The following is a 180,595-nucleotide window of genomic DNA, read 5'->3' as shown; positions in this document are numbered from 1 at the left end:
ACTTGCATGTGTTAAGCACGCCGCCAGCGTTCGTCCTGAGCCAGGATCAAACTCTCCGTGAATGTTTTCCCGTAATCGGGACGACACATCACGAGAGCGGAACAGCCAGGCGGAATAAGCCCGGCCGTTCACAGCGTCCTCGCTGTGTTTTCTTCAAAGGAACCTCGTCCCAACCGGTGATCCGGCCGGAGACGGGGTATCAACTAATCTGGCGTTGATTTTTGGCACGCTGTTGAGTTCTCAAGGAACGGACGCTTCCTTTGTACTCACCCTCTCGGGCTTTCCTCCGGGCGCTTCCCTTCGTTCTTGCGTTTCCGACTCTATCAGATCTTTTTCTGATCCGATTTCCTCGGTGCTTTCCAGGTCTCCGCTTTCGCGTTTCCCTTTCCGGCGGTTCCGACTCTATCAGATCCTTTCTCGATCCGATTCCCTGGTCGGCGGGATGTCGTGAAGCTCTGGGCTTTCACCCGTCGGCCTTTCGACATTCACTACGTTAACCGATTCCCCCGCCCGATTCATAATCGGGCCTTGCGGATTCGAATTCGGGCATGCAGACACGCCGAAATCGACCCCGTTGAGGGTGTTCGTAAGTAGTGGGTTGGCCGCTCCGGCTGCTGACTACGCAGTACCCGGTTCAGCGGCTCGGGCTACGTTACGCGCCTCGCCAAGGCGCGTCAACTTGAGCGGCGCTTCGGGACATGGGCCCGATAGGGGCTCACCGTGGGGTCGTTGGCGATCCAGAAGCGCCAGGGGTGGATGTCGCCGTTGCCGCCGTCGCCCGCCACGCCGGTGCGTGGGCCGTTGCGTACCTGGTCGCAGCCGATCGGGGTGCCGGCAAGGATCCTCAGCGGTGTCTCGCCGGAGGCGCAGGCGTCCGTGCCGTCCAGGGCACGGTCCACGTTCAGGGCGGTGGCGAGGCGGGCCGGGCCTTTGGCCAGTTCCTTGTCGTTGCGGGCCGAGAGTCGACGTTGGCGGGCGAGTTCGGCGCCCTCAACGATCTCGCCGGCGCGCAGCAGGACCGCGCATGCCTGGCCGTCGGGGCCGCACACCAGGTTCATGCAGTGCCACATGCCGTAGGTGAAGTAGACGTAGACGTGTCCGGGGGGACCGAACATCACGTCATTGCGGGGAGTGCGGCCGCGATAGGCGTGGGAGCCGGGGTCGTTCGGGCCGTCGTAGGCCTCGACCTCCGTGAGACGGAGGGCGATCGGACCGTCCGGTGTGGTTCGTACGAGGATGCGGCCCAGGAGGTCGGGGGCGACCTCCAGGACGGGCCGGTCGAAGAAGTCCCTGGGGAGGGGCGTACGGTCGGGGGCCACGATCATGCCGTCCGAGGGTAGTGCAGACGGGTGGTCGCAACGGGGTGGTCAGGGGGCGCTCGCCTTGCCAGGGTGAGGACGCGGAACCGGCCACGGCCGGATCGCGTTTGTAGGGATCAGGGATCCACTCTGAGAAGAGGAGAGTCATGGCGTTCAAGAAGCTGCTCGCGAGCCTGGGGGCCGGCGGTGCTTCGGTCGAGACGGTGCTGACGGAGGTCAACGTCGTCCCGGGCGGTGTCGTCCAGGGTGAGGTGCGGATTCAGGGCGGGTCCGTGAACCAGAACGTCGAGGGCCTGTCGGTGGGCCTGCAGGCGCGCGTCGAGGTCGAGGGGCAGGACTCGGAGTACAAGCAGGACATCGAGTTCACCAAGCTGTCGCTCGGTGGTGCCTTCGAGCTTCAGGCCGGGGGCGTGCACGCGGTGCCCTTCGGGCTGGACATCCCGTGGGAGACGCCGGTCACGACGATCGACGGTCAGCCCCTGCGTGGCATGAACATCGGTGTGACGACGGAGCTGGCGATCGCGCGGGCCGTGGACTCCACCGACCTGGACCCGATCAACGTGCACCCGCTGCCCGCGCAGAAGGCCATCCTCGACGCCTTCATCCAGCTGGGCTTCCGCTTCAAGAACGCGGACATGGAGCGCGGCCACATCCGCGGTACGCGGCAGAAGCTGCCGTTCTACCAGGAGATCGAGTTCTTCCCGCCGCAGCAGTACCGTGGCATCAACCAGGTCGAGTTGAGCTTCGTCGCGGACGAGAACGCGATGGACGTCGTCCTCGAAATGGACAAGAAGCCGGGGCTGTTCAGCGAGGGCAGCGACACCTTCCGGTCGTTCCAGGTCGGGCTGAACGACTTCCAGGGGACCGACTGGGCGGCGTATCTCAACCAGTGGCTGTCCGAGGTCGGCAGCAAGCGCAACTGGTTCTAGGCTCGGAACTACGGATTCCACTGTTCCATCAGGAGGTATCGACGTGACCGAGCTGAAGAGGCGGCCGCTGCCGCACGACTTCCATCCGCCCGTGCCGTCCTTCACGGTCGCGAGCGAGGACGTCGAGCACGGCGGGACCCTCAGGGACGCTCAGGTCTACGCGGTCGGCAACACCTCGCCGCAGCTGCGCTGGGAGGGCTTCCCGGCCGAGACCAAGAGCTTCGCCGTGACCTGCTACGACCCGGACGCCCCTACGGGCAGCGGGTTCTGGCACTGGGTCGTCTTCGACATCCCGGCCTCGGTGACCGAGCTGCCGGCGGGGGCGGGCAGCGGCAAGTTCGAGGGATTGCCGGAGGGTGCCGTACAGGCGCGGAACGACTATGGGTCGAAGGACTTCGGTGGTGCCGCGCCGCCTCCCGGGGACGGGCCGCACCGCTATGTGTTCACGGTGTACGCCGTGGACCAGGAGAAACTCGGTCCGGACTCGGACGCCAGCCCGGCCGTCGTCGGCTTCAACCTGCGGTTCCACGCCCTCGCGCGCGCCCATGTGATCGGTGAGTACGAGGCGCCCGCCGAAGCCTGACGTTCATGGAACGTTTGCCCGCCCCTGGTCATGGAAGTGATCGGGGGCGGGCATTTTTTATTTCGTTGTCCATCTCGGCGTGCCCGGCCAGAGTTGATCCCAGTCCGCCAGGGGGTGGGCAGGTGCACACGGGAGGTGGGCTGGTCATGCGGGACACGCTGGTACTGAACGCGAGCTTCGAGCCGCTGTCGACGGTGACGTTGAATCGAGCCGTCGTTCTGGTGCTCCAGGACAAGGCCGTCGTCGAGCAGGCCCACCCCGAACTGCGTATGCGGGGAGCCGAGGTCGACATACCCGCGCCCCGGGTGATCAGGCTGTGCAGGTACGTACGGGTGCCGTTCCGAAGACAAGCTCCGTGGTCGAGGCGGGGTGTGCTGGTGCGGGACCGGCACAGGTGCGCGTACTGCGGTCGCAGGGCCACGACGGTGGACCATGTGGTGCCGCGGTCGCGGGGTGGGCAGGACACGTGGCTGAATACGGTCGCCTCGTGTGCGGAGGACAACCATCGGAAGGCTGACCGGACGCCTGAGCAGGCGGGTATGCCGCTGCTGCGGGAGCCGTTCGAGCCGACGCCTGCCGATGCGATGTTGCTGGCGCTGGGGGCGGACGAGTTTGCTGCGCTGCCGGATTGGCTGGCTCTGGACGCGGCGTGAACTAATCGCCGTGGGACCTGGAGTTGTTCGTTGGCTGCGGGTGCGTTATGGCTTGTCGCGCAGTTCCCCGCGCCCCTGAAAGCCTTTGGGGCCCGCCTTCCTCAGAAGGCGGGCCCCTTTGTCGTACGGCCGACTTGGCGTCAGTCGATCGACGGCTTCTCTCGGCGTTCCGCGCCTGAACCGCTGTTGCCGGACGACCCGTTGCCGCCGCCCAGGCCGCCCAGGTTGCCCATCGCGCCGGAGAGGCCCTTGAGGGCGTCGCCGATTTCGCTGGGGACGATCCAGAGCTTGTTGGCGTCGCCTTCGGCGATCTTGGGGAGCATCTGGAGGTACTGGTAGGAGAGGAGCTTCTGGTCCGGGTCGCCGGCGTGGATCGCCTCGAAGACCGTTCGGACTGCTTGAGCCTCGCCCTCGGCTCGCAGGGCGGCGGCCTTGGCCTCACCCTCGGCGCGGAGGATCTGGGACTGCTTCTCGCCCTCCGCGGTGAGGATGGCTGCCTGGCGCGTACCTTCGGCGGTGAGGATCGCGGCGCGCTTGTCTCGGTCGGCGCGCATCTGCTTCTCCATCGAGTCCTGGATGGAGGTGGGGGGTTCGATCGCCTTCAGTTCGACTCGGTTGACCCGGATTCCCCACTTGCCCGTCGCCTCGTCGAGGACGCCGCGCAGGGCCGCGTTGATCTCCTCGCGGGAGGTCAGGGTGCGCTCGAGGTCCATGCCGCCGATGATGTTGCGGAGCGTGGTGACCGTCAGCTGCTCGATCGCCTGGATGTAGCTGGCCACTTCGTAGGTGGCGGCGCGGGCGTCGGTCACCTGGTAGTAGATGACCGTGTCGATGTTCACGACCAGGTTGTCCTGGGTGATCACCGGCTGCGGCGGGAACGGTACGACCTGTTCGCGCAGGTCGATGCGGTTGCGGATGGTGTCGATGAACGGGACCACGATGTTGAGGCCCGCGTTGAGTGTCCGCGTGTAACGGCCGAAGCGTTCGACGATGGCCGCACTCGCCTGTGGGATGACCTGGATCGTCTTGATCAGGGCGATGAAGACCAACACCACCAGAATGATCAAGACGATGATGACCGGTTCCATCGTCGTTTCCCCGTATCCCTTCTCCGCTGCGGCAACTTCGGCAGATCTTATGTTTGTTGAAGATCTTGCTGGTCGAGTCTGACAGACCGTCGCGTGGCCCGTGGCGCGTTCGCGCCACTTACGTCGTGCGAGGTCACATGACGATCGCCGTGGCGCCCTCGATGTCCACGACGTCCACTTCCTGGCCTACTTCGTAGGCGCGGTCGGTGTCGAGGGAACGTGCCGACCAGACCTCTCCGGCGAGCTTGATCCGGCCACCTGAGGCGTCGACGCGCTCCAGTACGACGGCCTGTTTGCCCTTCAACGCCTCGATGCCGGTGGCGAGTTGGGGCCGCTGTGCGCGATGTCGGTTCGCGATGGGCCGTACGACGGCGATGAGTGCGGTCGAGATGACGACGAAGGCCACGACCTGGACGACGGCATCACCACCGAAGATGCCGGCGACCACCGCGGCCGCGACGGCGCCCACAGCCAGCATGCCGAGTTCGGGCATCGCGGTGATCACGAGCCCGATGCCGAGCGCTGCCGCGCCGATCAACCACCAAACCCACGCGTCGATTTCCACATGGTCATGGTATGACCGCGGGCCCTGTCGCGGACAGGGCGCCGATCAGTTTGAAGGGCCTTCTTACCGGGGTTTCGCCGAGGGTTCGCGGGGTGAAGGGCGCGGTCAGGACAGAGGGAGGCCCTGTGCGGTCCAGCGGTCGCCGACCTGTTCGACGACGAGGGGGAGGCCGAAGCAGAGGGAGAGGTTGCGGGAGGTGAGTTCGAGCTCCAGCGGGCCGGCGGCGAGGACCTTGCCCTGACGGATCATCAGGACGTGGGTGAAGCCGGGGGCGATCTCCTCGACGTGGTGGGTGACCATGAGCATCGACGGGGCGATCGGGTCGCGGGCGAGGCGGCCGAGACGGCGTACGAGGTCCTCGCGGCCGCCGAGGTCGAGGCCGGCGGCGGGCTCGTCGAGGAGGAGCAGCTCGGGGTCGGTCATCAGGGCGCGGGCGATGAGGGTGCGCTTGCGCTCGCCTTCGGAGAGCGTGCCGAACTTTCGGTCCAGGTAGTCGCTCATGCCGAGGCGGTCGAGGAAGGCGCGGGCGCGCTGCTCGTCGATCTCGTCGTAGTCCTCGTGCCAGCCGGCGGTCATGCCGTACGCGGCGGTCAGCACCGTCTGGAGGACGGTCTGGCGCTTGGGCAGCTTGTCGATCATGGCGACGCCGGCCGTCCCGATGCGCGGGCGCAGCTCGAAGACGTCGGTGCCGGGCTTGCCGAGGGTCTCGCCGAGAATGGAGACGGTGCCCTTGCTGGGGTAGAGGTAGCTGGAGGCGAGGTTCAGAACGGTGGTCTTGCCGGCGCCGTTGGGGCCGAGGATGACCCAGCGCTCGCCCTCCTTGACCGACCAGGAGACCTGGTCCACCAGAGCCCGGCCCTCACGGACCACGGATACGTCCTGAAGCTCCAGAACATCGCTCATGAGCGCGTTGTCTCCCCTTGCAGTGTGACCGGTGTCGGCGTCTCGGCGTCTCGGTGGTCGCGTGCGCCTGTGGGCGCAGCCCTCAAGGAAATCTACGCCACCGGTCCGCACCTTCATTCCATCGGTCCGGTCCTTAGGGTGGGGGCATGCTCTCGGAACCACGTTCAGGACGTCTTGCGGCTTGGGGAAATGCCCTTTTGGCCGGACTTGTCTCTCCGGATGACGCTGTGCTCGAGATCGTCGGGGACGATGCCGTGCACCGGGTGGAAGGGCTGCCGGGAGAGTCGGCGCCCGTCGGACTCACGCTGGCGCTGGGGCGGCTGCGGGCGCTCGGGGTGAGCGGGCTGCGGATCGCGCTGCCCGCGCCCGGGCATCCGCTGGGGTTGAGCGGTCCGCCGGAGTTCAACGCTCGGGCGATGGATGCCGAGGAAGCCGTGATCTGTCACGGCGCCGCGTTCGGGTTGGTGCCGGAGGTGTACGAGGCCGGGCCCGACGGTGATGTCCATGTCGAGGTCGTCTGGCACTGCCTGGCCGTGCGGGAAGCGCCGCCTGCGGATGTGCCGTCGCTGGGTGAGGCCGAGCGGGAGCTGGCGGAGGCCCTGCGGGACGCGACCGAGGTGTTGTCGCGGTTGGATGTCGCCGGGTCGGGGCCGGTGGCGGAGGCGGCGATCGATGCGTATCGGGCGCGGGCCGAGCGGGGGCGGGAGGTGTTGGCTCCGGGGTATCCGCCGCGGGCGGTGCGGGTGCTGGAGCTGGCGCAGCGGGTGGGGTTGCTCGTCTCGCTGGCGTATGAGAACGGGCACGGGGGTGCGGTGAGCTCCGCTGAGATGGGGGCTCGGGCGGAGGCGTTGCGGCCGGTGGAGCGGGTGGCTCGGCGGGCGCAGGTGGCTGCGTACAACTCCGTTGTGGAGGAGCGGGAGCGGGGGGTTCGGTGAGGGTCGGTCGTCCGGTGATCGGCGTTGGTGTGACCGTGGCCGGGGGCTCTGCCCCCAGACTCCCGTATCGGCCCTGAAGGGGCCTCGTACTCAAACGCCGGACGGGCTGAAATGCCGGGACGGCGCTGAAGAAGCCCCCTGCCTTCGTCGAACCCCGTGGCGTTCGTCGAACACAGACCGGCCTCCCGGGGTACCCGGGAGGCCGGAGGTCACTGCTCGCTTCGGGTCGGCGTCACTTGTTGACGGCCAGGTTGCCGAAGGCGGGGTTCAGGATGCCGACGACGTTCACGCTGTTGCCCGAGACGTTGACCGGGACGTGAACCGGGGCCTGGACGAGGTTGCCCGAGACGATGCCCGGGGAGCCCACGGCCTTGCCGTCGGCGTGCGCGCCGTCGGTGGCGGAGGCCATTCCGGCACCGGCGGCCAGCAGGCCACCCGCCACCATCGTCACGGCCGCTGCCTTCTTCAGGTTCTTCACTTCTAAGCCCTCCTTGCGGTTGCCGCGGCAGTCGCCGCAGCACGCACTGGAGAACGCCGGAGATCGGCGGAGGATGCGCCATCTGGGGGACATTCCCACGACGGTATGAATCTCAGTCCGGAGCGGGACCCTCCGAATTGCCGTCCGTGACCTCCTGCGGAGAGCGTTTCAGCCGGTCACGCCATGGCGTACGGCCCACAGCGCGGCCTGGGTGCGGTCCGCCAGGTCGAGCTTCATCAGGATGTTCGAGACGTGGGTCTTGACGGTCTTCTCCGACAGGACCAGGGCTCTGGCTATCTCGCGGTTCGAGCGGCCGTCCGCGATCAGGCCGAGTACCTCGCGCTCCCGCTCCGTCAGCGAGCCCGCTCTCCCCTGCCCCGAGTTGGCCTCCTCCTGGGACAACAGGGCGCCCGCGACCTCGGGTTGAAGCAGGATGTGCCCGGCGTGGACGGAGCGGATGGCGCCGGCGAGAGCGTCGGGGTCCACGTCCTTGTAGACGTAACCGGCGGCGCCCGCGCGCAGGGCCGGGATCACCGTGCGCTGTTCGGTGAAGCTGGTGACGATCAGCACGCGCGCGGGGTTGTCGAGTTCGCGGAGCTTGCGCAGGGCCTCGACGCCGTCCATCCCCGGCATCTTGACGTCCATGAGGACGATGTCCGGCTTCAGTTCCTGGGCGCGGGCCACTCCCTCGGCGCCGTCGGCGGCCTCGCCCACGACCTCGATGTCGTCCTGCACTTCGAGGAAGGTGCGCAGGCCCCGGCGGACCACCTGGTGGTCGTCGACGAGCAGCACCTTGATTGCGTCAGCCACCGGGGGCCTCCATCTCGATCGTGGTGCCCTTGCCGGGCGCCGATTCCACGGTCAGCGTGCCGCCGACCCCGCTCGCCCGGTCCCGCATGGAGACCAGGCCGAGGTGGCGTCCGGCTCGGCGTATCGCCGTCGGGTCGAAGCCGCTGCCGTCGTCCGTGACGCGCAGGACGGCTCCGCTGCCGCGCCGGTCCAGCGTCACGTCGACGTGCTCGGCTCCGGAGTGCCGCAAGGCGTTGTGCAGGGCCTCCTGGGCGACGCGGAGCACGGCCTCCTCCTGGGCGGCGGGCAGGGCCTTCACACCGCGGCCGGCGAAGGTCACGCGCGCGGTGTGGGCGCGGTCGAGGACCTGGATCTGGGTGCGCAGGGTGGCGACGAGGCCGTCCTCGTCGAGGGCTGCGGGGCGCAACTCGACGACGGCGGCCCGCAGTTCGTCGGCGGCCTCGGCGGCGAGTGCGGCCACCTGGTGCAACTCGCCCTTGGCGCGGGACGGGTCGCGGTCGATCAGGGCGGCGGCAGCCTGGGCCGTCAGACGCAGGGAGAACAGCTTCTGGCTGACCGCGTCGTGCAGTTCGTGGGCGAGGCGCGAGCGTTCCTCGACGATCGTCAGTTCGCGGCTGCGCTCGTAGAGGCGGGCGTTGGTGAGGGCGATCGCGGCGTGCTGGGCGAGGATGGAGAGGAGTTCCTCGTCCTCCTCGGTGAAGCCACAACTGCCTTCCGGTTTCGGGCAGTTCTTGTTCGCCAGGAACAAGGCGCCGATGACCTCGTCGCCGTCGCGGATCGGCAGGCCCAGGAAGTCGGACATGTCGGGGTGGGCCGACGGCCAGCCCTCGAAGCGGGGGTCCCTGCGGACGTCCGCGAGGCGCTCGACCTTGGCCTCCTGGAGCATCGCGGCGAGGATGCCGTGCTGGCGGGGCAGCGGGCCGATGGCCTTCCACTGCTGGTCGCTGACCCCGTCGACCACGAACTGGGCGAATCCGCCGTGGTCGTCCGGTACGCCGAGCGCGGCGTACTGCGCGTCGAGCAGTTCGCGGGCCGAGGCGACGATCGTCTTGAGGACGTCGCGCACCTCTAGATGCCTGCTCATGGCCAGCAGCGCGGAGCTCACCGCGGCCAGACCGGACCTGGGGCCTTGACTCATGCCCTCACGGTACCGGCGGGGTGTGACAGTCGGATCGGACCTGTGGTGGCCACCGGGTGGGGCCGGGGACCTAGGGCTGTGGTCCCGGGATCGGCGGCGTAGGACGAAGGGCCCTGCGGTTTTGCGGCCCGCGTCCGACGCGGGCGGGCGTGCCGGTTCCTACGTTGAGGGCACCGCCGATCGGAGGCGGGCTGGGACGAGGGGACGGTTGTCATGCCGGTAGCGATCATCACGGGGGCCTCGAAGGGACTGGGGCGGGCGCTCGCCGAGGCGCTGGCCGCGCGGGGCTGGGACCTGGTCCTCGACGCCAGGACCGCGGAGGTCCTCCAGGAGACGGCGGCCGGGCTCCAGACGTACGGCACGCGTGTGATGGCCGTGCCGGGGGACGTCACGGACGCCGGGCACCGGTCCGAGCTGGTGGCGGCCGGGTGGCGGCTGGGCGGCGTCGATCTGCTGGTGAGCAACGCCAGCGCGCTGGGCGCCGAGCCGCTGGTACGGCTGGACGAGCTGCCGCTGCAGGGGCTGCGCAGGGCGCTGGAGGTGAACGTGATCGCCGCGCTGGCGCTCGTTCAGGAGGCGCTGCCGCTGCTGCGGGCGTCCGGAGCGGGCACGGTGATCACGGTCAGCTCGGACGCCGCCTCCGAGGCGTACGAGACGTGGGGCGGGTACGGGGCGTCGAAGGCCGCGCTGGACCATCTTTCGGCGGTGCTCGGTGCGGAGGAGCCCGGGTTGCGGGTCTGGGCGGTCGACCCCGGGGACATGGCCACGGACCTGTACGCGGCGGCCGTCCCGGACGACGACGATCCGCGGCCTGCGCCGGCCAGTGTGGTGCCCGCTTTCCTGCGGTTGCTGGACGAGCGTCCGGCGAGCGGGCGCTACGGGGCGCCGTCTCTGCTGGAGGGGCGGCGATGACGCTGGCGGTGAGGGTGCCGGAGGAGTTGTCGGCCCGGGTGCCGGCCGAGCAGCGGGGGGCCGGCCTGGACCGGGATGCCGTACGGCTGCTCGTGTCGCGTGGCACCCAGGTGTCGCACCACGCGTTCGGCGAGCTGCCGCGGCTGCTGCGGGCCGGGGATCTGCTGGTCGTCAACACGTCGGAGACGCTGGCCGCCGCTGTGGACGGGTGGATCGGGCACGCGCGCGTGGTGGTGCACTTCTCCACGCGCGGGGACGACGGGCGCTGGGCGGTCGAGCTGCGGGATCCCGATGAGCGGGGCACCACGCGCGCGCGTGCGGGGGCGCCCGCGGGGACTGAGGTGCGGGTGCCGGGTGGGATGCGGCTGGTGCTGGAGGAACCGCTGAGCGCGGGGAGCGAGCGGCTGTGGTGGGCGCGGGTGGCCGGGCCCGAAGGGGCCTCGGAGCGGGCAGGGGGCGCCGGGGTCCTTGCCCTGATGCGTGAGCACGGGCGACCGATCCGCTACTCCTACACGGAGCGGGACCAGCCGCCGTCCGCTTACCAGACGGTGTTCGCCCTGCCGTCGGCCGACGGGACGGGCAGCGCCGAGATGCCGAGTGCGGCGCGGCCCTTCACGGTGCGGATGGTGACGGAGCTGGTGAGCCGGGGGGTTGGGTTCGCGCCGATCACGCTGCATACCGGGGTGGCCTCGGCCGAGGCGCACGAGCCGCCGTATCCGGAGCGGTTCGCGGTGCCGGAGGCGTCGGCCCGGCTGATCAACGCGGTGCAGGCCGGTGGCGGGAGGGTCGTCGCGGTCGGGACGACGGCCGTGCGGGCCGTGGAGTCGGCGGCGGACGCCGACGGGGTCGTACGCGCGTGTGAAGGGTGGACGGACCTCGTCGTCACGCCGGAGCGCGGGGTGCGGGTGGTGGACGGGCTGCTGACCGGGCTGCACGAGCCGGAGGCCTCGCATCTGCTGATGCTGGAGGCGGTCGCCGGGCGGGCCGCTGTCGACCGCAGCTACGAGGAGGCGCTGCGGGGGCTCTACCTCTGGCACGAGTTCGGCGACGTGCATCTCATCCTCCCGACGGAGAACCCTCACTCAGAGCGTTGCTTCAGCAACTGCCGGTGAGACCGTTACGTGGCCGATGTGAGCCCGCACATAGGGCGCACGTCACGTACGAAAGTCCGTAGTAGGTAGGGGCGTCCTATTTGAACGGCACAGACGGTCCCGTCTGTCCTATTTTGCCCTTCCCGGCTCCACTATCGAGGATCGTACGTCACACCTTTGCCACGCAATTTTGCGGCCGCTAAGAATTGCTCTCGTCGCTCAACGCCGTGGGTTCTCCCCGCGGCGTTTGTGCCGGAAGCACCCGTGTCCCCCGCCGGACAGCGAGCGACCTCCGCGCTATTCGAAGAGGTCAATCTGCCATGCTCAAGAACACCAAGAACCGCGGTCCTATTCGTGCGCTGACCCAGCGGCACAAGATCGCGATCGCGGGTGTCGCCACGCTCGGCGCCGCCGCCCTCGCCTTCTCCGCCGTCCCCGGCAACGCCCAGACGACCACGGCCGAGCTCTCCACGGGCCAGGTGGCCTACAGCAATGAGCAGATCAAGGACGTCAAGGGCAGCGTCACCGACCAGCTGGCCGGCGACAAGGTGAAGGCCGAGGAGATGTCGGCCAAGCACAAGGCCGCCGTGGCTGCCGCCAAGCACCGGGCCGCCGTGGCTGCCGCCAAGCACCGGGCCGCGGAGGCTGCCGCCAAGCACCGGGCCGCCGAAGCTGCCGCCGCAAAGAAGGCCGAGGCTGCGCGCCAGGCCAAGGAGGCCGCGAGCCGGTCCGCCAAGCGCATACAGGTCCAGCCGGTCGCCGCCAAGAGTTACGCCAACAACCTCGACGGCTGGATCCGTGAGGCCCTGGACATCATGAAGAAGCACAAGATCCCGGGCACCTACGACGGCCTGTACCGCAACACCATGCGGGAGTCCTCGGGCAACCCGAACGCCATCAACAACTGGGACATCAACGCCCAGAACGGCGTCCCGTCGATCGGTCTGCTGCAGGTCATCAAGCCGACCTTCGACGCCTACCACGTCCCGGGCACGGCCTTCAGCCAGTACGACCCGGTCGCCAACCTCACCGCCGCCGCCAACTACGCGGCCGACCGGTACGGCTCGATCGACAACGTCAACAGCGCGTACTGAGTGAGGTAGGCGCAGGCCTCCACTCGCATACGCCGAAGGGCGGCACCCTCCTGACGGGGTGCCGCCCTTCGGGCGTCGCAAGAAAGCGATCAGAGCCGTACGACAGCGATCAGTTCCGCATGACCTCGGGCTCGTGGCGGCGCAGGAAGCGGGCCACGAAGAAGCCGCAGATCACGCCGAGGGCGATCACGGCGAGCATGTCCATGCTCCAGGCCCCGACGGTGTGCTCCCACAGCGGGTCGTTGCTCTCGCCCTTGGCGGGCGGGCTGATCCTGTTGAAGTCCAGCGTGGCGCCCGCGGCGGCGACCGCCCAGCGCGACGGCATCAGGAACGAGAACTGGTTGACGCCGATCGAGCCGTTCAGGGCGAACAGGCAGCCGGTGAAGACGACCTGGATGATCGCGAACATGACCAGCAGCGGCATCGTCTTCTCGGCCGTCTTCACCAGCGCCGAGATGATCAGGCCGAACATCATCGAGGTGAAGCCCAGCGCCATGATCGGCAGCGACAGCTCCAGAAGCGTCAGGTTGCCGAGGACCAGGCCCTCGTCGGGGATCGTGCGGCTGGAGAAGCCGATGACGCCGACCAGCAGGCCCTGCAACACGGTGATGAAGCCGAGCACGAAGACCTTGGACATCAGATACGCGGACCGGGACAGGCCGGTCGCGCGTTCCCGCTCGTAGATGACCCGTTCCTTGATCAGCTCACGTACGGAGTTGGCGGCACCGGCGAAGCAGGCGCCCACCGCGAGGATCAGCAGGACGGTCGTGGCCGTGCCGTTCGGGACGGGCAGGCCGGTCTTCGGGTTCACCTCTGTGTTGACCAGCAGGTCCTTGTCCGCGTCGATGAGCAGGCTCACCGCGCCGAGGACGGCCGGCAGGATCACCATCAGGGCCAGGAAGCCCTTGTCGGAGGCGATCACCGAGACATAGCGACGCACCAGGGTCAGGAACTGCGACATCCAGCCCTGCGGCTTCGGCGGCTTCATCGCCTGCATCGGCGGCATCTGTACGGACTGCGGGGCAATCGCGTCGATGTCCGCGGCGTAGATCTGGTAGTGCTGCGAGCCCTTCCAGCGTCCCGCCCAGTCGTAGTCGCGGTAGTTCTCGAAGGCGGAGAAGACGTCGGCCCAGGTGTCGTAGCCGAAGAAGTTCAGCGCCTCCTCGGGCGGGCCGAAGTAGGCGACCGCGCCGCCCGGCGCCATCACCAGGAGCTTGTCGCACAGCGCCAGCTCGGCCACGGAGTGGGTGACCACGAGGACCGTACGGCCGTCGTCGGCGAGACCGCGCAGCAGCTGCATGACGTCGCGGTCCATGCCCGGGTCGAGGCCCGAGGTGGGCTCGTCGAGGAAGATCAGCGACGGCTTGGTGAGCAGCTCCAGGGCGACCGAGACACGCTTGCGCTGGCCGCCGGAGAGGGAGGTGACCTTCTTCTCCTTGTGGATGTCCAGCTTCAGCTCGCGCAGCACCTCGTCGATACGGGCCTCGCGCTCCGCGGCCGTGGTGTCGGCCGGGAAGCGGAGCTTGGCCGCGTACTTCAGGGCCTTCTTGACGGTCAGCTCCTTGTGCAGGATGTCGTCCTGCGGGACCAGACCGATGCGCTGGCGCAGCTCGGCGAACTGCTTGTAGAGGTTCCGGTTGTCGTAGAGGACATCGCCCTGGTTGGCGGGGCGGTAGCCGGTGAGCGCCTTGAGCAGGGTGGACTTGCCGGAACCGGACGGGCCGATGACCGCGACGAGGGACTTCTCCGGGACGCCGAAGGAGACGTCCTTGAGGATCTGCTTGCCGCCGTCGACCGTGACGGTCAGATGGCGGGCGGAGAAGGAGACCTCACCTGTGTCGACGAACTCCTCGAGGCGGTCGCCAACGATGCGGAACGTGGAGTGGCCGACGCCCACGATGTCGGTGGGGCCGAGCATCGCCGAGCCGCCCTTGGGGATCGGCTGGCCGTTGACGTAGGTGCCGTTGTGCGAGCCGAGGTCGCGGATCTCCATACGGCCGTCGGGCGTCGTGTGGAACTCGGCGTGGTGCCGGGAGACCTGGAGGTCGGAGACGACCAGCTCGTTCTCCAGGGCACGGCCGATACGCATGACACGGCCGATGGAGAACTGGTGGAACGTGGTGGGGCTCCGGTCGCCGTAGACCGGCGGCGCCCCCGCGCCACCACCGGGACCGTGCTGCGCCGGAATGTGCGCGGCGGCCTGCTGCGGCTGCTGCCATCCGGCCTGCGGTGCCTGCTGCTGCGGGACCTGCTGGGCCGGCGCCTGCTGCTGCGGGATCTGCTGAGCGGGTGCCGGCTGGGCCCAGCCGGCCTGCGCGCCCTGCGCGGCGTACGGCTGCTGCTGTGGCTGGGCCTGCGGTGGGGCGACGGCGTCCGCGCTGCCGGAGAGGTTCAGGCGAGGTCCGTCGGTCGCGTTGCCCAGCTGTACGGCCGAGCCTGCGCCGATCTCCAGCTGATGGATCCGCTGGCCCTGCACGAACGTGCCGTTGGTGCTGCCGTGGTCCTCGATGACCCAACTACGGCCGCTCCAGCTGATCGTGGCGTGCCGCCAGGACACCCTGGCGTCGTCGAACACGATGTCGCCCTGCGGATCGCGTCCGAGTGCATAGGACCTGGACGGGTCGAGCGTCCAGGTCCGTCCATTCAATTCCAGTACGAGTTCCGGCACTCCACGCCCCACTGAGTAGTCCCCCGAGTTACCCCCAACACAGGGAGTCTAGGGATGTCGAACATCGTCGGGAACTATTTCAGGCTCCGCCCCCTGACTGAAAGTCGGGCCTTATGAAGACCACGCGCGCGTGCTTCGACTGGTTCCGTTGACGGGGTTGAAACCAGCCCGGAGAGTGGTAATCCACGCGAGGGGGACATGCGCGGCGAGCCGGCCGCGCCGCGGATCGGGGGGTCTGCCATGAGCGCGTCCACGAACGTCGAGAGCGCGAGGCACGGCACGAGGCTGCCGTGGGGGGACATCCTGCTGTCCGCGATCGCCTCGGTGAGCTGGGCGTTGATCGGGATGGCCGGCACGGCGGCGCTCGGTCTGCATCTGCTGGAGGCGGACAAGGCCGCCTCTCTGGGCCCGATGACCGCGGCGGTGGTGGCCCTTGGGGCGGGTGGTTCCGTCACGCCGTCCGGTGATGTGTCCGCTTTCGGATTGACGGGCGCGGAGGCGACGACCGCCATCGAGATCACGCCACTGGGTGTGAGCCTGGTCGGCGCGGTGCTGCTGTCGTGGTTCTTCTTACGGTCCTTGCGGGGCGCGGGTGTTGTGATCGCGCCGGCCGAACTTCTCGCGCGCGCGGGCGCGGTGGTCGCGCTGTTCGTGGCGACACTGGGCGGGCTCGCGTGGGCGGGGCACGACGTCATCACGATCGACGGGAGCTCGCTGGGGCTCGACGACCTGCCGGGCACGGGCGGGGACGGCGGTGTCGAGATCCCCGGGGTGGGCGACATCGGGGACATAGGTGGGCTGCTGCCCGACCAGATCGGCGACCTCATCGACGCGAAGGCGGCGGTCGGCTTCACGGTGGACACGGCGCCGACCCTGCTGGGCGGCCTGGGCTGGTCCGTCGGCATCCTGCTGATCGCCCTGCTGGCCTCGCGCCGCACCCCGCTGCCGCGCGGCTGGGAGGCCGTGCACCGCGTCGTACGGCCCGCCGCGTCCGCCCTCGTCACGGTGCTGCTGGTGGCGGTCGCGGCCGGGTTCGCGGCTGCGGCGATCGCGGCGATCGGCGACGCCCACCCCAAGCGCATCGCGGGCGCCGCCCTGCTCGGCGCCCCGAACGGCGTGTGGCTCGGCATCCCGATCGGCCTGTTCGTCCCGTTCGACGGCAAGGCGACAGGAGTTCTGGCCGGCCTGCTCCCGGATCCCCTGGACGACCTGCTGAACAGCGGCGGCGACCAGTCCGTGACCCTGAGCAGGCTGGCGGAGCTGGACGGGCGCGTGTGGCTGCTGGGGGTGGCGGCGGGGCTGATGATGCTGCTCGCGGGGGTGCTGACCGCGGTGCGGACGCCTGTGGGGGTCGCGGGCTGGGCCGCCGGGATTGAGACCGGGGGCGGGGTCGGGGTCGGCGGGTCTGGCGGGGGGTGGGGCTCGCGAGGCGGAATGGCTTCAGGTGCGGGGATGGCTTCCGGTGCGGGGACTGCTTCGGGTTCCGGGCCGGTGGGTGGCACGGGTGGCTCTTGGGAGGTGCGGGCATCGGGGTCGGGGGCCGTCGGAGGGCCGGATTCGGTTGTCGTACGGCCATCGGGAGCCGGCACCTCTGGAGGGCCGGGCGTCGGGGGCGTACGGGATCCGGGGCCCCTCGGATTCGCCGGGCGGTGTGCGCTGCGGCTCGGGATCGCGACGGCGTTGACGCTGCCGTTGCTCGCGTGGCTGACGGAAGTGTCCGTGGACGCCTCGCTGTCGGTGCTGGGCTTCGACGCGTTCGGCGCCGGGGTGGAGCTGCGGGGGAACCTCGGCATGGCGCTGCTTCTCGGGGCGGCCTGGGGCGCGGCGGCGGGTGCCGTGGGTGCGCTGCTGGCCCGGGCGAGCGGGGCGGCGGGGCAGCGGGCGGCGCCGCTGGCTCTGAGCGTGGCTGGGGGTGCGGGGGCGGGTACGGCGGGTACGGCGGGAGTGGCGGGAACGCCGGGTGCCGGGGCCACGGCGACGGAGGGTCCGGGAGCTCTGCCGTACGGGAGCCGGTCGGGGCCGTACACGCCCGGCACGCCGTACCGGCCACCGAACCCGGCGACGAATCCGTACCTGCGCATGCCGGAGGAACTGCGCGAACCGGAGGACGCACGACCTCCGGGCGCGGCCCCGCCTGCTGAGCGTGCCTCGTGGTCCGACGAGGCACGCGGACCGGATGCGAGGTCGGCAGGTGACGCCAGCTGGGGGCGTTACGAGGGTTCGGGGCGCGACGCAGGGTCGGGGCGTGGCCCAGGCCTCGGGCGCGACGCAGGCTGGGGACAAGGCGCAGGGCGGGGGCAGGGCTCGGGGCCTGGATACGGCTCGGGGCCTGGACAGAGCACAGGGCCGGGATATGACGCAAGGCCGGAATACGGCACAGGGCCAGGACAAAGCACAGGGCGAGGGCACGGCAGCGAGGCGGGACAGCACACGGGGCCGGAAGGCGACGTGGACTGGGCGCGCGGTGCAGGGCCAGGGCGCAACGCGCGGGCGGGGCGTGACGATGCACAGCGGCCCGGTGACCCGCAGTCCGGTGACCGGGCGTCCAGTGACCCGCCGCCCCCCACCGGCGACGACATGTACGGCGCGCCCACGGTCGCCCGGCCGTTCGAACCGCCCCCGAGGCAGCCCCGGCCTCCTCGGCGGCGTGGGAACCGGTCGTCGTCCGGAGGGAGCGAGGGACCGCCGCCTCCGCCGCCTCCGCCACCGCCGCCTCCTCCCCCGCCGCCGGGGAAGCCCAAGGGACGCCCGTAGTCCGTACCGGGGAACGCGCTGCGGCCGCGTGCTGCGCGGGCAAGAGGTACCCGCCTCCCGCGTGCTGCGCCGACGGGGAGTACTCGCCTCTGCGCGGAGAGGGCAAGCACGCTTGGGGGTGGTCGCACCCTCGCGCGAGCCCTCAGGCACAGCGGCCATACGCCTCGAAGCTCCGGCACGCCCCGCCCCAACCTCACAGGCACCCCTGTGCCGAATCACAGGCACTGGCACGCCCGTGGCCCGCATGTAAGACTCGCGCCATCCGAGCGACACCCACTGTTCCGTGTCCGCTAGACGGACCTCAGGGGCGCCAGGCACTGAGTGCCGGATACGGTGGAGGCACCATGAGCGCTTCGCAGACCTCCGACATCCCCACTCTTCTCGTCAAGATCTTCGGGAAGGACAGGCCTGGTATCACGGCCGGACTCTTCGACACTCTGGCCGCCTACTCCGTCGACGTGGTCGACATCGAGCAGGTCGTCACCCGTGGCCGGATCACACTGTGCGCGCTCGTGACGCCGCCTCCCGCGGGGATGGAGGGTGATCTGCGGGCAACCGTCCACAGTTGGGCGGAGTCGATGAAGATGCAGGCGGAGATCATCTCCGGCCGCGGTGACAACCGGCCCCGTGGGCTCGGACGGTCCCTCGTGACCGTGCTCGGGCACCCGCTCACCGCCGAGGCGACCGCCGCGATCGCCGCCAAGATCACCAAGTCGGGCGGCAACATCGACCGTATCTTCCGGCTCGCCAAGTACCCGGTGACAGCGGTGGAGTTCGCGGTGTCCGGCGTGGAGACCGAGCCGCTGCGCACCGCCCTGGTGACCGACGCGGCGGCACTGGGTGTCGACATCGCGGTCGTCGCGGCGGGTCTGCATCGGCGCGCGCAGCGCCTGGTCGTCATGGACGTGGACTCCACGCTCATCCAGGACGAGGTGATCGAGCTCTTCGCCGCGCACGCCGGCTGCGAGGACAAGGTGGCCGAGGTGACGGCTGCCGCGATGCGCGGGGAGCTGGACTTCGAGCAGTCGCTGCACGCACGCGTCGCGCTGCTGGAGGGGCTGGACGCCTCGGTGGTGGAGAAGGTGCGCAGCGAGGTGCGGCTGACGCCGGGCGCGCGCACGCTCATCCGTACGCTGAAGCGGCTCGGCTTCCAAGTGGGTGTCGTCTCGGGCGGGTTCACCCAGGTCACCGATGATCTCAAGGAGCGGCTCGGGCTGGACTTCGCCCAGGCGAACACGCTGGAGATCGTCGACGGGAAGCTGACGGGCAAGGTCACCGGCGAGATCGTGGACCGGGCGGGCAAGGCACGCCTGCTGCGCCGATTCGCCGCCGAGGCGGGTGTGCCGCTGTCCCAGACGGTGGCGATCGGTGACGGTGCCAACGATCTGGACATGCTCAACGCGGCCGGCCTGGGCGTCGCCTTCAACGCCAAGCCGGTGGTGCGGGAGGCCGCGCACACGGCCGTGAACGTGCCGTTCCTGGACACGGTCCTTTATCTGCTGGGCGTCACCCGCGAAGAGGTCGAGGCCGCGGACATGCACGAAGAGGACTGATGAGGCTGATGTACCGCACGGTGCTGATCCGGGCCTGACAGCACGCACGCACCTGGGGCCTTGCATGCACAGGGGCCCGGCACCAGGCGGTGCCGGGCCCCTTCGCGTGGGTCGGTCACTCCGACGGGGCCCAGTAGTCGACCAGCGTGGCCACCCCGGGCTCCAGCGTCTTCCAGGTGCCGCTGAAGGAGAGCACGGCGAAGGCCGCGGCCGGGAAGCCGCGGCGGCTCATCCGGTCGCGGGCGTCGCCCTCGGCCGTGCCGGACAGGATCTCGGCGAGGCCCTGTACGCCCGGGTTGTGGCCGATCAGCACGATGTTCTGCGCGTCGTCGGGTGTTTCGTTGAGCACGGCGATCAGCTCGCCGGGCGAGGCCTCGTAGATCCGCTCTTCGTAGACCGTTTTCGGCCGGTGCGGGAACTCGTGGACGGCGAGCTTCCAGGTCTCGCGGGTCCGGGTCGCGGTGGAGCACAGGGCCAGATCGAAGGGGATGGCGGTGTCGGTCAGCCTGCGTCCGGCCTCTGCCGCGTCCATTCGGCCCCGATCTGCGAGCGGCCGCTCGTGGTCGGTCACCTGTGGCCAGTCGGCTTTCGCATGCCGGAAGAGGACAATCCTGCGGGGTTCTGCGACGCTCATGAGTCCCAGCTTCGCATGAAACAGGCCATGGGGCGCAGGTAGTTGACGTGCCGCTTCGGCCGTGCTCAGCGCATGATCAGCTGCTGTATGCGCTCGAAGAGCTGGGTGATCGCGGGCTCGGCGGTCGCCGCCTGCGCGTCGGACGGGTTGAGTATCAGCGTCAGCAGCGTGATGAAGGCGAGCGTCGGCAGGGCGAGGGCCCACCAGGGCAGCCGGATGTCGGCACGGCCCGTGGACGCCGGGTGGGCCGGGGTGTGCGTACGGGCCGACATGATGCCTCCGCAGGTTCCGAGTGGTCCGTGTCCGCCTCTCGCGGTCACACTTCGAAACTACGGAACCTCCGGCCCACAACCCATCCGGTGATCCACCCAGTTGACCCTGACACTTACCCCCTAGGGGATGGTGGTGCTAGCCCCACCATCGGCATGACGGCCTGTGTCAGGGAGGCGTGCGTCGAGGAGAGTGGCGTCAGGGAGAGTGGCGTCAGGGAGAGGCGATCGTCGCGACGATGCCGATGATCACGAAGATGGCGAAGAACGCGCCGAAGACGAGCAGCATCTTCTTCTGGCCGTTCCGGGGGTTCGGGTCGAGCACTGGCATACGGCAAGTCTCGCACCCTCCGCCCGCGCCGACTGCGCCGGGGTGAGGCCTAGGGCCGGGCCGCCTCGTCCTCCACCGTGCGGTTCCGTCCCGCGAGGACGCCCACCAGCATCTGCGGGATCATCAGGCCGGTCATGAGCGCGAGGGGCAGCCCCCAGCCGCCGCTGTGCTGGTAGAGCACGCCCACCAGGAGCGGGCCCGGGATGGAGAGCAGATAGCCGGTGCTCTGCGCGAAGGCGGACAGCTGGGCGACGCCCGCGCCGGTCCTGGCCCGCATCCCGACCATCGTGAGGGCCAGCGGGAAGGAGCAGTTGGAGACGCCGAGCAGCAGCGCCCAGGCCCAGGCGCCGGCGGCCGGCGCGAAGTACAGGCCGGCGTAGCCCGCGAGTCCGCAGACACCGAGCGCGATGGCGATCGGGCCCTGGTGCGGCAGCCGGGTGGCCAGGCGCGGGATGACGAAGGCCAGGGGCACGCCCATCACCATCGTGACGGCGAGCAGCAGCCCGGCCGTGGACGCGGGCACACCGGCGTCCCGGAAGATCTGCGCCATCCAGCCCATCGTGATGTAGGCGGCGGTGGCCTGGAGCCCGAAGAAGACGGCCAGCGCCCAGGCGGTACGGCTCCTGGTGATCCGCAGCCCGGGCTGCTCCACGCGCGCGTGCTCCTGCCTCGCCGCCACCGGGTCGGCCGGCCCCGCGCCCCGCTGCCGCACGAACGGTATCCACGGTAGTACGGCCGCCGCGGCCAGGCCCGCCCACACCGCGAGGCCGGTCTGCCAACTGCCGCCCATCACCTCGGTCATGGGCACCGTCACCGCGGCCGCGGACGCGGTGCCGAGGGCGAGGGCCATCGAGTACAGGCCGGTCATGGAGCCGACCCGGTCCGGGAACCAGCGCTTGACGATGACCGGCATCAGGATGTTGCTGACGGCGATGCCCATGAGGGCGAGGGCGCTGGCGGCCAGGAAGCCGGCCGTGCTGCCCGCGTAGGGGCGCAGCAGCAGTCCGGCGGCGATGGCGACCATGCCGCCGCACACCACCGCGCCGGGGCCGAAGCGGCGGGCGAGCCGTGGGGCCATGACGCCGAAGAGGGCGAAACAGAGCGGGGGCACGGAGGTGAGCACTCCGGCCACGCTGCCGCTCATGCCGAGCCCGTCGCGGACCTCTTCGAGGAGGGCACCGAGGCTGGTGATGGCGGGGCGGAGGTTCAGCGCGGACAGCACGATGCCGAGGACGAGCAGCCGTGTCGTCCACGTGCGTGTGGAGGCCGTCTGGGGCTCGCCGGCCTCCGAAGTGCGTATGGATGTCGACGTCGTCATCCGGGTCTGCTCGCTCACCATGTCCACCATCATAGAATCATGGGATGATTGGTTGTCCACCCCCGGGCCGCCCGGTCCCGGCCCTCCCGTGCGAAGGTGTGCCATGCCCCTGAGCCACCCCCGCCGCTCGGCGCTGTCCGAGCAGGTCATCGCGGCCTTGCGGAACCAGATCACCTCGGGCGAATGGCCGGTCGGCTCCCGTATCCCGACGGAGCCCGAGCTGGTCGAACAGCTCGGTGTGGCCCGCAACACCGTCCGCGAGGCGGTCCGCGCGCTCGCGCACAACGGCCTGCTGGACATCCGCCAGGGCTCCGGCACCTATGTGGTGGCGACCAGCGAGCTGGCCGGCGTGATGCACCGCCGTTTCGCCGACGCCGACCCCCGGCACATCGCCGAGCTGCGGTCCACGCTGGAGTCGGCAGCCGCGAAGCTGGCCGCCGAGCGGCGCACGGAGAAGGACCTCAAGCAGCTGGACGCGCTGCTGGTGCGGCGCGAGGAGGCCTGGGCGTCGGGTGACGCGGAGGCGTTCGTGGCGGCCGACGCGACCTTCCATCTGGCCGTGGTGGCGGCCTCCCACAACGACGTCATGACCGCGATGTACGCGGACCTCGGCGAGGTGCTGCGGGACTGGCTGCGCGAGGACGTGGGCGAGGAGCTGACGCCGGAGACGCACATGGACCACGGGCGGCTGGTCGACGCGATCCGCTCGGGCGACGCGGCGGCTGCCGCGGCGGAGGCGGCGAGCTATCCGTTCCTGTGCCGTCCGGGGCGCTTCAGCTCTCCCGCAGGTGACTGACCCACACCGAGCCGACCTCTTTCCAGCAGCGTGCGGTCAGCCGCACGGTCTGCGCCGGTTCGGCGTCCACCGAGGAGCCGTCGCTGTCGAGGTCCCACCAGCGGGCGCACTCGACGTGCAGGCTCACCCGGTCGGTCTCCGGGTACGGGTTGTGGCAGTACGCGGTCACCTGGGAGCCGGTGACGCGGATCCGGCACTCGGAGCCGAACGGCTCCTCCGGCTCCGGTGCGGCGGCATGCACGCGCGCGTGGGCGATCGCCTCGTACGGCAGCGGCAGGACGAGAGCGACGGCGACGGTCGTTGAGGCCAGGCGGCGGGACAAGCGCACAAGGGGACCTCCTCGGCCGTAAGGGGGAGGGGCTCGCGTAGTGAACGCGTACTCCAGAGTGCGCGGTCGCGGGTCTCCCCCGCCCGGCCGACTGGGCCGAACGGGTGACGCCCCGCTCCCCGCGCACTGCGGGAAACGGGGCGTCGACGACGTACGAAGAGATCAGGCGCCGATGGCGTGCAGGCCGCCGTCCACGTGGATGATCTCGCCGGTGGTCTTCGGGAACCAGTCGCTCAGCAGGGCGACGATGCCGCGGCCGGCCGGCTCCGGGTCCTTCAGGTCCCACTCCAGCGGGGCACGGTCGTCCCACACGGAGGCCAGCTCGGCGAAGCCCGGGATGGACTTGGCGGCCATGGAGCCGATCGGGCCGGCCGAGACGAGGTTGCAGCGGATGTTCTGCTTGCCCAGGTCACGCGCCATGTAGCGGCTGGTCGCCTCCAGGGCGGCCTTGGCGGGGCCCATCCAGTCGTACTGCGGCCAGGCGTACTGCGCGTCGAAGGTGAGGCCGACGACGGAGCCGCCGTTCTGCATCAGCGGCAGGCAGGCCATGGTCAGCGACTTCAGGGAGTACGCCGAGACGTGCATGGCCGTGGCGACCGACTCGAACGGCGTGTTGAGGAAGTTGCCGCCGAGCGCGTCCTGCGGCGCGAAGCCGATGGAGTGCACCACGCCGTCGAGGCCGCCGAGCTCCTCACCGACGACGTCGGCAAGGCGCCCGAGGTGCTCGTCGTTGGTGACGTCGAGCTCGATGACCTTGGTGGGCTTGGGGAGCTTCTTGGCGATGCGCTCGGTCAGCGTGGGCCGCGGGAAGGCGGTCAGGATGATCTCGGCACCCTGCTCCTGGGCCAGCTTGGCGGCGTGGAAGGCGATGGAGGACTCCATCAGCACACCGGTGATCAGGACGCGCTTGCCCTCGAGAATTCCGCTCATGGTGATCAGTGACCCATTCCCAGTCCGCCGTCAACGGGGATGACGGCTCCAGTGATGTACGAGGCGTCGTCCGAGGCGAGGAACCGCACCGTCGCGGCGATCTCCTCCGGCTGCGCGTAACGACCGAGCGGCACCTGCTTCACGATGCCCTCACGCTGCTCGTCGGTGAGCACCTTGGTCATGTCGGTGTCGACGAAGCCGGGCGCGACGACGTTGAAGGTGATGTTGCGCGAGCCCAGCTCACGGGCGAGGGAGCGCGCGAAGCCGACCAGGCCGGCCTTGGAGGCGGCGTAGTTGGCCTGGCCGGGACCGCCGAACAGCCCGACGACGGACGAGATCAGCACCACGCGGCCCTTCTTGGCCCGCAGCATGCCTCGGTTGGCGCGCTTGACCACACGGAAGGTGCCGGTGAGGTTGGTGTCGATGACCGAGGTGAAGTCCTCCTCGGACATGCGCATCAGGAGCTGGTCCTTGGTGACGCCGGCGTTGGCGATCAGCACCTCGACCGGGCCGTGTTCGGCCTCGATCTCCTTGTAGGCCTGCTCCACCTGCTCGGTGTCGGTGATGTCGCACTTGACGGCCAGGAAGCCGGCCGGCGGCTCACCCGAGCGGTATGTGATCGCGACCTTGTCGCCGGCGTCGGCGAAAGCGCGGGCGATGGCGAGGCCGATGCCCCGGTTGCCTCCGGTGACGAGAACCGAGCGGCTCAACGGATCACCCTTTCGATAGGGGTCTTGACACACCCGCCCGAACAGCTGGATGACAGGCGGCTTCTCCGAAAACCTATCGGGCCGGTCCCGTCCTGGGACATTCGGGCACCGACAGTGGCGTACGGGTGTCACTGTCGGGTCCCTACAGAAAGATGCGGACTCCAGCCGGAAACGTGTGGTCCATGGCCCCGCCCGCGCGACATGATCGGTGCCGACAGGCCACGACAGCAGGGAGACCTCCGTGCCTCATACGATCGACGAAGCCTTTACGGCGCTTCCGCTACGCGCGCTGGCCGACGCGGCGCTGGCACGCGCGCGTGCGCTGGGTGCCGAGCACGCTGATTTCCGGTTCGAGCGGGTGCGCAGCGCATCCTGGCGCCTGCGGGACGCCAGGCTCGCCGGGTCGTCGGACACCACCGACCTCGGGTACGCGGTGCGGGTCGTGCATGGCGGGACCTGGGGGTTCGCCTCCGGGGTGGATCTGACGCTGGACGCCGCCGCCAAGGTCGCGTCGCAGGCGGTGGCGATGGCGAAGCTGTCCGCCCAGGTGATCAAGGCCGCCGGGTCGGACGAGCGGGTGGAGCTCGCCGACGAGCCCGTGCACACCGACAAGACATGGATCTCGTCGTACGAGATCGATCCGTTCACCGTGCCCGACGAGGAGAAGTCGGGCCTGCTGGCGGAGTGGAGCGGGCGGCTGCTGGCGGCGGACGGGGTCAATCATGTCGACGCCTCGCTGCTCACCGTCCACGAGAACAAGTTCTACGCCGACACCGCCGGGACCGTGACCACCCAGCAGCGGGTACGGCTGCACCCGCAGCTGACCGCCGTGTCGGTCGACGAGTCGAGCGGCGAGTTCGACTCCATGCGCACCATCGCGCCGCCCGTCGGACGCGGCTGGGAGTACCTGACCGGCACCGGCTGGGACTGGGACGACGAGCTGGCCCGCATCCCCGAGCTGCTCGCTGAGAAGATGCGGGCGCCGAGCGTCGAGGCGGGTCCGTACGACCTCGTCGTCGACCCCTCCAACCTGTGGCTGACCATCCACGAGTCCATCGGCCACGCCACCGAACTGGACCGCGCCCTCGGCTACGAGGCCGCCTACGCGGGCACCTCCTTCGCCACCTTCGACCAGCTCGGCAAGCTCCGGTACGGCTCCGACCTGATGAACGTCACCGGTGACCGCACCGCCGAGCACGGCCTCGCGACCATCGGATACGACGACGAGGGCGTCGCGGGCCAGTCCTGGGACCTGGTGAAGGACGGCACGCTCGTCGGCTACCAGCTGGACCGGCGGATCGCGAAGCTGACCGGGTTCGAGCGGTCCAACGGGTGCGCGTTCGCCGACTCGCCCGGGCATGTGCCGGTGCAGCGCATGGCCAATGTGTCGCTTCAGCCGGACCCGGCCGGGATGTCCACCGAGGATCTGATCGGGAGCGTCGACCGCGGGATCTACGTCGTCGGCGACCGGTCCTGGTCGATCGACATGCAGCGCTACAACTTTCAATTTACCGGGCAGCGGTTCTTCAGGATCGAGAACGGGCGGATCACCGGGCAGCTGCGGGACGTCGCCTATCAGGCCACGACCACCGACTTCTGGGGGTCCATGGCCGCGGTGGGCGGGCCGCAGACCTACGTCCTGGGTGGTGCCTTCAACTGCGGCAAGGCGCAGCCGGGGCAGGTCGCGGCGGTCTCGCACGGCTGCCCGTCGGCCCTCTTCAAGGGAGTCAACATTCTGAACACCACGCAGGAGGCCGGTCGATGAGCGCCCGTACCAACAAGCCGCACGAGATCGTCGAGCGGGCCCTGGAGCTGTCGCAGGCCGACGGGTGTGTCGTCATCGCCGACGAGCAGTCCACCGCCAACCTGCGCTGGGCGGGCAACGCGCTCACCACGAACGGCGTCACGCGCGGGCGGACGCTCACCGTCGTCGCGACCGTAGACGGCAAGGAGGGCACGGCCTCCGGCGTCGTGTCGCGGTCCGCCGTGACCGTGGAGGAGCTGGAGCCGCTGGTGCGCGCCGCCGAGGCCGCCGCGCGCGGTGCCGGGCCCGCCGAGGACGCGCAGCCGCTGGTGACGGGCGTACCGGCGTCGCCGGACTTCACGGACGCTCCGGGCGAGACGTCGTCCACCGTGTTCGCCGACTTCGCACCGGCGCTCGGTGAGGCGTTCGCACGCGCGCGTGCGGGCGGGCGGGAGCTGTACGGCTTCGCGAACCATGAGCTGGTGTCGACGTACGTGGGCACGTCCACGGGGCTCCGGCTGCGGCACGACCAGCCCAACGGGACGCTGGAGCTGAACGCCAAGTCGCCGGACCGTACCCGCTCGGCGTGGGCGGGACGCTCCACCCGGGACTTCAAGGACGTGGATCCTACGGCGCTGGACGCGGAGCTGGCCGTGCGCCTCGGCTGGGCCGAGCGGCGCCTTGAGCTGCCGGCGGGCCGGTACGAGACGCTGCTGCCGCCGACCGCCGTGGCCGACCTGCTGATCTACCAGCTGTGGTCGGCGTCGGGGCGGGACGCGGCCGAGGGCCGGACGGTGTTCTCCAAGCCCGGCGGCAAGACGCGCGTGGGCGAGAAGCTGACCGAGCTGCCGCTCACGCTGCGCAGTGACCCGAACGAGCCGGGGCTGGAGTCCGCGCCCTTCGTGATCGCGCACTCCTCCGGGGGCGACCAGTCGGTGTTCGACAACGGGCTGCCGCTCGCGACCACGGAGTGGATGCGCGAGGGCGACCTGAAGCACCTCACGACCAGCCGCCACAGCGCGGGGCTGACCGGTCTGCCGGTGGCGCCGGGCATCGACAACCTGATCCTGGACGGCGGCCAGGACGTGTCGCTCGAGGAGATGGTCGCGAACACCGAACGCGGCCTGCTGCTGACCTGCCTGTGGTACATCCGCGAGGTCGACCCGGCAACGCTGCTGCTCACCGGCCTGACCCGGGACGGGGTGTACCTCGTCGAGAACGGTGAGGTGACCGGCGAGGTCAACAACTTCCGGTTCAACGAGTCGCCGGTGGGGCTGCTGGGGCGGGCGACGGAGGCGGGGCGCACGGAGAAGACCCTGCCCAGGGAGTGGAGCGACTGGTTCACCAGGGCGGCGATGCCCGCGCTGCGCATCCCCGATTTCAACATGAGCTCTGTCAGTCAGGGCGTATAACCTCGTAGGCGTTCGCAGTCGGTTGTCACCCGACTGCCCGAAGATCATCGAGGAGACACGAGAACCGTGACGGACATCGTCGACGAGCTGAAGTGGCGTGGCGTGATCGCCCTGTCCACTGACGAGGACGCATTGCGCAAGGCGCTCGCGGACGGTCCCGTCACGTTCTATTGCGGTTTCGACCCGACCGCGGCCAGCCTGCACGTCGGCCACCTGGTGCAGGTCCTCACCATGCGCCGCCTCCAGCAGGCGGGCCTGCGCCCGCTGGCGCTGGTGGGCGGCGCGACCGGCCAGATCGGCGACCCCCGCCCGACGGCCGAGCGCACGCTGAACGACCCGGAGACGGTCGCGAACTGGGTGAACCGCCTGCGCGCGCAGATCGAGCCGTTCCTGTCCTTCGAGGGCGAGAACGCCGCGGTGATGGTGAACAACCTGGACTGGACGGCCGGCCTGTCGGCCATCGAGTTCCTGCGGGACATCGGCAAGCACTTCCGTGTCAACAAGATGCTGACCAAGGACTCGGTCGCCCGTCGACTGCAATCCGAAGAGGGCATCAGCTACACGGAGTTCAGCTACCAGCTGCTCCAGGGCATGGACTTCCTGGAGCTGTACCGGCGGCACGGCTGCACGCTCCAGCAGGGCGGCAGCGACCAGTGGGGCAACCTCACCGCGGGCCTGGACCTGATCCACCGACTGGAGCCGCACGCCCATGTGCACGCTCTGGCGACGCCGCTGATGACCAAGTCGGACGGCACCAAGTTCGGCAAGACCGAGGGCGGCGCCATCTGGCTCGACCCGGAGATGACGACGCCGTACGCGTTCTACCAGTTCTGGCTGAACGCGGACGACCGGGACATCTCCACCTACATGCGCATCCTGTCCTTCAAGTCCCGTGCGGAGCTGGAGGAGTTGGAGAAGCAGACCGAGGAGCGTCCGCAGGCCCGTGCCGCGCAGCGTGCGCTGGCCGAGGAGCTGACGACGCTGGTGCACGGCGCCGACCAGACGGCCGCCGTGATCGCCGCGTCGAAGGCCCTCTTCGGCCAGGGCGAGCTGACGGAGCTGGACGACCGGACGCTGGCGGCGGCCCTCTCCGAGGTGCCGCACATCCAGGTCGAGCAGCTCGGCCAGGTCGTCGACCTCTTCGCCGAGGTCGGCCTGGTGGCCAGCAAGTCCGCGGCGCGGCGCACCGTGAAGGAGGGCGGCGCCTACGTGAACAACGTCAAGGTCGCCGGCGAGGACGCGGTGCCCGCGAAGGAGGACCTGCTGCACGGGCGGTGGCTGGTGCTGCGGCGGGGGAAGAAGAACCTGGCGGCGGTCGAGGTCACCGGCGCCTGACGGAGCTGCGGGGCCGTACAGGAGAGGGCCCCTGTAGAAACGTATGCACGCCCAAGGGGCGGCTTCCCCGAGGGGGGCCGCCCCTTGGGCGTGTTCCGAAGGTCAGGTGCGTTGCTGCTTGCGCTTGCCCAGCGTCGCCATGTACAGCATGTCGCCCAGGTACACGATGATCACCGCGGCGATGATCTGGAAGATGTGCCGGCTCCAGTCGATGCCGCTGGTCTCCTCCACGCCGAAGCCCCGGGCGACGGCGTTGCCGACGACGGCGCCGAGAATGCCGAAGATGGTGGTCAGCCAGAGGGGGCTGTGCTGCTTGCCCGGGATGATCGCCTTCGCGAGCAGACCCAGCACAAATCCGACGATGATCGCCCACAACCAGCCCATCGCTGCCTCCTCCTACGGCTCGGGGTGAGCCTCCCGGCCAGTCTTGGTCCGGCGCCGGTACGCCGCATGCCGGGTACCGCCGTACGCGTGACGACTGACGGCGTTGCCCCAGGTGGCAGGGGCCCCGGTCTCGTAGGCGGCGCAGGCGGGGCGTACCGTGGAAGGTGTCCTGGCCCGGGTCCCCGACCGGGGGCGGACGGGTACGGGCACTGGGGAGAGTCCGATGCGGGCGGATGGTGGAATCTGATGCGGAAGCTGCATGCCGGCGACAACGCCCAGGTGTTCCGGATCACCGGGGCCCGGGCGGGCCTCCACGACGATGTGCGCGCCCGGCAGCGCCGGTACATCATCTCGATGTCGGTCCGTACGGTGTCGGTGATCCTCGCTGCCTCGCTGTGGAACGTCGAACGGCACGTCGCGATCGTGGCGTTGGTGCTCGGGGCGGTCCTGCCGTACATCGCGGTGGTGATCGCCAACGCGGGGCGTGAGAATGCGCCGGGTCTGCCGTCGACGTTCGTGAGCGCGCCGATGCGGCCGATGATCGCGCCGCCGCGGACGAATGACGGTTCTGCGGAATCCGTCCCGGAAGATGTGGCGGACGACTCCGCGCCGGGCGCACAAAGCAAACCGCGCGACGGGGCGTGACACTGCGGAGCGGTTTCCTCCGGAAGTCAGGGGGGGTCGGCTCCGCGCCAAGCTCAGGAAAAGCTCAGATCAATAGTGTTGTTCCGGTGCCGGGGGACGGGTTACCCGTGACATACTTCGTGGACGCTCCGCATCCCCCGTCGGAGCGATGGACCGACGCCGGGCAGCTCCCCCCGTGGCTGCTCGGCGTCGCCTTTTTTGTGCGACGAATCCGTGTGAGACGAATCAGTGAGTGACGCGATCTGTTCTGCCAAGGGCTGCCGTGCTGACGCCGTGTGGGTGCTGGCTTGGAACAACCCGAAGATTCATACGCCGGAGCGGCGGAAGACGTGGCTCGCCTGTGAGGAGCATCGCGAGCATTTGTCGCAGTTTCTTGGGGTGCGGGGGTTCTTGAAGGACGTTGTGCTGCTCGAAGAGTGGGAAGCGCGGCAGGATTGAGGGAACGCCATCTGCCCGGGGTGACCTCGGTTGCATGGCGGGTGCGGCTTCGTTGTGGTTGCTCGCGCAGTTCCCCGCTCCCCTTTAGGGGCGTCCCAGCTAGCCGCCGATAGCGGACATCGGCCTGTCCGGCTGGACGAAGCTCGGGTCGTCCAAGCCCGCGCCCGCCTTCTTGCCCCACATCGCCAGGCGCCAGATGCGGGCGATCTCCTCGTCGGGGGCGCCGGAGCGCAGTGCCGCTCGCAGGTCCGTCTCCTCCTGGGCGAACAGGCAGGTGCGGACCTGGCCGTCGGCCGTCAGGCGGGTGCGGTCGCAGGCCGAGCAGAACGGGCGGGTGACGGAGGCGATGACGCCGACGACATGAGGGCCGCCGTCGACCAGCCAGCGCTCCGCCGGGGCCGAGCCGCGCTTCTCCTCGCCCTCGGGGGTCAGCTCGAAGCGGGTGCGCAGGGATGTCAGGATGTCGCCGGCCGTGATCATGCCGTCGCGCTTCCAGCCGTGCTGGGCGTCCAGGGGCATCTGCTCGATGAAGCGCAGTTCGTAGTCGTGCTCCACGGCCCAGGCGAGGAGGTCGGGGGCCTCGTCGCCGTTCAGGCCCGGCATCAGGACCGTGTTGACCTTGACCGGGGTCAGGCCCGCGTCGCGGGCGGCGTACAGGCCCTCGATGACGTCCTTGTGGCGGTCGCGGCGGGTGAGGGCCTTGAAGACGTCGGGGCGCAGGGTGTCCAGGGAGACGTTGACCCGGTCGAGGCCCGCCGCCTTCAGGGCGGCCGCCGTGCGCTTGAGGCCGATGCCGTTCGTCGTCAGGGACATCTGGGGGCGGGGGGTCAGCGCGGCGACGCGCTCGACTATGCCGACCAGCCCGGGGCGCAGCAGGGGCTCACCGCCGGTGAAGCGGACCTCTTCGATGCCCAGGGTGGTGACGGCTATGTCGATCAGGCGGACGATCTCGTCGTCCGTGAGCAGGTCGGGCTTGGCCAGCCACTGCAGGCCCTCCTCGGGCATGCAGTAGGTGCACCGCAGGTTGCAGCGGTCCGTCAGCGAAACCCTCAGGTCGGTGGCCACTCGGCCGTAGGTGTCGATGAGCACGTGGGCCCCCTCCCTCGTCACGACCAGATTCAACTTCCGTCACCTGCGAGCCTACGTGACCGCGCTGACAGCGACACCGGCCCGATCCCACGACGTACGACGCGGCCGTGTCGTAGAGATCTACGACGCGGCCGCGCAGGGGACGTGCTCAGTGGGCTCCGGTGCCGGTCAGGGACCGGACCTCCAGCTCGGCGTACTTGCCGGCGTCGGGCTCTTCCTTGGACAGGACCGTGCCGAGCCAGCCCATGAAGAAGCCGAACGGGATGGAGATGATGCCCGGGTTCTTCAGCGGGAACCAGGCGAAGTCGACGTCGGGGAACATCGCCTTGGGGTCGCCGGAGACGACGGGCGAGAACAGCACCAGGCCGACGGCGACGATGAGACCGCCGTAGATCGACCACAGCGCGCCCTGGGTGGTGAACCGCTTCCAGAACAGGCTGTAGAGGATCGTCGGCAGGTTGGCGGAGGCCGCGACCGCGAAGGCCAGGGCGACCAGGCCGGCGACGTTGAGGTCGCGGGCGAGGGCGCCGAGGAGGATGGAGACGGCGCCGATGCCGATGGTGGCGAGGCGGGCCGCCCTGACCTCCTCCTTCTCGGTGGCTTCGCCCTTCCTGATCACGTTCGCGTAGATGTCGTGGGCGAACGACGAGGACGAGGCCAGGGTCAGTCCGGCGACGACGGCGAGGATGGTCGCGAAGGCCACCGCCGAGATGGTGGCGAGCAGGATCGCACCCCACGCCGAATCCACGCCGCCGAGATGCAGGGCGAGCAGTGGTGCGGCCGTGTTGCCGGACGGGTTGGACGCGATGATCTCTTCCTGGGAGATCAGCGCGGCGGCGCCGAAGCCGAGGGCGATGGTCATCAGGTAGAAGCCGCCGATGATACCGATGGCCCAGTTCACGGACTTACGGGCGGCCTTGGCGTTGGGCACCGTGTAGAAGCGGATCAGGATGTGCGGCAGGCCGGCGGTGCCGAGGACCAGGGCGATGCCGAGGGAGATGAAGTCCAGCTTGGAGGTGCCGGTCGCGCCGTACTGGAGGCCGGGCTCCAGGAAGGCGGCGCCCTTGCCGCTGTTCTCGGCGGCCTTGCCGAGCAGATCGGAGATGTTGAAGTTGAACTTCAGCAGCACCAGGAACGTAATCAGGATTGTGCCACCGATCAGCAGCACGGCCTTGACCATCTGGACCCAGGTGGTGCCCTTCATGCCGCCGATGGAGACGTACACGATCATCAGGACGCCGACGAGGGCGACGATCAGGATCTTGCCGGCGTCGGTGGTGATGCCGAGCAGCAGCGAGACAAGGACGCCCGCACCCGCCATCTGGGCCAGCAGGTAGAAGATCGACACGACGATCGTGGAGGTGCCGGCCGCCGTACGGACCGGGCGCTGGCGCATGCGGTAGGCGAGGACGTCACCCATCGTGTAGCGGCCGGAGTTCCTGAGCGGCTCGGCCACCAGGAGCAGGGCGACCAGCCAGGCGACCAGGAATCCGATGGAGTACAGGAAGCCGTCGTATCCGAAGAGGGCGATGGCGCCCGCGATGCCGAGGAAGGACGCGGCGGACATGTAGTCGCCGGAGACGGCGAGGCCGTTCTGGAAGGCGCTGAACGACCGGCCGCCCGCGTAGAAGTCGGCGGCGTCCTTGGTCTGGCGGCCCGCCCAGACGGTGATGAAGAGGGTCGCGACCACGAAGCACGCGAACAGGGTGATGATCAGCGGCCGGTGCTCGCTGGCCTCGTTGGCGGCAAGCTGCACATGGGTCATCGCGGGGCTCATGCGCCGCCCTCCATACGGGTCTTGATGGCCTCGGCCTTGGGGTCGAGCTTGGCACCTGCGTGCCGTGCGTACCACCAGGCGATGAGGAACGTGGTGACGAACTGGGCGATACCGAAGACGAACGCGACGTTGATGTTGCCGAACAGCTTGGTGCCCATGAAGTCGCCCGCGTAGTTGGAGAGCAGGACGTACAGCAGGTACCAGACGATGAAGGCGACGGTCAGCGGAAAGGCGAAGGAGCGGTAGGAGCGGCGCAGTTCACCGAACTCCGCACTCTGCTGCACCTCGGTGAACTCCTCGGTGGAGGGGAGTTTGTGTGTCTCTTTCGAGGGGGGCGGTGCGTCGGTAGCCACGGAGTCTCCTCGCGTTGCGGGCGCTGTTGCGACGGTGGACGGGGACGGGTCGGGGGGTGGGGACGACTTGGGTGCGGACATGGCGGCTCTGTTCTTAGTGGTGATGTGGATCACGTGAGCCGGGTGGTGATGTTAGGGCCACGGCACGTGATCCGACAGAGGCTCGATCCTGCTCGCGCCCCCTTCCCAAGGTCACGGCGCCACGCGTGGACCGGTTCAACTCCGAAGGTCACTTTCCGAAGTCGCCCGGGTGAGTGATTGCTGGCCAGGAGGTTCGGGGTTAGCTTCGCTCCAGCACGACTCGTCATGTACCTGCCCGGGCAGCACCCGCGCCCCGGGCAGGTTTCCGTTCCGGATGATGTGGAGAACCCATGCTTCATCTGCGGTCCAGACGCCGTCTCGGCCTCGCCGCAACCCTCGCCCTGTCGCTGACCGCCCCGCTCGGCTTCCTGCCGACGGCGGCCTCCGCCGCACCGTTGGCGGAGCCCGGCGTGCGGGCCGCGGACGCGACCACCCTGGCGTATGTCGTCAACACCCGCCCGGACCATCGCACGATCGAGTCGGTCAAGAAGGCGATCGCCGCGACCGGCGGCACCGTCGTGATCGCGTACGAGAAGATCGGCGTGATCGTCGTCCACTCGGCGAACCCCGACTTCGCCAAGGCGATACGCGCGGTACGCGGCGTGCAGTCGGCGGGCGCGACGCGTACGGCGGCCCTGGCCCCCGCCGGGGCGACGGACGAGGGCCCCGCCCAGCCGTTGACGAAGGGACAGGCCTCGAAGATCGCGCGCGCGTCCGCCGCGGCAGAGGTCAGCGAGCCCCTCGAGGCCGACCAGTGGGACCTGCGGGCGATCGGTGCCGACAAGGCCGCCCGGATCAACCCGGGCAGTTCGAAGGTCACCGTCGCCGTCATCGACACCGGCGTCGACGACACCCACCCGGACCTGGCCCCGAACTTCTCCGCGTCCCAGTCGGCGAACTGCGCCGGCGGTGTCGCCGACACCGGCGAGGGCGCCTGGCGCCCGTACACCGCCGAGGACTACCACGGCACGCACGTCGCGGGTGAGATCGCCGCGGCCCGCAACGGCATCGGCGTCGCGGGTGTCGCGCCCGGCGTGAAGGTGTCGGGCATCAAGGTGAGCGACCCGAAGAACGGTCTCTTCTACCCGGAGAGCGTCGTCTGCGCCTTCGTGTTCGCCGCCGACCACGGCGTGGAGATCACGAACAACAGCTATTACGTCGACCCGTGGCTGTACAACTGCATGGACGACCCCGACCAGAAGGCCATCGTCGACTCGGTCAACCGGGCCCAGCTGTACGCCCAGAAGAAGGGCACGCTGCACCTGGCCTCGGCGGGCAACTCCAACCACGACATGGACGCCGACTCGATCGTGGACGAGAGCAGCCCCGACGACTCCAAGCCGGTCCCCCGCACGATCGACCCGCACGAGTGCTTCGACGTGCCGACCCAGTTGCCGGGCGTGGTCACGGTGAGCGCGACGGGCGTGCAGAACGTCAAGTCGTACTACTCGTCCTACGGTTACCGCGTCGTCGACGTCGCGGCGCCGGGCGGTGACCGGAAGTTCCAGATCCCGACGGACACCCCGTCGGCGAACGGCCGCATCCTGTCCACCATGCCGAACGGCGAGTACGGCTGGCTGCAGGGCACGTCGATGGCCTCCCCGCACGCGGCGGGCGTGGCCGCGCTGCTGAAGTCGCGGTACCCGAAGGCGACTCCGGCCCAGCTGCAGGGGCTGCTGAAGATCCAGGCGGACAACCCGGGCTGCCCCGAGTCGTACGACCAGGACGGCGACGGCAAGCAGGACGCGGTCTGCGAGGGCGGCGAGCTGTTCAACGGCTTCTACGGGTTCGGCATCGTCGACGCACTGGACGCGGTTGACTGACCGGATCGGTCCATGTCGCCCGGTAGCCCGGCGGCAATCCAGTCGACATATTGATCGAGTCAACACTGCATAGTGCAGTCATGACTGACATCAGTACTGCTTGGTCCGCGGTGGGCGGCGACCCCGCCCTTCTTCCGCGGGTGTCGACGGTGGTGCGGGAGGGCGCGCTTCAGGCGCGCCTTCCCGTACGGGAGTTGGCGCGCGCGTGCGTGGGCGCGTGCGCGTTGGCAGCGGCCGAGCTGGGGGCGCGGCGGGCCGGGCTCGCCGAGGTGCCCGAGGTGCGGTTGGACGACGGGGCGATCGCCACGGCGTTCGTGAGTGAACGGCATCTGCTGGTCGACGGGCGCGCACCGGTCACCTTCGCGCCGCTGTCCCGGTTCTGGCGGACGGCGGACGGCTGGGTGCGCACGCATGCGAACTATCCGCACCACCGGTCCCGGCTGCTGGCCGCGCTGGGCGTGACGGGAGACGATCCGGACGCCGTGGCCTCGGTGCTCGCCGAGCGGTCCTCGCACGAGGTCGAGGAGTCCGTGTACGCGGCCGGCGGCCTGGCCGTGGCACTACGTCAACCCAAGGAGTGGGCGGCGCACGAGCAGGCGGCAGCAGTGGCCCGACGGCCGCTCGTCGAGAGCGCACGGCTCGACACGGCACGCGCGCGCGTGCTCCCGCCTCTGGACGGCACTCCCCTGCTGCCCGCCGCCGGAGTACGCGTCCTGGACCTGACGCGGGTCATCGCGGGTCCCGTCGCCACGCGCACGCTCGCCCTGCTCGGCGCGGACGTCCTGCGTCTGGACCCGCCGCAGCTGCCGGAACTGACGGACCAGCACGCCGACACGGGCTTCGGGAAGCGCTCGGCGACGCTGGATCTGGCGGCCGATCGCCGCACCTTCGAGGAACTGCTCGCGACGGCGGACGTCGTCGTCACCGGCTACCGGCCTGGCGCCCTCGACCGGTTCGGGCTGTCGGCACAGGAACTGGCCGAGCGGCGGCCCGGCCTGATCGTGGCTCAGCTGTCGGCATGGGGGGCGTACGGGCCGTGGCGCGAGCGGCGCGGCTTCGACAGCCTGGTGCAGGTCGCCACCGGTATCGCCGCGATCGAGGGGGCCGCGAGCGACGGACCGGCCGAACGGCCCGGCGCACTGCCCGCGCAGGCCCTCGACCACGGGACGGGGTATCTGCTGGCGGCGGCCGTACTGCGGGCACTGACCGAGCGGCGGGAGCAGGGGTACGGCCGGTGCGTACGGCTGGCGCTGGCGCGCACGGCGTGGTGGCTGACGAACGGGAGCCGGCCTGGCCCGGAGGGGGACGTGACCTACGAGGCGCCCGATGCCTGGCTCGCCGAGCGGGACAGCGCGCTCGGGCGGCTGCGGTACGCCCTGTCACCGGTGTCGTTCACAGGCGGTCCAGTCGACTGGGCACGGCCGCCGGGGGTTTGGGGCGCGGAGACGGCGGGTTGGGGCGGCTGAGGGCTGGAGGGCCTCGCGTCGGCTTGAGCAGGAGGGCCGCCCGAGCCGTATCCCTGGGCGTCCCCCTGGACGGAATGCCACACCACCACTTGTTTACCGGTGCTTGCCCGAATCTGTGTTGTTTTGTGATGATCTTAAGGTGACATTGACCAGACCCTCCCCCGGCCTGTCCGACGGGAATGCGCCGAGACCGCGCCCCGGCGTCGGCCCCGCCGTCGCCGTTCTCGTCCTGGTGGGGCTGGCGGCGCTGATCCCGCTGCTCGGGCCGTCGGCCGCGCTGCACGGCACCGGTGAGGCCGCCGCGCCCGGCACCGGTGGGATCGCGCTGCTGCGCACGGCGCTGTTCGCGGCGCTGTGCGTCCCGGTGGGTGAGCTGTTCGTGCGCCGACTGGCCCGTTCGGTGCCCGGCGCGACCGAGGCCATGCCCCGCAGTTGGGCGCCGTACGCGGCCGCCGCCGGTTTTGTCGCCGCCCTTGCCCTCGCCTCGGTCGTGTCCTCGGGCAACCTCGTGCCGGACAGCCCCGCCGACCTCGACATCGGCGGCCTCTACGCCTCGCGGGACGGCAAGCTCGCGCTGCTGGAGGTCAACGCCTTCGCGGTGGCCGGGCTGTGCGCGCTCTCGCGTCGGCCGGCCACCCAGATCTGGCCGCTGGCCGCGGTCGTGGTCGCCGAGGCGCTGCGCGCGCACCCCACGACCGAGCACAGCCCGCTGCTCGGCTCCGGCCTGACACTGGTGCACCTCGTGTGCGCGTCGCTCTGGGTCGGCGGGCTGCTGTATGCGCTGCGGACCCTGCGCGGATGGGGCGCCGTCGAGGCGGGCGCGGCGCTGCTGGGCCTCTACGCGCGCGTGGCGGCCGTACTGCTCGCCGCCATCACGGCGACGGGGGTGTGGAGTTCGCTGCGCCGGATGCCGTCGGACACGGTCCTGGAGCAGTTGACGGACACGGCGTACGGGCGGGCGCTGCTGGCCAAGGTGATCCTGGTGGCGGCCGTGGCCGCGCTCGCGCTCTGGGCACGGATCCGGCTGCGCCGGGCGGCCGACCCGCTGAGCGCCTGCGCTCCCGCGCGCGCGGAGGTCGTCGCCCTGGGCGTGGTCGTCGCGCTGTCGGGGCTGCTGACGGCGCTGCCGGTGCCGATCCGCTGGTGAGCCGGTCACGTGCTCAGCCGCCTTCTCCGCGGCCTCGGTTGATGACCGGAAACGTTCGGCGCGGTGCGCTCGCCCCTCGCGTCCGTCGGCGCTACACCCCCGCCACGTCCAGCAGGGACCCCGCCGCGTAGGTGACCCCCATGGCCAGCGCGCCGCCCGCCACATTGCGCAGGACCGCGCGGGCCGGGGCGGCGGCGCCCAGGCGGGCGCTGCTCCAGCCGGTCAGGGCGAGGGCGGCCAGGACGGAGACGACGGTCACCGGCAGCCGCCGGTCCGCCGGCGGCAGCACCATCGCGAGGAGCGGCAGCAGCGCCCCCGCCGTGAACGCCAGGAAACTCGCCCACGCCGCGTGCCACGGGTTGGTCAGCTCGTCCGGGTCGATACCGAGCTCCACGCGCGCGTGCGCCTTCAGCGCGTCCCGTTCCGTCAGCTGGACGGCCGCCTCCATGGCGACTCCCCGGGACAGCCCGCGCCGCTCCAGCAGCTCCGCCAGTTCCGCCAACTCCTCCTCCGGCCGCTCCTGCAACTCCCGCTTCTCCACGGCCAACGCGGCCTTCTCCGCGTCACGCTGCGTGGAGACCGAGACGTACTCCCCCGCCGCCATCGACATCGACCCGGCGAGCAGCCCGGCCAGCCCGGCCGTGACCAGTGCCGAGCGGTCGTCCGTCGCGCCGGCCACGCCGACGACGAGTCCCGCGGTCGACACGATTCCGTCGTTCGCCCCGAGGACGGCCGCCCGCAGCCAGTTCAGCCGCTCGCCCAGCGCGCCGCCGTGGGCCTCGTCATGCGTTGGTTCGGTCACATACGGAGGATCGCACCGAGGGGGACATCCGGGACGTACCGACGCTCCCGGTCGGGCACCGGGGCCGGCGGGGTCACCGGCGTGCGGCAACACGGCATGTCCGCCGACCGGTTGACGCGCGTGCGTTCGCCGCGCTCGAACAGGCGGACCCGGCAAGGCACCTGACGGTCAGGACTGTCAGTCCCGGCCCGTATCCTCAGTGACCATGCTCGAAGACCTGACGACCGCAGCGTCCGCCCCCACAGCGTGGCCGGCCGCGTATCCGCAGGGATACGCGGTCGTTGACGTGGAGACCACCGGCCTGGCCCGGGACGACCGGATAATCTCCGCGGCCGTCTACCGGCTGGACGCGCTCGGCGAGGTCGAGGACCACTGGTACACGCTGGTCAACCCGGAGCGCGACCCCGGCCCGGTGTGGATCCACGGTCTGACGAGCGAGGCGCTGGAGGGCGCCCCCCTGTTCCAGGACATCGCCGAGGAGTTCTCGGCCCGCCTCGACGGCCGGGTGCTCGTCGCGCACAACGCCGTCTTCGACTGGCAGATGATCGCGCGGGAGTACGCGCGCGCGGAGCGCGAGGCACCGGTACGGCAGCGGCTGTGCACCATCGCCCTGTCCAAGGAGCTGGGCCTGCCGCTGCCCAACCACAAGCTGGAGTCACTGGCGGCACACTTCGGCGTCGTACAGCAGCGCGCGCACCACGCGCTGGACGACGCGCGCGTGCTGGCGGAGGCGTTCCGGCCGAGCCTGCGGGCCGCGGCGGCGGGTGGCAGGCGGCTGCCGTTGCAGGAGTGCCGGCCGCTGACCGAGTGGCGGGACACCGCCGCGCCCCGGATCGGACAGCAGGCAGGGGGCGGCTCCAGCGGCGGCTACGGCAGCTATCGGCCGACCAGTTGGCGTCCGTCCCGGAAACGGCCCGCCTGCCCCCATCCCAATCCAGGCCGCTACGAAGAGGGCAAAAGGCTCAAGCAGGGCATGCGGATCGCCTTCTCCGGAGACACCTCGGTCGAGCGCGACCTGCTGGAGGACCGCGCGATCGAGGCCGGACTGCATGTGTCGACGAGCCTGTCCCGGCTGACCAGCCTGCTCGTCACGAACGACCCCGACGCGGGCACCTCGAAGGTGGTCAAGGCCCGGCAGTACGGGACGCCGGTGGTCGACGAGGCCGCCTTCGGACAGCTCCTCAGGGATGTGGAACCTGCGTCGGAGCAGTGACCGTACGGACGGGTGATTGCCGCGCGACTCGCCCGGAGCCGTCTCGCCCGGGCCGCGGTGACGGCTCACCCTGTGGCGCATGGCGACATGTGAAGTATGCGGAAACGACTACGGCATGAGCTTCGAGGTGCACGCGCAGGGCGCGGTGCACGTCTTCGACTGCTTCTCCTGTGCGATCCACCGCATGGCCCCGGTCTGCGAACACTGCCGCGTCCAGATCATCGGGCAGGGCGTCGAGGTCGAGGGCCACTGGTACTGCGGCGCCCACTGCGCCCGCGAGGAGGGGAAGGTGGGGATCGTCGACAAGGTGTGACCGGCCAGGACCCGTACCCGCCTGAAAGCACCCCACGACCGAGTTGTACGGTCGTGGGGTGTACCGCTTCCTGTTGTCCCGGCAGTGGGTGATCCTCACGCTGGTCGCCCTGCTCCTCATCCCCACGATGATCAGGCTGGGCATCTGGCAGATGCACCGCTACGAGGAGCGCTCCGCCCGCAACCAGCTGGTCGCCGACGCGCTCGGCGCGAAGCCTGAGCCCGCCGAGAAGCTGACCTCCCCGGGGCACACCGTCACCACCAAGGAGCGGTACCGCAGCGTGAGCGCGGTGGGCCGCTTCGACACCGAGCACGAAGTCGTCGTCAGGCGCCGTGTCAACGCCGACGAAGAGGTCGGCTTCCACGTCCTCACCCCCTTCGTCCTGACGGACGGCAAGGTGCTGCTGGTCAACCGGGGCTGGATCCCGGCGGACGGGCCGACCCAGACGGCGTTCCCCAAGATCCCCGCACCGCCGAGCGGCCAGGTCACTGTCACCGGGCGGCTGATGCCCGACGAGACGACCGAGGCGAGCGGCATCAAGAACCTCAAGGGCCTGCCCGACCGGCAGGTCATGCTGATCAACAGCGAGCAGGAGGCGCGGCGCCTCGGCGCCCAGGTGCTCGGCGGGTACATCGTGCAGTCGGCGCCCGAGCCGAAGGGGGACACGCCCGAGCTGATCGGCAAGCCCGGCAACGAGAACGCTCCGCTGAACTACGCGTACGCCATCCAGTGGTGGCTGTTCGCGGCGGGCGTCCCCGTCGGCTGGCTGATCCTGGCCCGCCGTGAGGCCCGTGAGCAGGCGGACGCGGCCGCTGCTCCGGAGGAGGCGGAGACGGCGCCGACCCCGGTGTAGTCCCGAGCGGCGGCGCACACCACGCATCGCCACGGTCGCTTCAGGCGGCCGCACACACCGTCACTTCCGGCGGCCGTTCAGCTGGTCCTGCCAGTAGCGGAAGGTGCGTTCCGGCTCGGGCAGCAGATCCCACGGGTGGCGGGTCATGTGGCGGCCGATGCGCTGGAAGACGGGGCCCGCCTCGGCCGGGCGGTGGGCTCGGGTCAGGGCGAAGGCGAGGACGTTGAGGTCGACGACGGCTTCGGCGTGCGGTGCTGCGGCGGTGTGGAACCAGCGCGAGAGGGCCGTGTCGATCTCCCTCGCCGCCCTGGGTTCGTTCCAGTGACCGTTCGCGCCGAGCGCGTCGAGACCAGTCCGCTCCTGACGGTGGGCGACGAGTTCCACGCGGGCCACGACCGGCAGCAGGGCGACCGGGGATCCGTGCGGCGCCTGGAAGGCGACCTGCCAGGCGAAGTCCATCATGTCGGGGACCGCGCCGTGCCCGCGCGGGGACAGGTACCGCAGCAGCAGGTGGTAGGCCGCCCGATGCCAGGGCGCGCGGTTGACGGCCTGGGTCCACACCGGCACCGCGTCCTGCACCGGCACGGCACTGGAGTGCATCAGGGACAGCAGCGCCAGCCAGGGCGTCGGATCCTCCGGGCAGGCCGCGGCGGCACGCAGACACGTCTGCTCGGCCCGGCGGACCGCGGAGGGTCCCTCGGCGGCGGCGCGGGCCGACTGGACGAAGGCGCGCAGGACCAGGGCGTCACCGTCGTCGGGCCGGTCGGCGGCCCATCGCTCGGAGACCGCGGGCGGCAGGCGCCGGGCGAGGACGGAGACGCGGTGGGCTCGGCGGTCCCAGTCGCGTCCGGTGGCGTGCAGCAGTTCGGCGACGGGGTCCCATGCAGGGCTGGTGCGGCCTGCTCCGAGGCCGTGGAGCTGTTGGGTGGGGCGGAGTTCGCGCAGGGTTCTGTGCAGGGGGGCGTCGTCGAGTTCGGGGCGGATCAGGAGGGATGGTCGGCGTCTCAGCATCTGGGTGTGTGTCTCGCCGTGAAGGGTCTGCTTCGGGGGTGGGTGCGGGTTGTTCGTGGTTGCTCGCGCAGTTCCCCGCGCCCCTGGGTGGATGCAGTGCACGTACCTAGGGACGCGGGGCGTGCCGTGTCAGCAGCAGCGGCTCTGCGGGTGCTCCTCCCGGTGCAGGGTGCGCAGTACCTCGTACTCCCGGCGGGTCGGTACAGGGGCGTGGGGGTGATGGCGGCGGTGCCGGTCGCAGTAGCGGTCGTACTCCGCCTCGCCGGTCAGCTCGCGGGCGTACCAGCGCAGCGCCCCCAGCACCTTCCGCACGGGGCTCATGAGCGCGTCCCCACCAGCGGCTCTTCGGACCGCTCCGGCACATCGATGCGGGACTCGACGTACGGCGCCTCGGTGGTCGGCAGGGGCTCCCCGGCCCGGATGGCGCGGACGCACACGACCGCGCAGTTGACCAGGACCGTGAGGACCAGCAGCAGGAAGATCGCCATGATCACGCCGTCCACCGTGTTGTTGAGCACGATGGTGTGCATGTCGTCCATGTTCGTGGCGCCCGGCAGTAGCTGACCGTCCTCGATGGCCTGCGCGTACTTGTCCCGCAGAGCGAAGAAGCCGATCGCCGGGTTGTCCGAGAAGATCTTCTGCCAGCCCGCGGTGAAGGTGACGGCCACGTCCCAGGCCAGCGGGATGCCGGTGACCCAGGCCCAGCGCAGCTTGCCGGACTTGATCAGCACGGTGGTGGTGACGGCCAGGGCGACCGCGGCCAGCAGCTGGTTGGCGATGCCGAACAGCGGGAACAGCTGCTTGATGCCGCCGAGGGGGTCGGTGACACCGGCGTAGAGGAAGTATCCCCAGGCGCCCACGACCAGGGCGCTGGTGATCCAGATGCCCGGCTTCCAGGTGACCCGGCCGATCGGCTTCCAGACGTTGCCCAGCATGTCCTGGAGCATGAAGCGGCCCACGCGCGTGCCCGCGTCCACGGTGGTGAGGATGAACAGGGCCTCGAACATGATCGCGAAGTGGTACCAGAAGGCCTTCATTCCGGCCCCGCCGAACACCCCCGCGAAGATCTCCGACATGCCCACGGCCAGGGTGGGCGCGCCACCGGAGCGGCCCACCAGCGTCTCCTCCTCGACGGCCTTGGCCGCCGCGGTGAGCTGGTCCGGGGTGATGGTGAAGCCTAGGTTCTTCACCGCCTCGGCGGCGCTGTCCACGGTCGGGCCGAGCAGCGCGGCCGGGGAGTTCATGGCGTAGAAGAGGCCCGGTTCGAGCACGCACGCGGCGATCAGGGCCATGACGGCGACGAAGGACTCCGTGAGCATGGAGCCGTAGCCGATCATCCGGACCTGGGACTCCTTCTGGATCAGCTTCGGCGTGGTGCCGGAGGAGACCAGGGCGTGGAAGCCGGACAGGGCGCCGCAGGCGATGGTGATGAACAGGAACGGGAACAGCGACCCGGCGAACACCGGTCCGGCGCCGGTCGAGGCGAACTCCGTCACCGACTCGGTCTTCAGGGTCGGGGCGGCGATCACCACGCCGACGGCCATCAGGGCGATGGTGCCGACCTTCATGAAGGTGGAGAGGTAGTCGCGCGGCGCCAGCAGCATCCACACCGGCAGCACGGAGGCGACGAAGCCGTAGCCGACCAGGCAGAAGACCAGGGTCTCCGGGCTCCAGACGAAGTACTGGGCGAGCGAGGAGTCCTGGATCCAGCCGCCGCCGAGGATGGCGAGCAGCAGCAGGGCCACCCCGATGAAGCTGGTCTCCACGACCTGGCCCGGGCGCAGATAGCGCAGGTAGAAGCCCATGAAGAGGGCGATGGGGATGGTCATGGTGACCGAGAAGGTGCCCCACGCGGACTCGGCCAGCGCGTTGACGACGACCATCGCGAGCACCGCAAGCAGGATGATCATGATGGCGAAGACGCCGATCAGCGCGGCGGCACCGCCCACCTTGCCGATCTCGTCGCGGGCCATCTGTCCCAGGCTCTTGCCGTCCCGGCGCATCGAGAGGAACAGAACGATCATGTCCTGCACGGCGCCGGCGAAGATCACGCCCGCGATGATCCAGACCGTGCCCGGCAGATAGCCCATCTGCGCTGCCAGCACCGGGCCGACCAGCGGGCCGGCGCCGGCGATCGCCGCGAAGTGGTGGCCGAACAGCACCCGCTTGTCGGTGGGGTGGTAGTCGACGCCGTCCTCCAGCCGCTCGGCCGGGGTGGCACGGGTGTCGTCGACCCGCAGGACCCGCCGGGCGATGAACCGCGAGTAGAAGCGGTAGGCGATCGCGTACGAGCCGAGCGCCGCCACGACCAGCCAGACGGCCGAGATCTCCTCACCCCGGGACAGGGCGAGCACGGCCCAGCCGAGGGCGCCGACAAGGGCGACGGCGATCCAGAGTGCGACCGACTTTGGCGACATCCGGGATTTTTCCGGCGCCTCACGACCGGATTCGGGCATGGCTGACGTAGGCATGGCGGCTCCTGAACTCAACAGGTGGGCGAAGCGAACTCAACAGGTGGGCGAAGCGGGTGTGCGGCAGAAGGGGAAGTGCGGCTCAGCGATGCCGATGTCGATCTCGACGCGGATGCCGATGTCGACGTCGGTCCGTCAGCGCGTACGCCGCGAGCAGGCAGAGGCCGCACCCCGGCACCCAGGCGAGCTGGTACCAGTAGAAGAACGGCGTCCCCGCCAGCCGCGGATCCGCACCGGCGTACAGCGGAACCCACAGCAGTCCTGCGGCGGGCGCGAGGAGCAGTACGGCGATCGCGACGCGCCGTAGCCGGTGATGACCGGTCCGTGCCATGACCTGCGCTCCTCTCCCGCTCGCTGTCGGTCTGTGCAAGAGTTGCCCACCCCCGGAGACCGGTTGACAGCGAATTTCGGGGAAATTTCCCGCCGGTTCCCTGTCCTCCGTTCCGGGCGTTCGCGCAACTTAGGCGCGAGGGCACACACCAAGGACGGTGACCCATGGCCGACGGCGCCATGACCGCGACGTTTCTCGCCGTGATCGGCGGAGCGTCGCTGCTCGCCGTCACCGCGCGGCGCCTGAGCCCGAGCGACCGTCTGCCGTCGCTGGAGGGCTGGGCGCTGGCCGACCGCAGTCTCGGCCCGGTGTGGACCTGGCTGCTGCTCGGCGGCACGATCTTCACCGCGTACACCTTCGCCGCCATACCGGGGCTGGCGTACGGCAACGGCGCGCCCGCCTTCTTCGCGGTGCCGTACACGGTGATCGTCTGCCCGATCGCCTTCGTGCTGCTGAGCCGCCTGTGGTCCGTCGCCCGTCGGCACGGCTACGTCACCGCGGCCGACTTCGTGCGCGGCCGGTACGGGTCGGCGCCGCTCGCCCTGGTGGTCGCGCTGACCGGAATCCTCGCGACGATGCCGTATCTCGCGCTGCAGCTGCTCGGCATCAGGGCGGTGCTGGCGGCCGGGGGCGTGTATCCGCGGGGCGCGGCCGGTGATCTGGTGATGGTGGCCCTGTTCGCGGGGCTGGCCGTCGCCACCTACCGGCACGGGCTGCGCGCCCCGACCGTCATCTCCGCGCTCAAGGCCGTGGCCGTCTTCGTCTCGCTGACCGCGGTGACCTGGCTGGTGCTGGCCCGGCTCGGCGGCCCCGGTGCCGTCTTCGACGGTGCGGCCGAGCGCCTCGGCGGACCGGCGCTGCTCCTCACCCCCGAGCAGCAGCCCGCCTACGCCACCCTCGCCCTCGGCTCCGCGCTCGCCCTGCTGATGTACCCGCACGTGCTCACCGCCGGTTTCGCCGCCGACGGCCCGCGGACCCTGCGCAAGGTGTCCGTCGCGCTGCCCGCCTGGACCGCGCTGCTCGCCCTCTTCGGCTTCCTCGGCATCGCGGCCCTCGCGACGGGCGTGCGCGCCCCGGCGGGCGGCGCCGAGGCGGCCGTACCGATGCTGGTCGACCGGCTGATGCCGGCGCCGCTGGCCGGGCTGGTGTTCGGTGCGATCACCGTGGGGGCGATGGTCCCGGCGGCGGTGATGTCGATCGCCGCCGCCACGAGCTTCGTACGCAATGTGTATGTCGAGTACGTCCATCCGACGGCCACGCCCAAGCGGCAGGTGCGGATCGCCAAGGCGGTGTCGCTCACCGCGAAGGTGGGCGCGGTGGCGTTCGTGTTCGGGCTGCGCGACCAGGACGCCATCAACCTCCAGCTGCTCGGCGGGGTGTGGATCCTGCAGATCTTCCCGGCCGTCGCGGTGGGCCTGTTCACCGGGCGGCTGCATCCGCGGGCGCTGCTCGCCGGGTGGGGCGTGGGCATGGTGGCGGGGACCTTCATGGTCGTACAGGAAGGGTTCTCGTCGGTCGTGCCGCTCGGCAGCGGGCCGGAGGTCTACGCCGGGCTCGCCGCGCTGCTGCTCAATCTGACCGTCGCCGTGGCCGGGACCGCGGTGCTCGAACGCCTCGGCGTCCCGCGCGGCGCCGATCTGACCGACCTGCCGTCACGCCTGAGCGTCAGGCGGCGCCCCGAGACGGGAGCGAACAACCCGTGAGACAGCACCTGAGACACGAGGCCGGTACTGCTGCGGTACCCGCCGTGCCCCTCGCCCCCGCGGTGAGCGACCCGGCCGACCTGGAGCGCGAGGCCGGTCTGGCCCGTCTGTTCGAGCTGCACTACTCCTCGATGCTGCGCCTCGCCGTCCTGCTCGGCGCCGACGACCCGGAGAACGTGGTCGCCGAGGCCTACTACCAGATCTACCGGAAGTGGCGGCGGCTGCGGGACGCCGAGGCGGCGGAGGCGTATCTGCGCTCCACGGTGTGCAATCTGACGCGGATGCGGATACGGCACCTCCAAGTGGCCCGCAAGCACGTCGAGAAGCCGGAGCAGGTCGAGGTCGTCGCCTCCGCCGAGAGCACCGCGCTGCTGCACGACGACCAGCGTGTGCTGATCGACGCGCTCCAGCAGCTGCCCGCCCGGCAGCGCGAGGCGCTGGTGCTGCGGCACTGGCTCGGGCTGAAGGAGAGCGAGATCGCCGCGGCGATGGGGATCTCCTGCGGCTCCGTCAAAACCCATACGGCACGCGGCCTCGCCGCCCTGACCCAGGCGATGGAGGCCCGGCGATGACGTATCGAGATGTGACTCCGTCGCGGGGCACCGGTCCGGACCGCACGGAGCGGGAGCTGCGCGAGGCGCTCTCCGCTCTCGCCGACGGGGTGCAGGCGGCGCCCGACGCCTACCGCACGGCACGCGGCGAGTGGCTGCGCCGGGAACGCCGACGCCGACTCGTCCTCGCCGTCCTCATCGCGGTCGTGTTCGCCCTGGCCACCCTGATCGGCCTGTGGGTCCTCAACCAGGCCCCGACGGATCCCGGCGTCATCTTCTCGGACACCGGCTCCGCGGCGAGCGGGCAACTCACCGGGCCCCACCCCTGACGCCGCTCCCCGTCACCACCCTCCCGTATCACTCCCCCGGCCCCACCCTGATTGGCCCACCACCCCTTGGGGAACCCGCACTTGCGTGCACCCGCGCATCGAGGACTACGCCCTCATCGGTGACGAGCAGACGGCCGCCCTGGTCGGCAGGGACGGATCCGTCGACTGGCTGTGTCTGCCCCGCTTCGATTCGGCCGCCTGTTTCGCCAAGCTTCTCGGTGGCAAGGACAACGGCCACTGGCGCATCGCCCCCAAGCATGCGAAGGGGCTCTGCACCCGCCGCGCGTACCGCCCGGACACCTTGGTGCTGGACACCGAGTGGGAGACGGCCGAGGGGGCGATCCGCGTCACCGACCTGATGCCCCAACGTGACCGTGCCCCCGACCTCGTACGCATCGTGGAGGGACTGGGCGGCCGGGTCACGGTGCGCAGCACCCTGCGGCTCCGGTTCGACTACGGGGCGATCGTCCCCTGGGTGCGCAAGTCCCGCGGCCACCGGGTGGCCGTCGCCGGACCGGACTCGGTCTGGCTGCGTAGCGAACCCGCGGTGCACACCTGGGGCGAGGACTTCGGTACGCACTCGGAGTTCACGGTCGAGGCCGGCGAGCAGGTCGCGTTCGTCCTCACCTGGCACCCCTCGCACGAGCCGCGCCCGCCGCTCGTCGACCCGTACAAGGCGTTGCGCGTCAGCATCCGCGACTGGCAGAAGTGGGTGGGGCACTGCCACTACGCCGGTCCGTACCGCGACGCCGTCATCCGCTCCCTGATCACCCTGAAGGCCCTCACCTACCGCCCGACCGGCGGCATCGTCGCCGCCCCCACCACCTCGCTCCCCGAGGAGATCGGCGGCGTCCGCAACTGGGACTACCGCTACTGCTGGCTGCGCGACTCCACCCTCACCCTGAACGTGGGCCTGTCGGCGGGCTACCGGGCGGAGGCGGAGGCCTGGCGCGACTGGCTGCTGCGCGCGGTCGCCGGTGACCCGGCGGACCTGCGGATCATGTACGGCCTGGCAGGCGAGCGGCGGCTGCCCGAGTTCGAGGTGCCGTGGCTGTCCGGCTTCGCCGGCTCCGCCCCCGTACGCATCGGCAACCAGGCCGTGGAACAGCTCCAGTTGGACGTGTACGGCGAGGTCATGGACACCCTGGCGCTGGCCCGGGACGCGGGACTGCCCAGCAAGCCGCACATCTGGGCGATCCAGGCCGCCCTCATCGACTGGCTGAGCTCGCAGTGGAGGCAGCCCGACGAGGGGCTGTGGGAGGTGCGGGGCGGGCGCCGGCACTTCGTGCACTCGAAGGTGATGGTGTGGGTGGCCGCGGACCGGGCGGTGCGCACGCTGGAGGAGAACCCGTCGCTGGAGGGCGACCTCGCCGGCTGGCGGGAGTTCCGCGACGAGGTGCACCGCGAGGTGTGCGAGAAGGGGTACGACGCCGAGCGGAACACCTTCACGCAGTACTACGGCTCCCGTGAACTCGACGCCGCCCTGCTGCTCATCCCGCGCGTCGGCTTCCTGCCGCCCGACGACCCGCGCGTCATCGGCACCATCGACGCGATCCGCGCCGAGCTCAGCCATGACGGCTTTCTGCGCCGCTACAGCCAGGAGACGCCCGTCGACGGACTCCCCGGCGGTGAGGGCACCTTCCTGGCCTGCTCGTTCTGGCTCGCGGAGGCGCTGCACATGACAGGACGTACGCAGGAGGCGCATGAGCTGTTCGACCGTCTGGTGCACCTCGCCAACGACGTGGGCCTGCTGTCCGAGGAGTACGACCCCGTGGCCGGCCACCAGCTCGGCAACTTCCCGCAGGCCTTCAGCCACATCGGCCTGGTGAACACCGCTCTCGCCCTGTTCGGGGGCGACCGGGCAGGATAGGAACATGGATCTTGGACTGAAGGACCGGGTGTACGTCGTCACGGGGGCCACCCGTGGCCTGGGCAACGCCGCCGCGCGTGAACTGGTGGCCGACGGGGCGAAGGTCGTCCTGACCGGCCGGGACGAGGAGCGGGTCGCCGCGGCCGCGACCGAGCTGGGGCCGAACGCCGTCGGGGTGGCCGTCGACAACGCCGATCCGGAGGCGGCCGGGCGGCTCATCGCTGTCGCGCGGGACGCCTTCGGCGGATTCGACGGCATTTTCATCAGCGTCGGCGGACCGGCTCCGGGATTTGTCGCCGACAACACGGACGAGCAGTGGCAGTCGGCGTTCGAGTCGGTGTTCCTGGGCGCGGTGCGGCTGGCGCGGGCCGCGGCGGCCGAACTGGAGACGGGAGGCGTCATCGGGTTCGTGCTGTCGGGGTCGGTGCACGAGCCGATTCCGGGGCTGACCATTTCCAACGGACTGCGGCCGGGGCTCGCCGGGTTCGCCAAGTCCCTCGCGGACGAATTGGGGCCGCGGGGCATTCGGGTCGTCGGGTTGCTTCCGGCGCGCATCGACACGGACCGGGTGCGGGAGCTGGACGGAATGTCCGCGGACCCGGAGGCCACGCGGGCCGCGCACGAGGCACGTATTCCGCTGCGGCGGTACGGGGCACCGGAGGAATTCGGACGCGCGGCCGCGTTTTTGCTGTCTCCGGCGGCTTCCTATTTGACGGGGATCATGCTGCCGGTGGACGGCGGCATGCGACACGGGTTCTAACTGACCGTTGCCCTTCTAACTGACCCTTTCCGCACGGTGTTTGACACCCTTGAGTCGAACCTCCGTCGGCAATTCCGCCAAGCCCGCTGAATTGCGGGCATGGGCCAGGGCATGGCCGGTGAGGTCGTTCAGTGCCGTCCCGGGGTCCACGTGCGGTTCCAGCAGGAGGCGTACGCGGGCCTCGGGAGCGCTGCGTCTGCCCGTCAGCTGGGCCTGGGCCCGCTGCACGCCCTCCAGGCCCGCCGCCTCGCTCGCCAGTACGTTCTCCAGGGCCCGGCCCCGCAGCAGGGCGCCCGCGCCGTCGCCGGTGTCGACCAGGACCTCGGCGAGACGGCGCCGGCGCAGGTTCGCGGTCAGCCACCACAGGGCGAGCAGGACCAGGACGGCCAGTACGGCGATGACCGCCGGCCACCACCAGGCGTCGTCCCGCCAGCGGGTCCGCTCGGCGTCGCTGAGCAGGACGTCGTGCCGGTCGTCGTGGATCCACCAGGACGGGGGTTCCAGCCCGAGTCCCACGGCCAGTACGGACCCGCCGATCACGAGCAGCACCAGCCCGACGAGCCCGATCAGCACCCGGTTGACCACCCTGAGCACGGTCCTCACCCCTTCCGTCCGAGCCGCCGTACCCGCACCGACAGCGCGGGCGGCCGGGACAGGCCCAGGCCCCTGATCGCGTCGGCGAGCGTGGCATCCAGGTCGGCGCGTACGTCGTCCAGTTCGCGGAAGTGCGAGACGGCGCGGACATCGGCCCGGGACCGGCGCATCCGTACCCGTACCGACTGGACGCCGGAGACCTCCATCGCCCGGTCGCGCAGGACGAGCGCGGCCAGGTCGCGGTGGAGTCCGGCGCGGACGTCGGGGTGGGTGCGCCGCATCGGCAGGACGGACCGCAGGCCGGGTGTGGTCGCCAGGACGAGCAGCCAGAGGCCGAGGACTGCGGCGACGCCCGCGCCGACGAGCACCCAGATGTCGTCGAGAGGGCGTTCGGCGAGCTGGTCGGCCAGTTCCCGGCGCCAGTGCATGGCGGGCCGGTCGGCGCGCACGGAGGCGATGTCGTACAGGAAGAAGCCGGCGACGAGGAAGAGCAGGAGCGCCATGATCGCGGCCGGGATGCGACGTGCCGACCAGAAGCGGCCGTCCTTGCCGCCCTCGCCGTCGGCTGCGGGCGGGGGCTCGTAGTCCGCCGCCGACGCCGACTGGTCGAGGGTGTCGGGTCCGGTCGCCTTCTCCATGACCGGCAGTCGTTGTGTGGTGCCCTCGGAGCCCTGGGACTCGCTCATCGCGTCCTCCCCTGTGCCGTGCCCTGCACGGACCCCGGATGCAGCCGCTCCACATGCACGGCGACCTCCGGCACCTCCATGCCCACCAACGCGCCTACCCGCTCGGCGACATGCCGACGCACGGCAGCGCACCGGGCACCGATGTCGGTGGGGTAGTCGAGTTCGACGTGGACCCGGACCCGGGCGGTCTCGTGGGCCACGACGACGACGGCCTGCGGCCGGGCGGCGCCCTCGGCCAGTTCCCCCACCGCCTCACGTGCGGCCTGTGAGGCGATCTTCACGACGACCCGGTCGGCGATCCGCGTCGCCCCGCGCTCACCGGCCGGGACGGTGGCCGGCGGTCTGCGGAGCTCCGCGGCCCCGCCGCTCACGGACGTCACCTCCGCCGTTCGTCACGGCGCCGGAAGAAGTCACCGAACTCGTACTCGCCCTCCAGGAACCGTCCGGCGATAAAACCGACGGCACCCAGGGCGGCCACCAGCAAGAAGGCGCCGAATCCGCCGAAATACCCGGCGAAGCCCAGTGCCATGCCGGCGATCATGCCGACCACGGCCATGCTCATGATGCGCTCCTCAGCTTCTCAGCGACTCCCCGTCGCTGCGTTGTCCGGTCGCCGGCGCATCACTGGATCCGGCGCTCCGGTTCCTCTTCCTCTTCCTCCGGAAGCTTCACATCACTCACCGCGATGTTGACCTCGACGACTTCGAGGCCGGTCATCCGCTCGACGGCGGTGATCACGTTCTCGCGCACGTCCCGGGCCACGTCGCCGATCGAGACGCCGTACTCGACGACGATCTCCAGGTCGAGCGCGGCCTGTACCTCACCGACCTCGACCTTCACCCCCCGACTCACCGACTTCGCCCCGCCCGGCACCCGGTCGCGCACGGCCCCGAAGGTCCGCGACAGTCCGCTGCCCATGGCGTGCACGCCGTCCACATCGCGTGCGGCCATCCCGGCGATCTTCTCCACGACGCCGTCCGCGATGCTCGTCCGGCCCCGGGCGCCGGGGTCTCCGCCACCGCGCTTGGTCACCTGCGTCTTCCGGGTGATGGGGGTCTCGCCCTCCGTCCCCCGGTTCTGCTCCGTCATCTCAGTCATGGCCGTTCGTCCCCTTCGGTCGTCGTCCCTTGACCACCGTAAGCATGGTTACGCGTTCGCGCGCCAGGGATGCGGCAGGCTGGAGGCATGACCACCGCGGACCGATGGACCCAAGCAGTCCGGCATCAGCTCGGGCTCGGCAGGCTGCTGCCCCTGGGCGCCGCGCACGACGGCGCGTGGATCTCCGAGCGGGCGGCCGAGGCAGTGCTGCGGCGCGCGGTCGAGGACATGCGAGGGGTACGGCTGGACGCGCTCCGGATCGGGCACACCGACCCGGAGGACACGCACGAGGCCGCCGTCCCTCCCCCGCCGAGCGCCCTGTCGCCGGGCCCGCTCCGGGTGACGGCGGATTTCGTGGCGACGGCGACCGAGCCGCTGCCGACGACAGCGGAGCGGTTGCGCGGTCTGCTGGCCGCAGCGGCGACGGACCTCCTCGGCCTGACGGTGACCGAGGTGGACCTACGGGTGACGGCCCTGCTCGACGAGGACGCCGAACCCGCTCCCGTACGGCAGCCCGAGCCGCCGCGCGCCGCAGCGCCCGGGAGCCCCGACGAGGAACGCGTCGCCACCGCGGCCCTGATGGTCCCGGGGGTGACTCAGCTGACGGGCGCCCTGGGCGGGCTGGGCCATGCGGTGCACATCGAGGAACGGCAGGACGAGGCCGCCCTGCCGCACCGGCATGTGCGCGTGGAGCTCGCGGTGAGCCAAGACCGCCGGGCCGTGGAAGTGGCCCGGGAGGTCCGCGAGTGGGTGGGAGAGGCGCTGACCGATCGCCCGACGGTGGCCGTGCTGATCACGGCCGTCGGCTGATCAGCTCATGACTCGTCGCACAGGTCACTCGCCGAGGCCGGCCAGGTCCCGCAGCCGTCGTGCCTGCGCGGCCCGCTCGGCACCGCGCTGCTCGTCGTACGTCCGATCCACGGCACCACGAAGCAGCGCCTTGGTCTCGATCACGGCATCCCGCGGCGCGGCCACGATGGCCCCCGCCAGATCCCGTACGGCGTCGTCGAGCTGCTCGGAGGGCACCGCGAGGTTGGCCAGGCCGCTGCTCACAGCCTCCTCGGCCAGCACGAACCGACCCGTGACGCAGATCTCCAGCGCGCGGCCGTATCCGACCAGCCCGACCAGCGGGTGCGTACCCGTCAGGTCCGGCACCAGCCCGAGGCTGGTCTCACGCATGGCGAACTGCACGTCGTCGGCGACGACGCGCACGTCACAGGCGAGCGCGAGCTGGAAGCCCGCCCCGATGGCATGCCCCTGCACGGCGGCGATCGACACGATGTCGTTGCGCCGCCACCAGGTGAAGCCCTCCTGGAACTCGGCGATGGCAGCGTCGAGTTCGCCGTCGCTGCTACGCGCGAGTTCGATGAAGGAGGGCTCGCCCTCGATCCCGTCGGGCGTGAACATCTGCCGGTCGAGCCCGGCGGAGAAGGACTTGCCCTCACCGCGCAGCACGACCACCCGCACGCTGCCCGGCAGCGCCCGCCCGGCCTCGCCGAGCGTCCGCCACAGGGCGGGGCTCTGCGCGTTGCGCTTGGCCGGGTTGGTCAGCGTCACCGTCGCGATCGCGCCGTCGACGGTGAGCCGTACGCCGTTCTTGTCGAGCAGGGGAGCGAGGTCCTGGTCGGGAGAAGCCATAGGGTGCCTCCGATGCGTGCGGTCATCACGGGATGCCCGGAGGGCACCCACTAAGTGACTGCACAGTAACCACCCGGTCAGTCAGCCGACCGACCGGGTGGCCACCATCGAAGCCGATGGGCCGCCCGGGCTCAGGACGATGCGGCCTTCTTGCCCCGCGTCGCCCCGCCACGCCCACGAAGCGTGACGCCCGATTCGCTGAGCATCCGGTGTACGAAGCCATACGAGCGGCCGGTTTCCTCGGCCAGTGCCCGAATGCTCGCACCGGAGTCGTACTTCTTCTTCAGGTCTGCCGCGAGCTTGTCGCGCGCGGCGCCGGTTACCCGGCTGCCCTTCTTCAGAGTCTCGGCCACCCGTGCCTCCTCATGGGAAGTGCGCTCTGGTCTCCTCATGATCACCCCTCCGGGCCTTCATGGCCACCCATTCGGCAAGGTCCGTGAGACATGGTTTTGACGACAGGAGCACATCCCCACAAGCGGAATCTGGAATTCCGCAGTCTGGCGTCCGTACGGCCGAACGAGTTATTTCGAGAAGTTCCAGGTCAGAGACGCGAGACGGCCGAGCCCTTGTCGATAAAGGACTCGGCCGTGAAATTGATGTAGTACACACCTCGGTACGAGGAGATCTCACACAGATGATGGATCACCGATGGGCCGAATGATCCATACGCCGGTGATCACGCATTCGATCAAGCCAGGGCGACGAGATCCGCGTAGTCGGCGCCCCACAGGTCCTCGACGCCGTCCGGCAGCAGAATGATCCGTTCCGGCTGCAGCGCCTCGACGGCGCCCTCGTCGTGGGTGACGAGCACGACCGCGCCCTTGTAGGTGCGCAGCGCGCCGAGGATCTCCTCGCGGCTGGCCGGGTCGAGGTTGTTGGTGGGCTCGTCGAGCAGCAGGACGTTCGCCGACGACACCACGAGGGTGGCGAGGGCGAGACGGGTCTTCTCACCACCGGAGAGGACACCGGCCGGCTTGTCGACGTCGTCGCCGGAGAACAGGAACGAGCCGAGCACCTTGCGGACCTCGACGAGATCCATGTCGGGGGCCGCGGAGCGCATGTTCTCCAGCACCGTGCGCTCGGGGTCGAGGGTCTCGTGCTCCTGGGCGTAGTACCCGAGCTTGAGGCCGTGGCCCTCGATCACCTCGCCGGTGTCGGGCGTCTCGACGCCGCCGAGGAGGCGGAGCAGGGTGGTCTTGCCGGCGCCGTTGAGCCCGAGGATGACCACCCTCGATCCCTTGTCGATGGCCAGGTCGACGTCGGTGAAGATCTCCAGCGAGCCGTAGGACTTCGACAGGCCCTCGGCGGTGAGCGGGGTCTTGCCGCAGGGGGCGGGCTCGGGGAAGCGCAGCTTGGCGACCTTGTCGCTCTGGCGCACCGCCTCGAGTCCGGCGAGCAGCCGGTCGGCGCGCTTGGCCATGTTCTGCGCGGCGACGGTCTTGGTGGCCTTGGCGCGCATCTTGTCGGCCTGCGAGTGCAGCGCGGCGGCCTTCTTCTCGGCGTTCTGCCGCTCGCGCTTGCGGCGCTTCTCGTCGGCCTCGCGCTGCTGCTGGTAGAGCTTCCAGCCCATGTTGTAGACGTCGATCTGGGCGCGGTTGGCGTCCAGGTAGAACACCTTGTTGACGACCGTCTCGACCAGGTCCACATCGTGGGAGATCACGATGAACCCACCGCGGTAGGTCTTGAGGTAGTCCCGCAGCCAGACGATCGAGTCGGCGTCGAGGTGGTTGGTCGGCTCGTCGAGCAGCAGGGTGTCCGCGTCGGAGAACAGGATGCGGGCCAGCTCGATACGGCGCCGCTGACCGCCGGAGAGGGTGTGCAGCGGCTGGCCGAGCACCCGGTCGGGGAGGTTCAGCGCGGCGGCGATGGTGGCGGCCTCGGCCTCGGCGGCGTACCCGCCCTTGGTGAGGAACTCGGTCTCCTGGCGCTCGTACTGCCTCAGGGCCTTCTCGCGGGTCGCGCCCTGGCCGTTGGCGATGCGCTGTTCGTTCTCGCGCATCTTGCGGATCAGTGCGTCGAGCCCGCGCGCGGAGAGGACGCGGTCGCGGGCGAGGACGTCGAGGTCGCCGGTGCGGGGGTCCTGCGGGAGGTAGCCGACCTCGCCGGAGCGGGTGATGTTGCCGCCGGCGGGGATGCCCTCGCCGGCCAGGCACTTGGTGAGGGTGGTCTTGCCGGCGCCGTTGCGGCCGACGAGGCCGATGCGGTCGCCCTTGGCTACGCGGAAGGTCGCGGACTCGATGAGGACGCGCGCACCGGCGCGCAGCTCGATACCGGAGGCGGAGATCACGGACAGACTCCAGGGCAGGGATAGGTGGCGGGATGGGCGGCTGAGGACGTTCCCGCCGTCTAATGCGCGAGGAGACAGGCCATGGGCCAAGTCTAACGGTGCCGTGCAAGCACTTTTTCTGGGTCCATGTGTTCGATCATGTATGTCGCGTCGGCAGGCCGTTGTCAGTGGGCGCTGCGAGACTGGCAGCGCGTCGAGATTCCGGAAGAGGTGATCGGCATGGCAGGTACGAGCGGTGGGCGTCCGAGCATCTACCCGACGCTGCACTACGCGGACGCGAAGGCCGCGATCAAGCAGCTCACGGAGGCCCTCGGGTTCACGGAGCTGGCGGTGTACGAGACCGAGGACGGCAAGATCGCGCACGCCGAGCTGGTACAGGGCAACGGCGCGGTGATGCTCGGCTCGACAGGCACCGGCAGCGCCTACGACAAGCTGATGAAGGACGCGGGCCCGACCGGCGTGTACGTCGTCGTGGACGACGTCGACGCACACCACCGGCGGGCCGTACAGCACGGCGCGGAGATCCTGATGCCCCCGACGGACCAGGATTACGGTTCGCGGGACTACATGGCCCGGGACATCGAGGGCAATGTGTGGAGCTTCGGCACCTACTCCCCCGCGATAGAGGGCTGAGCGCCGGTCCGGCTCAGCTCCCCCCGGTGTGCACCTGGAAGGCGGCGCGGCGCACGGCCTTCGCGAGGGCGGGGTCGGGGTGCGCGGCGGCGAGCGCGACCAGGACCTGCACGGTGCGGGGGTGACCGACGGCACGCACCTCGTCGAGGAGCGCGGGGACGGTCGGCTGGAGAGCGGACTCCAGGTGCCGTACGAGCATGGGGGCCTCGCCGTGGTCGGCGACGGCGGCGGCGGTGTCGACCCACAGCCAGGTGGCCTCTTCCCGGGTGAGCACCTCGTGGGCGTCCTCGGGGTCCACCCCGTCGTGCTCGGCGAGCCAGAGGAGGGCGTACGGCCGCAGGGTCGGCTCGTCGTGGACGGCGCGGACGTCGGGCTCGGCGGGGGCGCCGACGACGCGCAGCGCCTCGAAGGCGAGGCCGCGCAGCAGGGCGTCGTCGCCGCGGGCGGCGCCGAGGAGTTCGGTGACGGCGCTGCCGACGGGGCGGGCGGCGAGCCAGGCGCGGTATTCGTCGCGGGCGGCGTTCGGGCGGAGCTGGGCGCAGCCGCGGAGCATGTCCTCGGCGCCCTGCTCGATGTTCCCGGCGGGGCTCTGCGCGGCGACGCAGATCTGCTCCAGCTTGACCCAGACCGCCCAGCTGCCGAGCGGAGTGAGGGTGGCCTGTCCGTCGCCGTAGGTGAGGGCGCCGACGGAGGCGAGGGCGTGCAGGGCCCAGTCGAGGAGCGGGGCGAGAGGCGTGTCCGCGGCGGCCGCGGGGTCGGCGACCGGCTCGGGCTGCGGCCCGTAGGGGATCTCGCATCTCTCGGTGCGCAGTTCGGTGACGCGCTGCTCCAGCAGGTCCAGCAGCTGCTCGACGGGGACGGGCCCGGCGGACAGTTGGAGAAAGGAGAGCACCTGCGGCATGGCCGAGACGACCTCGGCGACGGCGGCGGGCTCACGGTCGCTGGGCTCCGGATAGGCGAGCGACCAGGCGTCGAAGAGGGCGACCCAGCCGCGCAGGACGGCACTGTCGTCCCGGTCCCAGGCGCGCAGCCGCCAGCCGGGCCGGGCGTTGTCGCCGTGCACCTCCACGAGACCGGCGAGCCGCGCGGTGTCCCAGTCGGCACGCACCTGAGCCACGGTCAGGCCCAGGTCGCTCGCCGCCCGTTCGGCGGTCGCGTCGGAGAGGGTGCCCTTGCCGTCGGAGCCGGCACCGTCACGGCCGGGGCGCAGGGCGGCGTCGGCCCAGTGGGCGACGCGGGCCGCGGTGGCCAGACCGGAGCGAGCCATTCTGGCCAGCTCGGACCGGGCCGGTGTGCCTTCCGGAGGGCGGGGTACGGGGCGCCGTGGGCGTCGCTGGTTCACGGCTCGGGGGGCGGCGGCCAGGGGTCGCGGGCGGACGAGTCGAAGCCTGGAGTCGCGCGGGATACGGGACGTCACGGGTGCAGTCTTCCGGTTGACGGTCCGAAAACCCAAACGGAATGTCACGAGGGGCGACGGGGATGGCCAACGCACAGGGCCCTGCGGGCGGTGAGGGACCTATAACAGGCCAGTGGTACGGGGTTAAACGGAACCTGTGGGACCGGTCGCGGGCGACCGTGCGAGAGGCCGGCACGCGGACGGGCGGCGTCACATGAGCGGCGTCATGAAACGGCGCAGAGCCTCTTCGTAGAACTCGGGGTCGGCGTTCCACATGGCGGCGTGGGGGGCGTTCTGGACCGTGTGGAGGGCCACCAGGTTGGGATGGGCGTCGGCCAGCCGGCGGGAGAGCGTCCAGGGGGCCACCCGGTCGCCGGGGCCGTGGAAGATGAGGGTCGGCACCGTGAGGCGGTCGGGGGCGCCGTTGCCGGTGACGCGGTCGGTGTCCAGGCCTGTGCGGCCCTGTGCCGCGCGGACCGCGAGCGGCAGCAGCGCGCTCGGCGTGTGGCGGGCCTTGGCAAGGGCGCGCAGCGTGGTCTCCCAGCTGAGCACCGGGGAGTCCAGGACGAGCCCGGAGACACGGTCACGCAGCCCCGACTGCGCGGCCGCGCGCAGCGCCATCGTCGCGCCGGTGGACCAGCCGAGCAGGACGAACTGTTCGGCGCCGTACCGCACGGCGTACCTCATCGCCGCGTCCAGGTCGCGCCACTCGGTCTCGCCGAGGTGGTTCAGGCCGTCCGGCGGGCGGGGTGCGCCGAGGTCGCCGCGGTAGGCGAGGGCGAGGACCGGGAAGTGCCGGCCACTGAGGAACCGCATGACGTTCATGGCGTGTTCGCGGGTGGTGCCGAGGCCGTGCACCGCGATGACCCAGGTGTCCCGCGTGCCGGGGACGAACCAGGCGGGCAGGGCTCCGAGTTCACCGGGAACGTCGACGTCGGCGTGATCGAGGCCGAGGGCGGCGCTCGGGTTGCCGACGTACACGTTCGGGGTGAGCCAGACGCTGTCGCCGGGTCGGAGGGTGCCGTGGGTGACGCGTTCCAGGCGGCGTACGACGGTGTCGGCGGAGTGGTTCGCCGAGGCGAGCACGGGTCCGACGACCGCGTGCGAGCCGTCGCCGGACAACCCGTACGTGCCGGGGCGCAGCGATGCGAGGTCGCGGGTGAGCGCGATCTGGCCGGCGGCCGTGGCGTGCACGGTGAGCCGGGGTTCGGTGGGCAGGGGCCGCCCGGCAGGAGCCGTCAGCGCGGCACCACTGGCGAACCGCCCGGCCGCGACGCTCGCGGCGCCGGCGGCCAGAGCCACGGTGACGGCAGCGGCCGTCGCTTTGACAGTGCGCACAACACCAGTGTCCGGGCGGACCCGGGGACCGGCCAGTGGGAGGACGACGTGGAGTGAGCCACGTACTCACGTACCGCCCGTTTCCAGTGCCCCGGCGCTGGTGCTGCCCCCGCCGCACCCATCCCACCTCCAACCGCCGGAGGCACCCGTCACCCCCGCTGCCCGTACCCCCGCAACCGCTCCCCCGCCTCAGCCACCTCCCCCTCCGACAACAACGTCGGCGTAAGCCCCGGCACCGAGGACGCCGTGAGCCACAGACGGCACATCCACTCCAGCTGGGCCGTACGGTCGTAGGCCTGGTCCAGGGTGGCGCCGTAGCTCATCGTGCCGTGGTTCCGGAGGAGGCAGGCGGTGCGGTCGGTGAGTGCTCGGAGCATGTTCTCGGCCAACTCCTGGGTGCCGTACGTCGCGTACGGGGCGACCCGGACGGGCCCGCCGAGGGCGCCGGCCATGTAGTGGATCAGCGGGAGCTCGGGAACCAGCGTCGAGACGGCCGTCGCGTGGACCGCGTGGGTGTGCACGACGGCACCGGCGTCCGTGGCCCGGTAGACGGCCAGGTGCATGGGCAGCTCACTCGTCGGCACCAGCGCCCCCAGCACCTGCCTGCCACCCAGATCGACCCCGGTCACAGCCTCCGGCGTCAGCCGGTCGTACGGCACTCCCGACGGCGTGACCAGCACCGTGTCGCCGACGCGCACCGACACGTTCCCGGACGTCCCGACGACCAGCCCGTCGGACACGGTCCGCCGCGCCGTCGCCACGAGGGTCTCCCAGGCCTCCGACTCCTCAGGGCGCGCACTCCTGCCCCACGACTCCCCCACTTCCTGTGCGCCCTCCCGCGCATCCCGCGCGTCCCCAACGCCCCGCCGGTCCCGCCGCTCCTCAGCCATGCGGCGATCCTGCCAGGCGCCACCGCGGCGTGGCCTCAAGTCATCGACGAGCCGGGGCACTTTAGGGCGGAAGACCAGCGTCCGGAAGATCACATACGGGGACAAACTCCCCTCCCTCGGGCTTGGCCTGAGATCGATCGGCTTTCAACGATCTTCCAATACTCTCTGGGGGATTTGTCGTGCACGTCGCCATTCCGGGGGGAAATATGGCCCGTGATCACAAACCGTCCCGTCACCGCTCCCGCCTCATAGCGGCATACGTGACAGCTCTCACCCTCGGTGGAACCGCCCTCGCCGAGATCCCGGCGGTGGCAGCCGCCAAACCCAAGGGCCACGACGTCTCTTCCCACCAGAAGAACGTCAACTGGCAGAGCTCGAAGGCGAAGGGCGCGAGGTTCGTCTACGTCAAGGCGACCGAGTCCCACACCTACCGCAACCCGTACTTCAACCAGCAGTACAACGGCTCCCGCAACGCGGGCCTCATCCGCGGCGCGTACCACTTCGCGCTGCCGAACAAGTCCGCGGGCAAGACCCAGGCGCAGCACTTCGTACGCAACGGCGGCGGCTGGAGGTCGGACGGCTGGACTCTGCCGCCCGCACTCGACATCGAGTACAACCCGTACAGCAAGCACAAGTGCTACGGACTGAGCAAGGCCAAGATGGTCAACTGGATCCAGTCCTTCAGCAACGAGGTGAAGCGGCTCACCGGCCGTCGCCCGGTGATCTACACGACCACCCACTGGTGGAACACCTGCACCGGCGCCAGTCGCGCCTTCGCCTCGAATCACGCGCTGTGGATAGCCCGTTACAACTCCTCCAGCGCGGGGGCGATGCCGGCCGGATGGCAGTTCTGGACCTTCTGGCAGTACGACAACGGCGGCAGCCTGCCGGGTGACCAAAATCTCTTCAACGGGTCCATGACCCAGCTCAGGAAGTTTGCCCGAGGCTACTAGCCCTTGCGGCGCCCGGGCCGTGCGGTGATCGACGGGGAGGCAACGCCCCCTCCGGGGGATGCCGGGGACATCAACCCCCTCCTACAGACACCGTGCGGCCCCCCTCAGTTCACCTTTCGTTCACTCAGGTTACCTACGTTCGTCCAGCCAATGACCTCGAACGATTGCCTGGGTAAATGGAAAACTTCTCGCTGATCCTCGCGATTGTGGTCGTAACCGCACTTGCGTTCGATTTCACGAACGGTTTCCACGACACCGCCAACGCGATGGCCACCACCATCTCGACCGGTGCGCTCAAGCCCAAGGTCGCGGTGGCCATGTCCGCCGTGCTGAACCTTGTCGGCGCCTTCCTCTCCGTGGAGGTCGCCAACACGATCTCCAAAGGTCTCGTCGACGAGACCGGCATCCGGCCCGAAGTCATATTCGCCGCGCTGGTCGGCGCGATCCTCTGGAACCTGCTGACCTGGCTGGTCGGACTGCCGTCCAGCTCCTCGCACGCCCTGATGGGCGGTCTGATCGGCGCCACCATCGCCTCGGCCGGCGTCGGCGCGGTCCACGGCGACGCGCTCGTCACCAAGGTGCTGATCCCGGCGATCGCCGCTCCGCTGGTAGCGGGCATCGCCGCGCTCCTCGCCACGCGCCTGACGTACTCCCTCGGCAAGAAGGCCGACGGCCAGGCCTCCGCGAAGGGCTACCGCGCCGGCCAGATCGCCTCCGCCGGCCTGGTCTCCCTCGCCCACGGCACCAACGACGCGCAGAAGACGATGGGCATCATCACCCTCGCCCTGGTCGCCGGCGGCGCCGTCGCCCCCGACTCCGACCCGCCCATGTGGGTCATCCTCTCCGCGGGTCTGGCCATCGCGCTCGGCACCTACCTCGGCGGCTGGCGCATCATCCGCACGATGGGCAAGGGCCTGACCGACCTTCAGCCGCAGCAGGGCTTCGCCGCCCAGACCAGCGCCGCGACGGTCATCCTGGCCTCCTCCCACCTCGGCTTCTCCCTCTCCACCACGCACTCCGTCTCCGGCGCGGTGATGGGCGCGGGCCTCGGCCGCAAGGGCGGCGTGGTCCGCTGGTCGACGGCCACCCGCATGTTCGTCGCCTGGGGCCTCACCCTCCCGGCCGCCGCCCTGGTCGGCGCGCTCGCGGAGTACGTGACCGGCTTCGGTTCCTGGGGCACCGCCCTCGTCGCGATCTTCCTGATCACCTCCAGCGCCGCGATCTGGAAGATCTCCCGCCGCGAGGTCGTCGACCACACGAACGTCAACGAGACCGACGAGCCGGCCGGCGTGGTCACCACCGCCATCGCCGCCGTGACCCCGCCCCCGGCCGGCACCGCGACCGAGGACCTGTCGGCCACCGTGCCGGCCCCGGCCACCGAGCCGGCGCCCTCGAAGGCCTCCGTCTGACCTCCTCCCGGTCACTCCTCCTCAGTTACCCAAGGAAGTAGAAGCATGAAGATCGACTGGGCGGCCCTCGGCTCCGTCTTCGGCGTCAGCCTCGTGGTCACGGTGGCCCTGGTGGGCCTGTTCACCCTCGGCATCGCGGGCCTGTCCCGCCAGGAGAAGGCCACGGCTCAGGGCGGGTCGGCCGCGCTCGCGGTCACCGGCGCGTACGCATGCTTCGCGGCGTGTGCGGCGGCCGTGGCGTACGGGATCTATCTGATCGTGGCCTGACGCAACGGCACGACGTACCGGGCGGGCGTGGGGACTGCGGTCCTTGCCCCGCCCGGTTGGCGTTTCCCGGCCTACGGGCACGGCGAGTCCTTCACCGCTCCGGCGCCGTCGAGGATGGCGCTCTCCTCCCGGGTGTAGGGGGTCCAGTGACGGCACAGGGCCTTGTGCCAGGCCTCGGGGTTCAGGGGGATGCTCAGCTCGGAGTTGCCGTCGTGGAAGGTGACATGGCCGGCCGTCAGGTGGATGCCGTCCGGGACGTAACTGAAAGGGAACGTGACATAGGGCTCGCGGTCCCCAGGTCGCCACAGGGACAGGCCGCCGTCGATGGCGGCTAGGAGGAGACTCCCGTCGTCGGCCAGCGTCACCGCTGACAGCCGGTCGTCCGTCTCGACGGCCGGTCCCACGCGCTCGCCGGTCTCCGCGTCCCATCGCTGGATGGTTCTGGCGTCCAGTGGGGTGGCGACCGTCCGGCCTCGCGGATCGAATGCCAGACTTCCCGCAGACCCCCCTGTGTCCGCCACCGTGATGCCGGTTTCTCTGCGTGCCCGCCCGGTCTCTGTGTTCCAGATGACCAGTTCGCCGCTGCTGTGACCGACCGCCACCTCGTCACGGGGTCCGGGACGGACGGCGAGCCCACGGCACGGTTGTCCCAGCTCTCCGCAGGGATGTTCGTCCAGGACCGTTTCCTCGCCGGACGCGACGTCGTACCGGACCAGGCCACGGTCCGCCAGGACGGCCACCTCGCTGCCCTGGAGGGGAAGGACCGCGACGGTGCCCGGAAAAGGCCACACCTGCATGTCCTGCGGGCTGTCCGGATCCACGATGGCGACCTTGTGGTGGTCCCAGTCGACGTCATGGGCCCAGACGACCAAGTGGTCGCCGTCCGTGGTGAAGAAAGCCTGGGGTGCCTCCCCTTTGAATTCCTTGAGCGTCACCGGTTCAGCTCGGCTTTCCTCGCCCCGGCGAGCCACGACCAGTGTCATAGTCATGCCGTCGTTGCTGTCGGCGTTCTGGACGTGCGCGCGGTACTCGCCTCCCGGGCTACTCGCGTACGAGTCGCCTTCTACGCTCTTTAAACCAGGCCTGGGGTCCGGCAACGGCATGCTGCGCTCCTCCCGCGTCCTGAGCACCAGCAGATCCGACCCGGAGGCCACCATGAGGCGCGGCGCAGCCCCGGCCTTCTCGCCCGGGAGGACACCGACGGGCTGCTCCTCGCCGGTGGCGCGCCGGACGAAGCCCGGCACGCGGTACCGGCTACCGGTCTCCACGTCGACCACCTCGTACGGGCTCACCTGGGTGCCGTTCCGCACCAGCGCATAGCGGCCGGTGAGGTCCGAACCCTCCGGTTCGACTGCCAGGAACCGCGGCCCTGTGGCACCACCGGAGCCCGTCAGCCGCGTCAGCCGATGCCACCCGTACCCCCGGTCCGTGACGACCCCGGCGCCCCGGTGGGAGAGCCATTCGGCGTCCTCGACCGGGCGCGGGTTCCCGCCGGTCACCAGGTTCTGCACCCGTGCTTCCCCGCCGCCGAAGTACCGACTGAGATAGACCACGTCCCGGCCCTCCGCGACCAGCGCGGCGTCGTTCGCCTCCCGACCGCTCGGCAGCCCCTGCTGCGACGCCTTCCGAGGCTTTCCCGTACGGCTGTGCCAGACCTGGACGTGCGAGCTGCGCGCCGCCCCTGACTCGGCGAGATCGTCGGCGACGAGGCGGAGCAGCAGCCGACCGCTGTCCGAGAAGTCGAGCGCCGCCGTGTGGCCCATGCGCCCGGTCCCCAGTACAGGCTGGTGACCGGTCCACAGGTGTCGGTGAGTGCGTACGTCGTAACAGTGGACCGACCCGTCGGCGGACACGATGGCCAGCAGCCCGCCGTCATCGCTGAACTCGGCGCGTACAGGGGCTTCTCCGCCCGTCAGCCCCGGTACCGGCCACGAGCTCGCCCGCCCGTCGCTCAGCCCCGTCCACACCCGGGCGTGCGCGCCACCGTCCCGGTCGGCTGACGTGGTCACGGCTGTCGAGCCGTCCGGGGTGACGTCGATGCTCCGGATGGGCTCGGCCCTCTGCCCCGGATACCCGGAGACCACCGACAAGCCGCCGAGATAAGCCTGAAGCAGCGCCTGCCGGGCCTCCTTGCCGGGCGCGTTGTGCCATGCGGCCACCGAAAGCCGCGCGGCCGTGCCCGGATCGGTCACGGCCAGCCGGGCAGCGTCCTCCACCAGTCGCCGGGACGCCGTGACCCGCGCACGTTCCTCAAGGGCCAGCTCCCCTCGCCAGGTCACGACCGCCAGACAGCCCACCACCAGCGCCAGCACGACCATCACCGCTGTCGCCAGCCGCCACCGCCGCAGGCCCCGTTGCTGATGCCGGCGGCTGAGCTGCACATAGTCACGCTCCGCCGGTGTGATGTCCGCTCGGCGATCCGGATCCCCCAGGCTCTCCACGGACGTAGCCAACATCGTCCCCCGCAGCAGCGCCCCCGACTCACCCCCCGTCTCCCTCCAGTGCGCCAGCGCCTGCAACAGCCGCTCCTGCCACGCCCGGAAGTCCCGGGACGCCTCCAGCCACTTCCTCAGCCGGCCCCAGGACCGGACCAGTTCCTCGTGGGCAAGGTCGACGATGGGGTCGTCATCGGGGCCGTGGGTGATGCGGACGAAGCGCGTGCGGGTGGCCAGGGCCTCGGCGGCTGCCCGCAGATCGGGGGGCAGGGGCGCGAGACGTACCGGCTTGCGGGTGAAGCCGCCCGCGTCGTCGGGGCGGGCGAGTTGGGTGAACAGGCGGCGGACCGTGGCTTCGCCGTGCGCGGTGATGACCTCGCCGACCCGCTGCTCGGCGTGGGCGGACAGCGCTCCGGCGACGCCACCGAGGGCCTCGTAGCCGGCGTGGGTGAGGCGGATGCCCTTCTCGTGGGACCAGAGTTCGGTCAGGGCGAACTCCACCATGGGGAGGTGCCCCGGCTCGTCTTCCGCGTCGTCGACGATGCGTTCCGCGAGACCGGGTTCGAGGGTGAGGCCGGGGACGCCGCCCGCCGGGCCTTCGATGGCGCGCAGGAGTCCGGTTCGGCCCAGGGGCGCCACGACCTGGGCACAGTCGCTGAGGACCCGGGCGGTGGCAGGTTCCACCAATTCGTCCAGGGAGGCCGAGCGGAGTGTGGCCAGGACGCGCAGTCGTTTGCCGTCCGCCGGGGCCGACACCAGCGACACCACGAGGCTCAGCAGCGCGCGGGCGGTGACCGGTTCGGCAGCGACGGTCTCCTCCAACTGGTTGAGGAAGAGCACGTGGCCGCTCGGGCCGCAATGGTCGAGCAGGCGCAGACCGAGGTCCGCAGGGCTCGGACCGTCCTCGGTGTCGAGCAGGTCCGCGAGGGCCAGGGCGGCACGCTCGTGCTCGGCCGCGCCAAGGCCGGGTTCCAGGACGGAGTTCAGGGCCCGTGCCAGGGTGAGCGAGGCGCGGGTGCCGGGCAGGGGCCGGATCTCCGACACGGTGTGGCCTCGGGCTCGCAGACGCGGCAGAACCCCGGCGCGTACGAGCGAGGTCTTGCCGCTGCCGGACGGTCCGACCACCGGCACGACGACGTGCCGGTCCACCGCGTCGAGCAGTCGTTCCGTCTCCTCCTCACGGCCGAAGAAGTACTCGGTGTCCTCCTCACGGAACGCATCGAGTCCGCGGTACGGGCAGCGGCGCCGGCCCGGCTGGAGGGCGAGGAGTGCCTCCGCGGGGATGAGGTAGGCGGTGACCGAGGTGGGACCGCGGTCGGTGGCGACCGTCATCCCGACGACGGCACCGGTCTCCTCGTCCCAGACCGGCGCTCCGCTGCAGCCGGGGGTGATGCGATACGCGGTGCCGTCGGCTTCCATCGAGATCCAGCCCTGCCCGACCGCGCCGCGCAGCCGTCCGCCGATCCAGGCTCCGTGTTCGGCGGTGGCGGGGAAGCCGAGGATGCGGAAGCGGTGGTCCCAGACGTCGCCGACTCCGGCAAGGGGGACGGGAGACGCGCCCGGCATCGCGGAGTGGATGGGGACGTCGCCCGGTTCGGGCTCCGTTTCCGGGAGCCGCAACAGCGCGATGTCGCCGGTGCCGTCGGCTGCCACCGGGCACCAGGCCGACACCGACGCCTCGTACGCGGCGGATCCACGCTGCAGCGGGAACTCCACGGTGACCGGCCGGGTGGGGGCTGTCTCATCCCGTGCGTCGCTGTTCAGGGCGTCCGCCACGACATGGGCGCAGGTGGCAACGGTGCCGGGAGCGAGCAGGAAGCCGGTACCGACGGTCGTGCCGTCCGGCGCCCGCAGCCGGGCCACCGCTGGACCGAGGGCTTCCGGGAAGCTGCCGGTCATGCCGGGTGTCCCGGGCGGAAGACGGTGACGCCGTGCGGCGCCTTCTTGACCACATACGCCAACTGGCTTGTCCTCTCGCGCGTTTTCTCCCTGTACGCGGTATTCCAGAGGGCTCTGGGGCCCGGTCGCAAGCGGGTCCCGGAAGGCCACCCCGCACAGGGGAATCGCCTCTGAAGTCGGACACCGGGGCAACGTCGGCGTGGTAGCGGTGTGGGGTTCTGCACACTCCCCCACCGCAGGTCAACCGCAAGTTGACGCCCTTTCCAACCCCGTGGTGGACTGCCGGAGCCATATACGGCGGCAGAAGAGGAAGCCGGTGTGAATCCGGCGCGGTCCCGCCACTGTCACCGGGGTAGATAGCCCCGGGAGCCAGGAACTCTCGCCGTCGGTCTCGTCGAACCAGGGCGTGGACACCCTGAGTGAGGACATAACGCCATGCTCGCCTGCCGATCGACTTGCAGCGTCAGACCCTTGTCTGAACCGACGGTCGGCTGACCCCGATGCGTGCCGACCGCGTCTTCGCGTACGGCGCCGCCGCCGGACTTCTCGGTGATCTGCTGCTCGGCGATCCGCGTCGCGGGCATCCGGTCGCCGCGTTCGGGCGGGCCGCCGGGGCCGTGGAGAAGGTGTTGTGGCGGGACCACCGCGGGTGGGGCGCGCTGCACACCGCCGTGTGTGCGGGCGGTGCCGTGGCGCTCGGGGCCGTGGCGCAGCGGGCCGTACGTCCGTCCCGTACCGTCTCCGTCGCGCTGACCGCCGCCGCCACCTGGGCCGTTGTCGGCGGGACGTCGCTCGCGCGTGAGGCCCGGGTCATCGGGCGGGCGCTGGAGGCGGGGGACGTCGAGGGGGCCCGGGACCGGCTGCCGCATCTGTGCGGGCGGGATCCGCAGGCCCTCGACGCCGACGGGATCGCGCGGGCCGTCGTCGAGTCCGTCGCCGAGAACACCTCCGACGCCGTGGTGGGGGCGCTCGTGTGGGGCGCCGTCGGCGGAGTGCCGGGGCTGCTCGGGTTCCGGGCCGTCAACACGCTGGACGCCATGGTGGGGCACAAGTCGTCCCGGTATCGGCGGTACGGATGGGCTTCGGCCCGGCTCGACGATGTGGCCGGGTGGACGGGGGCGCGGCTGACCGCCGTCCTCGCCACCGTCGCCGGGGGCGAGCCCCGAGGGGCGGTACGGGCCTGGCGTGCCGACGCCGACCGGCATCCGAGCCCCAACGCCGGGCCCGTGGAGGCCTCGTTCGCGGGGGCGCTGGGCGTACGGCTGGGCGGGACCCTGTCCTACGGCGGGCGGGTCGAGCACCGGCCCGTGCTCAACGGGGCGGGGCGGACCGTCGCCGTCCACGACATCGAGCGGGCCGTGCGGCTGTCGAAGCGCGTCAGTTGGCTGGCGCTCGGCGTCTGTGTCGCCGCGCGCCGCATAGTGAAGGGGCGTACGTCATGACGGGGGGTGGACTGCTCGTCGCCGGCACGACCTCCGACGCCGGCAAGAGCGTCGTCACCGCCGGGATCTGCCGGTGGCTGGTGCGGCAGGGGGTCAAGGTCGCGCCGTTCAAGGCGCAGAACATGTCCCTCAATTCGTTCGTGACGAGGGAAGGCGCCGAGATCGGGCGGGCTCAGGCCATGCAGGCACAGGCCTGTCGCGTCGAGCCGACCGCGCTGATGAATCCCGTGCTGCTCAAGCCGGGTGGGGAGCAGAGCAGTCAGGTCGTGCTGCTCGGGAAGCCGATCGGTGAGCTCAGTGCGCGCGGGTATCACGGGGGGCGGCAGCAGAAGCTGCTCGGGACCGTGCTGGAGTGTCTCGCCGACCTGCGGGGCACTTATGACGCGGTGATCTGCGAGGGGGCCGGCAGTCCGGCCGAGATCAATCTGCGGCGGACCGACATCGTGAACATGGGGATCGCCCGGAATGCCGGGCTGCCTGTGCTGGTGGTGGGTGACATCGACCGTGGCGGCGTCTTCGCCTCCTTCTTCGGGACCGTCGCCCTCCTCTCCCCGGAGGACCAGGCACTCGTCGCCGGGTTCCTGGTGAACAAGTTCCGGGGGGACGTGTCGCTCCTCGAACCCGGCCTCGACATGCTCCACGGGCTCACCGGGCGGCACACATACGGCGTTCTGCCCTTCCAGCACGGGCTCGGGATCGACGAAGAAGACGGGCTGCGGGTCTCCCTGCGCGGGACCGTCCGGGAATCCAACGTCGCCCCGCCCGTCGGCGAGGACGTGCTGCGGGTCGCCGTCTGCGCGATCCCCCTGATGTCCAACTTCACCGACGTGGACGCCCTCGCCGCCGAACCGGGCGTCGTCGTGCGGTTCGTGGACCGGCCGGAGGAACTGGCCGACGCGGATCTGGTGGTGATCCCCGGCACCCGGGGGACGGTCCGTGCCCTGGAGTGGCTGCGGGAGCGCGGGCTCGCGGAGGCCATCCGGCGCAGGGTCGCCGAAGCGCGGCCCGTCCTCGGCGTCTGCGGTGGCTTCCAAATCCTCGGCGAGCACATCGAGGACGAGGTCGAGAGCCGACGCGGGCATGTCGAAGGGCTCGGTGTCCTGCCCGTCCGCGTCCGGTTCGCCCGCGAGAAGACCCTCACGCGGCCGGTGGGCGAGGCTCTCGGGGAGCCCGTCGAGGGGTACGAGATCCATCATGGGGTCGCCCAAATAGAGGGCGGGGAATCCTTCCTGGACGGCTGCCGGGTCGGGCAGACCTGGGGCACGCACTGGCACGGCTCGCTGGAGTCGGACGGGTTCCGGCGGGCCTTCCTGCGCGAGGTGGCGACCGCCGCCGGCCGTCGGTTCGTGCCGGCGCCGGACACGTCGTTCGCCGCGCTGCGCGAGGAGCAGCTCGACCGGCTCGGCGATCTGATCGAACAGCACGCGGACACGGACGCGCTCTGGCGGCTCATCGAGTCGGGCGCACCGCGCGGGCTGCCCTTCGTGCCACCGGGAGCCCCCACATGAGCACTGCGTTCGGTGCCGAGTACGACATCGGGCGGCCACGCACCACCTATCCGGAGCTTGAAGGCGAGTTGGAGGGCAACGCAAAGTGAGTACCCCCTTTCCGTTCACGGCCGTCGTCGGCCAGGACGACCTGCGGCTCGCACTGCTGCTGAACGCCGTGTCGCCCGCGGTGGGCGGCGTGCTGGTGCGCGGCGAGAAGGGCACGGCCAAGTCGACGGCCGTACGGGCGCTGTCGGCCCTGATGCCCGAGGTCCCGGTCGTCCCCGGGTGCCGTTTCTCGTGCGCCCCGGCCGCACCCGACCCCGCGTGCCCGGACGGGCCGCACGAGGCCGGCGCCGGCACACAGCGCCCCGCCCGCATGGTCGAACTCCCCGTCGGCGCCTCCGAGGACCGGCTGGTGGGCGCGCTGGACATCGAGCGCGCCCTGGCCGAGGGCGTCAAGGCGTTCGAGCCGGGTCTCCTCGCCGACGCCCACCGCGGGGTCCTGTACGTCGACGAGGTCAACCTGCTCCACGACCACCTCGTCGACCTGCTGCTGGACGCGGCCGCGATGGGTGCGTCGTACGTCGAACGCGAGGGTGTCTCGGTCCGGCACGCCGCCCGTTTCCTCCTCGTCGGGACCATGAACCCCGAAGAGGGCGAGCTGCGGCCGCAGTTGCTCGACCGGTTCGGGCTCACCGTCGAGGTCGCCGCCTCGCGGGAGCCGGACCAGCGGGTGGAGGTCGTACGGCGGCGGCTCGCGTACGACGACGATCCGGACGGCTTCGCGGCCCGTTGGGCGGGCGACGAGGCCGACGTACGTGAACGCATCGTGTCCGCACGGGAGTTGCTGCCGTCGGTGCGGCTCGGTGACGGCGCGCTGCGGCAGATCGCGGCGACCTGCGCCGCCTTCGAGGTGGACGGGATGCGTGCCGACATCGTGATGGCGCGCACGGCCACCGCGCTGGCCGCGTGGGCCGGGCGGACGGATGTGCTCTCCGAGGACGTGCGGCAGGCGGCGCTGCTCGCGCTGCCGCACCGGCGCCGACGCAACCCCTTCGACGCGCCGGGACTCGACGAGGACAAACTCGACGAGACCCTCCAGGAGTTCGAGCCCACCGAGGACGACGACCCGGAACCGGATCCCGACCTGGACGGACCCGACGGAGGCGGGGGCGGAGACGGCGGGGGCGGGCAGCCGCCGTCCGAGTCCGACGGGCCGCAGGGCGGTGACTCCGGTGCGCTTCCCGAGGCCGGCGAGAACGGACAGCCGCAGCCTTCCGGGGCCCGGGAGCAGACTCCCGTACGGGCGTCGGAGCCCTTCCGTACCAAGGTGCTGAGCGTGCCGGGGATCGGTGAGGGTGCCGCCGGGCGGCGTTCGCGGGCGCGGACCGAGCACGGGCGTACGACGGGGGCGCGGCGGCCCCGGGGGTCGCTGACCAAGCTGCATCTGGCGGCCACCGTGCAGGCGGCCGCGCCGCACCAGCGGACCCGGGGGCGCTCCGGGCCGGGGCTGGTGATGCGCCGGGACGATCTGCGGCAGGCCGTCCGGGAGGGGCGCGAGGGCAATCTCGTGCTGTTCGTCGTGGACGCCTCCGGGTCGATGGCGGCCCGGCAGCGGATGGGTGCCGTGAAGGGCGCCGTGCTGTCGTTGCTGCTGGACGCGTACCAGCGGCGGGACAAGGTGGGGCTGGTGACGTTCCGGGGGACGGCCGCCGAGGTGGCGCTGCCGCCGACCTCGTCGGTGGACGCGGCCGCGGTCCGGCTGGAGTCGCTGCCGACCGGTGGGCGTACGCCGCTCGCGGCCGGGCTGCTGAAGGCGCATGAGGTACTGCGGGTGGAGCGGCTGAGGGACCCGGCTCGACGGCCGCTCGTCGTGCTGGTGACCGACGGGCGGGCCACCGGTGGGGCCGAACCCGTCGCGCTCGCGGGGCGGGCGGCCCGGTTGTTCGCTGCGGAGGGCCTGGCGTCCGTGGTCGTCGACTGCGAGTCGGGGCACGTACGGCTGGGGCTCGCGGGGCGGCTCGCGGGTGAGCTGGGAGGTACGGCGGTGACGCTGGACGAGTTGCGGGCGGACTCGATCGCCGGGTTGGTCAGGGATGTGCAGGGGACTTCGAGGAGGGCCGCGTAATGCCTCAGGGACAGCCGAGTGTGGTGCCGGAGGACGGGCTGACGACGCGTCAGCGCCGTAACCGGCCGCTGGTGCTGGTGCACACGGGCGTGGGCAAGGGCAAGTCGACGGCCGCGTTCGGGCTCGCGCTGCGGGCCTGGAACCAGGGGTGGCCGATCGGGGTGTTCCAGTTCGTCAAGTCGGCCAAGTGGAAGGTCGGCGAGGAGAACGCGCTGCGGGTGCTGGGTGCCAGTGGTGAGGGCGGGTCCGTCGACTGGCACAAGATGGGCGAGGGCTGGTCGTGGGTGCAGCGCGACGGTCAGATGGACAACGAGGAGAAGGCCCGGGAGGGCTGGGAGCAGGTCAAGCGGGACCTGGCGGCCGAGACGTACCGGCTGTACGTGCTGGACGAGTTCGCCTATCCCCTGCGCTGGGGGTGGATCGACACCGATGAGGTCGTCTCCGTGCTGCGGGACCGGCCCGGTACGCAGCATGTCGTCATCACCGGGCGGAACGCGCCCGAGAAGCTCGTCGACTTCGCGGACCTCGTGACCGACATGTCCAAGGTGAAGCACCCGATGGACGCCGGTCAGAAGGGCCAGAGAGGCATCGAGTGGTGACAGCCGTACCCCGGTTGGTCATCGCCGCGCCCGCCTCGGGCAGTGGCAAGACCACCGTCGCCACGGGGTTGATGGCCGCGTTCGCCGCGCGGGGGCTTGCCGTGTCCGGGCACAAGGTGGGGCCGGACTACATCGATCCCGGGTATCACGCGCTCGCGACGGGGCGGGTGGGGCGGAATCTCGACGCGTATCTGTGCGGGCCCGAGCTGGTCGGGCCGTTGTTCCTGCACGGGGCGCGTGGGTGTGACATCGCCGTCGTCGAAGGGGTCATGGGGCTGTACGACGGGGTCGCGGGGCAGGGTGAGCTGGCGTCCACCGCGCATGTGGCGAAGTTGCTGCGGGCGCCGGTGGTGCTGGTCGTCGACGCGTCGTCGCAGTCCCGGTCCGTTGCGGCGGTGGTGCATGGGTTCGTGTCCTGGGATCCGGAGGTGCGGGTCGGGGGCGTGATCCTGAACAAGGTCGCGTCGGATCGGCATGAGGAGTTGCTGCGGGAGGCGTTGGAGTCGACCGGGGTGCCGGTGCTGGGGGTGTTGCGGCGGGTTGCGCGGGTGGATACGCCCTCGCGGCATCTGGGGTTGGTGCCGGTCGCGGAGCGGCGGGGGGAGGCCGTGGACGCGGTGGCGGCGATGGCCGCGCAGGTGGGTGCGGGGTGTGATCTGGAGGCGCTGGCTTCGCTGGCGCGGAGTGCGGGGGCGTTGTCCTGTGCGGGGTGGGATGCGGCTGAGGTGCTGGGTTCTTCGCCCCCGCCGCCCCTACCCGTCCCGTCCTCCAGGGGCTCCGCCCCCTGGACCCCCGTCGGCCCTGAAGGGGCCTCGTCCTCAGACGCCGGACGGGCTGAAAAGAACACCGATCAGCCGCGTGGGCTGGTGGTTGCGGTTGCCGGTGGACCAGCGTTCACGTTCTCCTACGCTGAGCACTCCGAGCTTCTCTCCGCCGCCGGCGCCGACGTCGTCACCTTCGATCCCCTTCGGGATGAACAACTGCCCGAGGGCACACGGGGGTTGGTCATCGGAGGCGGCTTTCCCGAGGTGTACGCCGCCGAGTTGGCCGCCAACGAACCCCTGCGCAAGGCCATCGGTGACTTCGCGCTGAGCGGTGCTCCCGTTGCCGCCGAGTGTGCGGGGCTGCTGTATCTCTGCCGGGAACTCGACGGGAAGCCGATGTGCGGGGTGCTGGATGCCACCGCCCGGATGAGCGAGCGGCTCACCCTCGGGTACCGGGACGCCGTCGCCGTGAGCGACAGTGTGCTCGCGGGGGTGGGGACCCGGATGCGGGCGCACGAGTTCCATCGGACCGTTGTCGAGCCCGGGGCGGGGGTGGCGGCGGCCTGGGGGGTGCGGACGCCTGTGCGGCGGGTCGAGGGGTTCGTGCAGCAGGGGGTGCATGCGAGTTACCTGCACACGCACTGGGCGGGGCAGCCGGATGCGGCCCGTCGGTTCGTGGCGGCGTGTGCTGCGGGAGCCACCCCGTGACGGATGTCGAGGGCATCCCGCGTCCGCCGTCCCTCGTCGTCGGGGTCGGCGCCTCCAGGGGCGTCCCCGTCGAGGAGATCCTCACCCTGATCGAGGGCGCGCTCGGCGATGCCCGCCGCTCCCCCGAGTCCCCGCAGTCCCCCGAGTTCCCGGATTTTCCGGATGTCCCGGATTTCCCGGAGTCCCTCGCCGAGCTCGCCACCGTCGACGCCAAGGCCGACGAACCCGGCATCGTCGAAGCCGCCGCACGCCTCGGCGTCCCCCTGATCACCTACTCCGCCGAGGAGTTGGCCTCCGTCGAGGTCCCCACCCCCTCCGACGCGCCCCGCGCCACCGTCGGTACCCCTTCCGTCGCCGAGGCAGCCGCTCTCGCTCGCGGTGGCGAACTCCTCGTACCCAAGCGGAAGTCGGCGCCCGCCGACGGGCAGCCGGCGAGGGCGACCTGTGCCGTCGTACGGCGTCCGGGGCGTGGGCGGGGCGGGCCGGTCGGTGTCGTGCGGAACGCGTCGCGGCCGGACGAGTCCGGTCGGCTCACGACACCGGGCGCCGTCGACCCGACGACGGTCGAGATGATGGCGGTCATGACCGTGGACCGTCGTGTGCTCGACGCCCCACCGCACCACCGCACCACCCTTTCGTACGCCGAGGAGCGATTTTGACCATCCCGCCGCCCGCCCTGCTCATCGCCGGTCCTCACACCCAGGACGATGCCGGAGCCGAGGCGTTCCGCGACTTCGTACGGGAGTTGGGGCGCCGCCACCCCGATCTCCCCGTCGCGGGCGGCTTCACCGAGCCCGCCTCGCCGCTGCTGGACGAGGCCGTCGCCGAGTCGGTGGAGCGAGGGGTACGCCGTTTCGTCGCCGTTCCGCTGACGCTGGTGTCCGACATCCCGGCCGCGCCCGCCCGTCGGCAGCAGTGGCAGGAGCGGCATCCCGGGGTCTCGATCGCCTACGGCCGCCCCCTCGGCCCGCACCCGTCGCTGCTGTCGGTGCTCGAACGCCGGCTGGACACCGCGCTCGGCACCGAGGGGCGCAGGCCCGGGGACCGCGCCGATGTGACCGTGCTGCTGGTCGGGCGCGGGTCGACCGATCCGGAGGCCAACGCCGAGGTGCACCGGGCCGCGCGGTTGCTCTGGGAGGGGCGCGGGTACGCGGGCGTGGAGACGGCGTTCGTGTCGCTGGCCGCGCCGGACGTGCCGAGCGGTCTCGACCGGTGTGTGAGGCTGGGGGCGAAGCGGATCGTGGTGCTTCCCTACTTCCTGTTCACCGGCGCCCTGCCGGAGCGGGCATGGCAGCAGGCGGAGGGCTGGGCGGCCGCGCACCCGGAGATCGACGTGCGCGCGGCGGACGTCATCGGTCCGGAACCGGAGCTGCTGGACCTGGTGCGGGAGCGCTACGAGGCCGCCCTGCACGACGGCCGCCAGGACGACGACGGCCACCAAGACGGTCAGCACGATCAGCACCACTCACCCGCACCTCACCCTCAGGACACCTCCTCCCATGCACTCTGAAGCGCACGACCTCCGTCACCACGGCGACGCCGAGGTCCGTGACGACGGCGCGGCGCTCGTCGACCTCGCCGTGAACGTCCGTGCGGACACTCCGCCCACGTGGCTGCGGGAGCGGATCGCCGAGTCGCTGGGCTCTCTCGCGGCCTACCCGGACGGGCGGGCCGCGCGGGCGGTGGTGGCGGCGCGGCACGGGCTGCCGGTGGAGCGGGTCCTGCTGACGGCGGGGGCGGCGGAGGCGTTCGTACTGCTGGCCCGCGCGCTGAAGGTGGCCCGGCCCGTGGTCGTGCACCCGCAGTTCACGGAGCCGGAGGCCGCGCTCCGCGACGCCGGTCACACCGTCGACCGGGTGCTGCTGCGGGAGGAGGACGGCTTCCGGCTCGACCCGGCGGCCGTCCCCGAGGAGGCCGATCTGGTGGTGATCGGCAACCCCACGAACCCGACATCGGTGCTGCACCCGGCCGCGTCCATCGCCGAACTCGCCCGTTCCGGGCGGACGTTGGTGGTGGACGAGGCGTTCATGGACGCGGTGCCGGGTGAGCGGGAGGCGCTGGCCGGGCGGACGGACGTGCCGGGGCTCGTGGTGCTCCGCAGCCTGACCAAGACCTGGGGGCTGGCCGGCCTGCGCATCGGCTACCTCCTGGCCGCCCCGGAGACCATCGCCGACCTGGAGCGCGCCCAGCCCCTGTGGCCGGTCTCCACGCCCGCGCTCGCCGCCGCACAGGCCTGCGTGTCTCCTCCGGCCCTGGCGGAGGCGGCCCACGCGGCCCACCGCATCGCCGCCGACCGGGCCCATCTCGTCGCCGGTCTCGGCGAGTTCGCCTCGGCCGGACTCCGGGTCGTCGAACCCGCCGAGAGCTCCTTCGTCCTCGTACGACTGCCGCGGGCGGCCGCCGTACGACGACACCTGCGCGAGCTCGGGTTCGCGGTCCGGCGCGGGGACACCTTCCCCGGTCTTGGCGAGGAGTGGCTGCGGCTGGCCGTGCGGGACCGGAAGACGATCAGCTCCTTCCTCCGGGCGCTGGAGCGGGCGATGACGGCCGCGGGGCGCTGAGCGGGGGTACGCGCTCCGGGGTCCCGTCCGGGAAGCGGATCTCCACGGCGCCGTCGGCGGCGACCGTCGCGCTCGCGCCCGTGAGCGGGACGGCGGGGTCGGCGGTCAGGACGACAAGGGTCACCAACAGCCCGGCCCCCTCGGCCAGTTCGAGAACGGGCGTCGCCGAGTGCCGGCCGACGGCATTGGTGTCGACGGCGCGCACCACCACGCCCTCGGTACCGCTCCACCCGTACAGGCCAACGATCGCGCTGGTCAGTCCATCGGTACGGCGGGCCAGAGCCCGGCCCGGCCCGGTACGGACCTCCGGCTGCCCGGCGTCATCGGCAACGGCCCAACCCCCCTCCCGCACCACCACGCCGCCTCCCGGTCCGTCGACGCGATGCACCCGCACCTCCCACGGCCCGTGCACCACACTCACCGTCTCGATGCCGCCTGCCGCGTCCTTGACGACGGTGACGGAAGTGGGGGTGGCGGGCAGTGCGCGGGACCACTTCACCTTCACCGCGCCGATCTTCGGCAGGTTCAGACGGCCGCTACCGGTGACGTTCCAGCGAGCGTTGGCGGTGCACCGGACCGACTGCCGGGTGTCCTTGCGGGACTTGAACCGGGGGCACCCAGCTTCGGGCCCTTGCGGGTGCCCCCGAGAGAGGCGAAGAAGTTGCGGTACGCGGTCTCGGCATCCCGCAGGGACTGCTGGAGGACGACGGCGGACACCTCGCCCAGCCACGAGCGTGCCGCCGTCTGCTTCGCTTCGGTGATCAGCCTCCGGGACAGCTCTCCGGCCGTCGGGAACGGCTGCCCAGCCCGGCGGGCGTCCTCACGGGCGCGGACCGCGTCGTTGAACACCACCCGGGCGCACCCGAACGCCCTCGCCAACTCCGCGTCCTCATCATCAGATTCGCTTCCTCCCGGCCTGAAGGCCGGATCACTGCGATGAATCCCGGTAGCTGACCTGGGCCACGAGTGAAAGCGCTTCCGTCTGCGCTTCCGTCAGTTGGTGCGCCGGCGCGCGAACGCCACCGCTCCCCCGCCCGCGACGAGCAGCGCGACCGCACCGCCCGCGATGTACGGCGTCATGGAGTTGCCGCCGGTCTCGGCGAGGCCGTCGTCGGCGGACTCGCCCTGCGGCTTCACGCCACCGGCCGGGTCCGTGCCGGGCTCGGCGCTCGGGTCGGCGCTCGGGTCGGCCGCCTGCTCCGACGCGGCCGGCGTCTCGCAGGCCGCCTTCGCCAGGGTCAGGGTGCCCTCGACCTCGGCGACGTTCAGCTTCAACGGGTTGACGGCGACCTTGAGTTCGAGGGCCGTGGCGGCGGCCGTACGCGACTCGGTCTCCGTCTTGGAGTAGTCCACCCGCACCTCGCCCACGCCCGGCACCTCGACGTTCGTGGTGCCACCGGCGGTCAGCGTGACCTTCTTGCCGAGGACGGTGACGTCGCCGAGCAGGTTGGAGGAGGCGGTCGGCTTCTTGCCGGCCTCGCAGGTGGCCTTGGAGGTGACCTGGCCGACCTCGATGAGCGACAGCAGCGCCAGGCCCGGGACATGGACCTTGGCGTGGGCGAGGTTGGTGTAGCCCTCGGCCTTGCCGCCCTCGACCGTCGCCTTCGACGAGGCGACCTCGGCGCTCAGCACGCTGAACGGCTTACCGCCGTCGACGCCGTTCAACTGGGCCGTCAGCGTGGACTTCTCGGCGCTCTGGGGCGCCTCGACCTCGTTCAGGGAGACCGCGAGCGGGACGTTCACGGTCTTGTTGAGCAGGGAGACGTCGAGCCCCGTGCGCAGGACGACGGCGCTCGCGCGCCCCTCGTCGCCGGTCGCGTGCGCGGGGCCCGCCGCGGCCAGGACCGCGGGACCGGCGGCCAGGGCGGTGGCCGTCGCGACGGTGGCGAGACGGCGTGCGGGTATACGGAAGTTCTTGCCGTTCAAGGTGGGGACCCCTCGGAGGAGACTTGCTCGGGACCCGGCAAGAATCGCGCATGCGGGATGCCTGGTCAGCACCCTGACGGGAGTTCACCCCTACGTGTGTTTCCCGTGCAGGTTTTCGAACCACGGGGCACGCACGTTCTCCACAGTCACAGTGACAGTCACAGGCCGGGCGGCCGGCTCAACTCACGACATTTCCGTTCAGCACGACCCGTCGCGGCGCCGCCAACACCCGTACGTCTGCCCGCGGGTCGGACTCGTACACCACCAGGTCGGCCGCAGCCCCCTCCTCCAGCACCGGTCGGCCGAGCCACGCCCGCGCCGCCCAGGTCGTCGCGGCGAGGGCGTCGATCGCCGGGATGCCCGCGGTGACCAGTTCCGCCACCTCGGCCGCCACCAGGCCGTGCGGCAGATGACCGCCCGCGTCGGTGCCGACGAAGACCGGGATGCCGGCGTCATAGGCGGAGCGGACCGTGTCGTAGCGGCGTTCGTGGAGGCGGCGCATATGGGCCGACCAGCGGGGGAACCTGGCCTCGCCGCCGTCGGCCAGGTTAGGGAAGGTCGCGATGTTCACGAGGGTGGGGACGATCGCCACCCCGCGCTCGGCGAACAGCGGGATCAGGTCCTCGGTCAGGCCCGTGGCGTGTTCGATGCAGTCGATGCCCGCCTCGACCAGGTCTTGGAGGGAGTCCTCCGCGAAGCAGTGCGCGGTGACGCGGGCGCCCAGCCGGTGGGCCTCCGCGATGCCCGCCTCGACCGCCTCGCGCGGCCAGGTGGGCGCGAGGTCCCCGAGGTCGCGGTCGATCCAGTCGCCGACCAGCTTGACCCAGCCGTCGCCGCGCCGGGCCTCCTGGGCGACGTACGCGACCAGGTCCTCCGGCTCGATCTCGTGGGCGTAGCCGCGGATGTAGCGGCGGGTGCGGGCGATGTGCCGGCCGGCCCTGATGATCTTCGGCAGGTCCTCGCGGTCGTCGACCCAGCGGGTGTCGGAGGGCGAGCCGGCGTCGCGGATAAGCAGGGTGCCCGCCTCGCGGTCGGTCAGGGCCTGCTTCTCCGCCACGTCGTCGTCGACGGGACCGTGCGCGCCGAGGCCCACGTGGCAGTGCGCGTCGACGAGGCCGGGCAGGGCCCAGCCCTCGACGGTCCGTACGTCGCGGGCGTCGCCGGGACGGTCGTACGAGATCCGGCCGTCGACGACCCACAGCTCGTCCCGGACGTCGTCCGGCCCGACGAGGATCCGGCCCTTCACGTGCAGCACAGCGCCATCGCTCATGTCTGCACCTTAGTGAGCCACTAGTCGCTCTTGCCCACCTGGTCCGAGGTCTCCTCCTCCACCTCGGCCATCGCCGGGTCCAGGAGCCGCGACAGGAAGTGGCGGGTGCGTTCGTGCTGCGGGTTGCCGATGACCTGGTCGGGGGCGCCGTCCTCGACGATCACTCCGCCGTCCATGAAGACGACCCGGTCGGCGACCTCGCGCGCGAAGGTCATCTCGTGGGTGACGACCATCATCGTCATGCCCTCGTCGGCGAGCATGCGCATGACGGCGAGGACGTCCCCCACCAGCTCGGGGTCCAGCGCCGACGTCGGCTCGTCGAACAGCATCACGTCGGGGCCCATGGCGAGTGCCCGCGCGATGGCGACGCGCTGCTGCTGGCCGCCGGAGAGGGAGGCCGGGTACGCCGACGCCTTCTCGGACAGGCCGACCCGCTCCAGGTTCTCGGCCGCCACCTTCGCGGCCATCGCCTTGTCGCGCCTGAGCACCCGGCGCTGCGGCAGCGTGAGGTTCTCGGTCACCGTGACGTGCGGGAACAGGTTGAACTGCTGGAAGACCATGCCGATACGACGGCGTACGGCGTCGATGTCGACGTCCGGGTCGGTGAGCTCGGTGCCGCCGACGAAGACCTGGCCCTCGCTGGGCTCTTCGAGCAGGTTCACACAGCGCAGCAGCGTCGACTTGCCCGAGCCGGACGGGCCGATGACGCAGACGACCTCGCCCTGCTTGATCTCCAGGTCGATGCCGCGCAGCACCTCGTTGTCACCGAAGGACTTGTGCAGGCCGCGTACTTCGATCTCCGGTCGGGAGCCAAGGGTCTTCTCTGTCACTTCACGGCCTCCTGGGCTTTCGCCTCCATACGGCGTACGACGAAGCCGAGCGGGATCGTGACCAGCAGATAGCACAGGCCCGCGACCAGGATCGGCGTGGAGTTGGCGGTCTGGCTGGCCAGGTCACGACCGAACTTGGACAGTTCGCGCTCCTCCAGCGTCACGCCGAGGAACAGCACCAGCGAGGAGTCCTTGAAGAGCAGGACGAGTTCGTTGGTCAGCGGCGGGAGGATGATCCGGAACGCCTGCGGGATGATGATCGAGATCATGGCACGGGCGGGCGAGAAGCCGAGCGAACGCGCCGCCTCCATCTGCCCCTTGGGCACCGCCTGGATGCCCGCGCGGATCGTCTCCGCCATGTACGCCGCCGCGACCAGGCCGAGCGCGAGCGCGACCTTGCCGTAGGTGCCGCCCGGGATCTCCGTGCCCGGGAAGGCCAGCGGCACGGCGACGCCGATGAAGATGAAGATCAGCAGGGCGGGCAGGCCGCGGAAGATCTCGATGTACACGCCGGCGAGCCAGCGGTACGGCCCCACGGACGACAGCCGCATCAGCGCGATCACCATGCCGAGCACCAGTCCGACGGCGAAGCCGGACAGGGTGTACAGCACGGTGTTCTTCAGCGCCAGCGTGATGACGTCGGGGAACATCTCCTTGGCGATGTCCCCTTGCGCGAACTGGTTCTTCAGGCGCCCCCAGTCGGCCGCGACCGCGAAGGCGATCACGGCCGCGACGAAGACGACGTACTGGATACCGCGCGACAGGCTGCGCTTCTGGCGCCTGGTCAGGCCCTTCTTCCTGGGCTGCTTCGGCTGGAGTCGTACGTCTGTGTCGGCCATGGGTCAGGAGGCGGCGGGCGAGGCGGTGGCGGCGGACTCGTCGTAGGGGCCGATCCACTGCTCGTACAGCTTCTTGTACGTGCCGTCGGCCTTGGCCTCCTTGAGCGCCTTGTTGATGGCGGCGAGGAGCTTGGTGTTGCCCTTCTTCACCGTGAAGCCGTACTGCTCACCGGTGTTGACCTGCTCGGCGACCTCGAAGGCGTCCGCGTTGGCCTTGTCCTTCAGCCAGCCCTGGACGACCGGGTAGTCGATGACGACCGCCTCGACCTGACCGGAGCGCAGGCCGTTGATGACGGCGTCGGAGGACTCGAAGGAGACCGGGTCCAGGCCCTTGCTCTTGGCGTAGTCCTCGCCGGTGGTCTGTGCCTGGGCACCGACCTTCTTGCCCTTGAGGTCGGCGAAGGAGGAGATGCCGCTCTTCTTGTCGACCAGGACGGCCTGGGTGGCCTCGAAGTACGGGTCCGAGAAGTCGACGTTCTTCTTGCGCTCGTCGGTGATGGTCATGCCGGCGGCGGCGAGGTCGCACTCGCCGGAGTTGAGGAAGGCGCCCGTCTTGAAGTTCTCGAAGGGCGTGTCGAGGATCGACTGCTTCACGCCCAGGTCGTCCGCGACCAGGTCGATGAGGGAGACGTCGAAGCCCTGCACCTTGCCGTCGATCTCCGACTGGAAGGGCGGGTACGGCAGGTGGGTGCAGGTGGTGAGCTGGCCCGCCTTGACGACTTCGACGCCGCCGGCCGCGGTCTTGGTACCACCGCCGCCGTCGCCGTCGGAGGAGCAGCCGGCCACGAGCACCAGCCCGGCCGTCGCGGTGGTGGCGGCCAGAATGCGGGCCCGGCGCCCGAAGGTCGTCTTCACGGGGAGCCTCCTGTGAGGGAACTATGGGTTCCGATTATAAGGAGAAGTTTGAGATCCTCAAACCAAACCGATGGTATAGGGGCCGTTCGACCTAAGAAGTCGGGATCGTGAAGGGGCGGCGAAGCGGCCGGTTACTCTCGTGATCGTCTACCCCGGAGCGAAGAGAGCGAAGAGAGCCCTGTCGTGACCCATCCCTTCCTGGACCTGGCCCCGCTGAGCGCCGCCCGATTCGCCGCCATCGAGGACCGGGTGGCGCGGCTGCTCGGGACCGAGCAGGACGTCGTGATCATGCAGGGCGAGGCGCTGCTGCCGCTGGAGGGGGCGATCCGGGGAACGGCCGGGCCCGGCACGACCGCGCTGAACGTGATCACCGGTCCGTACGGGCAGACCTTCGGGAACTGGCTGCGGGACTGCGGCGCGACCGTGATCGATCTGGCGGTGCCCTTCCATACGGCGGTCACGGCGGACCAGATCCGGGATGCCCTCGCCGAGCACCCCGAGATCGACTTCGTGTCCCTGGTGCACGCGGAGGCGGCCACCGGCAACACCAACCCCGTCGCCGAGATCGGTGAGGTCGTGCGGGCGCACGGGGCGCTGTTCTACCTGGACGCGGTGGCGTCGATCGGGGCCGAGCCGGTGCTGCCGGACGCGTGGGGCGTGGACCTGTGCGTGATCGGGGCGCAAAAGGCGATGGGCGGGCCGGCCGGAGTGTCGGCGGTGTCGGTGAGCGAGCGGGCGTGGGCGCGGATGGCCGCGAATCCCGGGGCGCCGCGGCGGTCGTATCTGTCGCTGCTGGACTGGAAGGAGCGGTGGATCGACGGCGGGCGCGCGGCGCTGCTGCATGCGCCCGCGCAGTTGGAGATGCTGGCGCTGGAGGCGTGCGTCGAGCGGATCGAGGGGGATGGACTGGAGGCGGTGATGGCCCGTCACCGGGTCGCCGCGCTGTCCACTCGGGCCGGGGCGGTGGCGTTGGGCGGGGGCTTGGAACCGTATGTGTACGACGTCCGGGAGGCGGCGCCGGTCGCGACGACGTTGAGGGCGCCCGCCGGGGTGGTGGCGTCGGAGGTGGTTGCTCGGGCGCTGGAGTCGGAGCCGGGGCTGCCGCTGGCCGCGGGCGGGGGTGCGTTGGCCAAGGAGATGATTCGCGTCAATCACTACGGGGCGGATGCGACGGTGGGGGCTGTGCGGGGGAGCCTGGCGGCGCTGGGCGCTGCGCTGGCGGAGAAGGGGCTGGCCGTGGATGTGGAGGGTTCTCTGCGGGCGGCGGACGAAGCCTGGCGGTAGTCGTCGGGCCGAGGCCTGACTTCCTTCGCCTCCTCCGCCCCTACCCGTCCCGTCCCTGAGGGCTGCCGCCCCCGGACCCCTGCTTTCGGCCTGAACGGCCTCGTCCTCAAACCCCGGACGGGCCGATTGGGCCATGCTTCCCGGATGGCTACCGAGACCCCTCAGGCCCTCCCCGACGGCAGACCCATCCCGTTCACCACCGGGCCCGAACTCCCCATGCTCGAAAGCTGGCTCGACTTCCATCGCGCCACCCTGGAGCTGAAGTGCGCGGGACTGGACGACTCGCAGGTGCGGCTCGCCTCCGCCGAGCCGTCGCAGCTGACGCTGCTCGGGCTCGTGCAGCACCTGGCCGAGTGTGAGCGGAACTGGTTCCAGCGGGTGATGGGCGGGCTGGACGTACCGCCGGTGTTCGAGGAGGAGACCGGGTACGCCCTGCATCCCCGGCGTGGGATCGACGAGGCACTCTCCGTCTGGCGGCGGGAGATCGCGCGGGGGCGGGAGGTGTGTGCCGGGCGGTCGCTGGAGAGTGTGGGGCGGATCGGGGACGAGCCGATGGCCGGGGTCGAGGTCAGTCTGCGGTGGGTGTTCCTTCACATGATCGAGGAGTACGCGCGGCACAACGGCCACGCCGACATTCTGCGTGAGCACATCGACGGCGTTATTGGGGCGTGAATTCCGCGTAATTCCTGGAGATTTTCGAGGGCAGCTTCCCATCCTCTTCTGCCCGCTTTTTCCAGACCTAAACGCAAAGATTCCGCGAACGCCAACCGGAGGAATTCGGGCAGATCTCGTGAGAGTTACACGGCTGTGACGCGTTCCACATCGCGCCCGTTTTGCCTGGTATTAAGGTACCAAAAGGGGCGTTTCGCTCCCCTGAAGCGGCACTCCTCACGCCCGCGTGATAACACACCCAGTCCGCACGCGTAACCCCTTCCGGCCATGCAATTTCGAATTTCCCTCGGTAAATTCAATTCGCATGACTGCCGCACAAGCAGACCTGCAAATCGACCGTCCGGCGGTGGCCGACGGGGCCGCGCTGTGGCGGATTGCCAGAGACTCCAAGGCCCTCGACCTCAACTCGTCGTACAGCTATCTGCTGTGGTGCCGGGACTTCGCCGGCACGTCGGCCGTCGCCCGCGACGAGCGCGGGGAGCCGGTCGGGTTCGTCACCGGGTACGTACGGCCCGAGCGTCCGCACACCCTGCTCGTCTGGCAGGTGGCCGTGGACGACGCCTATCGCGGCCGCGGCCTCGCCGCCGCGCTGCTCGACGGGCTCGTCGCACGGGTCGGCGGCGAGTACGGCATCACCGGCGTCGAGACCACCATCACCCCCGGCAACACCGCCTCCGAGCGGCTGTTCGGCTCCTTCGCGGAGCGGCACGGCGCCGCCCTGGAGCGCGAGGTGCTCTTCCCCACGAGCGTGTTCCCGGACGGACCGCACGACCCCGAGGTCCTGTACCGCATCGGTCCCCTCTCCCTCTGACCTCCCCCCACGCAAACGAGGAGCGATTCGTCGTGACCATCACCCAGCCCGACCTCAGCGTCTTCGAGACCCTCGAGTCCGAGGTGCGCAGCTACTGCCGCGGCTGGCCCACCGTCTTCGACCGCGCGCGCGGCAGCCGCATGTACGACGAGGACGGCCACGAGTATCTGGACTTCTTCGCCGGCGCCGGTTCGCTGAACTACGGGCACAACAACCCCGTCCTCAAACGAGCGTTGATCGACTACCTGGAGCGGGACGGCGTCACGCACGGGCTCGACATGTCCACCAGCGCCAAGCGGGCCTTCCTGCAGACCTTCCAGGACCTGGTGCTGCGGCCGCGCGATCTGCCGTACAAGGTCATGTTCCCCGGGCCCACGGGGACGAACGCCGTGGAGTCGGCGCTGAAGCTGGCCCGGAAGGTGAAGGGGCGCGAGGCCATCGTGTCCTTCACCAACGCCTTCCACGGGATGTCCCTCGGCTCCCTGGCCGTGACCGGCAACGCCTTCAAGCGCGCCGGCGCCGGCATCCCGCTCGTGCACGGCACGCCCATGCCGTTCGACAACTACTTCGACGGCACGGTCGAGGACTTCCTGTGGTTCGAGCGGCTCCTGGAGGACCAGGGCTCCGGGCTCAACAAGCCGGCCGCCGTGATCGTGGAGACCGTGCAGGGCGAGGGCGGCATCAACGTCGCCCGCCCGGAGTGGCTGCGTGCGCTCGCCGAACTGTGCGAGCGGCAGGACATGCTGCTCATCGTCGACGACATCCAGATGGGGTGTGGTCGGACCGGCGCCTTCTTCTCCTTCGAGGAGGCCGGGATCACGCCGGACATCGTCACCGTGTCCAAGTCCATCAGCGGCTACGGACTGCCCATGTCGCTGTGCCTGTTCAAGCCCGAGCTGGACATCTGGGAGCCGGGCGAGCACAACGGCACCTTCCGCGGCAACAACCCCGCCTTCGTCACCGCGACCGCCGCCCTGGAGATGTACTGGGCCGACGGCAACGCGATGGAGAAGCAGACCCGGGCGCGCGGCGAGCAGGTCGAGCAGGGGCTGATCGCGATCTGCGAGGAGAACCCCGCCGACGTGAAGGAGTACCGGGGCCGCGGCCTGGTGTGGGGCATGGAGTTCCACGACAAGCAGCGGGCCGGCCGGATCGCCCAGCGGGCCTTCGAACTCGGGCTGCTCATCGAGACGTCCGGCCCGGAGAGCGAGGTCGTCAAGCTGCTGCCCGCTCTCACCATCACCCCGGACGAGCTGGACGAGGGCCTCAGCGTCCTCGCCCGCGCCGTCCGCGAGACCGCCTGAGCGGTCGAGAACACCAGAACACCACCACCTAGGAGGCATCGCAGCACCGTGATCGTGCGTTCGTTCAAGGAGATTGAAGGCACCGACCGGCACGTGAAGTCGGCGTCCGGCACCTGGGAGAGCAAACGCATCGTCCTCGCCAAGGAGAGGGTCGGCTTCTCCCTGCACGAGACGATCCTGTACGCGGGTACGGAGACGTCGATGTGGTACGCGAACCACATCGAGGCCGTCGTCTGTGTGGAGGGCGAGGCCGAGCTGACCGACCACGAGACCGGGCGTATGCATGTGATCACGCCCGGGACCATGTACCTCCTGGACGGGCACGAGAGGCACACGCTGCGGATCAAGGAGGACTTCCGCTGCATCTGTGTCTTCAACCCGCCCGTGACCGGCCGGGAGGACCACGACGAGAACGGCGTCTACCCGCTGCTCACCGAGCCCGAGGAGGTGTGAGAGACCCATGGCCACCGCCATGACCGGAAGCGTCACCGATCTCTACCCGAGCCGAGCCGCCACCGAGGTGTCGACCCCGCGCAAGGACCCCGTCGTGTGGGGCTCCCCCGACACCGCCGGCCCGATCGCGACCACCGACCTGCAGTCCTTCGAGCGCGACGGCTTCCTCGCCATCGACCAGCTCATCACCGAGGACGAGGTCGCGGTCTACCACCAGGAGCTGGAGCGGCTGGTCACCGATCCGGGGATCCGTGCGGACGAGCGCTCGATCATCGAGCCGAAGTCCAAGGAGATCCGGTCCGTCTTCGAAGTGCACAAGATCAGTGAGGTGTTCGCCGCCCTGGTGCGCGACGAGCGGGTCGTCGGCCGGGCCCGGCAGATCCTCGGCTCGGACGTCTACGTCCACCAGTCGCGGATCAACGTCAAGCCGGGTTTCGGGGCCAGCGGCTTCTACTGGCACTCCGACTTCGAGACCTGGCACGCCGAGGACGGTCTGCCGAACATGCGGACGGTGTCCGTCTCGATCGCGCTGACCGAGAACTACGACACCAACGGCGGGCTCATGATCATGCCCGGCTCGCACCGTACGTTCCTCGGCTGTGCGGGCGCCACGCCGAAGGACAACTACAAGAAGTCCCTGCAGATGCAGGACGCGGGCACGCCGTCCGACGAGGCGCTGACCGCCATGGCGAGCGAGTACGGCATCAAGCTCTTCACGGGCCGGGCCGGTTCGGCGACCTGGTTCGACTGCAACTGCATGCACGGTTCCGGGGACAACATCACCCCGTTCCCGCGCAGCAACGTCTTCATCGTGTTCAACAGCGTGGAGAACGCGGCCGTCGAGCCCTTCGCGGCTCCCGTACGGCGGCCCGAGTTCATCGGCGCGAGGGACTTCACCCCGGTGAAGTGACCCTCACAGCCACGCCAGCGACGCGGCCCGCTCCAGTACGTTCCGTACGGCGGCCGCGTCGCCCGTGGCACCCCTCGGTACCGTCCGAGGCGTGTACCGCCCGCCGACCAGCAGGCAGAAGTCGACCGGTTCCAGGACGAGTTCGGCCCGTACGGGCTCGTCCGCGGAACCCAGCACCCACTCCTCGCCCCCGGTGACCGCGAACAGCACCGGGGGCGCGTCGGTTCCCAGGGCCAGACCGAGGACGCGCACGGCGAGGCGGACCAGCTGATCCAGGTGCTCCTGCGGCGGCGGTGGGACGGGGAGGCCGAGGGCGCGGCCGATGTCGTCGGTGTGGATCCACGTCTCGAAGGCGCGCACGACGAAGTGGTCGGCGACGGGCAGCCGCAGTCCCATCAACGTCTCGGCCCGGGCCGCGAGTTGGGGATCGAGGGCCTCGGGTGTGGCGAGCAGTTCGTCCGCCTGCGCGGTCCAGTCGGCCACGGTCTCCTCGGGCGTACGGCCGTGCTCGTGCGCGATGACGTCGGCGGTACGGCGGTCCCAGGCCTCCTCCCAGGGCGTCCCCTCCTCGATCCGCGAGGGCGGCACGCGGGAGTCGATGCCGAGCCGGGCGGCCAGGTGCTCGTCGGCGGCGAGGAGGTGGGCGACGGTGGCGTGCGCGTCCCAGTCGTGCACGACCGGCATGGCCCAGTGGCCCGCCAGTTCGGGCAGCAGCGACTTCAGTCCGGCGACGGCGGCGGCGTAGGGCGCGGCGTGCCCGGCGACCCGGGCGGCGGCCGGGCGGCTGCGCAGGGCGAGGGAGAGCGCCCCGTCGGCCGACCGCGCGGGAGCCTCCGGCGGCGGCCCGTCCAGCAGCCGTACCGTCTCCCGCAGCCGTGCCGCCTCCGCCGCGCAGCTCTCGCAGTCGGCCAGGTGCGCCGTGAGCGTCTCCTCCTCGGCCTGGTCCAGGGCGCCGAAGGCCCAGGCGGCCAGCAGGTCACGTACCGCCTCGTGATCGTCGGTCATCGCGTGCCTCCTCCCGGTGCCGCTTTCCGCGCGGGTACCCCTCTCGCCATCATGCGCCCCTTTCGAGCGCCGGGTCCGGCGGGTCGGCCAAAGTTTCCGCCAAGGAGCGCAGGGCGGTGCGCAGCCGGGTCTTGGCCGTGCCCTCGGGGATCCCCAGCTCGACGGCCGCCTGCCGGTAGGTGCGGCCGGCGAAGTAGGCGAGGTGCACGACCTCCCGTTGCGGCTGCGGGAGTTCGGCGAGGGCGGTGTGCAGCAGGAGGGAGCGTTCCCGGTCGACGACCGTCTCGTCGGGGCCGGGGCCGGTGTCGGGGATGGCCTGGAGCGTGGAGTCGTCGGCTCCGGCGTCCTTGCGGTGCCGGGCCTCGCTGCGGACCCAGTCCACGGCCCGCCGGTGGGCGAGCACGGACAGCCAGGTGCGCAGCGAGCCGCGGTGCGGGTCGAAGGCGTACGGCCTGCTCCACAGCTGGGCGAAGACCTCCTGCGCCACGTCCTCGGCGGCGCCCGGCGAGCGGGTCACCCGCACGGCGACCCGCCGCACCAGCCCGCCGTACGCCGCGTACACCTCGGCCAGCGCGGACTCGTCGCCGTACACCAGCCGCCGGTGCACCTGCGCGTCGGCAGGCGACCGGACGGACGTGTCGCCCGTGGACTCCACCGCTACCACCACCCCTGGTGCCCTTCCTAGCGTCCCGGGCGGGCCCGCGCCAGTGGTTCAGGCAGAGAGGACGTCCAGCAGCCGATCGACATCCTCGACGGTGTTGTAGAGGTGGAAGGCCGCGCGCAGATTGCCCGCGCGGTTGGAGACCTCGATTCCGGCGGCGCTCAGCTCGGGCTGGCGGGTGCCGAGGCCGGGCACGGACACGATCGCCGAGCCGGGCGAGGGCACCGGTTCGTGGCCGAGGGCGGCCAGTCCCGTGCGGAAGCGGTCGGCGAGGGCGAGGTCGTGGGCCCGGATGGCGGCCACGCCGAGTTCCTCGACCAGCTCCAGCGAGGTGCGCAGTCCGGCGTAGGTGAAGAGGGCCGGGCTGATGTCGAAGCGCCGGGCGGAGCGGGCGAGATCCTCGACGGGGCCGTAGCAGCTGTCCCAGGGGAGCTCCCCGGCGACCCAGCCGGCGAGCAGCGGCGACAGCCCGCCGAAGTCCTCCGGGACGACGCAGAACGCGACCCCGTGCGGGCCCAGGAGCCACTTGAAGCCGACGGCGGCGAGGAAGTCGTACCGGTCGGCCTCCAGCGGCAGCCAGCCGGCCGACTGGGAGGCGTCGACGTAGGTGCGCGCCCCGTGCTCCAGGGCGGCGGCGCGCACCGCGGGCAGGTCGGCGACCCGGCCGTCGGCGGACTGCGCGGCGCTGACCGCGACCAGCGCGGTGCCCGGGCGGACCGACTCGGCGAGGCGCTCCAGCGGGACGGCGCGGACCTTGAGGTCGCCGCGCATGTGGAAGGGGTTCACGAGGGAGGAGAAGTCGGCCTCGGCGGTGAGGACTTCGGCGCCGGCGGGCAGCGAGGCGGCGATCAGCCCGCCGTACTCGGCGACCGAGGCCCCGGTCGCGACCCGCTCCACCGGCACGCCGGACAGCCGGGCGAAGGAGGCGCGCACGATCTCCACGTCCTCGTACAGCGGGCCCAGCGGGGTGCCCTCGGCCCGCATCCGCACGGCCCGGTGCAGGGCGTCGACGGTGCGGGCCGGGAGCAGCCCGTTGCTCGCGGTGTTGAGATAGACGTTCTTCGGGGCGAACTCGGCACGGACGAGGCTCTCGAAGGTCTCCATGGCACCACTCTGGGCCCTGAGCACCTATCAGTCCATTGCGATTCTTTACGTGGTTTCGCTAAGCAACGCTTATGGATCGGCCCCGACCTGCGGGTTCGCTCAGTGCTGCGGCACCGCGCAGCCGTCCGGACCGCACGCGTCCGCGTCACCCTGGTCGATGAGCGTCAGCGGCGACCGCTCGCCCCAGGCCTGCGTCAGCGCCTGTTCGAAGACCTCGGCGGGCTGCGCGCCGGAGACGCCGAACTTGCGGTCGAGGACGAAGAACGGCACGCCGTTCGCGCCGAGCTGGGCGGCCTCGCGCTCGTCGGCGCGGACGTCGTCGGCGTAGGCGTCCGGGTCGGCGAGGACCTTGCGGACGTCGTCGGCGTCGAGGCCGGCGGCGACGGCCAGCTCCACGAGCCGCTCGTCGCCTTCCGAGAACACGGACCGCTCCTCGGCGAAGTTCGCCCGGTAGAGGATCTGGATCAACTCGTCCTGCCTGCCCTGCTCCTTGGCGAGGTGCAGCAGCCGGTGCATGTCGAAGGTGTTGCCGTGGTCCCGGCCCTCGGTGCGGTACGCGAGCCCCTCCGCGGCGGCCTGCGCACCGAGGTTCTCCTCACCGGCCCGGGCCTGCGCCGCGCTCATGCCGTACTTCTTGGTGAGCATGGTGATCACGGGCTGGATGTCGCCCTTGGCACGCCCGGGGTCCAGCTCGAACGAGCGGTGCACCACCTCGACCTGCTCGCGGTGCGGGAAGGCCTGAAGCGCCTTCTCGAAGCGGGCCTTGCCCACGTAGCACCAGGGGCAGGCGATGTCGCTCCAGATCTCGACGCGCATGTCTGTGGCTCTCTCCGGTCGTACGGCTACGGAGACTCCCTCCGCTTAGAACGTGAACGTTCAACCAGGAGGGTTCATTCCCGGGTGACGGAGAAGCAGAGGTTCAGGTGGTGGTCGCCCTCCGCGGGCGGCTTCTCCGGGTCCGGGATCCAGCCCTGGCGGGCGTAGAAGGCCTGGGCGCGCCGGTTGTCGACGTGCACGTCGAGGACGGCCGTCCGCTTGCCGTCGGCCAGCCACTCCTCGACGCATGCCGTGTGCAGGGCGGTGCCGACGCCACCGCGCCAGTGGTCGGGGTCGACGTGGAACTGGAACAGCTTGACCGCGTCGGCGGGGGCGCCCTCCGGGGTGCGGAACGAGGCCAGGCCGATGATGCGGCCCTCCTCGACGACGCACAGCACATGCCCGTCCGGGCGCGCGATGGCGCTCTGCCAGGCGGCGAGCCAGTCGGTGCCGTCCTGCGGGAGCCCGTCGGGGTAGTAGGTCGCCCGGGCGCGGGTGTGCAGTGCGACGACGTCCTCGACCTCGGCGGACAGAACGGTGCGAATCACGCGACTTGTGGTCACTCGGTCACTGATCATGCAACGGAGGACGTGACCCCGACGGCTCCGGTTCCGGTTGCGCTCGCGGTTCCGAGCCGGCTGAACTGCGCCCGATAGGCGCTCGGCGTCAGCCCCGTACGGCGCACCAGATGCCCCCGCAGCGAGTCGGCCGTGCCCAGACCGCAGGCGCGGGCCACCTGGTCCATGGGCAGGGCGGTGGTCTCCAGCAGCTCCTTGGCGCGCTCGATGCGCTGGTGGAGCAGCCACTGCAGCGGGCTCACCCCGCTCTCGGCGTGGAAGCGCCGGGTGAGCGTGCGGACGCTGACACCGGCGTGCCGGGCCAGGTCGGTGAGGGTGAGCGGCTTGTCGAGGTTGCGCATGGCCCAGCCGCGGGTGTCGGCGCAGGCGGTGCCGCGCTCGGGCGGCAGCGGGGTCTGGGTGAACTGGGTCTGGCCGCCGGGCCGTACGGGTGCGACGAGGGCGCCGCGGGCGACCTCGTTGGCGACGGCGGCGCCGTAGTCGGTGCGGATGACGTGCAGGCACAGATCGATGCCGGCGGCGTAGCCGGACGCGGTCAGATACGGGCCGTCCTGCACGTACAGCACGTCCCCGCACAGGTCGATCTGCGGGTACCGCCTGCGCAGTTCCGCGGCGTGCGCCCAGTAGGTGGTGGCCTTGCGGCCCTGGAGCAGGCCCGCCTCGGCCAGCTGGAAGGCGCCGGTACACAGCGACGCGATGCGCTTGCCGGCGTCCGCCGCCTCCTTGACGGCGGCCACGATCCGCGCCTCCGGTTCGTACGGCGCCCCGGTGCCCGCCACGATCACCGTGTCGGCGTCCCGCACCGCGTCGAGGCCGTGCCGTACGTACAGGTCGAGGCCGCCGGAGGTGGGCACGGGCCCCGGCTCGGCCGCGCAGACCACCACCTCGTACCCGGGCCGCCCGTCGCTGACGACCTTGCCGAAGAGCATCTCCGGGATGGCGAGGTTGAACATCGACACCGGCGACGGCGCGATGACGGCGATGCGGTGCGGCGTGAACGGCTGGGTCATGGCCAGAACCTCCGGGTGCATGGCATTCCGGCCACTACTGTACGACGACGGAGATCCGCAGCATGGAGTCATGTCAACGAACCTCACCCGCCAGGCGGCCGAACTTGCCGCCTCCGAGCGCGCGTTGGAGCCCACGAGGCCCTCCCCCGCGCTCACGCTGACCGCCGCCCTCCTCGGCTTCGCGCTGATCTGCCTCGACGCCTCCGTGGTGAACGTGGCGCTGCCCGCGATCGGCGACTCCCTCGACGGCGGCATGTCCGGCCTGCAGTGGGTGGTGGACGCCTACACGCTGGCCTTCGCCGCGCTGATGCTGTCCACCGGGGCGTTCGCGGACCGGGCGGGGGCGAGCCGCGCCTACGCCCTCGGCACCGTCGTGTTCACGCTCGCCTCCGTGGCCTGCGGACTGGCGCCGAACCTGCCGACGCTGATCGGTGCGCGGGTGGTGCAGGGCGTGGCGGCGGCTGCCGTACTGCCGGCGTCCCTCGCCCTGGTGCGGCAGGCGTACGCCGATCCGGCCCGGCGGGCCCGGGCGGTGGCGCTGTGGGCGGCGGGCGGTTCGGTCGCCGTGGCGCTCGGTCCGGTGGCGGGCGGCGCGCTGACGACGGCCTGGGACTGGCGGGGGATCTTCTTCGTCAACGTGCCGATCGGCATGGTGATCCTGGCCCTGCTGATCCGGGCCCCGCGCTCGGAGCGCCGTCCTGCGCCGCTGGACCTGCCGGGCCAGGTGACCGCGGTGGTGGCGCTCACGGCTCTGGCGTTCGCGGTGATCGAAGGCGGGACGGCGGGCTGGGCGGCGCTGGCGGTGGCCGTCGTGGCGGCCGTGGCGTTCCTGCGGATCGAGGCGCGCGGAGCGCATCCGGTCGTCCCCCTCGACCTCTTCCGGAACCGGACGGTGACCGCGACGGTCGCGGCCGGAGCGGCGATCAGCGTCGCCTTCTACAGCCTGGTGTTCGTCTTCTCGCTCTTCTTCCAGCAGGTGCAGGGCCGTTCGGCGCTGTACGCCGGGCTGCTGTTCCTTCCCATGACCGGGCTGATCGCGGTGACGAACGTCGTGGCGGGCAAGCTCGCCGGCCGATACGGTCCCCGGCTGCCGATGCTGGTGGGGCAGGCCCTGGCCGTCGTAGGACTGCTCCTGCTGCTCTACGTCGACGCCGGCACGCCCTCGTCCCTGGTGGCCGTGCTCCTCGTCCCCATGGCCCTGGGCTGCGCGCTGACGGTGCCGCCGCTCACCGCGGCGATGATGGACGCCGTGCCGGCCGAGCGGGCGGGCCTGGCGGCCGGTGTGCTCAACGCGGCACGCCAGGTGTCCGGCGGTCTGGGCATCGCCGTCTTCGGGGCGCTGGTCTCCGACGGGTTCGTCGAGGGAATGCGGCTGAGCCTGGTCATCAGCGCGGCCCTGCTCACGGTGACGTTCGCGCTCAGCTGCCGTCTCGCAGGTCCTTCGGCCAGTTCGGCCTGAACTCCAGGTGGTCGTACGTCACGACGCATCCCTCCCCCATCGGCGACTGCGTCATGAAGCCGACCAGGGCGGCGTCCGCCTCCTTCTCCTCCCCCAGCGTGAACAGCCGGACGAAGGTCCAGCGCTCACCGTCCCGGGAGGCGTGGAAGGCGAAGGCCCGCCCGGTCCGGCTCAGCCGCAGCCAGACCGAACTGCCCTCCACGGTGAAGGAGTTGGCGTCGTCGGAGTGACCTCGCGTGACCACCGTGCACACGGTCGGCACATCCGGGGAGTACTCCAGGCAGAGCTTGGCCCAGGCCCGCTCGCCGACATGGACGTAGAGCACCCCGGCGTCGAAGGCGGCGGCGAAGCCGACGGTGACCCGGGCGATGAGCTGGAAGTCGCCCTCGGGCGAGCCGAGCAGACGGGGCGCGTCGGAGGCGGGGTCGACGGCCTCACCGGTGGGCGGGACGAAACGGTCCTGCCGGGGTCCGGCCCATCCGGAGAGGAAGCCGTCCTCGTAGGACCAGTGGCCGTCGGGGCCGTAGGTGCGGAGCGGGAAGGGCAGTTCGGGGAGTTCCAGGTCCATGAGGGGATTCTTACAGGGCCCGGGCGTCGCCGGGCGTCCCCGGGGTGATCCCGTCAGCGGGACTGGAAAGCGTCCAGGGCCACGGCCTGGGCGATGGCGAGGCGCAGGTCGAGATCGGGTGAGGTCACGTCGAGCAGATAGCGGTCGCGCAGCCCGATCTTCTTGTCGACGCTCATCACGGGCTTGTCGCCCGAGGTGAAGTCGAAGTGGTACGGCCACACGAACGGCACGAGGTCGAGCGGCAGCAGCTCCCAGAACCGGCGCACCACGGCCACCAGCCGGTTGCGCTCACGCCCGACCGCCTCGACCGCATCCGGCTGGTCGAGTTCCCACGTCGAGCGCAGCAGGGAGGCGGCGAACTTCTTGCGGAAGGTACCGATCGGGCTGTCCATCGCGTCCCGCACGTCGTAGGCGGCGCCTGCGTCGAGGACCTGGCGGGCCTTGGCGGTGAACAGGACGTGGTCCTTGGACTCGTCGGTGTAGAAGGTCATCTGCTCCTTGAGCGTCATCCGCTTCTGCTCGGCGAAGGCGACGACCCTGCCGTCGGAGCCGTCCGGCAGGGTCTCGGTCACCACGTAGCGGTTGATCATGAGGGTGGTCTTCTGCCGGATGCTGAAGCGCTCGTTCGCCTGCGGTCGCGCACTGTCCACTGTTCCGCTCCCCGTGCCGCTGGTCTCTGTGCCGGTGGTCTCTGTGCCGGTGGTCTCTGCCGCCGGCCCCGTTGTCCGGCGGATCCATCCTCGCCGCGTGACCCGGCCCGGGGCAGTCTCCGTAAGTCGCCGTCCGCAGCGACCAAAGATGACGGTTGCGGCGGGGACCGGGTGTTCACTTTCGTCGTTCGCGGGTGCGCCGAAGGGCGGATGCGGGCGGCCGGGGGCGGCTGTCTATCGTCTGCGCGTGGACGCAGCACTGATATCCCGTACCGACCGGCCGCTCCGCTCCCGGCTCGTCGCCGCCTCCCCATGGCCCCGCAAGCGGATCGTCGGGGAGGTCGTGCTCGCCCTCGTGCTCGCCGGGGCGGCGGGCCTCGGCGACGGTGCGGCCGGATTCGGGGCGCGGAGCGTCGCCGTGGCCCTGGCCGTCGCCGTACTGTCACTGGTGCGCCGCTCGCTGCCGGCGACGGTGCTGCTCGTCGCGTCGGCCCTGGCCGGGGCGATGGCCGGCTCGGCGCTGCTGCTGATCTACGCGAGCTGGTCGGCGGGCAGCCGCATCATGCGCCCCGGGCGGGCGCTGGCCGCGTACGCCGTCGGCCTCGTGCTCCACAACCTCTTCGCCGTCTGGATGGCGTCCGCCGAAGAGGACGGGCTGTCACTGCTCGCGACGGCCGCCCTGGCCGCGGGCTCGTTCCTGACCCTGGCCGTCGTGCCCGGTCTCGCCTCCCGCTACCGCGCCCAGCGCCACCGGCTGCTCGACACCCTGCGCCGGCACAACGCCCAACTGGTGCGCGAGCAGGCGATGGTGGCGCACCAGGCCCGCCTCCTCGAACGGCAGCGCATCGCCCAGGACATGCACGACAGCCTCGGCCACCAGCTCGCCCTGATCGCCGTGCACGCCGGGGCGCTGGAGGTGGACCCGGAACTGGGCGACCGGCATCGGCAAGGGGTGGGCATCCTCCGGGAGGCATCCAGGACCGCGATGCAAGAGCTGCGCGAGGCGGTGGGCATCCTGCGGGACGATGCCGAGGTGCCCGCCGGGCAGCGGCCCCGGGCGACCGGCGCCGAGCCTCCGACGGCCCGGGTGGCAGCCGCCGTCGACGGCCTCGTCGAGTCGTCGCGGGCCGCGGGCGCGGCCGTTGAGCTGCACCGCTCCGGCACCGTACGGCCCCTCGCGCCCGCCGCCGACCACGCGGCGTACCGCATCGCCCAGGAGGCCCTGACCAACGCGCACAAGCACGCGCCGGGCGCCCCGATCACCGTGGCCCTGCGCTACGAACCGGACAGCCTGGTCGTCGAGGTGGCCAACGGGCCCGTGCCCGCCTCGGCCCCTTCGGCCCCGCCCGCGGTGAGCGGCGGCCAGGGCCTGGCGGGACTGCGGGAGAGGGCCCGGCTGGTCGGCGGCATGGTGCACGCCGGGCCCACCCCCGACGGCGGTTTCCGTCTCGCGGGTGTGCTGCCCTACGGCGACGGCGAGCCCGTGCCCCGCCCCGAGGGCGCGACCTCCGTCGCCCCGGACGACGACTTTCGGGGGCAGATCGACGAAGGCGCGGCGGGCGACGGTGGAGCGGTCTTCGGCCGTTCCGATCCGCAAAGGGAGTTCGCCGCCATCATGAGAAGCAAGAAGAAGGTCGCCCTCGGCTGTGTCGTCACCTCCGTCGTCCTCGTCGTGGGCGTTCTCGCCCTCGGGGCCTGGGGGCTGACGGCGCTGTTCGACGAGATGGAGAGCGGCACCATATCGGCGAGCGTGTACAAGTCCGCGAAGGTCGGCGACGCCGAGAAGGACGTGAAGGCCAAGCTTCCGGAGGGCAGTTCCCTGCTCACCGAGGGCCAGGAGAAGCACGGCCCGCCGCTGCCCGAGGGCGCGACGTGCCGTCACTACCTGGACATCGACGACGACATCGTCTACCGGTTCTGCTTCCGCGACGGGAAGCTGGTCGCGAAGGAGTCCTACAAGGACGAACTCTGAACGGCGACAACCGGGTCGCACTGGTGACCGGATCGGGCATGATGGCGGGGCTTCGCCATCCGTTTGGCGCACCGACACCGCGCAGGAGGCCGTGTGATCCGGGTCCTCGTCGCCGACGACGAGCCGCTCATCAGGGCCGGCATCAGGATGATCCTCACCTCGGCCGACGACATCGACGTCGTCGCCGAGGCGGCGGACGGCCGGGCGGCGGTGGAGACCGCCCGGAGCACCGCGGTCGACGTGGCCCTGCTGGACATCCAGATGCCGGTGATGGACGGGCTGACCGCCCTGGCCGAGCTGGGCCGGGCCGCGCCGGATGTGCGCGTGCTGATCCTGACCACGTTCGGCGAACGCGACAACGTGCTGCGGGCGCTCGGCCACGGCGGCGCGGGCTTCCTGCTGAAGGACTCCGCGCCGCAGGAACTGATCCACGCGGTCCGTGCGGCGGCGGCCGGCAACGCCTATCTCTCCCCGGCCGCCACCCGGCACGTCGTGGACACCCTCGCCTCCCCCGCCGCCACCGCGCGCGGCGACCAGGCCCGCCGCCGTCTCGCCGACCTGACCGCCCGCGAACGCGAGGTACTGGCCCTCCTGGGCGAGGGCCTGTCCAACGCGGACGCGGGCGCCCGGCTGCATATGAGCGAGGCCACGGTGAAGACGTACGTCAGCCGCATCCTGACCAAGCTCGACTGCGAGAACAGGGTCCAGGCGGCCCTGCTGGCCCGGGACGCGGGCCTGGAGCCGAACCGGGGTTGACCGAGGTCAGCGCTCCAGCCGGCCGTTGAACCTGCGGGGCAGCCCCAGCGGGTTGTCGTCGCGCAGCTCCGGCGGAAGCAGTGCCTCGGGGGCGCCCTGGTAGGCGACCGGCCTCATCCAGCGCTCGATCGCCGTACCGCCCACGGAGGTGGACGTCGAGGTCGTCGCCGGGTACGGACCACCGTGATGCTGGGCCGGTGCGACGGCGACACCCGTCGGCCACCCGTTCACCAGCACACGGCCGGCCAGCGGCGTCAGCTCCGCGAGGATCTCCGCCCCGCGCCCCTCACCGGCCGCCTCACCCGCCGAGAGGTGAACCGTCGCCGTGAGGTTGCCGGGCAGCCGGGACAGCACGGCGCGGGCCTGCGCGTCGTCGTCGTAGCGGGCCACCACCGTCACCGGGCCGAAGCACTCCTCCAGGAGCAGGTCGTATGCGCCCTCGCTGGTGAGCTTGTCGGCCGCGACCGAGAGGAATCCGGCGCTGACCGTGTGCTCGCCGCCCGCGCCCGGCGTCACCGGCGACTCCACGTCCGGCAGTTCGGCGCGCTCGGCGACCCCGGCGACGAAGTTATCGCGCATGCGGTGGTCGAGGAGGACACCGGCGTCCGTGTCGCTGACGGCGTCCGTGAGGGACTTGACCAGGCCGTCGCCCGCGGCGCCGGACGGCACCAGCACGAGGCCCGGCTTCACGCAGAACTGTCCGACGCCCAGCGTCATGGACCCGGCAAGACCCGTACCGATCGCCTCGCCGCGCTCGGTCGCGGCGGCCTCGGTGATCACGACCGGGTTCAGCGACCCCAGCTCACCGTGGAAGGGGATCGGCACCGGACGCGCCGCGGCCGCGTCGAAGAGGGCTCGACCGCCTCGTACCGAACCGGTGAAGCCCGCCGCGGCGACCAGCGGGTGCTTGATCAGCTCGATGCCGGCCTCGAAGCCGTGCACGAGCCCGATCACGCCCTCGGGAATGCCGTGCTCGGCGGCGGCCGTACGCAGCACCTTGGCGACCAGCTCCGACAGCGCCGGGTGGTCGGGGTGGGCCTTGACCACGACGGGGGATCCCGCGCCCAGCGCGCTCGCGGTGTCGCCGCCGGCGACGGAGAAGGCGAAGGGGAAGTTGGAGGCCGAGTAGACGGCGACGACGCCGAGGGAGACCTTGTAGCGGCGCAGGTCCGGGATCGGCGGGGTGGCGGTGTCGTCGGGGTGGTTGATGACGACGTCCAGGAAGGCGCCCTCGTCGACGATGTCCGCGAAGGCCCTCAGCTGGTAGCAGGTGCGGGCGAGTTCGCCGGTGAGGCGGACCGGGCCGAGCGCGGTCTCGGCGTCGGCGGCCTCGACGAGCTGGTCCTTGGCGCCCTGGAGGCGGTCCGCGGCGGTGCGCAGGAAGGCCGCGCGGACCGTGCGGTCGGCGAGGGAGCCGCGCGCGTCGTGCGCGGCGCGGACGGCGGCGTCCACCTCCTGGGCTGTGGCCTCCACCGCAACCTGTTCACGCTGCTTCCCGGTTCGGGGGTCGACACTCCAGACTGGTGCTGCTGCCACCGCGGGTCCCTCCACATGTATTGCCGCAGTACGGGGTCATCCACCAGGGTCGTTCGATATACTGAACGCTGTCTCTGATGATGAATATGCTGTCGGAGACTATTTCCCGTCGAACGAAGGGGTCAAGGGCGATGTCGGCTGGCGAGACGGGCGGCGGGGCGCAGGTCAAGTCCGCGGTACGGACGGTTGAACTGCTCGAATACTTCGCCGGACGCCCCGGCATGCACTCCCTCGCGTCGGTCCAGGAGGCCGTCGGATACCCCAAGTCCAGTCTCTACATGTTGCTGCGCACGCTCGTCGAGCTGGGCTGGGTGGAGACGGACGCGACGGGCACGCGGTACGGCATCGGCGTCCGGGCGCTGCTGGTCGGCACGTCGTACATCGACGGCGACGAGGTGGTCGCGGCGGCCCGCCCGACGCTGGACCGCCTCTCGGACGACACCACCGAGACGATCCACCTGGCGCGTCTGGACGGCACGAACGTCGTCTACCTCGCCACCCGCCAGTCCCAGCACTACCTGCGCCCCTTCACCCGGGTCGGCCGCCGGCTGCCCGCGCACTCGACGTCCCTCGGCAAGGCGCTGCTGAGCACCTACACGGACGAGCAGGTCCGCAAGCTGCTCCCGGAGACCCTCCCCGCGCTGACCGAGAACACGATCACCGACCGCGAGAAGCTCATCGAGGAACTGCACCTGGTCCGCGAGCAGGGCTTCGCCGTGGACCGCGAGGAGAACACGCTGGGACTGCGCTGCTTCGGCGTGGCGATCCCCTATCGCACCCCGGCACGCGACGCGATCAGCTGCTCCGTACCGGTGGCGCGGCTGACCCCCGCCCACGAGCAGATGGTGAAGGACGCGCTGTTCGACGCGCGTGACCGGCTGACGCTGGCCACTCGTAGGCTCTGACTCCATGGATGTGCAACTGCGCGCGGTTCACGACAGCGATCTGCCCGTCTTCTACCGGCAGATGAACGACCCGGAGGCCCTGCGCATGGCGGCCTTCACCCCCAAGGACCCGGCGGACCGGGACGCCTTCGACGCCCACTGGGAACGGATCCGGTCCTCGCCGGACGTCCTGCGCACGATCCTGGCCGACGGTGACGTGGTGGGCAGCGCGGCCGTCTACGGGCAGCCGGGCGAGCGGGAGGTGACCTACTGGGTCGACCGCGCGTACTGGGGCCGGGGTGTCGCCACGGCCGCGCTGCGGGGGCTGCTCGCCGAGGTCCCCGAACGCCCGCTGTACGCACGGGCGGCTGCGGACAACGAGGGCTCGCTGCGGGTGCTGGCCAAGTGCGGGTTCCGGGTGACCGCGCGGGCCAGGGGCTTCGCGAACGCGCGGGGCGAGGAGATCGACGAGTTCGTGCTGCATCTGGAGGGCTGACCGGGAGGGCTGGGCCGAGGGGCTCTCCCCCGTCCGGCGGAGACGGATCATCGGCGCGAAGGAGGTGCCCGCCCGGGCCCTCGCGGGAGCGTGGACGCATGACGCAGACACTCGCTCCCGCCCCAGAGACCGAGCACGCCGTCGGTCTCAGCCGGCCCCGTCGCGCCCTGAGAGCCGTCGCCATCGTCTCCTGTGCGCCGTATCTCTCGCTCAAGGCCGCCTGGATCGCGGGGAGTCGGATCGGCATCCCGGACGGCAGCTCCCTGCTGGAGCACCGGGCGAGCGTGGCCGTCGCCAACAGTGTCACGGTGCTCATGGACGCGGCCGTGATCGTGCTCGCGCTGGTGCTGACCCGGCCGTGGGGGCTGCGGGTGCCCGCGTGGCTGCTCGCCCTCCCCGCGTGGGTGGCCACCGGGCTGCTCGCGCCGATCATGGCCGGGTTTCCGCTCCAGGTCGCCGTCGACGCGCTCGGCGGGCCCGCGAACACCACCGCCGCCGGTGGTGAACCGTTCCTCGACGCCTGGGTCTTCGGGGTCGTCTACACCGGGTTCATCGTGCAGGGGCTCACCCTCGGCGCCCTGCTCGTGCTCTACGCCCGTGACCGCTGGGGACGGTTGTGGGAGGGGCGGGTCTGGGAGCTTCCGGTCGGCATCATCGGGGCGGCCCAGCGTGCCGTCGCCGTGGCGGCTGCCGGCTGCGCGCTGCCGCCGCTCATCGTCCATGTGCTGTGGGCGGGCGGTGGCACCGCCGGGCTCGACGAGGCCCACCTCGCCGACCGCACCAGCGGCTTCTACGTCATGGAGGCCCTGTCCGCCGTGTTCCTCGCCATGGCCGTCACCGGCGGTCTCCTCCTCGCCTTCCGGCGCGGCCGGACCCTGCCCGTCCGGCTGCCCCTCGCCCTCGCCTGGGTGGGCTCGGCAGCGACGGTCTGCTGGGCGGCCTGGCTGTCGCTGGCCCCGCTCACGGACATGGCCGACGGCCCGACACCGGTGCTGAGCCTCACCTACGCTGGCCAGATGATCGTCGGCATCCTCGTCGCCAGCCTCGGCGTCCACTTCCTCGCGGAGCGCGCCGCGAGCCGGAAGTCCCGTACGGCGTGAGCAGGTTCGCGCGACTCCTGTTCGGGCGGCGGGCGCGCCGGCGCTGGATCCATCTGATCCTCGGCGGTGCGCTCGCCATGCCGTACGTCTTCGTCGGCCAGCTCGTCGTCGGCCCCGCCACCGACTCCCGGTACGTCTTCAACGACCTGCCCCTGCAACTCCTCTCCTTCGCCGTCGGGTTGCCCCTCGCCACGATCACCGCCGTCCTGTTCCCGCTGACCAGGTCCCTGGAGGCGGGTGCGGTGCGGTCGCTGTGCGGGGTGGACTCCGGCCTGCTCGCCCACGGGCCGGCCCGGTCGCGGGCGGCGAAGGGGCGGGCGGCGGCCTGGTTCACGCTGCATCTCGGGTTCGGCGGGATCATCTCCGGGATGTCGCTGGCGGTGCCGCCGTTCGCCGGTTTCCTCGTCGCGCTGCCGCTGCTGGTCCGGCTGGGCGGCGCCGAACTCGTCGGGCTGCCCGAAGCCCTCGACCACACCTGGGTGTTGGCGCTCGCGCCGGTCGCGGGCGTGGCGACCATGGTGGCGCTCGCCGGCTGCGCGGCCGTCTCCGGCACGCTCCTCGCCCGCTGGGCGCCCGCGCTGCTCGGGCCCACGCCGGAGGACCGGCTCGCGGCGGCCGAGGCGCGCGCCGCCGACCTCGCCGTGCGCAACCGGCTCGCGCGCGAGCTGCACGACTCCGTCGGCCACGCCCTCAGCGCCGTGACCCTCCAGGCGAGCGCGGCCCGCCGGGTCCTGGACAGCGACCCGGAGTTCGTCCGTGAGGCCCTCGCCGCGATCGAGGACACGACCCGGCGCTCGGTCGGCGAACTCGACGCCGTCCTGGGCGTGTTGAGGGAGGGCAACACACCCGGTACGGCCCCGGCGCCCACCCTCGCCACCGACCTGGCCGGCCTGCTGCGTCGCACGCGCGCGGCCGGACTGCGGGTGACGGCCAAGGTCACCGCCGACGGCGAGGCCCTGCCGCCCGTCCTCTCCCGCGAGGCCTACCGGATCGTGCAGGAGGGGCTGAGCAACGCCCTCAAGCACGCCGGTGCCGGGGTGACCGTGCTGCTGCGGATCGAGGTGGCCGACGGGCACCTGGGGATCACCGTCGAGAATCCCGTGGACTGCGCCCGAGAGTGCCGCCCCGGCGGCGGGCACGGCCTGCGCGGCATCGCCGACCGGGCGCGGCTGCTGGGCGGGACGACGGTGGCCGGCGCCGAGCAGGGGACGTGGCGGCTGTACGTGCGGCTGCCGATGAGGGGACCTGTCGACTGCCCGTGAGAGGGACGCGTCGACCGCCCGTGAAAGGACCCCCGACCGCCCATGAAAGGACCCGCATGACGCCCCGCCCGACCATCCGGATCGTCCTCGCCGACGACGAGCGCATGGTGCGCACCGCCCTGCGCGCCATCCTCTCCGCCGAGCCGGACCTGGAGGTGGTCGGGGAGGCGGCGACCGGCGCCGAGGCCGTGTCCGTCGTGCGGGAGCTGCGGCCCGACGTGGTCCTCATGGACGTCCGGATGCCCGAGATCGACGGCATCCGCGCCACCGAGCAGATCCTCGCCACGCTCACCGACCCGCCTCGGATCGTGGTCGTCACGACCTTCGAGAACGACTCCTATGTGTACGACGCCCTGCGCGCCGGGGCCGCCGGGTTCCTGCTGAAGCGGGCGGAGGCCGACGTGCTCGTCCAGGCCGTACGGCTGGTCTCGCACACCGACACCCTGCTGTTCCCGTCGGCCGTACGCGGCCTCGCGGCCGAGCACGCGCGCGCGTGCCCCACGCCTCCGCCCTGGGTGGCGCGGCTCACGGGCCGCGAGAGCGATGTGCTGCGGCTGATGGCACAGGGCCTGACCAACGCGGAGATCGCGCGGCGGATGGAGGTCGGTCCGGCCACCGTGAAGTCGCACGTGGCGGCGGTTCTGGCGAAGACGGGCACCCGGGACCGCACCCAGGCCGTGATCGCCGCGTACGAGGCGGGCTTCATGAACGCTCGATGAGAAAACGGGGCGCAAGGGAACGATTGCCCTCATCCCGCTCGTCTTGTCGAGTGGGATGAACAAGACGATCAGGCGGGTGTCCGTCTTCACGCTGCTGCTGGTGTTCGCTCTGCTGGTCAGGGCGACCTGGGTGCAGTTCTACGAAGGCCAGGCCCTCGCGGACGACAAGCACAACCGGCGGAACACGATCGCGCTGTACAGCGAGCCGCTCGGCAACATCGTCGTGGGCGGCGAGGCGATCACCGGCTCGGCGCGGACGAAGAGCGGCGACCTCGCGTACAAGCGGACGTACACGGACGGCTCGCTCTACGCGGCGGTGACCGGGTACAGCTCGCAGGCATACGGCGCCACCCAGCTGGAGGGCGTCTACCAGGATCTGCTCGACGGAACCGACACCCGCCTGAAGAGCGTGCTCGACACGGTCACCAACAAGCGGTCCGACCCGGGCAACGTGATCACGACGATCGACCCGGATGTGCAGAAGGCGGCGTACGACGCGCTCGGCGACAAGAAGGGCGCCGCCGTCGCGATCGACTCCACCACCGGGAAGATCCTGGCGGTCGCCTCCACTCCGTCGTACGACCCGTCGCGGATCACCACGGGCGACTCGGACGCCTGGAAGGAGCTGACCAAGGACGCCGACAAGCCGATGACGAACCGCGCGCTGCGCCAGCCGCTGCCGCCGGGTTCGACGTTCAAGCTGGTCGTCGCGGCGGCCGCGCTGGAGGACGGGCTGTACTCGTCGGTGGACGACAAGACGGACAGTCCGAACCCGTACGACCTGCCGCAGTCGAGCAGCGACCTGACGAACGAGAACCCGTCCGCCCCCTGTGAGGACGCCTCGATCCGGGTGGCCCTGCAGTACTCGTGCAACAACGTCTTCGGGAAGATGGCCGTCGACCTGGGCCAGGACAAGGTCAGGGCGATGGCCGAGAAGTTCGGCTTCAACGACGAGGAGCAGGACGTGCCGGTGCGGGCGTACACCAGCGTGTACCCCTCGGACATGGACAAGGCGCAGACGGCCCTGTCGGGCATCGGCCAGTTCGACGTCACGGCCACCCCGCTGCAGATGGCCATGGTGTCGGCGGCCATAGCCAACGACGGCAAGCTGGTTTCGCCGCACATGGTGTCCCGCATCACCGACAGCGGTGGGGATGTGTTGGAGAACTACGACGACCGGGCCGGCACGAAGGAGATCGTCAGCTCGGACACCGCGGAGCAGCTCCAGTCGGCGATGCAGACGGTCGTCGAGGAGGGCACCGGCACGAACGCCCAGATCTCGGGCGCGACGGTGGGCGGCAAGACGGGCACGGCCCAGCACGGCGAGAAGAACAGCAAGACGCCGTACGCCTGGTTCACGTCGTACGGGAAGGCCGACGGCAAGGAGGTCGCCGTGGCGGTGGTCGTGGAGCAGTCGGACGCGGCGCGGTCGGAGGTCAGCGGTAACGGGCTGGCCGCCCCCGTGGCCAAGAAGGTGATGGAGGCGGCACTCAAGAGCTAGTTCACTTGACGCCCAGGATCTGCTCGATCGGGTTGATGGCGAAGTACACCAGGAACAGCACCGAGGTCCCCCACATCAGCCAGTGGACCTCCTTCGCCTTCCCCAGCACCGTCTTGATCACGACGTAGGCGACGAACCCGGCCCCGATGCCATTGGTTATCGAGTACGTGAACGGCATGACGGCGATGGTCAGGAACGCCGGGATGGCGATCTCGTACTTGTCCCAGTCGATGTGCTTGACCTGGGTCATCATCAGGAACCCGACGGCGACGAGCGCGGGCGCCGCCGCCTGCAGCGGGACGATGGTGAGCAGCGGGGTCAGGAACAGGGCAAGTCCGAACAGACCACCGGTGACCAGGTTGGAGAAGCCCGTACGCGCGCCCTCGCCGACGCCCGCCGCCGACTCGATGTAGGAGGTGGCGGAGGAAGAGGACGCCGCACCACCGGCCGCCGCCGCGGCGCCGTCGATCAGCAGCACCCGCCCGAGGTTCGGCACCTTGCCCTGCTCGTCGAGGAGACCGGCCTCGGCGCTTACGCCGACGACCGTGCCCATGGTGTCGAAGAAGTCGGACAGGACCAGCGTGAAGATCAGCAGGACGACGGTGATGGCGGTGGTCTGGCCGAACGCGCCGAACAGGCTGAAGTCGCCGATGAGTCCGAAGTCGGGGGTGTCGACCACCTTGTCGGGCCACGCCGGCGTGGTCAGGCCCCAGACCTTGATGTCGGCGATCGAGTTGATGATCATCGCGAGGACCGTCATGGTCACGATGCTGATCAGGATCGCGCCCTTCACCTTGCGCGCGAGCAGGGCGATCGTCAGCAGAACTCCGAGACAGAAGACCAGGATCGGCCACCCGGTGAGCGTGCCGGTGCCGCCCAGCTGAACCGGCACGGTGGTGTTCGCAGCGTCCGGGATGCGGCTGACGAACCCGGCGTCGACGAAGCCGATGAAGGCGATGAACAGGCCGATGCCCACGCTGATCGCCTGCTTGAGCGGTTGCGGGATGGCGTGCATGACGGCCTCGCGCAGCCCGGTGACCACGAGCACGCAGATCAGCAGGCCTTCGAGGACGACCAGACCCATCGCGTCGTCCCAGGACATCAGCGGGGCGATCTGGAAGGCGACGACGGCGTTCAGGCCGAGGCCCGCGGCGAGGGCGAGCGGGAGGTTGCCGCCGACGCCCATGATGATCGTCATGACCGCGGCCACCAGGGCGGTGGCGGTGGTGAGTTGGACGGCATCCAACTGGTGGCCGAACTTGTCCTTCGCGCTGCCCAGGATGATGGGATTCAGGACAAGGATGTAGGCCATCGTGAAGAACGTGGCGAGGCCGCCGCGTATCTCACGGGCGAAGGTGGATCCCCGGTCGGAGATCTTGAAGAACCGGTCGACGCTGTTCACGCCTGGTGGCGTGGCACTTGGCCGGTCGGCCACCTTCTGGGATTCGGACATGGCTCTCGCTCCTTGGTGCCTGACGGATCGGTGTGCGGATGCTGGCTGGATTGTTCCCGCGTTGAACGCGTTTCAGGTTTTCCCCGTGTTACGGAATCAGGGCTGCTCACCGTACGGCCTGCCATACGCCGTTCGAAGCCTCGTACGAACCGCTCGCGCCATCACTGCTACGCTTCCGCATCTCATCCGGATGATCTCCGGAAGATCACATGTCATTCACATGACACACACGCACGCACAGGCAGGAGGGGTCGCCCGTGGGCACGGTCGTCGACGACGCCGCCTCCGTGGAGTTCCACGCCTTCTTCGACCGTCACTACGCCGAACTGTCGCGCCTGGCCCATCTGCTGACGGGCGAGGCGGACGCCGCCGACGATCTGGCGGCGGACGCGCTGCTGGCCCTGTGGCACCGCTGGGACCGGGTCCGCGCGGCCGACCATCCGGTGGCGTACGCGCGCGGGGTGGTGGCCAACCTGGCCCGTACCAGGATCCGCAGCGCGGTCCGGGAGCGGCGGCGGATCGCGCTGTTCTGGTCGCAGCGCGAGGAGAAGACCGAGAACCCGGACGTGGCGGGCGTCGTCGACGTCCAGGAGGCATTGCGTAGACTTCCGTTCCGCAAACGCGCCTGTGTGGTGCTGCGGCACGCCTTCGACCTCTCGGAGAAGGACACCGCGCTCGCTCTGGGCATCTCGGTCGGTACGGTGAAGAGCCAGACCTCGAAGGGGATGGCCGAGCTGCAACGCTTGCTCGGCACCCAGGGAGCTCCGCTCAGGGTGCACGCGGCGGCGATGGCCCGCACCGGGAACGCCGGAGGAAGGAACCGATGATGCGGCGGGACGTGCACGACGAACTGCGCGCCCGGCTGCACGAGGCGGCCGAGACGCACCAGCCCAACCGCGAGCGGATCCTGGCCCGTGTCGAGCGGGGCATGGCGGACCCCTCCGGGCAGCCCCGCCGCGACCACCGGGTGACCCTGCCGCCGGCCTACGGCTGGTTCCGGGTCGTGACCGCGACGGCCGCGGTGGCCGGTGTCCTCGCGGTCGGCGGTTACGCGGTGGCGTCCGCCGTGAAGGACGACACCCCCCAGCAGACGGTGGCCACGTCGCCGACGCCCGCCCCGTCCCCGGACGCCACGAGCCGCGCCCCGGTCCCACCGGCCCCGCCGGCCGACCCGACCCCCGAGGACAGCCCGGACTCCCGCGAGACCACGAAACCCCCGGCGCAGCCCACCACCCCGGTCGATCCGCCCGCCGCCAAGGGCGAGGGGGACGGCCCGCTGTGGTCGGACGGCTCGGTGGATCCGCACAGCAACGACTTCTGGGCGCAGAGCAATCTGACCCTCAAGACGAGCGAGCAACTCACCGCGCTCACCGTCCGGTTGAAGGTCGCCCAGACCGGCGGGGTCACCTCCACCGGCGCCTGGCGCTCACTGCCCGAGGACGACTTCGCGCTCACGGTCGAGGAGAAGGACGGCTTCCTCGTCTACACCTGGGTGCTCAAGGAGGGCCGTACGGTCCGCGCGGGCGAGTGGGTGTTCGCCGGGCAGTACGACCATGAGCGCGGCGGCCGGGACGCGCAGCGTGACAGCTATGCCATGACGGCCACGGCGGGCGGTGAACAGCTGTCCGTGGCAGGCGACTTCGCGGGCCACGACGACAACTCCACTACAGATGAAGGGGATTCGTAAAAGAATCCCGAGCACGCGGCAACCCATCCTTCACCCGGGGGCGACCAAGAGTCGCAACGATCCCCCAGGCAAGGAATCGGGTAATGACAGCACGAGCCGAACAGCGCGTCAGCCACCGCCGCAAGGTCACGAAGCGACGGGCGCTGATCGCCGGAGCCTCCGCTCTCGGCATCACCGGTGCGGCGATCGTCACCACGACGCTCATGTCCACCGCCGGTGCCGCCGCGTCCTGGCCGACACCCAACGGCAGCAAGCCGGTGTCGAAGTCGATCCCGGTGTCGGGCACGTACGACGGCAGGATGGCGAAGTTCTACGGCACCGGCGACCTGGGCGGCAGCGGCCAGGAGGAGGGCCAGGACCCGATCTTCGAGCTGGCCGACGGCGCGGTCCTGAAGAACGTCGTCATCGGCAGCCCGGCCGCGGACGGCGTCCACTGCATGGGCTCCTGCACCCTGCAGAACGTCTGGTGGCTGGACGTCGGCGAGGACGCCGCCACCTTCAAGGGCAAGTCGTCCTCGGCGGTGTACACGGTGTACGGCGGCGGCGCCAGGAACGCCGACGACAAGGCGCTCCAGTTCAACGGCGCGGGCAAGCTCGTCGTCTCCAAGTTCCAGGTGGAGAACTTCGGCAAGCTGGTGCGCTCCTGCGGCAACTGCTCCACGCAGTACAAGCGCACGATCATCATCAACGACGTGGACGTCACCGCGCCCGGCAAGTCGATCGTCGGCATCAACTCCAACTACGGCGACACGGCGGCGCTGCGCAAGATCCGCATCCACGGCGACGGCGGCAAGAAGGTCAAGACCTGCACCCGCTTCGAGGGCAACAGCAGCGGCAAGGAGCCGAAGGAGCTCGGCACCGGACCGGACGGGACCTCCTGCAAGTTCTCCTCGTCCGACATCGCGTACCAGTGAGTCACGGCCGCCCCCACGGCTCCCACACAACCCTCGACGCGTTCCCTCACCAGAGGTTCCCACAAGGGGGACAACCACAGGTTCACGATCGACGTCTGTAGTAGTGAGCGAGCAGTGCGTGAGCGCGTGAGTATTGAGCAGTGCGTGGCCGACGGCCACCTCCTGGACCTGCTGGCCTGAGCCCCCCTCGGTCAGCAGAAGAACGCCCCGCCGGTGACGACCGGCGGGGCGTTCTGTTGGGGGGTTCTCGGTTCTACCGGCTCACAGTTCTAGTGACTCTCAATTCATCGTCGAACCGATCGTGGTCGAGCCGGTGGTGAGGAAGGTGGTCGCCGGCAACGAGCCGTCCGCCTTGCGGGCGCCGTAAGCCGTAGTGGCGTCCGTGGCCTTGAAGGACGGGGTCGCCACGCCGCTGTCCCAGTTGTTGGCCGCCGACACGGTCGACGAACCCAGCTTGGACAGCCCCTTCTTGTTTCCGACCGCGAGATTGCGGGCCAGTCGCGCCTTGCCGGTGGCGAAGTAGAACCCGGTCTCGGCGTTGGAGTACGCGGTGTTGCGGTTGAGGACGATCGCCCCGGTGTTGGAGTTCTCCGTGAAGCCGTGCAGCGTGTTGTCCCAGGCCGCGTTGTTGTTGACCACATGAGCCACCGAGGCGCCCCCGCCGCCCAGCTTGAACCCGTTGCCGTTGCCCTCGAAGGCCGAGTCGCCCCAGCGGTTCTTGCCGTTGCCGAAGGCCCAGGTGTGCTCGATGGTGACCGGCGAGGAGAACTGCCAGAGGTCGATGCCGTCGTCGGAGTTGTTGTAGAGGCGGGCCCCGGTGACCTTGTTCCCCGCCCCGGAGCCGAACTTGATGGCGATCCCGTCGGCGTTCTGGCCGTGCCCGGCCGGGTCGTAGTTGCCGTAACTGTCCAGGTTCTGCACGAGGTTGCCGGTCGTGCCGTCCCCACGCAGGGTGAACCCGGAGTCGCCGTTGTTCGCGGTGACGAGGTTCTTGAAGACGCCGCCCACGGACGACGTGGCGACGAAGCCCTGGGCCGGGGAGTTCTGGAAGGTGAGGTTCTGCACGGTCCAGTAGTCGCCGTAGATCCCGGCCAGCCAGGACCCGTCGGGCAGCTTGGAGCCGTCGATCCTCACCTTCTCGCTGCCGTACGCCTGCAGCGTGATCCGTGCCGAACTCGTGCCGTTCGCCGTGGACTTGAGGGTGGCGGTCGGCTGGTAGGTACCGGCGCGCAGCTGGATGGTCGTACCGGCGACGGCGTTCTTGACGGCCGACTCCAGCTGGGCGGTGCCGGCCACGGTGACCGTCGTCGAGGCGGCCTCGGCACCGCCGCCGGAGAGGCCGAGGTAGACGCCGCCCGCCCCCGCGGAGACGGCCACCGCGGCGGCGATCGAGAGGGTGCGTGTCCTGCGGTGGCGACCGGTGCTCAAACGCACGGGGCGTTCCTTTCCTGGGGGACGAGAGATGCCCTGCAGTGGTCGCCGCGCCGTGCAGAGGTTGCCGCACCTCAGCGAAATCGACCGAAACTTTCGCTGCTCCTCATCCCGCACTCACCGATTGACGTGCTGTTTCCCTCTGGCAACACTCCGAGGGCGCGCACACCGACCAACAGAAACCCCCATACCCCCACACCCCCACACCCCCACAAGGAGCGATATGCGTCCACGCACCCTCCTCGTCGCCTGTCTCTCGCTGCTGCTCGCTCTCCTCACCGCCCCGCCCAGCACCGCCCAGTCAGGAGCACCACCCGTGAAGCAACCCCGGTACGCCGGCTACCTCTTCGCCTACTTCACCGGCGAGGGCACCGCCGACGGCGAGCAGATCCGCTACGCCCTCAGCCGCGGCAACGACCCGCTGCACTGGCGTGAGCTGAACGCCGGGAAGCCGGTCCTGTCCTCCACGATCGGCGAGAAGGGCCTGCGCGACCCGTTCGTGATCCGCTCCCCCGAGGGCGACAAGTTCTACATGATCGCCACCGACCTGCGGATGTACCAGAACAGCAGCGGCAGTTGGGACCAGGTCCAGCGGCACGGCAGCAAGTCGATCATGGTGTGGGAGTCCACCGACCTGGTCCACTGGACCGACCAGCGCCAGGTGAAGGTCTCCCCCGACAACGCGGGCAACACCTGGGCGCCGGAGGCCTACTGGGACGACACCCTCGGCGAGTTCGTCGTCTTCTGGGCGTCGAAGCTCTACGCGGCCGACGACCCCGACCACACCGGATCGACGTACAACAAGATGCTGTATGCGACCACCAAGGACTTCCGCACCTTCAGCGAGCCGAAGGTCTGGGACGACCCCGGCTACTCGGTCATCGACTCGACGGTCGTGCAGCACAAGGGCACCTACTACCGCTACACCAAGGACGAACGGGACCCCGGCTCCTCCAGTCCCTGCTCGAAGTTCATCACCGCGGAGAAGTCGACGAGCCTGACGGACACGTCGTACGACTTCGTGGCCGACTGCATCGGCAGCGGTGCGATGGAGCGTGGCGAGGGCCCGACGGTGTTCAAGTCGAACGCCGAGGAGAAGTGGTACCTGTTCATAGACGAGTACGGCGGCCGCGGCTACGTCCCCTTCGAGACGACCGACCTCGACTCGGGCAAGTGGACGCCGTCGCAGAACTACCAACTGCCCGCAAGTCCCCGGCACGGCACGGTGATCCCGGTGACGCAGGCGGAGTACGACCGGCTGCTGGCCGCGTATCCCGCGAGCGCCGCCTCGGTGATGGACGCGACGGTGACGGACCAGAAGGGGTACGCGATCGTCACCGAGAGCGCCTCGAAGGTCGTCCTGCCGATGCGGCCGGACGCCGACCTGGCGCGCCTGGCACCGAAGCTGTGGGTCGGTGAGGGCGCGACGATCACGCCGCGCTCGGGCACCCGGCGCGACTTCCGCAAGCCGCAGAAGTACACCGTGACGGCGGCGGACGGCGCGAAGCGCACCTGGACGGTCGAGGCGGTCCGGACCGGAAGCCCGGTCCTGCCCGGCCTCAACGCCGACCCGGACGTGCACTACCTGAACGGCGAGTACTGGATCTACCCGACGACGGACGGCTTCCAGGGCTGGAGCGGCACACGGTTCAAGGCGTACTCGTCGAAGGACCTGGTCCACTGGAAGGACCACGGCGTCATCCTCGACCTCGGGCCGGACGTGTCGTGGGCGGACAAGTACGCCTGGGCCCCGGCGATCGCCGAGCGCGACGGCAAGTACTACTTCTACTTCTGCGCCGAGCAGCAGATCGGCGTGGCGGTGGCGGACTCCCCCGCCGGCCCCTTCAAGGACGCGCTGGGCAAGCCGCTGGTCGCCAAGGGCGGTTCACTGAAGGGCCAGATGATCGACCCGGCCGTCTTCACGGACGACGACGGGACGTCGTACCTGTACTGGGGCAATGGTCACGGCTACGTCGTCCCGTTCAACGACGACATGGTGTCGTTCGACGCGTCGAAGGTGCGGGACATCACGCCCGACAACTTCCGCGAGGGCTCCTTCGTGATCAAGCGTCAGGGCACCTACTACTTCATGTGGTCCGAGGACGACACCCGCAGCGAGAACTACCACGTGGCGTACGCGACCGGCCCGTCCCCGCTCGGCCCGTGGACCAAGCGCGGCACGATCCTGCAGAAGCGCCCCGAGTACGGCATCCTCGCCACCGGCCACCACTCGGTGGTGAACACGCCCGGCACGGACGACTGGTACATCGTCTATCACCGGTTCGCCCTGAACGGGCCCGGGAAGCCGGGGGGTGACGGCATGCACCGGGAGACGACCGTCGACCGCATGACGTTCGCGGCGGACGGGGCGATCGAGGCGGTGGTGCCTACGTTGGAGGGGATCAGGCCTGTGCGGCGGTGAGCCCTCGGGTGCCCGACGGGATGCGAAAACGGGGGCTCGGGTTCCCTCCCGTTCGGGCGGTGTCTGTAAAGGATGTGCACGGCATCCGCAAATGAACGCGCGGATGAATCCAGCTTGATCAAAATCCCAATCAACTTGCGATCTCAGCGTGTCAACGTTCCCAGCGCCCGATGATCAAGGTTTGACGTCGGGAAAAACGGGAGGAAAACCAAGTTCGAGCCCGCGCACACGAACCACGGGGCCTTCGACTGGAAGGGCAAGTTCAAGGACGCCAGCCCCAACGACGGGCACAACGTCTACATGCAGGTCAAGGTCGAGGGCTACGACTGGAACCGCTTCAACGGCAAGCAGAAGAAGACCGTCTCGCTGGACAAGCTGGTCTACGACGGTGCCGCGCTGCACACCGATGACGTCTGGGTACGGGCCCGCCGTGACCGGGGCTCGCTGCGCCCCGACAACTGCTCGGGGACGAAGCACTACAGCCGCTAGGCCAGACTGGACGACTTGAACCGTCCAGTCACAGCACACCCTTGGGCCCCGGTCTGACCGCCGGGGCCCTCCGGCTCCCGGGGGACACGATCAGTACCAGTACGTCAGACACATCACACATCCTTTCCGCGAGCGGCATCGAGTTCTCCTACGGCTCCACACCGGCCGTGCGTGACGCCCACCTCGCGCTTGCCCGAGGCGAGGTCGCGGCGATCACCGGGGCGAGCGGTTCCGGCAAGTCCTCGCTGCTCTACTGCCTGGCGGGGGTGCTGCCTCCGTCGCGGGGTCGGATCAGTTTCGAGGGGCAGGCCTACACCGACCTGGACGACGAGGAGATCAGCGCCCTTCGCCGGGAGCGGTTCGGGTTCGTCTTCCAGTACGGCGAGTTGCTGCCCGAGCTGACCATCGAGGAGAACACCGCCCTGCCGCTGCGGCTCGCCGGCCAGCGCAAGCGGCCTGCGCTCAAGGCCGCCGAAGAGGTGCTCGACCGGCTGGGGATCGCCGATCTGCGTGAGCGGCGGCCCTCCCAGGTGTCCGGCGGGCAGAACCAGCGCGTCGCCGTTGCCCGGGCCCTGGTGCACAAGCCCGCTGTCGTGTTCGCGGACGAGCCGACCGGCGCACTCGACAGTGCCAACGCCGATACCGTTCTGAAGGAGTTCCTGGACCTGGCCCGCTCGCAGGGCACCGCCGTGCTTCTGGTGACCCACGATCAGACGGTGGCCGCGCAGGCCGACAGCCGCTACACGATGGCCGACGGCGTGCTCGCCCCCGTGGGAGCGGCGGGATGAGGGAGTTCCTGCTCGGCCTGCGGCTGCTGTTCGGATCCGGCCGAGGCAACCGCGCCCGCTTTGTGCTGATGACCCTGGGCGGGTCACTCGGTGTGTGCTGTCTCGCCCTCGTCCTCACGATCCCGACGATCCTCGATGCCCATGACGGGCGGACCGCCACCCGTGACCCCCGGGTCTACGCCGGTGAGCCGACCGGTCAGCGGAGCCTGGTGCAGGAGTTCCGGGACCCGCACGGCTCCAGGCCGTTCGGTCGGGTCTTCATCGCCTTGGGTACACAGGACACGCCCGCGCCGCCGCCCGGCCTGAGCAAGCTGCCCGGCCCGGGCGAGGTGTACGTCTCCCCCGCCCTGCACGACCAGCTCCAGCGCGAGCCCGGCCTCAAGGGCCTGCTGCCCGGCACGGAGAAGGGTCTGATCGGCGCGGCCGGTCTGACCGACCCCGACGAGCTGTACGCCTACGTCGGCACCACCCGTGCCCAACTCGGCGACGGTGCCCGGGCGTTGAAGAGCTTCGGCAGCGAGTACCCGCCCACCTGGGCCGTCGACCCCTCCACCTTGGAGATCCTCCGCTTCACCCTGGCCACCCTGGTCCTGCTGCCACTCGCCGTCTTCCTGTCGGTGTGCGCCAAGCTGTCCGCCGCCAGCCGCAACCGGCGGCTCGCGGCGCTGCGGCTGCTCGGCCTCAGTGCCAAGGGCACCCAGCGGGTCAACGCCGCCGAGACCGTCGTGGCGGCCCTGCTCGGTGCGGCCCTCGGTCTCGCGGAGTTCTGGCTGCTCAACCAGATCGTCGCCAGGACGGGCCTGCCCGGCCTGAAGTGGTACGCCGCCGACGGTGCGGTCTCGGGGCAGACGATGGCCATCTGCCTGCTCGGGTGCCCGTTGCTTGCCTGGTTCGTCGGCCGGGCGAGCGCCCGGGCGGCGGCCCGGAACCCGCTCGCCACCCGTCGGGTCGCCGCCCCCAGGGCGCCGCGCGTTTGGGGCGGGCTGCTGCTCGCCACCGGCCTGGGAATCGTCGTCGGCTTCAGCGCCACCGGCCTGACCGACCATCCCGCGAGCAGCACCGGCATCAACGCCCTGCTGGTGCCGGCCGGTGTGCTGCTGACCGGGCTCGGTCTGGTCCTGACGCTGCCGCTGCTGTCGTACCTCCTGGCCAAGCGGCTCGCGCGCTCCGGGAACCTCGCCCTCAACCTGGCGATGCGGCGCAACGAGGTCGAGCCCGGCAGCGCGATGCGTGTGGTCACCGGCCTGGTGCTGCTGGTGTTCTCGGCGTCCCTCGCGCAGGGAGTCCTGGTCGAGCTGAGCCAGGTCTCGCGCAGCTCCTCGCCGACCCAGGAATACGGCTTGCAGCTGTCCCAGTTGAACCGGGACCAGCAGCAGCGGCTGCGCGAGATTCCCGGCGTGGACGTGGCTGCCGTCGTCATGGACTTCGACAATGATCTCCAGAGCGACACCGACGACGACCAGGCCACCGCCCTGGTCGCCACCTGCGCCCAGCTCGCCGCGCTGACCCGGCGGGTAGAGGGCTGTGTGGACGGCGAGGTGATGCGCTTGTCGGACCCGAACACCGGGGACGAGCCCTTCAAGGCCTCCACCTACACACTGAAGAAGGACGGCAAGCGCATGACCCTGCGCATCCCGGTGCCGAAGGACACCGTGTTGTTCGCGGGTCAGGGGGTGACGAACCTGCCGGGCACCGGCATCCTCGTGCCACCCGGCAAGCTGCCGCCCGGCGCCGTCCCGGCGTCCGCCACGCTCGTCCTCGCCTCCTCCTCCGACCCGGCGACGGTACGCGCGGTCCTGGACGAGATCGGGGCGATCGCGCCGACGGCCGACGTGGATCCGACGGGCGTCAACGTCGAGGCCCTGCAGCAGCTCACGGTGATCAAGACGCTCCTCGTGCTGGGCATGGTGATGGGTCTGGTCATCGGCGTCGCCGCGTTCCTCGTGTCGGTCACCGACCGGGCCGTGGAACGCCGGTCCCAGGTCACCGCCCTCGCTCTCATCGGAGCCCGGGCCGGCACCTTGCGCACGGTGCAGTGCCTGCAGGTCGTCCTGCCGCTCGCGATCGGCCTGCTGCTGGCCCTGGTCTCGGGCAAGCTGGCCGAGACCGCCTACCTGGTCACGGGCGGCGGCGAGATCTTCTGGGACGGCGCGGGTGTACCCGTGCTGCTGGCCTCCTCCCTCGGCGTCCTCGCCATCGCGATCGTCGGCACCCTCCCCCTGGTAGGCCGCCGCATCGACCCCGAACTGATCCGCCGGGACTGACGGGCCGTACACGACGGAAGCGGGCCGCAGGACGTGATCCTCCGGCCCGCTTCCGTCCGTCACCGACAGCTCAGTCCATCGTCGCCCCGATGGTCGAACTCCCCGTCGTCAGAAAGGTCGTCGCCGGCAGAGTGCCACTGGAACTGCGCGCGTTGTACGTACTCGACGCATCCGTCGACCGGAACGCGGGAGTCGATATCCCGGAGTCCCAGTTGTTCCCGGCCGAGACCACCGACGAGCCCTTGTTCACCTGGCCGCCGCCGTTGCTCACCGCCAGGTTCTTGCCGAGGCGGGCCGCGCCGGTGGCGAAGTAGTAGCCCCACTTGGCGTTGGCGTAGGCGGTGGTGCGGTTGATGACGATGGCGCCCTTGTTGCTGTTCTCGGTGAAGCCGTTGCCGGCGTTGTCCCAGGCGGCGGAGTTGTTGATGACGTGGGCCACGGTCTCGCCGTCGCCGCCCAGCTTGTAGCCGTTGCCGTCGCCCGCGAACGCGGAGTCTGACCAGCGGTTCTTGCCGTTGCCCATGGCCCAGGTGTGCTCGACGGTGACGGGCGAGGAGAAGGACCAGAAGTCCAGGCCGTCGTCGGAGTTGTTGTAGAGGCGGGCCCCGGTGATGAGGTTGCCGGTGCCGGAGCCGAACTTCACGGCGATGCCGTCGGCGTTCTCGCCGTGGCCCGCGGCGTCGTAGTGGCCGTAGGAGTCGATGTTGCGGACCGTGTTGTTGACGGTGCCGTCCCCGGTGAGCGTGAAGCCCGAGTCGCCGCCGTTGATGGTCTTGATGTTGTTCCAGTTGGTGCCGGTGCAGGACTGGCAGACGACCGCGCTGTCCGGGGAGTTCTGGAAGGTGATGCCCGAGACGTTCCAGTAGTCGGCGGTGAGCTTGAAGATCCAGTCGCCGTCGGGGAGCGACGAGCCGTCGATCTTCACGGTCTCCGAGCCGTACGGGGTGAGCGTGATCGGCGCCGAGGACGTGCCGTTGGCCGTGGACTGGAGCGTGGCCGTCGGGTAGTAGGTGCCGCCTCGGACCTGGATGACGGTGCCGGCGGTGGCGTTCTTGAGGGCGTTGGACAGGTCGGTCGAGTTGCTGACGACCACGGTCGCGGCCTGGGCCTGGGTGGGGAGGACGGCCAGACCGGTGCCCAGGGGCAGGGCCGCCAGGGCGGTGAGAGCGATGCGACGACGAGACATGGGGAGCGGTTCCTCTCTCGTGCGGGTGGGGGGGGGACGGTTCACAGGACGGAGCCGAGCCAGTCGTAGGCCTCGTCCTGCATGGGCGCGGTGAAGACATGGCCGAGGTCCGGCCAGGTCTTCAGGCGCAGCCGCTCCTCGGCGTGGCAGGACCGCCAGACAGCGCGCAGCTTGGTGTGGGCCACGCGGACGCCGTCGGCGGGGAACAGCGGGTCGAGGCCGCCGTTCAGGAAGAGCATCGGCCTGGGGGCGGCGATGCTCGCCACGTCGGGGAAGTCGAGATGTCGGGCGAGCCCGGGGTGGAGCATGTAGTACGACGACTGCCCGCGCAGGGTGTTGTTGCCGGGCACCATCATTTCCTTCAGGCCGGTCATCCAGCCGACGCTCACCGCGGCGGCGATGTCGTCGCTGAGCGCGGCCGTCTGCCAGGCGCGGTAGGCGCCCATGGAGAACCCGACGGCCGCGACCCGGCGGGCGTCCACGCGGCCGAGGCCCGCCAGGAATCCGGCGGCGCGGGCGTCCTCACGGGCCATGAGTCCGGCGAGCGAGGAGCCGAGGTTGTAGAAGTTGGAGGCGAGGGCCTGTTGCTGGTCGTAGGCGAGCGGGCCGCGGTCGGCCCAGCCGAGGGCGTCCAGGCAGAGGACGACGTAGCCGCGCCGGGCGAGTTCGTCGCCGACGAAGCGTCCGCTGAAGTACTTGTCCGACCAGGCTTGCGCCGAGGCGAGCCGCGTGTCGTCGTACCAGGGGCGGACCAGCTTCTCCTTCCCGATGTCGAACTTGGCACCGTGGTCGTGGAGCAGCAGGACGGCGGGGAAGGGGCCGGTGCCGTGCGGGGTGAGCAGGGCGCCGCGGACGCGTTCGTACGGGGTGAGGGCGAGGGTCACCAACTCCCTTCCGTATCCGTCTCCTTGGGGTCCTTCGGCGAATTCGGGTGCGTACGGCGTCCTGTCCTCGCGTGCGACGAGGAGGTGCTCCTCGACCTCGGCGCGGGCGGCTCGGCGCCAGGCGCGGAAGTCGCGGATCGGCGACCGTCCCCAGGCGAGCGGGAAGGTGAGCCCGTCCTTGAGGGCGGGGTGGAAATCGGGCAGCGGACCCTCCACCACGGCCGCCTCCGCCCCGCTCACCGCTCCCCCGGCGAACAGCGCCGCCGCCCCGGCCCCGACCACGAAAGCCCGGCGTCCCACGGCGTCATGGCCGCTCATACGGCCTCCCGGTACCGGCGTGGCGGACGACGTACTCCTCGATCGCCGAAACAGACATGAAGGTCCGGTAGTCGTAGACCTCGGCCGGGTCCCAGCCGACATCGCCGGACAGACCCAGACCGCTCGCGACCGCGTTCAGGTGCGCGGGGCGGCCGTTGAACCAGGAGCCGGTGTCGTGGAAGCGGTCGCCGCCGTAGTCCGCGACGGCGAGGTCGGCGGCCCCCTGCCGGTACCGGAACACATTGCGCTCGGAGAAGATCGCGGACTCCACGCCGACGCCGAGGGCGTAGACGGTGCCGTCGGCCCGTCCGCGGTGCACGTTGTTGACGACGTGCACCTGCCCGAAGCGGACGCGTGGGGCGCGCTGCGCGATGTCGGTGAAGAGGTTCCGCAGGAACGTCACCTTCAGGTGGCCCCGGTCGCGGTCCCCGCGCCCGTCGCCGGACCCGACGAGGATCGCCTTGTCGTGGTCGGTGAAACGGCTGTCGGAGACGGTGATGAAGTCGGAGCCGTCCTCGATGTCCAGCAGCCCGTCGTGCCGCCCGACGCGCTCGCCGTGGAAGCCGAGGGGTGCCTCGAGGTCGGGGAAGCGGCCGTCGGTGAAGGTGCAGTGGTCGATCCAGATGTTTCTGCCGGTGATCACGGTCAGCGCGTCGAAGCGGGCGTTCCAGCTTCCCCGCGTCCCGTCGCCCGGCGACCAGGTGGTGAAGTGATCGACGGGCGCTTCGAGGTGGAGGTTCCGTACGACGATGTTCGTGCCGGTGTTGACCGTCAGGAACACCCCGAGGAGCCGTGCGTCGTCCCCGGCACCGACGAGCGTGGTGTTGCTCGGCACGGTCAGCTGGATCTGCGCCTTCTCCTTCGCCGACCCGGCCTGGCGGAGCTGGCGCTGCTGCTTGCAGTGGTCGTAGCGGGTGTCGGACCACTCGGCGCCGTCCTCGCCGAAGCAGGACATGTACTTGGCGAGGTCGTATCCGGGCGCGTAGTCCTGCTCGCCGAGCAGCGAACCGTCGTCCGCCTCATGCCCGTTGATGTCGCCGACGACCCGGATCACCTTGGGTGCGGTCGGGTCGCCGCGGTTGCCGAGGGCCTCCTTGAGCTCTGCGCGGGTGCGCACCGTCCAGGTCGAGCCGCCCGCGCCGCCGGTGGTGCCGGGGCCGGTGGCGGCCCAGCCGACGGGTTCCCGGGCGGAGGCCGCCGAGGCGGCGGGAGCGGGCCACAGCAGGCCCGCGCAGACGAGGAGTGCGGCCACCCTACGCATATGGCCGCCAGTCCCCGAGATACGCGCTCCTCGTGTGCAACCGCGCGTCAGCGGCGCCGAGTTGAGGCCGGTTCTCCGGAACCGTGATCACCGCACCCGGCCCGCTGTTGCGGTGCTCCCGGAACCGCATGGTCTGCCAGGGGTACTGCTCCCGCATGTTGGTGTACGGCGCCACCGCGTCGATCCCCGGCCCGATCCGGGTGTCCCGCACGACGAGCGACGGCCAGGCGGTCGTCTCGTACGACGGCACCCAGGGCCGGGCCAGCTTGTACGCCCCGTCCTCGGCGCCGGACGTGATGCGGGAGCGGACGGCGAGGATGCCGTACGGGTTGGCACGGGCGGTGGCCGGAGCGAAGACCATGCCCTTGGGGAGGAAGTCCACGTCCCGTCCCAACGTGCGGAAATGGCACTCCTCGAAGACGGCTGTCGCCCGCCCGAAGACGAAGTCGACGTCGCCCTCGATGGAGCAGTGCCGGAAGTACTGCCGGTCGAAGACGTCGAGCGCGGTCGTGTCGACGAAGAGGGTGTCCTGGTGGGCCAGGAAGCGGACGTGTCCGAAGGACGACCGGTCGCCGGTGACATACGCCGCCACCGCCTGGGTGCCGGTGATGTCGGGGTGGTCGGCACGCAGCCAGTCGTTGGCGAGGGTCAGGTCACGGACGGTGAGGCCGGGGGCGGCCGAGGTGAAGGTGGCGGAGCCCGCGGTGCCGTACGTGCCGGAACCGTCCGGCTTCTGGGTGCCGTTCGCGTTGTCGTACACGATGACGACGTCACGCGGGTTCCCGGTCGCGCCGCGCAGCGTCAACTCGGCCTTCTCCGCGGGGACTTTCACCACCTCGCGATACGTCCCCGGATGCACGACGACCGTCCGGCCGGGCCCGTCCACCGCGTCCACGGCCGCCTGCACGGAGTCACCGGGCCGAACGTGCAGCACCCGGCGGCCGGCACCACCGGCGAAGGCGGGGGACCCGGCCGCGACCAGTCCCCCGGAGATCCCGGCGATCCCAGCCATCCCGGCCAGAAGAGTCCGCCTGCGCATCTCAGCGACCCCCCTTCCACGGCGTCCAGTCGCCGAGGTAGGCCTCACGAGTCGCCGACTCGGCCTGCACGGCGGTGAGTTGGGGCCGGTTCTCCGGGACGGTGATCTTCGCGCCCGGCCCGGTGTTGCGGTACTCGGCGAACCGCTGCTCCTGCCAGGGGAAGGACTCCGACATGTTGGTGTACGGCGCGACCGCGTCGATGCCGGGGCCGAGGTGGGTGTCGCGGACGGTGAGCGACGGGTGGGCGGTGGGGTCGGAACTGGGCACCCAGGGGCGGGCCAGCTTGTAGTACGCGTCCGGGGCCTCGCTGGTGATACGGCTCCGGGTCACCAGGTACCCGCGCGGGTTGGAACCTGCCGTCGAGGGTGCGAAGACGAAGCCGTACGGAGCCGACGACAGATCGGTCCGGGTCAGGGTCCGGAAGTGGCAGTGCTCGTACACGGCCGTGGCCCGCCCGAAGACGAAGTCGACGTCGCCCTCCGCGTAGCAGTGCGCGAAGTACTGACGGGCGAAGACGCCGAGGGCCATGGAGTCGGCGTACAGGGTGTCCTGGTGGCCGAGGAACCGGCAGTGGTGGAACGCGGACCGGTCGCCCTGCACCTTGATGGCGACGGCCTGGGTGCCGCTGATGCCGGGGTGGTCGGCACGCAGCCAGTCGTTGGCGAAGGTGAGGTCGCGGGCGGTGAAACCGTCGGCCTGGACGAGGGTGGTGGCGGAGCCGGTGGTGCCGTAGGTGCCGCCGCCGGGCTTGGGGGTACCGGCCGCGTTGTCGTAGACGATGACGACGTCGCGCGGGTCCCCGCCGGCGCCGAGCCAGGTCATCTCCGTACGGGTGACGTCGACGGCGACCGTCTCGCGGTACGTCCCCGGCGCGATGACCAGCGTCCAGCCGCTGCCGGTCGCTGCGGTCACGGCGGCCTGGACGGTGGTGAAGTCGCCCTGGCCTGACTGGTCGACGTAGCGGGTCTGCGGGGTCAGGCGGGCGGCCGGTGAACCGTACCGGCCGAAGGGGCAGGGGCGGGCGGCGGCTCGCGCGGGGAACGGCGCGAGGGCGAGCGCGGTGCCGGCGCTCGCGGTGAGGAATCCCCTTCTGGACAGGGGAAGTCGGAGGTGGGGCGAGGGCATGCGGGTGCTCCTTCGCGGGGCGGCTCGTGCTGGGGGGGTTGCCGGGGAGGGGCGCCAGGGCCTGCCGTGCGCCCCTCCCCCGTTGAGTGCGTCAGCCCAGACGGCCGGCGCCCGCGCAGCGGTTGACGATCCCCGGCACGGCCTTGGGGTTGTCGACCTTGGTCCGGAGGGTCGGTGTCCACCCGGCACCGGACTGGAGGGTCTCCGCCGGGATCTCGGCGTTGTGGACGGCGATGAGATCCGTCAGCTTGCCGTTGACGTAGTTGTTCTCGGCGGTCAGCGGGGACTCGTTCCACTTCTTCAGCACCTTGCCGACGCTCGCGCCCGCCGGCAGCGAGATCGCGTTGTCGGTGGCGTGGAGCTGCGAGGAGATGCCGACACCGAAGACGTAGTAGTCGTCCTTCTGCTCCTCGGTCACCACGTACTGGTTGTTGTAGACGTCGACCTGCCCGAACCGCACGCGCGGGGAGCGCTGGAGGATCCCGTCGAAGCGGTTGTGGTGCATGGTGACCTTGAGCTTGCCGCCGTCGGTGGAGGCGAGCCCGTCGCCGTTGCCGATCAGCATGTTCTTGTCGTGGTCCTGGTAGCGATTCCAGGACACGGTCACGTAGTTGGAGCCGCGCACGATGTCCGTCAGCCCGTCGTGCTGCTGGAACCTCTTGCCGAAGTAGACCGGCCGCTCGCTGTCGGGGTAGCGGCCGTCGGTGAACGTGTTGTGGTCGAGCCACACATGGTCGGTGCCGTAGACGACGACGGCGTCGTACTCGGAGTTCCAGTTGCCGGTCTTGTTGTCGTCGGTCGGGTCCCACTTGGGGAAGCAGTCGAGCGGGGCCTCGATGGTGAGGTTGCGCATGATGACGTTCGAGACGCCCTTGATCTGCAGGCTCCCGCCGAGGATGCCGGAGTTCCTGCCGACGCCGACGATGGTGGTGTTGCTGGGGACGTTGGCCTTGATCTCCGTGTCCTGGTTGGCGGCGGAGGCGACCCGGGCGTCCTCCTGCGGGCCGCTGGCGACCTCGTCGTTGCCCCAGACGGCCGGGTCGTAGTCCTTCAGGTACTGCTGGAGGTCGTAGCCGCCGGTGACGAAGGCCTCGCAGCCCTCGGAGACGGCGTCGATCATGCCGTCGACCTTGATGATCTTCGGCGCGTCACCGCCGGCCTTCAACGCGGCCTTGAACTCGGCCCAGGTGGTGACGGTGTAGACGTGCTCGGCGTCGGCGGCCGACCCACCGGTCGTCCCCGCCCCTTCCGAGCCCCAGCCGTCACCCGCGCCGAGAACCTGACGGCCGAGGTCACGGGGCCCGGCCTCCGCTCCGGTGCCGGTGAGCCCGAGGACGAGCGCGGTGCAGCCGATCAGAACAGCGGCCCTCTTGGCGGAGATCTTTGTGGCATGCCCATGCCATATCTGTGCGTTCATTGTGCGGCTCTCTCTTCTGCGATCTCTGCGATCCGGTGGGTGGTTGAGCGGCGGGTTGGTCTAAGCGGCAGAGGCTTCCGGCCAGGTGATCCAGGACTCCGGGATCTCCTCGCCGAGCCGACGCACGTCCTGCGGGCCGAGCACCCGCGTACGCAGCAATTCCCGCGCCACGAGACGCGCCACGGCGATCGCGCCGGGCGGGTTGAAGTGCGTGTTGTCCTGCTCGGTGGCGGTCCAGTTGAAGTACTTCTTCGTCTCCTCGACCCCGAGCCGCTGCCACAGCGCGAGCGACAGCGCCTGGACGTCGAGCAACGCCACGCGCTCCTCCTGCGCGAGCGCACGCATCGCCGCCGGATAGTCGCCATGGGTCGGCAGGGCATTCCCGTCGGCGTCGAACCGCCGCCGCTCGACAGCCGTGGCCAGCACCGGCCGCGCACCCCGGGCCCGCACGCCGTCGATGTACAGCCGCAGATAGTCCTGATACGTCGTCCAGGGCTCGGTGTACCGAGCGGGATCGGTGGCCTTCTCGTCGTTGTGCGCGAACTGGATCAGCAGGAAGTCGCCGGGCCGGATGGCGGCAAGAATGACATCCAACCGCCCTTCATCGAAAAAGCTCTTTGAACTGCGCCCGTTCACAGCGTGATTGGAAACGAGCCGGTCCTTGTGCAGAAAGAAGGGGAGCGCCATGCCCCACCCGGTCTCGGGCGCGGCGTCGGCGTACTTCTGAGCGGCGGTGGAATCACCGGCGATGTAGAGAGTGCGATGGCGCGGAGTTGCCTGGGCGGTACCGGCGGCCGCGGCACCGAGCGGAACGGCGGCCAGCGCCGCCACGGTGACCTGTCTACGGGTGAGAGACACAAAGGGTCCCTTTCAGGCGCGGGGAGTGCAACCCCCAGGGGCGCGGGGAACTGCGCGACCGGCCACACACAACCCGCAGCCGGCCACGCACAGAAAGCAAACGAGCTCTTAGCCGTTCCGTTCCGTCCACTCGGCCTGAGCCTCATTCAGCTGACCGGCCACCGTGTCCAGAAACTCCTTCGCACTCAGGTCCCCGTTCAACACCTTCTGGAACCCCGGCTCATTGTCAGCCTTGGAGATGGTGTTCCAGTCAGGCAGGTAGTACGGCAGCTGCACGATGGTGGTCGACCCGTCGGTCAAGGCAGCCGCAGCCAGCTTCGTAGGCTCGGCCTTCGAAATCCACGCATCCTTGGCGGCGTCGTTGTTCGAAGGCACCTGCCCGGCCGCCTCGTTGAACTTCGAGTTCTCCGCCTGCGACGTGGCGAACTCGATGAACTTCCAGGCGGCCTCCTTGTTCTTGGAACTCTTGAACAGCCCCATCCCATCAACGGGGTTGGACACCTGAACCCGCTTACCGGCGGAGCCGACCGGCTGCGGAATCCCCCGGAACTTGTCCGTACCCAGCGCCTTCACATGGTCCTGGTACGACCCCAGATTGTGGTTCAGCATTCCGATCGTGCCGGAATCCCACTGCGCGACCATCTTGGTGAAGTCGTTGTTGAGGTCGGCGGCCGGAGTGACCTTCTTGTACAGGGCCGCGTACTTCTCCAGCGCGGCCACGTTCTTCGGGTCGTTGACGGTCGTCTTCTCACCACTGGAGTCCCAGAAGGACGTGATCCCGGACTGCCCGTACATCGCGTCCAGCGCCTGCGCGATGGACCCGGAACCGCCACGGATGGTGTACCCGAACTCGTTCTTCCCGGCGTCGGTCAGTTTCTCCGCGGCCTCGTAGAACTTGTCCCAGGTCGTCGGCTCGTCCAGCCCGGCCTTCTTGAACAGGTCGGTGCGGTAGTACAGCACACCGTTGTTCGCGGAGGTCGGCACCGAGTACAGCTTGCCGTCACCACCGCCCGCGGCCTTCAGCGAAGCGACCATGTCCTCGTTGAGCTTGCCGTTCAGGGAGGACTTGGCGAGCCGGTCGTCCAGCGGCTCCAGCGCGTTCTGCGCGGCGAACCCGGCGAGCATCGCCGCGCCGACACCGCCGACGTCCGGCAGGCCGCCGCCCTGGAGGGCGGTGTCGACCTTGGACTGGTAGTCGGTGGACGGGATCCCGACGTACTCGACCTTGATGTCGGGGTTCGCCTTCTCGAAGTCGGCGATGATCTCCTTCCAGATGTCGGTGCGGACACCGCCGTTGTTGTCCCAGAAGACGATCTTCCCCTTGCCGCTGCCCTCGGCGCCCTTGTCGCCGCCCGTGCCGCTGCCGTCGTCACCGCAGGCGGTGGCGGTCAGGGCGAGCACGGCGCTCAGGGCGACGGCGGCCGACGTGCGGCGCCCGCCTCTGCTCCTGCGATTGCTGATCTTCATTGGTCGGCTCTCTCTTCTGGATCAGACGGAGATATGAAGTTGTGGGGGGTCAGTGGTGCGCGTACGGCTTCCAGCCGTCAGCACCCTTCAGGTAGTCGGCGACGGTGTGGGTACGCGCCTCGTCGTCGCCCATCTGCGGCCGGTCCGCGGTCACGGCGGCCCCCGGCCCGTGGTTCCGGTACTCCGCGAACCGTGCGTCCTGCCACGGGAACCCGCTCATGTCGGTCCACGGCGCGGCCTTCACCGCCGCCGGCAGCTCGGTCTCCCGGATCAGCACCTGCGCAACCGCCGCCGGTTCCCCGCCCGGATGCCAGGGCCGCCCAAGGTGGTAGGTCCCGTCGGGCGCGTCGCTGACGATCCTGGACCGGGTGATCAGGAAGCCGTACGGATTGCCGGTCCAGGTCGAAGCGGCCGTCACATACCCGTTGTTGCTACTGGAACCCCGGCTCAGCGCACGGATCAGCGACCGCTCGATGACGGTCGTCGCCCGCCCGTAGACGAAGTCGACGTCACCCTCGATGTACGAGTCCCGGACATAGACCCGGCTGATCACGTCCAGCTTGGGACTGTCGGTCATCAGCGTGTCCTGGTTGCCCAGGAAGGCGGTGTTCTCGAAGACGATCCGGTCACCGGTCGTCTTCATCGCCAGCGCCTGCTCACCGTTCAGCTCGTGCGCGGCCTCGTCGAAGTCGTTGCTGAAGGTGAGGTTGCGGGCGGTGACATCGTGCGCGGCGATCCTGACGGTCGCGCTTCCCGTCGAACCCCCGTACGCGGCGGGCGTGTCGAAGACGATGACGGTGTCGGACCGAGTCCGCCCCTTCCCCTCCAGCACGATGTTCGGCTTGCTCGCGGGGATGAACACCTTCTCGCGATACGTCCCGGGCGCCACGGCGATCGTGACCCGCCCGGCGTTCCCATCGGGCACGGCGTCCACGGCGGCCTGCACCGTCGGGTACTCCCCGGGCACGCGCAGCGTCACCGAGTCCCCGATCCGCTTCTGCGGCCCGGAGAACCGCGTCACCAGCGCCGGAACGGCCGCCGCCGGGTCCAGTCGGTAGTCGTAGAACTCCCGCGGATCGAAGGCGGCACCCCACTCGTCCTGCCGTCCGCTGACGTTGTTCAGGATCGACCCGTGCTCCACCAACTCGGCCGTCGCATCGGCCTGATAGGGATGCTGGACCCCGTCGTAGTAACTGTTCTCGATGACCATCCGCGTCTTGCCGCGCGACCAGTTCCCGTACGTCCACGTCGGGTCGCCGTCGGCCACCTGTGCCGACAGGTAGTTGTTGTAGAGGTGCGCGTAGGCGCAGTTGTCGGCGGACGGATTGCGCTGCTTGGTGCCCGTGAACCAGTTGTGGTCGACGGTGATCTGCGTCTGGACGTTGGTCGTCCAGCCGATCCCGAACGCCTTGTTGTGGTTGCTGAACTGGTTGTAGGAGACGGTGATGTACTGGCTGTCCTTGCGGATGTCGAGCAGTCCGTCGCCCATGTGCGTGAAGCGGTTGTGGTCGATCCAGACGTGGTCGACGGTGTCCATCTGGATCGCGTCGAAGTCGGTGGTCTTGCCGTCCCAGTCGCCCTCGACGTACGAGTCGCGGATCGTCAGGTTGCGGATGATGACGTTGCTCGTGCCGGGGTTGAGGTGCAGCTCGCCGTGCACGATCTCGCCGGTGTCGCCGACGCCGAGGAGGGTCTTGTTCGACCCCACCACGATGTCCGAGCCGAAGGATTCGACGTCGATCGCGCCCGAGACACGGATGATGTACGGCTCCTCGGCCGCCGCGTACTTGACGAGTGAGGCCTGGTCCGTGACCGTCACGACCTTGCCGCCCGCCCCGCCGGTGGTGCCCCCTGCGAGGGAAGCGAAGCCGTGGGGCCGGTCCGTCCAGCGATCGGCGGAAGCCGAGGTCGCCGTCGGACTCACGGCCTTCGCCTCCCCGATCGCGCCGAGGCTCAGCGCGGCGACCAGGCCGAGCACGGCCGCCAGGACCTTGCCGTGCCCCGGTCTGTGCAAGCGCTTGCTATCAAGGTGCTGCGTCATTGCGGCTCCCAACAGGCTTACGGGTCAGGTGCGTTACAGGGGGTCGATCCTGAAGTGCGAGAAGGTTGCCGCGCCGGCGTGTCCGGTTCCGGCGGGCGCGAGGGCGAACAGGCCGAGCAGGGCACCGACCCAGCGCCAGGGGGTGGCGGCGAAGACGGGGCCGGACGGACGCAGGCCATCGCCGATGTCGTAGAAGAACCGGCAGCGCGCCCCCGCCCCGATCTCGATCCGCAGCCGCACCCGCCCCTCCGGCGCGAGCCGCGCGTGCTCGGCGTCCCGTTCCCCCTCCGCGACGGCTTCCGCGAACCGGTGCACGACATGCACCGCCCCGTCCGTGCCCCGCTGGAGCCCGATCCAGCCGAACGCGTCCCCGAGCACCGCGAGCCCCGCCCGCGCCCCCGGCTCCACGCTGTCCAGCCGCAGTTCGACCTCGACGGCGCAGGGTGTGCCCGGCAGTCGCTGGGTGAGGATGTTCGGGAGTTTACGCAGGTCGTGGGCGTCGGCCGAGCGGACGCAGGCCAGTTTCAGGCCGTCGCCGGAGTGCTGGGTGGCCCAGCCGTCCTGCGGGGTGGCCGTCCACGACCACTGGCGGCCGAAGCGTCCGCCGGGGAAGTCGTCGTCGGTGGCGGGCGCGGCGGGCGGCTGCGGCGGCAGGTCGGGGGTGCGGTGCACGGCGACGGGGGCGCCGTCGTCGCCGAGCACCGGCCAGCCGTCGGCGCCCCAGCTCATCGGCTGCAGGTGGACGACCCGGCCGTACGCGCCGCGCTGCTGGAAGTGCAGGAACCAGTCCTCACCGGACGGGGTGCGCACCCAGCCGCCCTGGTGCGGTCCGTTGACGTCGGTGTCCTTCTGTTCGAGGACGATCCTCTCCTCGTACGGCCCGAAGAACTCACGCGACCGGAAGGCGCCCTGCCAGCCGGTCTCCACTCCCCCGGCGGGCGCGAGGATCCAGAACCAGCCGTCGTGCTTGTAGAGCTTGGGTCCTTCGAGGGTGAACCAGCCGGGGATCCGGTCGCCGTCGACGATCAGCTTGCCCTCGTCGAGGAGTTCGGTGCCGTCGGGGTGCATACGGTGGCCGGTGAGGCGGTTCTTGACGCCGGAGCGGGACTTGGCCCAGGCGTGCACGAGGTAGGCCTCGCCGGTCTCGTCGTCCCAGAGGGGGCAGGGGTCGATCAGCCCCTTGCCCTCCTTGACCAGGTGCGGGCGGGTCCAGGGGCCGCGTATCTCGGGGGCGTTGACCTGGAAGATGCCCTGGTCGGGGTCGCCCCAGAAGATCCAGAAGCGGTCGTCGTGGTGGCGCAGGGACGGGGCCCAGACTCCGCGGTCGTGGCGGGGGGCGGCGAACTGCTCCGCCGGTTCCGGGTGGTCGACGGCGTGGCCGACCAGGGTCCAGTTGACCAGGTCGCGGGAGTGCAGCAGGGGCAGGCCCGGGGCGCGGCCGAAGCTGGAGGCGGTGAGGTAGAAGTCGTCGCCGACGCGGACGACGTCCGGGTCGGACCAGTCGGCGTTCAGGACGGGGTTGGTGTAGGTGCCGGTCGTCACTGGCTCACCGCCTTGCGGACCAGAGCCGCCACCTCGATACGCGGAAGCCGTCCATCGGCGACGACGGTGACGATCCGCCGTACGACGGTCTCGCCCGGCAAGATCGCCAGCCGCTCCTGGGAGGCCAGCGAGGACCCGACGCCCGGATACTCCTCGGCGCGCACGAACCACGGGTCCTGCCGGGTCTCCTCGGTGGCCCCGGCGAAGACGAGCGTCCAGGTGCCGCCCGCGAGGGCGACCCAGTCGGCGCGGGTGCCGTGGACGGCCGCCTCGCCCTCGCGGTCGACGGTGAACACCTGCGGGGGCTCCTGCTCCTTGCGAGCCCGCCAGAAGAAGCCGCCGTACGCCGCGCCGGGCCGCCCGTTGGTGGCCGGGCTGCCGATCGACAGCGCGTTCGCGGTCGTATTGGTGAGGGAGAAGGTGAAGTCCAACGCCCAGGCGACACCGGTGAGTTCGGTGGCCGCGACGGTACGGCGCTCGCGCAGCAGCTCGGCCCCGGAGGCCATCCAGCGCAGTTCCTCGACGAAGCCGTCGGGGTCGCGCAGTTGGAATGCGGTGTGCCGCTGGGCGCCGTGGTTGTCCAGTTCGGTCGGGCCCTGGTCGCGGACGTAGGTGCGGCCGCCCCAGAAGTTGGACCCCTCGACGTCGGGGACGGCGACACCGACGCCGAGGTGGTGTGTGTGGTCGGCCGGGCTGAGCTCGGTGACCGCCGTGCCGGCCAGGGTGGTGACGGGGTGCAGATACGGGCGCGGGGAGAGCCGGGCCGGGATTTCGGGCCGGGTGACGTACCGGCCGACCGGCCGGCCCGCGACGCGCAGCACCGGGGTGTCGTGGGGGGGCATCAGGTGCTCACCTCATTCGTTCGTGCCGGGGGCACCCAGGGGGCGCCCAGCTCGGAGTAGAGGGCGAGGGTGTCGGCGGCGGCCGCGACCAGGCCGTCGATGCCGGGCACGACCCGGCGCTGCTCGTCGGGGAGCAGCTGCCAGGCCTCGGCGGGCAGCGGGGCCGGGTCGGGGGCGAGTCGAATCGCTTCAACGACCATCATGAAGGCGCCGGTCGCATCGGGTGTGACCAGCAGGTCCGTGCCGTCGGTGAGGTGCTCGACGAGGTTCTCCAGCAGGTCGGTGCGGCCCGCGCCGAACTCCTCGGGGCCACGGTTCGCGCGCTGGAGCAGGACGCGGTCCTGCTTGTACCAGAAGGTGATCCGGCCCTGTTCGCCGTGGACGACGACGTACGGCTCGTCGGGGTCCTCGGCGCACAGGGTCGCGCCGACGACGACCGGGCGGCCCTGTGCGGTGGTGACGCGGACGCAGGAGGTGTCGTCGGACTCGATGTCGTTGGCGCGCAGCAGTTCGGTCTCGATGCCGGTGACGTCCTCGGCCAGCACGGTGCCACCCAGAGCGAGCGCAGTGGCGACCGCGTGCGCGAGCGGGTTGGTGAGCACCCCGTCGATGACGTCGACGCCGTTCAGCCTGCGCCTGCCCGCCCACGGGGCCCGCCGGTAGTACGCCTCCGGACGCGCCCAGGCACCGGCCCCGCCGATACCGACGATCTCGCCGATCGCGCCCTCGGCCATGAGGGTCCGGATGGCCGGCACCGCGTGCGAGCCCAGCGACTGGAACCCGATCTGGCAGGCGACCCCGGCCTCGGCGACCCCGTCGGCCATGCGCCGGAACTCGGCGTACGACGGGGCGGGCGGCTTCTCCAGCAGGAGGTGCACACCCCTGCGCGCGGCCGTGAGCGCCAGGTCGGTGTGGGTCGGGATCGGCGTGCAGATCACCGCGATCTTCGCGCCGGTGGAGTCGAGGAGGGCACCGAAGTCGGCGGACTGTGCGGGCGCACCGGAGGGCAGGACGAGCCCCTCGGGAAGCTCCTCCTCGCTCAGCGGGGTCAGCTCGCAGATCCCCGCCAGCCGCACGATCCCCTTGTCCTGGAGCCGGCGGATGTTGTCGAGGTGCCAGCGGCCGTGGCCGCGTGCGCCGGCCAGCACGATGGGTAGGGCAGTGCTCATGGGATCCTCCCTGCGCCCGCGCCGCGTGCGACCGCTCGGTCGGCCGCCTCGGCGCTGTCGATCTTTGTGTGCAGGGTAGGTGTCCAGCCGACGTCGGCCGTGAGATCGCGCTCGCTGCCGGAGTTGTAGGCGTTGTAGATGGCGAGCAGGTCGACCGGGAAGCCGTTGAAGAGGGTGCCGGACTGGTGGAGGGCGGTGCCGTTCCAGCTCTTGACCAGGTCGGCGACCTCTATGTGGCCCGGGGTGTGGAAGGCGTTGTTCTCCGCGTGGATGGCCGACTCGGTCGACACGCCGATCGAGTAGCGGTAGTCGTGGGCGTCGGCCGGGACGACGTACCGGTTGTTGTAGAGGTGCACCTGCCCGAAGCGGACACGGGGCGCGCGCTGGACGACGGACGCGAACTCGTTGTGGTGCAGGGTGACCCGGAGCCTGCCCCGGTCGCCGGTCGCCGTGTCGCCGTTGCCGATGAGGATCGCCTTGTCGTGGTCGGCGAACCGGCTCCAGGAGACGGTGACCATGTCGGAGGCGTTGGTGATGTCCAGCAGGCCGTCGTGGCGGAGGTAGTTGCGGCCGAAGTACGTGGGCTCCTGCTCGTCCGGGTGGCCCTTGTCGCTGAGGGTCACATGGTCGATCCACACATGTGTGGCGCCGCGCAGCCATATGTTGTCGTACGCCGTCTTCCAGTCGCCGAGGCCGCCTGTGTTGGGCTGCCACACCGGGAAGCAGTCGTAGGCGTCGCGGAGTTCGAGGTTGCGGACGATGACGTTGTGCGCGTCCTTGAGCTGGAGGCTGGCACCCTTGAGCACGGCGCTGTCGCCGAGCCCGACGAGGGTGGTGTTGGAGCCGACGGCCAGCTCGATCCGCTCGGCCTGCCTCGCCGCCGAGGCCTGGCGGGCCTCCTCCTGCGGGCCGCTCGGCTTGGCGGAGCCCCAGGTGCGGGGGTCGTAGGCGGCCAGGTACCTCTTGGTGCCGTAGCCGTCGGTGGCGTAGTCGGCGCAGTCCAGGTGATCGCCGTCGTCGTCGGTGTTGGCGTCGATGGTGCCGGCGACCCTGATGATCTTCGGGGTGGCGCTGCCACCGTCGAGGGCGCGGACCAGCTCACTGCGGTTGCGTACGGTGAAGACGTGGGCGTCGTCGGCGGTGGAACCCCCCGTGGTACCACCGTCGGCCGCCGCCCAGCCGTCGTTCGGGGCGAGGGTGTCGCGGCCGACGTCGTGGGTGTCGTCGGCGTGGGCGGGGACGCAGAGCAGCCCCAACAGCGTGGTCAGTGCTGCTGTCTGACGGAGTCTCCTGCCAGTCGTCGGACGGAGTCTCATCCCTTCACCGCCCCCGCACTGAAGCCCGTGATCAGCCACTTCTGGATGAAGGCGAAGACGATCACGACGGGTACGGCCGCGATGATGCCGCCCGCGGCGAGCGCGCCCAGGTCGACGCTGTCCGCGCCCATCAGGGTGTTGAGGCCGACCGGGATGGTCTGCTTCTCCTGGTTGTTGAGGAACATCAGGGCGAACAGGAAGTGGTTCCAGGAGTGCACGAAGGCGAAGGAACCGACGGCGATCAGACCGGGCCGCAGCAGCGGCAGCACGATGATCCTGAAGGCCGTGAACCGGTTGCAGCCGTCGACCCAGGCCGCCTCCTCCAGGGAGTACGGAACGTTCTTGATGAAGTTGCTGATCAGGATGATCGACAGCGGCAGTTGGAACACCGTCTCCGCGATGATGACGCTGCCCAGCGAGTTGATCATCTGCAGCTCGGCGAAGATCTCGAACAGCGGCACCAGGAGCAGCGCGCCCGGCACGAACTGGGAGCAGAGCAGGGCGAGCATGAACGCCCGCTTGACCTTGAAGTTGAAGCGCGCGAGGGCGTAGCCGCCGGCCAGCGCGACCAGGGTCGTCATCAGCAGGGTGACGACGCCGACGAGCACGCTGTTCTGGAAGTAGGTGCCGAAGCTCCGCTCCGTCCAGACCTTCTCGAAGTGGTCGAAGGTCACCGGCCAGGGCACGAGCGAGGTCGAGCCGGCCGGGCGCAGGGAGAACAGCAGGATCCAGTAGAACGGGATCAGGGTGAAGACGAGGTAGATCGACAGCGGGAGGTAGATCTGCCAGCGCGGGACCTCGTCATAGGCGCGGTGCTTCTTCCTCGGGCGGGGCGGTTCGGGGGCGGCCCGCACGGGCGCGGGCGCGGCCTTGGTGGCTTCCTTCACGCTCACTTGTCCTCCCCTCCGAACTTGCTCAGCCGCAGATAGACCATCGAGCAGAAGAGCAGGATCACGAACGCGACCGTGGTCAGGGCGGACGCGTAGCCGAAGTTGTGTGCGTCGACGCTGGTGTTGGCGATGTAGAGCGGGAGGGTCGTGGTGACTCCCGCCGGGCCGCCGCCCGTCAGCGTGTAGAGCAGGTCGACGTTGTTGAACTCCCACACCGCGCGCAGCAGCGTGGACAGGACGATGGCGTCCTTGAGGTGGGGCAGCGTGATGTGCCAGAACTGCTTGATCCGGCTGGCCCCGTCGACCTCGGCGGCCTCGTACAGGTCCTTGGAGACGGACTGGAGGTCGGCGAGGATGAGGATCGCGAAGAACGGCACACCGCGCCACAGATCGGCGACGATCGCCGCCGGGAACACCGTGGAGGTGTCCGACAGCCAGCTGGTGCCGTAGGAGCCGATGCCGACGTCGGCGAGGTAACGGGTGATGCCCGTCTGGGAGTTGTAGAGCAGCACCCAGATCGCCGAGGTGAGCACACCGGAGACGGCCCACGGGGAGAAGACGAGCGCACGGCCCATGGCCCGCCCCACGAACGTCTGGTTGACGATCAGCGCGAGCGCGAGCCCGAACAGCAACTGGAGTCCGACCTCGACGAACACCCACTTGGCGCTGAAGACCAGCGTGTCCCAGAACAGCGGGTCGTCGGTGAAGGCGTGGACGAAGTTGTCGAAGCCCGCGAAGCCGTTCCGCCACGGCTTGGTGGGGTTGTACTCCTGCAAGCTGTAGTAGAAGACGCTGATCACCGGGTAGGCGATGAAGCCCAGCATGAGCAGGGCGGCGGGGGCGATCAGCAGATAGGGGAGCCTGCGCGGCGTGGCGGAGGCACGGCGTCGCCGGGGTGGCGCGGGCGGTTTCGCCACGGCTGCGGCTTGGGCCATGACTGGTCTCCGTTCTTGTACGTCGTGCGTGCGTCGTGCGGGTGTGCGTACGTCGTTCGGGAAGCGCTTTCTCGCTGTGCAGAGCTGTGCGATGGCGTACTGCCGGTCAGCCCGCGTACGGGTCGGTGACCTTGCCGGACCGGGCCAGGAACTCGAAGTCGCAGCCGGTGTCGGCCTGCGTGATCTGCTCGTTGTAGAGCGCGCCGTAGCCGCGCTCGTACCGTGCGGCCGGCGGTGTCCACTCGGCCCGGCGGCGCTCCAACTCATCGTCGTCCACGTTGAGTTGAAGAATCCGCGTCTCGACGTCGAGGGTGATGGTGTCCCCGGTCCGCACGAGGGCAAGCGGTCCGCCGATGTACGACTCCGGCGCCACGTGCAGCACACACGCGCCGTAACTCGTGCCGCTCATCCGGGCGTCGGAGATCCGCACCATGTCCCGTACGCCCTGCTTCAGCAGGTGGTCGGGGATCGGCAGCATGCCGTACTCGGGCATGCCCGGACCGCCCTTGGGCCCGGCGTTGCGCAGCACCAGCACACTGTCGGCGGTGATGTTCAGCGACGGGTCGTTGATGGTCCGCTGCATCGTCTTGTAGTCGTCGAAGACGACCGCACGGCCCGTGTGCTTGAGCAGGTGCTGCTCGGCCGAGATGTGCTTGATGACCGCGCCGCCCGGGCAGAGGTTGCCGCGCAGGACGGCGACTCCCCCCTCGGCGGCGACCGGGTTCTCGCGGGTGCGGATGACGTCGTCGTTGTGGACGACGGCACCTTCGAGCTGCTCCCGCAGCGTGCCGCCCACGGTCGGCCGGTCCAGGTGGAGCAGGTCGGTGATCCGCGAGAGGAAGGCGGGCAGACCGCCGGCGAAGTAGAAGTCCTCCATGAGGTACGTCTGTCCGCCTGGCCGCACGTTCGCCAGCACCGGGACGGTACGGGCGATGCGGTCGAAGTCGTCGAGGGTGAGCCCCAGCCCGGCGCGGCCCGCCATCGCGATGAGGTGGATCACGGCGTTGGTGGAGCCGCCGAGCCCGAGCACCGTGGTGACGGCGTCCTCGAAGGCCTCGCGGGTGAGGATCTCGGACGGCTTGAGCCCGGTCCACGCGAGCTCCACGGCGCGGCGCCCGGAGGCGGCGGCCATCCGCTCGTGCCCGGAGTCGACGGCCGGGATCGAGGAGGCGCCCGGCAGCGTCATGCCCAGTGCTTCCGCCGCCGCGGTCATCGTGGACGCGGTCCCCATGGTCATACAGTGACCGGGCGAACGCGCCAACCCGCCCTGCAGTTCTCGGAGTTCGCAGTCCGTCAGGTTGCCCGCGCGGTGCTCGTCCCAGTACTTCCACATGTCGGTACCGGACCCGAGGGTCTCGCCGCGCCAGTGCCCCGGCAGCATCGGCCCCGCAGGGACGAAGAGCGACGGCACATCGGCCGAGGCGGCACCCATGAGCAGGGCCGGCGTCGACTTGTCGCAGCCCCCGAGCAGCACCGCCGCGTCGATCGGGTACGACCGCAGCAGCTCCTCCGTCTCCATCGCGAGCAGGTTGCGGTAGAGCATCGGGGTCGGCTTCTGGTACGTCTCCGAGACCGTGGCGACCGGGAATTCGAGCGGGAAGCCCCCGGCCTGCCACACTCCCCGCTTGACGGCCTCGGCGCGCTCGCGCAGATGGACGTGGCAGGGGTTGATGTCGGACCAGGTGTTGAGGACGGCGATCACCGGACGGCCCCGGTACTCCTCCGCCTCGTATCCCAGCTGACGCATGCGGGCGTTGTGCGACCAGGTGCGCAGCTGGCCCTCGGTGCCGTACCACTGATGGCTTCTGAGTTCCTCGGGGCGCTTTCTGCCGGTCATATCGACCACCCGGCGGCTATCGCGGCGACCTCGGCGCGCTCGTCCTCGGGCAGGTGCCGGCTCGGCGGACGGACATCCCGGCGGCACAGGCCGAGGGAGGCGAGGGCCTCCTTGACGACGGTGACGTTGTTGGCGGAGCCGTTGGCGGCACGCAGCTCCTCGAAGCGGCGGATCTGCTCCCAGACCTTCATCGCGCCCGGGTAGTCCCCGGATCGAAGCGCTTCGATCATGTTCATGGAGACGGCGGGGGCGACGTTCACGAGCCCCGAGGTGAATCCGGTGGCACCCGCGGAGAAGTACGAGGGCGCGTACGGCTCGGCGAGCCCGGCGACCCAGACGAAGCGCTCCAGCCCGGCGTCGCGGGCGAAGGCGGCGAACTTGGCGGCGTCCGGGACGGCGTACTTCACGCCGATGACGTTCGGGCAGTCGTCGGCGAGTTCGGCGAGGCGGGCGCCGACGAGCTGGGCGTTGCGGATGTACGGCACGACGCCGAGCTCGGGGACGGCCACGGCGATGGCGCGGTGGTAGTCGACCCAGCCGTTCTGCGAGACGTACGGGTGGACGGGCTGGTGGACCATGACCATCTGGGCGCCGAGCTCACGGGCGTGCCTGGCGGAGGCGACGGCGGTCGGTACGTCGTGCCCGACGCCGACGAGGATGGCGGCGCCGCGGTCGCCGGCCTCGTCGACGGTCAACTCGGTGACGAGGCGGCGCTCTTCGGGAGTGAGGGCGTAGAACTCGCCGGTGTTCCCGTTCGGGGTCAGGGTCCTGATCCCCCCGTCGAGGAGACGACGCAGCAGGGCCCGGTGGGCGTCCTGGTCGACGTGTCCGTCCTCGGTGAACGGGGTCACCGGGATCGCCACCACGTCGGCCAGGGCCGTCCGCTGGGTCTCGAACGTCGTTGTCATGCCGGACCGTCCTCTCCCTGGGCCTCGACCTCCGCGTCGGGGAAGGCCCGTTGCACGAACGACGCGATGTGGGCGTACAGGGCGCGCGCGGCGCCGTCGGCGTCCCCGTCGAGCGCGAGCCGCAGGATCTCCCGGTGCTCGCCGGCCTCCCGCTCCCAGGAGGGCGAGGCCGCCCAGGCGACGGCGGAGACGAGGGCGGCCTGGTCGCGGACCTCGTCGAGCATCCGGCCGAGCAGCGGGTTGCCGCACGGCAGGTAGAGGGCGCGGTGGAACTCCCGGTTGGCGAGCGACCGTTCGGCGGTGTCGGCAGCGGCGTCGGCCCGGGTCAGCGCGTCCCGGGCGGCATCGAGCGAAGCCCCGCGGCGCACGGCCCGCTTGAGCGCCTGGGGCTCCAGCAGCAACCGCACGTCGTAGACCTCACGCGCCATGTCCGCGTCCACCATCCGCACCGTGACGCCCTTGTACTGGCTCATCACGACCAGCCCGGTCCCGGCCAACGTCTTGAGCGCCTCGCGCACCGGGGTCTTCGACACCCCGAACTGGGCGGCGAGCTCGGTCTCGACCAGCGCCTGACCGGGCGTCAACTGCCCGGTCAGGATGCGGCGTTTGATCTCCTCCAGCACGTACTGCGTGCGGGAGGGGATCGGCGTGGGCACAGAGGTCATGCGCGCCTCTCGGATCTTCGCGGGACGAGGGGTCTCGCGTATGGGATCTCACATATCGCGTCTCATATATGACGTACGAAGTACGACGCGATGAAGGTAGGAGGGTGCGCATGTTTCGTCAATGCTTCTGACAAAGGAAGTTGGGGTTGCTGATTGCCGGTCAGACGCGCAGGACATGCCCTTCTCGCGCGGTGGCGGTGGGCCCACCGAAGGCCGCGGCGGCGCGGGAGGTGGCCGACTCCGGTGTGAGCGTGGGCCCGACATGCGTGACGACGAGTTCCCGTACGCCCGCCCGGCGGGCGGCGATTCCCGCGTCCTCGGGCGTCAGATGCACCTGTTCACCATCGCGATGTTCATCGATGTCGGCTTCGCACAGGAATAGGTCGGCGTCGCGGGCGAGTTCGGTGAGCGCCGGGCATGGACCGCTGTCCCCGGAGTACGCGAGAACCCGCCCACCGCTCTCGACCCTCAGCCCGTACGCCTCGACGTCGTGCACGACTGCACGTGAGGTGAGCAGCAGGTCGTCGCCGTGCCGGACGCGGTGTCCGTCGCGCAGCGTCCGCACGTCGAAGACACCGCGCAGGAAGCTGGTGTCGGACCGCCCGAAGAACCCCGCGAGACGCTCGGCGCAGCCCTGTGGGGCGTACACAGGAAGGGGCGCGGCGGGATCGAGCCCTCCGTACGCCAACCCGTAGAACGCCGCGAGCAGATCGGCACTGTGGTCGGCATGCAGATGCGAGATCCAGATGGCGTCGAGCCGCGCCGCATCGGTGTGCCGCTGCAACTCCGCGAAGCTCCCGGGCCCCGCGTCCACCCATACGGCGACGTCCTCATCGCGCACCAGATACCCCGAGCACGGGCGGTCGGGCTGCGGATGCGGGGAGGCGGTGCCGAGGACGGTGAGGGTGAGGGACATGGAGGGGAGCGTATGTGCAGGGACAGCCGGGGAGTGCCCCTGTGTGCTTCTACGGCCGCCGCCACCCCGGATCCCGCCCGCTCAACCCCACCGCCCGGTCGAGCAGCGGCGCGGCGTCGGACACCGCGACGACCGGGCCGAAGATGTCACCCCGGTCGGCATCGTCGGCGGCGGCCAGCAGGAAGTCGTGGCACGCCTGCAGCGCGGCCGGGTCGGGGGCGTACGGCTGGGCGGTCGCGTGGGCCAGGTCCCAGCCGTGGATGACGAGTTCGTCGACGGCGACCGCACCGGCGACCGCGCCGGGGAGGTCCACGCCGCCGGCTCGCGTCATGCCGGTCCAGGCGGCCGGGGCGCGCCAGGCCTCGGCGAGTTCGTCGAGGACCTTGGGCAGCTCCTCACGCCAGCCGGGGCCGATGTCCGGGACGGCGTCGGTCGGGCTGGTGTCGGTCGTGGCACCCAGGTCCTTGTGGGCGGCGTCGCGGAAGGCGGCGGCCAGATGGATCAGGTGGCCCAGCATGTTGCGTACCGCGTAGTCCGGGCACGGGGTCGCGTCCGCGAGCTGCTCGTCGGTCACCGCGGCGGCGATTCGGGCGACGGTACGGGTCTGGGGGCCGAGGTCGAGGGTCGGGTCGGCGGTCATCGGCTGCTCCTCACGGCTGCGGGCGTCGTGAAGGGTGGACCGTCCCAAGCCCGGAAACTCATCGCAATGCGGGCTCCGCGACTTCGGCGGGCTCACCGGGCCCGATGCGCTCAGCCCGCTTGGCGCGCACCGCCCGGACCAGCTCGCGCGGCGTCCTGCCGCCGCCCAGGCACCACAGGGCGATCACCGGGTCGCAGATCGCGCAGCCCAGCGAGGAGTCGTGGGAGAACGGGACGATCGGGTTGCCCTTGAGATGGTGCACGACGTCCCACGCGGTGTGCAGCAGCCACCCGATCCCGATGAAGGCCCACGAGTCCAGGCCCCGGTAGGCGACGTATGTGGCGAGCGCGGTGAACGCGAACTCCCAGCCACCGAGTCCTCCGCCGCTCAGATAGGCGGCGCCCGCCCCCGCCACCATGACGGCGTTGAGGCGGCGCCGGTGCGGCTCGCGCACCAGGCACATGAGGAGGACATAGACAAGCCCGATGAGGGCGGGGAGCACGTAAGCCATGGTCCCGACGCTAGGACCGGTGCCCCACCCGCCCCAGAGGCATTGCCGACAGCTTCCGACGGATTCCCGCCGGGCGCTCCTACGGGTTCAGGGTCGCTCACCCTCAGGCTGAAGCGCGGGCTTCTCGTCCGCCTCGCCGTTTGCCGCGCGCTGCCTCTGCAGAAGGTTCTTCAGAGCGAGTTCCCGGGCCATCTTCTCCGAGTGCAGCCTCATCTCCGCTTCCTTGCGCAGTTCGAACATGATCGCCTCCTTCTTCTGACTTTACTATTTCTTTGCTTGAAGGTTACATCATGGAACGGGCTCGCGTCACGATCAAATCGCGGTCGCGCACGGGTAGTTGGCCGAGTGTTCACCTTGCTCTAGGGCACCTTCCCGATCCGCACCAGCCCGCCTTAGAACCACGATGGCCCGGCATGACGACGACATCGACCGTCCTGCGCGACCGCAACGCCCGCCTCTGTCTCACCGGAGTCGTGATCTCCGCCTTCGGCACATCGGCGCTGTGGCTGGCGTCCGGCGTGTGGGTCAAGGACCTCACCGGGTCCGACGGCCTGGCCGCACTGTGCATGCTCGCCCTGTGGGCACCCACCCTGGCCGGCCCGCTGCTCGGCACACTCGCCGACCGCACCCGCCGCAAACCGCTGCTGATCTGCGCGAACCTCCTTCTGGCCGCCCTTCTGCTCACCCTCCTCACGGTCGACTCCCCGGACCGCCTCTGGCTCCTGTTCGCGGTCCTCTTCGTCTACGGCGCGGCGGGCGTCGTGCACGACGCGGCCGAGTCCGCCCTCGTGGCCGGCGCGATCCCCGCACCCCTCCTCGGCGACTTCAACGGGCTGCGCATGACGGCCACCGAGGGCATGAAACTCCTCGCCCCGCTGGCCGGCGCGGGCGTCTACGCGGCGTACGGCGGAGCGAGCGTCGCCCTGCTCGACGCCCTGACGTTCGTGGTGGCGACCGGCCTGTACGCCGCTCTCCGGGTCCGCGAGAGCAGGCCCGGGCCGCCGAGCGGCGGCTGGCGGGCGCAGACCGCCGAGGGCGCCCGCCATCTGTGGTCGCACCCCCGGCTGCGCCCGCTCGTCCTCGCCGGCGGCGCCACCATGCTGTTCGCCGGGCTCAGCGGGGCGATGATCTACGCCGTCGTCGACGGCCTCGGGCACCCTCCCGCGTACGCCGGTGTGCTGTACGCCGTCCAGGGTGCCGGTTCGGTGGCCGTCGGGCTGCTCTCCGGCCGGGCCCTGCGCCGCCTCGGCGAACGCCGTTTCGCCGCGTACGGCATCGCTCTGACGGCCGTCGGCGCGGGGCTGAGGGCGATCCCGTCCGACCCGGTGGCCCTGGTCTGCAGCGCGGCGATCGGCGCGGGCCTGCCCTGCGTGCTGATCGCCGCGCTCACCGCCGTACAGCGCGAGACGCCGCTCGCGCTGCTCGGCCGTACGGCCGCCACGGCGAACACACTCGTCTTCACGCCGAACGTCATCGGGCTGGCGGCGGGGGCGGCCCTGGTCGAACTGGCCGACGTACGGCTGCTGTTGGCCGTGCTCGGCCTCGCATGGCCGGCGGCCGCCCTACCGCTGCTTCACAGCCCGGCGAGCTCCGCCCGCACCGCCCCCAGGTCGCCGTCCGACGCCAACCCCGCGTGATAGAGCCGGATCTCCGTAGCGCCCAGCTCACGCGCGCGTGCCGCGTCCGACGCCAGCGTGCCCGGGCTGCCGCCCATCCCCGAGACCACACCGAAGTTGGCGGCGATGACGGCGTCCTCGCGGCCCTGCTCGGCGAAGGGGGTCAGCAGACCGGGGCCGCCCGCGCAGGGCACGACCACGCCGTCCGCGACGGACAGGATGTGCACGGGGTCGACGCCCGGGTTCGCACCGACGTGGTAGGTCACCGGGTCGGCGTGGAGCAGCACCTGGAAGCCGACGGGGGCGGCCTCCCGCACGGCGGCGACCGCCGCCTCCTGGAGCGTGCGGGCGGTTTCGTCGCGCCACGCGCGCGTGGCCGCTGCCATCTGAGAGCCGAGCAGCTTCTCGACCCCGGCCCAGCCATCGCCGTCCGGCGCGCCTTGCCACAGCGGCTCCAGCGCGTCCCGCACGGCGGCGGCGAGCGCATCGGCGTCCAGGCCCTGGGCGCCGTATCCCTCCCGGCAGGTGGGGCAGAAGCAGAGCGCCATCAGGTACATTCCGGCGTCCCCGAGCGGGACCCCGGCCGTCTTGTCGTGGGCGTGCAGGTGCTGGAGGCCGTACCAGCCGAGGGACTCCAGCTCGGTGCCACGCGCCCCGGGGCGTACGGCTGCCTCGGCGGCCAGGTCGACGAGGTACGCGCGCGTGGCGGGCTGTGCGATGCAGGGCGCCCAGGGGTAGCGGTCGCCGTAGGCGTTGACGACCGAGGTGGCCGGATGCTCGGCGCCGAGTCGGGAGTTGTGCGCGAGGACCACCCAGGTGTGGACCTCCAGGCCCGCGCTCGCGAGTGCGGTGGCCGCCTCGCCGTACGCGTCGCCGGGCGCCCAGTCCCCCGCCGGGTACGGGCGCAGCTCCCGGCCCGCCCAGCGGTCGTCCGTCGGGTAGAGCGCGGCCGCGTGTTCGGCGGTGACGATGCGGTGGCGCGGGTGGCGGGGGGTGAGGGCGCGGGTGGAGTGGTAGGCGGCGGCGAGCGTCACCTGCTGGACGCCGAGGGCGGCGATCCTCCCGGGTGCCTCCGGGTCCCCGTTGACGTCCCAGGGGTAGACGAATGTCGACGCCTTCACTTGGTCTCCTCCGGGTCCTTCTCAGGGTGCTTCTCCAGCAGCGCGTAGCCGCGCTCGATCACCTGGGCGAGTTGCTTGACATGATCCTCGCTCGGCTCGTGCAGCGGGGGCCGCACTTCCCCCACGTCCAGCCCGCGCAGCCGTACGCCCGCCTTGACGAGGGCGACGGCGTATCCGCGGCCCTGGGCGCGCAGTTCGACGAACGGACGGTAGAAGCCGTCCAGGAGGCGGTCGACGGTCGTGTCGTCGCCCGCTTCCAGCGCCCGGTAGAAGGCGAGGGCGATCTCCGGGGCGAAGCAGAACACGGCGGAGGAGTAGAGCGGGACGCCGATCGCACGGTAGGCGAGCTGGGTCTGTTCGGCGGTCGGCAGGCCGTTGAAGTAGAGGAAGTCGCCGGGGACCTCGGTGCGTACGGCGCTGACGATCCGCTGCATGAGGTCCAGGTCGCCGAGGCCGTCCTTGAGCCCGATGATCCCGTCCGTGCGAGCCAGTTCGACGACGGTGTCCGGGGTGAACACGGCGTTGTCGCGCTGGTAGACGATGACGGGGAGCACGGTCGCGGCGGCGATCTCCCGGTAGTGCCGCAGCAGCCCCTCCTGTCCGGCGACGACGAGGTACGGCGGCAGGGCGAGCAGCCCGTGCGCGCCGGCGCCCTCGGCGAGCCGGGCGTACCGCACGGCGAGGGCGGTGCCGTATCCGGCGCCCGCGACGACCGGCACGCGTCCGTCCGCCGCCTCGACGGCCGCCCGCACGCACGCCTCGTACTCCTCGGGAGCGAGCGCGTGGAACTCCCCGGTGCCGCAGCACGCGAACACGGCGGCGGCCCCGGCCTCGACGCCCCGGCGCACATGGGTGCGGTACGTGTCGAGGTCGACCGAGCCGTCGGGGCCGTAGGCGGTGACGGGGAAGAACAGCGGCCCGCTGGGGATGCCGAGACGAGCGGCAAGGGGGGCAGGCGTCACGGGCTCTCCCTGGAACGAGGCGGTTGGAACGAGACGGAGGTACAGGGTGCAGGTTTCTGATCAGAGTTTACGGTTATGAACACAACCTGCACCACCCTTGACGAGGAAGGGTGGTGATCCTTAACTAGTCCATGAATGTGAATACCGTGCACACAGGCGGCCGACGCCCCCAAGGAGACCCGAGGATGCCCGCACCCCGCACCGTTCTGCTCACCGGCGCCGCCGGCGGGCTCGGCACCCTGATGCGGGACCTGCTCCCGGCGTACGGCTACGAGCTGCGACTGCTCGATCTGCGCACCGTCGAGGACGCGCCGGACGCGATCGTCGCCGACCTCGCCGACAAGGAGGCCGTGCGCGAGGCCGTGCGGGGCGTCGACGCGATCATCCACCTCGCGGGCATCTCCCTGGAAGCCCCGTTCGAGAAGATCCTCCGGGCGAACATCGAGGGCACCTACCACCTGTACGAGGCCGCCCGCGAGGAGGGCGTGAGCCGCATCGTCTTCGCCTCCTCCAACCACGCGGTGGGCTTCACGCCCCGCCCCGAGGGCGCCGCACCCCATGACGCGAGCGCGCTGATCCCCATCGACACCCCGCGCCGCCCCGACACCTTCTACGGCCTGTCCAAGTCCTTCGGCGAGGACCTCGCGCAGTTCTACTGGGACAAGCACGGCCTGGAGACGGTGTCCGTACGCATCGGTTCCTGCTTCCCCGAGCCGACCAGCGTCCGCATGCTCTCGGTGTGGATGAGCCCCGCCGACGGCGCCCGCCTCTTCCACGCAGCCCTGACCGCCGAGAACGTCGAGCACACCGTCGTCTACGGCTCCTCGGCGAACACCCGCCTGTGGTGGGACCTGACCACCGCCCGCGCCCTCGGCTACGAGCCCCAGGACGACTCCGAGCCGTACGCCGAGAAGATCGTCGCCGAACAGGGCGAGCTCGACCCGGACGACATCGCGCACGCCTACCTGGGCGGCCACTTCGTGAGCGACCCGCCGATCTGGCCGTACTGATCGGACCCTACTGATCCGACCGAAACACGGCGGAAACCAGGCGTTCGCGGGAGCGGGCGGGCACCGAACGGGCCCGTCCGCTCCCCCATTCGGGCATCAGAGCTGCCCGATCTCACGCCCACCCTCACGGCCACGCAGGTCCGAGGCGGGCACCCACAGCGCCAAACGGGCAGAAACGGGCAGTATCGGATCGACAACAGGCCTGTTCACCCTCGCACCTCCGCTGTAGAACTTCCCTCATGGGCCCCACCGGGCCCGAACGGGCAACTCCGGCTTGACGCCCCCCAGGCGATCAAGCCGAGCACCACAGCACGGAAGCGGGTGTCGACGATGACGACGGCCAACACGGCGAGGACCGCCGAGGAACGCCAGCGCGAGATCGTGCAGGCCGCGCGTGCCACCGGCTCGGTCGACGTCACCGCGCTCGCCGTCGAGCTGGGCGTGGCCAAGGAGACCGTGCGCCGGGACCTGCGCGTCCTGGAGGAGCACGGGCTGCTCCGCCGCACCCACGGCGGCGCCTACCCCGTGGAGAGCGCCGGCTTCGAGACGACGCTCTCGTTCCGCGCCACCAGCCACGTTCCCGAAAAGCGCCGGATCGCCGCCGCGGCGGCCGAGCTCCTCGGGGACGCCGAGACGGTCTTCGTCGACGAGGGCTTCACCCCTCAGCTCATCGCCGAGGCCCTGCCCCGGGGCCGGCCGCTCACCGTGGTCACCGCCTCCCTGCCGATCGCGGGCACGCTCGCCGAGGCCGAGGGCATCTCGGTCCTGCTGCTCGGCGGCCGGGTCCGCTCCGGCACGCTGGCGACGGTCGACCACTGGACCACGAAGATGCTCGCCGGTTTCGTCATCGACCTGGCGTTCATCGGCGCCAACGGCATCTCCCGCGAACACGGCCTCACCACCCCCGACCCGGCCGTCAGCGAGGTCAAGGCACAGGCGATCCGTTCCGCGCGGCGCACGGTGTTCGCGGGCGCCCACACGAAGTTCGGGGCCGTCAGCTTCTGCCGCTTCGCAGAGATCGGCGCCCTGGAGGCGATCGTGACGAGCACACTGCTTCCCGCGGCCGAGGCCCACCGCTACTCACTGCTGGGGCCACAGGTCATCCGCGTCTGACACCCGAGCCGCACCCCACACACCCCGCCCGAAAGGCCGGCCATCCAACCGCCCCACCTCGCACGGCACAACCACCCCAACAAAAGTCCCCTTTGCACATAAATGCCCAGGAGTACTTCATGCGAACCCAGAGCCGACGCGCGCCACGCGCCTCCCTTGCCGTGGCAGCCGTAGGGACGCTGATCACTTCACTCGCCGCCTGTTCGGGCGCCGGTGGATCCGGATCCGCCGGTGGCGACTCCATCAACGTCCTGATGGTGAACAACCCGCAGATGGTGGAGCTCCAGAAGCTCACCGCCGACAACTTCACCAAGGACACCGGCATCAAGGTGAACTTCACCGTCCTGCCGGAGAACGATGTCCGGGACAAGATCAGCCAGGACTTCGCCAACCAGGCGGGCCAGTACGACGTCGCCACCCTGAGCAACTACGAGATCCCGATCTACGCCAAGAACGGCTGGCTCCACTCCCTGGACTCCTACGTCAAGAGCGACACCGCCTTCGACCAGGACGACATCCTCAAGCCGATGACGCAGGCCCTCACCGCCGAGGACGGCCAGCTCTACGGCGAGCCCTTCTACGGCGAGTCCTCCTTCTTGATGTACCGCAAGGACGTCATCGAGAAGGCCGGCCTGACCATGCCCGCGAAGCCCACCTGGAAGCAGGTCGCCGACATCGCCGCCAAGGTGGACGGCGCCGAGTCCGGCATGAAGGGCATCTGCCTGCGCGGCCTGCCCGGCTGGGGCGAGGTGATGGCACCGCTGACCACGGTCGTCAACACCTACGGCGGCACCTGGTTCGACAAGGACTGGAAGGCGCAGCTGGACTCCAAGGAGTTCAAGGAGGCCACGCAGTTCTACGTCGACCTTGTCCGCGAGCACGGTGAGGCCGGTGCCGCGCAGTCCGGCTACGCCGAGTGCCTGAACAACATGACCCAGGGCAAGACGGCGATGTGGTACGACGCCACGGCCGGCGCCGGCTCCCTGGAGGCGAGCGGCTCCCCGGTCAAGGGCAAGATCGGGTATGTCCCGGCCCCGGTCGAGAAGACCGAGAGCTCCGGCTGGCTCTACACCTGGGCGTGGGGCATCCAGAAGGCGTCCAAGAACGCCGAGAACGCCTGGAAGTTCATCTCCTGGGCCTCCGGCAAGGACTACGAGAAGCTCGTCGGCGAGACGAACGGCTGGGCCAACGTGCCCGCCGGCAAGCGCGCGTCGACCTACGACATCCCCGAGTACCGCAAGGAAGCGGGCGCCTTCGCCGACGTCACCCGGGACGCCATCGCGGGCGCCAAGCCCGAGGACCCGGGCGTGCAGCCCCGGCCCGCGCCCGGCATCCAGTTCGTCGGCATCCCCGAATTCACCGACCTGGGCACCAAGGTCTCCCAGGAGATCAGCTCCGCCATCGCAGGCCGCCAGTCCGTGGACAGCGCGCTGAAGAAGTCCCAGGAGCTGGCCGAGGCCGTAGGGAAGAAGTACGAGGGATCATGAGCGTGACCACTCCCCCCACCCGAGTCGCCGCCGCCCCCGTGCGGCCGGCGACCCGGCCGCCGAACCGTATGCGCGCGTGGGCCACCCGGGCCCCCCTGCTGCCCGCGCTGATCTTCATGATCCTCGTGACGCAGCTGCCCTTCGTGGCCACCCTGTTGATCTCGTTCTTCGACTGGAACGCGCTGTACCCGGACGACCGCCACTTCGCCGGTCTCGCCAACTACTCGGAGGTGCTGAGCACACCCGAACTGCGCGAGTCGGTGTGGACGACCGTCCTGCTGACCGCCACGGTCGTCCTCGTCAGCCTGGTGCTCGGCATGGCGCTGGCGCTGCTGCTCGACCGGAAGTTCCGGGGCCGGGCCGCCGTGCGCACGATGCTCATCGCCCCCTTCCTGCTGGTGCCGGTCGCGGCAGCGCTGCTGTGGAAGCACGTGCTGTTCAACCCTGAGTACGGCCTCTTCAACGGCATCCTGAACTGGATCGGAGGGGACGGGGCGGCCCAGCCGGACTGGATCTCCGAGATGCCGCTGGTGGCGGTCGAGGCCTCACTGATCTGGCAGTGGACGCCGTTCATGACGCTGATCCTGCTCGCCGGACTGCAGAGCCGCGACTCCCAACTGCTCGAGGCGGCCCGCATGGACGGCGCCAACGACTGGCAGGTGTTCGTCCACATCACGCTGCCGCACATGCGCCGCTACCTCGAACTGAGCGTGCTGCTCGGCTCGATCTACATCGTGCAGAACTTCGACGCGGTGTACACCATCACCTCCGGCGGCCTGGGCACCGCGAACCTGCCGTACACCATCTACCAGACCTTCTACCAGGCACACGAGAACGGCCTCGCCTCGGCGGCCGGCGTCATCGTCGTCATCGGCTCGCTCATCCTCGCGACCTTCGCCCTGCGCGTCGTGTCGTCCCTGTTCCGTGCGGAGGTGTCCCGCTGATGGCCACGATCACCACCACCGCCGCACGGCAGCCGGGGTCCCGCGGCCGGTTCCAGGGTGCCGCCCTGGGAGTCGTCGCATGGCTGGCCGGCATCTTGTTCGTGCTGCCCATCCTCTGGATGGCCCTGACCTCCTTCCACTCCGAGGCGGACGCGGCGACCAACCCACCCTCCCTTGCCGCCTCGCTCACCCTTGACAGCTACCGCGAGTTCTTCGGCGTGAGCGGGGGCGCCAGCCCCTGGCCCGCACTGATCAACTCGATGACGGCGTCGGTCGTCTCGACGCTTCTGACACTGGTCCTCGCACTGCCGGCCGCGTACGCGCTGTCCATACGGCCGGTAAAGAAGTGGACCGACGTCATGTTCTTCTTCCTGTCCACCAAGATGCTGCCGCTGGTGGCGGGTCTGCTGCCGATCTACCTGTTCGCGAAGAACACCGGTCTGCTCGACAACGTCTGGGCACTGGTCATCCTCTACACGTCGATGAACCTGCCGATCGCGGTGTGGATGATGCAGTCCTTCCTCTCCGAGGTGCCGGCCGCGATCATCGAGGCGGCGCAGATCGACGGCGCGAAACTGCCGACGATCCTGGGGCGCGTGGTGGCCCCCATCGCCCTCCCCGGCATCGCGGCAACAGCCCTTATCTGCTTCATCTTCAGCTGGAACGAGCTGATGTTCGCCCGAGTACTGACCGGCGTGGTGGCGGAAACCGCCCCCGTCTTCCTGACCGGCTTCATCACCAGCCAGGGCCTGTTCCTGGCGAAGGTGTGCGCCGCGTCGCTCGTCATCTCCCTGCCGGTGCTCGCCGCGGGGTTCGCCGCCCAGGACAAGCTGGTCCAGGGCCTGTCGTTGGGAGCCGTGAAATGAAGGCCGCCGTCATCGAGTCCGTGGGCAAGGCCGTCGTCGCCGAGGTCCCCGACCCGACGCCGGGCCCGCGCGAGGTCGTCGTCGAGGTCGCGGCCTGCGGCCTGTGCGGCACGGATCTGCACATCCTCCAAGGCGAGTTCGCACCCAAGCTGCCGATCGTGCCCGGGCACGAGTTCGCGGGCGAGGTGGTCGGGGTCGGCACCCAGGTCACGGAGGTGTCGGTGGGCGACCGGGTCGCGGTCGACCCGTCGTTGTACTGCTACGAGTGCCGCTACTGCCGTACCGGCCACAACAACCTCTGCGAACGCTGGGCTGCGATCGGCGTGACGACGGCGGGGGGCGCGGCGCAGTACGCGGTGGCACCAGTGGCGAACTGTGTGAAGCTCCCCGGGCACGTCCGCACCCAAGACGCGGCACTGGTCGAACCCCTCTCCTGCGCGGTCCGCGGCTACGACGTCCTCCAATCCCGCCTAGGCGCCCACGTCCTGATCTACGGCTCGGGCACGATGGGCCTGATGATGCTGGAGCTGGCGAAGCGGACGGGGGCGGCCAGCGTGGACATGGTGGACGTGAATCCGTCCCGCCTGGAGACCGCACGCCGCCTCGGCGTCTCGGCCTCCGCCGCGAACCCGGACGAACTGGACCGGCCGCAGGGCTGGGACCTGGTCGTCGACGCCACGGGCAACGCGGCGGCGATCCAGGACGGCCTGGACCGGGTGGCCAAGGCGGGCACGTTCCTGCAGTTCGGCGTCGCGGACTACTCGACGCGCGTGACGATCGACCCGTACCGCATCTACAACCAGGAGATCACGATCACGGGCTCCATGGCCGTCCTGCACAGCTTCGAGCGGGCGGCGGAGTTGTTCGCGAACGGGGTGCTGGATCCTGACGTGTTCATCAGCGACCGGATCCCGCTGGAGCGGTATCCGGAGGCTCTGGGGCAGTTCGCTTCCGGGGTGGGGCGGAAGATCGTGGTGGTGCCGTAGAGGGCTCGCCCCCGCCGCCCCTACCCTTCCCGCCCTTGAAAGGGTTCCGCCCCCCTTGGACCCCCGGTTCAGCCGCGCCACAGACGCTGGATGGACCGGGGGCTTCGGGATCAGGTCAAGGCCTCAACGCTTCGTTGAGGTCGTACATGGTCGGCGGCAGCTCCAGGCCGACCACGATGACCGCCTTACTGCGCCCCTCGCGTATCCGATCTCGGTGAATGAGGTCTTTCAGCGTTGCCGCTCCAGGGAGAGGGCCGCAGCGGCGATTGACAGATCGAGATACGAGGAACATTTGGCCTTGATCACATCCAGTGGGACACGCAGCGCGATCTGACCGTTGACCGCTCGACGGCCTCGGGTAACCTTGCTGCTGTTCTGCTGAGTAGTGATCTCGTAGCCGAGGAACCGTGCCGCCTGGGTTCTGGCATGGGTGACCAGCATCTTCTCCTGGGAGAGTTCCAGCTTGAGTTCATCACGGAGGAACTCGGACAGACGCCGTTTGATTTCCTCGGCCTTGGCCTTCGGCCCGGTGAACCCGAGTAAGTGGTCATCGGCGTAACGGACATAGCGCAGCCGCCTAAACTCCGGATCGTTCGGATCAGAGCTCGGCAGACCGTGCATCTGCTGACGCAGTCGCCGGGCCTCAGCCCTGTCACCGCGCCGGCGTGCCCTTGCCAGCACATTGGCCACCATGAGGTATTCCAGGTTGCGAGCCCGGCGTTCCCCTCGGGTGTGTTCCGGAATGAGAACCTTCTCGGCGTACTCGTCCAGCTTGTGCAGGTAGATGTTGGACAGGATCGGGGAATTCACTCCGCCTTGCGGCGCTCCGGAGAGCGTGGCTCCCCATTTCCAGTCCTCCACGTATCCGGCCGTCATCATGTTGCGCACCAGCCGAAGGAAGCGGTTGTCGTGGATTTTCTCGCCGAGTATCGAGAGCAGCACCTCATGGTCCAGGCTTCCGAAGCAGTCGGCGATATCCCCATGATCATCACGGCCCCAGCGTAGCGACATCGCGAACAGCCGAATCGTCACGCCGGTCACGCCCGACCAGGGAACCTCAACAAGATCGTGCTACGAGTTCTCAGTAGGTGAACACGGCCGCTCCCTCAGTGCGCTCGGGAAAACCGTTGGGGGCTACCGCCCCCTCCACCTACGATCCCGAACATGCCCAGACCCCACGGATTCACCTACCAGCAACACGCAAGCGGCACCGTCCACATCACCCACCACGGCCGCCCCGCCACCACCCTCCACGGCCCCCGCGCCGCCCAGTTCCTCGCCGAAGTCGAGACGTCCGACCCGCAGCTGGTCATGGCCCGCTGGACCGGACACTACAAGCACGGCAACGAGCGCACGGCCCGCAATCACCCCCGTAACCGCCGCTGACCCGAACGGTCGCGGGTAAGGGAACGGTAAATCGCTCCCGCTCGTTCACCGGGCATGACAGCTATGACCCCCGGCTCGAACATCCCTCTCTCCGCCGCGCGCGTGACGGTGGACGTCGCCGCACCGGTGCGGCTCGACGTATCGGGCCTGCTGCTCACCGCCGACGGCAAGGTGCGCTCCGACGACGACTTCATCTTCTACAACCAACCCCAGGGCCCGGGTGTGACGTACCGCTCGGGCGGCGGCACCAGCCCCGACGCGATCATCGTCGACACCGCGGCCGTTCCCCCCGGCATCGAGAAGATCGTGGTCACCGCCAGCCCGGACGCCGCCGGCCAGACCTTCCAGGGCATCGAACCGACGGCCACCATCCGCAACGCCGATGACAACAGCGTCCTGGCCACCTTCACTCCCCCTCAGCTCGGCACCGAGACGGCACTGGTGATCGTCGAGGTCTACCTGCGCAACGGCGCGTGGAAGGCCCGCGCGGTGGGCCAGGGCTACGCCAACGGCCTGGCCGGCATCGCCACCGACTTCGGCGTCACGGTCGAGGAACCGGCCCCCGCCCCGGCCGCCGCCCCCGTGGCCCCGCCCCAGCCCACCATGCAGCCCCCGGCCACCCCGCCGGCCCCGCCCATCTCCACGCCCGCGGCTCCGCCCGCACCCCCCGCCCAGCCCGCCGCCCCCGCGCCCGGCGCCGGCAAGATCAACCTCGACAAGGGCCGCGTCAGCCTCCAGAAGAACCAGACGGTCTCCCTGATGAAGGGCGGCCGCCCCCTGCTCTCCCAGGTCAAGATGGGCCTCGGCTGGGAGCCGGCGTACCGCGGCAAGGACATCGACCTGGACGCCTCGGTCATCGCCTACGGCCCGCAGCGCAACCACATCGACAGCTGCTACTTCGGCAAGCTCCAGATCGTGCAGGGCGCGATCCGCCACTCCGGCGACAACCTCACGGGTGAGGGCGGCGGGGACGACGAGGTCATCACCGTCGACCTCGGGCGGCTGCCTCAGGAGGTCACCGGACTGGTCTTCACCGTCAACTCCTTCTCCGGCCAGAAGTTCACCGAGGTAGCCAAGGCCTACTGCCGCCTCCTCGACGCCGCGACCGGCGAGGAACTCGTCCGCTTCGACCTGACCAGCGCCGAGCCGCAGACGGGCGTGATGATGGCCAAGATGATCAGGCAGTTCTCCGGCGAGTGGGAGATGACGGCCATCGGCGACTTCGTGAAGTCCCGCACGGTGCGGGGGATGGTGAAGCCGGCGGCCCAGGCGCTCTAGGCACCAGGCACAGGACAGACACAGGCACAGACAGCAAGCAGCAGGCAGCAGGCAGCAGGCAGCAGGCAGCAGGCAGCAGGCCGTCGTACGACGTCCAGGGCGCCCCCGCCGCAGGGGGCGCCCGGCGCGACCGGAAGCGGAGACACCGTTCCGGTCGCCGCTCTGTTCCCGTCACATCTTCTCGCCGCTCTGTCCCGTCACATCTTCGTCGCCCCCGCCGCCAGATCCCGGAGGAAGTGCCGCGCCCCCAGCAGGAACACAATGATCAGCGGGACGACACTCATCAGCGCTCCGGCCATCACGAGCGCGTAGTCGGAGTTGTACAGGGTGTTGAGGTTCGCCAGGGCGACCTGGAGGGTGACCTTCTCCGGGTTGATCATGACGACCAGCGGCCAGATGTAGTCGTTCCACAGGCCGATGAACGTGAAGATGCCGAGGAAGGCGAGGGCCGGCCGGAACAGCGGCAGCGCGACCTGCCAGTAGAGGCGGAAGAAGCCCGCGCCGTCGATCCGCCCCGCGTCCAACAGCTCGTCCGGCAGCGAGTTCTGGGCGTACTGGCGCATCCAGAAGATGCCGAAGGCGTTCGCCGCCCCCGGGATGACCAGCGCCTTCAGCGAACCGGCCCAGCCGAACTCGGCCATGGTGACGAACTGCGGCACCAACGACAGCTGGGCGGGGATCATGTACGTCACCAGAAGCATGCCGAAGAGGAACTTCTTGCCCGGGAACTCGTACTTGGCGAAGGCAAACGCGGCCAGCGAGTCGAAGAACAGCACCAGCGCGGTGCCGAGCACGGCCACGGCGATCGTGTTCCAGAGGGAGCCGAAGAAGTCGATGGTGTCCAGCACCCGCCCCATGTTGTCCATGAGGTGCGGGCCCGGCACGAGCTTGGGCGGGTAGGCGTAGATGTCCTCGGTGGTGCCGGAGGCCATCACCACCAGCCAGTAGAAGGGGAACAGCGAGATCAGCACCCCGAGCAGCAGCGTCACGCGGACGGCGATCCGGGTGAGTCTGCTGCCGGAGCCGATGGCGAGGCCCGCGCTGCCGGTGGCCCTGTCGTGGTCAGCGGCCATTGCGGGCCCCCCTGCGTCGCAGCAGACCGGCGAGGCCGGGTCGGCGGTCGTCGCGGTCGGAGCCGGAGACCAACCGCCAGTTGATGATCGTGAAGACGGCGGTGATCGCGAAGAGGAGCCAGCCCATCGCTGCCCCATAGCCGAACTGGTGCTCCTTGAAGGCCTTCTGCCAGAGATAGAGCACGATGGTCATGCCCTCCTGGCCCGGTCCGCCCGTCGTTCCGACATCGGTCGACTGGAAGAGCACCTGGGATTCGGTGAAGATCTGCAGGCCGTTGATGGTGGAGGTGACGGCGGCGAAGAGGCCCACCGGCCGCAACTGCGGCAGTACGACCCGGAAGAGGGTCTGCCAGCTGTTCGCGCCGTCGACACGGGCGGCCTCGAAGTGCTCGGTGGGGATGGCCTGGAGGCCCGCCAGGAAGATCAGGGCGTTGTAGCCGACCCACCGCCAGATGATCATGAGGGAGACGGACGACTTGATGCCCCACTCGGAGGACAGCCAGCCGATTCCGTCCATCCCGATCGCCCGCAGCGCCGAGTTGGCGAGGCCCGCCTGGGCGAAGACCGACCCGAAGACGACGGTCATGGCGACCATCGAGGTGACGTTGGGGATGAAGTAGGCCACCCGCATGGCGCCGCTGAAGCGGACCTGCGAGTGCAGCAGGAACGCGAGCACCAGGGCGAGGAACAGCATCGGCACCGTGGACAGGAACCAGATTTCGAAGGTGTTGAGCACCGAGTGCCAGAACACCGAGTCCTTCAGCAGCCAGCCGTACTGCTGGAGGCCGACGAAGCGCATGTCGCCGATGCCGTCCCAGTCCTGGAAGGACAGGTAGAGGGAGTAGAGCACCGGGAAGGTGCCGAAGACGGCGAACAGCACGTAGAACGGGGAGATGGCGAGGAGGGGCGGGATGTGACGTCTGCGTCCGCCCGGGCGGTTGGACGGGGTACGGCGGGCAGCCCGCCGCTCGTCGGCCGTCGGCGCTCCCGCCGGGTCGAGAACCGTGGCCATGTCAGCTCACCCCCACCCGGGACAGCGTGGTCTCGGCGGTGTTCACCGCGTCCCGCCAGGCCCTGTCGGGGTTCTTGCCGAGCATTTCCACGTTGGTCAGCTCCTGGAAGAACGGGGTGTTGGCGGTCTCCTCGTACGGGCTGAAGTAGACGACCGGGGCCTTCTGGGCGGCCGGGCCGAAGACGTCGATGGGCTGCTGGCCGCCGAAGAAGGGGTCGGGCTTGTGCATCGCGGGGTCGGCGTAGGAGGCCGGAGTGGTGGGGAACAGGGACATCTCCTGGTAGCTCCTGAGCTGGTTCGCCGGGCTGAGCAGCCATGTCAGGAAGGCGAAGCCCGCCTCGGGGTCCCGGCAGTAGCGGGTCAGGGTCAGGTACGAGCCGCCGTAGTTGGCCGGGCCGTCCGGCAGGGTGGTCAGTCGCCAGGTCCCGGAGGTCTTCGGCGCGGAGTCCTTCAGGCCGTTGATGGCCCACACGGCCGTGGTCATCGTGGCGACCCGGCCGCCGCTCATGGCCGCGTTGAAGTCGGGTGTCCCGTCCGTGATCCGGGCGCTGAGCTGCTGCTGGAGGAGCTCCACGGAGAGGTCCCAGGCGCGTCGGACATGGCGCTGGTCGCCGATGAAACGGTTCTCCGCGTCCACGAACTGCTTGGGGCTCTGCAGCAGAACCTGCTGGAAGACGTTGCCGATGTTGCTCACCAGGTACGGCTTGCCGGGACCCTTCGCCCGTAGCGTCTTCCCGGCGGCGATGAACTTCTCCCAGGTGGGGACCTCTTCGGCGACGTCCTCCGGTTCATGGGCCAGTCCGGCCTTCCGGAAGAGGTCCCGGCGGTAGTAGAGCGCGGTGGGACCGGCGTCGAGAGGGAAGCCGATCATCCGGCCCGACGGGGTGAAGCAGCTCTTCCACTTCCAGTCGAGGTACTTGCCCCGGACCGATTCCGCGCCGAGCGTCCTGAGGTCCAGGAACTCGTACTCGTCGGGGAAGAACGTGGCGAGGTTGTCGGAGTTGGCGACCGTGATGTCCGGTACGTAGGCGCGCGCGGCGAGGCTGGTGCGCACCTTCGAGTCGATGTCGCCGTCCGGTATCTGCGAGCCCTGCACCTTCAGCCCCGGCACACCGGGGACGCCGCGCTTGGCGGTGGCGAGCAGCTTGTCGCTCAGCGCGCCCTTCCAGTACCAGAGGCTGAGGTGATCGGAGCCCGCGGAGGCCGATCCACCGGCGGCTCCGCAGCCCGACAGGCCGAGCAGGGTGACGCCCGCGCCGCCCAGGGAGGCCCCCAGGAAACGTCTGCGGGACATCGTTCGGTGTTCCATGGGCGCGCACTCACTTTCGGGATGTGCGGATGACAACGATGTCGACCCTTCGTCCCGGGCTCGGCATCGCGCTGTGGGGAGATCGCTGGGGAAATCGCCGGGGAGATCGATGTGGGGAGATTTGGAGTCCGTGAACGTTCACGTGAACGTTGCCGTCGAGTATCGAGGCGTCCGAAAACCAGTGTCAAGGGACGTGCACGCCCTATGTGTTGACGGCCCATGTGGCCCGCCCCTACAGGCTTGGCGCCTCAGGCGGAGGCCCGCACCACCAGCTCGGGAACCACCCAGGCGTCGGCGCCGCTCATCGGCTCCTCCCCCGCCCGCAGCCGCGCCACCTGCTCCACGGCCAGCCGTCCCAGCTGCCGTTTGTCGATGTGCAGGGTGGTGAGGGCCGGGTCGACCAGCTCCCCGAGCGACAGCCCGTCGAAGCCCAGGACGGCCAGATCGCCCGGCACCTTCCGGCCACGGCGCCGGGCGGCACGCATCGCGCCGACCGCGATCAGATCGTTGAAGCCGAACACCGCGGTGATCTCGGGCCGCGCGTCCAGCAGCAGCTCCATGCCCGCCTCGCCGCCCGCCACGCTGTGCTCGGGGCACATGGCGATCCAGCCGTCGTCGACGGGCAGGCCGTGCCGCCGGGCCTCAGCGAGGAAGGCCTGCCGTCTGGGAGCGGGACCGTGCACGCCGTCCAGCATGCCGATACGGCGGTGCCCCGCACGGACCAGATGGGCCAGGCCCTGTGCGAGACCGGCCGCGGCGTCGATGCCGACGGCCGCGAACCGGGTCTGCTGAGGGCCGCGCTCCAGCAGCACCAGCGGTACGCCACCGAGGTGCCGGGCCAGCACGTCATCCGGGTTCTTGAAGTAGCCGACGACCGCGTCCGCCTGGTGGGAGAGCACGTCGAGCGCCTCCCGCTCCCGGGCCTCGTCGGTGCGCGTGTCCCACACGACCACCTGCCAGCCGCGCCGCTCGGCGGCCTCCAGCACCCCGGCGGCCACCTCCGGGAAGAAGGGGTTCATCAGATCCGGGATCACCAGACCCGCGGTCACCGTCCCCTTCCGGACCAGGCCGCGCGCGAACCGGCTCGGCCGGTAGTCCAGCAGCCGCGCCGCCTCAAGGACGCGCTCTTTCGTCCCCGGGTCGATCTCGCCCTTGTCGTTCACCGCGCGGGAGACCGTCTGGCGCGACACTCCGGCCAGTTGGGCGACGTCGTGGATCGTGGCCCGGCGGCGGGGGCCGTCGGTCCGGTCGACACTCGGCTCCTGCTGCTGATCGTCCGCCAACACGCTGTGCACTGTATCCGGCCAGGTGGACGCCAGGGCAGGGCCCGGTACGACGACGGTGGCCCGAGCTCGGCCCGCCGAGGCCGCCCAGCCCGGCACGCCCAAGTCGCGAGCCTCTCGGGTCGAAGCCCGCGAGCCCCGCAGGCCGAGCCCCCGGCCCTCGCAGATCGAGAGCGCCGGACCGCCTAGAACAGCGCGCTGTAGGCGTTCAGCGCCGGCTGCCCACCCAGATGGGCGTAGAGCACGGTGGAGTCCCGGCCGATCTCTCCACGCTGGACCAGGTCGATCATTCCGGCCATCGACTTCCCCTCGTAGACGGGGTCGGTGACCATGCCCTCGGTCCGCGCGGCGAGGCGCATCGCCTCCAGGGTCGCCTCGTCCGGGATGCCGTAGGTGCTGGCGTGATAGCGGTCGTCCAGCTCGACGTCGGCCTCGGTCAACTCACGCTTGACGCCGATGAGTTGGCCTGTGCGGTGAGCGATCCGGGCGATCTGCTCACGCGTGGTGGCAGGCTTGGCCGAGGCGTCGATGCCGAGAACGCGGCGCGGACGCCCGCCGGCCTCCTCAAGGGTCGCGAACCCGGCGACCATGCCCGCCTGGGTGGAGCCGGTCACGGAGCAGACGACGACCGTGTCGAAGAAGACGCCCGACTCCCGCTCCTGCTCGGCGACTTCATACGCCCACCCGGCGAACCCCAGCCCGCCGAGCGGGTGGTCGGAGGCGCCGGCCGGAATGGCGTACGGCTTGCCGCCCGACTCCTCCACCTCCCGCAGCGCCTGCTCCCAGCTCTCCTTGAAGCCGATCCCGAACCCGGCGCGCACCAGGCGTACGTCGGCTCCGGCAAGGCGACTGACGAGGATGTTGCCGACCTTGTCGTAGACGGAGTCGGGCCAGTCCACCCAGCTCTCCTGGACCAGCACGCACTTGAGGCCGGCGCGGGCGGCCACGGCAGCGACCTGGCGGGTGTGGTTGGACTGCACACCGCCGATCGAGACGAGCGTGTCGCAGCCCTGCGCGAGCGCGTCGGCGACCAGGTACTCCAGCTTGCGGGTCTTGTTGCCGCCGTACGCGATCCCGGAGTTGCAGTCCTCGCGCTTGGCCCAGAGCGAGGCGCCGCCGAGGTGGGCGGTCAGGCGCTCAAGGGGGTGGACCGGCGACGGGCCGAAGAGGAGGGGGTAACGCTCGTACGAGGAGAGGGTCGGCGAAGGGGACATGGGGCACCTCCAGGGGCACGGCGTCGATCGGTGTCTGCGTCAGTCGATAGAGGAATCAGTCGGTATCGGCATCAGTCGGCATGGCCATCAGTCGAAGTCGGCCAGGTCGGCGAGGGTGCGCCAGATCTCCGCCGTGACACGCACTGCGGCGTCCGCCTCCCCGGCGGCGCACGCCTCGATCAACCGCTCGTGCAGCCCGGCCGAACGGCAGGTACCGCCCTCGCCGAAGCGCCGGCGCTCCAGGCGGCGGATGAGCGGGGTATAGCGGGCGACGGTGGCGGCGGCCGCGTGGTTGCCGCTCACCCGCACCAGGACGTCGTGCAGTTCGTCGTCCGCCCGCAGGGCGAGGTCCACCTCGCCCGCGGTGACGGCGGCGGCGAAGCGCTCGTTGGCGGCGCGCATGATCTCCACGTCCGCGGCCATCAGCCGGGGCACGGCGACGCGCGTCACGAGCTCGTGCATGGCGCCGACCACTGCGGCGGCGTCCCGTACGTCGGCGGCCACGACCGGGGTCACCCGTGTGTAGCTCTGCGGCTTGCTCTCCAGCAGCCCCTCGTCCACGAGCCGCGAGAACGCCTCCCGCACCGGTGCCCGGGACAGCCCGAGCCGCTCGGCGAGATCGGCATCGCGCACCACCGCGCCAGGCTCGATCTCCCCGGCCACGATGGCGTCCCTGATGGCTTCGTAGGCGCGGTCCCTGAGCAGGGTGCGGCCGACGGGGCGTATGGCCTCCATGAACTGAAATGTTAGATGTCAATTTGGGTCCGGACAAGGGTGTGGCCCGCACCCCCCGTGAAGGTGCGGGCCACGCTCAGGGACTCAGGAACTCAGGCAGCCCACGGCCAATCGGCGTCCCGAGCGCTCTCGAGCAGCGGAACCATCCGGAAGGCCGCGTCCGAGAGCCCTCCGAAGGTGTGCCGGTTCGCCTTGCCCGACGGGCCGTGGCCCGCCCGGTACCCGGCGAGGTTCCACGTGTAGACCGGCACGTCGGCCGGGACCTGCCCGGTCGGGTCGCCGTGATGGCTGGGCGCGTGCTGCTCGTCGGTGACGATCAGCACCCGGTCGTGCTCGCGGTAGTGCCGGCGCACGGCCTCGGTGGTGTTCGTGCCGCCGAGGTCCGCGAAGCGCTCCAGGACCTTCGGCATCGACTCGCCACGGCGGAAGGAGATCTCGCGGCTGTCCGTGCCGAACTGCACGAGGTCCGCGTCCGCCGCCCGCAGCGCGAGCGCCGTGCCGAAGATCGCCGCCGCGTCGGCCCGGTTGAGCTCCGAGCAGTCGGACAGCCGCGACCAGAACATCGAACCCGAACGATCGACGAGCACCAGCGTCCGGCCGGGCAGCGCGGGCACGTTGGCCGGCGAGTGACCGAGCGCCTGCTCCAGCGGGTACGCCCAGCGCAGCGAGGGCGCGTGCGGGTACGCGGCGAGGTACCGGAAGGGGAACTGCCGCGACCGCGCCACCTGAGCCGGGTCGCTGATCCGCGCGGCGACCTGGGCCGCCACCTCGTCCGAGACACCGGCCTGGTCGAAGTTCCGCAGGTTCCGTACGAGCGCCATCGCACCCATCGACGGAATCACTGCCTCCCAGGCTTCCTTGTCCATCGGCCCCTGCAGCCAGCCCGCCAGCGCCTCCCATGTCATCCCGGCCGCCGCGAGCCACTCGGCACCGCCGTCCGACGTGACCACCGCACGCCGTGCCTCGACGGGCAGCGCCATCAGCTCGCGGTGCGCGACCAGGGTGCGGTTCGACGCGGGCGGCAGCGCCGTGTCCGGGTTGTGCCGACGGTCGAGGGCGTACTGGAACAGCTCGCCCTGCCACGGCTTGTCCGGGTCCGGGGCCGCGTGCACCAGGTTGAGGACATCGCCGAAGCGGTAGCCCTTGGACGCGGTGTCGTACTTCAGCAGCGACTTGCCGCTGTAGAGACGCCGTACGGCGTCGGCGACACCGCGCTTGACGGGCTTGGGTGAGCGACCGCTATGCCGTGCGTTCGACGAGCCAGACCTCCTGGTATCGGCGGCTCTGCTTCTGACGCACAGGTTGCACCCTCGGGTTGTTCAGGTGCTGGTAGTTGGGCGTCAGCGCGTGGCAGTTCGGGCACAGCAGACGGACGTCCTGCGGACGGTTCTTCGTGCGGTCTCCCTCGACGTGGTCGACGTGCAAGGGCACGCGGCCCGACACAGGGTTGACCTCGGCCCAGCCGCACTTCTCACAGCGCTGTCCTCTGAGCAGAACCAGGCCTTGGCGCACCCGCCAGTCCGGGCTGCCGTCCTCCCTGGTCCCACTGACCTCGCCCACCTGCCACGCGGCAAGCCATCGCGCGAAGGTGCCCGTTCGTTCGTAGCGGTCCTCGTTGAAGCATGCCCACGAGCAGTACGGCCCGTCGCAGCGGAGGCGACGCTCCGTCGATCCGCACCGGCGGCACGGCGCGGGTTCCCCACGGCGTTCCTCCGCCTCCTGCCGACGGGTCACGTTGGCGCAGGTCCGACCGCAATGGACCGCACCCCTGGTCAGGACCGGCTCTCCGCACCGAGGGCAAACCGGCTTCGGCCTGCGCCGGGCCCCGGCCCGCTGCGCGGCGGTCCCCGCGAGGCTGCACCGGTTGCTGCAGAAGCGCCTGCTCTTCCTCTTCACCGGCATGCCGCAATGCTCACCCAACTTGGACATGCGTGAACCGTATGTCCAGCCCCAAGGGCCGTCCGTCGAATCGAACGGCCCCACTCGCACGAGTGAACCGGTGTTCTAACGCCGCTGCCGCTTCCAGGGCCCCGTGATCGCCAGCATGATCCCCGGCGTCTGAATGTTGGCGTACAGCGTCCGGCCGTCGCACGAGAAGGTGACGCCGGTGAACTCGCTGTACTCCGGCTCCTGGGCGGTGCCGATGTTCAGGTCGTTGCGGGCGATGGGGTAGGTGCGGCCGCTGTCGGTGGCGCCGAAGAGGTGCTGGATGCCCTCGCCGTCCTCGGCGATGACGAGGCCGCCGTACGGGGAGACGGTGATGTTGTCGGGGCCGTCGAAGGCGCCGTCCTTGCTCGGGTCGGGGTTGACGCCGAGGAGGACCTTCAGGGTCAGGGTGCGGCGCTTGGGGTCGTAGAACCAGACCTGTCCGTCGTGCTGCACAGGGCTTTCGTCACGGGCGTACGAGGAGACGATGTAGGTGCCGCCGTCGCCCCACCACATGCCCTCCAGCTTGCGGGCGCGGGTGATCTCGCCGGCGGCGAACTGCTTGCGCACGGGCGTGGTCTTCGCGTCGCGGTCGGGGGCGTCCACCCAGTCGACGCCGTAGACCGTGCCGATCTTCGTGGCGCGGGACAGGTCGTCGACGAACTTGCCGCCGGAGTCGAAGCACTTGGGGGCCTGCAGGACGCCGGCGTCGTCGGCCAGCTTGCGGAACTTGCCGCGGCCGTACTCGAAGCCCTTCGGCGGGGTCCAGCGGAAGAGCAGTCCGTTGGGGTCGGCGGCGTCCTCGGTGAGGTAGGCGTGGCCGCGCTTGGGGTCGATGACGACGGCCTCGTGGTCGTAGCGGCCGAAGAACTTCAGGGGCTTGGGGTTCTTGTTGGCCCGGCGGTCGCTCGGGTCGACCTCGAAGACATAGCCGTGGTCCTTGGTCATGCCGTTGGTGCCGGCTCTGTCGGAGTTCTCCTCGCAGGTGAGCCAGGTGCCCCAGGGGGTGCTGCCGCCCGCGCAGTTGGTGGAGGTACCGGCGATGCCGACCCACTCGGCGACCTGTCCGTCGGGGCGGACCTCGACGACGGTGCAGCCGCCGGACGCGGCCGGGTCGTAGACGAGGCCCTCGGTCAGCGGGACGGGGTACTTCCAGTTGGCGCGCGGGCCCTTCAGCTCGTGGTTGTTGACGAGGAGGGTGGTGCCGCGCGGGCCGTCGAAGGTGGCCGTGCCGTCGTGGTTGGAGGGCGTGAACTCGCCCGACTCCAGCTTCGTCTTCCCGCTGTAGGTGATGACGCGGTACTTGAACCCGGCGGGCAGCGCGAGGATGCCCTTGGGGTCCGGGATCAGCGGTCCGTAGCCGACACCGGCCCCGCCACCGTGAGCGTCCGCGGACTTGTCGCTCGCGATCTCGGTGTCCGTGGACGCGAGCGCGTTCGGTGCGGTGCCGAGGACGCCGGCGCTGCCCGCCAGCGCGACACCGGCCCCGGTGATCGCGGAGTTCCTTGCGAAGTCCCTGCGGGTGAGCGACATGGTGTCTCCTGTGACAGTGGGTGTGCCGTGGAGGGTGGCGGACTTCGAGACGGCGCAACGGTCCCGCCCATGCCTGAACACCGGTTGAACACCAGGCATCCTCAGGGCGCACGCTTCCAAGAAAGAACGCCGGGCGCGTGCAACCCCCTAGGGGCGCGGGCCTGTGCCGAATATGCGGCTCCGCCGCGTGGGCGCGACCAGCCACACTCCACCCGCACCCGCGGAACTAGCTCAACCCCCCTGCTGCGACCGCGCCTTGAAGGCAGCCTTCCGCGCTTCCTTCGCGATCTTCTTGTCCGGATGCAACCGCCCCATCGCCTCCAGCACATCCGCGGTCGCCGGATGATCCACCCGCCAGGCCGCCGCGAAGAACCCGCTGTGCTGCGCGGCCAACCCCTGCACCAGCTCCCTCAGCTCGTCGGAGTTGCCCTCGGCCGCCAGCTGCGCGGCCACCGTGTCGACGGTCAGCCAGAACACCAGGTCCTGCGACGGCGCGGGAACGTCGCCGAACCCCGCCTCGCTCAGCCAGACCCGGGCCAGCCCGCCCAGCTCCGGATCGTCGAGGACCTCCCGCAGCGCCGGCTCGGCCTCCGCGCCCACCAGGGACAGGGCCTGCTGGCAGCGCAGCCGTCGCAGGGGCGCCCCGGTGTCCAGGCCACGCGCCGCGGCCAGCAACTCCCGTGCCGCGGCGAGGGGTTCGGGCCGGGTGGCCAGCCACTGCTCGGTCTCGGCGTGTGCGGCGGCGGGCGGGTAGGTGGCCGTCCCGTCGAGCAGGGCGTCGGCGCCCTTGTCGGCGAGGTCACCGACCGCGGGCGCCTCGAACCCGGCCTCCAGCAGTCGGGCCCGCAGCCCGTACCGGCCGAGCGGGGTCAGCCGCACCATGCCGTAGCGCGACACGTCGGTGTCGTCGACGGCGCCGGACGGATCCTCGGCGGCGGCCTCGGCGTCCGCCATCAGCGCCTCGTCCACCGGCTGGTACTCCACCAGCCCGACCGGCTCCAGCAGCCGGAACTGGTCGTCGAGGCGCATCATCGCGTCGGACACCTGCTCCAGCACGTCGTTCGTGGGCTCGCCCATGTCGCTGGGCACGATCATCGACGCGGCGAGGGCGGGCAGCGGTACGGGCGCGTCGCCCGGGCCGTCCTCACTGACCGTCAGCAGATACAGGTTGCCGAGCACGCCGTCGAGGAACTCCGCCTCGGCCTCCGGGTCCCAGTCCAGCGAGGAGAGGTCGACCTCGCCGCCCCCGTCCATGGCGTCGACCAGGTCGTCGAGGTCGGGCACGCTCGCGTCCGCGAGCACCGTCTCCAGCGCGCCGAGCCAGACGCCGAGCACGTCCTGCGGTGAACCGCCGGTCAGCACGGCCAGGTCGGCGCCGGCCGCGACGGTACCCCCCTCCTCGTCGACGATCTCGACGAGTCCGGTGTCGACGGCCACCCGCCAGGCCTCACTGGCGTACGCGGCGGCGTCGTCCCCGCTCAGCCCGAGGACCTCGGCGGCCGCGGGCAGTTGCTCGTCGACGAGCCCGCCGCCGGCGTCGACCTGGGTGTCGGGCCCGGCCCAGTGGGCCAGCCGCGCGGCCCGGGAGAGCAACGGCGTGGACAGCGCGTCCCGCGCCAGCTCCGCTTCGGGGTGCAGCCGCACCGGCGGCAGGGGGGAGCGGGAGCTGTCTGACATCGGCTGGTTCTCCTAGGGCGCTCTACATGGCCGTATGCATCACGAAGCATCGGGAGGCATCACGACGCATCACCACGCATCCCGACGCAACACGGCTCAGCCGCTACACATCACGGCTCAACCGCTCAGCCTAGACGGATTTCCACCCATGCCGCCCGGTTCATCTCCCCGACAGGGGGCGTACATGGCCGAAACCTTGACAAGTGGCGTGACCAGGCAGGAGATTACGCGCGTAGAAATCTGGCGGACATCTGTTCACTGTATTTTCTACGCGCGTTGCCACCGCCCCACCGGTCGTGACCCCACGTTCCACGCTTCACCTCAGGTTCCACCCTCGTCCCGGCACCCACGTTTGTCCCCGGAGGGATCCCGTTGCCGAGCAAGAAGTCCGCGCGTCTCGCCGCGCTCACCGTCGCCGCCGTCTGTTCCGCGGCGTCCACCATCGCGCTGACCGCGCCCGCGCACGCCGACTCCGTGCGCATCCATGACATTCAGGGCAGCACCCGAATATCCCCGTACGCCGGCAAGCAGGTCGCGGATGTGGCCGGAATCGTCACCGGCGTGCGCACCTACGGCTCGTCCAGAGGCTTCTGGATCCAGGATCCGCAGGCGGACGCCGACCCGGCCACCAGCGAGGCCATCTTCGTCTACACCAACTCCACGCCGACGGGCGTCGCCGTCGGCGACGCGGTCACGGTGTCGGGCACGATCCAGGAGTACGTCCCGGGCGGCGCCGCCACCGGCAACCAGTCGATCACCGAGATCACCAAGCCGACGTTCACCGTCGTCTCCAGCGGCAACGCCGTTCCGGCCGCCGTGGTCATCTCCGCGAAGTCCGTGCCGGCCACGTACGCCCCCGCCGGCGACACCGCCGCGAACGGCTCGGTCAACGGCCTGACACTCAAGCCCTCGGCGTACGCCCTGGACTACTACGAGTCCCTGGAGCACATGAACGTCCGGGTCGCCGACACCCGGGTGGTCACCGGCACCGACTCCTTCAACGAGCTGTGGGTCACGGTGAAGCCGCGCGAGCACGCGAGCCGCCGTGGCGGTACGGTCTACGGCTCCTACGAGTCGCAGAACACCGGCCGCCTGCAGATCCAGTCGCTCGGCGCGGCCGCCGACTTCCCCAAGGCGAACGTCGGCGACACGCTCGCCGGCGCCACCACGGGTCCGCTGGACTACACCCAGTTCGGCGGCTACACCCTGGTCGCGAGCGAGCTGGGCACGCTCAAGAGCGGTGGCCTGAAGCGGGAGACGACGCGGAAGCAGGGGCGCGGCGAGCTGGCGGTCGCGACGTACAACGTCGAGAACCTCGACCCGTCCGACGCCACCTTCGCCGAGCACGCGTCCGCGATCGTGAACAACCTCCAGTCGCCCGACGTCGTGTCCCTGGAGGAGATCCAGGACAACAACGGCGCGAAGAACGACGGTACGGTCGCCGCCGACCAGACGATGCAGAAGCTGGTCGACGCGATCGTCGCCGCGGGCGGCCCGGCGTACGACTGGCGCTCCATCGACCCGGTCGACAAGGCCGACGGCGGCGAGCCGGGCGGCAACATCCGTCAGGTCTTCCTGTTCAACCCGGAGCGGGTCTCCTTCACGGACCGCGCGGGCGGCGACGCCACGACCGCTGTCGGCGTGACCAAGGTGCAGGGCAAGGCGGCGCTGACGGTCTCCCCCGGCCGGATCGACCCGGCCAACGCGGCCTGGACGAACAGCCGCAAGCCGCTGGCCGGTGAGTTCGTCTTCCGCGGCCGTACGGTCTTCGTGATCGCCAACCACTTCGCCTCCAAGGGCGGCGACCAGGCGCTGCACGCGCAGTACCAGCCGCCGGTCCGCAGCTCGGAGACGCAGCGCCACCTCCAGGCGACCGCGGTGAACGCCTTCGTCAAGGACATCCTGGCCACCCAGAAGAACGCGGACGTCGTCACGCTCGGAGACATCAACGACTTCGAGTTCTCCGGCACCGCCGAGCGGCTGGAGGACGGCGGCGCGCTGTGGTCGGCGATCAAGTCGCTGCCGAAGAGCGAGCGTTACTCGTACGTCTACCAGGGCAACGCCCAGACGCTGGACCAGATCCTGATCAGCCCGTCGATCCAGCGCTCCTGCGACTTCGAGTACGACAGCGTGCACATCAACTCGGAGTTCAACGACCAGATCAGCGACCACGACCCGCAGATCCTGCGGTTCCGCCCGTAGCTCTCGCCTGGTCTCAGGGCTGGCTGAACACCCCGTTCAGCCAGCCCTTCCACGTCTCCTCGTCCGCCTTGGCGTCGGCGCCCGGCGCGAAGTCGTGCACGGACATGCCGACCATGTAGCCCCAGTGGTTGCGGCCGAAGAAGCGGATCAGCGCGTCGTCCGTGCGCAGACCGAGGAAGTAGGGGTTCCGGAAGTCGACGACGGCGTCGAAGGCCTGGCCCTCCGGGCCGCTCACCCGCACCCGCGCGCCTTCCGCCGTGTCGTCGGTGAGCCCGAGCGCACGGCCCACGGTGACGAACGCGTCGGACGCCTTGGACGCCTCGGGCCCGTCGAAGGTGGCGAAGGCGGTGAGCGGACGGCCCCGGAAGCGGGTGAGGTACTCGCGCAGGGTGTGCAGGTAGAACTCGGTGTGCCGGTTGGCTCCGTCGTACTGGTTGTCCCAGTCGTCGACGAAGATGCCGCTGTGCACGTACCGCACCCAGGCGCGGCGGCCCTCGTCGCGCGGCTCGACGGTGTAGTCGAGCTGGTTGAGGGTCTGCTCGGAGATGCCCTCGACGTCCTCGACGCGGTTGGTGTAGTGGTGCGGCGGGTCCCAGACGGTGACCTTCGATCCGAAGGGGCCCTTGCCGCCCTCACGGGGCTCGGGTGCCTCCATCGGCCACAGCCAGCCGCCGGTACCGGCGGTCACCGCCTGCCACACCTCCTCGGGCGTGGCATCGACCTCGAACTCGCGGGCGATCTCGAATTCCTTGGACATGGTGGGCTCCTGAGTATTACTCGTCCGGTTCTGGGGTGGGCTGGTCATCGACCGTGGGCTTGAGCGTGGGCTTGAGCGTGGGCTTGAGCGTGGGATGTACGGCCACGACGATCCGGTGATCCCGGCCGCCCTCGGCGCCGGGCGCGTCGTACTTGCGGATCAGCGCGCTCACGCCGGCCGTCAACTCCTGGATGAAGGCGGCCCGTTCGGCGGCCGAGGCGAAGCGGACCTCGCCGTCCAGCGCGTAGGTCGCCAGCCGCTTGTTGGCCTTCGTCGCGCCGGTGATCAGCGAGCCGACGTCCCGGACGAGCCGGGCGCCGAGCGCGAGCAGCCAGCGGGCGGAGAGCTGGTCGCGGAAGCGGTCCGGGTCCGGCTGCACGGAGGCGAGCGCGAGCGGCGAGATCACGTACGACGCTGCGGTCGCCCGCATCAGCCGCTCGGTGACGTTCCCCTTGCGGCGCTCGCCGGCCAGCTCGACCAGTCCGTGCCGCTCCAGCGCCTTGAGGTGGTAGTTCACCTTCTGCCGGGGCAGGCCGACCCGGCCGGCCAGCATGGCGGCCGACGCGGGGCCGGCCGCCAGCTCGGCGAGCAGCCGGGCCCTTATGGGGTCCAGGGAGACGGCTGCGGCCTCGGGGTCCTCGATCACGGTGACGTCCAGCATGCGTCCACCGTTTCACCGAAAACTTTTTTTGTCCAGACGATTCGAGTCTTCGGAGCGTGGTTCGAGTTTTGGAGCGTCGGAGGCGAGGCGGTGCCCGTGCCGTTGGTTCAGCTGGGGACGAGGCCCAGAGCGTGGTCGTACCGACTGACCGTGCTGCCCTTCAGCCCCGGCCAGGTCTGCACGCGGTGCCACAGCTCCGTCGCCGAGCCGATGCCGTCGCCCGGGGCGGCGAGGGCCTCGATATGGGCCTGGGCGCTCTCCCACTCGGCGTAGTTGAGGACGCGGGTGCCGTCGGTGCTCCGGTGGAAGTGGGCGGCGATGCCGCCGGCGTTGGGGTTCGGTTCGGCCTCCAGCGCTTCGACGACGGCGTCGACCCAGGCGCGCTGCCGGTCGGCATCGGGGCCCTCGAACTCGATGTCGACGATCACGATGCAGCCGGGGACGCGTGTGTCGTCCGGCCGGCTGAGGCTCCGGTAGTGGCGGTACCGGCCGAGCCGCAGGCGCTCGATGCCCGGTACGGCGGTGTCGATCTCGTCGACGCGCTCCTGCCGGTGCGTCTTGGTGAACGCCTCGAAGGCCGCCTCGCTCCTCCACTGCGAGTAGTGCAGGAGGGTGGAGGCGTCGTGGCCGGTGTAGACGTGGTAGCCGAGGAGGCTGTCGGCGGGCCAGGGGCGGCGCTGCCAGGTTGTGGCGATCGCGTCGACGGTCTGGCGCTGCCGCAAAGGGGTGCCCACGCGCCAGGTGCTGAAGAAAGGGGCGCCGATCTCGGGATGGGCGAGGTCGGGGTGGGTGTGGGTGCGACGGGTCATGGAGGCCTCCGGGAATCGGTGGTCGATGGGTACGTCGATCACCTTTCGACCTCAACCGAACTTGAGGTCAAGTGGTCCCTGGAGGGTGGGGGTTCGCCAGGCGCGGAATTACACGGCGAGACGGCGGGACGGCGTGGGACCGGTGACCGGTCCCACGCCGTCCTGCCCGTGTGCGTCGTTGTCCGGCTCGTTGTCCGGCTCGGCGTCCGGTGTCTCAGCGGTGCCCGTGGCGTCGTCGCCGCAGCATCCCGGCCGCGACCACCGCTCCCACCGCCGCCCCGGCGATCAGCACCGGCGTCGGGTGCCGTAGGCCGGCCTGGACGACGGTGCGGACGGGGCCCGGCATGGCGCCCTCCGCGGCGTGACCCGCGCGCGTCGCCTTGTCCTGGACGGTGTGTCCGGTCCGGGTCGCCCGGTCCTGCACGGCGTGGCCCGCATGCGTCGCCCGGTCCTGGACGGCGTGCCCGGCCTGTGTCGCCCGGTCCTGCACCACATGGCCCGCATGCGTCGCCCGATCTTGAACGGCGTGCCCGGCCTGCGTCGCCCGGTCGTGCACCACATGCCCGGCCTGACCCACGCTGCTCCGCAGTTGCACGGTCATGGCACCGGCCTTGTCCATGAGGTCAGCGGTGCGGGTCATGGCTCGGCCCTTCACATCCGCCTTCCCCGCGAGGTCCGCCGCGGTGTCGCCGGGTCCGCTCCGCGTCTCCTCGACCTGCCGCCGCAGCTCGTCGGGCCCCTTGGCTCCGCCGCCTTTCGCGGCACGGCCCTTGGCCCTCTCGCCGCCCGGCTCCCCCGCGGTCCCTTCCGCCCCCGTCCTCCTGTCCGTCATCGATGTGCCCTTCCTGTGCCTCGGGTGTTCTCGCCTGTTCTCGTTCGCTCCCCGGTCAGGCGCACGCCTGCTCCCGGTTCGAAACACCGGGTACCCGGACCGGCCCCCGCTATCCCCGCCGTCCGCCTTCGCCCGGCCCGCGCTCGCCCAGCCGGGCAAGCTGGGCCTGGAACCAGTCGAGGCGGGCCTGCAACAGCGCGGCCTCTGCGGCGAGTTCGGGGACCCCGAGATCGTCGGCCGGACCGAGGCCGGCCATCGCCACGGACGCCCCCCGGCCGGCCACCACCCGCAGCCGCTCCCCCGCCAGCCGGGCGAACCCCGCGAGCGAGACGGACGTACGGCCATGCAGGCAGCCCGCGCAGGAGGGGGCGAGCGCCCGCCAGCCGGAGCGGCCCCAGCCTGCGTCCGCCAGGGCGGCGGCGACCGTACCGCAGGCGCACGCTCCGACCGTGGCGGTGCGCACCCGCTGACGGGCGTAGCGGAAGCCGCGCTCGAAGCGGATGTACCGGCCCAGCACGGTGACTTCGAGCAGGACGGCAGCCCGGTGCTCGGCCGTGCACAGCAGCGCCTCGGCCGTCGTACGGTCGTGCACGCAGTGGAAGCCGCAGTCGCAGCGGCGGCTCGGCGCACGGTGTCGCAGGCCGTAGACGCAGGACGCGTCGGCCAGGACTCCGTACGGCAGCGCGCCGCCCAGCGACACACCGGTGAACCCGGCCCGGGTGCCGTCCTGGGACAGCATCGGGTGGGCGATCTTGTATCCGGTCGGCGGCTCCGTCGGGCGTTCCTCCGGAAGCCGCAGCCTCATCGGGCGGCCGGGACCTCTTCGGGGGCCTTCAGTTCCTCGGCCGCGTCGGGGAGTTCGAGCTCTTCGTCGTGGGCCTGCGGCTGCTCCTCCGCGACTCCGGTGGCCAGTGCCTTTCCGAGCTTCATGACGCCTCCATGGGCCGATGGCGGTGACCGTCCTGGCCATGGTGGCCCATGGCGGGCGAATTGGGCAGAGGGCCCGGCGGACCTCGTCGCAGCAATGCTTACGCATACCTCGTAGCAGAATTAAGTGGAGCTTCACTGTCGGTCTGCCGAGACTCGTTCCATGACGACACCCGCTTCCGGCGCCCCGCCGTTCGGCCGCGCCCTGTGCGCGATGATCACTCCCTTCTCCGCGGACGGCGGGCTCGATCTCGACGGGGCCCAGCGGCTCGCCGACCGTCTGGTCTCCCAGGGCTGCGACGGCCTGGTGCTCTCCGGTACGACGGGCGAGTCACCGACCACGAGCGATGCCGAGAAGGCGACCCTCGTCGCGGCGGTGCGGGAGGCGGTGGGCGACCGGGCGTCGATCGTGACCGGGATCGGCACCTTCGACACACGGCACACGGTGGAGCTCGCGCTGGAGGCCGAAAAGGCGGGCGCGGACGGCGTGTTGGTGGTCAGCCCGTACTACAGCAGGCCTCCGCAGGACGCGCTGGAGGAGCACTTCCGGACCGTCGCGGACGCGTCGGGACTGCCGGTCGCGCTGTACGACATCCCGGGCCGCACCGGCACCCGTATCGAGCCGGAGACGCTGATCCGGCTCGCCGAGCACCCCCGGATCGTCGCGGTCAAGGACTGTTCCTACGACTTCCTCGGCGCCCAAAAGGTCATCGGGCGCACCGGGTTGGCTTACTACGCGGGCTGCGACGAGCACAATCTCGCGCTGTACGCGGTGGGCGGCGCCGGCTACATCAGCACGGTCGCGAACGTCGTACCGGACCGGCTCCGCGCGGTCCTCGACGCGTTCGAGGCGGGCGACACCCCCGTGTCCGCCCGCCTCCAACAACGTGCCACGCCGCTCATCGAGTTGATGATGGCGGCGGGCCTGCCCGGCACGGTCACCGCGAAGGCGCTGCTCAATGAGCTCGGCCTGCCCGCGGGCCCGGTCCGCGCCCCGCTGCGGCCCGCCGACCGGGATGCGGTCGACGGGCTGCTGGCGGCGTACGAGGAGTTCGTCACCGACTGATCAGCGCTCGGCGAAGACGGGCTCCCAGCGCCCGGCGTCCCCGTCATTGCCCATGCGGAAGCCGCTGAGGGGGACGGTCTTGTCGCTGCCGAGGGTGACCAGCACGAGCCGTTGGTGGAACTCGTTCTTGCCGTTCGGCGCCATGTCCCAGGCGATCAGCTTCGTGTCGCCGACCCAGGCGAGCAGCTGCTGCCCGCGCACCTCGGTCTTCTTGCCGGTGCGGGCGTCGAAGACCCAGGAGGACGTCTTCCACTTCTTGCCCGCGAAGGAACCGGCGACGAACTTGCCGCTGGGCGACTGCCCCGCGTCGACGAACCAGTCCAGGTACTTCTGGTCCTCCGGTACGGCGACCTCGGCGCCCGTGAGGTCGTAGAACTGCTTGCCGATGTCGCCCATGGGGTTCCCGGCCCAGACGTGCCTGCCGTCGGGGCTGAGCGCGAAGTCCTGGCGGGCGTTGAGGAAGCCGCCCATGGGGTCGTTGGAGTCGTTGTCGAGCTTCACCTCGCTCCAGGAGCCCTTGCCGGAGACCACGTCGAGGACGTAGAAGCCGGTGCGGCTCGACGGCTGCTTCTGGTCCCAGCCGTCGGACCCCTCCATCTTGATCAGCTCGTCGGGGTTCTCGCCGTAGGTCGTCGCGACCAGCTTGAGTCCGTCGCGCGAGAACGAGACTCCGGCGACCTTGTGGTCGACCAGGATCCACCGGTCGATCTTGCCGGTGTCCAGATCGAGCAGGCCGATCCGCGAGGTGGGCAGGTTCCGCTCCAGCACGGCGGCGATCTTAAGGCCCGGGGCGACGGCGACGTAGGACCACTTGGTGGTCTTCACGTACCGGCCCGTCTTGTGGTCCGGCAGCCAGTAGTCGCGAACGCGTTCGGCCGAGTCGTCGGAGTGCTTGACGACCTTGGGTACGTAGTACGCGGCCAGCACCGTGCTCCCGGCGGAGATCAGCTCGCGCGGCGGCGACTGGTCCGGATGCGCCGTGACGTCGCTCTTCTGTACGACGTCCGCGGGCCGCACGTCGTTCTTCCCGGAGTCCAGCAGCGGCACCGCCACCGCGACACCGACCACGGCGACGGTGGCCGCGGCGACGGAGGCGAGCCGACGGGCCCGTCGGCGACGGCGGACCGCCAGCACCCGGTCGGCGAACCCGGGCCTCGCCGACGTCTGTTCGCCGGCCAGCTCCCGCAGGGAGTCCCGTACGAGTTCCTCGACGTTCACGGACGCACCTCCACGGGCGAGAAGTCACGGGACGGCCGAGTCTCGGCGTCGGCCGGGCCCAGGGCGGCCAACTCGGGCGCGAGGGCGCGCAGCCGGGCGAGCGAGCGGTGGGTGGTGGACCGTACGGTGCCGACAGAGCAGCCGAGGATGCGGGCCACGTCGGCCTCCGGCAGGTCCTCGAAGTAGCGCAGCACCAGCACGGTGCGCTGCCGGTCGGTCAGCCGGGCCAGCGCGCCGCGCATCAGCAGCCGTAGCTCGGCGGCGGGGGCGGCGTCCGGGTCCGCGCCGGTCTCGGGCGGCTCGGCGACGGTCAGCTCGCGGCCGGGCCACTTCAGCCGCCAGCGGCTGATCTGCTGCCGGTACAGGATCTGGCGCACGTAGGCCTCCGGCTCGTCGATGCGGCGCCAGCGGCCGGCCGCCTTGATCAGCGCGTTCTGCAGGAGGTCCTCCGCGGCGTGCCGATCGCCGCCGGTCAGCAGCACCGCCGTCTTCAGCAGCGTGGACGACCGGTTCGCCACGAACTCCCTGAAGCTCTCCTGCGCTTGGGCATCCATCGTCACCTTCTCTTCCCCCGGGCGGACCCGGTGCCCGCCTCTCCTACCCCTTGTGACGCGTGCGGCGTGCTGCCGCTATGCCGACGCACAGAAAAGAAATCCGCGCATACGGCGGGGCCCGTACCGCCCCTTTGTGCGGTACGGGCCCCGGCCCGGCTCACAGCGCGCTGTGCGCGATCAGCCCCACTTGTACCCGTCACCGAAGAGCAGGAAGTGCTCCAGCACATCTTCCATCGGGTCGTCGACCTGCCCCACGTTGACCAGCCCGATGCGGGGGCCGTTGTGCGAGCCCGTGTTGGTCTCGTCGGCGTGCGCGGCCCCGGCCGGCAGCCAGCACGCCGCCCCCGCGGCCAGCACCCCGACCACCAGGCGCAGCACGGTCCTGGTCCGCTCGCTCGTGTTCACTCGACCCGTCATCAGCCTTCGGCCCTCGTTTCGTCGGTTCGGCAGGTGATCGGAAACTGCGTCCACCCGTTCATCTGCCTGGACCGCCCGGAGGTCACGACGAGTAACCCGTACGTGAGCGCGGTGCCGTGGGACTGACGGCGTGGTCAGGCCCTCTGGCCGTCGTCGGCCTCTCTGTGCATACCCGTGCACAGCGCCCAGACGATGAAGATGTTGACGGCGACCAGCGTCAGGGCCCACAGGGGGTAGTACGGCACCCACAGGAAGTTGGCGAGCGCGCCCAGCCCGGCCACGAACACGCCGAAGAAGCGCCCCCACAGCGCTCCGTTGAGCACGGCGCACCCTGCAAAGACGAGAAGGATTCCCAGAATGAGGTGGACCCAGCCCCAGCCCGTCAGGCTGAACTCGAACACGTAGTGACGTGTCGCGACGAAAAGGTCGTCCTTGGCAAGGGCCGCGATCCCCTCGAGTATCGCCATTGCTCCACCGAAGATCATCAGCACTGCCGCGAAGACGGTGGTACCGGACGTGGGCCCATGCCAGGGGTGCGGGCCGGCGTTGACCGATGTGGGTTGGGGGGCCTCACGGGCCATGTCGGCCTCCTCGGGTCGCGGAGCCATTCGGTCAGCCGAGCATCCTGGGCTGACTCGCCCCCCTGATTTCAGCGTGGCACGACGCCACTGCCTCGGCATTCCGACGCCGGCCACCAACAACCGAAGCCCACGGCATCTGAGCTGGTCAGAGCCGTGGGCTTCGTGTGTCCCGCCGGTCAGCGGAAAGGCCGATCAGTAGATCGGCGTCAGGTCAGGACGTTGATCGACCAGGCAGCCGCAGGTCCCGGCCGCCCATGATCAGTTGTGGCTGTGCAGGATGTCGTTCAGGCCGCCCCAGACCGCGTTGTTCGGGCGGGCCTCGACGGTGCCGGTGACCGAGTTGCGGCGGAAGAGGATGTTGGAGGCGCCGGAGAGCTCGCGGGCCTTGACGATCTGGCCGTCGGGCATGGTGACGCGGGTGCCCGCGGTGACGTACAGGCCGGCCTCGACGACGCACTCGTCGCCGAGCGCGATGCCGACGCCCGCCTCGGCGCCGACCAGGCAACGCTCGCCGATGGTGATGATCACGTTGCCGCCGCCGGACAGCGTGCCCATCGTGGATGCGCCGCCGCCGATGTCGGAGCCGTCGCCGACGACGACGCCCGCAGAGATACGGCCCTCGACCATGGAGGTGCCGAGAGTGCCGGCGTTGAAGTTGACGAAGCCTTCGTGCATGACGGTGGTGCCCGCGGCGAGGTGGGCGCCCAGGCGGACCCGGTCGGCGTCAGCGATGCGGACGCCCTTCGGGGCGACGTAGTCGGTCATGCGCGGGAACTTGTCGATCGAGGTCACCTGGAGGTGCAGACCCTCGGCGCGGGCGTTCAGCCGGACCTTCTCGACGTCGTCGACGGCGACCGGGCCGAGGGAGGTCCAGGCGACGTTGGCGAGGAAGCCGAACTGGCCCTCCAGGCTCAGGCCGTGCGGCTGGACCAGGCGGTGGGAGAGCAGGTGCAGGCGCAGGTAGACGTCGTGGGCGTCGATCGGCTTGTCGTCGATCGAGGCGATGACCGTGCGGACCGCGACGACCTCGACGCCCCGGCGGGCGTCCGGACCGATCGCCTTGGCGGCGCCTTCGCCGAGCAGCTCCACGGCGCGGTCGGCGGACAGCCGCTCGCTGCCGGAGGGGCCAGGCTCGGCGACGAGCTCGGGCGCGGGGAACCAGGTGTCGAGAACGGTGCCGTCGGCGGCGATCGTGGCGAGGCCGGCGGCCACGGCGCCGGTGGTGCGGGGAGCAGTCGTGTCGGTCATGAGGGCAACCTAACCGGCGGGGGGCCGCGCGGGCCAACCGGTGGCGGGGGCGTCTCAGGGTGCGGGCCGTCGGCGGCCTTCCCGTCACGGAATCACGCGGCGCAGCACGTCGCGCGCGTACTCCTCGTCGTACGGCGCCTCCGTGAGCAGCACCTGAAGACAGATCCCGTCCAGCAACGCCACCAGCGCCCGCGCCGTGACCGCGTCCGTACGGCGGGAGAGCCGGTCGGCGAGATCGCGCGCCCACTCGTCGGCGACGGGGCGCAGGGCGGGGCGGCGCAGGGCGGCGAGGTAGAGCTCGCACTCCAACTCCACGCCCGTGCGGTCCCCGGCGAGCCACTCGCCCATCAAGCCCGCGAGCTCGGTGGCCAGGTCGGTCTCCGGGTCCTCAAGGCCGCCGCGCGAGACGACCACCTTGGCGAAGCCCTCGTTGGCCTGGCGCAGGGCGGCGACCAGCAGATCGTCGAGGGTCTTGAAGTGGTACGTCGTGGAGCCGAGCGGCACGTCCGCCTCGGCGGCGACGGCGCGGTGGCTCAGCCCCGCGATGCCCTTCTCCCCTACGACCCGGATCGCCGCGTCGATGATCCGCTGACGTCGCTCGGGGTCGTAGCGCCGGGCCATCAGTGCGCGCCTCCCAGGTTGAGCACCACCACGCCGACGATGATCAGCGCGATGCCCGCGGCCTTGGCGACCGTCATGCCCTCCCCCAGGAACAGGATCCCGATGGTGGCGATCGCCGCGGTGCCGACCCCGGCCCAGATCGCGTAGGCCGTGCCCACGGCGACGGTCCTCAGCGTCTGGGCCAGCAAGGCGAAGGAGACGACGTATCCGAGAGCGGTCAGCAGCGACGGCCACATCCGGCTGAAGCCGTCGCTGTACTTCATGGCGGTTGTGGCGGCCACCTCGGCCGCTATGGCTCCGGCGAGCAGCAGGTATCCCATGTGTACAAGCGTACACAACGTTGCGTACGACCGTACACAAAGCGGCGCCGGGCCGGTTCGGTTCAGCAGGTGCGGCGGCGGTATCCGCCCTCCCCCGCCGGTGCGACGTCCAGGTCGCGCAGGACCACCGACAGCCGGTCGCCCCAGTCGGCGCAGGCCGCCTTGAGGCCGTCCGCGCGGTACTCGATGACGAAGACCCGGTCGTCATAGGCGTCCGCGTAGGCGCCGCACTCGTCGTACTGTCCGCACTCCTCGGCGACCGCGAAGTCGAAGCCGAGGCGGCGTCCCTGCTGGGCCAGGTCGGCGGCGTTCTTCTGGCCGATCGCCAGACCGGCGGCGTGCGCCCGCGTGGCGAGCAGCTCGCCGAAGGCCAGGTTGTCGTCGGCGGTCAGGAGCCCCTCGGACCGCTCGTTGGAGTCGAGGTTGTCGGCCTCGACCGCCTGGAATCCGGACTCGGCGCAGGAGTCGATCCACTTCCCCACGATCCCGGCGAGCCGTTCGCGCTTGGCGTCCGTCGAGATGTCCAAGAGCGCCTCGTCCCAGTCCTGGTCGACGACGGGCGTGCCGTCGGCGTCACGGAGCAGCAGGTCGGGATGGCGGTCCTCCCACCAGCCCTCGGCATCCGGCTGGGCCTGGAAGGCGTTGACGTAGCAGATGCTGTACACGCCCGGCGCCGGTTCGGCGGTGCGGTCGCGGGAGACGGCGCGCACACCGGCGGGCGGCGGGTAGGACCCGCCGATCTGGTAGTCGAAGGCGACCCCCGGCTCGGGCAGTTCCACCCCCTGGGGGTCGTCCCCCTCGCTCTCGGACGACGTCGTACATCCGCCCGCGGCCACGGCGAGCACACCGCACAGCGCCGTGGCCATGAGGGTTCGGCGGAGGGATTGAGGGACGCGGTGGACCATGATCCGAGGGCTCCTGACGGTGCGTGATCTTCGGTGCTGCCCGGCCATGATGCCCTGCTCCGCGCACCCCGCCGGCGAAGTGCCGTGCAGAGCCCCGACCTTCACAGGGCGCCGGCCCGTTGATGTGGATACGGCTGTTTCCAAAGGGCTGCTCCGGGACCACTGGTTCCACTACTGTTGTTCACCGTTCACATACCGGGCCTTCGCAGCCGCGGTCGTCGCCCCATGACGCCGCTGGGGGGAACAGCGCATGCCAGAAAACAAGTCCCGGCCGCCCCAGGACCAACCTTGGGAGAACGGCTGGGCCCCGGACACCTCCCGGGCACCGGGGACGCGCCGTCTGTGGCTGGCGGGCGGGATGGCGGTGGCGACGATCGTCGCCTGTGCCACCGCGATCGCCGTATCGGAAAGGGCATCTGACGACCGGTCGTCCTCGGCGTCGCCCTCTGCCGAGGACACTTCGGCCCCCGGCCTGATCTCCTTCGCCACCCCGTCGGGGACGACTCCCCCGAAGGGCAAGAGCGGCCTGTCGACAGTGCGCCCGGGGACCAGGGCGCCCGGCCAACAGCACGCCGGCACACCGAAACCCGCGCC

171 protein-coding genes, 1 rRNA gene, 4 pseudogenes and 1 riboswitch (1 of these 177 running past the window's edge) are annotated in these 180,595 nt (G+C 70.5%); of the genes and pseudogenes, 73 read left to right on the top strand and 103 right to left on the bottom strand.

Features of this window, described 5'->3' with window-relative positions:
* Together BLU79_RS21105 and BLU79_RS21095 are read right to left on the bottom strand one after the other, a co-directional pair.
* Positions 1 to 62: ribosomal RNA gene (locus BLU79_RS21105) — 16S ribosomal RNA — on the bottom strand; the annotation flags it as partial.
* 612 nt (positions 63 to 674) lie between these two features.
* Positions 675 to 1,325, bottom strand: a complete 651-nt coding sequence (locus tag BLU79_RS21095; RefSeq protein ID WP_093907368.1) for a DNA-3-methyladenine glycosylase — start codon at positions 1,323 to 1,325, stop codon at positions 675 to 677.
* 140 nt (positions 1,326 to 1,465) lie between these two features.
* Here BLU79_RS21095 and BLU79_RS21090 point away from each other — a divergent pair, with 140 nt between their 5' ends.
* From BLU79_RS21090 to BLU79_RS21080, 3 genes are all read left to right on the top strand, one after another.
* Positions 1,466 to 2,248 (top strand): sporulation protein, encoded by a 783-nt coding sequence (locus BLU79_RS21090; RefSeq protein WP_093907367.1) that lies wholly within the window; start codon positions 1,466 to 1,468, stop codon positions 2,246 to 2,248.
* Between the two features lie 43 nt (positions 2,249 to 2,291).
* Positions 2,292 to 2,831, top strand: a complete 540-nt coding sequence (locus tag BLU79_RS21085; protein WP_093907366.1) for a YbhB/YbcL family Raf kinase inhibitor-like protein — start codon at positions 2,292 to 2,294, stop codon at positions 2,829 to 2,831.
* A 146-nt stretch (positions 2,832 to 2,977) separates the two neighbouring features.
* On the top strand, positions 2,978 to 3,484 hold the full coding sequence (locus BLU79_RS21080) for an HNH endonuclease (RefSeq protein WP_093907365.1): 507 nt from the start codon (positions 2,978 to 2,980) through the stop codon (positions 3,482 to 3,484).
* A gap of 140 nt (positions 3,485 to 3,624) precedes the next feature.
* Here BLU79_RS21080 and BLU79_RS21075 read toward each other — a convergent pair whose 3' ends face one another.
* The 3 genes from BLU79_RS21075 to BLU79_RS21065 all read right to left on the bottom strand — a co-directional run bounded on the left by BLU79_RS21075 (position 3,625) and on the right by BLU79_RS21065 (position 6,040).
* Positions 3,625 to 4,572 carry an SPFH domain-containing protein gene (locus BLU79_RS21075; RefSeq protein WP_093907364.1) on the bottom strand — a complete coding sequence of 316 codons (948 nt, stop codon included), beginning with the start codon at positions 4,570 to 4,572 and terminating at the stop codon, positions 3,625 to 3,627.
* A 133-nt stretch (positions 4,573 to 4,705) separates the two neighbouring features.
* Entirely contained in the window at positions 4,706 to 5,137 is a 432-nt protein-coding gene (locus BLU79_RS21070; RefSeq protein WP_093907363.1) for an NfeD family protein, read from the bottom strand.
* A gap of 105 nt (positions 5,138 to 5,242) precedes the next feature.
* Positions 5,243 to 6,040: an ABC transporter ATP-binding protein gene (locus tag BLU79_RS21065; RefSeq protein ID WP_093907362.1), complete on the bottom strand. Its 798-nt coding sequence runs from the start codon at positions 6,038 to 6,040 to the stop codon at positions 5,243 to 5,245.
* Between the two features lie 146 nt (positions 6,041 to 6,186).
* Between BLU79_RS21065 and BLU79_RS21060 the strand changes: the two genes are divergently transcribed.
* Positions 6,187 to 6,975: a hypothetical protein gene (locus tag BLU79_RS21060; RefSeq protein ID WP_093907361.1), complete on the top strand. Its 789-nt coding sequence runs from the start codon at positions 6,187 to 6,189 to the stop codon at positions 6,973 to 6,975.
* A gap of 232 nt (positions 6,976 to 7,207) precedes the next feature.
* Here BLU79_RS21060 and chpE read toward each other — a convergent pair whose 3' ends face one another.
* The 3 genes from chpE to BLU79_RS21045 all read right to left on the bottom strand — a co-directional run bounded on the left by chpE (position 7,208) and on the right by BLU79_RS21045 (position 9,401).
* Complete coding sequence (gene chpE, locus BLU79_RS21055; RefSeq protein WP_093907360.1) at positions 7,208 to 7,453, bottom strand: chaplin ChpE; 246 nt, start codon at positions 7,451 to 7,453, stop codon at positions 7,208 to 7,210.
* Between the two features lie 168 nt (positions 7,454 to 7,621).
* Positions 7,622 to 8,263 (bottom strand): response regulator, encoded by a 642-nt coding sequence (locus BLU79_RS21050; protein WP_093907359.1) that lies wholly within the window; start codon positions 8,261 to 8,263, stop codon positions 7,622 to 7,624.
* Positions 8,256 to 9,401 (bottom strand): GAF domain-containing sensor histidine kinase, encoded by a 1,146-nt coding sequence (locus BLU79_RS21045; protein ID WP_093907358.1) that lies wholly within the window; start codon positions 9,399 to 9,401, stop codon positions 8,256 to 8,258. The genes BLU79_RS21050 and BLU79_RS21045 overlap by 8 nt, the downstream gene beginning before the upstream one ends.
* Before the next feature lie 213 nt (positions 9,402 to 9,614).
* Here BLU79_RS21045 and BLU79_RS21040 point away from each other — a divergent pair, with 213 nt between their 5' ends.
* The 3 genes from BLU79_RS21040 to BLU79_RS21030 all read left to right on the top strand — a co-directional run bounded on the left by BLU79_RS21040 (position 9,615) and on the right by BLU79_RS21030 (position 12,498).
* Positions 9,615 to 10,313: an SDR family NAD(P)-dependent oxidoreductase gene (locus BLU79_RS21040; protein ID WP_093907357.1), complete on the top strand. Its 699-nt coding sequence runs from the start codon at positions 9,615 to 9,617 to the stop codon at positions 10,311 to 10,313.
* A complete protein-coding gene (locus BLU79_RS21035; protein WP_093907356.1) occupies positions 10,310 to 11,425 on the top strand; it encodes an S-adenosylmethionine:tRNA ribosyltransferase-isomerase in 1,116 nt (371 codons plus the stop codon). Before BLU79_RS21040 ends, BLU79_RS21035 begins: the two co-directional genes overlap by 4 nt.
* Before the next feature lie 299 nt (positions 11,426 to 11,724).
* Positions 11,725 to 12,498 (top strand): transglycosylase SLT domain-containing protein, encoded by a 774-nt coding sequence (locus BLU79_RS21030; RefSeq protein WP_093907355.1) that lies wholly within the window; start codon positions 11,725 to 11,727, stop codon positions 12,496 to 12,498.
* A 109-nt stretch (positions 12,499 to 12,607) separates the two neighbouring features.
* Here the strand turns inward: BLU79_RS21030 and BLU79_RS21025 are convergent, their stop codons facing one another.
* Positions 12,608 to 15,166, bottom strand: a complete 2,559-nt coding sequence (locus BLU79_RS21025; protein WP_177001101.1) for an ABC transporter ATP-binding protein/permease — start codon at positions 15,164 to 15,166, stop codon at positions 12,608 to 12,610.
* Positions 15,167 to 15,406: 240 nt separating this feature from the next.
* On the opposite strand from BLU79_RS21025, the gene BLU79_RS21020 reads away from it, so the two are divergent.
* Positions 15,407 to 17,920 (top strand): streptophobe family protein, encoded by a 2,514-nt coding sequence (locus BLU79_RS21020; RefSeq protein ID WP_256333400.1) that lies wholly within the window; start codon positions 15,407 to 15,409, stop codon positions 17,918 to 17,920.
* A gap of 344 nt (positions 17,921 to 18,264) precedes the next feature.
* A complete protein-coding gene (serB, locus tag BLU79_RS21015; RefSeq protein WP_093907353.1) occupies positions 18,265 to 19,473 on the top strand; it encodes a phosphoserine phosphatase SerB in 1,209 nt (402 codons plus the stop codon).
* 115 nt (positions 19,474 to 19,588) lie between these two features.
* Here serB and BLU79_RS21010 read toward each other — a convergent pair whose 3' ends face one another.
* The 4 genes from BLU79_RS21010 to BLU79_RS20995 form a co-directional block, all read right to left on the bottom strand.
* Positions 19,589 to 20,107, bottom strand: coding sequence for a SixA phosphatase family protein (locus BLU79_RS21010; RefSeq protein ID WP_093907352.1), 519 nt, complete (start codon positions 20,105 to 20,107; stop codon positions 19,589 to 19,591).
* Positions 20,108 to 20,172: 65 nt separating this feature from the next.
* The gene (locus BLU79_RS21005) at positions 20,173 to 20,379 is read right to left on the bottom strand and encodes a hypothetical protein (protein ID WP_093907351.1); all 207 of its coding nucleotides are present in this window, start codon (positions 20,377 to 20,379) and stop codon (positions 20,173 to 20,175) included.
* Between the two features lie 211 nt (positions 20,380 to 20,590).
* On the bottom strand, positions 20,591 to 20,707 hold the full coding sequence (locus BLU79_RS49140) for an SGM_5486 family transporter-associated protein (protein ID WP_093907350.1): 117 nt from the start codon (positions 20,705 to 20,707) through the stop codon (positions 20,591 to 20,593).
* Between the two features lie 49 nt (positions 20,708 to 20,756).
* Positions 20,757 to 22,058, bottom strand: a complete 1,302-nt coding sequence (locus BLU79_RS20995) for a CynX/NimT family MFS transporter (RefSeq protein WP_093907349.1) — start codon at positions 22,056 to 22,058, stop codon at positions 20,757 to 20,759.
* 70 nt (positions 22,059 to 22,128) lie between these two features.
* On the opposite strand from BLU79_RS20995, the gene BLU79_RS20990 reads away from it, so the two are divergent.
* A complete protein-coding gene (locus tag BLU79_RS20990; RefSeq protein ID WP_093907348.1) occupies positions 22,129 to 22,821 on the top strand; it encodes a FadR/GntR family transcriptional regulator in 693 nt (230 codons plus the stop codon).
* On the opposite strand, the gene BLU79_RS20985 is transcribed toward BLU79_RS20990, so the two are convergent.
* The 3 genes from BLU79_RS20985 to fabG form a co-directional block, all read right to left on the bottom strand.
* Positions 22,799 to 23,149, bottom strand: coding sequence for a hypothetical protein (locus tag BLU79_RS20985; protein WP_093907347.1), 351 nt, complete (start codon positions 23,147 to 23,149; stop codon positions 22,799 to 22,801). The two genes, BLU79_RS20990 and BLU79_RS20985, sit on opposite strands and share 23 nt — an antisense overlap.
* A gap of 162 nt (positions 23,150 to 23,311) precedes the next feature.
* Entirely contained in the window at positions 23,312 to 24,079 is a 768-nt protein-coding gene (gene fabI / locus BLU79_RS20980) for an enoyl-ACP reductase FabI (protein ID WP_093907346.1), read from the bottom strand.
* A gap of 5 nt (positions 24,080 to 24,084) precedes the next feature.
* Positions 24,085 to 24,789 (bottom strand): 3-oxoacyl-[acyl-carrier-protein] reductase, encoded by a 705-nt coding sequence (fabG, locus tag BLU79_RS20975; RefSeq protein ID WP_093907345.1) that lies wholly within the window; start codon positions 24,787 to 24,789, stop codon positions 24,085 to 24,087.
* Positions 24,790 to 25,030: 241 nt separating this feature from the next.
* On the opposite strand from fabG, the gene BLU79_RS20970 reads away from it, so the two are divergent.
* The 3 genes from BLU79_RS20970 (at position 25,031) to tyrS (ending at position 29,280) form a co-directional block, all read left to right on the top strand.
* Positions 25,031 to 26,554 carry a TldD/PmbA family protein gene (locus tag BLU79_RS20970; RefSeq protein ID WP_093907344.1) on the top strand — a complete coding sequence of 508 codons (1,524 nt, stop codon included), beginning with the start codon at positions 25,031 to 25,033 and terminating at the stop codon, positions 26,552 to 26,554.
* Entirely contained in the window at positions 26,551 to 27,945 is a 1,395-nt protein-coding gene (locus BLU79_RS20965; protein ID WP_093907343.1) for a metallopeptidase TldD-related protein, read from the top strand. Before BLU79_RS20970 ends, BLU79_RS20965 begins: the two co-directional genes overlap by 4 nt.
* Positions 27,946 to 28,011: 66 nt before the next feature.
* Complete coding sequence (gene tyrS, locus BLU79_RS20960) at positions 28,012 to 29,280, top strand: tyrosine--tRNA ligase (protein ID WP_093907342.1); 1,269 nt, start codon at positions 28,012 to 28,014, stop codon at positions 29,278 to 29,280.
* Positions 29,281 to 29,382: 102 nt separating this feature from the next.
* Here tyrS and BLU79_RS20955 read toward each other — a convergent pair whose 3' ends face one another.
* Complete coding sequence (locus BLU79_RS20955; RefSeq protein WP_093907341.1) at positions 29,383 to 29,664, bottom strand: GlsB/YeaQ/YmgE family stress response membrane protein; 282 nt, start codon at positions 29,662 to 29,664, stop codon at positions 29,383 to 29,385.
* 246 nt (positions 29,665 to 29,910) lie between these two features.
* On the opposite strand from BLU79_RS20955, the gene BLU79_RS20950 reads away from it, so the two are divergent.
* Positions 29,911 to 30,309, top strand: a complete 399-nt coding sequence (locus tag BLU79_RS20950) for a DUF3099 domain-containing protein (protein WP_093907340.1) — start codon at positions 29,911 to 29,913, stop codon at positions 30,307 to 30,309.
* Positions 30,310 to 30,537: 228 nt separating this feature from the next.
* Positions 30,538 to 30,747, top strand: coding sequence for a hypothetical protein (locus BLU79_RS20945; RefSeq protein WP_093907339.1), 210 nt, complete (start codon positions 30,538 to 30,540; stop codon positions 30,745 to 30,747).
* Between the two features lie 99 nt (positions 30,748 to 30,846).
* Here the strand turns inward: BLU79_RS20945 and moaA are convergent, their stop codons facing one another.
* From moaA to BLU79_RS20930, 3 genes are all read right to left on the bottom strand, one after another.
* Entirely contained in the window at positions 30,847 to 31,836 is a 990-nt protein-coding gene (gene moaA / locus BLU79_RS20940; RefSeq protein ID WP_093907338.1) for a GTP 3',8-cyclase MoaA, read from the bottom strand.
* A 148-nt stretch (positions 31,837 to 31,984) separates the two neighbouring features.
* Positions 31,985 to 33,613: a solute symporter family protein gene (locus BLU79_RS20935; RefSeq protein ID WP_093907337.1), complete on the bottom strand. Its 1,629-nt coding sequence runs from the start codon at positions 33,611 to 33,613 to the stop codon at positions 31,985 to 31,987.
* A complete protein-coding gene (locus BLU79_RS20930) occupies positions 33,610 to 33,966 on the bottom strand; it encodes a DUF485 domain-containing protein (protein ID WP_093907336.1) in 357 nt (118 codons plus the stop codon). The genes BLU79_RS20935 and BLU79_RS20930 overlap by 4 nt, the downstream gene beginning before the upstream one ends.
* Positions 33,967 to 34,337: 371 nt before the next feature.
* On the opposite strand from BLU79_RS20930, the gene BLU79_RS20925 reads away from it, so the two are divergent.
* The 3 genes from BLU79_RS20925 (at position 34,338) to BLU79_RS20915 (ending at position 38,483) form a co-directional block, all read left to right on the top strand.
* A complete protein-coding gene (locus BLU79_RS20925; protein WP_093907335.1) occupies positions 34,338 to 35,870 on the top strand; it encodes a S8 family peptidase in 1,533 nt (510 codons plus the stop codon).
* Positions 35,871 to 35,950: 80 nt separating this feature from the next.
* Positions 35,951 to 37,336, top strand: a complete 1,386-nt coding sequence (locus BLU79_RS20920) for a CoA transferase (protein ID WP_093907334.1) — start codon at positions 35,951 to 35,953, stop codon at positions 37,334 to 37,336.
* Positions 37,337 to 37,475: 139 nt separating this feature from the next.
* Positions 37,476 to 38,483, top strand: coding sequence for a CopD family protein (locus BLU79_RS20915; RefSeq protein ID WP_093907333.1), 1,008 nt, complete (start codon positions 37,476 to 37,478; stop codon positions 38,481 to 38,483).
* Positions 38,484 to 38,574: 91 nt separating this feature from the next.
* On the opposite strand, the gene BLU79_RS20910 is transcribed toward BLU79_RS20915, so the two are convergent.
* On the bottom strand, positions 38,575 to 39,285 hold the full coding sequence (locus BLU79_RS20910) for a VIT1/CCC1 transporter family protein (RefSeq protein ID WP_093907332.1): 711 nt from the start codon (positions 39,283 to 39,285) through the stop codon (positions 38,575 to 38,577).
* Positions 39,286 to 39,490: 205 nt separating this feature from the next.
* On the opposite strand from BLU79_RS20910, the gene BLU79_RS20905 reads away from it, so the two are divergent.
* From BLU79_RS20905 to BLU79_RS20895, 3 genes are all read left to right on the top strand, one after another.
* Positions 39,491 to 40,498, top strand: a complete 1,008-nt coding sequence (locus BLU79_RS20905; RefSeq protein ID WP_093907331.1) for a DEDDh family exonuclease — start codon at positions 39,491 to 39,493, stop codon at positions 40,496 to 40,498.
* 79 nt (positions 40,499 to 40,577) lie between these two features.
* Positions 40,578 to 40,811 (top strand): hypothetical protein, encoded by a 234-nt coding sequence (locus BLU79_RS20900; RefSeq protein WP_093907330.1) that lies wholly within the window; start codon positions 40,578 to 40,580, stop codon positions 40,809 to 40,811.
* A 58-nt stretch (positions 40,812 to 40,869) separates the two neighbouring features.
* Positions 40,870 to 41,664 carry an SURF1 family cytochrome oxidase biogenesis protein gene (locus BLU79_RS20895; RefSeq protein ID WP_093907329.1) on the top strand — a complete coding sequence of 265 codons (795 nt, stop codon included), beginning with the start codon at positions 40,870 to 40,872 and terminating at the stop codon, positions 41,662 to 41,664.
* Positions 41,665 to 41,724: 60 nt separating this feature from the next.
* Here the strand turns inward: BLU79_RS20895 and BLU79_RS20890 are convergent, their stop codons facing one another.
* The 4 genes from BLU79_RS20890 to BLU79_RS20875 all read right to left on the bottom strand — a co-directional run bounded on the left by BLU79_RS20890 (position 41,725) and on the right by BLU79_RS20875 (position 45,477).
* A complete protein-coding gene (locus BLU79_RS20890; RefSeq protein ID WP_093907328.1) occupies positions 41,725 to 42,675 on the bottom strand; it encodes a hypothetical protein in 951 nt (316 codons plus the stop codon).
* A gap of 129 nt (positions 42,676 to 42,804) precedes the next feature.
* Positions 42,805 to 42,996 carry a YbdD/YjiX family protein gene (locus BLU79_RS20885; RefSeq protein ID WP_093907327.1) on the bottom strand — a complete coding sequence of 64 codons (192 nt, stop codon included), beginning with the start codon at positions 42,994 to 42,996 and terminating at the stop codon, positions 42,805 to 42,807.
* A complete protein-coding gene (locus BLU79_RS20880; RefSeq protein WP_093907326.1) occupies positions 42,993 to 45,146 on the bottom strand; it encodes a carbon starvation CstA family protein in 2,154 nt (717 codons plus the stop codon). The genes BLU79_RS20885 and BLU79_RS20880 overlap by 4 nt, the downstream gene beginning before the upstream one ends.
* A gap of 82 nt (positions 45,147 to 45,228) precedes the next feature.
* Positions 45,229 to 45,477, bottom strand: coding sequence for a DUF3311 domain-containing protein (locus BLU79_RS20875; protein ID WP_093907325.1), 249 nt, complete (start codon positions 45,475 to 45,477; stop codon positions 45,229 to 45,231).
* A gap of 164 nt (positions 45,478 to 45,641) precedes the next feature.
* Here BLU79_RS20875 and BLU79_RS20870 point away from each other — a divergent pair, with 164 nt between their 5' ends.
* From BLU79_RS20870 to BLU79_RS20850, 5 genes are all read left to right on the top strand, one after another.
* Positions 45,642 to 47,180, top strand: a complete 1,539-nt coding sequence (locus BLU79_RS20870; RefSeq protein WP_093907324.1) for a sodium:solute symporter family protein — start codon at positions 45,642 to 45,644, stop codon at positions 47,178 to 47,180.
* Positions 47,177 to 47,752 carry a sigma-70 family RNA polymerase sigma factor gene (locus tag BLU79_RS20865; RefSeq protein ID WP_177001100.1) on the top strand — a complete coding sequence of 192 codons (576 nt, stop codon included), beginning with the start codon at positions 47,177 to 47,179 and terminating at the stop codon, positions 47,750 to 47,752. Before BLU79_RS20870 ends, BLU79_RS20865 begins: the two co-directional genes overlap by 4 nt.
* The gene (locus BLU79_RS20860) at positions 47,749 to 48,060 is read left to right on the top strand and encodes a hypothetical protein (protein WP_093907323.1); all 312 of its coding nucleotides are present in this window, start codon (positions 47,749 to 47,751) and stop codon (positions 48,058 to 48,060) included. The genes BLU79_RS20865 and BLU79_RS20860 overlap by 4 nt, the downstream gene beginning before the upstream one ends.
* An 85-nt stretch (positions 48,061 to 48,145) precedes the next feature.
* Entirely contained in the window at positions 48,146 to 49,930 is a 1,785-nt protein-coding gene (locus BLU79_RS20855) for a glycoside hydrolase family 15 protein (RefSeq protein WP_093907322.1), read from the top strand.
* Positions 49,931 to 49,934: 4 nt separating this feature from the next.
* Positions 49,935 to 50,690 (top strand): SDR family oxidoreductase, encoded by a 756-nt coding sequence (locus tag BLU79_RS20850; RefSeq protein ID WP_093907321.1) that lies wholly within the window; start codon positions 49,935 to 49,937, stop codon positions 50,688 to 50,690.
* Positions 50,691 to 50,705: 15 nt separating this feature from the next.
* Here BLU79_RS20850 and amaP read toward each other — a convergent pair whose 3' ends face one another.
* The 5 genes from amaP to BLU79_RS20825 are packed head-to-tail and all read right to left on the bottom strand — an operon-like array spanning position 50,706 to position 53,068.
* Positions 50,706 to 51,284: an alkaline shock response membrane anchor protein AmaP gene (gene amaP, locus BLU79_RS20845; RefSeq protein ID WP_093907411.1), complete on the bottom strand. Its 579-nt coding sequence runs from the start codon at positions 51,282 to 51,284 to the stop codon at positions 50,706 to 50,708.
* A gap of 5 nt (positions 51,285 to 51,289) precedes the next feature.
* On the bottom strand, positions 51,290 to 51,970 hold the full coding sequence (locus tag BLU79_RS20840) for a DUF6286 domain-containing protein (RefSeq protein ID WP_093907320.1): 681 nt from the start codon (positions 51,968 to 51,970) through the stop codon (positions 51,290 to 51,292).
* Positions 51,967 to 52,350 carry an Asp23/Gls24 family envelope stress response protein gene (locus BLU79_RS20835; protein WP_093907319.1) on the bottom strand — a complete coding sequence of 128 codons (384 nt, stop codon included), beginning with the start codon at positions 52,348 to 52,350 and terminating at the stop codon, positions 51,967 to 51,969. Before BLU79_RS20835 ends, BLU79_RS20840 begins: the two co-directional genes overlap by 4 nt.
* The gene (locus tag BLU79_RS20830) at positions 52,347 to 52,532 is read right to left on the bottom strand and encodes a hypothetical protein (RefSeq protein WP_093907318.1); all 186 of its coding nucleotides are present in this window, start codon (positions 52,530 to 52,532) and stop codon (positions 52,347 to 52,349) included. Before BLU79_RS20830 ends, BLU79_RS20835 begins: the two co-directional genes overlap by 4 nt.
* Positions 52,533 to 52,591: 59 nt before the next feature.
* On the bottom strand, positions 52,592 to 53,068 hold the full coding sequence (locus BLU79_RS20825) for an Asp23/Gls24 family envelope stress response protein (protein WP_093907317.1): 477 nt from the start codon (positions 53,066 to 53,068) through the stop codon (positions 52,592 to 52,594).
* An 87-nt stretch (positions 53,069 to 53,155) separates the two neighbouring features.
* Here BLU79_RS20825 and BLU79_RS20820 point away from each other — a divergent pair, with 87 nt between their 5' ends.
* The gene (locus BLU79_RS20820; protein WP_093907316.1) at positions 53,156 to 53,878 is read left to right on the top strand and encodes a nucleopolyhedrovirus P10 family protein; all 723 of its coding nucleotides are present in this window, start codon (positions 53,156 to 53,158) and stop codon (positions 53,876 to 53,878) included.
* Between the two features lie 24 nt (positions 53,879 to 53,902).
* On the opposite strand, the gene BLU79_RS20815 is transcribed toward BLU79_RS20820, so the two are convergent.
* The 3 genes from BLU79_RS20815 to BLU79_RS20805 form a co-directional block, all read right to left on the bottom strand.
* On the bottom strand, positions 53,903 to 54,706 hold the full coding sequence (locus BLU79_RS20815) for an enoyl-CoA hydratase/isomerase family protein (RefSeq protein WP_093907315.1): 804 nt from the start codon (positions 54,704 to 54,706) through the stop codon (positions 53,903 to 53,905).
* A 131-nt stretch (positions 54,707 to 54,837) separates the two neighbouring features.
* Entirely contained in the window at positions 54,838 to 55,059 is a 222-nt protein-coding gene (locus BLU79_RS20810) for a helix-turn-helix domain-containing protein (RefSeq protein ID WP_004002281.1), read from the bottom strand.
* 335 nt (positions 55,060 to 55,394) lie between these two features.
* Complete coding sequence (locus BLU79_RS20805) at positions 55,395 to 56,993, bottom strand: ABC-F family ATP-binding cassette domain-containing protein (protein ID WP_093907314.1); 1,599 nt, start codon at positions 56,991 to 56,993, stop codon at positions 55,395 to 55,397.
* 219 nt (positions 56,994 to 57,212) lie between these two features.
* Between BLU79_RS20805 and BLU79_RS20800 the strand changes: the two genes are divergently transcribed.
* On the top strand, positions 57,213 to 57,626 hold the full coding sequence (locus BLU79_RS20800; RefSeq protein WP_177001099.1) for a VOC family protein: 414 nt from the start codon (positions 57,213 to 57,215) through the stop codon (positions 57,624 to 57,626).
* A gap of 13 nt (positions 57,627 to 57,639) precedes the next feature.
* Here the strand turns inward: BLU79_RS20800 and BLU79_RS20795 are convergent, their stop codons facing one another.
* From BLU79_RS20795 to BLU79_RS20785, 3 genes are all read right to left on the bottom strand, one after another.
* The gene (locus tag BLU79_RS20795; RefSeq protein WP_177001098.1) at positions 57,640 to 59,043 is read right to left on the bottom strand and encodes a hypothetical protein; all 1,404 of its coding nucleotides are present in this window, start codon (positions 59,041 to 59,043) and stop codon (positions 57,640 to 57,642) included.
* A 189-nt stretch (positions 59,044 to 59,232) separates the two neighbouring features.
* Positions 59,233 to 60,360, bottom strand: a complete 1,128-nt coding sequence (locus BLU79_RS20790; RefSeq protein WP_093907311.1) for an alpha/beta hydrolase — start codon at positions 60,358 to 60,360, stop codon at positions 59,233 to 59,235.
* 149 nt (positions 60,361 to 60,509) lie between these two features.
* Positions 60,510 to 61,250, bottom strand: a complete 741-nt coding sequence (locus tag BLU79_RS20785; protein ID WP_093907310.1) for a class II aldolase/adducin family protein — start codon at positions 61,248 to 61,250, stop codon at positions 60,510 to 60,512.
* 206 nt (positions 61,251 to 61,456) lie between these two features.
* Here BLU79_RS20785 and BLU79_RS20780 point away from each other — a divergent pair, with 206 nt between their 5' ends.
* The 3 genes from BLU79_RS20780 to BLU79_RS20770 all read left to right on the top strand — a co-directional run bounded on the left by BLU79_RS20780 (position 61,457) and on the right by BLU79_RS20770 (position 63,879).
* Positions 61,457 to 62,203 carry a lysozyme gene (locus BLU79_RS20780; RefSeq protein WP_093907309.1) on the top strand — a complete coding sequence of 249 codons (747 nt, stop codon included), beginning with the start codon at positions 61,457 to 61,459 and terminating at the stop codon, positions 62,201 to 62,203.
* Between the two features lie 176 nt (positions 62,204 to 62,379).
* Positions 62,380 to 63,612, top strand: a complete 1,233-nt coding sequence (locus tag BLU79_RS20775) for an inorganic phosphate transporter (RefSeq protein ID WP_093907308.1) — start codon at positions 62,380 to 62,382, stop codon at positions 63,610 to 63,612.
* 45 nt (positions 63,613 to 63,657) lie between these two features.
* Positions 63,658 to 63,879: a hypothetical protein gene (locus BLU79_RS20770; protein ID WP_093907307.1), complete on the top strand. Its 222-nt coding sequence runs from the start codon at positions 63,658 to 63,660 to the stop codon at positions 63,877 to 63,879.
* 71 nt (positions 63,880 to 63,950) lie between these two features.
* Here the strand turns inward: BLU79_RS20770 and BLU79_RS20765 are convergent, their stop codons facing one another.
* Complete coding sequence (locus BLU79_RS20765; RefSeq protein WP_093907306.1) at positions 63,951 to 68,213, bottom strand: nSTAND1 domain-containing NTPase; 4,263 nt, start codon at positions 68,211 to 68,213, stop codon at positions 63,951 to 63,953.
* Between the two features lie 257 nt (positions 68,214 to 68,470).
* A riboswitch (cobalamin riboswitch) is annotated at positions 68,471 to 68,613 on the top strand.
* 100 nt (positions 68,614 to 68,713) lie between these two features.
* Between BLU79_RS20765 and BLU79_RS20760 the strand changes: the two genes are divergently transcribed.
* The 8 genes and pseudogenes from BLU79_RS20760 to cobC all read left to right on the top strand — a co-directional run bounded on the left by BLU79_RS20760 (position 68,714) and on the right by cobC (position 77,905).
* Entirely contained in the window at positions 68,714 to 69,655 is a 942-nt protein-coding gene (locus BLU79_RS20760) for a cobalamin biosynthesis protein (RefSeq protein ID WP_093907305.1), read from the top strand.
* A complete protein-coding gene (locus BLU79_RS20755) occupies positions 69,652 to 71,163 on the top strand; it encodes a cobyric acid synthase (protein WP_093907304.1) in 1,512 nt (503 codons plus the stop codon). The genes BLU79_RS20760 and BLU79_RS20755 overlap by 4 nt, the downstream gene beginning before the upstream one ends.
* Before the next feature lie 85 nt (positions 71,164 to 71,248).
* Positions 71,249 to 73,273: a putative cobaltochelatase gene (locus BLU79_RS20750; protein ID WP_093907303.1), complete on the top strand. Its 2,025-nt coding sequence runs from the start codon at positions 71,249 to 71,251 to the stop codon at positions 73,271 to 73,273.
* Positions 73,273 to 73,872 (top strand): cob(I)yrinic acid a,c-diamide adenosyltransferase, encoded by a 600-nt coding sequence (gene cobO, locus BLU79_RS20745; protein WP_093907302.1) that lies wholly within the window; start codon positions 73,273 to 73,275, stop codon positions 73,870 to 73,872. Before BLU79_RS20750 ends, cobO begins: the two co-directional genes overlap by 1 nt.
* Entirely contained in the window at positions 73,866 to 75,344 is a 1,479-nt protein-coding gene (locus tag BLU79_RS20740; protein WP_371131900.1) for a cobyrinic acid a,c-diamide synthase CobB, read from the top strand. The genes cobO and BLU79_RS20740 overlap by 7 nt, the downstream gene beginning before the upstream one ends.
* An 8-nt stretch (positions 75,345 to 75,352) precedes the next feature.
* Positions 75,353 to 75,838, top strand: a pseudogene (locus tag BLU79_RS20735) (cobalamin biosynthesis protein); the annotation flags it as partial.
* A 161-nt stretch (positions 75,839 to 75,999) separates the two neighbouring features.
* A complete protein-coding gene (locus tag BLU79_RS20730) occupies positions 76,000 to 76,854 on the top strand; it encodes a sirohydrochlorin chelatase (protein WP_093907301.1) in 855 nt (284 codons plus the stop codon).
* Positions 76,844 to 77,905 (top strand): Rv2231c family histidinol phosphate aminotransferase CobC, encoded by a 1,062-nt coding sequence (gene cobC, locus BLU79_RS20725; protein ID WP_093907300.1) that lies wholly within the window; start codon positions 76,844 to 76,846, stop codon positions 77,903 to 77,905. The genes BLU79_RS20730 and cobC overlap by 11 nt, the downstream gene beginning before the upstream one ends.
* Positions 77,906 to 78,338: 433 nt before the next feature.
* On the opposite strand, the pseudogene BLU79_RS20715 reads toward cobC, so the two are convergent.
* From BLU79_RS20715 to BLU79_RS20690, 6 genes and pseudogenes are all read right to left on the bottom strand, one after another.
* Positions 78,339 to 78,784: pseudogene (locus tag BLU79_RS20715) on the bottom strand (RNA-guided endonuclease InsQ/TnpB family protein); the annotation flags it as partial.
* A gap of 114 nt (positions 78,785 to 78,898) precedes the next feature.
* The gene (locus BLU79_RS20710) at positions 78,899 to 79,831 is read right to left on the bottom strand and encodes an SCO1860 family LAETG-anchored protein (RefSeq protein WP_093907299.1); all 933 of its coding nucleotides are present in this window, start codon (positions 79,829 to 79,831) and stop codon (positions 78,899 to 78,901) included.
* 178 nt (positions 79,832 to 80,009) lie between these two features.
* The gene (locus BLU79_RS20705; protein WP_093907298.1) at positions 80,010 to 81,101 is read right to left on the bottom strand and encodes an amidohydrolase family protein; all 1,092 of its coding nucleotides are present in this window, start codon (positions 81,099 to 81,101) and stop codon (positions 80,010 to 80,012) included.
* 20 nt (positions 81,102 to 81,121) lie between these two features.
* Complete coding sequence (locus BLU79_RS20700) at positions 81,122 to 81,931, bottom strand: amino acid ABC transporter ATP-binding protein (protein WP_093907297.1); 810 nt, start codon at positions 81,929 to 81,931, stop codon at positions 81,122 to 81,124.
* Entirely contained in the window at positions 81,928 to 82,770 is an 843-nt protein-coding gene (locus BLU79_RS20695) for an amino acid ABC transporter permease (RefSeq protein ID WP_093907296.1), read from the bottom strand. Before BLU79_RS20695 ends, BLU79_RS20700 begins: the two co-directional genes overlap by 4 nt.
* A gap of 3 nt (positions 82,771 to 82,773) precedes the next feature.
* Complete coding sequence (locus BLU79_RS20690; RefSeq protein WP_093907295.1) at positions 82,774 to 83,625, bottom strand: transporter substrate-binding domain-containing protein; 852 nt, start codon at positions 83,623 to 83,625, stop codon at positions 82,774 to 82,776.
* A gap of 183 nt (positions 83,626 to 83,808) precedes the next feature.
* Between BLU79_RS20690 and BLU79_RS20685 the strand changes: the two genes are divergently transcribed.
* From BLU79_RS20685 to thpD, 6 genes are all read left to right on the top strand, one after another.
* Positions 83,809 to 84,909 (top strand): pyridoxal-phosphate-dependent aminotransferase family protein, encoded by a 1,101-nt coding sequence (locus BLU79_RS20685; RefSeq protein WP_093907294.1) that lies wholly within the window; start codon positions 83,809 to 83,811, stop codon positions 84,907 to 84,909.
* Positions 84,910 to 85,053: 144 nt separating this feature from the next.
* Entirely contained in the window at positions 85,054 to 85,581 is a 528-nt protein-coding gene (locus tag BLU79_RS20680; protein WP_093907293.1) for a DinB family protein, read from the top strand.
* Between the two features lie 304 nt (positions 85,582 to 85,885).
* Positions 85,886 to 86,392: a diaminobutyrate acetyltransferase gene (gene ectA, locus BLU79_RS20675; protein ID WP_093907292.1), complete on the top strand. Its 507-nt coding sequence runs from the start codon at positions 85,886 to 85,888 to the stop codon at positions 86,390 to 86,392.
* 32 nt (positions 86,393 to 86,424) lie between these two features.
* A complete protein-coding gene (ectB, locus tag BLU79_RS20670; protein ID WP_093907291.1) occupies positions 86,425 to 87,696 on the top strand; it encodes a diaminobutyrate--2-oxoglutarate transaminase in 1,272 nt (423 codons plus the stop codon).
* 48 nt (positions 87,697 to 87,744) lie between these two features.
* Positions 87,745 to 88,149: an ectoine synthase gene (locus tag BLU79_RS20665; RefSeq protein WP_093907290.1), complete on the top strand. Its 405-nt coding sequence runs from the start codon at positions 87,745 to 87,747 to the stop codon at positions 88,147 to 88,149.
* Between the two features lie 7 nt (positions 88,150 to 88,156).
* Complete coding sequence (gene thpD, locus BLU79_RS20660; RefSeq protein ID WP_256333398.1) at positions 88,157 to 89,059, top strand: ectoine hydroxylase; 903 nt, start codon at positions 88,157 to 88,159, stop codon at positions 89,057 to 89,059.
* Between the two features lie 3 nt (positions 89,060 to 89,062).
* Here thpD and BLU79_RS20655 read toward each other — a convergent pair whose 3' ends face one another.
* From BLU79_RS20655 to BLU79_RS20630, 6 genes are all read right to left on the bottom strand, one after another.
* The gene (locus BLU79_RS20655; protein WP_093907289.1) at positions 89,063 to 90,064 is read right to left on the bottom strand and encodes a maleylpyruvate isomerase family mycothiol-dependent enzyme; all 1,002 of its coding nucleotides are present in this window, start codon (positions 90,062 to 90,064) and stop codon (positions 89,063 to 89,065) included.
* 49 nt (positions 90,065 to 90,113) lie between these two features.
* The gene (locus tag BLU79_RS20650; RefSeq protein WP_371131899.1) at positions 90,114 to 90,731 is read right to left on the bottom strand and encodes an RNA polymerase sigma factor; all 618 of its coding nucleotides are present in this window, start codon (positions 90,729 to 90,731) and stop codon (positions 90,114 to 90,116) included.
* Between the two features lie 45 nt (positions 90,732 to 90,776).
* Complete coding sequence (locus BLU79_RS20645; protein ID WP_093907288.1) at positions 90,777 to 91,829, bottom strand: aminotransferase class V-fold PLP-dependent enzyme; 1,053 nt, start codon at positions 91,827 to 91,829, stop codon at positions 90,777 to 90,779.
* 99 nt (positions 91,830 to 91,928) lie between these two features.
* Positions 91,929 to 92,645 (bottom strand): DsbA family oxidoreductase, encoded by a 717-nt coding sequence (locus tag BLU79_RS20640; RefSeq protein ID WP_093907287.1) that lies wholly within the window; start codon positions 92,643 to 92,645, stop codon positions 91,929 to 91,931.
* Positions 92,646 to 92,719: 74 nt separating this feature from the next.
* The gene (locus BLU79_RS20635) at positions 92,720 to 93,223 is read right to left on the bottom strand and encodes a GNAT family N-acetyltransferase (protein ID WP_177001097.1); all 504 of its coding nucleotides are present in this window, start codon (positions 93,221 to 93,223) and stop codon (positions 92,720 to 92,722) included.
* The gene (locus tag BLU79_RS20630) at positions 93,220 to 94,233 is read right to left on the bottom strand and encodes a GlxA family transcriptional regulator (protein ID WP_256333397.1); all 1,014 of its coding nucleotides are present in this window, start codon (positions 94,231 to 94,233) and stop codon (positions 93,220 to 93,222) included. The genes BLU79_RS20635 and BLU79_RS20630 overlap by 4 nt, the downstream gene beginning before the upstream one ends.
* 70 nt (positions 94,234 to 94,303) lie before the next feature.
* On the opposite strand from BLU79_RS20630, the gene BLU79_RS20625 reads away from it, so the two are divergent.
* Complete coding sequence (locus tag BLU79_RS20625; RefSeq protein WP_093907284.1) at positions 94,304 to 95,692, top strand: MFS transporter; 1,389 nt, start codon at positions 94,304 to 94,306, stop codon at positions 95,690 to 95,692.
* On the opposite strand, the gene BLU79_RS20620 is transcribed toward BLU79_RS20625, so the two are convergent.
* Entirely contained in the window at positions 95,652 to 96,260 is a 609-nt protein-coding gene (locus BLU79_RS20620; protein WP_093907283.1) for a DUF1349 domain-containing protein, read from the bottom strand. The genes BLU79_RS20625 and BLU79_RS20620 overlap by 41 nt on opposite strands.
* A 53-nt stretch (positions 96,261 to 96,313) precedes the next feature.
* On the bottom strand, positions 96,314 to 96,910 hold the full coding sequence (locus tag BLU79_RS20615; protein ID WP_256333396.1) for an LURP-one-related family protein: 597 nt from the start codon (positions 96,908 to 96,910) through the stop codon (positions 96,314 to 96,316).
* Between the two features lie 247 nt (positions 96,911 to 97,157).
* Between BLU79_RS20615 and BLU79_RS20610 the strand changes: the two genes are divergently transcribed.
* Both BLU79_RS20610 and BLU79_RS20605 read left to right on the top strand, forming a co-directional pair.
* Positions 97,158 to 98,882, top strand: coding sequence for a sensor histidine kinase (locus BLU79_RS20610; RefSeq protein ID WP_256333395.1), 1,725 nt, complete (start codon positions 97,158 to 97,160; stop codon positions 98,880 to 98,882).
* Positions 98,883 to 98,975: 93 nt separating this feature from the next.
* Entirely contained in the window at positions 98,976 to 99,638 is a 663-nt protein-coding gene (locus BLU79_RS20605) for a response regulator transcription factor (protein ID WP_093907281.1), read from the top strand.
* 6 nt (positions 99,639 to 99,644) lie between these two features.
* On the opposite strand, the gene BLU79_RS20600 is transcribed toward BLU79_RS20605, so the two are convergent.
* Positions 99,645 to 101,174, bottom strand: coding sequence for an aldehyde dehydrogenase (NADP(+)) (locus BLU79_RS20600; RefSeq protein ID WP_093907280.1), 1,530 nt, complete (start codon positions 101,172 to 101,174; stop codon positions 99,645 to 99,647).
* A 131-nt stretch (positions 101,175 to 101,305) separates the two neighbouring features.
* On the opposite strand from BLU79_RS20600, the gene BLU79_RS20595 reads away from it, so the two are divergent.
* From BLU79_RS20595 to BLU79_RS20570, 6 genes are all read left to right on the top strand, one after another.
* Positions 101,306 to 102,079, top strand: a complete 774-nt coding sequence (locus BLU79_RS20595) for an IclR family transcriptional regulator (protein ID WP_093907279.1) — start codon at positions 101,306 to 101,308, stop codon at positions 102,077 to 102,079.
* A gap of 4 nt (positions 102,080 to 102,083) precedes the next feature.
* Positions 102,084 to 102,554: a GNAT family N-acetyltransferase gene (locus BLU79_RS20590; protein ID WP_093907278.1), complete on the top strand. Its 471-nt coding sequence runs from the start codon at positions 102,084 to 102,086 to the stop codon at positions 102,552 to 102,554.
* 98 nt (positions 102,555 to 102,652) lie between these two features.
* Positions 102,653 to 103,654, top strand: a complete 1,002-nt coding sequence (locus BLU79_RS20585; RefSeq protein ID WP_093907277.1) for a hypothetical protein — start codon at positions 102,653 to 102,655, stop codon at positions 103,652 to 103,654.
* The gene (locus tag BLU79_RS20580) at positions 103,651 to 104,916 is read left to right on the top strand and encodes a sensor histidine kinase (RefSeq protein ID WP_093907276.1); all 1,266 of its coding nucleotides are present in this window, start codon (positions 103,651 to 103,653) and stop codon (positions 104,914 to 104,916) included. The genes BLU79_RS20585 and BLU79_RS20580 overlap by 4 nt, the downstream gene beginning before the upstream one ends.
* A gap of 56 nt (positions 104,917 to 104,972) precedes the next feature.
* Positions 104,973 to 105,635, top strand: a complete 663-nt coding sequence (locus BLU79_RS20575) for a response regulator transcription factor (RefSeq protein WP_093907275.1) — start codon at positions 104,973 to 104,975, stop codon at positions 105,633 to 105,635.
* A gap of 55 nt (positions 105,636 to 105,690) precedes the next feature.
* Positions 105,691 to 107,136 (top strand): peptidoglycan D,D-transpeptidase FtsI family protein, encoded by a 1,446-nt coding sequence (locus BLU79_RS20570; protein WP_093907274.1) that lies wholly within the window; start codon positions 105,691 to 105,693, stop codon positions 107,134 to 107,136.
* Between the two features lies 1 nt (position 107,137).
* On the opposite strand, the gene BLU79_RS20565 is transcribed toward BLU79_RS20570, so the two are convergent.
* Positions 107,138 to 108,589 carry an NCS2 family permease gene (locus BLU79_RS20565; RefSeq protein ID WP_093907273.1) on the bottom strand — a complete coding sequence of 484 codons (1,452 nt, stop codon included), beginning with the start codon at positions 108,587 to 108,589 and terminating at the stop codon, positions 107,138 to 107,140.
* 257 nt (positions 108,590 to 108,846) lie between these two features.
* Between BLU79_RS20565 and BLU79_RS20560 the strand changes: the two genes are divergently transcribed.
* The 3 genes from BLU79_RS20560 to BLU79_RS20550 all read left to right on the top strand — a co-directional run bounded on the left by BLU79_RS20560 (position 108,847) and on the right by BLU79_RS20550 (position 111,190).
* On the top strand, positions 108,847 to 109,416 hold the full coding sequence (locus BLU79_RS20560; RefSeq protein WP_093907272.1) for a SigE family RNA polymerase sigma factor: 570 nt from the start codon (positions 108,847 to 108,849) through the stop codon (positions 109,414 to 109,416).
* Positions 109,413 to 110,276 (top strand): anti-sigma factor, encoded by an 864-nt coding sequence (locus tag BLU79_RS20555; protein ID WP_093907271.1) that lies wholly within the window; start codon positions 109,413 to 109,415, stop codon positions 110,274 to 110,276. The genes BLU79_RS20560 and BLU79_RS20555 overlap by 4 nt, the downstream gene beginning before the upstream one ends.
* A gap of 83 nt (positions 110,277 to 110,359) precedes the next feature.
* A complete protein-coding gene (locus BLU79_RS20550; RefSeq protein WP_093907270.1) occupies positions 110,360 to 111,190 on the top strand; it encodes a pectate lyase in 831 nt (276 codons plus the stop codon).
* A 279-nt stretch (positions 111,191 to 111,469) separates the two neighbouring features.
* Here the strand turns inward: BLU79_RS20550 and BLU79_RS20545 are convergent, their stop codons facing one another.
* Positions 111,470 to 112,624: a right-handed parallel beta-helix repeat-containing protein gene (locus BLU79_RS20545; protein ID WP_093907269.1), complete on the bottom strand. Its 1,155-nt coding sequence runs from the start codon at positions 112,622 to 112,624 to the stop codon at positions 111,470 to 111,472.
* 220 nt (positions 112,625 to 112,844) lie between these two features.
* On the opposite strand from BLU79_RS20545, the gene BLU79_RS20540 reads away from it, so the two are divergent.
* From BLU79_RS20540 to BLU79_RS20525, 4 genes are all read left to right on the top strand, one after another.
* On the top strand, positions 112,845 to 115,043 hold the full coding sequence (locus tag BLU79_RS20540; protein ID WP_093907268.1) for a glycoside hydrolase family 43 protein: 2,199 nt from the start codon (positions 112,845 to 112,847) through the stop codon (positions 115,041 to 115,043).
* Positions 115,044 to 115,343: 300 nt separating this feature from the next.
* Positions 115,344 to 115,532 carry a hypothetical protein gene (locus BLU79_RS20535; RefSeq protein ID WP_093907267.1) on the top strand — a complete coding sequence of 63 codons (189 nt, stop codon included), beginning with the start codon at positions 115,344 to 115,346 and terminating at the stop codon, positions 115,530 to 115,532.
* Between the two features lie 167 nt (positions 115,533 to 115,699).
* On the top strand, positions 115,700 to 116,320 hold the full coding sequence (locus BLU79_RS20530) for an ABC transporter ATP-binding protein (protein WP_256333394.1): 621 nt from the start codon (positions 115,700 to 115,702) through the stop codon (positions 116,318 to 116,320).
* Positions 116,317 to 118,584 carry an ABC transporter permease family protein gene (locus BLU79_RS20525; RefSeq protein ID WP_093907266.1) on the top strand — a complete coding sequence of 756 codons (2,268 nt, stop codon included), beginning with the start codon at positions 116,317 to 116,319 and terminating at the stop codon, positions 118,582 to 118,584. Before BLU79_RS20530 ends, BLU79_RS20525 begins: the two co-directional genes overlap by 4 nt.
* A gap of 70 nt (positions 118,585 to 118,654) precedes the next feature.
* Here the strand turns inward: BLU79_RS20525 and BLU79_RS20520 are convergent, their stop codons facing one another.
* From BLU79_RS20520 to BLU79_RS48300, 22 genes are all read right to left on the bottom strand, one after another.
* Entirely contained in the window at positions 118,655 to 119,770 is a 1,116-nt protein-coding gene (locus tag BLU79_RS20520) for a right-handed parallel beta-helix repeat-containing protein (protein ID WP_093907265.1), read from the bottom strand.
* Positions 119,771 to 119,811: 41 nt separating this feature from the next.
* Positions 119,812 to 120,972, bottom strand: coding sequence for a dienelactone hydrolase family protein (locus tag BLU79_RS20515; protein WP_093907264.1), 1,161 nt, complete (start codon positions 120,970 to 120,972; stop codon positions 119,812 to 119,814).
* Positions 120,959 to 122,233: a pectate lyase family protein gene (locus BLU79_RS20510; RefSeq protein WP_093907263.1), complete on the bottom strand. Its 1,275-nt coding sequence runs from the start codon at positions 122,231 to 122,233 to the stop codon at positions 120,959 to 120,961. The genes BLU79_RS20515 and BLU79_RS20510 overlap by 14 nt, the downstream gene beginning before the upstream one ends.
* Entirely contained in the window at positions 122,226 to 123,272 is a 1,047-nt protein-coding gene (locus BLU79_RS20505) for a pectinesterase family protein (protein WP_093907262.1), read from the bottom strand. Before BLU79_RS20505 ends, BLU79_RS20510 begins: the two co-directional genes overlap by 8 nt.
* A 1-nt stretch (position 123,273) precedes the next feature.
* Positions 123,274 to 124,398 (bottom strand): pectinesterase family protein, encoded by a 1,125-nt coding sequence (locus tag BLU79_RS20500; protein ID WP_093907261.1) that lies wholly within the window; start codon positions 124,396 to 124,398, stop codon positions 123,274 to 123,276.
* A gap of 91 nt (positions 124,399 to 124,489) precedes the next feature.
* Positions 124,490 to 125,815, bottom strand: coding sequence for a pectate lyase family protein (locus BLU79_RS20495; RefSeq protein ID WP_177001096.1), 1,326 nt, complete (start codon positions 125,813 to 125,815; stop codon positions 124,490 to 124,492).
* Between the two features lie 60 nt (positions 125,816 to 125,875).
* Positions 125,876 to 126,673 carry a rhamnogalacturonan acetylesterase gene (locus tag BLU79_RS20490; protein WP_093907260.1) on the bottom strand — a complete coding sequence of 266 codons (798 nt, stop codon included), beginning with the start codon at positions 126,671 to 126,673 and terminating at the stop codon, positions 125,876 to 125,878.
* Positions 126,674 to 126,781: 108 nt separating this feature from the next.
* On the bottom strand, positions 126,782 to 128,140 hold the full coding sequence (locus BLU79_RS20485) for an ABC transporter substrate-binding protein (protein ID WP_093907259.1): 1,359 nt from the start codon (positions 128,138 to 128,140) through the stop codon (positions 126,782 to 126,784).
* A 49-nt stretch (positions 128,141 to 128,189) separates the two neighbouring features.
* Positions 128,190 to 130,181: a pectinesterase family protein gene (locus tag BLU79_RS20480; protein ID WP_093907258.1), complete on the bottom strand. Its 1,992-nt coding sequence runs from the start codon at positions 130,179 to 130,181 to the stop codon at positions 128,190 to 128,192.
* Positions 130,182 to 130,214: 33 nt separating this feature from the next.
* On the bottom strand, positions 130,215 to 131,723 hold the full coding sequence (locus BLU79_RS20475) for a glycoside hydrolase family 43 protein (RefSeq protein WP_093907257.1): 1,509 nt from the start codon (positions 131,721 to 131,723) through the stop codon (positions 130,215 to 130,217).
* Positions 131,720 to 132,565 carry a DUF6807 domain-containing protein gene (locus BLU79_RS20470; protein ID WP_093907256.1) on the bottom strand — a complete coding sequence of 282 codons (846 nt, stop codon included), beginning with the start codon at positions 132,563 to 132,565 and terminating at the stop codon, positions 131,720 to 131,722. Before BLU79_RS20470 ends, BLU79_RS20475 begins: the two co-directional genes overlap by 4 nt.
* Entirely contained in the window at positions 132,565 to 133,734 is a 1,170-nt protein-coding gene (locus tag BLU79_RS20465) for a Gfo/Idh/MocA family protein (RefSeq protein WP_093907255.1), read from the bottom strand. Before BLU79_RS20465 ends, BLU79_RS20470 begins: the two co-directional genes overlap by 1 nt.
* Positions 133,731 to 135,050: a pectate lyase family protein gene (locus BLU79_RS20460; protein ID WP_093907254.1), complete on the bottom strand. Its 1,320-nt coding sequence runs from the start codon at positions 135,048 to 135,050 to the stop codon at positions 133,731 to 133,733. The genes BLU79_RS20465 and BLU79_RS20460 overlap by 4 nt, the downstream gene beginning before the upstream one ends.
* On the bottom strand, positions 135,047 to 135,943 hold the full coding sequence (locus BLU79_RS20455) for a carbohydrate ABC transporter permease (protein WP_093907253.1): 897 nt from the start codon (positions 135,941 to 135,943) through the stop codon (positions 135,047 to 135,049). Before BLU79_RS20455 ends, BLU79_RS20460 begins: the two co-directional genes overlap by 4 nt.
* Positions 135,940 to 136,875, bottom strand: coding sequence for a carbohydrate ABC transporter permease (locus BLU79_RS20450; RefSeq protein ID WP_093907252.1), 936 nt, complete (start codon positions 136,873 to 136,875; stop codon positions 135,940 to 135,942). Before BLU79_RS20450 ends, BLU79_RS20455 begins: the two co-directional genes overlap by 4 nt.
* A gap of 106 nt (positions 136,876 to 136,981) precedes the next feature.
* On the bottom strand, positions 136,982 to 138,712 hold the full coding sequence (gene araD / locus BLU79_RS20445) for an L-arabinonate dehydratase (RefSeq protein ID WP_093907251.1): 1,731 nt from the start codon (positions 138,710 to 138,712) through the stop codon (positions 136,982 to 136,984).
* Positions 138,709 to 139,620, bottom strand: a complete 912-nt coding sequence (locus BLU79_RS20440; protein ID WP_093907250.1) for a dihydrodipicolinate synthase family protein — start codon at positions 139,618 to 139,620, stop codon at positions 138,709 to 138,711. Before BLU79_RS20440 ends, araD begins: the two co-directional genes overlap by 4 nt.
* Positions 139,617 to 140,285, bottom strand: a complete 669-nt coding sequence (locus BLU79_RS20435) for a GntR family transcriptional regulator (RefSeq protein ID WP_093907249.1) — start codon at positions 140,283 to 140,285, stop codon at positions 139,617 to 139,619. Before BLU79_RS20435 ends, BLU79_RS20440 begins: the two co-directional genes overlap by 4 nt.
* A 160-nt stretch (positions 140,286 to 140,445) precedes the next feature.
* The gene (locus BLU79_RS20430; protein ID WP_093907248.1) at positions 140,446 to 141,201 is read right to left on the bottom strand and encodes an MBL fold metallo-hydrolase; all 756 of its coding nucleotides are present in this window, start codon (positions 141,199 to 141,201) and stop codon (positions 140,446 to 140,448) included.
* Between the two features lie 49 nt (positions 141,202 to 141,250).
* On the bottom strand, positions 141,251 to 141,841 hold the full coding sequence (locus BLU79_RS20425; protein ID WP_093907247.1) for a TIGR03086 family metal-binding protein: 591 nt from the start codon (positions 141,839 to 141,841) through the stop codon (positions 141,251 to 141,253).
* Positions 141,842 to 141,899: 58 nt separating this feature from the next.
* On the bottom strand, positions 141,900 to 142,352 hold the full coding sequence (locus BLU79_RS20420) for a DUF6010 family protein (RefSeq protein WP_093907246.1): 453 nt from the start codon (positions 142,350 to 142,352) through the stop codon (positions 141,900 to 141,902).
* An 87-nt stretch (positions 142,353 to 142,439) separates the two neighbouring features.
* On the bottom strand, positions 142,440 to 142,592 hold the full coding sequence (locus BLU79_RS48300; RefSeq protein ID WP_177001095.1) for a hypothetical protein: 153 nt from the start codon (positions 142,590 to 142,592) through the stop codon (positions 142,440 to 142,442).
* A gap of 173 nt (positions 142,593 to 142,765) precedes the next feature.
* On the opposite strand from BLU79_RS48300, the gene BLU79_RS20415 reads away from it, so the two are divergent.
* Positions 142,766 to 143,989 (top strand): MFS transporter, encoded by a 1,224-nt coding sequence (locus tag BLU79_RS20415; RefSeq protein ID WP_093907245.1) that lies wholly within the window; start codon positions 142,766 to 142,768, stop codon positions 143,987 to 143,989.
* Here BLU79_RS20415 and BLU79_RS20410 read toward each other — a convergent pair.
* Positions 143,926 to 145,089 carry a hypothetical protein gene (locus BLU79_RS20410; protein ID WP_093907244.1) on the bottom strand — a complete coding sequence of 388 codons (1,164 nt, stop codon included), beginning with the start codon at positions 145,087 to 145,089 and terminating at the stop codon, positions 143,926 to 143,928. The genes BLU79_RS20415 and BLU79_RS20410 overlap by 64 nt on opposite strands.
* Positions 145,086 to 146,051 carry a 5-dehydro-4-deoxyglucarate dehydratase gene (locus BLU79_RS20405; RefSeq protein WP_093907243.1) on the bottom strand — a complete coding sequence of 322 codons (966 nt, stop codon included), beginning with the start codon at positions 146,049 to 146,051 and terminating at the stop codon, positions 145,086 to 145,088. Before BLU79_RS20405 ends, BLU79_RS20410 begins: the two co-directional genes overlap by 4 nt.
* Before the next feature lie 185 nt (positions 146,052 to 146,236).
* On the opposite strand from BLU79_RS20405, the gene BLU79_RS20400 reads away from it, so the two are divergent.
* The 6 genes from BLU79_RS20400 to BLU79_RS20375 all read left to right on the top strand — a co-directional run bounded on the left by BLU79_RS20400 (position 146,237) and on the right by BLU79_RS20375 (position 152,457).
* Positions 146,237 to 147,061 carry an NAD-dependent epimerase/dehydratase family protein gene (locus BLU79_RS20400; RefSeq protein WP_093907242.1) on the top strand — a complete coding sequence of 275 codons (825 nt, stop codon included), beginning with the start codon at positions 146,237 to 146,239 and terminating at the stop codon, positions 147,059 to 147,061.
* 330 nt (positions 147,062 to 147,391) lie between these two features.
* Positions 147,392 to 148,174, top strand: a complete 783-nt coding sequence (locus BLU79_RS20395) for a DeoR/GlpR family DNA-binding transcription regulator (protein WP_093907241.1) — start codon at positions 147,392 to 147,394, stop codon at positions 148,172 to 148,174.
* A gap of 119 nt (positions 148,175 to 148,293) precedes the next feature.
* Complete coding sequence (locus BLU79_RS20390; protein ID WP_093907240.1) at positions 148,294 to 149,661, top strand: ABC transporter substrate-binding protein; 1,368 nt, start codon at positions 148,294 to 148,296, stop codon at positions 149,659 to 149,661.
* Complete coding sequence (locus tag BLU79_RS20385) at positions 149,658 to 150,605, top strand: carbohydrate ABC transporter permease (RefSeq protein WP_093907239.1); 948 nt, start codon at positions 149,658 to 149,660, stop codon at positions 150,603 to 150,605. Before BLU79_RS20390 ends, BLU79_RS20385 begins: the two co-directional genes overlap by 4 nt.
* Positions 150,605 to 151,471: a carbohydrate ABC transporter permease gene (locus BLU79_RS20380; protein ID WP_256333393.1), complete on the top strand. Its 867-nt coding sequence runs from the start codon at positions 150,605 to 150,607 to the stop codon at positions 151,469 to 151,471. Before BLU79_RS20385 ends, BLU79_RS20380 begins: the two co-directional genes overlap by 1 nt.
* Positions 151,468 to 152,457 (top strand): zinc-dependent alcohol dehydrogenase family protein, encoded by a 990-nt coding sequence (locus tag BLU79_RS20375; protein WP_093907238.1) that lies wholly within the window; start codon positions 151,468 to 151,470, stop codon positions 152,455 to 152,457. Before BLU79_RS20380 ends, BLU79_RS20375 begins: the two co-directional genes overlap by 4 nt.
* Before the next feature lie 273 nt (positions 152,458 to 152,730).
* On the opposite strand, the pseudogene BLU79_RS20370 reads toward BLU79_RS20375, so the two are convergent.
* Positions 152,731 to 153,438: pseudogene (locus tag BLU79_RS20370) on the bottom strand (reverse transcriptase/maturase family protein); the annotation flags it as partial.
* Between the two features lie 183 nt (positions 153,439 to 153,621).
* On the opposite strand from BLU79_RS20370, the gene BLU79_RS20365 reads away from it, so the two are divergent.
* Both BLU79_RS20365 and BLU79_RS20360 read left to right on the top strand, forming a co-directional pair.
* Complete coding sequence (locus BLU79_RS20365; protein ID WP_093907237.1) at positions 153,622 to 153,843, top strand: hypothetical protein; 222 nt, start codon at positions 153,622 to 153,624, stop codon at positions 153,841 to 153,843.
* 63 nt (positions 153,844 to 153,906) lie between these two features.
* Positions 153,907 to 155,121: a TerD family protein gene (locus tag BLU79_RS20360; protein WP_093907236.1), complete on the top strand. Its 1,215-nt coding sequence runs from the start codon at positions 153,907 to 153,909 to the stop codon at positions 155,119 to 155,121.
* Between the two features lie 197 nt (positions 155,122 to 155,318).
* On the opposite strand, the gene BLU79_RS20355 is transcribed toward BLU79_RS20360, so the two are convergent.
* The 10 genes and pseudogenes from BLU79_RS20355 to BLU79_RS20310 all read right to left on the bottom strand — a co-directional run bounded on the left by BLU79_RS20355 (position 155,319) and on the right by BLU79_RS20310 (position 166,883).
* Positions 155,319 to 156,194 carry a carbohydrate ABC transporter permease gene (locus tag BLU79_RS20355; RefSeq protein WP_093907235.1) on the bottom strand — a complete coding sequence of 292 codons (876 nt, stop codon included), beginning with the start codon at positions 156,192 to 156,194 and terminating at the stop codon, positions 155,319 to 155,321.
* Positions 156,184 to 157,206 (bottom strand): carbohydrate ABC transporter permease, encoded by a 1,023-nt coding sequence (locus BLU79_RS20350; RefSeq protein ID WP_093907234.1) that lies wholly within the window; start codon positions 157,204 to 157,206, stop codon positions 156,184 to 156,186. Before BLU79_RS20350 ends, BLU79_RS20355 begins: the two co-directional genes overlap by 11 nt.
* Position 157,207: 1 nt before the next feature.
* Positions 157,208 to 158,500 (bottom strand): ABC transporter substrate-binding protein, encoded by a 1,293-nt coding sequence (locus tag BLU79_RS20345; RefSeq protein WP_093907233.1) that lies wholly within the window; start codon positions 158,498 to 158,500, stop codon positions 157,208 to 157,210.
* 263 nt (positions 158,501 to 158,763) lie between these two features.
* Positions 158,764 to 159,810: a LacI family DNA-binding transcriptional regulator gene (locus BLU79_RS20340; RefSeq protein ID WP_371131902.1), complete on the bottom strand. Its 1,047-nt coding sequence runs from the start codon at positions 159,808 to 159,810 to the stop codon at positions 158,764 to 158,766.
* 173 nt (positions 159,811 to 159,983) lie between these two features.
* Positions 159,984 to 161,012 (bottom strand): 1-aminocyclopropane-1-carboxylate deaminase, encoded by a 1,029-nt coding sequence (locus BLU79_RS20335; RefSeq protein ID WP_093907232.1) that lies wholly within the window; start codon positions 161,010 to 161,012, stop codon positions 159,984 to 159,986.
* 87 nt (positions 161,013 to 161,099) lie between these two features.
* Positions 161,100 to 161,747 (bottom strand): GntR family transcriptional regulator, encoded by a 648-nt coding sequence (locus BLU79_RS20330; RefSeq protein WP_093907231.1) that lies wholly within the window; start codon positions 161,745 to 161,747, stop codon positions 161,100 to 161,102.
* Between the two features lie 92 nt (positions 161,748 to 161,839).
* Positions 161,840 to 162,976 (bottom strand): annotated as a pseudogene (locus tag BLU79_RS20325) (TROVE domain-containing protein); the annotation flags it as partial.
* 10 nt (positions 162,977 to 162,986) lie between these two features.
* Positions 162,987 to 163,481 (bottom strand): HNH endonuclease family protein, encoded by a 495-nt coding sequence (locus BLU79_RS47870; RefSeq protein WP_143052511.1) that lies wholly within the window; start codon positions 163,479 to 163,481, stop codon positions 162,987 to 162,989.
* 270 nt (positions 163,482 to 163,751) lie between these two features.
* Complete coding sequence (locus BLU79_RS20315; RefSeq protein WP_093907229.1) at positions 163,752 to 165,206, bottom strand: alkaline phosphatase PhoX; 1,455 nt, start codon at positions 165,204 to 165,206, stop codon at positions 163,752 to 163,754.
* A gap of 231 nt (positions 165,207 to 165,437) precedes the next feature.
* Complete coding sequence (locus BLU79_RS20310; protein WP_093907228.1) at positions 165,438 to 166,883, bottom strand: hypothetical protein; 1,446 nt, start codon at positions 166,881 to 166,883, stop codon at positions 165,438 to 165,440.
* A 372-nt stretch (positions 166,884 to 167,255) separates the two neighbouring features.
* Here BLU79_RS20310 and BLU79_RS20305 point away from each other — a divergent pair, with 372 nt between their 5' ends.
* The gene (locus BLU79_RS20305; protein ID WP_093907227.1) at positions 167,256 to 169,085 is read left to right on the top strand and encodes an endonuclease/exonuclease/phosphatase family protein; all 1,830 of its coding nucleotides are present in this window, start codon (positions 167,256 to 167,258) and stop codon (positions 169,083 to 169,085) included.
* A gap of 13 nt (positions 169,086 to 169,098) precedes the next feature.
* Here the strand turns inward: BLU79_RS20305 and BLU79_RS20300 are convergent, their stop codons facing one another.
* The 6 genes from BLU79_RS20300 to BLU79_RS49135 form a co-directional block, all read right to left on the bottom strand.
* A complete protein-coding gene (locus BLU79_RS20300) occupies positions 169,099 to 169,842 on the bottom strand; it encodes an SRPBCC family protein (protein WP_093907226.1) in 744 nt (247 codons plus the stop codon).
* Between the two features lie 16 nt (positions 169,843 to 169,858).
* On the bottom strand, positions 169,859 to 170,503 hold the full coding sequence (locus BLU79_RS20295) for an ArsR/SmtB family transcription factor (protein WP_093907225.1): 645 nt from the start codon (positions 170,501 to 170,503) through the stop codon (positions 169,859 to 169,861).
* A 107-nt stretch (positions 170,504 to 170,610) separates the two neighbouring features.
* Complete coding sequence (locus BLU79_RS20290; RefSeq protein ID WP_093907402.1) at positions 170,611 to 171,312, bottom strand: antibiotic biosynthesis monooxygenase; 702 nt, start codon at positions 171,310 to 171,312, stop codon at positions 170,611 to 170,613.
* A 214-nt stretch (positions 171,313 to 171,526) separates the two neighbouring features.
* Complete coding sequence (locus BLU79_RS20285; protein ID WP_107489303.1) at positions 171,527 to 172,144, bottom strand: DUF3618 domain-containing protein; 618 nt, start codon at positions 172,142 to 172,144, stop codon at positions 171,527 to 171,529.
* A 109-nt stretch (positions 172,145 to 172,253) separates the two neighbouring features.
* Positions 172,254 to 172,949 carry a hypothetical protein gene (locus tag BLU79_RS20280; protein WP_093907224.1) on the bottom strand — a complete coding sequence of 232 codons (696 nt, stop codon included), beginning with the start codon at positions 172,947 to 172,949 and terminating at the stop codon, positions 172,254 to 172,256.
* Positions 172,946 to 173,074, bottom strand: coding sequence for a hypothetical protein (locus tag BLU79_RS49135; protein WP_256333391.1), 129 nt, complete (start codon positions 173,072 to 173,074; stop codon positions 172,946 to 172,948). Before BLU79_RS49135 ends, BLU79_RS20280 begins: the two co-directional genes overlap by 4 nt.
* Positions 173,075 to 173,234: 160 nt before the next feature.
* On the opposite strand from BLU79_RS49135, the gene dapA reads away from it, so the two are divergent.
* A complete protein-coding gene (gene dapA, locus BLU79_RS20275; RefSeq protein ID WP_177001094.1) occupies positions 173,235 to 174,137 on the top strand; it encodes a 4-hydroxy-tetrahydrodipicolinate synthase in 903 nt (300 codons plus the stop codon).
* On the opposite strand, the gene BLU79_RS20270 is transcribed toward dapA, so the two are convergent.
* The 8 genes from BLU79_RS20270 to BLU79_RS20235 form a co-directional block, all read right to left on the bottom strand.
* Entirely contained in the window at positions 174,138 to 175,355 is a 1,218-nt protein-coding gene (locus BLU79_RS20270; protein ID WP_093907222.1) for a hypothetical protein, read from the bottom strand.
* The gene (locus BLU79_RS20265; protein WP_093907221.1) at positions 175,352 to 175,909 is read right to left on the bottom strand and encodes a SigE family RNA polymerase sigma factor; all 558 of its coding nucleotides are present in this window, start codon (positions 175,907 to 175,909) and stop codon (positions 175,352 to 175,354) included. Before BLU79_RS20265 ends, BLU79_RS20270 begins: the two co-directional genes overlap by 4 nt.
* Before the next feature lie 177 nt (positions 175,910 to 176,086).
* Complete coding sequence (locus BLU79_RS20260; protein ID WP_093907220.1) at positions 176,087 to 176,326, bottom strand: hypothetical protein; 240 nt, start codon at positions 176,324 to 176,326, stop codon at positions 176,087 to 176,089.
* A gap of 134 nt (positions 176,327 to 176,460) precedes the next feature.
* Positions 176,461 to 176,907 carry a DUF7144 family membrane protein gene (locus tag BLU79_RS20255; protein WP_371131898.1) on the bottom strand — a complete coding sequence of 149 codons (447 nt, stop codon included), beginning with the start codon at positions 176,905 to 176,907 and terminating at the stop codon, positions 176,461 to 176,463.
* A 258-nt stretch (positions 176,908 to 177,165) separates the two neighbouring features.
* Positions 177,166 to 178,155 carry a 2,3,4,5-tetrahydropyridine-2,6-dicarboxylate N-succinyltransferase gene (dapD, locus tag BLU79_RS20250; RefSeq protein WP_093907219.1) on the bottom strand — a complete coding sequence of 330 codons (990 nt, stop codon included), beginning with the start codon at positions 178,153 to 178,155 and terminating at the stop codon, positions 177,166 to 177,168.
* An 84-nt stretch (positions 178,156 to 178,239) separates the two neighbouring features.
* Positions 178,240 to 178,776 carry a TetR/AcrR family transcriptional regulator gene (locus BLU79_RS20245; RefSeq protein WP_093907218.1) on the bottom strand — a complete coding sequence of 179 codons (537 nt, stop codon included), beginning with the start codon at positions 178,774 to 178,776 and terminating at the stop codon, positions 178,240 to 178,242.
* Positions 178,776 to 179,096 (bottom strand): DMT family transporter, encoded by a 321-nt coding sequence (locus BLU79_RS20240; RefSeq protein ID WP_093907217.1) that lies wholly within the window; start codon positions 179,094 to 179,096, stop codon positions 178,776 to 178,778. The genes BLU79_RS20245 and BLU79_RS20240 overlap by 1 nt, the downstream gene beginning before the upstream one ends.
* A 62-nt stretch (positions 179,097 to 179,158) precedes the next feature.
* Complete coding sequence (locus BLU79_RS20235; RefSeq protein ID WP_093907216.1) at positions 179,159 to 180,001, bottom strand: endo alpha-1,4 polygalactosaminidase; 843 nt, start codon at positions 179,999 to 180,001, stop codon at positions 179,159 to 179,161.
* 250 nt (positions 180,002 to 180,251) lie between these two features.
* Between BLU79_RS20235 and BLU79_RS20230 the strand changes: the two genes are divergently transcribed.
* On the top strand, positions 180,252 to 180,595 hold the beginning of the coding sequence (locus BLU79_RS20230; RefSeq protein WP_093907215.1) for an AbfB domain-containing protein. 487 nt of this gene lie beyond the right edge of the window; 344 of the gene's 831 nt are visible here — the first part of the coding sequence; its start codon is at positions 180,252 to 180,254; its stop codon lies beyond the right edge, outside the window.

This window comes from Streptomyces sp. cf386, from assembly GCF_900103585.1.
GTDB lineage: Bacteria > Actinomycetota > Actinomycetes > Streptomycetales > Streptomycetaceae > Streptomyces.
Note: the sequence above shows the minus strand (reverse complement) of the source record. Positions and strands in the feature narration are given on the sequence as shown.

Bases quoted from the DNA above. Each gene is read 5' to 3' on its own strand.
- BLU79_RS21095 (WP_093907368.1), bottom strand. From the start codon at position 1,325: ATGATCGTGGCCCCCGACCGTACGCCCCTCCCCAGGGACTTCTTCGAC.
- BLU79_RS21090 (WP_093907367.1), top strand. From the start codon at position 1,466: ATGGCGTTCAAGAAGCTGCTCGCGAGCCTGGGGGCCGGCGGTGCTTCG.
- BLU79_RS21080 (WP_093907365.1), top strand. From the start codon at position 2,978: ATGCGGGACACGCTGGTACTGAACGCGAGCTTCGAGCCGCTGTCGACG.
- BLU79_RS21075 (WP_093907364.1), bottom strand. From the start codon at position 4,572: ATGGAACCGGTCATCATCGTCTTGATCATTCTGGTGGTGTTGGTCTTC.
- BLU79_RS21065 (WP_093907362.1), bottom strand. From the start codon at position 6,040: ATGAGCGATGTTCTGGAGCTTCAGGACGTATCCGTGGTCCGTGAGGGC.
- BLU79_RS21060 (WP_093907361.1), top strand. From the start codon at position 6,187: ATGCTCTCGGAACCACGTTCAGGACGTCTTGCGGCTTGGGGAAATGCC.
- BLU79_RS21045 (WP_093907358.1), bottom strand. From the start codon at position 9,401: ATGAGTCAAGGCCCCAGGTCCGGTCTGGCCGCGGTGAGCTCCGCGCTG.
- BLU79_RS21040 (WP_093907357.1), top strand. From the start codon at position 9,615: ATGCCGGTAGCGATCATCACGGGGGCCTCGAAGGGACTGGGGCGGGCG.
- BLU79_RS21035 (WP_093907356.1), top strand. From the start codon at position 10,310: ATGACGCTGGCGGTGAGGGTGCCGGAGGAGTTGTCGGCCCGGGTGCCG.
- BLU79_RS21030 (WP_093907355.1), top strand. From the start codon at position 11,725: ATGCTCAAGAACACCAAGAACCGCGGTCCTATTCGTGCGCTGACCCAG.
- BLU79_RS21020 (WP_256333400.1), top strand. From the start codon at position 15,407: ATGAGCGCGTCCACGAACGTCGAGAGCGCGAGGCACGGCACGAGGCTG.
- serB (WP_093907353.1), top strand. From the start codon at position 18,265: ATGAGCGCTTCGCAGACCTCCGACATCCCCACTCTTCTCGTCAAGATC.
- BLU79_RS21010 (WP_093907352.1), bottom strand. From the start codon at position 20,107: ATGAGCGTCGCAGAACCCCGCAGGATTGTCCTCTTCCGGCATGCGAAA.
- BLU79_RS21005 (WP_093907351.1), bottom strand. From the start codon at position 20,379: ATGTCGGCCCGTACGCACACCCCGGCCCACCCGGCGTCCACGGGCCGT.
- BLU79_RS49140 (WP_093907350.1), bottom strand. From the start codon at position 20,707: ATGCCAGTGCTCGACCCGAACCCCCGGAACGGCCAGAAGAAGATGCTG.
- BLU79_RS20995 (WP_093907349.1), bottom strand. From the start codon at position 22,058: ATGATGGTGGACATGGTGAGCGAGCAGACCCGGATGACGACGTCGACA.
- BLU79_RS20990 (WP_093907348.1), top strand. From the start codon at position 22,129: ATGCCCCTGAGCCACCCCCGCCGCTCGGCGCTGTCCGAGCAGGTCATC.
- fabI (WP_093907346.1), bottom strand. From the start codon at position 24,079: ATGAGCGGAATTCTCGAGGGCAAGCGCGTCCTGATCACCGGTGTGCTG.
- BLU79_RS20965 (WP_093907343.1), top strand. From the start codon at position 26,551: ATGAGCGCCCGTACCAACAAGCCGCACGAGATCGTCGAGCGGGCCCTG.
- BLU79_RS20955 (WP_093907341.1), bottom strand. From the start codon at position 29,664: ATGGGCTGGTTGTGGGCGATCATCGTCGGATTTGTGCTGGGTCTGCTC.
- BLU79_RS20950 (WP_093907340.1), top strand. From the start codon at position 29,911: ATGCGGAAGCTGCATGCCGGCGACAACGCCCAGGTGTTCCGGATCACC.
- BLU79_RS20935 (WP_093907337.1), bottom strand. From the start codon at position 33,613: ATGAGCCCCGCGATGACCCATGTGCAGCTTGCCGCCAACGAGGCCAGC.
- BLU79_RS20925 (WP_093907335.1), top strand. From the start codon at position 34,338: ATGCTTCATCTGCGGTCCAGACGCCGTCTCGGCCTCGCCGCAACCCTC.
- BLU79_RS20920 (WP_093907334.1), top strand. From the start codon at position 35,951: ATGACTGACATCAGTACTGCTTGGTCCGCGGTGGGCGGCGACCCCGCC.
- BLU79_RS20905 (WP_093907331.1), top strand. From the start codon at position 39,491: ATGCTCGAAGACCTGACGACCGCAGCGTCCGCCCCCACAGCGTGGCCG.
- BLU79_RS20900 (WP_093907330.1), top strand. From the start codon at position 40,578: ATGGCGACATGTGAAGTATGCGGAAACGACTACGGCATGAGCTTCGAG.
- BLU79_RS20890 (WP_093907328.1), bottom strand. From the start codon at position 42,675: ATGCTGAGACGCCGACCATCCCTCCTGATCCGCCCCGAACTCGACGAC.
- BLU79_RS20885 (WP_093907327.1), bottom strand. From the start codon at position 42,996: ATGAGCCCCGTGCGGAAGGTGCTGGGGGCGCTGCGCTGGTACGCCCGC.
- BLU79_RS20880 (WP_093907326.1), bottom strand. From the start codon at position 45,146: ATGCCTACGTCAGCCATGCCCGAATCCGGTCGTGAGGCGCCGGAAAAA.
- BLU79_RS20875 (WP_093907325.1), bottom strand. From the start codon at position 45,477: ATGGCACGGACCGGTCATCACCGGCTACGGCGCGTCGCGATCGCCGTA.
- BLU79_RS20870 (WP_093907324.1), top strand. From the start codon at position 45,642: ATGGCCGACGGCGCCATGACCGCGACGTTTCTCGCCGTGATCGGCGGA.
- BLU79_RS20860 (WP_093907323.1), top strand. From the start codon at position 47,749: ATGACGTATCGAGATGTGACTCCGTCGCGGGGCACCGGTCCGGACCGC.
- BLU79_RS20850 (WP_093907321.1), top strand. From the start codon at position 49,935: ATGGATCTTGGACTGAAGGACCGGGTGTACGTCGTCACGGGGGCCACC.
- BLU79_RS20840 (WP_093907320.1), bottom strand. From the start codon at position 51,970: ATGAGCGAGTCCCAGGGCTCCGAGGGCACCACACAACGACTGCCGGTC.
- BLU79_RS20830 (WP_093907318.1), bottom strand. From the start codon at position 52,532: ATGAGCATGGCCGTGGTCGGCATGATCGCCGGCATGGCACTGGGCTTC.
- BLU79_RS20825 (WP_093907317.1), bottom strand. From the start codon at position 53,068: ATGACTGAGATGACGGAGCAGAACCGGGGGACGGAGGGCGAGACCCCC.
- BLU79_RS20820 (WP_093907316.1), top strand. From the start codon at position 53,156: ATGACCACCGCGGACCGATGGACCCAAGCAGTCCGGCATCAGCTCGGG.
- BLU79_RS20815 (WP_093907315.1), bottom strand. From the start codon at position 54,706: ATGGCTTCTCCCGACCAGGACCTCGCTCCCCTGCTCGACAAGAACGGC.
- BLU79_RS20800 (WP_177001099.1), top strand. From the start codon at position 57,213: ATGGCAGGTACGAGCGGTGGGCGTCCGAGCATCTACCCGACGCTGCAC.
- BLU79_RS20785 (WP_093907310.1), bottom strand. From the start codon at position 61,250: ATGGCTGAGGAGCGGCGGGACCGGCGGGGCGTTGGGGACGCGCGGGAT.
- BLU79_RS20780 (WP_093907309.1), top strand. From the start codon at position 61,457: ATGGCCCGTGATCACAAACCGTCCCGTCACCGCTCCCGCCTCATAGCG.
- BLU79_RS20775 (WP_093907308.1), top strand. From the start codon at position 62,380: ATGGAAAACTTCTCGCTGATCCTCGCGATTGTGGTCGTAACCGCACTT.
- BLU79_RS20770 (WP_093907307.1), top strand. From the start codon at position 63,658: ATGAAGATCGACTGGGCGGCCCTCGGCTCCGTCTTCGGCGTCAGCCTC.
- BLU79_RS20765 (WP_093907306.1), bottom strand. From the start codon at position 68,213: ATGACCGGCAGCTTCCCGGAAGCCCTCGGTCCAGCGGTGGCCCGGCTG.
- BLU79_RS20760 (WP_093907305.1), top strand. From the start codon at position 68,714: ATGCGTGCCGACCGCGTCTTCGCGTACGGCGCCGCCGCCGGACTTCTC.
- BLU79_RS20755 (WP_093907304.1), top strand. From the start codon at position 69,652: ATGACGGGGGGTGGACTGCTCGTCGCCGGCACGACCTCCGACGCCGGC.
- cobO (WP_093907302.1), top strand. From the start codon at position 73,273: ATGCCTCAGGGACAGCCGAGTGTGGTGCCGGAGGACGGGCTGACGACG.
- cobC (WP_093907300.1), top strand. From the start codon at position 76,844: ATGCACTCTGAAGCGCACGACCTCCGTCACCACGGCGACGCCGAGGTC.
- BLU79_RS20705 (WP_093907298.1), bottom strand. From the start codon at position 81,101: ATGAGCGATGGCGCTGTGCTGCACGTGAAGGGCCGGATCCTCGTCGGG.
- BLU79_RS20695 (WP_093907296.1), bottom strand. From the start codon at position 82,770: ATGGCCGACACAGACGTACGACTCCAGCCGAAGCAGCCCAGGAAGAAG.
- BLU79_RS20680 (WP_093907293.1), top strand. From the start codon at position 85,054: ATGGCTACCGAGACCCCTCAGGCCCTCCCCGACGGCAGACCCATCCCG.
- ectA (WP_093907292.1), top strand. From the start codon at position 85,886: ATGACTGCCGCACAAGCAGACCTGCAAATCGACCGTCCGGCGGTGGCC.
- thpD (WP_256333398.1), top strand. From the start codon at position 88,157: ATGGCCACCGCCATGACCGGAAGCGTCACCGATCTCTACCCGAGCCGA.
- BLU79_RS20655 (WP_093907289.1), bottom strand. From the start codon at position 90,064: ATGACCGACGATCACGAGGCGGTACGTGACCTGCTGGCCGCCTGGGCC.
- BLU79_RS20645 (WP_093907288.1), bottom strand. From the start codon at position 91,829: ATGGAGACCTTCGAGAGCCTCGTCCGTGCCGAGTTCGCCCCGAAGAAC.
- BLU79_RS20640 (WP_093907287.1), bottom strand. From the start codon at position 92,645: ATGCGCGTCGAGATCTGGAGCGACATCGCCTGCCCCTGGTGCTACGTG.
- BLU79_RS20635 (WP_177001097.1), bottom strand. From the start codon at position 93,223: ATGATCAGTGACCGAGTGACCACAAGTCGCGTGATTCGCACCGTTCTG.
- BLU79_RS20630 (WP_256333397.1), bottom strand. From the start codon at position 94,233: ATGACCCAGCCGTTCACGCCGCACCGCATCGCCGTCATCGCGCCGTCG.
- BLU79_RS20625 (WP_093907284.1), top strand. From the start codon at position 94,304: ATGTCAACGAACCTCACCCGCCAGGCGGCCGAACTTGCCGCCTCCGAG.
- BLU79_RS20620 (WP_093907283.1), bottom strand. From the start codon at position 96,260: ATGGACCTGGAACTCCCCGAACTGCCCTTCCCGCTCCGCACCTACGGC.
- BLU79_RS20595 (WP_093907279.1), top strand. From the start codon at position 101,306: ATGTCGGCTGGCGAGACGGGCGGCGGGGCGCAGGTCAAGTCCGCGGTA.
- BLU79_RS20590 (WP_093907278.1), top strand. From the start codon at position 102,084: ATGGATGTGCAACTGCGCGCGGTTCACGACAGCGATCTGCCCGTCTTC.
- BLU79_RS20585 (WP_093907277.1), top strand. From the start codon at position 102,653: ATGACGCAGACACTCGCTCCCGCCCCAGAGACCGAGCACGCCGTCGGT.
- BLU79_RS20575 (WP_093907275.1), top strand. From the start codon at position 104,973: ATGACGCCCCGCCCGACCATCCGGATCGTCCTCGCCGACGACGAGCGC.
- BLU79_RS20570 (WP_093907274.1), top strand. From the start codon at position 105,691: ATGAACAAGACGATCAGGCGGGTGTCCGTCTTCACGCTGCTGCTGGTG.
- BLU79_RS20565 (WP_093907273.1), bottom strand. From the start codon at position 108,589: ATGTCCGAATCCCAGAAGGTGGCCGACCGGCCAAGTGCCACGCCACCA.
- BLU79_RS20555 (WP_093907271.1), top strand. From the start codon at position 109,413: ATGATGCGGCGGGACGTGCACGACGAACTGCGCGCCCGGCTGCACGAG.
- BLU79_RS20550 (WP_093907270.1), top strand. From the start codon at position 110,360: ATGACAGCACGAGCCGAACAGCGCGTCAGCCACCGCCGCAAGGTCACG.
- BLU79_RS20540 (WP_093907268.1), top strand. From the start codon at position 112,845: ATGCGTCCACGCACCCTCCTCGTCGCCTGTCTCTCGCTGCTGCTCGCT.
- BLU79_RS20535 (WP_093907267.1), top strand. From the start codon at position 115,344: ATGCAGGTCAAGGTCGAGGGCTACGACTGGAACCGCTTCAACGGCAAG.
- BLU79_RS20525 (WP_093907266.1), top strand. From the start codon at position 116,317: ATGAGGGAGTTCCTGCTCGGCCTGCGGCTGCTGTTCGGATCCGGCCGA.
- BLU79_RS20520 (WP_093907265.1), bottom strand. From the start codon at position 119,770: ATGTCTCGTCGTCGCATCGCTCTCACCGCCCTGGCGGCCCTGCCCCTG.
- BLU79_RS20515 (WP_093907264.1), bottom strand. From the start codon at position 120,972: ATGAGCGGCCATGACGCCGTGGGACGCCGGGCTTTCGTGGTCGGGGCC.
- BLU79_RS20510 (WP_093907263.1), bottom strand. From the start codon at position 122,233: ATGCGTAGGGTGGCCGCACTCCTCGTCTGCGCGGGCCTGCTGTGGCCC.
- BLU79_RS20505 (WP_093907262.1), bottom strand. From the start codon at position 123,272: ATGCGCAGGCGGACTCTTCTGGCCGGGATGGCTGGGATCGCCGGGATC.
- BLU79_RS20500 (WP_093907261.1), bottom strand. From the start codon at position 124,398: ATGCCCTCGCCCCACCTCCGACTTCCCCTGTCCAGAAGGGGATTCCTC.
- BLU79_RS20495 (WP_177001096.1), bottom strand. From the start codon at position 125,815: ATGAACGCACAGATATGGCATGGGCATGCCACAAAGATCTCCGCCAAG.
- BLU79_RS20485 (WP_093907259.1), bottom strand. From the start codon at position 128,140: ATGAAGATCAGCAATCGCAGGAGCAGAGGCGGGCGCCGCACGTCGGCC.
- BLU79_RS20480 (WP_093907258.1), bottom strand. From the start codon at position 130,181: ATGACGCAGCACCTTGATAGCAAGCGCTTGCACAGACCGGGGCACGGC.
- BLU79_RS20470 (WP_093907256.1), bottom strand. From the start codon at position 132,565: ATGCCCCCCCACGACACCCCGGTGCTGCGCGTCGCGGGCCGGCCGGTC.
- BLU79_RS20465 (WP_093907255.1), bottom strand. From the start codon at position 133,734: ATGAGCACTGCCCTACCCATCGTGCTGGCCGGCGCACGCGGCCACGGC.
- BLU79_RS20460 (WP_093907254.1), bottom strand. From the start codon at position 135,050: ATGAGACTCCGTCCGACGACTGGCAGGAGACTCCGTCAGACAGCAGCA.
- BLU79_RS20450 (WP_093907252.1), bottom strand. From the start codon at position 136,875: ATGGCCCAAGCCGCAGCCGTGGCGAAACCGCCCGCGCCACCCCGGCGA.
- araD (WP_093907251.1), bottom strand. From the start codon at position 138,712: ATGACCGGCAGAAAGCGCCCCGAGGAACTCAGAAGCCATCAGTGGTAC.
- BLU79_RS20440 (WP_093907250.1), bottom strand. From the start codon at position 139,620: ATGACAACGACGTTCGAGACCCAGCGGACGGCCCTGGCCGACGTGGTG.
- BLU79_RS20435 (WP_093907249.1), bottom strand. From the start codon at position 140,285: ATGACCTCTGTGCCCACGCCGATCCCCTCCCGCACGCAGTACGTGCTG.
- BLU79_RS20430 (WP_093907248.1), bottom strand. From the start codon at position 141,201: ATGTCCCTCACCCTCACCGTCCTCGGCACCGCCTCCCCGCATCCGCAG.
- BLU79_RS20425 (WP_093907247.1), bottom strand. From the start codon at position 141,841: ATGACCGCCGACCCGACCCTCGACCTCGGCCCCCAGACCCGTACCGTC.
- BLU79_RS20420 (WP_093907246.1), bottom strand. From the start codon at position 142,352: ATGGCTTACGTGCTCCCCGCCCTCATCGGGCTTGTCTATGTCCTCCTC.
- BLU79_RS48300 (WP_177001095.1), bottom strand. From the start codon at position 142,592: ATGTTCGAACTGCGCAAGGAAGCGGAGATGAGGCTGCACTCGGAGAAG.
- BLU79_RS20415 (WP_093907245.1), top strand. From the start codon at position 142,766: ATGACGACGACATCGACCGTCCTGCGCGACCGCAACGCCCGCCTCTGT.
- BLU79_RS20400 (WP_093907242.1), top strand. From the start codon at position 146,237: ATGCCCGCACCCCGCACCGTTCTGCTCACCGGCGCCGCCGGCGGGCTC.
- BLU79_RS20395 (WP_093907241.1), top strand. From the start codon at position 147,392: ATGACGACGGCCAACACGGCGAGGACCGCCGAGGAACGCCAGCGCGAG.
- BLU79_RS20390 (WP_093907240.1), top strand. From the start codon at position 148,294: ATGCGAACCCAGAGCCGACGCGCGCCACGCGCCTCCCTTGCCGTGGCA.
- BLU79_RS20385 (WP_093907239.1), top strand. From the start codon at position 149,658: ATGAGCGTGACCACTCCCCCCACCCGAGTCGCCGCCGCCCCCGTGCGG.
- BLU79_RS20380 (WP_256333393.1), top strand. From the start codon at position 150,605: ATGGCCACGATCACCACCACCGCCGCACGGCAGCCGGGGTCCCGCGGC.
- BLU79_RS20375 (WP_093907238.1), top strand. From the start codon at position 151,468: ATGAAGGCCGCCGTCATCGAGTCCGTGGGCAAGGCCGTCGTCGCCGAG.
- BLU79_RS20365 (WP_093907237.1), top strand. From the start codon at position 153,622: ATGCCCAGACCCCACGGATTCACCTACCAGCAACACGCAAGCGGCACC.
- BLU79_RS20360 (WP_093907236.1), top strand. From the start codon at position 153,907: ATGACCCCCGGCTCGAACATCCCTCTCTCCGCCGCGCGCGTGACGGTG.
- BLU79_RS20355 (WP_093907235.1), bottom strand. From the start codon at position 156,194: ATGGCCGCTGACCACGACAGGGCCACCGGCAGCGCGGGCCTCGCCATC.
- BLU79_RS20350 (WP_093907234.1), bottom strand. From the start codon at position 157,206: ATGGCCACGGTTCTCGACCCGGCGGGAGCGCCGACGGCCGACGAGCGG.
- BLU79_RS20345 (WP_093907233.1), bottom strand. From the start codon at position 158,500: ATGTCCCGCAGACGTTTCCTGGGGGCCTCCCTGGGCGGCGCGGGCGTC.
- BLU79_RS20335 (WP_093907232.1), bottom strand. From the start codon at position 161,012: ATGTCCCCTTCGCCGACCCTCTCCTCGTACGAGCGTTACCCCCTCCTC.
- BLU79_RS20330 (WP_093907231.1), bottom strand. From the start codon at position 161,747: ATGGAGGCCATACGCCCCGTCGGCCGCACCCTGCTCAGGGACCGCGCC.
- BLU79_RS20315 (WP_093907229.1), bottom strand. From the start codon at position 165,206: ATGTCGCTCACCCGCAGGGACTTCGCAAGGAACTCCGCGATCACCGGG.
- BLU79_RS20310 (WP_093907228.1), bottom strand. From the start codon at position 166,883: ATGTCAGACAGCTCCCGCTCCCCCCTGCCGCCGGTGCGGCTGCACCCC.
- BLU79_RS20300 (WP_093907226.1), bottom strand. From the start codon at position 169,842: ATGTCCAAGGAATTCGAGATCGCCCGCGAGTTCGAGGTCGATGCCACG.
- BLU79_RS20295 (WP_093907225.1), bottom strand. From the start codon at position 170,503: ATGCTGGACGTCACCGTGATCGAGGACCCCGAGGCCGCAGCCGTCTCC.
- BLU79_RS20290 (WP_093907402.1), bottom strand. From the start codon at position 171,312: ATGACCCGTCGCACCCACACCCACCCCGACCTCGCCCATCCCGAGATC.
- BLU79_RS20285 (WP_107489303.1), bottom strand. From the start codon at position 172,144: ATGACGGACAGGAGGACGGGGGCGGAAGGGACCGCGGGGGAGCCGGGC.
- BLU79_RS20280 (WP_093907224.1), bottom strand. From the start codon at position 172,949: ATGAGGCTGCGGCTTCCGGAGGAACGCCCGACGGAGCCGCCGACCGGA.
- BLU79_RS49135 (WP_256333391.1), bottom strand. From the start codon at position 173,074: ATGAAGCTCGGAAAGGCACTGGCCACCGGAGTCGCGGAGGAGCAGCCG.
- dapA (WP_177001094.1), top strand. From the start codon at position 173,235: ATGACGACACCCGCTTCCGGCGCCCCGCCGTTCGGCCGCGCCCTGTGC.
- BLU79_RS20265 (WP_093907221.1), bottom strand. From the start codon at position 175,909: ATGGATGCCCAAGCGCAGGAGAGCTTCAGGGAGTTCGTGGCGAACCGG.
- BLU79_RS20260 (WP_093907220.1), bottom strand. From the start codon at position 176,326: ATGACGGGTCGAGTGAACACGAGCGAGCGGACCAGGACCGTGCTGCGC.
- BLU79_RS20255 (WP_371131898.1), bottom strand. From the start codon at position 176,907: ATGGCCCGTGAGGCCCCCCAACCCACATCGGTCAACGCCGGCCCGCAC.
- dapD (WP_093907219.1), bottom strand. From the start codon at position 178,155: ATGACCGACACGACTGCTCCCCGCACCACCGGCGCCGTGGCCGCCGGC.
- BLU79_RS20245 (WP_093907218.1), bottom strand. From the start codon at position 178,776: ATGGCCCGGCGCTACGACCCCGAGCGACGTCAGCGGATCATCGACGCG.
- BLU79_RS20240 (WP_093907217.1), bottom strand. From the start codon at position 179,096: ATGGGATACCTGCTGCTCGCCGGAGCCATAGCGGCCGAGGTGGCCGCC.
- BLU79_RS20235 (WP_093907216.1), bottom strand. From the start codon at position 180,001: ATGGTCCACCGCGTCCCTCAATCCCTCCGCCGAACCCTCATGGCCACG.